The organism is Roseivivax sp., assembly GCF_054552075.1.
On sequence record NZ_JBTOLZ010000002.1, the window covers coordinates 55,777 to 273,451 of the forward strand.

Annotated in this window: 201 protein-coding genes and 2 tRNA genes (1 of these 203 cut by a window edge); 102 read left to right on the forward strand and 101 right to left on the reverse strand. The window is 69.1% G+C overall.

The features are described 5' to 3' along the window. Positions 1-344 carry the 3' end of an ABC transporter permease gene (locus tag ACX938_RS01800; RefSeq protein WP_459429744.1) on the forward strand. The gene continues 436 nt to the left of window position 1, outside the view, so 344 of the gene's 780 nt are visible here — the last part of the coding sequence; the start codon falls outside the window, past its left edge; the stop codon is at positions 342-344. Here ACX938_RS01800 and ACX938_RS01805 read toward each other — a convergent pair. After that, positions 341-1,807: an aldo/keto reductase gene (locus ACX938_RS01805; protein ID WP_459429745.1), complete on the reverse strand. Its 1,467-nt coding sequence runs from the start codon at positions 1,805-1,807 to the stop codon at positions 341-343. The two genes, ACX938_RS01800 and ACX938_RS01805, sit on opposite strands and share 4 nt — an antisense overlap. Before the next feature lie 317 nt (positions 1,808-2,124). Here ACX938_RS01805 and ACX938_RS01810 point away from each other — a divergent pair, with 317 nt between their 5' ends. The 6 genes from ACX938_RS01810 to ACX938_RS01835 are packed head-to-tail and all read left to right on the forward strand — an operon-like array spanning position 2,125 to position 6,451. Beyond that, on the forward strand, positions 2,125-2,931 hold the full coding sequence (locus ACX938_RS01810) for a transporter substrate-binding domain-containing protein (RefSeq protein WP_232752097.1): 807 nt from the start codon (positions 2,125-2,127) through the stop codon (positions 2,929-2,931). Between the two features lie 59 nt (positions 2,932-2,990). Continuing rightward, positions 2,991-3,668 carry an amino acid ABC transporter permease gene (locus ACX938_RS01815; RefSeq protein ID WP_459429746.1) on the forward strand — a complete coding sequence of 226 codons (678 nt, stop codon included), beginning with the start codon at positions 2,991-2,993 and terminating at the stop codon, positions 3,666-3,668. Between the two features lie 3 nt (positions 3,669-3,671). Further along, positions 3,672-4,385: an amino acid ABC transporter permease gene (locus ACX938_RS01820; protein ID WP_232752099.1), complete on the forward strand. Its 714-nt coding sequence runs from the start codon at positions 3,672-3,674 to the stop codon at positions 4,383-4,385. Then, on the forward strand, positions 4,336-5,073 hold the full coding sequence (locus ACX938_RS01825) for an amino acid ABC transporter ATP-binding protein (protein ID WP_232752100.1): 738 nt from the start codon (positions 4,336-4,338) through the stop codon (positions 5,071-5,073). Before ACX938_RS01820 ends, ACX938_RS01825 begins: the two co-directional genes overlap by 50 nt. Further along, positions 5,070-5,960 (forward strand): polysaccharide deacetylase family protein, encoded by an 891-nt coding sequence (locus ACX938_RS01830; RefSeq protein ID WP_459429747.1) that lies wholly within the window; start codon positions 5,070-5,072, stop codon positions 5,958-5,960. The genes ACX938_RS01825 and ACX938_RS01830 overlap by 4 nt, the downstream gene beginning before the upstream one ends. Beyond that, positions 5,957-6,451 carry a GAF domain-containing protein gene (locus tag ACX938_RS01835; protein WP_459429748.1) on the forward strand — a complete coding sequence of 165 codons (495 nt, stop codon included), beginning with the start codon at positions 5,957-5,959 and terminating at the stop codon, positions 6,449-6,451. Before ACX938_RS01830 ends, ACX938_RS01835 begins: the two co-directional genes overlap by 4 nt. A gap of 575 nt (positions 6,452-7,026) precedes the next feature. On the opposite strand, the gene ACX938_RS01840 is transcribed toward ACX938_RS01835, so the two are convergent. Genes ACX938_RS01840 through ACX938_RS01860 form a run of 5 tightly spaced genes read right to left on the reverse strand, consistent with a single transcriptional unit; the run spans position 7,027 to position 11,168 of the window. Beyond that, entirely contained in the window at positions 7,027-7,614 is a 588-nt protein-coding gene (locus ACX938_RS01840) for a helix-turn-helix domain-containing protein (RefSeq protein ID WP_459429749.1), read from the reverse strand. A gap of 50 nt (positions 7,615-7,664) precedes the next feature. Further along, positions 7,665-8,435: an ABC transporter ATP-binding protein gene (locus ACX938_RS01845; RefSeq protein WP_459429750.1), complete on the reverse strand. Its 771-nt coding sequence runs from the start codon at positions 8,433-8,435 to the stop codon at positions 7,665-7,667. Beyond that, the gene (locus tag ACX938_RS01850) at positions 8,432-9,277 is read right to left on the reverse strand and encodes an ABC transporter ATP-binding protein (protein ID WP_232752105.1); all 846 of its coding nucleotides are present in this window, start codon (positions 9,275-9,277) and stop codon (positions 8,432-8,434) included. The genes ACX938_RS01845 and ACX938_RS01850 overlap by 4 nt, the downstream gene beginning before the upstream one ends. Then, positions 9,274-10,179 carry an ABC transporter permease gene (locus tag ACX938_RS01855; RefSeq protein ID WP_459429751.1) on the reverse strand — a complete coding sequence of 302 codons (906 nt, stop codon included), beginning with the start codon at positions 10,177-10,179 and terminating at the stop codon, positions 9,274-9,276. Before ACX938_RS01855 ends, ACX938_RS01850 begins: the two co-directional genes overlap by 4 nt. Then, positions 10,179-11,168: an ABC transporter permease gene (locus ACX938_RS01860; protein WP_459429895.1), complete on the reverse strand. Its 990-nt coding sequence runs from the start codon at positions 11,166-11,168 to the stop codon at positions 10,179-10,181. Before ACX938_RS01860 ends, ACX938_RS01855 begins: the two co-directional genes overlap by 1 nt. 245 nt (positions 11,169-11,413) lie before the next feature. On the opposite strand from ACX938_RS01860, the gene ACX938_RS01865 reads away from it, so the two are divergent. Next, complete coding sequence (locus ACX938_RS01865) at positions 11,414-13,003, forward strand: ABC transporter substrate-binding protein (RefSeq protein ID WP_459429752.1); 1,590 nt, start codon at positions 11,414-11,416, stop codon at positions 13,001-13,003. A gap of 836 nt (positions 13,004-13,839) precedes the next feature. Here the strand turns inward: ACX938_RS01865 and ACX938_RS01870 are convergent. The 10 genes from ACX938_RS01870 to ACX938_RS01915 form a co-directional block, all read right to left on the reverse strand. After that, positions 13,840-14,511, reverse strand: coding sequence for a glutathione S-transferase family protein (locus tag ACX938_RS01870; protein ID WP_459429753.1), 672 nt, complete (start codon positions 14,509-14,511; stop codon positions 13,840-13,842). 50 nt (positions 14,512-14,561) lie between these two features. After that, a complete protein-coding gene (locus ACX938_RS01875) occupies positions 14,562-15,317 on the reverse strand; it encodes an SDR family NAD(P)-dependent oxidoreductase (RefSeq protein WP_459429754.1) in 756 nt (251 codons plus the stop codon). A gap of 68 nt (positions 15,318-15,385) precedes the next feature. Further along, positions 15,386-16,534 carry a M24 family metallopeptidase gene (locus ACX938_RS01880; RefSeq protein ID WP_459429755.1) on the reverse strand — a complete coding sequence of 383 codons (1,149 nt, stop codon included), beginning with the start codon at positions 16,532-16,534 and terminating at the stop codon, positions 15,386-15,388. Then, positions 16,510-17,688 (reverse strand): ABC transporter ATP-binding protein, encoded by a 1,179-nt coding sequence (locus ACX938_RS01885; RefSeq protein ID WP_459429756.1) that lies wholly within the window; start codon positions 17,686-17,688, stop codon positions 16,510-16,512. The genes ACX938_RS01880 and ACX938_RS01885 overlap by 25 nt, the downstream gene beginning before the upstream one ends. After that, the gene (locus ACX938_RS01890; RefSeq protein WP_459429757.1) at positions 17,685-18,659 is read right to left on the reverse strand and encodes an ABC transporter ATP-binding protein; all 975 of its coding nucleotides are present in this window, start codon (positions 18,657-18,659) and stop codon (positions 17,685-17,687) included. The genes ACX938_RS01885 and ACX938_RS01890 overlap by 4 nt, the downstream gene beginning before the upstream one ends. A gap of 7 nt (positions 18,660-18,666) precedes the next feature. Beyond that, the gene (locus ACX938_RS01895) at positions 18,667-19,557 is read right to left on the reverse strand and encodes an ABC transporter permease (protein WP_232752113.1); all 891 of its coding nucleotides are present in this window, start codon (positions 19,555-19,557) and stop codon (positions 18,667-18,669) included. Continuing rightward, the gene (locus ACX938_RS01900; RefSeq protein ID WP_459429758.1) at positions 19,554-20,531 is read right to left on the reverse strand and encodes an ABC transporter permease; all 978 of its coding nucleotides are present in this window, start codon (positions 20,529-20,531) and stop codon (positions 19,554-19,556) included. The genes ACX938_RS01895 and ACX938_RS01900 overlap by 4 nt, the downstream gene beginning before the upstream one ends. A 27-nt stretch (positions 20,532-20,558) precedes the next feature. Continuing rightward, the gene (locus tag ACX938_RS01905; protein WP_459429759.1) at positions 20,559-22,166 is read right to left on the reverse strand and encodes an ABC transporter substrate-binding protein; all 1,608 of its coding nucleotides are present in this window, start codon (positions 22,164-22,166) and stop codon (positions 20,559-20,561) included. A gap of 155 nt (positions 22,167-22,321) precedes the next feature. Beyond that, the gene (locus tag ACX938_RS01910) at positions 22,322-23,764 is read right to left on the reverse strand and encodes an NAD-dependent succinate-semialdehyde dehydrogenase (protein ID WP_459429896.1); all 1,443 of its coding nucleotides are present in this window, start codon (positions 23,762-23,764) and stop codon (positions 22,322-22,324) included. 101 nt (positions 23,765-23,865) lie between these two features. Beyond that, complete coding sequence (locus ACX938_RS01915; RefSeq protein WP_459429760.1) at positions 23,866-24,987, reverse strand: NAD(P)/FAD-dependent oxidoreductase; 1,122 nt, start codon at positions 24,985-24,987, stop codon at positions 23,866-23,868. 94 nt (positions 24,988-25,081) lie between these two features. On the opposite strand from ACX938_RS01915, the gene ACX938_RS01920 reads away from it, so the two are divergent. The 3 genes from ACX938_RS01920 to ACX938_RS01930 are packed head-to-tail and all read left to right on the forward strand — an operon-like array spanning position 25,082 to position 27,976. Next, complete coding sequence (locus ACX938_RS01920; RefSeq protein ID WP_459429761.1) at positions 25,082-25,915, forward strand: sugar phosphate isomerase/epimerase family protein; 834 nt, start codon at positions 25,082-25,084, stop codon at positions 25,913-25,915. Between the two features lie 22 nt (positions 25,916-25,937). Next, positions 25,938-26,876 carry a dihydrodipicolinate synthase family protein gene (locus ACX938_RS01925; protein WP_459429762.1) on the forward strand — a complete coding sequence of 313 codons (939 nt, stop codon included), beginning with the start codon at positions 25,938-25,940 and terminating at the stop codon, positions 26,874-26,876. Continuing rightward, positions 26,873-27,976 (forward strand): NADH:flavin oxidoreductase/NADH oxidase, encoded by a 1,104-nt coding sequence (locus ACX938_RS01930; protein WP_459429763.1) that lies wholly within the window; start codon positions 26,873-26,875, stop codon positions 27,974-27,976. Before ACX938_RS01925 ends, ACX938_RS01930 begins: the two co-directional genes overlap by 4 nt. Positions 27,977-28,155: 179 nt before the next feature. Here ACX938_RS01930 and ACX938_RS01935 read toward each other — a convergent pair whose 3' ends face one another. Beyond that, positions 28,156-28,917 carry an SDR family NAD(P)-dependent oxidoreductase gene (locus tag ACX938_RS01935; RefSeq protein WP_459429764.1) on the reverse strand — a complete coding sequence of 254 codons (762 nt, stop codon included), beginning with the start codon at positions 28,915-28,917 and terminating at the stop codon, positions 28,156-28,158. An 88-nt stretch (positions 28,918-29,005) separates the two neighbouring features. Here ACX938_RS01935 and ACX938_RS01940 point away from each other — a divergent pair, with 88 nt between their 5' ends. Genes ACX938_RS01940 through ACX938_RS01950 form a run of 3 tightly spaced genes read left to right on the forward strand, consistent with a single transcriptional unit; the run spans position 29,006 to position 32,717 of the window. Further along, positions 29,006-29,941 carry a 3-hydroxyacyl-CoA dehydrogenase NAD-binding domain-containing protein gene (locus ACX938_RS01940; protein WP_459429765.1) on the forward strand — a complete coding sequence of 312 codons (936 nt, stop codon included), beginning with the start codon at positions 29,006-29,008 and terminating at the stop codon, positions 29,939-29,941. Positions 29,942-29,944: 3 nt separating this feature from the next. Continuing rightward, positions 29,945-31,603 carry a 2Fe-2S iron-sulfur cluster-binding protein gene (locus ACX938_RS01945; protein ID WP_459429766.1) on the forward strand — a complete coding sequence of 553 codons (1,659 nt, stop codon included), beginning with the start codon at positions 29,945-29,947 and terminating at the stop codon, positions 31,601-31,603. Further along, complete coding sequence (locus tag ACX938_RS01950) at positions 31,596-32,717, forward strand: NAD(P)/FAD-dependent oxidoreductase (RefSeq protein WP_459429767.1); 1,122 nt, start codon at positions 31,596-31,598, stop codon at positions 32,715-32,717. Before ACX938_RS01945 ends, ACX938_RS01950 begins: the two co-directional genes overlap by 8 nt. Before the next feature lie 550 nt (positions 32,718-33,267). Here the strand turns inward: ACX938_RS01950 and ACX938_RS01955 are convergent. Next, entirely contained in the window at positions 33,268-34,119 is an 852-nt protein-coding gene (locus ACX938_RS01955) for an IclR family transcriptional regulator domain-containing protein (protein WP_232752124.1), read from the reverse strand. A 166-nt stretch (positions 34,120-34,285) separates the two neighbouring features. Here ACX938_RS01955 and ACX938_RS01960 point away from each other — a divergent pair, with 166 nt between their 5' ends. The 8 genes from ACX938_RS01960 to ACX938_RS01995 all read left to right on the forward strand — a co-directional run bounded on the left by ACX938_RS01960 (position 34,286) and on the right by ACX938_RS01995 (position 42,471). Further along, on the forward strand, positions 34,286-35,623 hold the full coding sequence (locus ACX938_RS01960; RefSeq protein ID WP_459429768.1) for an ABC transporter substrate-binding protein: 1,338 nt from the start codon (positions 34,286-34,288) through the stop codon (positions 35,621-35,623). Positions 35,624-35,698: 75 nt separating this feature from the next. Next, a complete protein-coding gene (locus ACX938_RS01965) occupies positions 35,699-36,598 on the forward strand; it encodes a carbohydrate ABC transporter permease (RefSeq protein WP_232752126.1) in 900 nt (299 codons plus the stop codon). A 1-nt stretch (position 36,599) separates the two neighbouring features. Continuing rightward, a complete protein-coding gene (locus ACX938_RS01970; protein ID WP_232752127.1) occupies positions 36,600-37,427 on the forward strand; it encodes a carbohydrate ABC transporter permease in 828 nt (275 codons plus the stop codon). A gap of 12 nt (positions 37,428-37,439) precedes the next feature. Continuing rightward, the gene (locus ACX938_RS01975; RefSeq protein ID WP_459429769.1) at positions 37,440-38,546 is read left to right on the forward strand and encodes an ABC transporter ATP-binding protein; all 1,107 of its coding nucleotides are present in this window, start codon (positions 37,440-37,442) and stop codon (positions 38,544-38,546) included. A 29-nt stretch (positions 38,547-38,575) separates the two neighbouring features. Continuing rightward, complete coding sequence (locus ACX938_RS01980; RefSeq protein WP_459429770.1) at positions 38,576-39,979, forward strand: aminotransferase; 1,404 nt, start codon at positions 38,576-38,578, stop codon at positions 39,977-39,979. A gap of 11 nt (positions 39,980-39,990) precedes the next feature. After that, entirely contained in the window at positions 39,991-40,908 is a 918-nt protein-coding gene (locus ACX938_RS01985; RefSeq protein ID WP_459429771.1) for a dihydrodipicolinate synthase family protein, read from the forward strand. 64 nt (positions 40,909-40,972) lie between these two features. Next, positions 40,973-41,755 (forward strand): SDR family oxidoreductase, encoded by a 783-nt coding sequence (locus tag ACX938_RS01990; RefSeq protein ID WP_232752130.1) that lies wholly within the window; start codon positions 40,973-40,975, stop codon positions 41,753-41,755. Beyond that, a complete protein-coding gene (locus tag ACX938_RS01995; RefSeq protein ID WP_459429772.1) occupies positions 41,755-42,471 on the forward strand; it encodes an SDR family oxidoreductase in 717 nt (238 codons plus the stop codon). The genes ACX938_RS01990 and ACX938_RS01995 overlap by 1 nt, the downstream gene beginning before the upstream one ends. A gap of 284 nt (positions 42,472-42,755) precedes the next feature. Here ACX938_RS01995 and gcvPB read toward each other — a convergent pair whose 3' ends face one another. From gcvPB to ACX938_RS02025, 6 genes are all read right to left on the reverse strand, one after another. Next, positions 42,756-44,303 (reverse strand): aminomethyl-transferring glycine dehydrogenase subunit GcvPB, encoded by a 1,548-nt coding sequence (gene gcvPB, locus ACX938_RS02000; protein WP_459429773.1) that lies wholly within the window; start codon positions 44,301-44,303, stop codon positions 42,756-42,758. Next, positions 44,300-45,688, reverse strand: coding sequence for an aminomethyl-transferring glycine dehydrogenase subunit GcvPA (gcvPA, locus tag ACX938_RS02005; protein WP_459429774.1), 1,389 nt, complete (start codon positions 45,686-45,688; stop codon positions 44,300-44,302). The genes gcvPB and gcvPA overlap by 4 nt, the downstream gene beginning before the upstream one ends. Before the next feature lie 29 nt (positions 45,689-45,717). Next, the gene (locus ACX938_RS02010; protein WP_459429775.1) at positions 45,718-46,839 is read right to left on the reverse strand and encodes an ATP-NAD kinase family protein; all 1,122 of its coding nucleotides are present in this window, start codon (positions 46,837-46,839) and stop codon (positions 45,718-45,720) included. Positions 46,840-47,644: 805 nt separating this feature from the next. After that, positions 47,645-49,210 (reverse strand): ABC transporter substrate-binding protein, encoded by a 1,566-nt coding sequence (locus ACX938_RS02015; protein ID WP_459429776.1) that lies wholly within the window; start codon positions 49,208-49,210, stop codon positions 47,645-47,647. Positions 49,211-49,359: 149 nt separating this feature from the next. Beyond that, positions 49,360-50,445, reverse strand: coding sequence for a M24 family metallopeptidase (locus ACX938_RS02020; RefSeq protein ID WP_459429777.1), 1,086 nt, complete (start codon positions 50,443-50,445; stop codon positions 49,360-49,362). Between the two features lie 135 nt (positions 50,446-50,580). Further along, on the reverse strand, positions 50,581-51,987 hold the full coding sequence (locus tag ACX938_RS02025; RefSeq protein WP_459429778.1) for an amidohydrolase: 1,407 nt from the start codon (positions 51,985-51,987) through the stop codon (positions 50,581-50,583). 801 nt (positions 51,988-52,788) lie between these two features. Here ACX938_RS02025 and ACX938_RS02030 point away from each other — a divergent pair. The 12 genes from ACX938_RS02030 to ACX938_RS02085 all read left to right on the forward strand — a co-directional run bounded on the left by ACX938_RS02030 (position 52,789) and on the right by ACX938_RS02085 (position 64,505). Then, the gene (locus ACX938_RS02030; RefSeq protein ID WP_459429779.1) at positions 52,789-53,487 is read left to right on the forward strand and encodes a MotA/TolQ/ExbB proton channel family protein; all 699 of its coding nucleotides are present in this window, start codon (positions 52,789-52,791) and stop codon (positions 53,485-53,487) included. Between the two features lie 6 nt (positions 53,488-53,493). After that, positions 53,494-53,883: an ExbD/TolR family protein gene (locus ACX938_RS02035; RefSeq protein ID WP_232752139.1), complete on the forward strand. Its 390-nt coding sequence runs from the start codon at positions 53,494-53,496 to the stop codon at positions 53,881-53,883. Further along, positions 53,880-54,290 carry an ExbD/TolR family protein gene (locus tag ACX938_RS02040; RefSeq protein ID WP_459429780.1) on the forward strand — a complete coding sequence of 137 codons (411 nt, stop codon included), beginning with the start codon at positions 53,880-53,882 and terminating at the stop codon, positions 54,288-54,290. The genes ACX938_RS02035 and ACX938_RS02040 overlap by 4 nt, the downstream gene beginning before the upstream one ends. Further along, positions 54,287-55,423, forward strand: coding sequence for an energy transducer TonB (locus tag ACX938_RS02045; RefSeq protein WP_459429781.1), 1,137 nt, complete (start codon positions 54,287-54,289; stop codon positions 55,421-55,423). The genes ACX938_RS02040 and ACX938_RS02045 overlap by 4 nt, the downstream gene beginning before the upstream one ends. Before the next feature lie 26 nt (positions 55,424-55,449). Continuing rightward, on the forward strand, positions 55,450-56,493 hold the full coding sequence (locus ACX938_RS02050; RefSeq protein WP_459429782.1) for a siderophore-interacting protein: 1,044 nt from the start codon (positions 55,450-55,452) through the stop codon (positions 56,491-56,493). Positions 56,494-56,576: 83 nt separating this feature from the next. Beyond that, positions 56,577-58,664, forward strand: a complete 2,088-nt coding sequence (locus ACX938_RS02055) for a TonB-dependent siderophore receptor (protein WP_459429783.1) — start codon at positions 56,577-56,579, stop codon at positions 58,662-58,664. Further along, entirely contained in the window at positions 58,664-59,425 is a 762-nt protein-coding gene (locus ACX938_RS02060) for an ABC transporter ATP-binding protein (RefSeq protein ID WP_459429784.1), read from the forward strand. The genes ACX938_RS02055 and ACX938_RS02060 overlap by 1 nt, the downstream gene beginning before the upstream one ends. Positions 59,426-59,493: 68 nt before the next feature. After that, positions 59,494-60,378 (forward strand): iron-siderophore ABC transporter substrate-binding protein, encoded by an 885-nt coding sequence (locus tag ACX938_RS02065; protein ID WP_459429785.1) that lies wholly within the window; start codon positions 59,494-59,496, stop codon positions 60,376-60,378. Continuing rightward, complete coding sequence (locus ACX938_RS02070) at positions 60,375-61,331, forward strand: iron-siderophore ABC transporter substrate-binding protein (RefSeq protein ID WP_459429786.1); 957 nt, start codon at positions 60,375-60,377, stop codon at positions 61,329-61,331. The genes ACX938_RS02065 and ACX938_RS02070 overlap by 4 nt, the downstream gene beginning before the upstream one ends. Further along, positions 61,328-63,310, forward strand: coding sequence for a Fe(3+)-hydroxamate ABC transporter permease FhuB (fhuB, locus tag ACX938_RS02075; RefSeq protein WP_459429787.1), 1,983 nt, complete (start codon positions 61,328-61,330; stop codon positions 63,308-63,310). Before ACX938_RS02070 ends, fhuB begins: the two co-directional genes overlap by 4 nt. 186 nt (positions 63,311-63,496) lie before the next feature. Beyond that, the gene (locus ACX938_RS02080; RefSeq protein ID WP_459429788.1) at positions 63,497-63,925 is read left to right on the forward strand and encodes a hypothetical protein; all 429 of its coding nucleotides are present in this window, start codon (positions 63,497-63,499) and stop codon (positions 63,923-63,925) included. Positions 63,926-64,034: 109 nt separating this feature from the next. Then, on the forward strand, positions 64,035-64,505 hold the full coding sequence (locus ACX938_RS02085) for a Dps family protein (protein WP_459429789.1): 471 nt from the start codon (positions 64,035-64,037) through the stop codon (positions 64,503-64,505). A gap of 205 nt (positions 64,506-64,710) precedes the next feature. On the opposite strand, the gene ACX938_RS02090 is transcribed toward ACX938_RS02085, so the two are convergent. The 11 genes from ACX938_RS02090 to ccoN form a co-directional block, all read right to left on the reverse strand. Next, a complete protein-coding gene (locus ACX938_RS02090; protein WP_232752151.1) occupies positions 64,711-64,962 on the reverse strand; it encodes a DUF1289 domain-containing protein in 252 nt (83 codons plus the stop codon). A 161-nt stretch (positions 64,963-65,123) separates the two neighbouring features. Further along, positions 65,124-65,273, reverse strand: a complete 150-nt coding sequence (gene hemP, locus ACX938_RS02095) for a hemin uptake protein HemP (RefSeq protein ID WP_232752620.1) — start codon at positions 65,271-65,273, stop codon at positions 65,124-65,126. 20 nt (positions 65,274-65,293) lie between these two features. Further along, on the reverse strand, positions 65,294-65,488 hold the full coding sequence (locus ACX938_RS02100) for a hypothetical protein (RefSeq protein WP_459429790.1): 195 nt from the start codon (positions 65,486-65,488) through the stop codon (positions 65,294-65,296). 324 nt (positions 65,489-65,812) lie between these two features. Beyond that, positions 65,813-65,971: a cbb3-type cytochrome oxidase assembly protein CcoS gene (ccoS, locus tag ACX938_RS02105; RefSeq protein WP_232752153.1), complete on the reverse strand. Its 159-nt coding sequence runs from the start codon at positions 65,969-65,971 to the stop codon at positions 65,813-65,815. Beyond that, positions 65,971-68,115, reverse strand: a complete 2,145-nt coding sequence (locus ACX938_RS02110) for a heavy metal translocating P-type ATPase (RefSeq protein WP_459429791.1) — start codon at positions 68,113-68,115, stop codon at positions 65,971-65,973. Before ACX938_RS02110 ends, ccoS begins: the two co-directional genes overlap by 1 nt. Next, on the reverse strand, positions 68,112-68,564 hold the full coding sequence (locus tag ACX938_RS02115) for a FixH family protein (RefSeq protein ID WP_459429792.1): 453 nt from the start codon (positions 68,562-68,564) through the stop codon (positions 68,112-68,114). The genes ACX938_RS02110 and ACX938_RS02115 overlap by 4 nt, the downstream gene beginning before the upstream one ends. Further along, positions 68,561-70,093, reverse strand: coding sequence for a 4Fe-4S dicluster domain-containing protein (locus ACX938_RS02120; protein WP_459429793.1), 1,533 nt, complete (start codon positions 70,091-70,093; stop codon positions 68,561-68,563). The genes ACX938_RS02115 and ACX938_RS02120 overlap by 4 nt, the downstream gene beginning before the upstream one ends. A gap of 790 nt (positions 70,094-70,883) precedes the next feature. Next, a complete protein-coding gene (gene ccoP / locus ACX938_RS02125; protein ID WP_459429794.1) occupies positions 70,884-71,813 on the reverse strand; it encodes a cytochrome-c oxidase, cbb3-type subunit III in 930 nt (309 codons plus the stop codon). Next, positions 71,810-72,049, reverse strand: coding sequence for a cbb3-type cytochrome c oxidase subunit 3 (locus tag ACX938_RS02130; protein ID WP_459429795.1), 240 nt, complete (start codon positions 72,047-72,049; stop codon positions 71,810-71,812). The genes ccoP and ACX938_RS02130 overlap by 4 nt, the downstream gene beginning before the upstream one ends. 11 nt (positions 72,050-72,060) lie before the next feature. After that, positions 72,061-72,870, reverse strand: a complete 810-nt coding sequence (gene ccoO, locus ACX938_RS02135; RefSeq protein WP_459429796.1) for a cytochrome-c oxidase, cbb3-type subunit II — start codon at positions 72,868-72,870, stop codon at positions 72,061-72,063. 6 nt (positions 72,871-72,876) lie between these two features. Beyond that, positions 72,877-74,469: a cytochrome-c oxidase, cbb3-type subunit I gene (gene ccoN / locus ACX938_RS02140; protein ID WP_232752161.1), complete on the reverse strand. Its 1,593-nt coding sequence runs from the start codon at positions 74,467-74,469 to the stop codon at positions 72,877-72,879. 188 nt (positions 74,470-74,657) lie between these two features. Between ccoN and ACX938_RS02145 the strand changes: the two genes are divergently transcribed. Further along, positions 74,658-75,455, forward strand: a complete 798-nt coding sequence (locus ACX938_RS02145; protein ID WP_459429797.1) for a universal stress protein — start codon at positions 74,658-74,660, stop codon at positions 75,453-75,455. A 193-nt stretch (positions 75,456-75,648) separates the two neighbouring features. Here the strand turns inward: ACX938_RS02145 and fnrL are convergent, their stop codons facing one another. Next, positions 75,649-76,386, reverse strand: coding sequence for a transcriptional regulator FnrL (fnrL, locus tag ACX938_RS02150; RefSeq protein ID WP_459429798.1), 738 nt, complete (start codon positions 76,384-76,386; stop codon positions 75,649-75,651). A gap of 69 nt (positions 76,387-76,455) precedes the next feature. On the opposite strand from fnrL, the gene hemN reads away from it, so the two are divergent. Continuing rightward, on the forward strand, positions 76,456-77,802 hold the full coding sequence (hemN, locus tag ACX938_RS02155; protein ID WP_459429799.1) for an oxygen-independent coproporphyrinogen III oxidase: 1,347 nt from the start codon (positions 76,456-76,458) through the stop codon (positions 77,800-77,802). Here hemN and ACX938_RS02160 read toward each other — a convergent pair. The 8 genes from ACX938_RS02160 to ACX938_RS02195 form a co-directional block, all read right to left on the reverse strand. Continuing rightward, a complete protein-coding gene (locus ACX938_RS02160; protein ID WP_459429800.1) occupies positions 77,799-78,572 on the reverse strand; it encodes a LamB/YcsF family protein in 774 nt (257 codons plus the stop codon). The genes hemN and ACX938_RS02160 overlap by 4 nt on opposite strands. Next, a complete protein-coding gene (locus tag ACX938_RS02165; RefSeq protein ID WP_459429801.1) occupies positions 78,563-79,597 on the reverse strand; it encodes a 5-oxoprolinase subunit C family protein in 1,035 nt (344 codons plus the stop codon). Before ACX938_RS02165 ends, ACX938_RS02160 begins: the two co-directional genes overlap by 10 nt. Continuing rightward, the gene (locus tag ACX938_RS02170; protein WP_459429802.1) at positions 79,594-80,349 is read right to left on the reverse strand and encodes a 5-oxoprolinase subunit B family protein; all 756 of its coding nucleotides are present in this window, start codon (positions 80,347-80,349) and stop codon (positions 79,594-79,596) included. Before ACX938_RS02170 ends, ACX938_RS02165 begins: the two co-directional genes overlap by 4 nt. Further along, a complete protein-coding gene (locus tag ACX938_RS02175) occupies positions 80,346-81,629 on the reverse strand; it encodes a TRAP transporter large permease (RefSeq protein WP_459429803.1) in 1,284 nt (427 codons plus the stop codon). Before ACX938_RS02175 ends, ACX938_RS02170 begins: the two co-directional genes overlap by 4 nt. Next, positions 81,626-82,174, reverse strand: coding sequence for a TRAP transporter small permease subunit (locus ACX938_RS02180; RefSeq protein WP_459429804.1), 549 nt, complete (start codon positions 82,172-82,174; stop codon positions 81,626-81,628). Before ACX938_RS02180 ends, ACX938_RS02175 begins: the two co-directional genes overlap by 4 nt. Positions 82,175-82,335: 161 nt before the next feature. Further along, positions 82,336-83,373 (reverse strand): TRAP transporter substrate-binding protein, encoded by a 1,038-nt coding sequence (locus ACX938_RS02185; protein WP_459429805.1) that lies wholly within the window; start codon positions 83,371-83,373, stop codon positions 82,336-82,338. Further along, positions 83,370-84,233, reverse strand: coding sequence for a putative hydro-lyase (locus ACX938_RS02190; RefSeq protein WP_232752171.1), 864 nt, complete (start codon positions 84,231-84,233; stop codon positions 83,370-83,372). Before ACX938_RS02190 ends, ACX938_RS02185 begins: the two co-directional genes overlap by 4 nt. A gap of 97 nt (positions 84,234-84,330) precedes the next feature. After that, positions 84,331-85,227: a LysR family transcriptional regulator gene (locus ACX938_RS02195; protein WP_459429806.1), complete on the reverse strand. Its 897-nt coding sequence runs from the start codon at positions 85,225-85,227 to the stop codon at positions 84,331-84,333. Between the two features lie 605 nt (positions 85,228-85,832). Between ACX938_RS02195 and ACX938_RS02200 the strand changes: the two genes are divergently transcribed. The 8 genes from ACX938_RS02200 (at position 85,833) to ACX938_RS02235 (ending at position 95,353) form a co-directional block, all read left to right on the forward strand. Continuing rightward, complete coding sequence (locus tag ACX938_RS02200) at positions 85,833-87,101, forward strand: ATP-binding cassette domain-containing protein (RefSeq protein WP_459429807.1); 1,269 nt, start codon at positions 85,833-85,835, stop codon at positions 87,099-87,101. Then, a complete protein-coding gene (locus tag ACX938_RS02205; RefSeq protein ID WP_459429808.1) occupies positions 87,098-87,901 on the forward strand; it encodes an ABC transporter permease in 804 nt (267 codons plus the stop codon). Before ACX938_RS02200 ends, ACX938_RS02205 begins: the two co-directional genes overlap by 4 nt. 188 nt (positions 87,902-88,089) lie before the next feature. Next, on the forward strand, positions 88,090-90,159 hold the full coding sequence (locus tag ACX938_RS02210; protein ID WP_459429809.1) for a hydantoinase/oxoprolinase family protein: 2,070 nt from the start codon (positions 88,090-88,092) through the stop codon (positions 90,157-90,159). Further along, on the forward strand, positions 90,156-91,811 hold the full coding sequence (locus ACX938_RS02215) for a hydantoinase B/oxoprolinase family protein (RefSeq protein WP_459429810.1): 1,656 nt from the start codon (positions 90,156-90,158) through the stop codon (positions 91,809-91,811). The genes ACX938_RS02210 and ACX938_RS02215 overlap by 4 nt, the downstream gene beginning before the upstream one ends. Further along, positions 91,808-92,794, forward strand: coding sequence for a TRAP transporter substrate-binding protein (locus ACX938_RS02220; RefSeq protein WP_459429811.1), 987 nt, complete (start codon positions 91,808-91,810; stop codon positions 92,792-92,794). The genes ACX938_RS02215 and ACX938_RS02220 overlap by 4 nt, the downstream gene beginning before the upstream one ends. 42 nt (positions 92,795-92,836) lie before the next feature. Further along, on the forward strand, positions 92,837-93,358 hold the full coding sequence (locus tag ACX938_RS02225) for a TRAP transporter small permease subunit (RefSeq protein ID WP_459429812.1): 522 nt from the start codon (positions 92,837-92,839) through the stop codon (positions 93,356-93,358). Beyond that, a complete protein-coding gene (locus ACX938_RS02230) occupies positions 93,351-94,640 on the forward strand; it encodes a TRAP transporter large permease (protein WP_459429813.1) in 1,290 nt (429 codons plus the stop codon). The genes ACX938_RS02225 and ACX938_RS02230 overlap by 8 nt, the downstream gene beginning before the upstream one ends. Further along, positions 94,637-95,353, forward strand: coding sequence for a GntR family transcriptional regulator (locus ACX938_RS02235; protein ID WP_459429814.1), 717 nt, complete (start codon positions 94,637-94,639; stop codon positions 95,351-95,353). The genes ACX938_RS02230 and ACX938_RS02235 overlap by 4 nt, the downstream gene beginning before the upstream one ends. Positions 95,354-95,367: 14 nt before the next feature. Here ACX938_RS02235 and ACX938_RS02240 read toward each other — a convergent pair whose 3' ends face one another. Next, a complete protein-coding gene (locus tag ACX938_RS02240) occupies positions 95,368-96,252 on the reverse strand; it encodes a helix-turn-helix domain-containing protein (RefSeq protein WP_459429815.1) in 885 nt (294 codons plus the stop codon). Positions 96,253-96,407: 155 nt separating this feature from the next. Here ACX938_RS02240 and ACX938_RS02245 point away from each other — a divergent pair, with 155 nt between their 5' ends. The 8 genes from ACX938_RS02245 (at position 96,408) to ACX938_RS02280 (ending at position 103,857) form a co-directional block, all read left to right on the forward strand. Beyond that, positions 96,408-97,442 carry a TRAP transporter substrate-binding protein gene (locus ACX938_RS02245; protein WP_459429816.1) on the forward strand — a complete coding sequence of 345 codons (1,035 nt, stop codon included), beginning with the start codon at positions 96,408-96,410 and terminating at the stop codon, positions 97,440-97,442. Positions 97,443-97,526: 84 nt separating this feature from the next. Further along, positions 97,527-98,045, forward strand: a complete 519-nt coding sequence (locus ACX938_RS02250) for a TRAP transporter small permease (RefSeq protein WP_459429817.1) — start codon at positions 97,527-97,529, stop codon at positions 98,043-98,045. Next, positions 98,045-99,325, forward strand: coding sequence for a TRAP transporter large permease (locus ACX938_RS02255; RefSeq protein ID WP_459429818.1), 1,281 nt, complete (start codon positions 98,045-98,047; stop codon positions 99,323-99,325). The genes ACX938_RS02250 and ACX938_RS02255 overlap by 1 nt, the downstream gene beginning before the upstream one ends. A 16-nt stretch (positions 99,326-99,341) precedes the next feature. Next, positions 99,342-100,181, forward strand: coding sequence for a dihydroorotate dehydrogenase electron transfer subunit (locus tag ACX938_RS02260; RefSeq protein ID WP_459429819.1), 840 nt, complete (start codon positions 99,342-99,344; stop codon positions 100,179-100,181). Next, positions 100,175-101,119: a dihydroorotate dehydrogenase gene (locus ACX938_RS02265; protein ID WP_459429820.1), complete on the forward strand. Its 945-nt coding sequence runs from the start codon at positions 100,175-100,177 to the stop codon at positions 101,117-101,119. Before ACX938_RS02260 ends, ACX938_RS02265 begins: the two co-directional genes overlap by 7 nt. Further along, on the forward strand, positions 101,116-102,417 hold the full coding sequence (locus ACX938_RS02270; RefSeq protein ID WP_459429821.1) for a hydantoinase/carbamoylase family amidase: 1,302 nt from the start codon (positions 101,116-101,118) through the stop codon (positions 102,415-102,417). The genes ACX938_RS02265 and ACX938_RS02270 overlap by 4 nt, the downstream gene beginning before the upstream one ends. Then, the gene (gene pyrC, locus ACX938_RS02275) at positions 102,414-103,463 is read left to right on the forward strand and encodes a dihydroorotase (RefSeq protein WP_459429822.1); all 1,050 of its coding nucleotides are present in this window, start codon (positions 102,414-102,416) and stop codon (positions 103,461-103,463) included. The genes ACX938_RS02270 and pyrC overlap by 4 nt, the downstream gene beginning before the upstream one ends. Before the next feature lie 79 nt (positions 103,464-103,542). Continuing rightward, a complete protein-coding gene (locus ACX938_RS02280; RefSeq protein WP_459429823.1) occupies positions 103,543-103,857 on the forward strand; it encodes a hypothetical protein in 315 nt (104 codons plus the stop codon). Between the two features lie 80 nt (positions 103,858-103,937). Here ACX938_RS02280 and fsa read toward each other — a convergent pair whose 3' ends face one another. The 5 genes from fsa to ACX938_RS02305 form a co-directional block, all read right to left on the reverse strand. Further along, entirely contained in the window at positions 103,938-104,594 is a 657-nt protein-coding gene (gene fsa / locus ACX938_RS02285; RefSeq protein WP_459429824.1) for a fructose-6-phosphate aldolase, read from the reverse strand. A 20-nt stretch (positions 104,595-104,614) separates the two neighbouring features. Further along, entirely contained in the window at positions 104,615-105,268 is a 654-nt protein-coding gene (locus tag ACX938_RS02290; protein ID WP_232752200.1) for an AAA family ATPase, read from the reverse strand. A 2-nt stretch (positions 105,269-105,270) separates the two neighbouring features. Continuing rightward, a complete protein-coding gene (locus ACX938_RS02295; RefSeq protein WP_232752202.1) occupies positions 105,271-106,053 on the reverse strand; it encodes an ATP-binding cassette domain-containing protein in 783 nt (260 codons plus the stop codon). After that, positions 106,050-107,102 (reverse strand): ABC transporter permease, encoded by a 1,053-nt coding sequence (locus tag ACX938_RS02300; protein ID WP_232752203.1) that lies wholly within the window; start codon positions 107,100-107,102, stop codon positions 106,050-106,052. Before ACX938_RS02300 ends, ACX938_RS02295 begins: the two co-directional genes overlap by 4 nt. Before the next feature lie 129 nt (positions 107,103-107,231). Further along, on the reverse strand, positions 107,232-108,245 hold the full coding sequence (locus ACX938_RS02305) for a substrate-binding domain-containing protein (RefSeq protein WP_232752205.1): 1,014 nt from the start codon (positions 108,243-108,245) through the stop codon (positions 107,232-107,234). A 324-nt stretch (positions 108,246-108,569) separates the two neighbouring features. Here ACX938_RS02305 and ACX938_RS02310 point away from each other — a divergent pair, with 324 nt between their 5' ends. The 4 genes from ACX938_RS02310 (at position 108,570) to ACX938_RS02325 (ending at position 115,325) form a co-directional block, all read left to right on the forward strand. Next, positions 108,570-109,787, forward strand: coding sequence for an ROK family transcriptional regulator (locus ACX938_RS02310; RefSeq protein ID WP_232752207.1), 1,218 nt, complete (start codon positions 108,570-108,572; stop codon positions 109,785-109,787). Positions 109,788-110,902: 1,115 nt separating this feature from the next. Next, positions 110,903-111,451, forward strand: coding sequence for a PAS domain-containing protein (locus ACX938_RS02315; protein WP_459429825.1), 549 nt, complete (start codon positions 110,903-110,905; stop codon positions 111,449-111,451). Between the two features lie 26 nt (positions 111,452-111,477). Continuing rightward, the gene (locus tag ACX938_RS02320; protein ID WP_459429826.1) at positions 111,478-114,957 is read left to right on the forward strand and encodes a chemotaxis protein CheB; all 3,480 of its coding nucleotides are present in this window, start codon (positions 111,478-111,480) and stop codon (positions 114,955-114,957) included. Beyond that, positions 114,954-115,325 (forward strand): response regulator, encoded by a 372-nt coding sequence (locus tag ACX938_RS02325; RefSeq protein WP_232752212.1) that lies wholly within the window; start codon positions 114,954-114,956, stop codon positions 115,323-115,325. Before ACX938_RS02320 ends, ACX938_RS02325 begins: the two co-directional genes overlap by 4 nt. A 177-nt stretch (positions 115,326-115,502) precedes the next feature. Here ACX938_RS02325 and ugpC read toward each other — a convergent pair whose 3' ends face one another. The 9 genes from ugpC to ACX938_RS02370 all read right to left on the reverse strand — a co-directional run bounded on the left by ugpC (position 115,503) and on the right by ACX938_RS02370 (position 125,307). Continuing rightward, the gene (gene ugpC, locus ACX938_RS02330) at positions 115,503-116,477 is read right to left on the reverse strand and encodes a sn-glycerol-3-phosphate ABC transporter ATP-binding protein UgpC (protein WP_232752213.1); all 975 of its coding nucleotides are present in this window, start codon (positions 116,475-116,477) and stop codon (positions 115,503-115,505) included. Further along, positions 116,477-117,313, reverse strand: a complete 837-nt coding sequence (ugpE, locus tag ACX938_RS02335) for a sn-glycerol-3-phosphate ABC transporter permease UgpE (protein WP_232752621.1) — start codon at positions 117,311-117,313, stop codon at positions 116,477-116,479. The genes ugpC and ugpE overlap by 1 nt, the downstream gene beginning before the upstream one ends. A 65-nt stretch (positions 117,314-117,378) precedes the next feature. Continuing rightward, positions 117,379-118,260: a sn-glycerol-3-phosphate ABC transporter permease UgpA gene (gene ugpA, locus ACX938_RS02340; RefSeq protein ID WP_459429897.1), complete on the reverse strand. Its 882-nt coding sequence runs from the start codon at positions 118,258-118,260 to the stop codon at positions 117,379-117,381. A 51-nt stretch (positions 118,261-118,311) separates the two neighbouring features. Beyond that, entirely contained in the window at positions 118,312-119,616 is a 1,305-nt protein-coding gene (gene ugpB / locus ACX938_RS02345) for a sn-glycerol-3-phosphate ABC transporter substrate-binding protein UgpB (RefSeq protein WP_459429827.1), read from the reverse strand. 239 nt (positions 119,617-119,855) lie between these two features. After that, positions 119,856-120,425 (reverse strand): nuclear transport factor 2 family protein, encoded by a 570-nt coding sequence (locus tag ACX938_RS02350; RefSeq protein WP_232752215.1) that lies wholly within the window; start codon positions 120,423-120,425, stop codon positions 119,856-119,858. 318 nt (positions 120,426-120,743) lie between these two features. Beyond that, positions 120,744-122,339 carry a gamma-glutamyltransferase family protein gene (locus ACX938_RS02355; RefSeq protein WP_459429828.1) on the reverse strand — a complete coding sequence of 532 codons (1,596 nt, stop codon included), beginning with the start codon at positions 122,337-122,339 and terminating at the stop codon, positions 120,744-120,746. Next, entirely contained in the window at positions 122,336-123,850 is a 1,515-nt protein-coding gene (locus ACX938_RS02360) for a tripartite tricarboxylate transporter permease (protein WP_232752217.1), read from the reverse strand. Before ACX938_RS02360 ends, ACX938_RS02355 begins: the two co-directional genes overlap by 4 nt. 3 nt (positions 123,851-123,853) lie before the next feature. Further along, positions 123,854-124,360, reverse strand: a complete 507-nt coding sequence (locus ACX938_RS02365; protein ID WP_232752218.1) for a tripartite tricarboxylate transporter TctB family protein — start codon at positions 124,358-124,360, stop codon at positions 123,854-123,856. Continuing rightward, on the reverse strand, positions 124,357-125,307 hold the full coding sequence (locus tag ACX938_RS02370; protein ID WP_232752219.1) for a Bug family tripartite tricarboxylate transporter substrate binding protein: 951 nt from the start codon (positions 125,305-125,307) through the stop codon (positions 124,357-124,359). The genes ACX938_RS02365 and ACX938_RS02370 overlap by 4 nt, the downstream gene beginning before the upstream one ends. 125 nt (positions 125,308-125,432) lie before the next feature. Here ACX938_RS02370 and ACX938_RS02375 point away from each other — a divergent pair, with 125 nt between their 5' ends. After that, complete coding sequence (locus ACX938_RS02375; protein WP_232752220.1) at positions 125,433-126,314, forward strand: LysR family transcriptional regulator; 882 nt, start codon at positions 125,433-125,435, stop codon at positions 126,312-126,314. 179 nt (positions 126,315-126,493) lie between these two features. On the opposite strand, the gene ACX938_RS02380 is transcribed toward ACX938_RS02375, so the two are convergent. The 7 genes from ACX938_RS02380 to ACX938_RS02410 all read right to left on the reverse strand — a co-directional run bounded on the left by ACX938_RS02380 (position 126,494) and on the right by ACX938_RS02410 (position 135,042). Further along, positions 126,494-128,482, reverse strand: coding sequence for a hypothetical protein (locus ACX938_RS02380; protein ID WP_459429829.1), 1,989 nt, complete (start codon positions 128,480-128,482; stop codon positions 126,494-126,496). Positions 128,483-128,505: 23 nt separating this feature from the next. After that, the gene (locus ACX938_RS02385) at positions 128,506-129,732 is read right to left on the reverse strand and encodes an ATP-grasp domain-containing protein (protein ID WP_459429830.1); all 1,227 of its coding nucleotides are present in this window, start codon (positions 129,730-129,732) and stop codon (positions 128,506-128,508) included. Positions 129,733-129,944: 212 nt separating this feature from the next. Then, positions 129,945-130,205: a hypothetical protein gene (locus ACX938_RS02390; protein WP_459429831.1), complete on the reverse strand. Its 261-nt coding sequence runs from the start codon at positions 130,203-130,205 to the stop codon at positions 129,945-129,947. A 292-nt stretch (positions 130,206-130,497) separates the two neighbouring features. After that, the gene (locus ACX938_RS02395) at positions 130,498-131,625 is read right to left on the reverse strand and encodes a Gfo/Idh/MocA family protein (protein WP_459429832.1); all 1,128 of its coding nucleotides are present in this window, start codon (positions 131,623-131,625) and stop codon (positions 130,498-130,500) included. A gap of 5 nt (positions 131,626-131,630) precedes the next feature. Further along, positions 131,631-133,139, reverse strand: a complete 1,509-nt coding sequence (locus ACX938_RS02400; protein WP_459429833.1) for a sugar ABC transporter ATP-binding protein — start codon at positions 133,137-133,139, stop codon at positions 131,631-131,633. Further along, positions 133,139-134,116, reverse strand: a complete 978-nt coding sequence (locus ACX938_RS02405) for an ABC transporter permease (RefSeq protein ID WP_459429834.1) — start codon at positions 134,114-134,116, stop codon at positions 133,139-133,141. Before ACX938_RS02405 ends, ACX938_RS02400 begins: the two co-directional genes overlap by 1 nt. Beyond that, positions 134,113-135,042 (reverse strand): ABC transporter permease, encoded by a 930-nt coding sequence (locus ACX938_RS02410; RefSeq protein WP_459429835.1) that lies wholly within the window; start codon positions 135,040-135,042, stop codon positions 134,113-134,115. The genes ACX938_RS02405 and ACX938_RS02410 overlap by 4 nt, the downstream gene beginning before the upstream one ends. Positions 135,043-135,333: 291 nt before the next feature. Between ACX938_RS02410 and ACX938_RS02415 the strand changes: the two genes are divergently transcribed. Next, positions 135,334-136,323, forward strand: coding sequence for a sugar ABC transporter substrate-binding protein (locus ACX938_RS02415; protein WP_459429836.1), 990 nt, complete (start codon positions 135,334-135,336; stop codon positions 136,321-136,323). A gap of 64 nt (positions 136,324-136,387) precedes the next feature. On the opposite strand, the gene ACX938_RS02420 is transcribed toward ACX938_RS02415, so the two are convergent. Then, the gene (locus ACX938_RS02420) at positions 136,388-138,091 is read right to left on the reverse strand and encodes an extracellular solute-binding protein (RefSeq protein WP_459429837.1); all 1,704 of its coding nucleotides are present in this window, start codon (positions 138,089-138,091) and stop codon (positions 136,388-136,390) included. A gap of 166 nt (positions 138,092-138,257) precedes the next feature. Between ACX938_RS02420 and ACX938_RS02425 the strand changes: the two genes are divergently transcribed. Next, positions 138,258-139,859: a GMC family oxidoreductase gene (locus ACX938_RS02425; protein ID WP_459429838.1), complete on the forward strand. Its 1,602-nt coding sequence runs from the start codon at positions 138,258-138,260 to the stop codon at positions 139,857-139,859. Further along, entirely contained in the window at positions 139,859-140,878 is a 1,020-nt protein-coding gene (gene iolG, locus ACX938_RS02430; RefSeq protein ID WP_459429839.1) for an inositol 2-dehydrogenase, read from the forward strand. Before ACX938_RS02425 ends, iolG begins: the two co-directional genes overlap by 1 nt. Before the next feature lie 173 nt (positions 140,879-141,051). Here the strand turns inward: iolG and ACX938_RS02435 are convergent, their stop codons facing one another. Both ACX938_RS02435 and ACX938_RS02440 read right to left on the reverse strand, forming a co-directional pair. Further along, a complete protein-coding gene (locus ACX938_RS02435) occupies positions 141,052-141,774 on the reverse strand; it encodes a ThuA domain-containing protein (protein ID WP_459429840.1) in 723 nt (240 codons plus the stop codon). Then, positions 141,771-142,643, reverse strand: a complete 873-nt coding sequence (locus tag ACX938_RS02440) for an NAD(P)-dependent oxidoreductase (RefSeq protein WP_459429841.1) — start codon at positions 142,641-142,643, stop codon at positions 141,771-141,773. Before ACX938_RS02440 ends, ACX938_RS02435 begins: the two co-directional genes overlap by 4 nt. Positions 142,644-143,175: 532 nt before the next feature. Between ACX938_RS02440 and ACX938_RS02445 the strand changes: the two genes are divergently transcribed. From ACX938_RS02445 to ACX938_RS02470, 6 genes are all read left to right on the forward strand, one after another. Then, positions 143,176-143,667: an OsmC-related (seleno)protein gene (locus ACX938_RS02445; RefSeq protein WP_459429842.1), complete on the forward strand. Its 492-nt coding sequence runs from the start codon at positions 143,176-143,178 to the stop codon at positions 143,665-143,667. Between the two features lie 53 nt (positions 143,668-143,720). Further along, complete coding sequence (locus tag ACX938_RS02450) at positions 143,721-144,791, forward strand: C4-dicarboxylate TRAP transporter substrate-binding protein (protein WP_232752235.1); 1,071 nt, start codon at positions 143,721-143,723, stop codon at positions 144,789-144,791. Positions 144,792-144,853: 62 nt separating this feature from the next. Further along, positions 144,854-145,360 carry a TRAP transporter small permease subunit gene (locus ACX938_RS02455; protein ID WP_459429843.1) on the forward strand — a complete coding sequence of 169 codons (507 nt, stop codon included), beginning with the start codon at positions 144,854-144,856 and terminating at the stop codon, positions 145,358-145,360. Positions 145,361-145,364: 4 nt separating this feature from the next. Further along, complete coding sequence (locus ACX938_RS02460; protein WP_459429844.1) at positions 145,365-146,732, forward strand: TRAP transporter large permease; 1,368 nt, start codon at positions 145,365-145,367, stop codon at positions 146,730-146,732. A gap of 108 nt (positions 146,733-146,840) precedes the next feature. Then, positions 146,841-147,854, forward strand: coding sequence for a LacI family DNA-binding transcriptional regulator (locus tag ACX938_RS02465; protein WP_459429845.1), 1,014 nt, complete (start codon positions 146,841-146,843; stop codon positions 147,852-147,854). A 228-nt stretch (positions 147,855-148,082) separates the two neighbouring features. Next, positions 148,083-149,174: a hypothetical protein gene (locus tag ACX938_RS02470; protein WP_459429846.1), complete on the forward strand. Its 1,092-nt coding sequence runs from the start codon at positions 148,083-148,085 to the stop codon at positions 149,172-149,174. 279 nt (positions 149,175-149,453) lie between these two features. On the opposite strand, the gene ACX938_RS02475 is transcribed toward ACX938_RS02470, so the two are convergent. Next, on the reverse strand, positions 149,454-150,428 hold the full coding sequence (locus ACX938_RS02475; protein WP_459429847.1) for a hypothetical protein: 975 nt from the start codon (positions 150,426-150,428) through the stop codon (positions 149,454-149,456). 427 nt (positions 150,429-150,855) lie between these two features. Between ACX938_RS02475 and ACX938_RS02480 the strand changes: the two genes are divergently transcribed. Further along, a complete protein-coding gene (locus ACX938_RS02480; RefSeq protein WP_459429848.1) occupies positions 150,856-151,794 on the forward strand; it encodes a calcium/sodium antiporter in 939 nt (312 codons plus the stop codon). 12 nt (positions 151,795-151,806) lie between these two features. Here ACX938_RS02480 and ACX938_RS02485 read toward each other — a convergent pair whose 3' ends face one another. From ACX938_RS02485 to ACX938_RS02520, 8 genes are all read right to left on the reverse strand, one after another. After that, complete coding sequence (locus tag ACX938_RS02485) at positions 151,807-152,484, reverse strand: GntR family transcriptional regulator (protein WP_232752242.1); 678 nt, start codon at positions 152,482-152,484, stop codon at positions 151,807-151,809. Between the two features lie 93 nt (positions 152,485-152,577). Next, positions 152,578-154,362 (reverse strand): ABC transporter ATP-binding protein, encoded by a 1,785-nt coding sequence (locus tag ACX938_RS02490; RefSeq protein WP_459429849.1) that lies wholly within the window; start codon positions 154,360-154,362, stop codon positions 152,578-152,580. 11 nt (positions 154,363-154,373) lie between these two features. Next, positions 154,374-155,543 (reverse strand): ABC transporter permease, encoded by a 1,170-nt coding sequence (locus tag ACX938_RS02495; RefSeq protein WP_459429850.1) that lies wholly within the window; start codon positions 155,541-155,543, stop codon positions 154,374-154,376. Between the two features lie 49 nt (positions 155,544-155,592). After that, the gene (locus tag ACX938_RS02500; RefSeq protein ID WP_459429851.1) at positions 155,593-156,576 is read right to left on the reverse strand and encodes an ABC transporter permease; all 984 of its coding nucleotides are present in this window, start codon (positions 156,574-156,576) and stop codon (positions 155,593-155,595) included. Positions 156,577-156,703: 127 nt separating this feature from the next. Further along, positions 156,704-158,209: a sulfatase-like hydrolase/transferase gene (locus tag ACX938_RS02505; protein WP_459429852.1), complete on the reverse strand. Its 1,506-nt coding sequence runs from the start codon at positions 158,207-158,209 to the stop codon at positions 156,704-156,706. Positions 158,210-158,346: 137 nt separating this feature from the next. Then, the gene (locus tag ACX938_RS02510) at positions 158,347-159,441 is read right to left on the reverse strand and encodes a Gfo/Idh/MocA family protein (RefSeq protein ID WP_459429853.1); all 1,095 of its coding nucleotides are present in this window, start codon (positions 159,439-159,441) and stop codon (positions 158,347-158,349) included. After that, a complete protein-coding gene (locus tag ACX938_RS02515; RefSeq protein WP_459429854.1) occupies positions 159,438-160,442 on the reverse strand; it encodes a Gfo/Idh/MocA family protein in 1,005 nt (334 codons plus the stop codon). The genes ACX938_RS02510 and ACX938_RS02515 overlap by 4 nt, the downstream gene beginning before the upstream one ends. Beyond that, positions 160,439-161,485, reverse strand: a complete 1,047-nt coding sequence (locus ACX938_RS02520; protein ID WP_459429855.1) for a Gfo/Idh/MocA family protein — start codon at positions 161,483-161,485, stop codon at positions 160,439-160,441. The genes ACX938_RS02515 and ACX938_RS02520 overlap by 4 nt, the downstream gene beginning before the upstream one ends. Before the next feature lie 80 nt (positions 161,486-161,565). Between ACX938_RS02520 and ACX938_RS02525 the strand changes: the two genes are divergently transcribed. After that, the gene (locus ACX938_RS02525) at positions 161,566-162,282 is read left to right on the forward strand and encodes a GntR family transcriptional regulator (protein WP_459429856.1); all 717 of its coding nucleotides are present in this window, start codon (positions 161,566-161,568) and stop codon (positions 162,280-162,282) included. An 11-nt stretch (positions 162,283-162,293) separates the two neighbouring features. Here the strand turns inward: ACX938_RS02525 and ACX938_RS02530 are convergent, their stop codons facing one another. Further along, positions 162,294-163,334: an L-idonate 5-dehydrogenase gene (locus tag ACX938_RS02530; RefSeq protein ID WP_459429857.1), complete on the reverse strand. Its 1,041-nt coding sequence runs from the start codon at positions 163,332-163,334 to the stop codon at positions 162,294-162,296. Between the two features lie 94 nt (positions 163,335-163,428). On the opposite strand from ACX938_RS02530, the gene uxuA reads away from it, so the two are divergent. The 4 genes from uxuA (at position 163,429) to ACX938_RS02550 (ending at position 168,678) form a co-directional block, all read left to right on the forward strand. After that, complete coding sequence (gene uxuA, locus ACX938_RS02535) at positions 163,429-164,625, forward strand: mannonate dehydratase (RefSeq protein WP_459429858.1); 1,197 nt, start codon at positions 163,429-163,431, stop codon at positions 164,623-164,625. A 181-nt stretch (positions 164,626-164,806) separates the two neighbouring features. Then, complete coding sequence (locus ACX938_RS02540; protein WP_459429859.1) at positions 164,807-165,904, forward strand: mandelate racemase/muconate lactonizing enzyme family protein; 1,098 nt, start codon at positions 164,807-164,809, stop codon at positions 165,902-165,904. After that, positions 165,901-166,932 carry an NAD(P)-dependent alcohol dehydrogenase gene (locus ACX938_RS02545; RefSeq protein WP_459429860.1) on the forward strand — a complete coding sequence of 344 codons (1,032 nt, stop codon included), beginning with the start codon at positions 165,901-165,903 and terminating at the stop codon, positions 166,930-166,932. Before ACX938_RS02540 ends, ACX938_RS02545 begins: the two co-directional genes overlap by 4 nt. Positions 166,933-167,055: 123 nt before the next feature. After that, entirely contained in the window at positions 167,056-168,678 is a 1,623-nt protein-coding gene (locus ACX938_RS02550; RefSeq protein WP_459429861.1) for a glycoside hydrolase family 43 protein, read from the forward strand. A 90-nt stretch (positions 168,679-168,768) separates the two neighbouring features. Here the strand turns inward: ACX938_RS02550 and ACX938_RS02555 are convergent, their stop codons facing one another. Together ACX938_RS02555 and ACX938_RS02560 are read right to left on the reverse strand one after the other, a co-directional pair. Then, on the reverse strand, positions 168,769-169,698 hold the full coding sequence (locus ACX938_RS02555) for a BRCT domain-containing protein (RefSeq protein ID WP_459429862.1): 930 nt from the start codon (positions 169,696-169,698) through the stop codon (positions 168,769-168,771). A 192-nt stretch (positions 169,699-169,890) separates the two neighbouring features. Further along, positions 169,891-171,789: an ABC transporter substrate-binding protein gene (locus tag ACX938_RS02560; protein WP_459429863.1), complete on the reverse strand. Its 1,899-nt coding sequence runs from the start codon at positions 171,787-171,789 to the stop codon at positions 169,891-169,893. A gap of 177 nt (positions 171,790-171,966) precedes the next feature. On the opposite strand from ACX938_RS02560, the gene ACX938_RS02565 reads away from it, so the two are divergent. Then, positions 171,967-172,908 (forward strand): LysR family transcriptional regulator, encoded by a 942-nt coding sequence (locus ACX938_RS02565; protein WP_459429864.1) that lies wholly within the window; start codon positions 171,967-171,969, stop codon positions 172,906-172,908. Between the two features lie 6 nt (positions 172,909-172,914). On the opposite strand, the gene ACX938_RS02570 is transcribed toward ACX938_RS02565, so the two are convergent. Together ACX938_RS02570 and ACX938_RS02575 are read right to left on the reverse strand one after the other, a co-directional pair. After that, a complete protein-coding gene (locus ACX938_RS02570; protein ID WP_459429865.1) occupies positions 172,915-173,871 on the reverse strand; it encodes a hypothetical protein in 957 nt (318 codons plus the stop codon). A 16-nt stretch (positions 173,872-173,887) separates the two neighbouring features. Continuing rightward, on the reverse strand, positions 173,888-175,009 hold the full coding sequence (locus ACX938_RS02575; RefSeq protein WP_459429866.1) for a CapA family protein: 1,122 nt from the start codon (positions 175,007-175,009) through the stop codon (positions 173,888-173,890). Positions 175,010-175,373: 364 nt separating this feature from the next. Here ACX938_RS02575 and nadA point away from each other — a divergent pair, with 364 nt between their 5' ends. Continuing rightward, positions 175,374-176,426 carry a quinolinate synthase NadA gene (nadA, locus tag ACX938_RS02580; RefSeq protein ID WP_459429867.1) on the forward strand — a complete coding sequence of 351 codons (1,053 nt, stop codon included), beginning with the start codon at positions 175,374-175,376 and terminating at the stop codon, positions 176,424-176,426. Positions 176,427-176,542: 116 nt separating this feature from the next. Further along, entirely contained in the window at positions 176,543-177,391 is an 849-nt protein-coding gene (gene nadC / locus ACX938_RS02585) for a carboxylating nicotinate-nucleotide diphosphorylase (RefSeq protein ID WP_459429868.1), read from the forward strand. 116 nt (positions 177,392-177,507) lie between these two features. Here the strand turns inward: nadC and ACX938_RS02590 are convergent. Continuing rightward, positions 177,508-177,597 (reverse strand) — tRNA-Ser (locus ACX938_RS02590). A gap of 203 nt (positions 177,598-177,800) precedes the next feature. On the opposite strand from ACX938_RS02590, the gene ACX938_RS02595 reads away from it, so the two are divergent. From ACX938_RS02595 to ACX938_RS02630, 8 genes are all read left to right on the forward strand, one after another. After that, complete coding sequence (locus tag ACX938_RS02595) at positions 177,801-178,700, forward strand: SPOR domain-containing protein (RefSeq protein WP_459429869.1); 900 nt, start codon at positions 177,801-177,803, stop codon at positions 178,698-178,700. A 67-nt stretch (positions 178,701-178,767) separates the two neighbouring features. Next, positions 178,768-179,934 carry a D-alanyl-D-alanine carboxypeptidase family protein gene (locus tag ACX938_RS02600; protein ID WP_232752275.1) on the forward strand — a complete coding sequence of 389 codons (1,167 nt, stop codon included), beginning with the start codon at positions 178,768-178,770 and terminating at the stop codon, positions 179,932-179,934. Further along, a complete protein-coding gene (gene tmk, locus ACX938_RS02605) occupies positions 179,934-180,575 on the forward strand; it encodes a dTMP kinase (protein WP_459429870.1) in 642 nt (213 codons plus the stop codon). Before ACX938_RS02600 ends, tmk begins: the two co-directional genes overlap by 1 nt. After that, positions 180,572-181,708 (forward strand): DNA polymerase III subunit delta', encoded by a 1,137-nt coding sequence (locus tag ACX938_RS02610; RefSeq protein ID WP_459429871.1) that lies wholly within the window; start codon positions 180,572-180,574, stop codon positions 181,706-181,708. The genes tmk and ACX938_RS02610 overlap by 4 nt, the downstream gene beginning before the upstream one ends. Before the next feature lie 72 nt (positions 181,709-181,780). Beyond that, positions 181,781-182,584 (forward strand): TatD family hydrolase, encoded by an 804-nt coding sequence (locus tag ACX938_RS02615; protein WP_459429872.1) that lies wholly within the window; start codon positions 181,781-181,783, stop codon positions 182,582-182,584. Then, positions 182,581-183,381 (forward strand): MBL fold metallo-hydrolase, encoded by an 801-nt coding sequence (locus tag ACX938_RS02620; protein WP_459429873.1) that lies wholly within the window; start codon positions 182,581-182,583, stop codon positions 183,379-183,381. The genes ACX938_RS02615 and ACX938_RS02620 overlap by 4 nt, the downstream gene beginning before the upstream one ends. 19 nt (positions 183,382-183,400) lie before the next feature. Continuing rightward, positions 183,401-184,336 (forward strand): AEC family transporter, encoded by a 936-nt coding sequence (locus ACX938_RS02625; protein ID WP_459429874.1) that lies wholly within the window; start codon positions 183,401-183,403, stop codon positions 184,334-184,336. Between the two features lie 1,016 nt (positions 184,337-185,352). Further along, positions 185,353-185,826 (forward strand): hemerythrin domain-containing protein, encoded by a 474-nt coding sequence (locus tag ACX938_RS02630; protein WP_232752281.1) that lies wholly within the window; start codon positions 185,353-185,355, stop codon positions 185,824-185,826. A 270-nt stretch (positions 185,827-186,096) separates the two neighbouring features. On the opposite strand, the gene ACX938_RS02635 is transcribed toward ACX938_RS02630, so the two are convergent. Beyond that, positions 186,097-186,984: a formate/nitrite transporter family protein gene (locus ACX938_RS02635; RefSeq protein ID WP_459429875.1), complete on the reverse strand. Its 888-nt coding sequence runs from the start codon at positions 186,982-186,984 to the stop codon at positions 186,097-186,099. A 126-nt stretch (positions 186,985-187,110) separates the two neighbouring features. Next, positions 187,111-187,185 (reverse strand) — tRNA-Thr (locus tag ACX938_RS02640). Positions 187,186-187,283: 98 nt separating this feature from the next. Here ACX938_RS02640 and ACX938_RS02645 point away from each other — a divergent pair. The 7 genes from ACX938_RS02645 to ACX938_RS02675 all read left to right on the forward strand — a co-directional run bounded on the left by ACX938_RS02645 (position 187,284) and on the right by ACX938_RS02675 (position 192,180). Further along, on the forward strand, positions 187,284-187,433 hold the full coding sequence (locus ACX938_RS02645; RefSeq protein WP_232752283.1) for a hypothetical protein: 150 nt from the start codon (positions 187,284-187,286) through the stop codon (positions 187,431-187,433). Positions 187,434-187,437: 4 nt separating this feature from the next. Further along, positions 187,438-188,706 (forward strand): UDP-N-acetylglucosamine 1-carboxyvinyltransferase, encoded by a 1,269-nt coding sequence (gene murA / locus ACX938_RS02650; RefSeq protein ID WP_232752284.1) that lies wholly within the window; start codon positions 187,438-187,440, stop codon positions 188,704-188,706. Then, positions 188,703-189,164: a DUF2948 family protein gene (locus ACX938_RS02655; RefSeq protein ID WP_232752285.1), complete on the forward strand. Its 462-nt coding sequence runs from the start codon at positions 188,703-188,705 to the stop codon at positions 189,162-189,164. The genes murA and ACX938_RS02655 overlap by 4 nt, the downstream gene beginning before the upstream one ends. Before the next feature lie 68 nt (positions 189,165-189,232). Further along, positions 189,233-190,531 (forward strand): histidinol dehydrogenase, encoded by a 1,299-nt coding sequence (gene hisD / locus ACX938_RS02660; protein ID WP_232752286.1) that lies wholly within the window; start codon positions 189,233-189,235, stop codon positions 190,529-190,531. 78 nt (positions 190,532-190,609) lie between these two features. Continuing rightward, a complete protein-coding gene (locus tag ACX938_RS02665) occupies positions 190,610-191,089 on the forward strand; it encodes a UPF0262 family protein (RefSeq protein ID WP_232752287.1) in 480 nt (159 codons plus the stop codon). Next, the gene (locus ACX938_RS02670) at positions 191,090-191,539 is read left to right on the forward strand and encodes an arsenate-mycothiol transferase ArsC (RefSeq protein WP_232752288.1); all 450 of its coding nucleotides are present in this window, start codon (positions 191,090-191,092) and stop codon (positions 191,537-191,539) included. Continuing rightward, positions 191,536-192,180 (forward strand): GNAT family N-acetyltransferase, encoded by a 645-nt coding sequence (locus ACX938_RS02675; protein WP_459429876.1) that lies wholly within the window; start codon positions 191,536-191,538, stop codon positions 192,178-192,180. The genes ACX938_RS02670 and ACX938_RS02675 overlap by 4 nt, the downstream gene beginning before the upstream one ends. A gap of 33 nt (positions 192,181-192,213) precedes the next feature. Here the strand turns inward: ACX938_RS02675 and ACX938_RS02680 are convergent, their stop codons facing one another. After that, complete coding sequence (locus tag ACX938_RS02680) at positions 192,214-192,369, reverse strand: DUF2256 domain-containing protein (RefSeq protein WP_232752290.1); 156 nt, start codon at positions 192,367-192,369, stop codon at positions 192,214-192,216. A gap of 9 nt (positions 192,370-192,378) precedes the next feature. Then, positions 192,379-192,663 carry a hypothetical protein gene (locus ACX938_RS02685; RefSeq protein ID WP_459429877.1) on the reverse strand — a complete coding sequence of 95 codons (285 nt, stop codon included), beginning with the start codon at positions 192,661-192,663 and terminating at the stop codon, positions 192,379-192,381. A gap of 155 nt (positions 192,664-192,818) precedes the next feature. On the opposite strand from ACX938_RS02685, the gene pepN reads away from it, so the two are divergent. Together pepN and ACX938_RS02695 are read left to right on the forward strand one after the other, a co-directional pair. Then, complete coding sequence (pepN, locus tag ACX938_RS02690) at positions 192,819-195,371, forward strand: aminopeptidase N (protein ID WP_459429878.1); 2,553 nt, start codon at positions 192,819-192,821, stop codon at positions 195,369-195,371. A 163-nt stretch (positions 195,372-195,534) separates the two neighbouring features. Continuing rightward, positions 195,535-196,422 carry a lysophospholipid acyltransferase family protein gene (locus ACX938_RS02695; RefSeq protein ID WP_459429879.1) on the forward strand — a complete coding sequence of 296 codons (888 nt, stop codon included), beginning with the start codon at positions 195,535-195,537 and terminating at the stop codon, positions 196,420-196,422. Positions 196,423-196,512: 90 nt separating this feature from the next. Here ACX938_RS02695 and ACX938_RS02700 read toward each other — a convergent pair whose 3' ends face one another. After that, entirely contained in the window at positions 196,513-197,436 is a 924-nt protein-coding gene (locus tag ACX938_RS02700) for a transglycosylase SLT domain-containing protein (protein WP_459429880.1), read from the reverse strand. Between the two features lie 144 nt (positions 197,437-197,580). Between ACX938_RS02700 and gatB the strand changes: the two genes are divergently transcribed. Further along, positions 197,581-199,095: an Asp-tRNA(Asn)/Glu-tRNA(Gln) amidotransferase subunit GatB gene (gene gatB / locus ACX938_RS02705; protein WP_232752294.1), complete on the forward strand. Its 1,515-nt coding sequence runs from the start codon at positions 197,581-197,583 to the stop codon at positions 199,093-199,095. A 106-nt stretch (positions 199,096-199,201) separates the two neighbouring features. After that, positions 199,202-199,849 carry a DUF4177 domain-containing protein gene (locus ACX938_RS02710; RefSeq protein WP_459429881.1) on the forward strand — a complete coding sequence of 216 codons (648 nt, stop codon included), beginning with the start codon at positions 199,202-199,204 and terminating at the stop codon, positions 199,847-199,849. A gap of 10 nt (positions 199,850-199,859) precedes the next feature. Here ACX938_RS02710 and ACX938_RS02715 read toward each other — a convergent pair whose 3' ends face one another. After that, complete coding sequence (locus tag ACX938_RS02715) at positions 199,860-200,117, reverse strand: BolA family protein (RefSeq protein ID WP_232752296.1); 258 nt, start codon at positions 200,115-200,117, stop codon at positions 199,860-199,862. Between the two features lie 77 nt (positions 200,118-200,194). Between ACX938_RS02715 and ACX938_RS02720 the strand changes: the two genes are divergently transcribed. Beyond that, positions 200,195-200,821: a J domain-containing protein gene (locus ACX938_RS02720; RefSeq protein WP_232752297.1), complete on the forward strand. Its 627-nt coding sequence runs from the start codon at positions 200,195-200,197 to the stop codon at positions 200,819-200,821. Between the two features lie 146 nt (positions 200,822-200,967). Here the strand turns inward: ACX938_RS02720 and msrB are convergent, their stop codons facing one another. The 4 genes from msrB to ACX938_RS02740 all read right to left on the reverse strand — a co-directional run bounded on the left by msrB (position 200,968) and on the right by ACX938_RS02740 (position 203,546). Next, complete coding sequence (gene msrB / locus ACX938_RS02725) at positions 200,968-201,438, reverse strand: peptide-methionine (R)-S-oxide reductase MsrB (protein WP_232752298.1); 471 nt, start codon at positions 201,436-201,438, stop codon at positions 200,968-200,970. A 132-nt stretch (positions 201,439-201,570) separates the two neighbouring features. Continuing rightward, complete coding sequence (locus ACX938_RS02730; RefSeq protein ID WP_459429882.1) at positions 201,571-202,134, reverse strand: fasciclin domain-containing protein; 564 nt, start codon at positions 202,132-202,134, stop codon at positions 201,571-201,573. 108 nt (positions 202,135-202,242) lie between these two features. Continuing rightward, a complete protein-coding gene (locus ACX938_RS02735; protein WP_459429883.1) occupies positions 202,243-202,968 on the reverse strand; it encodes an anti-sigma factor in 726 nt (241 codons plus the stop codon). Further along, the gene (locus tag ACX938_RS02740) at positions 202,965-203,546 is read right to left on the reverse strand and encodes a sigma-70 family RNA polymerase sigma factor (RefSeq protein ID WP_232752301.1); all 582 of its coding nucleotides are present in this window, start codon (positions 203,544-203,546) and stop codon (positions 202,965-202,967) included. Before ACX938_RS02740 ends, ACX938_RS02735 begins: the two co-directional genes overlap by 4 nt. A gap of 134 nt (positions 203,547-203,680) precedes the next feature. On the opposite strand from ACX938_RS02740, the gene cobS reads away from it, so the two are divergent. Then, positions 203,681-204,667 carry a cobaltochelatase subunit CobS gene (gene cobS, locus ACX938_RS02745; RefSeq protein ID WP_232752302.1) on the forward strand — a complete coding sequence of 329 codons (987 nt, stop codon included), beginning with the start codon at positions 203,681-203,683 and terminating at the stop codon, positions 204,665-204,667. A 544-nt stretch (positions 204,668-205,211) separates the two neighbouring features. Here the strand turns inward: cobS and ACX938_RS02750 are convergent. Together ACX938_RS02750 and mgtE are read right to left on the reverse strand one after the other, a co-directional pair. After that, a complete protein-coding gene (locus ACX938_RS02750) occupies positions 205,212-205,772 on the reverse strand; it encodes a 5-formyltetrahydrofolate cyclo-ligase (protein ID WP_459429884.1) in 561 nt (186 codons plus the stop codon). Further along, positions 205,769-207,166, reverse strand: a complete 1,398-nt coding sequence (mgtE, locus tag ACX938_RS02755) for a magnesium transporter (protein WP_459429885.1) — start codon at positions 207,164-207,166, stop codon at positions 205,769-205,771. The genes ACX938_RS02750 and mgtE overlap by 4 nt, the downstream gene beginning before the upstream one ends. A 134-nt stretch (positions 207,167-207,300) precedes the next feature. Between mgtE and guaD the strand changes: the two genes are divergently transcribed. Continuing rightward, on the forward strand, positions 207,301-208,590 hold the full coding sequence (gene guaD, locus ACX938_RS02760; protein ID WP_459429886.1) for a guanine deaminase: 1,290 nt from the start codon (positions 207,301-207,303) through the stop codon (positions 208,588-208,590). A 332-nt stretch (positions 208,591-208,922) separates the two neighbouring features. Here guaD and ACX938_RS02765 read toward each other — a convergent pair whose 3' ends face one another. The 4 genes from ACX938_RS02765 to ACX938_RS02780 form a co-directional block, all read right to left on the reverse strand. Further along, complete coding sequence (locus tag ACX938_RS02765) at positions 208,923-209,270, reverse strand: CAP domain-containing protein (RefSeq protein WP_459429898.1); 348 nt, start codon at positions 209,268-209,270, stop codon at positions 208,923-208,925. A 311-nt stretch (positions 209,271-209,581) separates the two neighbouring features. Beyond that, the gene (locus tag ACX938_RS02770; protein ID WP_459429887.1) at positions 209,582-210,922 is read right to left on the reverse strand and encodes an 8-oxoguanine deaminase; all 1,341 of its coding nucleotides are present in this window, start codon (positions 210,920-210,922) and stop codon (positions 209,582-209,584) included. After that, positions 210,919-211,716 (reverse strand): histidinol-phosphatase, encoded by a 798-nt coding sequence (hisN, locus tag ACX938_RS02775; RefSeq protein WP_459429888.1) that lies wholly within the window; start codon positions 211,714-211,716, stop codon positions 210,919-210,921. Before hisN ends, ACX938_RS02770 begins: the two co-directional genes overlap by 4 nt. A 151-nt stretch (positions 211,717-211,867) precedes the next feature. After that, the gene (locus tag ACX938_RS02780; protein ID WP_232752307.1) at positions 211,868-212,251 is read right to left on the reverse strand and encodes a helix-turn-helix domain-containing protein; all 384 of its coding nucleotides are present in this window, start codon (positions 212,249-212,251) and stop codon (positions 211,868-211,870) included. Between the two features lie 282 nt (positions 212,252-212,533). On the opposite strand from ACX938_RS02780, the gene ACX938_RS02785 reads away from it, so the two are divergent. From ACX938_RS02785 to ACX938_RS02795, 3 genes are read left to right on the forward strand one after another with little or no spacing between them, the layout of a single operon-like run. Then, a complete protein-coding gene (locus ACX938_RS02785; RefSeq protein WP_459429889.1) occupies positions 212,534-213,505 on the forward strand; it encodes an NADPH:quinone oxidoreductase family protein in 972 nt (323 codons plus the stop codon). 4 nt (positions 213,506-213,509) lie between these two features. Further along, positions 213,510-214,409, forward strand: a complete 900-nt coding sequence (locus tag ACX938_RS02790; RefSeq protein ID WP_459429890.1) for a D-amino acid aminotransferase — start codon at positions 213,510-213,512, stop codon at positions 214,407-214,409. Next, on the forward strand, positions 214,406-215,131 hold the full coding sequence (locus ACX938_RS02795; RefSeq protein ID WP_459429891.1) for a sulfotransferase-like domain-containing protein: 726 nt from the start codon (positions 214,406-214,408) through the stop codon (positions 215,129-215,131). Before ACX938_RS02790 ends, ACX938_RS02795 begins: the two co-directional genes overlap by 4 nt. 64 nt (positions 215,132-215,195) lie before the next feature. Here ACX938_RS02795 and ACX938_RS02800 read toward each other — a convergent pair whose 3' ends face one another. After that, positions 215,196-216,038: a LysR family transcriptional regulator gene (locus ACX938_RS02800; protein ID WP_232752311.1), complete on the reverse strand. Its 843-nt coding sequence runs from the start codon at positions 216,036-216,038 to the stop codon at positions 215,196-215,198. A gap of 125 nt (positions 216,039-216,163) precedes the next feature. Here ACX938_RS02800 and ACX938_RS02805 point away from each other — a divergent pair, with 125 nt between their 5' ends. Beyond that, positions 216,164-216,373 (forward strand): DUF1127 domain-containing protein, encoded by a 210-nt coding sequence (locus tag ACX938_RS02805; protein WP_459429892.1) that lies wholly within the window; start codon positions 216,164-216,166, stop codon positions 216,371-216,373. 157 nt (positions 216,374-216,530) lie between these two features. Beyond that, positions 216,531-217,274 (forward strand): Bax inhibitor-1/YccA family protein, encoded by a 744-nt coding sequence (locus ACX938_RS02810; protein WP_232752313.1) that lies wholly within the window; start codon positions 216,531-216,533, stop codon positions 217,272-217,274. The last annotated feature ends 401 nt before the right edge of the window (positions 217,275-217,675 follow it).

Below are 217,675 nucleotides of genomic sequence, written 5' to 3' on the forward strand. Positions count from 1 at the left end.
TGATCTCGATCCGGCTCTTCGGCTACGACCCCGCGCAGGAGGACGCCGCGCGCGACCTCGGCGCCTCGCGCTGGCAGGTCCTGCGCGAGGTCACCCTGCCCCACCTGGCGCCAGGGCTGATCTCGGGCGGGCTCTTCGCCTTCCTGCTGTCCTGGTCGAACCTGCCGCTGTCGATCTTCACCACCGGGGCGGACACGACGCTGCCGGAATGGCTTTTCAGCCGGGTCGCGACGAATTACGCGCCCGTGGTCTCGGCCATCGCGGTGATCGGCACCTTCGCCTCGGTGATCCTGGGCGTGCTGGTGCTGCTGGGGCTGCGGCTGAGCCGGGCCCGCGCGGGCTAGTCCAGCTCGGCCTCGGCCTCGATCTCGACCAGGTAGTCGCCGATCAGATCACCCGCGACGATCAGCGTGTTGGCCGGGCGCACCGCGCCGAAGGCCCGCGCATGGGCCGCCGAGACGCCCGGCCAGTCGGCCTCGCGGGTGAGATAGATCCGGGTCCGAAGCACGTCCTCGGGCGCGCCGCCAAGCGAGGTGATCGCCCCTGTGATCTTGTCGAGGATGTAGACCGCCTGCGCCTCGGCGTCGCCCGGGGCCACGGGCGCGCCCGCGGGATCGGTCGCGGTGGTGCCGCTGACCAGGATGCGCTTGCCCTTGCGGATGGCCCGGGCAAAGCCCGCCTTGGCCTCCCAGATCGAGCCGCTTTCGGCGATTGTGCGCGCGGGCCGCGCGGGCGACGGGCCGGTCGCCATGACCGGCGGCAGCGCCGCCATGTGGTGCGACAGATCCCCCGAGGCGGTCAGGAAGGGCGGCTTGCGGTATTCGTCGCCGCAGTCGCCCGGCACCGGGGTCAGCGCCTCGATGGCCCCGGCGATGGCGGCGCGGTCCTCGGTGTCGAGGCGCAGCCCCATGAGCCGGGCGTTGTCGGCGCGGTGGCTGTTCTCGCCCAGCCGCGCGCCGACGATCACGCCCGCCACGGAGGCGTGATCCAGCACCCAGCGGCTCGCCACGTTGGAGACCGAGACGCCGTGCTTGTCGGCCACGCCGCCCAGCACCCCCATCAGCGCCTGGAAGCGCGCCCAGCCGCCGGTGGTGTCGATGAAGCGCTTGTATTTCATCCGCGACCAATCGGGGATGTCCCGAGGCTCGGGCGCGTCGCGCCAGCGGTCCGAGAGGAAGCCGCCGCAGAGCGTGCCGAAGGCCAGAAGGCCCACGCCATGCTCCTCGGCGACCGCGCTCAGGTCGCCCGCCGCGCGACGGTCGAGCAGCGAGAAACAGACCTGGTTCGAGGTCACCTCGATCCCGTGCTTCAGGACCAGCCGCAGGTGCTGGGCGTCGAAATTCGTCAGGCCGATACGGCCGATCAGCCCTTCCTCGCGCAGCCGCATCAGCCCTTCCAGCGCATCGAGGTATTCCGGCGACTGGTATTGCCACCAGTGGAACTGCATGACGTCGATCCGGTCCATGTCGAGCCGCGCGAGCGCGCGCTCCACCCCGGCCCGCACGGTGCCGAGGTCCATCGGCCCCGGCTCGGGGCACCACTTGGTGAGGATCACCGGCGCGGCGCGGCCCTCGGCGGTGAGGATGCGCCGGGCGCGGCCCGCGACGATCTCGGCGCTGCCGTAATGGTCGGCCATGTCGAAGGTGTCGAAGCCCTCACGGGCGTAATCGGCCAGCGCCTCGGCGGCGGCGTCGAGGTCGTAGGATTTGCCGTCCCGCTCCTGGTCCGCCATCTGCCAGAGACCGGTGACGATGCGCGAGACGGACAGGCCCGAAGCGAGCGGTGTCCGGTCGAGAGAATGGGCCATGCGGGCCTCCATTTGCGAACTGATGTGCGGAAAGCGGTCGGTTGCGGGATGATTGTTCGTTTCTCGGGACACGTCAACCTCCCTGTCCGACTTGCAGGAGCGCCGGGAATAGCACCGGATTTTCAGCGCCTTAAGCGCCGACGCAGCCAGCCACCCAAGCCCAAGAACCGCCGCGCCACCCGGCACGCCCAAAAAATCAATTGACCGCTCGCCCCGCCTTCGCCAAGCTCATTAGCGGACAAAAGTCCGTATATCGCACATAAGAGGTCGGCCCGGGTCTGCGCCCGCAACGGCCGCATCCAACGGGAGACACCAAGATGAAGACCTGGTTCATGGCCGGCGTCACGGCGCTGGGACTGGCTGTCACGGGCGGCACCGCCGTCCAGGCGAAATCGCTCGAGGACATCCTGTCCGACGGCACCATCCGCATCGGCATCAACCCCAATTTCCCCAATATGAGCACCCGCAACGACAGCGGCGAATGGGAGGGTTTCGACATCGAGATCGGCACCCGCATCGCCGCGGCGCTTGGCGTCGAGGTCGAATGGGTGCCCACCGAGACCGCCCAGCGCGTGCCCTTCCTGGTCTCCGACCGGATCGACGTCTCCATGGGCGCGCTGACCCGCAACTCCGAACGCGCCAAGCTGATCGACTACACGGTGCCGCTGCACACCGAGGTGCTGGCCGTGCTCGCCACCGACAAGATCGAGGGCGACAGCTGGGAGGACTTCAACACCGAGGGCGTGACGCTCGCCAACATGCGCGGCAACTGGACCGTCGGCTGGATCGAGGAGAACATGCCCGAGGCCGAACTCGAGCTGGTGGACACGATCGCCGACACCGTGCGCCTCGTGGCCCAGGGCCGGGCCGATGCCATCGTCGAGAACATCGACTTCTTCATGGGCTTCACCGAGAACTTCGAGGACGTGAACTGGCGCGTCGTCGAAGAGCCGATCTTCGTGGCCTATTGCGCGCTTGGCGTGAGCCAGGGCAACGACAACCTCACCGAGGTGCTGAACATCATCCTCTACGACCTGCACTCCTCGGGCGCGGTCAATGCCGTCTGGGAAGAGAACTACGGCGCGCCGATGCTGCGCGAAGTGACGCCGGACCCCTGGTTCTGATCCGACACTAAGGGGCCTCGGCGCAAAAGCGCGCCGGGGCTCCGCCTCCGAGCAGTGGCATGAATTACACGTTTCAGTTCAACGTCGTCTGGCGCAATTTCGACGCCCTTCTCGAAGGGGCCTGGCTGACGCTCCAGCTGGGTGTCTTCGCCTTTACCATGGGCGCGCTGGTGGGCCTTTTGGGTGCGGCGATCAAGACCTACGGACCCTGGCCGCTGCGCTGGCTGGTCAATCTCTACGTGGTCTTCATCACCAACACCCCGGCCCTGATCCAGATCTATTTCCTTTATTTCGGGCTGCCCGAGTTCGGCATCCGCTGGTCGAACGAGGCCTGCGTGCTGATCGGGCTGACGCTGAACGCCGGGGCCTATCTGACGATGATCCTGCGCGCGGGCTTCCTGTCGGTGCGCCGCACCGAGATGGAAGCCGGCGAGACGCTGGGCATGAGCCTGGTGCAGAAGATCCGCTACATCGTGGTCCCGCATATCGCCAAGTCGATCTACCCGGCGCTCGCCAACTTCTTCATCGTGATCCTGGTCATGGGGACCTCGGTCGGCGCGGTGATCGGCGTCGACGAGCTGACCGGCCAGGCGATCAACCTCTCGACCGTCAATTATCGCTGGCTCGAATACTTCACCGTGATCGCGGTCATGTATGTCGTGCTGACCTTCATCGCGAGCCTCGGGCTCGCCCTGGTGGGCCGCTGGGCCTTCCGGGTCAAGGCGCGGATCTTCTGAGCCATGGAGCGTATCCTCTCGCAGATGCCCGAGTTCTTCACCTGGGCCAACCTCGCGCTTCTGGGCAATGCCGCGCTGATGACCCTGTCGATGACGCTTCTGGGCTGCCTCGTGGGCTTCGCCCTGGCGCTGGCGCTGGTCATGCTGCGCACCGCGCCGGGCCGCTGGGCGGTGCCGCTCCGGGTGCTCTGCATCCTCTACGTCGAGGTCTTCCGCCGCATCCCCTTCCTGGTGGTCATCTACCTGGTGCTCTTCTTCATCCAGACAGTCTCGAGCGACACCTCGCTCTTCACCATCGCGGTGATCTCGATCTGCATCTACGCCATCGCCTATACCGCCGACATCATCCGCGGCGGCATCGAGTCGGTGCCGCACACCCAGATCGAGGCCGCCCGCGCGATGAACATGAGCCACCTGCAGACCATGTGGCACACCATCCTGCCGCAGGCCTGGCCGGTGATCCTGCCGCCCGCCCTGGCCTTCTCGGTCTCCTTCATCAAGGACACCGCGCTGGTCAGCCAGATCGGCGTCTTCGAGCTGACCTTTCGCGGCAAGGAGCTGAACAACCAGGGTTATTCCGGCGTGCTGGTCTATGGGACCATCGCGCTGTGCTATTTCGCCATGTCATTCCCGCTCAGCCTGCTGGGCCAATATCTGGAGGGGCGCCTTGCCACACCTCGCAGTCAACGACGTCTACGCAAAATACGGCGCCCTTGAGGTCCTGCACGGGATCGCCTTCGAGGTCGACCGCGGCGAGGTCGTCTCGCTGGTGGGGCCCTCGGGCTCGGGCAAGTCCACCGTGCTGCGTACCCTGGTCGGGCTGACCCCGGTCAGCCGCGGCTCGGTCGAGGTCGACGGCACCTCGATCGACTACCGTTCCGGCCGGGCGCTGAAGGCCGCGCGCGACCGCATGGCCATCGTGTTCCAGCAGTACAACCTATTCCAGAACATGAACGTCTTGCGCAACGTGACCCTGGCGCCGACCAAGGTGAAGGGCCGCAACCGCCGCGAGGTCGAGGAGGAGGCCATGGAGCTTTTGGCGCTGGTCGGCATGTCCGACAAGGCGGGCGCCTATCCCGACGAGCTCTCGGGCGGCCAGCAGCAGCGCGTGGCCATCGCTCGGGCGCTGGCGCTGAAACCCGACATCCTGCTGCTCGACGAGGTGACATCGGCGCTCGATCCCGAGCTGGTCAACGAGGTGCTGGACGCGATCCGCCGCCTCGCCCGGGAGGGCATGACCATGCTGCTCGTGAGCCACGAGATGGCCTTCGTGCGCGAGGTCTCCTCCAAGGTGGTCTTCATGGACAAGGGCCGGGTGGTCGAGACCGGCGCGCCCGCGCGGATCTTCGATGCGCCCGAAAGCGACCGCGCGCGCGACTTCTTCGGCAAGGTGCTGCGCGGATGAGCGCGCCCGCCCCGCAGGACTGGCCCGAGGCCCGCTGGCGCGGCGCGGTGGACCTGGTGCGCGCGGGTCCCCGCCTCCTGCCCCGGGCCTGGCCGGGGGGCGCGCGAGCGGCACTGGCGCTTTCCTTCGACTGCGACCACGAGACCTTCGAGATGGGCGGTGGCGGCAGCGCGCCGGGGCGGCTCGGCTGGGGCGAATACGGCCGCCGGGCCGGCGTGCCGCGCATCCTCAAGGTGCTGGCCGCGCATGACGCCCGGGCGAGCTTCTTCATGCCCGCCGTCGCCGCCCTGATCGACCCCGAGGAGCCCCGCCGCATCGTCGCCGAGGGCCATGAGATCGGCGTGCACGGCTGGATCCACGAGAACACCTCGACGCTGACCGAGAGCGAAGAGCGCCGCCTTCTGACCCGCGCCCGCGACACGCTGACCGAGATCACCGGCCAGCGCCCCCTGGGCCACCGCGCCGCCCATTGGGACCTGAGCCCGGCGACCATCCGGCTCGTGGCCGAGGCGGGATTTGCTTATGACAGCTCGATGATGGCCGATGACACGCCTTACGAGCTTTTGACCGAGGGGCGGCGCAGCGGCCTCGTCGAGATCCCGGTCGACTGGGTGCGCGACGACGCGGTCTACCTGCTGTTCAACCGCCAGCCGCCGACCCGGCCGACGCTCTCGCCCGACGAGGTCTTCGAGGTCTTCCGCCGCGAGCTCGACGGTGCCGCCGAGGAAGGCGGGCTCTGCCAGCTGACCTTCCATCCCTTCGTGATCGGCTACCGCTCGCGCATCGGCATCCTCGACGCGCTTCTGCGCCACGCGCGGGCGCGGGGCGACATCCATATCGCCACCCACGCCGAGATCGCGGCGCTCTGCCGCAAGGAGATGCCATGACCCCGAGCGCGGCCCTTCTCGCCCGCTTCGACGCCGACCTGGCCGCCGCCGAGCGCCCCGAGGCCGCCTGGGCCGCGCTCGACGCCCTGGTGCGTGACAGCGTGGGGGCGAAGCTCTTCACCGTGATGACCGTGGACATGCAGGCCATGCTGGCGCGCCGGGCCTATAGTTCGGACCCGGAGAACTACCCGACCTCGGGCACCAAGCCCATCGAGATGAACGCCTGGTTCCGGCAGGTCCATGGCGAGGGCCGGAGCTTTGTCGCCAATACCCTCGAGGAGATCGCCGCGGTCTTCCCCGACGCCGAGCTGATCGGCCGCCTCGGCTGCGCCTCGGTGATCAACCTGCCGATCCGGCAGGATGGCGCGCTGGTCGCGACGATGAACATCCTGCACGAGGCGGGGTATTACACGCCCGAGCGGCTGGCGGTGACGGAGCAGGATCTGAGCGGGCCCGCGCATCGGGCGGCGACGCGGGCCGGGGTGGTGTGAGGTTTGGCTTGACGCCCTCCTCCCTCTCAACCCGCCCCACCAGAGGGCGCGCGCCGGACCGGGGGCCGGCGCTGCTGACCTGAGAGCAAGGCGCTTTATCCCAACAAGGTCAGGACTAGAGGCGATCTATGCGCTTCGCCCACAAGAGCGCCGGCCCATCGGGCCGGTCCGGCGCGCGCCCGGCACCTTCGGTGCTATTCGGGCGCAAGAGGCGCGAGATTTCGACGGACCGGCGGAAGGTGAGACGGGGTTTGGGAGTCAGCTCCGGAGACTGGTGCGCAGGTTGAGAGGGCAAGGTCCGGTTGCTTGGCGCTCCATCTCCGATCCACCGCCCTGCCCCCTCTCAACCCGCCCAACCAGAGGGCGCGCGCCGGACCGGGGGCCGGTCCGGCGCGCGCCCGGCATCTTCGATGCTATTCGGGCGCAAGAAGGGGGCGTTGGCGCCTTTTGTGCTGGTCAGGCGTCAGAAGAGGGCGTTGGTTGTCGGCGGCTTTTCTTGGGGATTCCGGGGCGACGGACCCGACTTCTTTGCTGCCCACAGAAGCCGCCCAGCCCACCAACAGCCACCAGCCCCCTCAAACAATCGTCCCCACCCGATCCCCGAACAAATCAATCGTCCCGGTCCAGAGCACCCGCACCGGCACCTCGAAGGGGTTCGCCCAGCCGTGCTTCCGCGTCGCGTCGTAATGCGCGCTGTCGCCCTCGTCGAGCGTCATGCATTCGCCCTCGAGCGTGAACTCCAGCCGCCCGGAGAGCACGTAGAAGGTCTCCTCGCCCGCGTGGGTGACCTCCTCGGAGCGGTAGCCGGGCTCGATGGTCACCACGAAACAGGACAGCTCGCTGCCCGGGAAGACCGCGCCGAGGCGCTCGTAGCGCACCGGCACCGCGCCGAACATGAACTGCACCCGCGAAGCGCCGCGGGTGATGCAGTCCACCGGCTGCGGGCGGGCGATGAAGAAGTCGATGCCGACCCCCAGCGCCCGCGCGATGCGCGCCAGCGTGGTCAGCGTCGGGGTGGCCTTGTCGCGTTCGATCAGGCTCAGGTAGCCGGTGGAGATCTCCGCCGCCTCCGAGACCGCCTGCAGCGTCAGGTCGAGCTTCTGCCGCCGGACGCGGATCGTCGTGCCGATCTGCGCCTCGAGATCCTCCAGGCTGATGCCCATCTCTCTGCCTCCCCCCCCTTGGCGCCCGCCGCGCCCGCCGTCCCGGACACTCAGCCGGCCTGTCCCTGCCGCTCCCCGGCGCCCAGGCTGAACCTGTATAACTCCTGCGCGTAGGGATCGGAAAACCGTCCCTCGCGCAACTGCCCCGCCTCGGCCTCTTCGACCATGCGGCCCTTGCGCAGCACCCCGAGCCGGTCGCACATGAAGCCCACCACCGGCAAGGCATGGGTCACGAGCACATAGGTCAGCCCGCGCTCCTCGCGGAGCCGCACCAGCAGGTTCAGGATCTCGGCCTGCACGCTGACGTCCAGCGCCGAGGTCGGCTCGTCCAGCAGCAGGAGCTTGGGGTCGAGCATCAGCGCCCGGGCGATGGCCACGCGCTGGCGCTGGCCGCCCGACATCTGGTTCGGAAAGCGGAAGCGGAAGCGCTCGTCGAGGCCCACCGCCCGCATCATCTCGATCACCCGGTCGGCGCGGTCGGCCCGCGTGCCGATGCCATGGATCACCAGGGGCTCGCTCAGCGCCGCGTCCACCGTCCGGCGGGGGTGCAATGAGGCATAGGGGTCCTGGAAGACCATCTGGCAGTGCCGTGCGAAGCCGCGCCCGCGCGGCCCCTCGAGCGACTCGCCCGAAAGCCGGATCGTGCCGCTGATGTCGCGCGCCATGCCGACCACGGCGCGCAGGATCGTCGACTTGCCCGAACCGCTTTCGCCGACCAGCGCGTAGCTCTCGCCCTGGGCCACCGAAAACGAGACCTCGCGCACCACGGTGCTGCGGCCGTAGCGGACGCTCAGACCTGAGATCTCCAGCGCGGCGCTCATGTGCCCCTCCCCTCGGTGTCCCAGGCCCGATCGAGCACCGGCAGAAGCCGCCGCGTCTCGTTCATCCGCGGCACCGACTCGAGCAGCCCGCGGGTATAGGGATGCGCCGCCGCGTCGAGCCGCCCGGCCTCCAAAGCCTCGACCACCTCGCCGCGATACATCACCAGCACCCGGTCGCAGTAACGCGCCACCAGCTTCAGGTCGTGGCTGATCAGGATCAGCCCCATGCCGTTGCGCGCGATCATCGTCTCGATCAGGTCGAGCACCTGCGCCTGCACGCTCACATCCAGCGCCGAGGTCGGCTCGTCGGCGATCAGGATGTCGGGCTCGGGGATCAGCATCATCGCGATCATCACCCGCTGGCCCATGCCGCCCGAGACCTCGTGGGGGTAGAGGCCCATGACGTGCTCGGGGTCGTGGATGCGCACCTGGGTCAGCATCTCGATGACCCGCGCCCGGATCTGCCCGCGCGGCAGGGTGCCATGCACGCGCAAAGCCTCGGCGATCTGGCTGCCGATGGTCATCACCGGGTTCAGCGAGAACTTCGGGTCCTGCATCACCATGGAGATCCGCGCCCCGCGCACCCGGCGCATCTGGCGCTCGGACATGGCGGCCAGGTCCATCCCGTCGAAGCGGAGCGCCTCCTGCCGGACCCGCGCGGGCGGCGGGATCAGCCGCAGAAGCGCCCGGGCGGTCAGCGACTTGCCCGAGCCGGATTCGCCCACGATGCCCAGCCGCTCGCGGCCGAGGTCGAAGGAGACCCCGCGCACCACCTCGACCGGGCCGCGCGGGCCGGGGAACTCCACCCGCAGGTTCTTCACGCTAAGCAGCGGTTCGGTCATCGGCCCTCTCTTTGGCGCGGATCGAGCACGTCGCGCAGCCCGTCGCCCAAAAAGCAGAAGCCCAGCGAGACCACGATGATCGCAAAGCCCGGCATGGTCGCCACCCACCATTGATCGAGGATGAAGCTGCGCCCGCGCGAGATCATCGCCCCCCATTCCGGCAGGGGCGGCTGCGCGCCGAGGCCGAGGAACCCCAGCCCCGCGGCGGTCAGGATGATGCCCGCCATGTCGAGCGTCACCCGGATGATCGTCGAGGACATGCAAAGCGGGATCACATGCAGGCTGATGACCCGCAGGCTCGAGGCCCCCTGCAGCGTCACCGCCGAGATGAACTCGGAGTTGCGGAAGGTCAGCGTCTCGGCCCGGGCGATGCGCGCATAGGCCGGCCAGGAGGTCACCGCGATGGCGATGATCGCGTTCTGCAGCCCCGCCCCCAGCGCGGCCACGAAGGCCAGCGCCATGATCAGCTTCGGCAGAGACAGGAAGACATCGGTGATCGCCATGAGCACCCGGTCGGTCCAGCCGCCGAAGTAGCCCGCGACCGCGCCGATCACCAGGCCGATGGGCGCCGAGATCAGCGCCACCATGACCACGATCAGAAGCGTGATCCGGGTGCCGTGGATCACCCGGCTCAGGATGTCGCGGCCAAGCTCGTCGGTGCCCATCCAATGCGCCCAGCTCGGCGGCAGGAGCCGCTCGCCCAGGTTCTGGCCCACCGGCGAGGAAGGCGCGAGCAAGGGTGCAAAAAGCGCGGTGACCACCAGGACCAGGATGATCAGCGCCCCGAGCATGGCGAGCGGCGAGCGCGCGAAGCTTCGCGCCACCCGGAAGGCCTGCCCCGCCTGGGCCTGCCAGCGCGAGGCCGGCGCATCGTCGGTCAGCCAGAGATGCAGGCGCGCCATCAGCGGCTCCTCGGGTCGAAGACGCGGTAGAGCACGTCGGAGAGGCGGTTGATCACGATGAAGACCGTGCCGATCAGGATGGTCGCGCCGAGGACCGCGTTCATGTCGGCGCGCAGAAGCGCGGTGGTCAGGTAGTTGCCGATGCCGGGCCAGGAGAAGACGATCTCGACCATGACCGAGCCTTCGAGCAGCACCGCGTAGGACAGGCCGATCACCGTTACCAGCTGCACCCGGATCGGGTAGAAGGCGTGTTTCCAGATCACCGCGCGCGGGCTCACGCCCTTGACCCGCGCGGTGGTGACGAACTCCTGGCCCAATTGGTCGAGCATGAAGCTGCGGGTCATCCGGGCGATATAGGCCAGGCTGAAGAAGCCCAGGATCGCCGAGGGCAGCACCAGGTGCGAGACCGCGTTGCGAAAGATCTGCCAGTCGCCGGCGATCAGCGCGTCGACGGTCAGAAGGCCGGTCACCGTGGGGACCACCCCGTCGTAGAAGATGTCGATGCGCCCGGGCCCGCCGACCCAGCCGAGGCCCGCGTAGAAGACCGCCAGCGCCACCAGCCCCATCCAGAAGGCCGGCACCGCGTAGCCCAGAAGGCCCAGGACCCGGATCACCTGGTCGATCCAGCTGCCCGCCCGGGCCGCGGCGGTGACGCCCATGGGCACGCCCAGGCTCACGCCGATCAGGATGCCCAGGGTCGCCATCTCGAAGGTTGCGGGGAAGAAGCGCTTGAGGTCCTCGACCACCGGCCGCCCGGTGGTGAGCGAGGCGCCGAGATCGCCCGTGACCACGTCGCGGACGTAGATCGCGAATTGCACCAGGAGCGGCCGGTCGAGGCCCAGGGCCTCGCGGGTGGCCAGGTAGACCTCCTGGCTGGCGCGGTCGCCGACCACGGCGACCACCGGGTCGATGGGCACGATTCGCCCGATGAAGAAGGTGATCGCGAGAAGCCCCAGGAAGGTCAGCGCGGTCACCGTGGCAAAGCGCAGGACGGCCGTGCCGCCGTCCCAGGCGCGGTGCCGCGCCCTGGGGCCTTCGGAGATCGGGGGTGTCGGTGCCGCCACGCGCAGAGCCTCGGGTTTTCGCGAAATTTGTCCGCATTACGAACAAAAGTTCTTTCAATGTAAAGGCCGCCGTGACTAGAGTAAAAATATTTTACCGACCGCGGCATCCGCCGCTTCCCGTGCCGCATTCCGGGCCCACCGGGCGGCCAGCCGACAGAGGAGGCTACTTGATGAACGTGCTGATCCGAAACCTGACCGCCGCGCTGACCGCGCTGGCGCTCGCCGGGGGGCCGGCCTGGGCCAAGACCCCCGACGACGTGCTGGTGGTGGCGCAGAACATCGACGACATCGTCGCGCTCGATCCCGCCCAGGCCTATGAGTTCACCTCGAGCGAGATTGCCACCAATGTCTACGACCGGCTGGTGCAATACGACGCCGAGGACACCACCAAGCTCGTCGGCGGCCTGGCCGAGAGCTGGGAGATGGACGAAGAGGCGCGCAGCATCTCCTTCACCCTGCGCGAGGGCGTGACCTTCCATTCCGGCAACCTCGTCAGCGCCGAGGACGTGAAGTTCTCCTTCGAGCGGGTCGTGACCCTGAACAAGAACCCGGCCTTCATCCTGACCCAGTTGGGCTGGACCCCCGAGAACATCTCGGAGATGGTCACCGGCGAGGGCCGCGAGGTCACGCTGCGCTACGACGGCGACTTCTCCCCGGCCTTCGTGATGAACGTGCTGGCCGCCCGGCCGGCCTCGATCGTGGACAGCGCGCTGGTGCGCGAACACGCGGTCGACGGCGACATGGGCAACGCCTGGCTGAACCAGAACTCCGCCGGCTCCGGGCCCTTCAAGCTCGAGACCTACCGTCCCTCGGAACTGGTGCGCCTGACGGCCAATCCCGATTACTACAAGGAAGGCCCCAAGATCGGCTCGGTGATCATCCGCCATGTCGCCGAGGCCGCGACGCAGCAGCTGCTCCTGGAGAACGGCGATGTGGACATCGCCCGGAACATGACCCCCGAACAGGTCGCCGCCCTGCCCGAGGAGGGCTTCGAGGTCGGGGAATACCCCCAGGCCGTGGTGCATTTCATCGCCTACAATCAGAAGACCGAGAGCCTGACCCACGAGGCGCTCTGGGAGGCTTCGCGCTACCTGATCGACTACGAGGGTCTGACCAGCACGCTGCTCGACGGGCAGATGGAGGTCCACCAGGCCTTCTGGCCCAAGGGCTTCCCCGGCGCGCTCGAGGAGACGCCCTTCAGCTACGACCCCGAGAAGGCCAAGTCGATCCTCCAGGAGGCCGGCGTCGAGCTGCCGATCACCGTGGAGCTCGACGTCTTCAACTTCGCGCCTTTCACCGACATGGCGCAGTCGATCCAGGCGAGCTTTGCCGAGGCGGGGATCAACTTCGAGATCGTGCCCGGCACCACCGCGGCGATCATCACCAAGTATCGCGCGCGCGAGCACGAGGCGGTGATGCTCTACTGGGGGCCGGACTTCAACGATCCGCATTCCAACGCCAAGGCCTTTGCCTATAACGCCGACAATTCGGACGACGGCTATGCCTCCACCACCACCTGGCGCAACGCCTGGGCGGTGCCCGAGGAGATGAACAAGAAGACCATCGCGGCGCTGAACGAAAGCGACCCCGAGGCGCGCGAACAGATGTATGTCGAGCTGCAGCGCGAGGTGCAGCAGACCGCGCCCTTCATGATCATGTTCCAGGCGACCCTGCAGGTCGGCATGGCCGAGAAGGTCCAGGGCTACGTGCATGGCGCCAGCGCCGACCTGGTCTTCTACCGCCTGGTCGAGAAGGACTGAGCTCTCCCCCGCCGGGCGGCCCTCCACGCCGCCCCGGGCCTCCGCCCCGGCGCCTCAAGCGAGAGGCCCGGGGCTTTTTTGTGGGAAGCTAGGATGGGGCGCGAGACCGCGACGGCTGCGCGGGCAAGACCTTCCCGCCGGCGCAACCGCCCATCCAAACGCCCCCCGCAGAAGCCATCCCCACCACCCTCACAACAAGCCCCACCAGAGGGCGCGCGCCGGACCGGGGGCCGGCGCTGCTGACGGGAGAGATGCGCGCTTTATCCACGCAAGGTCAGGACGAAGGGTGAGCTGAGCGCGCCATACCAAAGAGCGCCGGCCCAAGGGGCCGGTCCGGCGCGCGCCCGGCATCTTCGGTGCTGTTCGGGCGCAAGAGGTGGCACGGTCGGCGAGAATGGGCGGAAGCTGACAGGGCGTTTGCCCCCTGAGATCGGAAATTCCGCTGGGAAAGCGCAACGCTCGAGCTTTCGCCACACCTCTCAAGCAGACCTCTGCCCGGTCGAAACCCGTCACACCCGAGGGCGCGCGCCGGACCGGGGGCCGGCGCTGCTGACAGGAGAGCGATGCGCTTTATCCACGCAAGGTCAGGGCCAAGGGTGAGCTAAGCGCGCCATTCGCAGGAGCGCCGGCCCAAGGGGCCGGTCCGGCGCGCGCCCGGCATCTTCGATGCTGTTCGGGCGCAAGAGGCGCGGGCGGGCTATGGACCGCGCGCTGTCCAGACGGCCGCTGCGTGACCCAGTGTCGGGCCCTCGCCGCCGCCTCCAGTGTCAGACTCCGTCGTCCCCTCCAGTGTCAGGCCCCCGCCGCCCGCTCCAATTCCAGGCTCTCCCCCCCCTTCACGCAAAAATCTGCGGATACATGTGCCGCACCGCCTCGTCGTCCATCTCGGTGCGGAAGGGGAACTTCCCCGGCAGCGCCAGCGCCCGCTGGGCCGCCTCGCGGGCGTTCAGACGCTCCATCAGGCGGGCGATGTTGGGGAACTCGGCCACAGCCTCCTCGCCCAGCATGAAGGGGATGCGCGGGGCCCAGCCCCAGACCGCCATGTCGAGGATCGTGTAATCCTCGCCCATCATGAAGGCCTGGCCCTCGAGCCGGGCGTCGATAATGCCCCAGTGCCGCCGCGCCTCGTAGCTGTAGCGCTTCTCGGCATAGGCGCTTTTCTCGGCGGCGAAATGGCGGAAATGCACGCATTGACCCGAGTAGGGGCCGACGCCGCTGGCGATGAAGAACAGCCAGGAGAGCATCTCCCCGCGCCGGGCGGGATCGCCGAGGAACCGCCCGGTCTTCTCGGCCAGGTGCAAGAGGATTGCGTTGCTGTCGAAGACCGGCTGCCCTTCGTCGAGGATCGCCGGCACCTTGGCGTTGGGATTGATCGCGCGGAAGGTCGCGCTGTGCTGCTCGCCGCGCTTGGTCTCGACCGGCACGGGGCGGTAGTCGAGCCCGCTTTCCTCGAGGAAAAGCGCCACCTTCATGGGGTTCGGCGCGGCGTTGAAGAAGAATTCGATCATCGGGGAAATCCTTGCGGTCTTGAGGGGGAATGGAGGGCAGCTCTGCGGTCTCAGGCCAGCCCGGCCTCGACGGGCAGGCAGATGCCGGTGATGCCCGCGGCGAGCGGGCTCGAGAGGAAGGCCGCCGCATGGGCGACATCGGCCTCGGTGGCGAGGCGTCCCAGCGCGGTCTCGCCCGAAAGCGCGGAGAGCGCGCTCTCGAGGCTCGGGCCCCCGGCGGCGGCGCGGGCGGCGATCCGGCCCTCGAGCGCCTCGGTCAGGATCGGGCCCGGCGCCAGCGCGTTGACCCGGACGCCCTCTCGCCCGAGATCGAGCGCGGCGGCCCGCGCCAGCCCCAGGACCGCGTATTTCGTCGCGGTGTAGAGCGCCTGGTCGGGATGCGCCCGGTAGCCGTTGATCGAGGCCATGAGCAGGGCCGAGCCCTGCCCCGCCCGCGCCAGATGCGGGGCGGCGCATTTCAGGCAAAGCGCCACGCCGCGGACGTTCAGCCCGAAGACCGCGTCCCATTCCGCGAGGTCCAGCGCCGCGATGCGCCGCCAGGGCGGCACACGCCCGGCATTGGCGACCAGGATATCGAGCCCGCCAAGTCCGTCGAGAATGCGTGTCAGCGCCGCCTCGGCGCCGGGGTCGGTCAGGTCGAGCGCATGGGCACCCCAATCCTCGGGCAGCGCGGCGGCGGCCAGCGTGTCGGGCAGGTCCAGGACCTCGATCCGGGCGCCGGCCCGGGCCAGTGCCACGCCGATCGCCCGGCCGAGCCCGCGCCCGCCGCCGGTGATCAGCGCCCGTTTCCCGCCGAGATCGATCATTGGCCCCGCTCCCCTTGTCCTTGCCCCGGAGGCCAGGCCGCGGCCCGCCCCCCGGGGGATGTTTAGCGTCACTCGATGACGATCAGCTCCTGGAAACCCGTGGTCAGCGCCTCGCCGCCGCCGGGGCGGGCGACCACGCAGTCCTCGACCCGGGCCGAGACGCCGACCTCCTGGAAGATCGAGGGCTCGATGGTGAAGATCATGCCCTCTTCCACCGGGGTGGTGTCGCCATGGGTGAGGAAAGGCGGCTCGTGCACGTCCCAGCCGATGCCATGGCCCAGCCGGTGGCGGAACTTGTCGCCGTAGCCCGCATCGACCAGCACGTCGCGCGCGGCCTTGTCGACCGCCTCGCAGGTGGTCGCCCCGGCCTTCAGCGCCGCGATGCCGGCGCGCTGGCTCTCCATGATCAGCCGGTGCACCAGGACCTGCTCCTCGCTCGGCGCGCCGATCGAGACGGTGCGCCCGAAATCGTAGCACATCCCGTCGAGCACCGCGCCGAAGTCAAACAGCACCGAGACCGGCGGCGTCAGCTTGCGCGGCCATGTGGCGAGCTTGTCGCCGAAGTTCAGCGGGTGGTTCGGCCCGGAGTTGTAGAGCCCGGTGGTGAAGGAGGGCCCGAGCGAGCCGTGCTTTTTCATCTGGTAGTCGATCTCGGCGGCGACCTCGAGCTCGGTCATGCCGATCTTCATCTGCTTGACCGTCGCGTCAAAGGCCGCCTCGGTGATCCGCCCCGCCTCGCGCAGCTTCTCGATCTCGTCGGCGTCCTTGATCACCCGCATCGGGCGCAGCAGCGCGGTGCCCGAGGCGAAGCGCACGCCCGGCACCAGCTTCTGCAGCTCGATCAGGCTTTCGGCCTCGGCGTCGTCGCTGACCGCGATCACCGCGCCCTCGCCGATGCCCAGGTCCTTGAGGATGCCCGAGACCATCTTCACCGGGTCGTCCCAGTCGCCCAGCACCCGGACGTCCATGCCCTCGGTGCCGCCGGCGGCGCCGAACTCGGCGGTCATGCGCGGCAGGGTCAGGATCGGCTCGCGGCCCGGCGCCAGCCAGCAGCCCTCGAGCCACATGCCGGGGTGCAGGTTACGCCCGTAGTTGGGGATGTCGCGGTGGATGCCGGTCAGGTAGTCCAGGTCGGTCCCCATGGGGAAAAAGACCAGATCGGCCTTGCCGTCGATCGAGTTGCGGAAACGGCTCATCCGGTCGGTGTAGCTGGCCACGCTGTCTCTCCTTCTGTGTCTGTCGCGTCGGTTTGGGATGGGGCGCCCGCGAGATGGCAGGCGGCCAAGCGGCCCTGCCCCATGTCGCGCAGCGCCGGCGGTTCGCTCACGCAGCGCGCCACGGCAAGCGGGCAGCGGGGATGGAAGGCGCAGCCCGAGGGCGGATCGAGCGGCGAGGGAATGTCGCCCTCGATCGGGGCGAAGACCTTGCGGCGGCGGTCGAGCCGCGGCACGCCCTCGATCAGCGAACGGGTGTAGGGATGGGCGGGGTCGGAAAACAGCGCCTCGGTCGGCCCGCTTTCGACGACCCGCCCGAGATACATCACCAGCACCCGGTCAGCGATATGCTCGATCACCGCGAGGTCATGCGAGATGAACAGATAGGTCAGACCAAATTCGTCGCGCAGGTCCATGAACAGATTGAGGATCTGCGCCTGGATCGAGACGTCGAGCGCCGAGACGGCCTCGTCGCAGACTAGGATCTCGGGGGTGACGGCCAGCGCCCGGGCGATGCCGATGCGCTGGCGCTGGCCGCCCGAGAACTCATGGGCGAAGCGGTCGCGGTAGCCCGGGTCGATGCCGCAGCGCTCCATCATGTCCTGGACATAGGCGCCGATCTCGCCGGGCTTGGCGATGCGGTGGACGCGGGGGGCCTCGCCGATCAGGTCGCGCACGCGCTTGCGCGGGTTGAGCGAGGCATAGGGGTCCTGGAAGATCATCTGCATCGGCAGGGCGGCGCCGCGGTCTTGGGTCTCGGCGCCGGTCGGCCCGGTGCCGCGGTCCTGGGTCTGGGCGCTGGTCGCCCCGGTGCCGTTTGCTGTCCCGCCGCCCACCGGCGAAGCGGCCACACCGCCCTGCCCCGCAGCCCCTGCGCCGCGCCCCGGCGCGGCCGCGCGCGGCAGATCGAGCCGCCCGGCGCTTGGCGGCAGAAGCCCGGCGACCATGCGGCCGAGCGTGCTTTTCCCGCAGCCAGATTCCCCCACGACGCCCAGCACCTCGCCGCGGTGCAGATCGAAGCTCACCTCCTCGACCGCGCGCACCACCGGGCGGGGCTTGGCCAGCCCCAGCCGCATCAGCCCGCGCGCCACCAGGTCGCCCCCTCCGCCGAAATGCCGGGTCAGCCCTTGGGCTCTCAGGATCACCTCGCCGGTCATGCCGCACCTCCCGTCAGCGGGTAGAGGCAGCGGGCCATGCGGCCTTCCCCGGCGGGGGTCATGGCGGGCATGGCCTCGCAGGCGGCCTGCGCGCGCGGGCAGCGCGGGGCGAAGGCGCAGCCGGGCGGCAGATCGGTCAGCGCCGGCATCCGCCCGGGGATCTGCGCCAGCCGCGCCTGCCGCCGCCCCGGCGTCGGCACCGAGGCGATCAGCCCCTGGGTATAGGGATGGGCGGGATCATCGAGCAGGTCGTCCATCGCGCCGATCTCGACGATGCGGCCGGCGTACATGACCGCGATCCGGTCGGCGAGCCCGGCCACCACCGACAGATCGTGGCTGATCCAGATCAGCGCCGTCCCGCGCTCGCGGCAGAGCCGCTGCACAAGCGCCAGGATCTGCCCCTGGATCGTCACGTCGAGCGCCGTCGTCGGCTCGTCGGCGATCACCAGGTCGGGCGCGTGCAGGAGCGCGATGGCAATCGCCACCCGCTGCCGCATCCCGCCCGAGAGCTGGTGCGGATAGGCCTTGAGCCGCGCCTCGGGCGAGGGGATGCCCACCTGGTCGAGCGCCGCGATGGCCCGGGCGCGGACCTCGGCCCGGCCAAGCCGCTCATGCGCCAGAAGCGCGTCGCGGATCTGGGTGCCGATGCGCAGCACCGGGTTCAGCGTCATCATCGGGTCCTGGAAGATCATCGCCACCTTGGCGCCGCGCACCCGCCGCATCGCCTCGGGGCCGAGGCGCAGCAGGTCCTGCCCGTGCAGCAGCACTTCGCCGCCGGTGACCCGCCCCGGTGCGGCGATCAGCCGGGTGATCGAGAAGCCGGTCAGCGACTTGCCGGAACCGCTTTCGCCCACGAGCCCCAGGATCTCGCCCCGGCCGAGCGAGAAGGAGACGTCGCGCAGGGCCGGGATCTCTCCGGCGGCGGTGAAGAAGCCGGTGTTCAGCGCTTTCAGGTCCAGAACCGGTGCCATGGCCCCCTCAGAGTTTCGGATTGAGCACATCGCGCAGCCGGTCGCCCAGGACGTTGGCGCTGATGATGATGGCCAGAAGCACCAGCCCCGGCAGGACCGAGATCCAGTAGCGGCCGGATTGCAGGTAGTCGAAGCCGTTGGCGATCAGGAGGCCCAGCGAGGGCCGCGTCGGCGGCAGCCCGAGCCCCAGGAAGGACAGCGTCGCCTCGAGCGAGATCGCCATGGCCATCTGCATGGTGCCCACGACCAGCATGGTCGGCAGGCAGTTGGGCAGGATGTGCCCGAAGAGGATGCGCAGGCCCCCGAGCCGGAGCCCCCGCGCCGCGTCGACATATTCCCGCGCGCTTTCCACGAGCGCCACGCCGCGCACCGTCCGGGCGAAATAGGCCCATTGCACGACCACCAGCGCGAAGATGATCTTGTCCACCCCGCGCCCCAGGATCACCAAGAGGATCAGCGCCACGAGGATGGTCGGAAAGCTGAGCTGCAGATCGACGATGCGCATCAGGAGCGTGTCGACCCAGCCTCTCCGGTAGGCGGCGGTGAGCCCGACGAGCGTGCCGAAGGCCAGCGCCAGCAGCCCCGACAAGAGCCCCACGATCAGCGAGATGCGGATGCCGTAGAGCATCGCCGAAAGCATGTCGCGCCCCTGCCCGTCGGTGCCGAGCCAATAGGTCATGCCGGTGAAGCTTTCGGAGCCGGGCGGCATCAGGCTGTCGAGGATGTCGACCTGGGTCAGGTCATAGGGGTTCTGCGGCGCGAAGAGCGGCGCCCCAAACCCCAGGAGGCAGAAGCCCAGGAAGACCGCCAGCGCGAGGGCCGCGCCGGGATCGGCGAGGAAGCGCGCCGCGAGGTCGCGGGCCGAGCCCGCGGGCGCCATGGGACGGGCGCCGCTCATCGCTCCTGCCCTCCGAAGCGGATGCGCGGATCAAGCACCGAGTAGAGGATGTCGACCAAGAGGTTCAGAATCACGAACATGAAGACGACGAAGATCAAGTAAGCGACGATCAGCGGCCGGTCGAGCACCGCGATGGCGTCGATCAGCATCTTGCCGACACCGGGCCAGCTGAAGATCGACTCGACCACCACCGCGAAGGCGATGACGCCGCCGAACTCCATGCCCAGCACGGTGACGATGGGAATGAGGATGTTCTTCAGCACATGCACCCCGAGGATGCGGCTTTCGCGGATGCCGCTGGCGCGGGCGAACTTGATGTAATCCGAGAACAGCACCTCGCGCATGCCCGCCCGGGCCAGCCGGATCACCATGGCCATCATGATCAGCGACAGCGTCAGCGCCGGCATGACCAGGTGGTGCAGCCCGTCGAGCGTCAGGAAGCTCAGCTCCAGCCCGCCGAGGTCCACCGTCTCGCCGCGCCCGACCGAGGGCATCCAGCCCAGCTGCACCGAGAAGACCAGGATCATGATCAGCCCGATCCAGAAGACCGGCAGCGAGAAGGCCACCATGGAGAAGGCCATGATGAGTTTTGCGCCCCAGCCCTCGGGGCGGAGCCCCGCGTAGATGCCCAAGGGCAGCCCCGCGCCGAGCGCCAGCACCAGCGCCGCGAAGGCCAGCTCCAGCGTCGCCGGCAGCCGCTCGAAGATCAGCGCCAGCGCCGGGATGCCATGGGTGAAGCTTTTCCCGAGGTCGCCCTGCAGGAGGTTGCCGAGGAAGGTCAGATATTGCTGCCAGATCGGCCGGTCGAGGCCCAGGTCCTCGATGATCGCCGTCAGGCAGGCCTGGTCGCATTCGGACGAGGCGAAGATATAGACCGGGTTGCCGATCACGTTCACGCCGAAGAACACCAGAAGGGTCATCACGAGCAGGACCAGAAGGGCCTGCAACGCGCGCCTGATGATGAACTCCGCCATGCTCTTCGCCTCGTCCTTCGGTTTCGATCAGTCGACGCGGCTGATCTCGGTGGCCAGCGTGCGCTCGTTGGTGCGCGGCTGGTGCTCGAGGCCCGCGCGCATCGCCCAGTTGTTCACCTGGAAGTGCAGCGGGATGTAGGCGTAGTCGGCCATGCCGATGCGGATCGCCTCCTGCAGGATGCCGCGCCGGGTGTCGGGGTCGATGGTGCGCTTGGCCAGGACCGAGCGGGCGTCGATCTCGGGGTTGGAATAGCGCCCGAAGTTGCCGTTCCCGCCGCCGGTCGCGGCGTTGTAGGTCTCGAGCGTGCCGGAGACCGTATAGGTCGCCTCGCCCGCCACGGTGCCCCAGCCGGTCATCGACATGGAGAACTCGGGCACGTCAAAGCCCGGCATCGACAGCTCGTCGCCGCGGATCAGCCGCGAGAAAAAGATGTTGCGCGGCATGGCGTCGACCTCGGTGGTGATGCCCACGCGGCTCCACATCTGGGCGACCGCCTCGAGGATGCGGGCGTCGTTGATGTAGCGGTCGTTCGGACCGTGCAGCGTGATGCGGAAGCCCTCGCCGTAGCCGGCCTCTTCCAGCAGCGCCTGCGCCGCCTCGGGGTCATAGGGATCGGCCTCGAGCTCCTCGACGTAGCCGAAGAAGCCCGGCGGCACGATGTTCTTGGCCGGCAAGGAGGCGCCGCCCATGATCCGGTCGCGGATGGCCTCGCGGTTGACCGCCAGGCTCAGCGCCTTGCGCACGCGCCAGTCGCGCAGCGGGTTCGGCACCATGACCTCGCCGTCATTGTCGGTGATGAAGGGCTCGACGTGCTTGTAGCCCGGCATCAGGTAGATCAGCCGGTCCGAGGGGATCGTCGAGACGGTGAAATCGGGATCCTCGCGGAGCTGCGGCAGGTCCACGGTGGGCGGGTAGTCGATGATGTCGACGTCGCCGTTCAGGAGCGCCGCGAGCCGCGAGGCGTCCTGGGTCACCGGGCGGAAGACGACCTGGTCCCAGGCGACCTCACCGCCCCACCAGTCGGGGTTCTTCGTCACCGTGACGCGGCTGCCGGGGCTGTATTCCTCGAAGAGGAAGGGCCCGGTGCCGATCGCCGCCTGGCCGGAGTTGAAATCCACCGATTCCGTGACGCCGCGGGCCGCGTGCTCGGCCACGATGGGCAGCATCGCGAGGTCCTCGGCGACGGTCGGATAAGGCCCGTCGGTGGTGATATGGATGGTGTAATCGTCGATCTTCTCCCAGGACTTCGAGCCCTTGTCGAGCTGGAAGGCCGGCGAGGCGGGCGCGCCGGAAATGCCGCCCTTCAGCCGGTCGAAGGTGAAGATCACGTCGTCGGCGGTGAAGCTTTCGCCGTCGTGCCAGCGCACGCCCTCGCGCAGCTTGAACTCCCAGGTGGTCTCGTCGAGCGGCTCCCAGGAGACCGCGAGCCCGGGCACCGGCTGCGAGGCGCTGTCGAGCGCCACGAGCTTCTCGAAGATATGCTCCTGCACCTGCAGGTCGGCGGACAGCTGGGTCCAATGCGGATCGAGGGAACTGGCCTCGGACCGCACCCCGATGGTCAGAACGTCTTGCGCTGACAGCGGCGCAGCCGCCAGCAGCGCGGCGCACAGCGCGCCGGGCATCCATGGACGCATGGAAGGTCTCCTTGTTGGACAATGGCGGCGCACGGAGGGTGCGGCGCGTCTGATTTCGCGGGGCGGTTCAGTCCGCCCTCTCTCAGTAAAACTTTTTTAATGGACCTCTCAGATTCGGTCCAGAGATTTTTACTATACGAACTTATGTGCGAAAATTACGCGAGACCGCCGATGCAGGTGTATTTCGTCTCGAGGTAGTCATCGAGGCCCTGCCAGCCGCCTTCCTTGCCCAGCCCGGACTGTTTCAGCCCGCCGAAAGGCACCTCGGGCGAGACGATCAGCACCTCGTTGATGCCGATCAGCCCGTATTCCAGACCGTCCTGCAGCCGGAAGGTCCGGGCGAGGTCGCGGGTATAGGCATAGGCCGCCAGCCCGTATTCGGTGTCATTGGCCAGGCGCAGCGCCTCCTCCTCGGTCTCGAAGCGGTAGACCGGGGCGACGGGACCGAAGATCTCCTCGCGGGTGACGCGCATCTCGGGCGTCGCATCGGCGATCACCGTGGGGGCGTAGAAGAGCCCGCCGCGGGCGTGGCGCGCGCCGCCGGTCAGCACCCGGCCGCCCGCCGAGACCGCGTCGGCGACCAGCTCCTCGATCTTGGCCAGCGCCTGGGCGTCGACCATGGGGCCCTGCTCGGCGCCCGGCTCCTGGCCCGGGGCGACCTTCATGGAGGCCGCGCGTTCGGCCAGCCGCGCGACGAAGGCGTCATAGATGCCCGCCTGCACGTAGACCCGGTTCGAACAGATGCAGGTCTGCCCGGCGTTGCGGAACTTGGCGATCATCGCGCCCTCGACCGCCGCATCGAGGTCGGCGTCGTCGAAGACGATGAAAGGCGCGTTGCCGCCCAACTCCATGGAGACCGTCTTGACCGTGTCGGCGGCGCCGCGGATCAGCTCCTTGCCGATCTCAGTGGAGCCGGTGAAGGTCAGCTTGCGCACCTCGGGGCTGTCCATGATCGCCTGGGCGATCTTCCGGGCCGAGCCGGTCACGATGTTAACCACGCCCGGCGGAAAGCCCGCGCGTTCGGCCAGAAGCCCCCAGACAAGCCCGCTGTAGGGCGTGGCCGAGGCCGGCTTCACCACCACGGTGCAGCCCGCCGCCAGCGCCGGGCCGAGCTTGCGGGCCAGCATCGAGGAGGGGAAATTCCAGGGCGTGATCGCCGCCACCACGCCGACCGGATGGCGCGTGGTCAGAAGCTTGCGGCCCGGCACTGCCGCGGGGATCACCTCGCCCCGGGCGCGGCGGACCTCCTCGGCGAACCAGAGGACGTAGGCCGCCGAGGACAGCACCTCGGCCTTGGCCTCGGCCAGGGGCTTGCCCTGTTCGGCGGTCAGAAGCGCGGCAAGCGCGTCGGCATGGGCGACGATCTCGCGGTGCAGCGCGCGCATCAGCTCGGCCCGTTCGGCGACGCTTTTCGCGGCATAGGCGGGGAAGGCGCGATGGGCGGCGGCGATGGCGCGGCGGGTCTCCTCGGTGCCGCTGTTGGGCACGGTGCCGATCACCGCGCCGCTGGCGGGATCGGTGACCTCGAGGGTGCCGCCATCCTCGGCGCCGCACCAGCGCCCGTCGATCAGATTGGCCTCGACGCGCAGTTCCGACATCTCCATCACGCACCTCATTTTGCGAAGCAATGCTATTATGTGAACTTATGTTCGCATAGCGCACTTACCGCGTGCAGGCAACGACCTTCTGTCACGCCCGCTCACAGCGCGAAGGGCGTCAGGTCCACCTTGGGCTCTTCGCCCAGCGCCAGGGCCGCGATCGCCTCGGAGACCGCGGGCCCGGCAGTGAAGCCCATCCAGGGAAAGAGGTTCAGGAAAAAGCCCGGCACCTGCGGCACCTCGCCCAGGATCGGGCGCCAGTCGCGGGTGCCGTTCACCATGGCGGCCCAGCTGCGCAGGATCTCCACGCCGGCCACCGCGGGCACCAGCTTCGCCGCCAGCGCGAGGTTGCGGATCATCGAGCGGTGATCGACCACCGGGCTGCCGCGCAGCCGCGCGGGCCAGCCGCCGCCGATCAGGAAGCCGCCCTCCCTGGCCTGTTTCAGCGTCAGCTTCTCGTCGGTGAAATAGAGAAGCCAGGGCAGGATCGGCGGGCGCCGCTCGGTCACCGCGACCTGGATGGCATGGGCCTCGATCGGCACTTCGACCCCCACCAGCCGCGCCACGTCGGCGGCATGGGCCCCGGCGGCGTTCACCACCTTCTCGGCGCGGATCTCGCCCGCGGTCGTGGTCAGCGTGAAGCCGCCCTGCCCTGGCGAAATCGCGCTGACATGGGCGTCGCGGATGAGCCGGGCGCCCGCCTCCACCGCGCGCTTGGCGAAGAGCGGCGCGACCTTGAAGGGATCGGCCTTGCCCTCGATCGGGCAGAAGGCGCCGCCGACCATGCCGGGGGCCAGGAAGGGCGCGCGCTCGGCCAGCTCCGTGGCCGACCAGAGGTCGACCTCGAGCCCCGCCGCCCGCTCGATCCCGGCCTTCACCTCGAGCGCCCGCAGGTCCGCCTCGGAGCCCGCCACCATGAGCCCGCCCCTGCGCACCAGCCCCAGGTCGCCGCCCAGCTCCTGCTCGAGCTCGGCCCAGCGGGCGATCGAGGCGCGGAACAGCGGCAGCGTCGCCGAGAAGCGCCGCGCCCAGTCGGCGCCGAGGCTGCGGAAGGGATCAAAGGGGATCTGCGCGTGGATCGAGCCCGCGTTCGACCCCGAAGCCCCGAGGTTCACGTCGCGCCGCTCGATCAGCGCCACGCGCGCGCCCGCGCGGGCGGCAAAATAGGCCGTGGCGCTGCCTGCTAGCCCGCCGCCGATGACGGCCAGGTCGAATCTCGGCATGGATCAGAATCCCGTTGAATCCGAACTTTTGTCCGATATACTAACTTTTGTCCGCATAATGAACAGTTCAATTTGTCCGACAGGAGATCCCCAAATGGCCGAACTGCAGGTCGCCGCGAGCACCTTTCCCTTCCTCTATTCCATGTCCGGGCTCGACGCGCTGAAGCATCTGCACGAGCTCGGCTACCGCAAGTTCGAACAGATGATCTTCCCGCCGCACACCTGGCCTGCTGATATGAGCGGCGATGACCGGCGCGCCTACAAGTCCTGGCTCGACGGCGAGGGCTGCGAGATCACCAGCTTCTGCTACCCGCTGATCGACAACAACCCCAACGCCCCGGACCGGCTGATGCGGCAATACACGCTCGACCGCTACTTCGAGGCGGTGGACCTCTCGGCCGAGCTGAACTGTCCCTATGTGGTGATGATCCCCGGCGTCTACGGCGGGCTGATCGACCCGCCGAAGGCCTGGCTCGACGAATGGTTCGTGGAAAGCGCCCAGGCGGTGGTGGCCCATGCCAAGGACACCGGCGTGCGCATCCTTCTCGAGAACGTGCCCTTCACCCACCGCCCCTCGGCCGAGGACATGAAGGAGCTTTGCGGCATGATCGGCGACATCGGGGTGAACTTCGACGTCTGCAACTCGGTCTACATCCAGGAGGACGCCGCCGCCGCGATCCGCATGCTGGGCGACCTGGTCGAGAACGTGCACCTTTCGGACACGCCGGCGGATGTCTTCAAGCACGACAAGCTCGGCACCGGCATCGTCGACGTGAAGCCCTCCTTCGAGGCGCTGCAGGACATCGGCTACGACAAGATGACCGTGCTCGAGATCATCACCGACGCCAACCTGCCCGGCGTCGACCCCGACGGCGACATCATCGCCAGCCACGCCATCCTGGCCGAGGCCGGCTGGGCCGCCCTCTGACCCCCCCGCGCCGGAGAGAGACATGAAAGAGTTCCGCGGAAGCTATTCCGTCAACGTCACCCCCTTCACCGCCGATGGCAGCGCCGTCGACCTCGAGGCGAACCGCCGCTTCCTCGACTGGCAGATCGCCCAGGGCGTGCCGGGGGTGATCCTGCTGGGCACCACGGGCGAGTTCCTGACCCTGACCGACGCCGAGCGCGCGGCCTATGTCGAGGACAGCGTGGCCCATGTGGCGGGCCGGATCGACGTGCTGGTGGGTGCCTCCAACGCCCATACGCCGACCGCCGCGCGCTACGCCCGCGAGGCCGAGGCCGCCGGGGCCGACGGGCTGATGATCATCCCGCCTTATTACTACACCCCCACCGAGGACGAGATCCTGGGCTACTATGATGGCATCACCGCCACCTGCGGGCTGCCGATCATGCTTTACAACAACCCCTTCACCTCCAATGTCGACATGTCGGCCAAGCTGGTCGGGCGCCTGACCCGGACCTTCGACACGGTGCGTTACATCAAGGAAGCCTCGATGGATGTCGCCCGAGTCTACGACATCGTCGAGGAGACCGACGGGGTGATGAACGTCTTCGCCGGCGAGCGCATCGTCGAGAGCTTCCTCCTGGGTGCCAAGGGCTACGTGAACCCCTTCGGCAACTACATCCCGCGCGCCTCCACCCGGATCTGGGAGATGCTCGAGGCCGGCCGGATCGAGGACGCCAAGCGCATCCAGCGCCATATCACCGTGATCGAACACACCATCGCCGAGGGCCATCCGACCTATGGGCACCAGTGCTACTCCAAGGCGCTGGCGGCGGCGGCGGGCTACCCGGTGGGCGACGTGCGCCCGCCGCTCACGCAGTTCGCCGCGCTCGGCGCCGAGGGCGAGGCCCGCGCGGCCAAGCTCAAGGGCATCATGGACGAGATGGACCGCCTGATGGACGAACTGGAAAGCAAGGCCGCATGAGCGAACTGCCTCTCTTCACCCCCTTCTCGCTGCGCGGCGTCACCTTCCGCAACCGCGTGGTCATGGCGCCGATGTGCCAGTACCAGGCCATCGACGGGCTGCCCAACGATTGGCACCGCGCCCATCACGGGCGCTATGCCACCGCCGGGCTGGGGGGCGCGATCGTGGAATCGACCGGCATCAGCCCCGAGGGCCGCATCAGCCCCGGCTGCACCGGGCTTTACAACGACGCCCAGGTCGCGGCCTGGAAGCCGATCACCGCGCTCTACCGGCGCGAGGGCATCCCTGTCTTCGCCCAGATCAACCACGCGGGCGGCAAGTCCTCGACCATGCGGCCCTGGGACGGCGGCGGCCCGCTCGATCCCGCAAGCAGCGAGCCGCCCTGGCAGACCTACGCCCCCTCGGCGGTGCCCGCGCGCGAGGGCTGGCATGTCCCGAAGGCGCTGGAGCTGCCCGAGATCGAGGCGATCGTCGCGGATTTCGCGGCGACCGCGCGGCGGGCGCTGGCGGCGGGCTTCGACGGCGTGGAGATCCACGGCGCCCATGGCTACCTGCTGCACAGCTTCATGTCGCCCTATTCCAACCGCCGCAGCGACGCCTATGGCGGCACGCTCGAAGGCCGGATGCGCCTGCCCATCGAGGTCGCCCGCGCGATCCGCGACGCGGTGCCGGCCGAGACCCCGGTCCTTTACCGCGCCTCCTGCGTCGACGGCGAGGGCGGCGGGCTGACGCTCGATGACAGCGTGGCGCTCTCGGCGGCGCTGAAGGAGGTCGGCGTCGACCTGCTCGACGCCTCGGGCGGTGGCATCCCGGCGGGCATGCGGCTTGCCGAACAGAAGCCGGTGCCCGGCTTCCAGGTGCCCTTCGCCGAGCGCATCCGCGCCGAGACCGGGCTGCCGACCATGGCGGTGGGCATGATCACCGATCCGGTCATGGCCAATGCGATCGTCGCCGAGGGCAAGGCGGACCTGGTGTCGCTGGCGCGCGGGCTGTTGCGCGATCCCGCCTGGCCTTATCACGCCGCCGAGGCGCTGGGGCATCCCGAGCCCGCCTCGATCCTGCCGAAGCTCTATGCCTTCTACCTGAAGCTGGCCTCCTGAGCCCCTCGGGCAGCGCCGGGCCGCGCGGGAGCACCCGCCCGCGTGGCCCGGTGTGTGAAGGTGCGGCTTCTGCGCGGGGCGCGTTCTGTGCGCCCGCGGAAAAGACAGCGCCGGCCCGATGCCCCGGGCCGGCGCTTTGTCATTGGGCCTTTCGGGGGCGCCCTGCCCCCGCGCCCGCCTCAGCGGATGTAGCTCGCCCCGTTCACGTCCAGCGTCGCCCCCGAGAGATGCCGGCACCGCCCCGAGAGGCAGAAGGCCGCCAGCGTCGCGATGTCCGAGGGCGGCACGAATTCCCCCATGACCAGCCGGTCCTCGACCACCGCGCGGCCGCCCTGGCTTTCGGCGAAATCGCGCGACATCTGCGTGTCGACCACGCCCGGCGCGATGATATAGGTGCCGATCCGGTCGCGTGCATGGCCCGTCGCCACGGTCTGCAGCGCCGCCTTGAAGGCCGCCTTGGAGGCCGCATAGGCGATGGTGCGCGGGTTGGTGACGCCCTTCTGCGCGGCCCAGCTCGAGATGCCGACGATCTCGCCGCCGCCGGTGTCGCGGAAGTGGCGCACCGCCAGCCGCAGGAGCCGCGCGGCGGCGAAGACATTGACCTGGAAGGTCTCGGCCCAGATCCGCTCCCAGGCGTCGTCGCCGTCGTCGATGCCGCCGTCGAAACGCATCACCGCGGCGTTGTTCACGAAGCCGTCGAGCCGCCCCACCGCCGCCAGCGTGTCGGCGAAGAGCCGGTCGGCCCCGCCCTCCGCCGCTAGGTCGGCGGAAAGCGCGATCCCCTGCCCCTCGGGCAGCCCCGCGATGGCCGCCTCGGCCCCGGCGCGGTCGCCGCCGTAATGCGCCACCACCCGCGCGCCCTGGGCGCCCAGCTCGCGCGCGATGGCCTGGCCGATGCCCTTCGAGGCCCCGGTCACAAGTATTGTCTTTCCTGCCAGCATGACTCACCCTTTTCCCCTGCGCCTCGGTTGACGGCGACGCATATTTCGCACAAATGTTCACATAACGAACACCCGAAGGCCAGACAAAATGCCAGACGCTCCCTCCGTCCTGATCCTCGGCGCAGGCCCCATCGGGCTCGGCTTCGCGGCGGCCTGTGCCGCGGCGGGCTGGGCGGTCACGATCTGCGATCCCGACGCCCGCGCCCGCGAGGCCGCACCCGCGGGGCTGGCCCGCCAGGCCGAGGCCATGGCCCGCGCCGAGCTGCCCGTCGGCGGGCTCGAGGGCGTGCAGATCATCGCCGACCTGCCTCCGCGCATCGAGGCCGCGCTGGTCCTCGAGGCCGGGCCCGAGAAGACCGAGGTCAAATCCGCGATCTTCGCCGACCTCCTGTCGCGCAGCGGCGCCGACACGCTTCTGGCCACGACCTCCTCGGCGATCCCGATCTCGGCGATCCTGCCCGCGCCCGAGGCGCAGCGCCGCGCGCTTGTCGCCCATCCCGCCAACCCGCCGAGCCTGATCCGCGTCCTCGAACTGGTCCCCGCCCCCGGCACCGCGGCCGAGAGCCTGTCCCGCGCGGCGGAGCTTTTCACCGAGGCCGGCTTCGACCCGGTGGTGCTGGGCCAGGAGCTGCCCGCCTTTGTCTTCAACCGCCTGCAGTCCGCGCTCCTGCGCGAGGCCTACCGGCTGGTCGAGGAAGGCGTGGTGGATGTCGCCGGGCTCGACCGGCTGGTGCGCGACGGGCTCGGCCCCCGCTGGGCGCTCTCGGGGCCCTTCGAGACGGCGGATCTGAACACGAAAGGCGGCGTGCGCGGCCATGCCGAGCGGCTGGGCCCGGCCTATGCCGCCATCGGACGGGCGCGCGGCGAGACCCATCCCGACTGGCCCCCGGCGCTGGTTGACCGGGTCGAGGCGGCGCGCAGGGCGCTCCTGCCCGAGGACCAGCTGCCCGCCCGCCGGGCCTGGCGCGAGCGCGCGCTGGCGGATCTTTTGCGCGCCCGCCGCGCCATCCTGAAGGAGGCCTGAGCCTTGGACCGCATCAGCTTCACCTTCGACGGGCAGGAGGTCTCCTGTGCGCCCGGCAGCTCGCTTGCCGCGGCGCTGACCGAGGCCGGCGTCCGGGGCTTCCGCGAGACCGAAAAAGGCAAGCCTCGCGGCATCTTCTGTGGCATGGGCGTCTGCCAGGACTGCCTGGTCAGCGTCGACGGACGCCCGAACCAGCGCGCCTGCATGACCGCCGCGGCGCCCGGCATGGCAGTTACCCCGCAGCCTGCGCGCCCTGCCCTGACCGCCCCGCCCGCGGTCAGCCGCAGCGCGCATCGGCTCACCCCGCGCGTCCTCGTGGTGGGCGGCGGCGCGGGCGGGCTTTTCGCCGCCATCGCCGCCCGCGAGACCGGCGCCGAGGTGGTCCTGCTGGACGAGCGCAAGGTGCCCGGGGGTCAGTATTTCAAGCAATCCGCCCGGCCCGAGGCCGCGCCGCTCGACGCCCAGCAGGCCGAAGGCCAGGCGCTGGTCGCCCGCGCCCGCGACGCCGGGGTCACCATCCTGCCCGAGGTCACCGTCTGGGGCGCCTTCGACGGGCCCGAGATCCTCGCCGCCGACCCCTCGTCGGTCTATGCCATCCGCCCCGGCGCGCTGATCGTGGCGACCGGGGCCTACGAGCGCCCGGCGATGATCCCCGGCTGGACCCTGCCCGGCGTGATGACCGTGGGCGCGGCGCAGACGCTCTGGCGCAGCTACGGCGCGCTGCCGGGCGCGCGGGTGGCGCTCTTCGGCAATGGCCCCCTGGTGGCCCAGGTGGCGCTGGAGCTGGCCGAGGGCGGGGCCGAGATCCCGCTACTGGGCGAAAGCGCCCCGGCGCCCTGGCGGCGGCCCCTGGCGAGCCTTGCCATGATGCGCCGCGACCCGGGGCTGGCGCGCAAGGGCCTCTCGATGCTGGCCGGGCTGAAACGGCAGGGCATCGCGCCCCGCCACGACCTGCGCCCGACCCGGATCGAGGCCGCGCCCGCGGGCGGGCTTCTCGTGCATTACGAACAGGGCCGGCACAGCGGCCGGATCACCGCCGACGCGGTCTGCCTGAACTACGGCTTCCAGCCCCAGAACGAGATCCTGCGCCTGCTCGACTGCGCGATGACCTATGACGCGCGTTTCGACCAGCTCCGCCCCGAGCGCGCACCGGACTGCCGGACCTCGATCGCCGGGGTCTACGCGGTGGGCGACTGCTGCGGGCTGGGCGGCGCGCCGGCGGCCGCGCTCGAAGGCCGGATCGCGGGCCGCGCGGCGGCGGGCGGCCCGGGCCCCAGCGCCGGAGAGGCCGCGACGCTGGCCCGGCACCGCGCCTTCCAGGACGCGCTCTGGCGGGTCTACGACAGCCCCGCCCCGCCGCTCGAGGAGGCCGCGCCCGAGACCCTGGTCTGCCGCTGCGAGGAGGTGGAGAAAGCCGCACTCGACGCCGCGCTCTCCGACGACCCGCATGACATCGGCGCCTTGAAACGCGCCACCCGCATCGGCATGGGCCGCTGCCAGGGCCGCTATTGCGCGCCCGCCTTGGCCGGGCTCATGGCGCGGCGGCGCGGCACGCCCATGGGCGATCTGTCCTACTTTGCCCCGCGCGTGCCGATCAAACCCGTCGACATCGCCACGATCACCGCCGCCGAGGCCCTGCTTGCGGAGGAGACCGATGGCTAGGCCCGACCTCCTGGTCGTCGGCGGCGGCATCACCGGGCAATGCGCCGCCCTTTCCGCCGCGCGCGCGGGCGCCCGGGTGGCGCTGGTCGACCTGGGCCTGAACGCGGGCTCCACCGCCAATGCCGGCAGCCTGCACGTGCAGATGCAGAGCCGCTTCCTGCGGCTGAACCCGCATCTGGCGGAGAACCTGGAAAGCTCGCTGCCGCTGTATCTGTCGGCGGTGAAGGCCTGGGAGGCGCTCGACGCCGAGCTGGGCGGGGTGGAGCTGACCCGCGAGGGCGGGCTGATGCTGGCCGAAAGCGAGGCGCAGCTCGCCTTTCTCGAGGAGAAGGCCGAGCGCGAGCGCGCCAAGGGTCTCGACGTGGAGATCCTGGGCCACAACGCGCTGCACCGCATGGCGCCCTGGCTCTCGGAGGAGGTCATCGGCGCCGAGCTTTGCCGCGACGAGGGCAAGCTCAACCCGCTGGTGGCCAACCGCAAGATGCGCGCCGCGCTGGAGCGCGCGGGCGTGGAGATCCGCCGCGACCGGATCACCGCGCTGGAGGACGGCGCCGCGCCGGCGGCGCTTGGCACCCGGCGGCACGCGGCGGGGCAGATCCTCCTGGCCACCGCCTGGGGCACCTCGGCGCTCTTGGCGAGCACGGCTGTTCGTATCCCGACCCCGCCCGAGCCGCTGCACATGAACATCACCGAGGCCGGCGCCTATGAGATCCACCACCTCGTGCAGCACGCCGAGCGGCCGATCACGCTCAAGCAGTTCCGCTCGGGCCAGGTGGTGATCGGCGGCGGCTGGGAGGCCCGGCTGGCCGAGGGCGCGGGCGCGCCCGGCATCCGCAAGGAGAGCCTTCTGGGCAATGTGGCGCTCGCCGCCCGGATCGCGCCGGGGATCGGCGGGCTGAGAGTGCTGCGGACCTGGGCGGGCTACAACACGCCGGTGGACGGCAAGGCGACGATCGGGCCGCTCGAGGCGGGAAGCCGCATCCACCTCGCCCTGCCCGGCGACGCGGGCTATACGCTGGGGCCGGTGGTCGGCCAGAGCGCCGCGGCCCTGGCGCTTGGGGGCGAGGTGCCGATCGACGCGGCGCCCTACAGCCCGGCGCGCTGGCGGGGGTGAGGGGTGCCGAGCGCCGACTGGGGGCCCTTGGGGCGTGAGGGTTGGCTTGGGCGGTGGGATTGAGGGCGCGGGGGATCCCGGTGCGTGGTGAGGTTTCCCGGCATTGAGGTCGTGGGCCGAATAGCTCCGGAAACCTAGAGGCCCCTGAAGCCCGGAGCCTCAGCCATCCGGCACCCTAGCGGCCTAGAAACTAAGAAACCCATAGGGCCCCAAGACCCAACCACCCCACAAGCCCCCCTCGCAACCCGCCTCAACAGAGGGCGCGCGCCGGACCGGGGGCCGGCGCTGCTGACCTCTGAGCGAGGCGCTTTATGGCAGCAAGGTCAGGACGAGCTGGGAACTAGGCACGCCACCCCAAGGAGCGCCGGCCCATCGGGCCGGTCCGGCGCGCGCCCGGCACCTTCGGTGCTATTCGGGCGCAAGGGGGCGCGGGGTTAGGTGGTGCCGCGTCGAGGGAACGTCGGGGGCGTGCCGGGAGCGATGAGGCTTGAGGTCAGGTTCGCGCCCGACCCGCCTTCACTTCACAGCTCACCAGAGCCAAGCCCCCGCCTCAATGCGCCAGCGACTCCTGGATCTGCTCCGCGGTCTCGCGCAGCTTCGGCAGGTAGGTCTCCAGCATCGTCTCCCGCGTCGCGCGGATCGAGGGGACCGCGATGTTGATCGACCCCGCCAGCACGCCCGAGCGATACTTCAACGGGATCGCGATCGACAGAAGCCCGTCCTCGAGCTCCTGGTCGACCAGCGAAAAGCCCTTCTCGCGGACCTCGGCGAGGATGTCGCGGAACTCGGCCTTGTTGGTCACGCTCTGCGCGGTCAGCGGCACGAAGCGGGCATTGGCGATGATGCCGTCCCAGTTCTCCTCGGGCTGGGCGGCCAGCAACACCCGGCCGTTGGCCGTATAGAAGGCCGGCTGGCGGCTGCCGATGGTGATGCCCACCGAGATGATGTTATGCGCCTGCACCCCGGCCACATAGACCACGTCGAGCCCGTCGAGGATCGCCGCCGTGCAGCTTTCGCCGGTCTGGTCCGAGAGCCGCTCCATGAAGGGGCGCGCGCGGTCCCAGATGCCGATCTTGGAGAGCACTGAGAAGCCCAGGTCCAGGACCTTGGGCGTCAGGTCGAAGAGCTTGCCGTCGGTGACGACATAGCCTTCCTTCACCAGCGTCAGCAGGAAGCGGCGCGCGGTGGCGCGGCTCATCTCGGTCTCGGCGGCGACCTCGCTCAGGGTCATCTTGCGCGAGGTGCGGCTGAAGGAGGACAGGATCGACAGCCCCCGCGAGAGCGAACTGACGAAATCCCGGCTCGAGAGCTTGTCCTGGTCGTCGGAGGCTTCGGGATCGACGGTGCCGAGGCGCTTTTCGCTGTCGACGATGACGGAGCTCTTGCTGCCGGTTTTACCCATACTCTCGCTTCCTGATTGTTGCACTGCGAACTAGCAGCTTCAAAACTTGAACGGAAGATACCGTCATATTGTCAAAAGAACAAAAAAAGCTTGCGGACTCGCGTTCGGGTGATCCATATTTCGAACATATGTTCGATATACGAACATTGCCAACGGGAGAATCTCAATGACCCTTACCAAGAAGATGCAGACGGGCCTGCCGCGCCGGACGGTGCTGGCCGGCATGGCCGCGGCCGGCGCGACGGCGATGATGCCGCAGCGCATCCGCGCCCAGGAACAGGTGACGATCCGCTGGTGGTCGCCGCAGTCCTCGCCGGAACAGCTGGCGGCCTATGAAACCCAGATCCGGAACTTCGAGGCGCTGCACGAGAACGTCAAAGTCGTGTTCGAGAAGACCTCGGACGAGGGCTACGCCCCGCAGCTCGCCGCGGCCTTCGCCTCGGGCGACGTGCCCAACGTGGTCACCCACCTGCCGAGCTTCGCCGTCTCCAACTACTGGCGCAACGGCCTCCTGGAGCCCTTCAACGACGTGATCGATATGATCGGGCCGGACAAGTTCTACGACGGCGTGAACCGCATCTACGAGATCGACGAGGGTCAATACGCCGGCACCTCGATCGGCAACTCGGCGGCCAATGTCATCTGGCTGCGCAAGGACCTGATGGAACAGGCCGGGATCGACAAGAACCCGCGCACCTGGGACGAGCTTCTCTCGGCGGTGGGCAAGATGCAGGGCAACGGCATCTACGGCGCGCCCCTGCCCTACGGCCGCAACTCGATGACCTCGCTGATCTTCATCGGCGTCATCCACCAGGCCGGCGGCCAGGTCTTCACCCCCGACCTGCAGGTCGCCATCGACAGCCAGGAGACCCGCGACGCGCTCGAGTTCTACCGCGCCATGCGCGAGTTCTGCCCGCCGGGCGCCACCAACTACTCCTGGGGCGACAGCCTGACGGCCTTCGTCTCGGGCGCCTGCGCCACCGGGATCTACACCGGCCGGGTCTTGATCAACGTCAACAACCAGAACCCCGGCATCGCCGACAGCGTCACCTGCGACCTCTACCCGACGAAATCGGCCGATATCGAACCCTGGACCTTCAACGACTTCCCCTCGGTCTTCATCCCGAAGGCCGCGCCGAACATGGATGTCACCAAGCAGTTCGCGGCCTTCCTCTTCGACCCCGAGGGCTACATCCAGCAGCTGCACGCGGCCCCGGGCCATGTCCTGCCGGTCCTGCGCACGATCGGCAGCGATCCCGCCTATCAGGACAACGAGATCATCCAGAAGTACTCGGACGAGGTCGAGAAGATGTCGAGCGCCGCGGCGAACGGCTTCAACCTGGGCTGGGAAAGCACCGCGCACCAACCGAACACCCGCGCCGGCGAGGTGGTCAACTCCGGCGTCATCGCCGAGCTGGTGCAGCGCGTGGTCCTGAACGACGAGAACGTCGATCAGGTCCTGGGCGAGACCACCGCCCGCATCGAAGAGATCATGGCCGGGTAACCCCTCCCCTGATCGGCGGGCGGTGCCGTCTTCTCCCCGGCACCGCCCGTTCTGCCCTTTTCCTCAAGGACTGCCATGACCGCCATCGCCACTGATCCGCCGATGCTCGAGAGGCGCTACGCCCGGCTGGGCGTCGTGCTCATCGCGCCGACGATCCTCGTCTTCTCGCTGGTGATCGTCTATCCGCTTCTCGCGGCGATCTATCTGAGCCTCTTCTCGATCTACACCCCGACGCTCCAGGGCGAGTTCGTGGGTCTGGACAATTACGCCAAGCTCCTGACGCAGAAGGCCTTCTGGTCCTCGCTCGGGACCACGCTGATCTGGACGGTGGGCACGCTGAGCCTGCAGATCCTGGCCGGCGTCGGGCTGGCGCTGCTTCTGCACCAGAACATCTGGTTCCGCAGCCTGGCGCGGTCGCTGGTGCTGTTTCCCTATTTCCTGTCGACGGTGGTCGCGGTGCTGGTCTGGCGCTGGCTCTTCAACGACCTCTACGGCGCGCTGAACCACGGGCTGATGCAGCTCGGGGTGATCGACATGCCGCTTGATTGGCTGGGCTCGATGCCCAACGCGATGATCGGGGTGATCCTGGTCGGCGCCTGGAAATACTTCCCCTTCGTGGTGATCGCCGTCCTGGCGCGGCTGCAGACCATCCCCGAACACCTCTACGAGGCCGCCCGCATCGACGGCGCGGGCCCGGTGTCGCGCTTCTTCGACGTGACCCTGCCGCAGCTCCGCTCGGTCCTGACGGTGATCATCCTTCTGCGCGCGATCTGGGACTTCAAGGAGTTCGACCTGCTGTACCTGCTGACCGGCGGCGGTCCCGTCACCTCGACGCAGACGCTGTCGCTCCTGGTCTACCAGGAGGCCTTCGGGCTCAACCGCATGGGCCAGGCGGCGGCCTATTCGGTCGGCATGATGCTGGTGATGCTGGTCTTCATGATCCTCTACATCCGCCGCACCGGACGGGAGAGCTGACATGCCCCGCGCAAGACATCTGATCCTGAACCTGGTCACCTGGTCGCTGGTGCTGCTGATCGCCTTCCCGCTGTTCTGGATGATCATCACCTCGGTGAAACCGCAGTCCGAGCTGTTCCGCATCCCGCCGACCTGGCTGCCCGAGACCGTCACCTTCGAGCACTACTGGCGCCTTTTGAGCGAGACGCCCTTCCTGCGCTACTTCCGCAACTCGGTGGTGCTGGCGACCACGACGACGCTCTTCGTGGTCTCGCTGGGCACGCTCGGGGCCTATTCGCTGGTGCGCTTCAACTACCGCGGGCGCGAGACGCTGGCGATGCTGGTGCTCTTCACCTACCTCCTGCCCTCGGTGGTGCTGATCATCCCGCTCTACATGATGATGGTCGCCATCGGCCTGTCGAACACGCTGATGAGCCTGATCCTGGCGCATACCACCTTCGCGCTGCCCTATGCGCTCTGGCTGCTGCGCTCCTTCATGGAGGGCGTGCCGAAGGACCTCGAGTCCGCCGCGCTCGTCGACGGCGCGACCCGCATGGGCGCCTTTCGCGACGTGATCCTGCCGCAGCTTTTGCCCGGCATCATCTCGACCGCGCTCTTCACCTTCATCCTGTCGTGGAACGAATACCTCTACGCGCTGGTGCTGGTGAACTCCGACGCGGTCGCGCCGCTGACCACCGGCGTCATGTCGATGCTGATCTCCGCCTTCAACATCGAATGGTCCCTACTCATGGCGGCGTCGGTGATGATGAGCCTGCCGCTCATCGTCGTCTTCGCCTTCCTGCAAAGCTATCTGACCTCCGGCTTCGGTGCCGGCGGGGTCAAAGGATAAAGGACGGAAACCTTGGCCAACGTCACCCTTAGCAAAGTTCGCAAGAGCTTCGGCGCCTTCACCGCGCTGGAGGAGCTGAACATGGAGATCGCCGCGGGCGAGTTCATCGCCCTCCTGGGCCCCTCGGGCTGCGGCAAGTCGACGACGCTGCGCATCCTCGCCGGGCTGGAGTTCCCGACCTCGGGCGAGATCTCGATCGACGACCGCCGCGTGAACGACCTGCCCCCCGGCAAGCGCGACATCGCCATGGTGTTCCAGAGCTACGCGCTCTACCCGCATATGACCGTCGCGGAGAACATCGCCTATCCCCTGAAGAAACACGGGGTGAAGCGTCCCGAGCGCGAGGCGGCGGTGCGCCAGGCGGCCGAGCTACTGCAGCTCGAGCCGCTGCTCGACCGCAAGCCCAAGCAGCTCTCGGGCGGCCAGCAGCAGCGCGTGGCCCTGGGCCGGGCGCTGGTCCGCGACCCCAAGGTCTTCCTGCTCGACGAGCCCCTGTCGAACCTCGATGCCAAGCTGCGCAGCTACATGCGCGCCGAGCTGATCGAGCTGCACCACCGGCTCGGCAAGACCATGGTCTATGTCACCCACGACCAGCTCGAGGCGATGACCATGGCGACCCGCATCGCGGTCATGCACGGCGGCCGGCTGCAGCAGTTCGACACCCCCGAGATGGTCTACAACTGCCCCGCCAACCGCTTCGTGGCGAGCTTCATCGGCACCCCTTCGATGAACCAGCTCGAAGGCCGGGTCGAGGGCGGCGCGTTCATCCTCGGCCCCGACCGGATCGCCATCGACCGCGCGATGTTCCGCGACGACCTGGCCGACGGGCCGGCGGTGCTGGGCATCCGCCCGGAATACATCCAGATCGGCCGCGGGCCGCTCCAGGCCACGGTGCGCCTGGCCGAGAACACCGGCCACGAGACCATCCTGACGCTGGAGCTCTCCGAAGGGAGCCGGATCACCGCCCGGGTCGAGGCCGGCAGCCGCCACAAGGTCGGCCAGGTCCTGAGCCTCGGGCTGCAGAACGACGCGGTGCATCTGTTCGAGCCCGGCGAGAACGGCGCGCGGCTCAACAAGGAACAGACCGGCGCCGCCGTCATCCCGATGCGCGCGCAATGACTGGCCGAGACCTGCGAGGAGAGAGGCAGATGAGCGACACCCGCGACCTTGACCGGTCCTATGTCTTCCACCCCTTCACCGCCGCCAATGCCCACGAGCAGAGCGGCAGCGTGATGATGGCCCGCGCCGCCGAGGGCTGCTGGATCACCGACGACACCGGCAAGCGCTACCTCGACGCGCTGGCCGGGCTCTGGTGCGTGAACGCGGGCTACGGCCGGGCGCGGATCGCCGATGCGCTGGCCGACCAGGCGCGCGGGCTGAGCTACTTCCACGGCTTCAGCTCCATGGCGACCGAACCCGCGGCGCAGCTCGCCGAACGGGTCATGGCCAAGGCGCCCCCGGGCTTTTCGAAGATCTTCTTCGGCAGCTCGGGCTCGGACGCCAATGACACCCAGGCCAAGCTGGTCTGGTATTACAACAACGCCCGCGACCTGCCCGAGAAGAAGAAGATCATCTCGCGCGACCGGGGCTATCACGGCGTGACGGTGATGACCGGCGGGCTGACCGGCCTGCCCGGGCTGCACGCGGGCTTCGATCTGCCGCTGCCGATGATCCGCCACGTCTCGGCGCCGCACAACCTCTGGACCCGCCTGCCCGAGGAGGACGACGCCGCCTTCACCGCGCGGCTCGCGCAGGAGCTCGAGGACCTGATCCTGGCCGAGGGCCCCGAGACCGTCGGCGCCTTCATCGCCGAGCCGGTCATGGGCGCGGGCGGCGTCATCGTCCCGCCCGAGGGCTATTTCCCCGCCATCCGCGAGGTGCTCGACCGCCACGACGTGCTGCTGATCGCCGACGAGGTGATCACCGGCTTCGGGCGGCTCGGCACCTGGTTCGGCTCCGAGGCCATGGAAGTGCAGCCCGACCTCATGTCGGTCGCCAAGGGCATCACCTCGGGCTACGCGCCGCTGTCGGGCGTGCTTGTCGGCGAAAAGGTCTGGCGGGTGATCTCCGGGGCGGCCGCGTCGAAATACGGCGTCTTCGGGCATGGCTACACCTATACCGCCCACCCGGTCATGGCCGCCGCGGCGCTCGCCAACCTCGACATCATCGAGGAAGAAGGGCTGGTGGCCCGCGCCGGCGAGATGGGCGCCTATCTCAACGCCACGCTGAAGACCGCCTTCGCCGATCTGCCGATCGCCGCCGAGGTGCGCGGCAAGGGTCTGATGGCGGCGGTGGAGTTCGCCCGCCCGACCCGCGAGGGCTGGCGCCGCTTCGACCCCGCGCTGGGGGTCGCCCAGCGCATCACCCGCCGGGCGCTCGAGGACGGGGTGATCTCGCGGGCGCTGCCCAATGGCGACGCGGTCTCCTTCTCGCCGCCCTTCGTCATCACCCACGAGGAGATCGACCTGGTCGTCTCGACCCTGCGCAAGGCCGCCGAGGCCGTCCATGCAAGCCTGCGCGCCGAAGACGCGCTCGACACAACGTCAGATTGAGGATGAGCCCCTTGGACAGACACAGCATCGACTGGACGGGCGCCATGCCCGCCATCACCACGCCCTTCACCGCCGAAGGCGCCGTGGATCACGAGGCGCTCGCAGCCAACATCCGCCGCCAGATGAAGGCCGGGGCGACCGGCGTTGTCGCCGCCGGCTGCACCGGCGAGTTCTGGAGCCTCACCCACGAGGAACGCGCCGCCATCGGCGCCACCGCCCGCAAGGCGGTGGGCGACAAGGGCACCGTGATCCTCGGCGCCGCGGCGATCACGCCCGGCGACGTGCTCTCGGGTCTGGAGCTTGCGCATCAGGCCGGCTGCGACGGCGCGCTGGTCATGCCGCCCTTCTTCGCGCATCTCTCGCGCGCCGAGGTGCTTGCGCATTACCGCAGCGTGGCCGAGGCGACGCCGCTGCCGATCATGCTCTACAACATCCCCGGCAACGCCGGGAACGCGCTGACGCCGGATCTCGTCGACGAGCTGGCCGACCTCGAGCCGGTGGTGGCGATCAAGGAAAGCTCGGGCGACTGGCTGAACTTCCACCGCACCCTCAGCGTCGCGGGCGACCGGCTGCGGGTCTTCTGCGGCCCCTCCTCGACCATCGGCGTGCCCGCGATCGAGGCCGGCTGCGACGGGCTGATCGACTGTTTCCCCAACGTCTGGCACCGGCTTCTCGACCTCTGGAGCCTGGTCAAGCGCGGCGAGAACCGCACCGCCTGGGAGATCCAGGCCAGCGCCCAGGAGATGACCACCCTCTTCACCACCGGCGGGCGGATGCTCTATCCTGCCACCAAGGCCGCGATGGACTACCTGGGGCTGCCCGGCGGCGGCGCGCCGCGGCCACCGCTGCAACCCCTGACCGGCGCGCCCCTGAAGGAGCTCGAGCGCGAGCTGGACCGTATCCTCGAGCGGAAGGACACCGCGGCCTGAGCGCCCGGCCCCGCCGCACCGACCCACCAAGAGACCGACAGAAAGACAGAAAGGGAGCTCCGGAATGGATCTGGGCTTGAAAGGCCGCACCGCCATCGTGAGCGCGGCAAGCAAGGGGCTGGGCCGCGCCTGCGCCATGTCGCTGGCGCATGAGGGCGTGAACCTGGTGCTGAACGCGCGTTCGGCCGACGCGCTCGAGGCCACCGCCGAGGAGATCCGCGCCGCCACCGGCGTCGAGGTCACCGCCGTGCCCGCCGATTTCAACACCGACGAGGGCCGCGCCGAGATCCTCGCCAAGGCCGGGGAGCCGGACATCCTGGTCTGCAATCCCGGTGTGCGGCAGATCCCCGGCGAGTTCGAGGACTGGACCCGCGCCGACTGGGACGAATGGTTCGAGGTGCATTTCTTCTCCTCGCTGCAGATGATGACCTCGGTGCTGCCGGGGATGCGGGCGCGCAAGTTCGGCCGGGTGGTCAACATCTCGGTGAGCTTCATCAAGTTCCCGCAGCCGCATTTCGCCCACAGCCATTCGGCGCGGCTGGCGCTTTCGGGGGCCATCGCCTCGATGGTCAAGGAGACCGTGCGCGACAACGTGACGATGAACACCGTCTGCCCGGGCTTCTTCGACACCGACGCGCTGCACACCAACCTGCACAACCACGCAAGGCGCGGCGACACCACCTACGAGGCCATCGTCGAGAACCGCCTGCAAAGCGTGCCCGCGGGCCGCTTCGCCGATCCCAAGGAATGCGGCGACCTGGTGGCCTTCCTCTGTTCGGACCAGGCGGGCTTCATCGTCGGGCAGAACATCATCAACGACGGCGGCGTCTACCAGGGGCTGTTCTGATGGAGGCGGACCGGCTTGTCCTGGTCTCGGGCGGCGCCCGGGGCCTGGGGGCGGCGCTGGTCCGGCGCTGCCTCGAGGACGGCCACCGCGTCTCGGTCGGCGCGCGCCGGCCCGAGGCGGTCGCGGAGGCTTTCGCCGACGTCCCGCCCGAGCGGCTCCGGGCCTTCCGCTTCGACGCCGAGGCGCCCGACACCGCCGAGGCCTGGGTCGCCGAGACCGCGCGCACCATGGGCCCGCCCGACGCGCTGATCAACAACGCCGGCATCCTGCGCATGGTGGATTTCGAGCGCGGCTCCGAAGATGACCTCGACGCGCTCTGGCGGGTCAACGTGAAGGGCCCCTTCCGGCTGATCCGCGCGGCGCTGCCGCATCTGCGCGCCTCGGGGCGCGGGCGGGTGGTGAACATCGCCTCGACCGATGCCAAGCGCTACCGCGACGCCTCGGTGTCGCTGGGCTACGTGATGACCAAGCAGGCGCTCCTGGCGATGACCCACGCGGTGCGCTTCGCCGGCTGGGACGAGGGGCTGCGCGGCACCGCGATCTGCCCCGGCGCCATCGACACCGAGATGATCGACGGCATCCCCGGGGTGACGCCCAAGGCCCAGCGGCTGCGCCCCGAGGACGTGGCCGAGATCGCCGCGCTGGTGCTGCGCCTGCCGAACCAGGCGAGCCTGCCCGAGATCGTCGCCAACACGCGGCTGGAAAGCACGATCTGAGGGGATGTGCAGGGGCGGAAGGCCCGCGTCGTCTTGGCCAGCGGCGCGCCTGAACAGGGCGCCGCTGGCTTTCTCTGCGAGTGGCCTTTTCCTGAGAAAGCCGGCTTGGGCGCACCCGACGCCACCACTCTCCGACATGCGGCACTCCGCGCGGCGAGCCACCTAGGCGCTCAACGCCCCCTTCCCGCTTCAGCCGAAACAGCGCCTCACCACCCCCAAAAAACAAAACGCCCGGGCAGGTCTCCCCTGCCCGGGCGTCGCGCTGTCGCGATAACCGGACCGCCCTATTCCGCCGCCATCCGCTGGCCGTGCTTGCGCTCGTAGGCGCGCCAGGTCGTGGCCCATTGGTCGGGCTCGTCGAGCGCCGTGGTAAGCTGCCGGATCGGCGCGTTGTGCGGAGCGCCCTTGACCACCTCGGGGGTGGCATAGGCCTCCTCGATCACATGCTCGAGCACATCGATCCAGTAGTCGATGTCCTCCTTCGACCAGAGCTCCCCGGCCTCGGGGGTGAAGGGCTCCGGCACCAGGAGCGGCTCGTGGCTGAGCCAGAGCGCGTCGATGCCGAAATCGGTCATCCGCATGGAGATCTCGAAGATCGAACAGCCGGTCTCGGCGGCGACCTGTTCCACCGAATGCCGCGTCATCTCCATGCGCGGAGCATCGATGCCGGGGTTCGAGCGCGAGACCCCGCGCACCTGCGCCAGCCGGTGGTCCATGTAGTTGTTGGCCAGGACCGAGAGGTCCGCCGCCTCGCGCAGCCCCTCGGCGCCCATGGCGCGCGCCCAGGCATAGGCCTTGAGCACCTGGGGCGCGTTGCCCCAGAACTCGCGCACCCGCCCGATGCTCTCGGGCCGGTCGTCGTCGAGCCGGTAGCGCGCGCCCTCCTTGACGACCAGCGGCCCGGGCAGGAAGGGCACCAGGTGCTCGGCGCAGCCATAGGCGCCGACCGCGGGCCCGCCGCCGCCCTTGGGCGCGCCGAAGGTCTTGTGCAGCATGTACATGCAGGCGTCGAAGCCCAGCTCGCGGGCGCGCAGCCGGGTCATCACCCCGTTGAAATTGGCATGGTCGTAGAAGCACAGGCCCCCGGCCGCATGCACGATGTCCACCCATTCCTTAATGTCGGGGTTGTAGATGCCCATGTCGTCGGGGTTGTTCACCATGAGCGCCGCTGTGCGCGGGCCAACCACGGATTTCAGCTGCTCGACGGAGGGGTAGCCGTTCTCCTCGAGGCTGAGGGTGATCACCTCGAAGCCCGCGGTATTGGCGGTTGCCGGCGAACAGGGATGGGTCTGGATCGTGGTGATGATCTGGTCGCGCTGCTCCAGCTCGCCGCGGCTGGCGTGATAGGCGCGGGTGACGCAGGCATGGGTATAGGCGGCATCCGCCCCGCCGCCCGCCTGGAAGACGAACTGGTCCATGCCCGAGACCTCGCAGAGGAAGTCGCTGAAGTTGTCGTAAAGCTCCAGCACCCCCTGGAGCGTGTCGGGATGCTGCAGCGGATGCAGGTCCGCCAGGTGCTTCAGCGCCGCGCGCTCGCCGATCCTGGGATTGTATTTCATCGTGCAGGTCCCGAAGAGCGACACGCCCATCATGCCCAGCGTCATCTGCGACAGGTGCAGGTAATGGCGCAGCGCGTCGTGTTCGGTGATCTCGGGCAGCGCCGGCGCGGTCTTGCGCGCGGCGCCCTTGGGCAGCTCGGGCGCAGGCGCCTCCTCGAAGACGATGCCGCGGCGGCCGGGGCAACCCATCTGGGTGACCACCGGCTCGGGCCAGCGGGCGGCGCGATAGCCTTCGAACTGCGCCTTGCTGCGCTTCGCGATCGGTGCGGTCATGCCGTGATCTCCTTCAGTGCTGCGACCAGACGGTCAATGTCGTCCTCGCTGTGGGTTTCGGTGACGCAGAGCAGCATCGCCTCGCCGGGGACGCCGGGCTCTCCGGTGATGTCCTTGCCGCCGAAGATGCCGCGCGCGCGCAGCGCGGTGTTGACCGCCGAGACCTGGGCGCTGTCGAAAGTGACGACGAATTCCTTGAAACAGGGCCGCGAGAGGTCGACCGAGAGCCCCGGCAGGGCGTCGATCTTGCGGGCGGCCGCCTGCGCGCGGGCCATGATCAGCCGGCCGATCTCGGCAAAGCCCTCGGGGCCCATGGCGGCCATGTAGGTGGCATTGGCCAGCGCCCAGAGGTAGACCGAGTTGCCGGTCCAGTCCTTGCCCTCGTCGCGCATGCCGTAGCTGCTCTGGTGGAAGAGCGTCAGGCCGAAGCCGAACTCATCCTCCCCGGAGGTCTCGGAGATCGAGACGTTCAGCGTGTTGTATTCCCGCGCGTAGCGCTCCTCGTCGGGGCTGGCGATGAAGCCGCCGACGCCGCCACCGGCGTACATATGCACGCCCAAAGGCTGGGTCGGGCCGACGGCAATGGTCGCGCCATAGGCGCCCGGGGCCTCGAGGAGGCCGAGCGACAGGGGATCGACGCCGACGATGGCCTCGGCGCCCGCCGCCCGCGCCAGGGCGCAGAGCCCGCCCGGGTCGGCCTCGATCACGCCGTGGTAGCTGGGCGTCTCGACATAAAGCGCGGCCACGCTGTCATCGAGCTTGGTCTTCAGGTCGGCCCTATCGAGGCAGCCGTCGGCGCCGGTGCGCACCGTCACGATCTCGATGTGGCGCGCCATCTCGCGGGGGGCGCAGTAGTTCCGCAGGACCGAGAGCCGCTCGGGGTCCATGACATCGGCGACCAGCACCCGGCGGCGGCCGGTCATCCGCGACGCCATGCGCACCGCGTGGCCGATCGCGCAGCCCCAGGAGTAGACCGGCAGGCCCACGAAATCCAATTCCACCAGCGCGCCGATCTGGCTGGTGAACTCGAACCAGGCCTGGTTGCGCCCGTGGTCCGAGGTCGGCGAGCCGAAGACCGAGGTCTGCCACTCGTAGCGCCCGACCACCTCGTCGCAGATCGCCGGCACGTAATGCGGCCAGGCGCCCGCGCCGAGGAACGACAGGTTCTCCGCGGTGCCGCTGTTCTTGGCCATCATGTCGTCGAGATGCCGCGCCAGCGCCACCTCGGAGGCGAGCTGCTTCGGCAGGGTCATCTCGCCCTTGTAGAGGTGATCCTCGGGGATCTGCGCGAAGAGCGCGTCGATGGAGTTCACTCCGAGCGCGGACAGCATCTGCTGCTTCACCTCGGGGACGGAATTCGCCATCCAGGGATGGGCTTTCGTCATGTCGGTCTCCTCACTTGCACGGGGATGGCTCAGGCGACGACCCGGACGACCTGCTTGCGTCCGGGTCCGGTGGTGATCGGCCAGTAGCCGGACAGCTGGGCGTCGAGCGCCGGGTCGCCGGTGTCGATGGTCAGTTCGGGCGGGGTCAGCCCGGCGAGTTTCTCGGCGGAGCAGACCACGTCGATGGGCGGGCGGCCGGCGCGTTCCAGCACCCGGGCCGAGATCTGCTGGTTGCCGCGCCCGAGGACAAAGCCCTGCCCGCCGACCACGGTCAGCACCACGCGCACCGGGCGGCCCGGGGGGATGCGCTCCAGGAGGTCGTCCTCCGAGAGGTCGCGGGCGGTGATGCGCGGGCCTTCCGCCAGGTCCACGCCGAGAAGCGTGCCGCCGCCGATGCGCGCCTTCAGCGCCGCCATGGTGGTGCCGGGGCCGAGGATATAGAGCGTCTCCTCGCCCATCCCCGCCACGTAGCCCGCCAGCGCCGCGTCGAGATCGGCCAGCATGTCGCCGCCGCCGGCCTTGGGGTTCTGCCGCTCGCCGCGGGTCGCGGGCGTGCGGGCGACGCTGTAGATCCTGGCCGAGAGCTGGCCCGCGCGGCGGGCCTCCTCGTCGATGTCGAGGATCTCCACGAGGTCGGTGCGCGGGGTCCGCGCGGCGAGGAACTCCGCCGCGATCCGGCCCGCGCGTTCGGGGCTGCGGGCGAAGACGCCGGAGTGCATCTTCACGCCCGCTGGAATGCCGATGACCGGCAGACCCGCGCGGTTGGCCTCGGCCACGTCGCGCGCGGTGCCGTCGCCGCCGGCAAAGAGGATCAGGTCGACGCGCTCCGCCATGGCCGCGACCGCGGCGAGGGTCTCGTCGCGGCCTTTTGGGGTGGGGCCGAGGTCGAGGACCTCAATGTCCCCGTCCAGCGCCGCGCGGGTCTCGGGCGGCAGCGGCCCGGCAAGGATCGGCGCCTCCGAGGCGCGCCGGAAGGCCGCCAGCGCCCGGGCCGCGCGCGCACCGGCCTGGCCCGCGCGCCCCGCCGCCTCGGCGCGCGCGGCGATGTCCGGGGCATCGCTGCCCTTCTCGCCCATCGGCCCGCCGAGCCCTGCCACCGGGTTCACCAGCAGCCCGAGGCGTCGGGGCCTTTTCAGATCGTCTTCCGGCATTTTCGCACATTTGTTCGCATGTCGGAACGATGCACCTTTGGCGTGGCTCTGGCAAGCCGAAGTTGTGCGGGGAGCGGTGGAAAGCTTTGGGGGTTTGGGAGGTGGGTGGATGGGTTGGGCGGTGCGGGTGTCTGGGAGGAGCGGAGCGATTGGCCGGCGCGGCGGAGATCGGGGCCGCACCGGGCGTGCATTTGCCCATTGGCTCTACGGGGAGCAGCGGGCCTGCATCCTCTTCACCTGCCACCGCGCCCTGCCCGACTTGACCACACCGACATCGCGGAAACGCTGGGTCAAAGCGACCTTTCCGAAGCCTGCGCAACCTGCGCCCGAATAGCACCGAAGGTGCCGGGCGCGCGCCGGACCGGCCCCTTGGGCCGGCGCTCCTTGGGATGGCGTGCTTAGCTTGGAGTTCGTCCTGACCTTGTTACCATTAAGCGCATAGCTCGGAGGTCGGCAGCGCCGGCCCCCGGTCCGGTGCGCGCCCTCTGTCGGGAGGGGTGAGAGGGAGGAGGAGCCAGGCGGGAGCTGTGAGGCACGAGATTCCAAGTGGAAGGTGCGTGGCAAAGGGCGCCAGGTGTCAGGTGCAGCCGTGGAGCATCATGACCGAGTGGGCCCTGTTGCGCGCCGTCCGTTGAGCTTCCAGCGTGTGGCTTGGTCGTGGGAAGGCAGGCCCAGGAGCGACGAAAGGCCTTGGTGCCCCCTCCTTCCGACCTCCCCTGGACCAACCGCCAGCGTCCACGCCCCCCCCCCCCAACGCAAAACGGGGCGCCGAAGCGCCCCGCCCTGCTGCTCGAATGCCTGCGTCTTACTCGGCGGTGAAATACTTGAACTTCACCTGGTCGTCCGGGTCGACCGCGGCGCCGACGGAGTTGGTCATCGCCCAGTTCAGCACCTGGTGGTGGATCGGCAGGTAGGCCACGTCGGCCTTGGCCATCTCCCACATCGCGGCGATCATCTCGTCGCGCTTGCCGAGGTCGACCTCGGAGGCGATCGCCTTGGTCATCTCGTCAAGCTTGGGGTTGGAGTAGCGGGTGCCGTTCCAGGTCCCGTAGAGCTCTTCCTTGGTGTGGTAGAGGAAGTTGAAGATATACTCGGAATCGTAGCTCGGCACGCCCCAGCCCAGCATGTAGAAATCCGACTCCAGCCCGTTGACCAGCGGGAAGTGCTGCGCCTTGGGCTTGGCGTCGAGGTTCACCGTCACGCCGACCCGCGCCAGCATGCCGACGGCGGCCTGGCAGATGCCCTCGTCGTTGATGTAGCGGTCGTTCGGACAGTCGAGCTGCACGGTGAAGCCCTCGCCCCAGCCGGCCTCTTCCATCAGCGCCTGGGCCGCCTCGACATCGGTCGAGACCTCGTTCAGCGCCTCGTTCCAGCCGTTCACGAAGGGCGGCATGATGACCCCCGCGGGGATCGACTGGCCGCGCATCACCACCTGTTTGATCGCGTCGCGATCCAGCGCCATGTTCATCGCCTGGCGCACCCGGAGGTCGGCCAGCGGGTTCTCGCCCTCGCCATGCACCAGGGTGTCGCCGGTGTTCAGACCGAAGAAGATCACCCGGTTCTGCGGCGAGCTGACGATCTTGAGGTTCTCGGCATCGGTGATCCGCTGGAGATCCTGCACCGGGACGTCCTGGATGAAGTCCACATCCCCCGACAGAAGCGCCGCGACGCGGGTCGACTGGTTCTGGATCGGGGTGAAATCCACGCGGTCGTAGGGCAGCGGGAACTCCTCGGCACCCCAGTAGCCGTCGAACTTCTCCATCACCGTGCGGGCGTCGCCCTCGCGGCTGACCAGGCGGTAGGGGCCGGTGCCGTTCACGTTGACCGAGGCGAAGGTGGTCTCGCCGCCCTCGACGTCCTGGACCTCGACCGAGCCGTTGGCCTCGGACCATTCCTTGTCCATCACCAGGATGTTCACGATGGCCGCGGGCAGAAGCGGGTTCGGGCCCTTGGTCTTGATCGCCACCTCGTGCTCGCCCAGCGCCTCGACGCTCTCGACCGAGGAGATGATGCCCTTCATGTCGCTGTTCTCGGAGAGCGCGCGGTTGAAGGAGAAGACCACGTCCTCGGCGGTGAAGGCGGCGCCGTCGTGGAAGCTCACGCCCTCGCGCAGCTTGAAGATCCAGGTCTCGGGCGAGTCGGGGCTGACGGCCCATTCGGTGGCCAGCGCCGGGACGATCTCGCCGTCGGGATGGCGCAGGATCAGGGGTTCCATCATCTGGTGTTGCACCGCGATGGTCACGCCTTCGTTCTGGGCATGCGGATCAAGCGTCAGCGCGTCACCGGCGCGCGCCCAGCGGATGGTTTCGGCCGAGGCGGCCCCGGCAATCGCCAGCGTCAGCGCGCTGGCCGTGAGAAAGGCATGTTTCAAATTTCCGGATCTCCCTGTTGCGTTCGGTCAGCCGGAAAAGTCACTGAGCGAACTTTTGTCCGAATGAATAAACGCAACAAAGATGTGCTTGGCAAGATGCTTTTTGCCGGCCCGTCTGGCCGCCCTGTTTGGCCCGCCCTGCCCGGGGCTCAGACCACCGCCAACGTGCGCGGCAGCTCCGACAGGATCTCGGGCCCCTCGGCGCGCAGGATCACGATCTCCTCGAGCCGGATGCCGAAGCGGCCGGGAATATAAATGCCCGGTTCGATCGAGAAGACCATGCCTTCCTTCAGCACCTCCTCTGAGGCCGAGGTCAGATAGGGCGGCTCATGCACCTCGAGCCCCAGCCCGTGGCCGGTGCGATGCACGAAGTACTCCCCGTAGCCCGCCGCCTCGATGACGCCCCGGGCGGCGTCGTCGACCTCGTGGGCGCGCGCGCCGGGGCGGGCCGCCCGCATTCCTGCCTCGAGCGCCGCCTCGACCACCGCATGCACCTCGTCGTAGCCCTCGGGGGCCGCGCCCACCGCGCCCATGCGGGTCATGTCGCTGGGCCAGCCGGCCAGTTTCGCGCCGATGTCCAGCACCACGCTGTCGCCGGCTTCCAGCTTGCGCGTGCCCGTGCTGTGGTGCGGGTAAGCCCCGTTCGGCCCCGAGGCGCAGAGCGCGAAGGCCACCTGCGCGCCCTGGGCGGCGAAGGCATCCTGGATCGCCTGGGCGACCTCCTTCTCGGTGACGCCAGGGCGCAGCGCGGCGATCCCCGCTTGCATCGCTTGGTCGTTGGCCCGGGCCGAGGCCTTGAGCGCGGCGTATTCCTCGGCGTCCTTGACCATGCGCAGCTTGCCGACCAGCGCGCCCGCGTAGACATGCCGCGCGCCCGGCAGCGCCGCCAGCACCGGCAGGGAGAAATCGGTGCGCATGGTCTCGTCCAGCGCCACGACCTCGGGCGCGCCCAGCCTGTCGAGCGCCCGGGCCAGCGCCGCCTCGGGCCCCTCCTCGTCGCGCCAGGTCTCGAGCGGCACTGAGGTGGCCGCGCCGAACTGTTCGGCATTGACCGAGGGCACCAGCGCCAGGGCCTCCTCGGCGCCGATCAGAAGCAGTGTCGGGCGTTCGTCGGGATGCGGGTGCCAGTCGAGCACCCAATGCATGTGCGCGCCGGGCCCCAGGGCCACGAGCCCCACGCCCTGGGCCTTCATCTCGGCGCGGATGCGCGCCAGCTTCTCGGTCTCGCGGCTCATGTGATCGGCTCTCCTTGTCTCTGCCCTCCCGGGCGGGCGAATCCTGGCGCCGCGCGGTGGGGGCTGTCGTTCTCTCAGGGACCGCGCGGGCCCCGTCTTGTCCTCAAACGCGCGCCGGGGCGCTGCGGCTGTGTCTCAGGGCACCCGCGGTTCGGCCTCGGGCGTCAGCGGGCTCTCGTAGGGTTCCCGCGCCAGCCGGGCGTCGAAATCCGCCCGCGCCTCGGCAAGGTGGCGCGGTTCGCGCAGAAGGTCGAGCGCCGCGCCCGCCAGCGCCTTGGAGACCTGCACCATCTGCTTGTGCGCCGCCGGCGTCTTGCCCTGGGCGGTGATCTGCCAGGTGTGCCCGGGCGTGCCGATCGCATAGGTCGCGCCCCCGAGCTGCGCGAAGGGCACCTTCCAGCTCACGTCGCCGAGGTCGGTCGAGCCCAGCATCGGCACGCCGCGGGTCTCGTAGGGCACCACGAAGTCGCACATGCTCTTGTCGCTCGGGGTGACGCCGAAGGCCAGGTAGGCCGCCTCGATGTCCTCTTCGGTCAGGGTCGCCTGGATGCGCTTGCCGTAGGCGTGATCCTCTTCCGTCAGCTCTGCCGGGCCCGCCGCCTCGAAGTGGCGCTGCAGGAGCTTGTAGAGCGGCGGGTTGTCCATGAGGTCCGACATGGCCGAGATGAAATGCATCTCGACCTTGGTTTCGGTCATCATCGCCGCGCCCTCGGCGACGCGGCGGACGCGTTCGAGCACCTTCTGCATGTCGCGCCGCTTCAGCGCCCGGACCGAGTAGCGCACCACCGCCTGGCTCTGCACCACGTTGGGCGCGATGCCGCCGGCGTCGAGCAGCGCGTAATGGATGCGGGCGTCCTGCGGGACGTGTTCGCGCAGGTAGTTCACGCCGACGTTCATCAGCTCCACCGCGTCGAGCGCGCTGCGCCCGAGGTGCGGAGCGACGGCGGCATGGGCGGTGCGCCCGGTGAAACGGAAGTCGACCATGGCGACCGCCAGCGAGAGCGGCGGGATGATCCCATTGAAGGGCATCGGGTGCCAGGAGAGCGCCGCGTCGACATCGTCGAAGACGCCCTCGCGCACCATGAAGGTCTTGGCCGCGCCGCCCTCTTCGGCAGGGCAGCCGTAGTAGCGCACCCGGCCGGGCAGGTCATGTGCCTCGAGGAAGTCCTTGACCGCGGTGGCCGCCAGGAGCGCGCCCGCGCCGAGGAGGTTGTGCCCGCAGCCGTGGCCAGGCCCGCCCGCCTCCTCGGGTTCGGGGTGGTCGAGCCCGGCCTTCTGGCTGAGCCCCGGCAGGGCGTCGTATTCGCCGAGGATGGCGATCACCGGACCCTCGCGGCCGGCCTCGCCCATGACCGCGGTGTCGATCCCGGCGAGGCCGGTGGTGACCTTGAAGCCCTCGGCCTCGAGCGCCGCGCGATGAGCCGCGGCCGAGCGGTGCTCCTGGTAGAGCGTCTCCGGCGTGGCCCAGACCGCATCGCTGAGCTCGGTGAACCGGGCCTTCTTGGCCTCCACATGATCCCAGATCGGCGCGTGGTTCTGCATGTCGGCCTGCCTTTTGGTTTTGTCTGCGTGATATTGGTGCGGGTGGGGCGGCCCATAGGTCGGGGCGCGAGGGGTGTTCGGCGCCACTATCGCCGGGCACGAACGGATGTTCAATATACGAACAGACGGGGTCGCGTGGGGGAAGGTGGTCGGGGTGTCGCGGCTTTGCCCGAGGTGCGCCCCGCCCTCTTTTGCGCCCGAACAGCGCCGATGGTGCCGGGCGCTTGTGGGGAGGGCATAAGGCGCGGCGTCACCACGTCACGAGCACTCCTGACGGTGGCTCAACCGCCTCCCGATGCATTCCCCTTCTTGCGCCCGAATAGCACCGAAGGTGCCGGGCGCGCGCCGGACCGGCCCCTTGGGCCGGCGCTCCTTGGGGTGGCGTGCTCAGTTCGTCTCTAGCCATGACCTTGTTGGGATAAAGCGCGTAGCTCTGAAGTCAGCAGCGCCAGCCCCCGGCCCGGTGCGCGCCCGCTGTTGCGCTTGTGGCAAGGGCAGGAGGTGTGGCTTCGGCGTGGTGGAGGCAGACCAGAGGGTGGCTCCCGCGCGACCCGTTGCATCCGTCCCCGTTTGCGCACGATCAGCACCAAAGCCGCCAATCCGCGCCCCACCCAACCAACCGCACTCCCCCTCTCCCCCGCCCGCTTGACATAACTGACAAAAACAGTCAGTCACCGCCTCACCCAGCCAACCCTCCCGGTCGCCAGGTCCTCCCCCTCCCCGTCCCGCCACGCGCGCCCTGCCTCAAAAAGCCGAGGCCAAGCGCGCCCTTTCGGCGGGCCCACAGAAGGACCCGCGCCCGTGCCCGATCTTTCCGCGCTTGCGACCAGCCTCTCCGCCCAGGGCGCCCTCGCCTCCGAGTTCCTGCGCCAGGGCGGGCCGGTGATCTGGCTGATCGCCGCGCTTTCGGTCCTGACGCTGGCGCTGATCCTCTGGAAGGCCTGGCGGCTGGCGCTGCTCGGCGCCTGGTCGGGCGGGCGGCGGGCGGCCCGGGCGGTGACCCTCTGGAGCGCGGGCCAGCGCGCGGAGGCCGACCTCCTGCTCGAGGGCCGCAAGAGCTGCCGCGCCGTCCTCGTCCGCGCCGCCATGCAGGCGCTCGCCGATCCCGCGCTGCCGCCCGAGGCCGCCGAGGCCGAGACGACCCGCGTCGCCAAGGCGCTCCTGACCCGCGCCCGCGCCGGGCTCAGGCCGCTCGAGCTGATCGCCACCATCGCGCCGCTCCTGGGGCTGCTCGGCACGGTGCTCGGCATGATCGCCGCCTTCCAGGCCCTGCAGGAGGCCGGCAGCCGCGCCGATCCCGCCACCCTCGCCGGCGGCATCTGGGAGGCGCTCCTGACCACCGCCGCCGGCATGGCGGTGGCGATCCCGGCCTCGGCGGCGCTGACCTGGTTCGAGGCGGTGGCCGACCGGCTGCGCCACGAGATGGAGGACCTCGCCACGCGCTTGCGCACGCAAGGACCCGACCGCACCGCCGCCCCGGTGCGCCACGCCGCGGAGTGAGGTGCCATGACCTTCGGTGATCCGCCGCCGCGCCGCCGCCCCTCGCTCACGCCGATGATCGACGTGGTCTTCCTGCTCCTGGTGTTCTTCATGCTCGCCTCGCGCTTCGGCACCGAGCTGCAGCTGCCGCTCGCCACCGCTGGGGGCGGGCCCGAGGCGCGCTGGTCTGGTCCGCCCCGGCTGGTCGAGGTCGCGCCCGAAGCGCTGCGGCTGAACGGCACGGCGCTGGCTCTGGACGCCCTGCCCGGCGCGCTCGAACCGCTGGTCGAGAGCCCTGCCGACACGGTGATCCTGCGCCCCGCCGCGGGCGCCGAGCTGCAGCGGCTGGTCGCGGTGATGGAGCACCTGGGCGCCGCGGGCTTCGGCAACCTCGTGCTGGTCGGAGAGGCGCCATGAGGTTGGAGCCGCCCCCGCGCCGCCGCGCCTCGGAGAACCTCGTGCCGATGATCAACGTGGTCTTCCTGCTGCTGATCTTCTTCCTGATGACCGCGCGGATCGCCCCGCCGGAGCCCTTCGAGGTCACCCCGCCCGAGGTCGCCGAGGGCGCCGAGGCCCAAGGCGTGCTGACGCTCTACCTCTCGGCCGAGGGCGAGCTGGCCTTCCGCGAGCTGCGCGGCGCGGCGGCGCTCACCGCGCTCGAAGAGGCCCGCGCCGAAGACTGCCCCGCGCCTTGTGCCGAAGGCGGCCCCGAGGTGCTCCTGCGCGCCGACCGAAGCCTGCCCGCCACCCGGCTGGCCGAGGTCATGGGGGATCTCGGCGCGATCGGGCTCGCCCGCGTCGAACTGGTGACGGCGCGGCGATGAGGCGGCTTTTGGAAACCACGGCCTTCCTGGCCCTCGCCCTCGGGCTGCACGCGGGCCTTTTCGCGCTGACCCGGGACCGCAGCGCGGGCATCGAGGCGGCGGGAGACGGCGGCGAAAGCCAGCTCTCGCTCGCCGCCGCCGAAGCGCGGCTGGCGGAGCTTGTCGCGGAATGGGACCGCCCGCCCGAGGTCACCGAGGCGCCCGCCCCGCGCCCCGCGCCGTCCCCCGAGCCACCCGCACCGACCCGCGCGCCAGCCCTCGCGGCCCCCGAGGGGCCGAGCGCCCCGGCGCGCCCCGAGGCGACGGCGGGCCTCGCCCTGCCCGACCTGCCCCGGCCCGACGCTTTGCCCGCGCGCGACACACGCCCGCCGCCGCCCGAGCCGGAGGCGGAGCCTGAGCCGGAGGAGGTCACCCCGGAGCCCGCTCCCCAGGCCGCGCCGGTGCCGGAAGAAGAGCCGACGCAGGTGCTCGAAACGGAGCCGCAACCGGAGAAGGAGCCGGAAGAAGAACCGGAGCGGGAAGAAGAGCCCGAGCCGACCCCGGCGCCTCAACCCGAACCGGAGCCTCAGCCCGAACCGGAGCCCCAACCCGAACCGCAACCCGCCCCCGACAGCGCCGCGCCGACCACCGTCGGCCAGCGGCCCGCGCTGCGGCCCGAACGCCCCGCACCGGAGCCCGAGCCGGAGCCCGCACCCGAGCCCGCCCAGCGCCAGGCGACCCGCGCGCAGGCGCCGGACCCCGGGCAATCCGCCCGGGACAGCGCCGCGCAACGGGCCGCCGGCAGCGGCGGCGGCACCCGCGCCGGGGCGGCAACCACCCGCGAAGAGGCCACCCTCAGCGCCGGGGCGCGCCAGAGCCTCACCGCCCGCTGGGGCGGCCAGGTGCGCGCCAGCGTCGAGCGGCGCAAGCGCTACCCGGGCGGCGCCCGGGGCGTCACCGGCACCGCCACCGTGCGGCTCACCGTGACCCGCGCGGGGCGGCTGCAGGCGGTGGGGCTCGCGGGCTCCTCGGGCGATGCGGCGCTCGACCGGGCCGCGCTCGAGGCCGTGCGCCGCGCCAGCTTCCCCGCCGCGCCCGAGGGCCTGACCCAGGCGAGCTACACCTTCACCCTGCCGATCCGCTTCAACGGCTGATCGCCCTGCCCCGACCGGAGAGCGCCATGCCCCTCGACACCCTCGTGACCACCTGGGCCCAGCCCGACCCCGCCGCGCTGATCGACCGGGTGCACCGGGAGATGGCGGCGCAGGAGCTGGCCGTCGCCGCCCGCCCCGGCCCCGCGCTCGACTGCGACACCGGCATCGGGATGCTGCGCTTCCGCTGCGCGCCCGAGGGGCTGCGGATCGAGATCGAGGCCGAGGACGCGGGCAACCTGCACATGCTGCGCGAAAGCCTCTGCGCCCGGCTCGACGCGCTGGCGGGCCAGCCGGTGGCGCTGCAATGGGAAGGCGCCGCGACGCCACAGAAGGGCCTGCCGCCGAACGTGCGGATCGCCCGGGTGCTGGCGCGGCGGCGCGTCACCCCGCGCTTCCTGCGGCTGCGGCTCGGGGCCGAGGGGCTGGCGCCCTTCGCGCGCTCGGGGCTGCACCTGCGGCTGATGATCCCGCCCGAGGGCCGCGCGCCGGTCTGGCCCCGGCTCGGCGAGAACGGCCGCACGATCTGGCCCGAGGGCGCCGATGCGCTGCACCTGCCCGCCTATACGATCCGGGCGATCGACGCGGAGGCCGGCTGGCTCGACGTCGACATCTTCCAGCACGGGCGCGGGCGCACCTGCCGCTGGGCCGAGGAGGTGCCGCTCGGCGCACCCGTGGGTCTGAGCGGGCCCGGCGGCGGCTGGCTGCCGGGCGGCTCGGACTGGCTTCTGGCGGGAGACGAGACCGCCCTGCCGGCGCTGGCCCGGATCCTCGAGACCGCGCCTGAAGAAGCGCGCGGCACCTGCCTGATCGAGGTGCAAAGCCCCGAGGAAATCCAGCCCCTGAGCCCGCCCTCGGGCCTCACCCTGCGCTGGCTCTGCCGCGACCAGGGCGACCCGGACCTGCTGGCGGCGCTGGCCGAGGCGCCCCTGCCCTCGGGCCCCGAGGCTTTCCTCTGGTTTGCCGCCGAGAAGACCCGCACGGCCGAGGCCCGCCAGCTCCTGCGCGCCGCGCCGGGGGTCGAGAAACGCCAACGCTACATCGGTGCCTATTGGATCGAGACACATTCTTGACAACTTTACTCAACAACTCTAGGCAAGCCTCGCCAAGCGACCCGCCAGGCACAATCAGAACATAGCTGCTTAAGGAGAGGGACATGCACCGCATGTACTCGAGCCTGTCGGTCTGCGCGCTTGTCGCGGCGGGTCCGGCTTTGGCTCAGGATATCGCGCTCGAGGCAATCACCGTCGAGGACGACAGCGGCGCCCGGGTCTATGGCGACCCCGTGGCGCTGGACACCCGCGGGGTCACCCGCTTCGACCGGCCCATCGCCGAGACCCCGCGCTCGGTCAATGTGGTCACCGCCCAGGAGATGTTGGACCGGGGTGCCACCGACGTCGAAGAGGCGCTGAGCTACGCCACCGGCGTCAACGCTGGGCAATGGGGCAACGACGCCCGTTCGGACTGGTACAACATCCGCGGCTTCGACCCGACGACCTTTCACGACGGGCTGATCTCGCGGCAGGGATTCTACAACGACGTGAAGCCCGAGCCCTTCCTGCTCGAAAGCGTCGAGGTGCTGCGCGGACCGGCCTCGGGGCTCTACGGCAACGGCGAGGTCGGCGGCGTGGTCAACACCACATCGAAGACCGCCGCGCAGGACAGCCCGGGCATCGCGCAGCTCTCCTTCGGCAACCACGCGCGCAAGCAGATCGGCCTCGATGTCGGCGGCGACCTGACCGAGGACGGGCGGCTCGCCTATCGCTTCGTCGGGCTCTACCGCGACGCCGAGACCCATGTGCAGCACTCGCAAGACGACGCGCTGGCGCTCATGCCTTCGCTGACCTGGCGGCCGAGCACCGACACCGAGGTGACGCTGCTCGCGCGGTATCAGAAGAACGAGGCGACCCCGGACATCCAGTTCGGCTCGATCTACGGCACGCTTTACGACGCGCCCAACGGCAAGAAGCTCGAAAGCGGCTATTTCGTCGGCGAGCCGGGCTTCGACCGCTTCGACGCCGAACACGCCAGCGTCACCGGGCTGGTTTCGCACCGCTTCAGCGACGTCTGGTCGCTCGACGCCCGCGCCCGCTACACCTGGGCCGAGGCCGACTACCGCCACGCCTGGTGGGCCTTCGACGACTACCCCACCCGCTACAACGCCGACGGCACCATCGACCGCACGGTCTACAAGGCCGAGAACACGCTGGAGTCCTTCAACATCGATGTGACCGGCCGGGCCGACTACCGGCTCTTCGGCTGGGAGATGGAGACCCTGATCGGCGCCGCCTATACCCGCGCCACCTACGACAGCGACACCGCCTACGGGATGCAGAACGGGCCGATCGATCCCTTCGATCCCGATTACACCGGCGTCACCATCGGCGATGTGACCGACAGCCCGGCCAACACGGTCGAGGAGACCGGCGTCTACCTGCAGACCAACGCGCGCTGGAACGACCGGCTGCATCTCGATGCGGGCCTGCGCTACGGCATGATCGAGACCGGCGAGACCACCGGCACCTTCAACGACGGCGCGGTGGCGGCCAGCGATGACGCGGTGACCGGCAACCTCGCCCTGCTCTACCGCTTCGACAACGGGCTTGCGCCCTATGTCAGCTACGCCGAGAGCTTCCGCCAGGAGGTCGTCGGCGAGGACGCCCAGGGCAATGCCTTCGAGCCGACGCGCGGGCGGCAATACGAGATCGGTCTGAAATACCAGCCCGCGGGCAGCGACACGCTGCTGACGCTCGCGGCCTTCGACATCGAGAAGTCGAACCTCGCGGTGACCGATCCCGACAACCCCGCCTTCCAGGTGCAGACCGGCGAGGCGACCTCGCGCGGGATCGAGATCGGGGCCAAGCATCACTTCGGCGATGTCTTCGTCGATGCGGGCTACACCTGGCTCGAGACCGAGAACGCCTCGGGCGACCGGATCTCGCAGGTGCCCTCGGAGTTCGGCTCGCTCTGGGTCGACTGGCGTCCGCAGGGCGGCGCGCTCGACGGCTGGAGCCTCGGCGCCGGGGTCCGCCACACCGGCGAGAAATGGGATGGCACCGACAGCCAGCGCACCCCGCCCTCGACGGTCTATGACGCGGCGCTCGGCTGGTCGCAGGGCGACTTCGACCTGCGGCTGAACGTGCGCAACCTGACCGACGAGCGGGTCGTCTCCTTCTGCGGGACCGGCGCCTGCTACATGGGCCAGGGCCGCAGCGTGACCCTGACCGGGACGATGACCTTCTGATGTTCGAGCTGCGCGACATCTCGCGGCGCCACGACGGGCGGGAGGTGCTGGGCATCGACCGCCTGTCGCTCGGCGGCGCGGGGCTGACGGCGATCCTGGGCCAGAACGGCTCGGGCAAGACCACGCTCCTGTCGCTCCTGGCGCGGCAGGCGCGGCCCGACACCGGGTCCATCACGCTGGAGGGGGCGCCCATCGCGGCGCCCTCGCAGCGGGCCTTCGCGCGCCAGGTCGCCTATCTGCCGCAGGTGCTGCCGCAGGTGCCCGGGCTGACCGCCCGCGAGTTGGCGGGGCTTGGCCGTTTCGCCTGGCGCGGCGCCTTCGGACGCTGGGGCCCCGCCGACCGTCAGGCGGTCGAGACCGGCCTCGCGGAGACCGGCGTCACCCACTTGGCCGAGACGCTGGCCGACGATCTGTCCGGCGGCGAGCGGCAGCGCGCCTGGATCGCCATGCTGCTCGCGCAGGAGGCGCCGATCCTGCTGCTCGACGAGCCGACGGCGGCGCTGGACCTCGCCCATGCGCACGAGGTCATGGGCCTTCTGCGCGCCATCGCCACCCGCGGCGGCTGCCGGGTCATCGTGGTCCTGCACGACGTGAACCTCGCCGCGCGTTTCGCCGACCGCGTCCTGGCGCTGCGCGGCGGGCGGCTGGCCTTCGACGGGCCGCCCCGCGACTTCCTCGAGCCCGGCACGCTCCGGGCGCTTTTCGACATCGACATGGCGCTGCTCGACGGGCCTTCGGGCCCGGTCGCGGTGGTGGCCTGATCCTCTTCGCCCCTGATCCCCTCCGCCCCGACCCTGACCGCCACGCCCCATCCGCAAGGAGACCTGACATGTTCCGCCTCGCCGCCTGCCTCCTGCTCTGCCTCACCGCGCTGGCGCGGCCCGCGCTGGCCCAGGACAGCCCGCCCGAGCGCATCGTCGCGCTGAGCTGGGCCCAGGCCGAGACGCTGGTGGCCCTGGGCGTCACGCCGGTCGGCGTCGCCGATGTGGCGCGCTACGCGCGCTGGGTCGGCACCCCGGCCCTGCCCGAGGGCGTGGCCGACATGGGCCTGCGCCCCGAGCCCAACCTCGAGGCCATCGCCGCCGCCGCGCCCGACCTGATCCTCGCTTCGGACCAGCAGGAGGACCTCCTGCCCGCGCTGCGCGAGATCGCCGAGGTCGCCTTTGTCGAGGGTTTCGACGCCGGCCAGGACAACGCCGCGGTGGCCCGCGCGGCGCTGCGCGACCTCGGGCAGCGGCTCGGACGCGAGGCCGAGGCCGAGGCGCTTCTGAGCGAGGTCGCGTCCCGCGCCCGCGCCGCCGGCGACCGGGTGCGCGCGCATTTCGACGGCGCCCCGCCGGCGGTCCTGCCGATCCGGCTGCTGACCGCGACCACCGTGCGGGTGCACGGCGAGAACGGCATGGCGCTGGCGGCGCTCCGGGCCATGGGGCTCGAGCATCCGGCGCCGGGGGAGCCCACCGAATGGGGGTTCACCCAGCGCCCGGTCGAGGATCTGGCAGGCTTCGAACGCGCCGCCGTGGTGAACTTCGTGCCCTTCCCCGAGCGCGCGGCGCTTTACGGCAGCGAGCTCTGGGGCTTCATGCCCTTCGTGCGCGCGGGCCGCTTCGCCGAGGCCGGGCCGGTCTGGACCTTCGGCGGCCCCTATTCCATCGCCGAGCTGGCCGAGGCCATGGCCGGGGCGCTGGTGACGCTCGACCCCGAGGCGGCGGAATGATCCGCGCGCGCACACCGCATCGCAGCGCAGGCGCGCTCCTCCGCGCCTTGCTCCTGGCGCTCAGCACGGCGCTCTCCGCCGCAGCGCTTCCCGCCTTCGCCGATGGCCCGGTCAGTGTGACCGACCGGCGCGGCCCGCAGAGCTTCGAGGCGCCGCCCACGCGGATCGTGGTGCTCGACTGGGCGCTGGCCGAGGCGCTGCTCGACCTCGGGATCGCGCCCCTCGGCGCGCCGGAGCTGACGCTCTACCGCGACTGGGTGGGCACGCCCGCCATGCCCGAGGGCGTCACCGACATCGGGCTGCGCAGCGCGCCCAACCTCGAGACCATCGCCTCCCTCGAACCCCAGGCGATCGTGGCCGCCGATCTCTCCGCCCAGGAGGTCGCGCGGCTGGAGGCCATCGCGCCGGTCCTGGTCTTCGACGCCTGGTCGGCCGATCACGACAACCTCGCCGCGCAGCGCGAGATCTTCCTCGAGCTGGCGCTCCTGACCGGGCGCACCGCCCGCGCCGAGCGGCTGCTCTCCGAGATGGAAACCGAGATCACCCGGCGCGCCGAGGCGCTGGCCCGGGCCTATGCCGGCACCCCGCCCGACACCGCGGTGATCCGGCTCAACGATGCCGCGACGCTTTGGGTCTACGGCGAGAACGCCGTGCCCACGGCCGCGCTCGAGGCGCTCGGCGTCGCCAATGCCCTGCCGCAGCCGCCCTCGCGCTGGGGCGTGGCGCAGAAAAACCTCGACGCCCTCGCCGAGGTCGAGCAAGGCGCGATCATCGCCATCCGCCCCCACATGGCCGGGGCGCAGGTCTTCGAAAGCCCGCTCTGGCAAAATCTGCCCGCCGTCGCCGCGGGGCGCTACGCCGAGGCCGGCCCGGTCTGGAGCTACGGCGGCTACCTCTCGCTCCTGCGCCACGCGCGGGCGCTGTCGGACGCGCTTCTGGCGCTGGCGGAATGATCGCCCGGCCCGCCCGCCTGCCCTTGCCGGGGCTTCTTGCGCTGACCCTCGCGCTGGTCGCGGGGCACCTCCTCCTGCGGATCGAGATCGCGCCGGCGCGCTTCCTGGCGCTTCTGACCGGCACCGAGGCCCAGAGCTTCGCCGAGATCCGCGTCACCCACGCGGTCCTGCCGCGCATCGCCATGGGGCTTGCGGTGGGCGCGGCGCTGGGGCTCGCGGGCAGTCTTTTCCAGCAGATCACCGGCAACCGGCTGGCCTCGCCCCTGACGCTCGGGGCGGCCTCGGGGGCCTGGCTCGCGGTGGTGGTCGCCACGCTCGCCGCCCCGGCGCTGGTCGCGGGCGCGCGGGAGTGGGTGAGCCTCGCCGGGGCCTGCCTGGCCTTCGCGCTGGTCGTGGGTATCGCGGGGCTGCGCGGGCTTCTGGGCCTGCGCGCGGTGCTGGCGGGCATGGCGGTGAACCTACTCTTCGGGGCGCTCGCGGGCGCGCTGGTGCTCCTTGAGAGTCCCTATTTCAGCCATCTCTTCGTCTGGGGCGCGGGCGACCTGGGCCAAAGCGGCTGGGCGAGCCTGACCTGGGTCCTGCCGCGCCTCGGGCTCGCCGCGCTCGGCGCGCTGGCGGGGCTCCGGGTGCTGGGGCTCCTGCGGGCGGGCGCGGGCGGCGCCGAGGCGCGCGGGCTGTCGCTGGCACCCTGGCTCGGAGGGCTGGCGCTGATCGCGCTGTTCCTGACCGCGGTCAGCGTGGCGGCGGTCGGCATGATCGGCTTCATCGGCCTTCTGGCCCCGAACCTCGCGCGGGCCTGCGGCGCGCGCCGTCCCGCGCAGGAGATCCTCGCCAGCGCGCTGATCGGCGCGGCGCTCCTGACCGGGGCGGACCTCGCGGCGGTCCTGATGAGCGGCGCCCTGCCCGACATGGTGCCGACCGGCGCGCTGACCGCGCTCGGCGGCGCGCCCGCGCTGGTCCTGCTGCTGCGCCGGAGGCTCGGGGCCGCCGATCACGCCGCGCTGGAGATGCCGCAGGGCCCCGCCCGGCTGCGCCCCGCCGCCCTGGCCGCGCTGGCGCTTTGCGCGGGATGCGCGCTGGTCCTCGCGCTGGCGCTGGCGCAGGGGCCCGGCGGCTGGCGGCTCACCTGGCCCGAGCCGATGACGCTGTCGTTCCGCTGGCCGCGCATCCTCGGTGCCGCCGGGGCGGGCGCGGCCATGGCGCTCTCGGGGGTGATCCTCCAACGGGTGATCCGCAACCCGCTGGCCAGCCCCGAGGTCCTGGGCATGTCCTCGGGGGCGAGCTTCGCGCTGGTGCTCGTGACGCTGCTGACCGGGGTCTCGATCCACAGCGTCGGCGCGGGCGTGGCGCTGGCGGGCAGCCTCGGGGTCATGGTGCTTCTCCTGGCGCTGGTGCGGCGGCACGGCAATGCGCCCATGGTGGTGGCGCTGGTCGGGATCTCGCTCGGCGCGGTGCTGGACGCGCTGGTGAAGATCGCTCTGGCAGCGGGCACGGCGGACAGTTTCGCGATCCTCGGCTGGCTCGGCGGTTCGACCTACCGGGTCTCGCCCGGAGGCGCGCTGAGCCTTGCGGGCGTGAGCCTCGCGGGCGTCGCCGCCGCCTGGGCCGGGCGGCGCTGGCTGACGCTGATCGCGGCGGGCGACGCGGTGGCCGAGGCGCGCGGGCTGGCCATCGCCAAGGCGCGGGCCGGCTGCCTGGCCGCTGCCGCCGCGCTGGCGGCGCTGGTCACGGCGGTCATGGGACCGGTGAGCTTCGTCGGCCTTCTCGCGCCGCATCTCGCGACGCTGATCGGCGCGCGCCGGGCCGGGCCGCAGGTGCTGGCCGCCCCGGTGATCGGCGCGGTGCTCATGGTGGTGTCGGACTGGCTGGGGCGGGTGCTGCTCTACCCGATGCAGCTGCCCGCGGGCACCATCGCGGCGCTGCTCGGGGGCGGGTTCTTCCTGGTGACGCTCCTGCGGCTGCGCGGCGGGCGGGGGTGACGGAGGGAGCGGGGCGGCACGTGGCAACCGACCGTCCGACCTTGTCCCGGGCCAAGCACCACCTCCGAGCCCCCCGCGGCATCTCGGCGCGCGCCCTGCCCTTGCAGCCGCCATACCCTACAATTATTGTCAGCCATAGCGGCGCCCCACCTGCCGCCTGCCCCACAGCCTTCGAGGACCCCACCCATGGTGCCGCTCAAGCTCGAGCATCTGCCCTTCGACCCGGCCCCGCGCCCCGCCCCGATCGCCGAGCCGATGCGGCCGCTTCTGAACCACCTGCGGGTCACCGCGCTGAGCTGCCGGACGGCGGCGCGCAGCGACCTCTTCCAGGCCTGCGCGGTGCTCTCCACCGACCGCACGGTGGCCCGCAGCGCTTTTGCCGAGACGCTGGTGCGCGGGCTCGCCCAGGCCTTGGGCCAGCGGCCCGTCCTCTATCGTCCCGGCGCGCGGGAGGTCTCGTTCGACGAGGCCTGGCTGGCGCGGCTCGCCCATTCGGCGCAATCGGGCGACGAGGACAGCTTCCAGTTCCTGATCCGCGCCCGGGTGCCCCATGCGGCGCGGCGCAACCTGGCCTTCCTGGTGCGCGCGGTGGCGGCGGAATTCCAGCCCGTTTAGAATTATTCTAATCTCTCCATTGTTCTTCCCGGCCAATGCCCCAAATAATGCCGGGCGAGCCAGCGGACCTGCCAGCCAGCCCCGAGCCAGGACAGATCAAGGAGATGTCATGACCCAGACCGCACATTCCCTGACCCCCGACGCGCAAAGCGCCATCGGAGCGGCGCTGCAGCAATCGGTCGCCGAGACCACGGTGACCACCATGCTGGCGCAGAACTTCCACTGGAACGTCACCGGCATGGCCTTCGCGCCGCTGCACGAGCTGTTCCAGATGATCTACGAGGATCACTTCGAGGCCCAGGACGACCTGGCCGAGCGGATGCGCGCGCTCGACGTGCATGTCGAGGCGACGCTGGCCGGCATGGTCGAGGCCTCCAAGGTGGCCGAACATTCCGGCACCGCCAGCGACAAGCAGATGATCGAGGCCATGCTGGTCGCCCAGGAGACGCTGGCCGCGACGCTCGCGGGCTGCGGCGAGCTGGCCGCCGAGCATGGCGACACGCTGACCGAGGATCTCTGCATCGCGCGCGGCCAGACGCACGAGAAATTCGCCTGGTTCCTGCGGGCGCATCTGCGCTGAGAGCCGCGCGGCGACCCCGGCCTGACTGGTCGGGGGGCGCCCCGGCGGCGCGCTCGCACACGGGTACGACCTAGGCCGGGGAGCTCTACCTTCGGATCTCGGGCAGCGCCCCGGCGGCGCGCTTGCGCAGGGCCACGACCTAAGCCAGTGGCTCTACCTTCGGATTTCGGGCGGCGCCCCGACCGGGCGCCCTGCCCGCACCCCCTCAGGCGCTCAGCGCCAGCTTCGGGCGCGCGCCCTTCTTGGCGCAGCGCTTCTCATAAGCCGGGGCCCAGGCGCGGTATTTGCCCATGTTCTCCTGCTGGGCCACGAGCATCGTGAGGAAAGCCTCGCGGTGCTTGTTGCTTTTCAGGGACTTGAAGAGCTTCTTCTGACCCTTGGTCATGGAACAGCCGATGCAGTGGCCCTCGCGGCGGAACTTGCAGACGTCGATGCAGGGGCTGGGGATCTTGCTCATGGGAAACCTCGCTGGGGGCGCGGGCCGGGCCGGTCCCCGGGGGCGCCGCGCGGGGCGAGGGAACCCTGCGGGGCGCCTCCGGTCCGCCACCCGACCTCGGGGCGCGCCGATGGCTGGGAAGATGCGGGGCCGGGCGCGGGAGGCGCGGCCCTTCGGGGGGGTCATTTCGTCAGGATCAGCTTCTCCGCACGGGTGATGCGCAGGGTGTAGACCTGCCCGTCGAGGACGAGCCGCGCGCAGGCATCGCTGCCGACGAGGCGGCGGGCGTCGTAAACCGGCGTCGGCGCCGGATCGGTGTCGCTGGGGCACATGGGATCGCTGTCTTCCTTGGTCATGGCCGCGTTCCGAGCCGGTCGGCAAGCGCCTCGACCGGGGTGTCCGAGGGCCCGCCCGCCTCGAGCGCCGAGGTCAGCACCTCGCACCAGCAGGTCTCGGGCCGCTCCGGGCAGGCGTGACGCTCGGCCCGCGCGCGATTGCGGGGCGCGGAGGATGGCGCGGCGCAAGGAGTGGCAAGCGGTCTGGTCATGGATCTGTCCCCGGTTCGAACCGCCGGCGCGGCGCCCGGCGGTGCGGGGATAGTCGACTGTTTTAGTCGGATCGTCAATCCCGACAAAAAGAATAAGTTAAGGCGCGGCGGGCTGGGTGGCCGCGCGTCATGTCAGGGGGCTGGGCGGTGAAAACCCTGCGGCGAGGGGCCTGCCCCGCCCGATGGGGTCCGAAGCGATCTGAGCGACTGCATTCAGGAGCCCGGCCATGCGCAAGCTGTCCGCCGCCCGCCCTGCCCGGTGCGGTCAAAGAAGACTGAAGCGCCCACTTTCGCGGTCAATAACCGTGGCGACGCAGCCCCGGCTCACCCCTTCGGCGCCTCGTCCCAGCGCGGGTCGAGGATCCGGTGCCGGTCCCCCTCCGCGTCCTCGTATTGCGCCGCCCGGAGCGTCCAGAGAAACCCTCCGAGCCCCAGAAGCCCCAGGCCCACCGAGACCGGGATCAGCACCACCAGCACGTTCATCACATCCTCCGAAGCGCGTTGAGCGAGACGCTGACCGAGGAGACCGACATGGCCAGCGCCGCGAGAAAGGGCGTGGCGAGCCCGGCCAGCGCCACCGGCACCGCCACGATGTTGTAGGCCGCCGAGAGCCAGACGTTCTGCCGCATCCGCCCGAGCCCCGCCCGGCTGATCGCCAGGAGCTCGGGGATCAGGTCGAGCCGCCCCGACAGAAGCACCACGTCGGCGGCGTTGCGCGCCGCGTCGAGCCCCGAGCCCGGCGCCACCGAGGCATGGGCCCGCGTCAGCGCGCCGGTGTCGTTGAGCCCGTCGCCGACCATCAGCACGCGGCGGCCCTCTGCGCCGCGCGCGGCGATCCAGTCGGCCTTGCCCTCGGGTGTCATGCCGCTTTCGGCGCGGATGATGCCCAGGGCCTCGGCGAGGCGGCGGCAAGGCCCCTCGGTGTCGCCCGAAAGAAGCGCCACCTCGAAGCCCCGCGCCTGCAGGGCGCGCACCGTGGCGCCTGCCTCGGGGCGGGGGTCCTCCTCGAAGGTGAAAAGCAGCGGCGCGCCCTCTCCGGGATCGAGCGCCACGCCCTCGCCCTCGGCGCCGATCCAGGCGGGGCGGCCAAGCCGCACGCGCTGGCCGTCGTGTTGGGCCTCGATGCCGCGCCCGGGGATCTCGCGGGCCTCGGTGACGGGTCGCGGCATCACCCCGCGCGCCTCGGCCGCGGCGACCAGCGCGCGGGAATAGGGATGGCTGCTTGTCGCGGCGAGCCCCGCCGCCAGCGCAAGCGAGGCATCGGAGGGGTTGCCGCGCAGCCGCGCCGCCCCGGTCGTCAGCGTGCCGGTCTTGTCGAAGACCACCATATCCACGCCCGCCAGCCGCTCGAGCGCGGTCGCCGATTTCACCAGAAGGCCCTTTCGGAAGAGCCGCCCCGTCGCCACCACCGAGACCGCCGGCACCGCGAGCCCCAGGGCGCAGGGACAGGTGATGACCAGGACCGCGATGGCCACGTCGACTGCCCGCCAGCCGTCGCCGGTCAGGGCCCACCAGGCGAGGAAGGCCGCGAGGCTCAGAAGATGCACCAGCGGCGCATAGGCGCGCGCGGCGCGATCGGCGATCCCGGCGAAACGGGTGCGCTGGCTCTCGGCGGTGGCGACCAGCTCGGCCAGACGCGCCAGCGCGGCGTCGCGCCCGGCGCGCACCACCCTGAGGGTCAGCGCGCCCGAAAGCGCCACCTCGCCTGCCGAGACGGCGGCGCCGGGGCCCACGGCAAAAGGCGCGCTCTCGCCGGTCAGGGCCGAGCGGTCGAGGTCGCTCTGCCCCTCGGTCACGATGCCGTCGGCGGGCAGCCGGTCGCCGGGGCGCAGGGCGATAATGTCGCCGGGGCAGAGGTCCTCGGCGCGGACGACCTCGGGCCCGGTGTCCGTCAGACGCACCGCCTGCGGCACGCTCAGCGCGGCGAGCTCCGCCGCCGCTGAGCGCGCCGCCGCCCGCCCGGCGTGATCCAGCGTGCGCCCGATCAGCAAAAAGAAGGTCAGCGCCAGCGCCGCGTCGAACCAGCTGTGCCGGTCCGCGCCCTGCAGCGCGCCGATCAGCGAGACCAGCGCGGCCAGCAGGATCGCCAGCGATATCGGCACGTCCATGCCCAGCCGCCCACCCCGCAGCGCGCTCAGCGCGGCGGCGAAGAAGGGCCGCCCGGCGAAGGCCACCGCCGGCAGGGCGATGGCGGCGGAGACCAGGTGGAAGAGCTGCGCGGTGACCTCTGCCGCGCCGGACCAGACCGCCACCGACAGGAGCATGACGTTCATCATGGCAAAACCCGCGACGCCGGTGCGCATGATCAGGTCGCGCATCACCGGGTCCTGGCCCGCGAGCCGCGCGGGGTCGAGTTGCTGCGCCCGGTGCCCCGCCGCCGCCAGCGCCGCGATCAAGGGCTCGGGCGCGAGATCCGCGCCTTCGATCGCCACCTGCCGGCGCGAGAGGTTCACCCGCGCGCCTGTGACGCCGGGCCATGCGCCCAGCGCCGCCTCGACCGAGGCGATGCAGGCGGCGCAATGGATGTCGGGCAGATGCAGGGTCAGCGCCTCGGGCGCGGCCCCGCGCGCCGCGCTGTCGCGGGCAATCTCGGCGGCGCCGACGCAGGCGGGACAGGCCGCGGTCACGGCGCAACCCGGAGCGAGAGGCTTTGCACGAAGGGCGCTTCGGTGCTGCCGCCCGCGAGATCGAGCCGCCAGAGGCCGGGCTCCAGCGTCACCCGCGCCCGGCCCGCGGCGTCGAAGGCCAGCTGCCGGTCGGCGCCGCCATGGGTCGGCCGGCCGATCCGGGCGGTAAAGCCCTCGGGGGGAACGGGCTGGCCCTCGGGGGTGGTCACGCGCAGGGTCAGCGCGCCCTCGGCGTAGGTCGCGCGGGCCTCCCAGCCGAGCGCCTCCTGGGCGCTGCGGCGGGCCTCGAAGCTCTGGCTCGCGACGTAGGAGTTGGCGACCTCGAGGCCCGGGAAGGTGCCGACGGCCTGGACCGCCAAGGTCACGTTCACCGCGATGATCAGGCCGAAGCCGCAGAGGAACATCATCAGCACGTGGCGGCCGGTGAGCGGGCGGGTTGCGGGTGTCATGGGGTGTCTCCGTTGAAGGTGGTGGCGACCCGCGCGGTGGCGCCGGTCTCGACGTCGCGGGCCTCGATGCTGAGCGCGCTGCGGTCGGCGCTTGCGGCGGGCGCCCCGGGGGGCGCGGTGACATAGACCCGGATCAGCCGCTGGCTGTCGGCGCGGATCGCCACGGCGCCGGGTTCGGCGCCCTCGACCTCGAGCGACAGCGCGCCGGGATCGCTCAGCGACAGGGCGATGGCGCTCGGCACGCCCTCGCGGTTGCGCAGGCGCAGGTCGTAGGCGTTGCGGATGCTGCCGTCGGACAGGGTGATGAAGCTTGGGTTGCGCACCGGCGCCACGGTCAGCTCCAGCGTCGGGCGCAGCATCAGCGCCGCGATCAGCGCCAGCCCGCAGGCCAGCCAGAGCGCGAAATAGACCAGGTTCCGCGCCCTCAGCACATGCTGCCAGGCCGGGCGCGGCGCGCCGCCCGCGGCCTCGCGCGGGGCGTCCTCGAGGGCGAGGTAGTCGATCAGCCCGCGCGGCCGGTCGATCCGGGCCATGACCTCGTCGCAGGCGTCGATGCAGAGCGCGCAGGTGATGCAGGCCATCTGCTGGCCGTCGCGGATGTCGATGCCCATGGGGCAGACGTTCACGCAGGCGTTGCAGTCGATGCAGTCGCCGGCGGGGGCCTCGGGCGGGGTGTCGCGGGCGGTTGTGGCGCGGGCGGCGCCGTCGCGATTGGGCATCGGCAGGAGCGGTGAGCGCCCGCCGATCCGCGGCCCCGCGGCGCGGGTGGCGGGGGCGGCCTGGCGCTTCAGCCCGCGCCCGCGCGGCTCGCCTCGCCAATCGCGGTAGGCCACCGTCAGCGTGCCGTCGTCCATCATCGCGCCCTGGATGCGCGGCCAGGGGCACATGTAGATGCAGACCTGTTCGCGCATGAAGCCGCCGAAGGTGAAGGTGGTGAAGGTCAGGACCCCGATCGAGGCCCAGGCGACTGGCGGCGCCTCCAGCGTGAGGAGGTCCCGCGCGAGGCCCGGCGCATCGGCGAAATAGAAGACCCAGGCCCCGCCGGTCGCCAGCGCGATGGCGAGCCAGAGCGCCCATTTGGTCAGCCGCAGCCGCCATTTGCGCGCGCTCCAGGGCGCGCGGTGCAGGCGCAGGCGGGCGTTGCGGTCGCCCTCGACCCAGCGTTCGACCAGCAGGAAAAGATCGGTCCAGACGGTCTGCGGGCAGGCATAGCCGCACCAGACCCGCCCGAGTGCCGCGGTGAAGAGGAAGAGCCCCACCCCGGCCATGATCAGGAGGCCCGCGACGAAGTAGAACTCGTGCGGCCAGATCTCGATCCAGAAGAAGTAGAAGCGCCGATGCGCGAGATCGACCAGCACCGCCTGGTCGGGCAGCGCGGGCCCCCGGTCCCAGCGCAGCCAGGGGGTGACGTAGTAGATCGCCAGCGTCACCGCCATGATCTGCCATTTCAGCCGGCGGAAGGCGCCGGAGACCCTTCGCGGGAAGATCGGCTCGCGCGCGGCGTAGAGGGAGGTGTCTTCAGTGCTCATGGTCTCACGTCCTGTTCGCCGGGCCGTTATGGCGGGACCGCGGGTGGCGCGCGTTGACCTGGATCAAGGGGGCGGGGGAATTGGGGGGTGTGGTTGGGTGTGGGTGTGGGCGCAGGAGCGATCTGTTCAGAGGCCGATCCGGTCCGAGGTCCAGGCGGTCAGGTTTCCAATCCCGCGCCCCCCACGCCCCCACACCAAACGTCCCCGCCCGCCCAAATGACGCGCAGACCGTCCCACCAATTGCGCCCGAACAGCATCGAAGATGCCGGGCGCGCGCCGGACCGGCCCCTTGGGCCGGCGCTCCTTCGGATGGCGCGCATAGATCACCCCTAGCCCTGACCTTGCTGCCATTAAGCGCGCCGCTCGACAGTCAGCAGCGCCGGCCCCCGGTCCGGCGCGCGCCCTCTGGTGCGAGGGGTGATGGCGGGTTGGTCTGGTCGGGCCGGTTGGGCCAAGGGCCATAGGGCGAGAGACTTGGCAGGTGTGGAATGACACCCGGGGAAGGGGCGCGCTGAGAGCGGCAAGGCGCCCGCAGCTGGCATCTCTGCCTTAAAACGTCAGCGCTCTGTTGAAGTGACGGTGCTAGGCACTGTGAGAGACCGGAGAGCACTAAGCCCAGCAGCGCGGCTCACCTGTGCCGGGCCGCCCTCCCCGCGCCGGACGCCTCAGCCACTCCAAGCGCATATGCCTCCCTCCCCGCCCCCCTCAAACACGAACGGCGGCCCGAAGACCGCCGCCCGCCACCGCCGCGCCACGCGGCACGCGCGAACAGGACCGCGAGGCGGGGGTGTCAGCCGCCGTTCCCGTCCTCGGGAGCCGGGGCCTCGGAGCCGACCGCACCCGCCGGTCCGATCTCCTGCGCGGCCTCCTCGCCGCCGCCGAGCTGGTGCACATAGGCCGCGAGCGCGCGCACCCCGTCCTCGCCCAGCCGCGCCCCCCAGGGCGGCATCACGCCGTAGGGCCCTTCGCGGATCAGCCGGGTCAGCGCCGCGTCGTCGGAGCCGTAAAGCCAGATCGCATCCGAGAGGTTCGGCGCGCCCATCTCGCGGTTGCCCTCGGCGGCCATGCCGTGGCAGGCCGCGCAGTTCTCCGCGTAGAGGGCCCCGCCCGGCCCGGCCAGGGGATCCGCCCCGCCGGGCAGCGCCTGGACGTGATCGACCAGCAGCGCGATCTCGGAGGTCTCCAGGATCCCGCCGAAGCCCGGCATCTGGCTGAAGCGGCTTTGCGGGTCCTCCTCGCTGCGGATGCCGTGGCGGATCGAATAGGCAATCTCTTCGCGGCTGCCGCCCCAGAGCCAGTCGTCGTCGAGAAGGTTCGGGTAGCCCTCGGCCCCCGCCGCCCCGGCGCCATGGCACTGCGAGCAGTTGTTGCGGAAGAGCGCCCCGCCCGCCTGCACCGCGAACCGGTGCAGCGCGGGGTCCTCGGGCAGCGCCGCAAGCTCGGTCTCGACCAGCGCCTGGCGCAGGTCCGCCTGGCTGTCGGCCACCGCGGCGATCTCGGCGGCGACCTCGGCGCGCTGGGACCAGCCCAGGAGCCCCGCGGTCGCCCGTTCGGCCAGGGGCCAGGCGGGGAAGAGGATCGTGTAGATCACCCCCCAGAGGATGGTGGCGTAGAAGGTCCAGAGCCACCAGCGCGGCAGCGGGTTGTTCAGCTCCTCGATGCCGTCCCAGCTGTGGCCGGTGGTCTCGACCGGGCGGGTCTTTGGTGTCTCTTTGGTCATTGGCGGCTCTCCTCGGGGGCGCAGGTGCAGCCGGCGCAGGCCCGCTCGCAGCCCGCGCGGGGCGTCTCGGGCGCAAGCGGCGGGGCGTCGCGGAAGATCGAACGGGCGGCGTCGTCGTGCAGCGCCCGGCTGCCCGGGCGCCAGACCCAGAGGAAGGCGCCCAGGAAGAACAGGAAGAGCGCCAGAAGGGCCCAGCTGTCGGCGAAGGCGCGCAGGAGGGAATAGGTGTCTTGCATGGCCGGGCTCCTCAGCGGCTGGCCTCGGCCACGAAGGTCGAGAAATCGACCGTCGTGCCGAGCATCTGCAGGTAGGCGATCAGCGCGTCCATCTCGGTCAGCGCCGGCTGGCCGTCGAAGTTGCGCACCTGGGCGCCGGGGTAGCGCTCCACGAGCCCGTCCCAGTCGCCGTAGGGATCGACCTGCACCCGGAAGTCGGCGGGCGCGGCCTGGATCATCTCCTCGGTGTAGGGCACGCCGACGAGCGCATGGGTCCGCAGAAGCTCGCGGATGTGCTCGGGGCCGATCTCGGCGCGGGCGAGGTAGTCGTATTTCGGCATGACGCTTTCGGGCACCACCGACTGGGGATCCTCGAAGTGGTCGACGTGCCATTCGTCGGAATAGCGCCCGCCGACCCGCGCGAGGTCCGGCCCGGTGCGCTTCGAGCCCCATTGGAACGGGTGGTCATACATGGATTCCGCCGCCAGGCTGTAATGGCCGTAACGCTCCACCTCGTCGCGCATCGGGCGGATCATCTGGCTGTGGCAGGTGTAGCAGCCCTCGCGCAGGTAGATGTCGCGGCCCGCCAGTTCGAGCGGCGAATAGGGGCGCACGCCCTCGACCTCCTCGATGGTGTTCTCGAGCCAGAAGAGCGGCGCGATCTCGACGATGCCGCCGACGGTCACCACCAGGAAGGAGAAGACCAGGAGCAGCGTGGCGTTCTTCTCGAGGATGGCGTGCCGGTCGATCAGCCGGCGCTTGCGGGCAGGGGCTTCAGTGGCCTCACTATCGCTACCGGGCGCGGCCTCAGCCGCCTGCGGGGTGTGGGTGTCTTGTGTCATGGCAGGTTACTCCGCGGGAACGGGGGCGTTGACGGGACGGGCCTCGGGCGCGCGGATGGTCATCCACATGTTCCAGACCATGATCAGGGCGCCTGCGAGGTAGAGAACACCGCCCGTCGCGCGCACCACATACATCGGGAACTTGGCGGCCACGGTGTCGGCGAAGGAGTTCACCAGGAAGCCCTGGTCGTCGACCTCGCGCCACATGAGCCCCTCCATGATCCCGGTGACCCACATCGAGGCGGCGTAGAGGACGATCCCCAGCGTCGCGAGCCAGAAGTGCCAGTTGATCGCGGCCATGGAATACATCCGCGCCCGGCCCCAGAGCTTGGGCGTCAGGAAATACAGGCAGGCAAAGGTGATCAGCCCGTTCCAGCCCAGCGCGCCCGAATGCACGTGACCGATGGTCCAGTCGGTGTAATGCGACAGCGAGTTGACCGCCCGGATCGACATCATCGGGCCTTCGAAGGTCGACATGCCGTAGAAGGCGAGGCTGGCCACGAACATGCGGATGATCGGGTCGGTGCGGATCTTGTCCCAGGCGCCCTCGAGGGTCATCAGCCCGTTGATCATGCCGCCCCAGGAGGGCATCCAGAGGATCACCGAGAAGACCATGCCCAGCGTCGAGGCCCAGTCGGGCAGCGCGGTGTAATGCAGGTGGTGCGGACCCGCCCAGATATAAAGAAAGATCAGCGCCCAGAAGTGGATGATCGACAGCTTGTAGCTGTAGATCGGCCGCCCGGCCTGCTTCGGGACGAAGTAATACATCATCCCCAGGAAGCCCGCGGTCAGGAAGAAGCCCACCGCGTTATGGCCGTACCACCACTGGGTCATGGCGTCCTGCACCCCGGCGAAGACCTGCACCGACTTGGAGCCGAAAAGCGAGACCGGCACCGAGAGGTTGTTGACCACGTGCAGCATGGCCACGGTCACGATGAAGGACAGGAAGAACCAGTTGGCGACATAGATATGCGGCTCGCGGCGCTTGATCAGCGTGCCGAGAAAGACCGCGAGGTAAGCCAGCCAGACCAGCGTCAGCCAGATGTCCACGTACCATTCGGGCTCGGCGTATTCCTTCGACTGGGTCGCGCCCAAGAGGTAGCCGGTCGCCGCCATGACGATGAAGAGCTGGTAGCCCCAGAAGACGAACCACGCGAGGTTCCCGCCCCAGAGCCGCGCCGCCGAGGTGCGCTGCACCACGTAAAAGGAGGTGGCGATCAGCGCGTTGCCCCCGAAGGCGAAGATCACCGCCGAGGTGTGCAGCGGGCGCAGGCGGCCGAAGTTGGCATAACCCTCGGACCAGTCGAAATTGAGCCCGGGGAAGGCCAGCTGGAAGGCGATGAAGGTGCCCACGAGAAATCCCGCGATGCCCCAGAAAGCGGTGGCGATCACGCCCGCGCGCACCACCCCGTCGAGGTAGCCCTGCGGTTCCGGCGCGCGGGGCTCGCCCAGGCGGCCGATCTCCCAGAGGCAGAGCCCGGCGGCGATCAGCATCACCAGGGCGGCGTGAAAGGTATAGGCGAGGTCGCGCCCGTAATCCGCCGCGATGGCGGCCAGGAGCGCGACGACGCCGAGGCAGAGTATTCTGATGATGGCCATGCAGCCCCCGTTCGTCCGGCGCGCGCCGGCCCCATGCCGGCACGCTTCGCGGTCGAGCTATGGCGGCTCGCGCCCCGAGGCGCCTTGACCTGGATCAAGGGAAATTCCCGCGACGGGTTTGATCCAGGTCATGGCGGGCCCGGGGGGCGGCGGGCTCAGATGAGGTCAGAGCTTACAGGAGAACAGCCATGTCCCAGGGCACCCTCGTCACCCTCATCCCCGATCCCGAAAGCCTCGCGGTGCTGGAGCCCGCGATCGAGACCGCGCGGCGGCTCTCGCTGCATCTCGAGGTGATCTGCCTCGCCCCGGCGATCTTTCACCTCGCGCCGACCACCATGGCCGACGCCTTCATCCCACCCGCGATCAACGAGACCTGCCGCGAGGATCTCGCCCAGCAGATCCGCGCCGCCGAGGCCCGCCTCGCGCGCGAGGAGCTGGAGTGGTCGGTCTCGGGCATCCTCAGCGGCTACGACGCGCTGGCCTACCAGTTGGTGCGGCGGCTGCGGTTCGCGGACCTCGCGCTCCTGCCGCGCAGCGGGCCCGCGCCGGGCGACCTCGCGCGGCTCTTCGAGGCGGTGCTCTACAATTCGCGGGTGCCGATCCTGCTGACCGACAGCGGGCTTGGCGCGCTCGACCGGGTTCTGGTGGCCTGGGACGACAGCGACGTGGCGCTGGCGGCGGTGCGGGCGGCGGCGCCGCTCCTGGCGCTGGCCGGAGAGGTCGAGGTGGTCACCGTCGATCTGCCCGAGGCCGGGCAGGACCTCGCGCGGATGCTCTCGCGGCAGGGGCTGCGCCCGGTTCTGACGCCGCTGCCCAAGGGCGAGCACGGCATCGCCCGGACGCTTCTCGACCACGCCCGCGAGACCGGCGCCGAGGTGATCGTCGCGGGCGCCTACGGCCACGCGCGGCTGCGCGAGATGCTTCTGGGCGGGGTGACGCGCGACCTGATGAAGGGCGCCGATCGGCCGCTGCTTCTGGCGCGCTAGCGCCGGGTGGGCGGGCCGGTGCTCGGCCTCGCGGGCGAGGCACCGCTTCGGCGGGGCGGACAGCTCGGATGGTTGAAAAGTGGGGTCCAAGGCCCCCCGGCCTGCCCCTCCAGTTCCTCTCAGAAGAGGGCGCGCTCGGCTCGGTCACCCACCGGGCGCGCGGCACCAAGGCCCCCTGCCCGGCCCCGCGAAGTCAGGCGATCGGACCGCCGTCGTCGTCCAGCACCTCAAGCGTCAGCTGCGCCACGTCGGGCACCACCACCTGCCGGGCCGAGGGCGTCTCGATCAGCCCCTCGCGGCGCAGCGCCGAGAACTGCCGGCTGGTGGTCTCGATGGTCAGGCCGAGATAGTCGGCGATGGCCTCGCGCGAAAGCGGCAGATGCAGGACCACCGGGCCCTCGGTGATCTCCTGGCCCTCGGCGCTGGCCTCGCGGCGCACCAGGCTCAGCAGGAACTTCGCCACCCGCTCGCGCGCGGTCATCCGGCCCAAGAGCACCGACCAGTCCCGCGCGATCTCCAGCTCGTCGAGCGTCATGGTCAAAAGCCGCTGCGCCACGTTGGGCGAGGACCGCACGATCTTCTCGAAGGCGGGCCGCTCGAAGCGGCAGAGCGTCACGTCGCTGACCGCCTCGATGTCGAAGGAGGACCGCGCCCGCCCGGGCCGCCCGATGAAATCCGAGGGCAGCAGAAGCCCCACCATCTGCCGCCGTCCGTCCTCGAGCGTGCGGGACATGGTCGCGCAGCCCGCCACCACCGAGGAGACGTGATCGAAGGCATCGCCCGCGGCCACGATGCTGCCGCCCTTGGGCACGCTGACGTAGCTCTTGATGCTTTCCAGCACCGCGAGATCATCGGCATCGGCCTCGGCGCAGACCGCCCGGTGTCGGATCGGGCAATCGGCGCAGGCCACCTTGGCGAGACGCATGTTCATGGCCCTCCCTTACGACCAGCCTTGACCTGCATCAAGGACGGAGCCGACGCCCCGGGGCAGGGTCGCGACATGACACAGGATCCGCTTTCCGCCGCCCTGCTCGACGCGCGCGTGCCGCGCTACACGAGCTATCCGCCCGCCGACCGTTTCACCACGGCAGTCGGCGCCCCAGAGATGGCCCGCTGGATCGGCGCGATCCCGCCCGGCGCGCCGCTCTCGCTGTATCTGCATGTGCCGTTCTGCCGCAGGCTCTGCTGGTTCTGCGCCTGCCGCACCCAGGGCAGCCGCAGCGACGCGCCGCTCGACCGGTTCCTCGCCCATCTGCGCGAGGAGATCGCGCTGGTGAGCTGGGCCCTGCCCGAGGGCGTCGCGGTGCGGCGGCTGCACCTGGGCGGCGGCACGCCCAGCATCCTGTCGCCCGGGCGCATCGACCGGCTGGCGGGCTGGCTGCGCGCCGCCTTCCTCTTCGAGACCGAGGCCGAGGTCTCGGTCGAGATCGACCCCTGCGACTGCGACGCGGCGCGGCTCGACGCGCTGATGCGGCTGGGGATGCGGCGGGCCTCGATCGGGGTACAGGATTTCGACGCGCAGGTGCAGGCCACCATCGGGCGGCACCAGAGCGTGGCCGCGACCGCGGGGCTGGTCGCGGGGCTGCGCGCGCGCGGCATCGCCAGCGTGAACTTCGACCTGGTCTACGGGCTGCCGCATCAGACCCGCGCGAGCCTCGAGGCGACGCTCGACCGGGTGCTCGAGCTCGCGCCGGACCGGCTGGCGCTTTACGGCTACGCCCATGTGCCCTGGATGGCCAAGCGCCAGCGGGTGATCCCCGAGGCGGCGCTGCCCGGCCCCGCCGACCGGCTGGCGCTGGCCGGCGCGGCGCGGGCGCGGCTCGAGGCGGCGGGCTATGTCGCCGTGGGCATCGACCATTTCGCCCTGCCCGCCGACAGCATGGCCCGCGCCGCGCGGGCCGGCACGCTCAGGCGCAATTTCCAGGGCTATACCACCGACGACGCCGACACGCTGATCGGGCTCGGGCCCTCGGCGATCTCCTCCTTCGCCGAAGGCATCGCCCAGAACGCCCCGGCCACCGGGGACTGGCAGGCCGAGGTCGCGGCGGGCCGCTTCGCCACCCGGCGCGGCCATGCGCTGAGCGCCGAGGACCGGCTGACCGCGGCGGTCATCGCCGCGCTGATGTGCCAGGGGGAAGCCGATCTGGAAGGGCTCGCGGCGCGCCACGGTGAACCCGCCGCGCCGCTTCTGGGGCGGGCCGGGGCGGCGCTGACGGCGCTGCCGGGCATCGGGTCGCTCGAGGAGGGGCGGCTCACCCCGCGCGACGCCTCCATGGTGCGGCTTCTCGCGGCGCGGCTCGATCCGGGCTTCCAGCCCCGGGGCGCGGCCTACAGCCAGGCAAGCTAGAGCGGCCGGCCCTCGAGCCGGGCGATGGTCACCCCCTCGCCTTCCAGGAGCCCGCGCAGGTGGCGCGCCAGCGCCACGGCCTCGGGGCTGTCGCCGTGCAGGCAGACGGTGTCGATCCGGCAGGGCAGATGGCTGCCCTCGGCGGTGATGATGGCGCCGGCCTTGAGCATCTCGAGGACCCGCCGGGCGGCGGTCTCGGGGTCGTGGATCACCGCGCCGGGCAGGCTGCGGTCGACCAGGGTGGCATCCTCGTTGTAGGCGCGGTCGGCGAAGATCTCGCAGGCCGCGCGGCAGCCGAGCGCCCGGGCCGCCGCCTCCTGGGCGGTGCCCGCCAGCACCATGATCGTGATCTCGGGGGCGACGGAGAGCGCCGCCTCGTAGCAGGCCCGCGCCATCTCGGCATCCTCGGAGGCCATGTTGGCCAGCGCCCCGTGCAGCTTCAGATGCGCGACCTCGGCGCCCGCGGCCCGCGCCATGGCCTGGGCCGCGCCGAGCTGGTAGCGCACCAGGTTCGCCAGGCTCGCCTGCGGCAGATGCATCCGCCGCCGCCCGAAGCCCTGCAGGTCGGGAAAGCCCGGATGGGCGCCGATGCCGACGCCCCGGCGCGCCGCCGCCGCCATGGCCCCGGCCATGGTGTCCCAGTCGCCCGCATGCATCCCGCAGGCGATATTGGCCGAGCTCACCACCTCCAGGAGGCCCGCGTCATCGGTCATCCGCCAGGGGCCGAAGCCCTCGCCCATATCGGCGTTCAGATCCACGCTCAGGCCCATTCGGCACTCCGTTCCAGGTCGTCTCCGGCGGTCACCCCGCCGACGAGGTTGTAGGCCAGAAGATCGCGGATGTCTTCGGGCCGGCGGATGAGGCGCGAAATCCGCGCGCCCAGCCGCTTGCGCTCGGCCCGGGCGCGGGTCTCGGCGGCGAGCCCCTCTTCGAGCGTCAGGAAGCGGAAGCGCAGCTGTCCGTTCGGCGCGCATTGCGCGACCTTCGGCAGATCGGCGGGCAGGACCGCGCCGATCCGCGGGTAGCCGCCGGTGGTCTGGCATTCGCACATCAGCACGAAGGGCGTGCCGTCGCCGGTGATCTGGATGTCGCCCGGCACGATCACCTCGGAGAGGACCGAGAGCCCGGCGCTGCTGGCAAAGCCCGGCCCCTCGGGCAGAAAGCGCACGCCCATGCGGTTGCCGCGGGCGTCGCGGGTGAAGGTGCTGTCCTCGAAGCGGGCGCGTTCTTCGGGGGCGAAGAACGCGGTCTGGAGGCTCGGCACGACGCGCACCTCGCCGCCCTCGAAGCGCGGCTCGGCGGCGATCTTGAAGCCGGTGGCGCCGGGGCGCGGGTCGGGGTTCAGCGCGAGCCTCTGGCCCGGCTCGATCCGCGCGCCGATCCCGGCGGAAAGATGCGCCGAGCCCGCGCCGAGCCGCGGCGCGGCGGTCACGCCGCCGCCCAGGTGCAGGTAGCCGTAAGCCCCGGCCTCCATCGCGCCCAGGACCAGCCGCGCCCCGGCGGGCAGCAGGTGGCTGGCGTGCCAGGCGACCCGCGCGCCGTCGATGCTGGCGCGCATCGGCGCGCCGGTCAGGGCGATGCGCAGATCCTCGGTGGCCTCGAACTCGCCGCCCATGCCGGCCATCTCGAGCGCCAGCGTGCCCGCCCCCTGCCCCAGGAGCGCCCGGCCCTCGTAGAGCGCCAGGCTGTCGGCCGCGCCCCCGCGCGACAGCCCCTGCCGCAGGTAGCCAGGCCGCCCCTCGTCCTGGAGCGTCAGCCCGGGGCCCGCGCGATGCACGATCAGCGCGGCGCTCATGCCAATACCTCGGACCGTGCGCCGCCCATCGGCGCCTCTTCCAGCGCGGCGAGCTTCTCGGGCGTGACCGCCTCGAAAGACAGCTCGTCGCCGGGGCGCAGGACAAAGGGCGTCTCGGCCTCGGGGCGGAAGAGCGGGAAACCCGTCTGGCCGACGTGGCGCCAGCCGGTGGGCGTCGGCACCGAGAACAGCACCATCTGCCGGATCGCGAGGCCCAGCGCCCCGGCGGGCACCTTCTCGGTGAGCTGGGTCTGGCGCGGGATGTCCCAGTCGGCGGGCAGCTCGCCCAGGTAGGGCTGGCCCGGGGCGAAGCCGATGGTCTGCACCCGCACGCGGGCGGTGGTCAGGCTTTCCAGCGCGGCCTCGGGCGAAAGCCCCGCCGCGGCGGCGGCCTCGTCGAACTGCGGCGCAAGATCGGTGCCGAAGACCGTCGGCACGTGCCAGAGCCGCCGCCCGCCCGGCAGGGGCGCGGCATACCAGTCGCGGCTTTCCAGCAGCGCCGCGAGCGCGGCGCGCACCGCGTCATGGGCCACCGCCGTGGGATCGAAGCGCAGGTAAGTCGAGACAAGCGAGGTCGAGGTCTCCTCGGTGCCCTCGGGCGCTTCGCGCTCCAGGGCGTCGAGAAAGGCCAGCGCGGCGCGGTTGGCGGGCTCGCTCAGGCTCTCGGCGAAGCTCACAAGGAAGCCGTCGACGCCCACGGTGCGGATGCGCGGCCAGCCGGCCGCGCCCCTGTCGCCAGTCCCCCAGGTCATTGCAGGGCGTCCGGCAGCCAGAGCGCGATCTGCGGGAAGGCGATCAGCGCCGCCGCCATGGCCAGCATCGCGAGGATATAGGGAATCGTGCCCAGCATCACCTCGGTCATGCTGCCCGATTTCCGCGCCCCCTGCACCACGTAGAGATTGAGCCCCACCGGCGGGGTGATCAGCGCCATCTCGATGAGCACGATCATCAGGATGCCGAACCAGATCGGGTCGAAGCCCATCTCGACCACCAAGGGCACGATGATCGGGATCGTCACCACCATGAGCGAGAGCGTCTCGATGAAGAAGCCCAGCACGACGTAGATGCCGACGATCACGAAGATCGTGGCGAGCGGCGAGAGACCCAGCCCCTCGAGGAAGGCCTGCAGCTCGCGCCCGATGCCCGCCGAGGCCAGGGTGAAGTTCAGGAAGGAGGCGCCGATCACCACCAGCATGATCATCGAGGTGATCTTGACGGTGCCGAGCACGCTTTCGCGGAACATCCCCAGCGAGACCCGCCCGAAGAAAAGCGCGATCACGATGGCGCCCGCGACGCCCACGGCGGCGGCCTCGGTGGGCGTGGCCCAGCCCTTGTAGATCGAGCCGATGATCACCAGGAACAGCAGGAAGATCGGCACCAGCTCGCCCAGCGCGCGCAGCATCTGCGCCAGCGGGAAGACCCGGCGCTCACCGCCGAGAGACGGGCGGATCACGCAGAGGATCATGGTGATCACCACGAAGGCCAGGGCCAGCGCGATGCCCGGCACGAGCCCGGCGAGGAACAGCCTCGGGATCGAGGTCTGGGTCAGGAAGCCGTAGACGATCAGGTTGATCGAGGGCGGGATCATGATGCCCAGCGTGCCGCCCGCCGCGATGGCGCCGGAGAAGAGCTTGGGGTCATAGCCCAGCTTCTCGGCCTGGGGCATGGCGACCGTGGCCACCGTCGCCGCGGTGGCGACCGAAGAGCCCGAGGTGGCCGAGAACATCGTCGCGGTCGCGACATTGGCATGGACCAGCCCGCCCGGCAGCCAGCTCACCCAGCGGTCGAGCGCGGCATAGGTCCGGGTCGCGATGCCCGAGCGCACCAGGATCTCGCCCAGGAGCACGAAGAAGGGAATGGCGATCAGCGTGGCGTTGTTCGAGGTCGACCAGACCAGGTTGCCGAGCCCGCGAATGAGCGGGAACGGGCTGAAGAAGGCGTCGACGCCGAAGCCCAGCATGAAGAGCACGATGCCGACCGGGATGGAGAGGCACAAGAGGCCGAGGAGGCCCACGGAGATGTAACCGATCATCGCGCCTGCTCCGCTTCGCCGAAGGTGCCGATGGCGGCGTCCGAGCCCGCGAAATCGCCGCGCATGACCAGCGCGCCTGCGGCCAGGAGCGTCGCCCAGGCCGAGACTGCGAACCAGATCCAGCCCGCGAACCAGGGCAGCTGCACCAGCGCCAGCGGGGTTTCGAGCGGGGTATTGGCGCGCGAGCCGTTGACCAGCGAGCGTTCGAGCACCGGCCAGCATTTCACCGCGATCAGGGTGACGGTGCTGGCCAGGATCGCCAGCGAGACAAGGTCGAAACCCGCCCGTCCCCGGGCGCCCGCGCGGCTCCGCAGAAGGTCGATGCGCACATGGCCCATCTCGCTCAGCGTGTAGGCCATGCCCCAGGAGGTGGCGACGGCCATGACGTAGCCGCTGATCTCGTCGGTGCCGCCCAGCGAGGCGCCGACCTGGCGCAAGAGGACGTCGGCGAGGACGAAGGCCACGCAGGCCAGGAGGACGACGCCGATCAGGATGGCGATCACGCCGTTGGCCTGTCTGAGGGTCGCCAGGATCTTGTCGGGCATCTGCGCCTCCGGGGCGGGGCCGCCCGGGATCGGGCGGCGGGTTTCGATCGGGCCCGCGCGGCGGTGGACCGGCGCGCGGGGGGCCAGGGCACCGCCCCGATGCGGGGCGGTGCGGGATCAGTATGGCACGGCGCGCGCGGGATGCGCGCGCGGCGCGGGGATCAGTTGACCGGCACGCTCACGCCGACCGCCGCGCCGACCGAGGCGTTCCAGCGCTCGGCCCAGTCGGCCCCGGCGCGCTCGGCCCATTCGGGCAGCACCTGGCTGACCAGCACCTCGCGGGCACGGTCAAAGTCGGCCTCGGAGGCCTCGACCAGGGTCATGTCGCGCGCCTCGCCCGCCGGGCATTCGCCGTTGCCGGTCAGGCAGGCGATGTCGTTGACCAGCGCGTCCTGGGCGCTGGCCCAGGCCGGGGCCTCGAACTCGGCGGCGATCTGCTCTTCGATCAGGCCCTGGGTCTCGGCGTCCAGGCTGTTCCACTTGTCGAGGTTCACCGCGGTCACCACGCTGTCCCAGCCGCCCAGCGGGATCGGCATGAGATGGGTGGAGACCTCCCACCAGCCGGCGCTGTAGCCCGAGCCCGCGCCGGTCACGGCGCAGTCGACCACGCCTTTCTGCAGCGCGCCCGGCACCTCGGAGAAGCTGACGTTGATGCCCTCGGCGCCCAGCGCCTCGAGGAACTTCGCGGTCATCCGGCCCGAGGCGCGGACCTTCTTGCCCTCGAGGTCGGCGAGCCCGCCGATCTCGGCGTTGCAGAAGACGACCTGCGGCGGATAGGGCGCGATGGCCAGCACGTGGCTGTTGAAGCGGTCGTTGTAGATGTCCTCGACCATGGGCCGTGCCGCATCGACCATGGTGCGGGCCTCCGCGGCGGTCAGCGCCAGCAGCGGCACGTCCAGGCCCTCGAGTTCGGGCGCATCGGCCACGGCGTAATCGGCCACGGTCATGCCGACGTCGTAGACGCCGTCGCCGAGCAGCCGGTAGACGTCGCCGACGCCGAGGTTCATCTGGTCATGGGTGGTCAGCGCGACGCTGATCCCGCCGTCCGAGGCCGCGGGCAGCGTCTCGGTCCAGAAGGGCGCCTCGTATTGCTGGTGCAAGGGCAGGCTCGACCAGCTGCCGACGACCGACAGTTCCTGGGCGGCCAGCGGGCCGGCCAGCGCGGTGCTGGCGGCGAGAAGAGTGAAGATGCGTGTCATGTGTAGCTCCCTGTTGTGGTTTGGGTCTCTTGTGTCCCCGGGGGTCCGCTCGGGTTGCGCACCGGCACCTCGGCGTCCTCGGCGATATCGGTGAGCAGCATGTGCCCGGGTTTGTGGGTGATGCAGAGCGGCACCCCGGCGCGTTCGATCGCCACCTGGGGGGTGACGCCGCAGGCCCAGAAGACCGGCACCTGCCCGGGCGCCAGCGGCGCCGGATCGCCCCAGTCGGGGCGGGTGATGTCGGGGATGCCGATGGCCCCGGGATCGCCCCAGTGCACCGGCGCGCCATGGGCCTGCGGGTAGCGGCGGCAGATCGCGGCCACTTCTTCCAGGCGGCTTTCCGCGATGCCGCGCATGCTGACCACCATCCGGCCCGAGAAGGGCCCGGCGGGCACCGTCTCGATGCCCGAGCGGAACATCGGCACGGTGGTGTCGTTCTCGATGTGCCAGAGCGGCAGCCCGGCGTCCTGCAGCGCCTGTTCGAAGGTGAAGGAACAGCCGAGCGCGAAGGCCACGAGGTCCGGCCGCCAGAGCGCCGTGATATCCGTCGTGGCCCCCGCCAGCCGCCCCTCGCGGTAGATGTTGTAGGCCGGCACGTCGCTGCGGATGTCGATGTCGCGGCCCAGCGTGAACATCATCGGATCGCCGGTGTCGCTGACGCCCACCAACGGGCAGGGCTTGGGGTTGCGCTGGCAGAAGCGCATGAAGTCGAGCGCGTGGCTCTCGGGCAGGATCGCGAGATTGGTCTGCAGGTAGCCCGGCCCGAGCCCCGCGGTATGCGAGGCATAGCGCCCGGCCCGGATCTCGGCCCGGACCGTGGCCAGGTCGCTCTTGCGCAATGTGGAATAGCTGGGCGTCACGCCGGTCCTCCCTTTCGGCGTTCAGGGTGACCAAGCCTGCATATAAGCGCAAATCGTATATTTTTGTCGAAAGCGATCAGTTTTCTTGATCAACGCTTCAGGTTGTGCCGGCGTGGTAGTCCTCGGCCACCTCGCGGGCGAGCTCAGCGGCGGTCTCGATCACATGGCTCGTGGGCGCGCCCCGGTAGGAGGCCGAGAACTGCAGCGGATGCGGCAGCCAGCCCGGATCGAAGCTGCGGATCGTGCCGCGCTCGACGAAGCGCCGCCCCAGCGCGCGCGGCAGCGCCGCCACCCCGAGCCCCGCCTCGACCAGCCGGAAACAGGCCGAGAGCGAGGAGGAGGGAAAGATCTGCACGTTCGGCCCGACGCGCTCGAAGAGCAGGTCCTTGATCTCGCGGTAGGGCCGGGTGTTGCGCGCATAGGTCAGGACCGGGCGCTGCAGGTGATCCGCGGGGTCCGCGGGCTCGGGCGCATCGGCGGCGACATACCAGCTCAGCGCGAAGCCCGGCAGGGCGACGTTGTCGATGCTGTATTCCGAGATCGGCCCGAGCAGGATCGCCAGGTCCAGCTCGTGGCCCAGGAGCGCGGCGCGCAGGTTGGTGGAGATGTCTACGTCGAACTCGATGTCGAGATTGGGGTAGCGTTCGTGGCAGCGCGCGATCAGCTCGGGCAGCCAGCACTGGGCGATGGTCTCGGAGACCCCGAGCCTGAGCCGCCCTTCGACCCCCTCGGGCTGGATCACGTCGCGGGCGACCAGCTCGGAGAGATGTTCGAACTTCTCCGCATAGGACAGCAGCAGCTCGCCGCGCTTGGTGAGCTTCATGCCGCCGGCGGAGCGGTCGAAAAGCTCGGCCACCAGCGTCTCCTCCAAGGCCTTGATCCGCGCGGTGACCGCCGGCTGGGTGAGGTTGAGCCCCGCCGCCGCCCGCCGCACCCCGCCGAAGCGGACGACGGCGAGGAAGGTGCGGAGCTGTTCGAGGTTGAGCCGGGTCATGGAGAGGTGAGTACACGGTTTCGGCGCGGCGGGCACGGGGGTTTGGGGGGGGGGGCGTGATCGGTTAGGGCGGAGGGCGCGTCCTTTACCCTCGCAACACGCCCGGCTGTTCGGGCGCATCGGGGGGCTTGGTTGGCCCGGAACACGCTCGCGCGAGCGGTTGGCCAGAAGACCACGCGCAAAAGCAAGCCCTCCACCCTCGCAACAAGCCCCACCCAAGGGCGCGCGCCGGACCGGGGGCCGGCGCTGCTGGACTCTGAGCAAGGCGCTTTATCCCCGCAAGGTCAGGGCAAACTCTGATCTTAGCACGCCATCCCAAGGAGCGCCGGCCCAAGGGGCCGGTCCGGCGCGCGCCCGGCATCTTCGATGCTATTCGGGCGCAAGAAGGTCTTGTCTGGACCGGGGCACACTGGTGCGGAGGGTTGGATGAAAGACGAGAGCAGGGCGTCGCATCCGCCTCTCGCTCCCGTGGCGGCCGCCCTGCCCCGAAGCGCCCGGCACCTGCGGTGCTATTCGGGCGCAAAGCCACCCCTCCCAGAATGACTCGCGTTTCCGCGCCGCCGTGGTATCCCTCGCGCCACGCCCCCTTGCGCCCCGGAGGACCCATGCGCGACGCCAGCCCCGAGACACCGCAAGCCACCGCCTCCCCCGCCATCAAGGCGCACGGGCTGGTCAAGCGCTACGGCGCGCTCGAGGCCGTGGCGGGCATCGACCTCGAGGTGCCGCGCGGGATGATCTACGCCATCCTCGGGCCGAACGGCGCGGGCAAGACCACGCTGATGCGGCTCCTCGCGACCCTCGCCCGGCCCGACGAAGGCACAGCCCAGGTCATGGGCCATGACCTCGCCACCGACCCCGACGGGGTGCGCGGCTCGATCGCCATGACCGGGCAGTTCGCCTCGCTCGACGAGGATCTGACCGGGCGCGAGAACCTGATCTTCCTGGCCCGGCTCTGGGGCTTCGGGCGGCAGGCGGCGCGGCAGCGGGCCGACGAGCTCTTCGCCGCCTTCGAGCTGACCGAGGCGCGCAACCGGCAGGTCAAGGACTACTCGGGCGGGATGCGGCGGCGGCTCGACATCGCCGCCTCGCTGATCGTGACGCCGGGGGTGCTGTTCCTCGACGAGCCCACGACGGGGCTCGATCCGACGGCGCGGCTCAGGGTCTGGAAGATGATCCGCCAGCTCGCGCAGTCCGGGGTGACGGTGCTCCTGACGACGCAATACCTCGAAGAGGCCGACCAGCTGGCCGAACGCATCGCGGTGATCGACCGGGGCGCCAAGATCGCCGAGGGCACCAGCCGCGAGCTGAAGGCCGCGACCGGCTCGGGCTTTCTGCATGTGACGCTGGGCGATCCGAAGCGCATCGACGCGGCGGCGGAGCTCTTGGAGGCGCGGCTCAACAGCCCGGTGCAGCGCGCCCCGGAAGGCGCGCGGCTCTCGGTCATGGCCAAGACGCCCGAGGCCGCCAATGCCGCCATCGCGGCGCTGGTCGCCGAGGGCCTCGCGCTCGAGGATTTCGCCATGGGCTCGCCGAGCCTCGAGGAGGTCTTCTTCGCGCTGACCGGCGGCGCGCCCTCGGCGGAGCCGGAGGAGGCAGAGAGCGACGCGGCGGCACACACTGGCACGGACGGCGGTGCAGGTTCAGCGGGAGACGCGCGCTCCGACGCGGACAGCGGTGCCCGCGGGGTTATCGGCTCTAACGCTGGCGCTGGCTCTGGCCCCAGTTCTAACTCTGGCTCTGGCTCTGGCTCTGGCTCTGGCTCTGGCTCTGGCTCTGGCTCTGGCTCTGGCTCTGGCTCTGGCTCTGACGCCAACCACCGCCCCGAACGCAACACCACCCCCTCCCCCGACAGCCCGCAAAAGGCCCGGACATGACCGAGATCACCCCCGCCACGCTGCGCAACACCCCGCGCCCGCCCCGGCCCTCGGCGCTCTCGAACGCGCTGACCTTCGGCTGGCGCGCGGTGCTGAAGTTCCGCCACGTGCCCGAGCAGCTCTTCGACCTGATCATGACCCCGCTCATGTTCACCCTGCTCTTCACCTTCGTCTTTGGCGGGGCGCTGGCGGGCTCGACCGGCGACTACCTGCAGTTCTTCCTGCCCGGCATCCTCGTGCAGACCGTGGCCTTCAACGCGGTCTATTCGGGCATGGGGCTCTCGACCGACCTCGGCAAGGGGCTCTTCGACCGCTTCCGCAGCCTGCCGATCTGGCCGCTCTCGCCTTTTGCCGGGCTGATCGTGGGCGACATGCTGCGCCACCTGATCGCGGGCGCGATCATCCTCGGGATCGGGCTGATCCTGGGCTATCGCCCCGAGGCGGGGCTGCCGGGGGTGCTCGGGGCGTTCCTCCTGCTTCTCGCGGTGGGCTTCGGGATCGGCTGGGTTTTCATCGTGTTGGGGCTGGTGATCCGCACCCCGACGACGGTGATGACCCTGGGCTTCACGGTGCTTTTCCCGGTGGTCTTCGCCTCCAACATCATGGTCGAGCCCGAGACCATGCCGGACTGGCTGCGCGCCTTCGTCGACGTGAACCCGATCTCGCTGATGACGACGGCCATGCGCGGGCTGATGGCGGGCACGGCAAGCCTCGCCGAGATCGCCCTGGCGCTGCTCGCACCCGCGGTGCTGACCGCCGCGCTGGCGCCGCTGACGCTCTGGCTCTACCGCCGGAAGTGACACCCGAGGGGGCGGCCCGATGCGGCCGCCCGCCCTGCCCCGGGCACGCCCCTCGCGCGCAAGAATTCATTGCGCCAGGCACGCCATAGCGCCCAAGATTCCCCCGAACCTCAGAGGCTTCGCTCCGGCCCGCGCGCCGGAGCACGATCTGTCGTTGACAGCCCATAATTAGTCCGTACTTTAAAATTATGGTTCGCATCTCAATAGATATCGGCGGCACCTTTACCGACGTCGTCGCCGAAACCGCCGAGCGGATGGCCTCGGCCAAGGTGCTGACCAGTTCGGAGGCCCCGGAGGTCGCCGCGCTCGAGGGCATGGCGCGGCTGCTCGAAGAGCTGTCGCTGACGCCTGCCGATGTCACCGGCATCGTGCATGGCACGACGCTCGCGACCAATGCACTGATCGAGCGGCGCGGCGCGCGCACCGCGCTGGTGACCACAAAAGGCTTCCGCGACGTGCTGGAGATGCGCCACGAGAAGCGCTTCGACCAATACGCCCTCGACATCCGCATGCCCGAGCCGCTGGTGCCGCGGCCGCTGCGCTTCGGCGTGACCGAGCGCGTCACCGCCGAGGGCGCGGTCCTGGCCGCCCCGGACCCCGCCGAGCTCGACGTGCTTTGCGACCGGCTTCAGGCCGAGGGCGTCGAGGCCGTCGCCATCGGCTTCCTGCATGCCTACAAGCGCCCCGACCACGAACGGCAGGTGGCCGAGCACCTGCGCGCCCGGCTCGGCCCCGAGGTCACGCTTTGCCTCAGCGCCGAGGTCGCCGGCGAGATCCGCGAATACGAACGCTTCTCCACCGTCTGCGCCAATGCCTACGTGCGCCCGCTCATGGCGCGTTACCTCGGCCGGATGCTCGACGCGCTTTCGGTGCAGGGGTTCAACGGCTCCTTCCTGATGATGCTCTCCGACGGCTCGCTGACCTCGGTCGACCAGGCCATGCGCTTCCCGATCCGGCTGGTCGAGGGCGGCCCCGCGGGCGGCGTGGCCCTGGCCGCCCATGTCGCCCGGCAGATCGGATCACAGAAGACGCTGTCGCTCGACATCGGCGGGACCACCGCGAAGATCTGCTTCATCGAGGGTGGCACCCCCAAGACCAGCCGCCGCTTCGAGATCGCCCGCGCCTGGCGCGACACCAAGGGCAGCGGCCTGCCGGTGCGGGTACCGACGGTGGAACTGGTCGAGATCGGCGCGGGCGGCGGCTCGATCGCCCGGATCGACACGCTGGGCCGGCTGAAGGCGGGCCCGCAAAGCGCGGGCTCCACCCCCGGCCCCGCCGCCTACGACCGGGGCGGCGATGAGGCGACGATCACCGATGCGCATATCGTCACCGGCAACATCGACCCCGAGGGGTTTGCCGGCGGGGTCATCACGCTTCGGCCCGAGCGCGCCAAGGCGGCGCTTGCCCGCGACATCCAGGCGCCGCTGGAGCTGCCCGCGCCGGAACCCGCCGCGGCGGGGGTCATCGAGCTGGCCGACGAGACCATGGCCAATGCTGCCCGCGTGCACGGGGTCGAGCTGGGGCTCGACGTGGCGAGCTTCGATCTTCTGGTCTCGGGCGGCGGCGGCGGGCTGCACGGGGCGCGCATCGCCGACAAGCTGGGCATCCGCCGGATCATCGTGCCGCAGGACGCGGGCGTCGGCTCGGCGGTGGGCTTCCTGCGCTCGCCCGTGGCCTTCGAGCGCGCGCTGTCGGTGGTGACACTTCTGGAGGACGCCGACCTCGCGGCGCTGGCGGACCGCGTCACCGAGATCCTGACCGAGGTGCGCGGCATCGTCGGCGAGGTCGCGGGCCCCGAGGGGCTCGAGGCGCGGGTCACGGCGGAGCTGCGCTACCAAGGCCAGGGGCTGGAGGTGGCGCTCGACCTGCCGCTCGACGGCGCCGGACGCCCGGATTTCGACGGGCTCGAGGCGCGCTTTCTCGACCGCTACGCCGAGGTCGCGGGCTTCACCCTGCGCGAGATCCCGGTCGAACTGGTCTCGATCAGCGTCGCCGTGCGCGAGCCCGACCGCGCGGCCCCCGCCCCGGTGGGACGGCCCGAGACCAAGCCCCGCCGCAACGCCCCGCGCGAGGTCTTCGACCTCGCCGCCAAGGGGCCGATTTCCTACGACGTCGTGGCGCGGCCCGCGCTCAACGGCTGCACGCTGAAGGGCCCGGTGGTCGTGGTCGAGCCGCAGACCACCACGCTGGTCCGCCCCGGCTGGACGGTGCGCCGCGCCGAGCTGGGCCACCTCGTCATGGAACGGGGGGCGCCATGACCGACGCTTTCGATATCGTGGCGCAGAACGTGCTCTGGAACCGGCTGGTGTCGGTCTGCGAGGAACAGGCCAACGCGCTGATGCGCGCGGCCTTCGGCGCCATCGTGCGCGAGGCGGGCGACCTTTCCGCCGGGGTCTTCAATGCCGAGGGGCAGATGCTGGCCCAGGCGGTGACCGGCACGCCGGGCCATGTGAACACCATGGCCGCCTCGGTCCGCGCCATGCTCGACCGGGTGCCGCCCGAGGGGCTGAAGCCCGGCGACGCGCTGGTCACCAACGACCCCTGGCTGGGTGCGGGACATGTCTTCGACTTCGTGGTGGTCACGCCGGCCTGGCGCGACGGGCGGATCGTCGGCTACCTCGCCTCCACCAGCCATATCGTCGACGTCGGAGGGCGCGGCTGGTCGGCCGAGGCGGGCTCGGTCTTCGAGGAAGGCGTGACCTTCCCGCCGATGCACCTGCGCCGGGGACGCGCGGTGAACGAGGAGTTCCTGTCGATCGTCACCGCCAACTCGCGGGTGCCGCACGAGGCCCGGGGCGACATCCTCTCGCTTCTGAGCTGCAACGACACCGGCGTGCGGCGGCTCCTGGCGCTGATGGAGGAATATGCGCTCTCCGACCTCGCCTCGGTCTCGGACTTCATCTTCGAGCGCTCCGCCGAGGGCACGCGGCAGGCGCTGCTCCGCGCGCCGGAAGGCATCTACGAGAACACCATCGAACTGGACGGCTACGACGCGCCGATCCGGCTCAAGGCGCGGATGACCGTGGCCGAGGGGCGGATCGAGGTGGACCTCGCCGGCTCCTCGCCCGCCGTCGGGCGCGGCATCAACTGCCCGCTGACCTATAGCGCGGCCTATGCCGCCTTCGGCATCCGCGCGCTCCTGACGCCGGAGATCCCCAACAACGCCGCCTCGCTCGCCGCGATCCGGGTCAGCGCGCCGCCGGGACTGGTGGTCAGCGCCGAACGGCCAAGCCCGGTCACCGCGCGCCATGTCATCGGCCAGGCGCTGCCGGACTTGATGCTCGGCTGCCTCGAACAGGCGCTGCCGTGCGAGGTGCTGGCGGAAAGCTCGGGCGCGCTTTGGACCATGTCGCTCTCGGGCGCCGGCGAGACCGAGTTCACCTCGCTCAATGTCGCGCTGGGCGGCATGGGCGCGCGGCCAGGCACCGACGGGCTGTCGACCACGGCCTTCCCCTCGGGCGTCGGCGCCGTGCCGGTCGAGGCCGCCGAAGTGGCCGCGCCGCTTCTCTACCACTCCAAGGAGTTCGCCCCCGACACCGGCGGGGCGGGCCAATACCGCGGCGGGCTGGGCCAGGAAATCGTCATCGGCTCGCGCATCGACGAGCCACTCTCGCTCTCGGCGGCCGCCTTCGAGCGGCTCTCCTCGGGGCCCGCGGGCCGCGCCGGCGGGGCGCCCGGCGCGCCGGGCGCGGCGCGGATCACCGATGGCACGACGATCACCGACAAGGGCATCTACCGCATCCCCGCAGGCGCGCGGCTGGTCCTGAGGACGCCCGGCGGCGGCGGCTTCGGCGATCCCGCCAAACGCGAGAAATCCGCCGTGGCCCGCGACCTGGCGCATGGGCTGATCTCGGAGGAGACGGCCGAGACCATCTACCAGGGCACCGACAAAGGGAGACAGAGACCATGACCTTCACCAGAACGGCCCTCTGGGCCGGGGCGGCGCTTGTTGCCGGCGCCCCGGGCGCCTGGGCCCAGACGCAATGGGACCTCAGCACCGCCTGGGGCGCCAACAACTTCCACGTCGAAAGCGCGATGGACTTCGCCGACGCGGTGCGCGAGGCGACCGAGGGGTCGGTCGACATCACCGTGCATCCCTCGGGCGAACTGGGCATCGGGGCGACGGAGAAGCTGTCTTCCGTGGAGACCGGCATCGTGCAGATGGCCGACATGCTGCTCTTCCTGCAGGCGGGCGAGGCGCCTTTCCTCGGCGTCGACACCCTGCCCTACCTGATCCAGGGCCAGGTGGAGATGGCGACCTGGCTCGAGGTGGCGGGCCCGACCTACGACGAGATCTTCGCGGCGCATAACCAGAAGGTGCTCTATTACGTGCCCTGGCCCTCGCCCGGGATCTACACCAAGGAGGCGGTGGTCTCGGCCGAGGACATCGCGGGCCAGCGGATCCGCGCCTTCAACGCCACCTCCTTCGAGTTCCTCGAACGCCTGGGCGCGGCCCCGGTCGAGCTGCCCTTCGGCGAGCTCTCGGCGGCGGTGGCCGCGGGCACGGTGGACGGGGCGGCGACCTCGACCTCTACCGGGGCAAATTCAAAGCTTTACCAATTCACCAGCCATTTCAATCCGTTGAACTGGTCCATGTCGCCCGACGCGGTGACGGTGAACCTCGATGCCTGGAACGCGCTGACCGACGCGGAGCGCACCGCCATCGAGACGCTGGCCGAGGAGATGGAGGCCGGCTTCTGGGAACGCTCGGCCGCCGAGGACGCGGCCAAGACAGAGGTGCTGGTCGAGAACGGCATGACCGTCTCGGCAGCCGATGACAGCCTCACCGCCAAGATGGCCGAGGCTGGCAAGGAGATGTGGACCGACTTCTTCAGTTCGGTTCCTCAGGCGAAGCCTGTCGTCGAGGCCTATGCGGCCGAAGTCGGCAAGTGAGCGGATGGGCCGCCGGACGCACCCACCGGCGGCCCTTTCCCCATGCAGCGCCTGCTCTCCCTCATAGACCGCCTGTCGCGACTGGCCGAGACCGCCGCCGTGGCGCTGGTCTTCGGCTATTGCGCGCTGATGCTGATCGAGGTCCTGGCCCGCGCCCGGGCCCAGAGCCTGTCCTACACCTGGGAATTCAGCCAATACGCCATGGCGGCGATCTTCGCGCTGGCCGCGGGCCCCGCGCTGCGCCACGCGGTGCACGTGCGGATCACGCTGGTCGGCGACCGCCTGCCCGCCCCCGCGCGGCGCTGGCTGGACCTCGCCGCCAATGCCGCCGGGCTGGCCATCGTGGCGCTGATGGCGGTGGCGCTCTGGACCAAGACCACAACCTCTTTTTCGCGTGACATCCTCGCCACCACGGTAACGCAGACGCCGCTCTGGATCCCGCAGGCGGTGGTGCTTTGGGGGATGACGCAGCTTTGGCTCGACCTCTTCGCGCGGCTCGTGCGTCGGGCGCAGGGGCTGCCGCACGAATGGCGCGACGCCGACGCGGAGCCCGGACATGACTGAAATCGCCCTTGTCGCCAGCCTTCTTTTCGTGGCGCTCCTAGCCGGATCGGTCTGGATCGGGCTGTCGCTTTTCGCCACGGGCTACCTGCTCCTGGCGATCTTCAAACCCAATATCCCCATGGACATCTATGCGAGCGGGGTGATCTGGGGCGCGATGATCCCCTCGCCGCTCCTGTCGCTGCCGCTTTTCATCCTGATGAGCGAGGTGCTGGTGGCTGCGGGCCTCGGGCGGTCGCTCTTCTCGGGCCTCGCTCCTTGGGTCGGCCGGCTGCCCGGCGGGCTCTTGCACGTGAACGTCGTGGGCTCGACGCTTTTCGCCGCGGTCTCGGGCTCCTCGGCGGCGACCACGGCGATTGTCGGCAAGGTCAGCCTGCCGGAGCTGGCCGCCCGCGGCTACGACCGGCGGCTCGCCATGGGCTCGCTCGCCGGGGCGGGCACGCTGGGCTTCCTGATCCCGCCCTCGATCATCATGATCATCTACGGGGTGATCGCCGAGCAGTCGATCCTCGAGCTTTTCATCGCGGGCATCCTGCCGGGGCTGGCGCTGGCGGGGCTCTACATGGCCTATATCGCCGCCCACCAGGTGGTGACGCGCTCGCAGCCGAAGCCCGCGCCGCCCAGCTGGGCCGAGCGCCTGCAGGGCCTGCGCGACATCGGGCCGGTCGCGGCTCTGATCATCGGCATCATGGGCGCGCTTTACACCGGCATCGCCAGCGTGACCGAACTGGCCGCCGTGGGCGTCCTCGGCGCGGTGCTGATCTCGGTGGTCATGGGCCGCTTCTCGCTGGGCGCCATGGTCCGCGCCGGGCGGCGGGCGGTGCGCACCTCGGCGATGATCGGGCTGATCATCGTGGGCGCGGCGCTTCTCAACGCGGCTTTCGGTTTTCTCGGCATCCCCAAGGCGGTGGCCGGACAGATCGCCGCGCTGGGGCTTTCGCCCTTTGCGCTGATCATGGTGCTCCTGGCCTTCTACGCGCTCCTGGGCATGTTCCTCGACGGCACCTCGATCATCGTGATGACCCTGCCGATCACCCTGCCGCTGGTGACGGCGGCGGGCTACGATCCGCTCTGGTTCGGCATCTTCGTGGTGGTCGCGGTGGAGATCAGCCAGATCACCCCGCCGATTGGCTTCAACCTCTTCGTGATCCAGTCTCAGACCGGAGAGAGCATCGGCACCATCGCCCGCGCGGCGCTGCCCTTCTTCGGGCTGCTGCTGCTGTTCGCGGTGATCCTGGCGCTGGTGCCCGACCTTGCCCTCTGGCTGCCGGGAGCGCTGCGATGAAGAACCTCTACAGCCAGGTCTGCGAGGACATCCTCGGCCAGATCCGCGCCGGAGAGCTGCGGGTCGGCGAACGGCTGCCGCCCGAGGCGGAATATGCCGCGACGCTGGGGATCAGCCGCTCGACCCTGCGCATGGCCTTTGCCGAGCTCGAGGAGGCGGGCGTCTTGAAGCGCCGCAAGCGGGCGGGAACCGAGATCATCTCGGACCGGCCGCAGCGCCGCTTCAGCATGGCGACCAGCGGGGTGGCGGAACTTCTGAGCCTCGGGCGCGACACCGAGTTCAGCATCACCAGCACCCGCCAGGTGCCCACCGAAGAGATCCCCCAGCTCGCCGGGCTCAGCAGCGAGACGGGCCATTGGCTCGAGGTCTCGGGCAGCCGGCGGATGCAGGGCGAGAGCCGCGCCTTCAGCGTGAACCGGGTCTATGTGCCCGCGCGCTTCGCCGCCATCGAGCCGGTCCTGCACGAGGGGCGCCGCTCGGTCTTCCAGACCATAGAGGAGACCTTCGACGTGCGGATCGGCCGGGTCGCGCAATCGGTGCGCGCGGTCGCTTGCCCCGACGAGGACGCCAAGGTGATCGGCCTCGAACCCGGCGCGCCCGCGCTGCGGATCGAGGCGCAGCTCTATCTCAGCGACGAGCGGCTCATGGAGGTCTCGGTGGCGACCTTCCACCCCGAGCGCTTCCAGGTGCACAACGACGTCAAGATCAAGTGACCCGGGTCCGGGCCTCAGAGCATCTTCTCGAGCCAGGCGGCGGCGTCCCGGCCCTTGAGGCTGCGCCGCCAGAGCTGTTCGGTGATCGCCTCGTGCTGGGCCACCGCCTCGGGCGCCGAGGTGATCGTCGCCACCCCGAGCCGCACGTTGGCCAGGGCGCCCAGCCGGAAGGGGCTCATCGCCAGCTCCGGGCGCGCCGCGCCGCGGAAGATCTGGAAGCTCGCGCCGGGCATCGAATCGACCAGCACGCCGATCTGCACGCCGATCGGTTCGCTGTTCAGCATCTCGATGATGTTCTCGACCTCGGCACGGGCGGCGGCGCGGCGGTCGGCGCGGCCCGCGAGCGCCTGGGTGCCGACGAAACCGCTGTCGCAGAAGGCCTCGATCTCGACCGCCGAGACCAGGCTGACCACATGCGGCGGGCGCGCCCGGTAGGCCGCCTTGCGCCGCTTCAGCACCTCGAGCACCTGGTCGATCTGGGCCAGCGCCTCGGCGCGGTCGGGCACGTCCTCGGGCACGCTTTCGCGCAGCACCTCGGGCAGAAGCGCGTCGTAACGGTCGGTGGTCAGCAGGTAGGAGACCGGCCCAAACATGACGCTGATGCGCTCGGCCTTCTCCTCGATCTGGCGCATCCGCTCGAAGAAGGCGAGCGCGCTGGAGACATATTCCACCGCCACGCCGAGCAGCGTCGCGATCGAGACGCCGAGGTGATCGGCGATCCGCCCCAGGGTGTCGACGCGGACCGGGTGGCCCGCCTCGTAGCGGTAGATGGCCGCACGCGAGACCCCGGTCAGATCGGCGAGCTGATCCGGCGTCAGCCCCGCGCCCATGCGCGCCGCGCGCAGGCGTTCTCCGAGTGCGTCGATTGCGTCGCTTTGAGTCACCGCCCGCTGATTCACGCGCCTGCTCCCTCGTTTTCTGCCCGCTCACTATGCAAACCACGTCTCAAAATAGCAATGATTGCGTCACTTGTCGCAAATTTGAGAAAATTCTTGACTTTGAACACGCCGCGCAGAAGCATCGCAGGAAACACGCCAACCTGGAGGTATCTGCAATGACGCAACATCCGCTTTCGCTCGCCGGCCGGCTGGGCTTGGGCGCCGCGGTCCTGACCGCGGGCCTGGCCTCGGCGGTCTCCGCGCAGGACTACACCGCCCGCATCGGTCACCTGGAATCGCCGCAGCAGTCGCGGCACGTGCACCTGGAAAAGGTCGCCGAGATGGTCTCGGAGCGCACCGACGGCGCGGTCGAGTTCCAGATCTTCCCCTCGGGCCAGCTTGGCTCGCAGCGCGAGATGACCGAGGGCGTGCAGCTCGGCACGCTCGAGGCCACGGTTTCCCCGGCGGCCTTCCTGGGCGGCTTCAACGCCGCGATCTCGATCCTCGACATCCCGTTCCTCTTGCCCGCCGACGAGACCGAGGCGCAGGCCCTGCGCGGCGGCGCCTTCGGGGACGCGCTGCTCGAGAGCTTCTCGGACCGCGGCGTCGTGGGCGTCGAGCTCTGGCCCAACGGCCGCAAGAGCCTGACCTCGAACAAGCCGCTCGAGGATCTGACGGCCCTGTCGGAGCACAAGTTCCGCACCATGGACAGCCGCATCCTGATCGAGCAGTTCGAGGCGCTCGGCGCCTCCGCCGTCGCCCTGCCCTTCGGCGAGCTTTACACCTCGCTGCAGACCGGCGTGGTCGACGGCCAGGAGAACCCGCTCGATACCATCCAGCGCATGAAGTTCTACGAGGTGCAGGACTACCTCGTGCTGACCGAGCATGGCGCCATGGAGGACGTGGTGCTGTTCAACCCGATGTGGTGGAACGCCCTGCCCGAGGAATACCGCACGGTGATCTCGGAGAGCTTCGAGGAGGTCATCCCCGAGCTGCGCGCCCACAAGGAAGAGGCCGTCGCCGCCGCCCTCGAGGTGATCGACAGCGAAAGCGAGATCGAGATCCGCGAGGCCTCCGCCGAGGAGCGCGACGCGATGCGCGACGCGACCTATGACGCCGCCGTGGCCGCCTACAAGGAGCGCGCCGGCGACGAGGGCGCCACGCTGATCGAGCTTTACGAAAGCGAGTATTCGGAGATCACCTCCGAGTAATCTCGGCCACCTTGGCCAGAGGTCCGGCCCCCATGCGCGGGGCCGGACCCATCGTCACTTCCACCGCAAACCGCGAGGCACAGCATGGGGCCCCTGGGACTTCTCAGACGCGCCGAACGTTTTTTCGTCGTCACCGTCTTCCTGAGCATGGTCGCGCTATTCGCGCTCAACGTCCTTGGCCGCGAGATCGGCGGCGAGGTCGCCAGCCGGCTGACCTGGATCGAGGAAGCGGTGCGGCTGCTCAACATCTTCCTGGTCTTCGGCGCGCTGGGGCTGGCGCTGGAGCGCGGCCGCCACGTCGGCATCGACACGCTGCGCCGCCGCCTGCCGCCCCGCGCCCAGCGCCTGGCCGAGAAGATCATCGACGCCCTGGGCTGCGTGACCACGCTCTACCTCGCCTGGCTGGCGCTGGGGCTGACCCGCTTCGTGCTGCAGACCGGCCAGCGCAGCCCGACCCTCGATGTGCCGATGGGCTGGATCTACGCCGCGCCGGTGGCGGGCTTCTGCCTGCTGTCACTGCGCTACGCGCTGAGCTTCTTCTCGGTGATCGACCGTTTCTCGCAGGCGCCCGGCGCCTCTGATGCCGAAAAAGGGGCCTCCTGATGATCTGGCTCATCGTGATCTTCGCCCTCGTGCTGCTGCTCGGCGGCTTCGAGATGTTCCTGGTGCTGGCGCTGCCCGCGCTCGGCGTGAAAGAAGCCTTCTACCCCAATCTGCCCGATGCCGCGCTGGTCCAGAAGGTGATCGGCGGGATCAACCACAGCACGCTCCTGGCGATCCCCTTCTTCATCCTGGCGGCGCATCTGATGGGCGCGGGGCGCATCGCAACCCAGCTCACCGACCTGATGCGGGTCTTCCTGGGCCACACCCGGGGCGGCATGGGCCAGACCACCATCGGCGCCTCCATGGCCTTCGGATCGGTCTCGGGCTCGGCGCCCGCCACGGTCGCGGCCATGGGCCGGATCGTCTATCCGCAGATGCGCGAGACCGGCTTTTCCGAACGTTTCGGGCTGGGCCTGCTGGTCGCCAGCGCCGAAACCGCGCTGCTGATCCCGCCCTCGATCACGCTGATCATCTACGGCTGGATCACCGGCACCTCGATCGCCCAGCTTTTCGCCGGCGGCCTGGCCGTGGGCCTGGTCCTCGGGCTCGCCTTCTCGCTCATGGTCACCATCGAGGCGCGCCGGCGCGGGCTCGAGGGCGGCCCCCGCACCGCCTGGAGCGACCGGCTGCGCGCCCTCTGGGACGCGAAATGGGCGCTCGGTATGCCGGTGATCATCCTCGGCGGCATCTACAGCGGGCTCTTCACCCCGACCGAGGCCGCCGCGGTCAGCGTGGTCTACGCGATCTTCGTGGAGATGGTGATCTTCCGCGACCTCAACGTCGCCAAGCTCGTGGAGGTGACCGAGGACAGCGCCGTCGCGACCGCGGTGATCTTCGTGCTCCTGGCCGTGGGCGGGCTTCTGTCCTTCTTCGTGACGCTCGCGCAGGTGCCCCAGGCGATCACCGCCTTCCTCGAGACCGCAAACGCCGGGCCGATCACCTTCCTTCTGGTGGTCAACCTCTGCTTCCTGATCGCGGGCATGTTCATCGACCCCAATTCGGCGCTCCTGATCCTGGTGCCGCCGCTTTTCCCGGTGGCCCAGGCCTTCGGCGTCGACCCGGTGCACTTCGGCATGATCGTCACGCTGAACATCTGCATCGGGATGATCACCCCGCCCTTCGGGCTCGACATCTTCGTGGCCTCCTCGACCCTCGACAGGCCGGTCCTGTCGATCATCGCCGGGGTCTGGCCCTTCGTCGCCCTGAACATCCTGGTCCTGCTGATCGTCACCTACGTGCCGGAGATCTCGCTCTTCGTGCCGGACCTGTTCTTCCGCTAACCCAAGGAAATCCGCTGTGGCCCTGTTGTCCCCCGCGCGGCTCGATCCCGCGCCGACCCGCCCCATCAAGGAGATCCTCGCGACGGTCCTCACCCATGAGACCGTGGCCGAGGACTACCGCCTGCTCGAGCTCTCCGCGCCCGCCGAGGCGCTGGACTGCGCGCCGGGCCAGTTCTTCCACATCCTCTGCCCCGTCGACGGCGAGAGCCAGCCCTTCCTGCGCCGGCCCATGTCGATCTACGGCTACGACAAGGCGCGGGGACGGTTGAGCTTTCTCTACAAGGTCACCGGCGAAGGCACCCGCGCGCTGGCGCGGCTGGCGCCCGGGGCACGCCTGAACGTCACCGGCCCGCTCGGCCGGGGCTTCACCATCCCCGAGGAGGCCCACGGCCTTTTGGCGGTGGCGCGCGGCGTCGGCCTCGCGACGCTGGCCCCGCTCGCGCAGGAGGCCCGGCGCCTCGGCCGCGTGCTGACGGCGATCTGCTCGGCCCGGAGCCCCGAACACCTCATGTCGATCGAGCATTTCGAGGCGCTCGGCGCCCGGGTGATCCAGGTCACCGACAGCGCTGGCACCTCGGCGCCCGAGCACCTGCGCGGGCTGATCGAGGCCGAGATCGCCGAGGGCCGGGTCGACATGCTTTATACCTGCGGCTCCAACCGGCTCCTGAAGCTTTGCCAAGAGATCGGCGCCAAGGCCGGCATCCCCGGCGAGATCGCGCTCGAGCAGCAAATGGCCTGCGGCATCGGCATGTGCCAGTGCTGCGTGCGCCCCTTCCGCAAACCGGGCGGCGTCGAACAGCTGCGCGTCTGCCGCGAAGGCCCGGTCTTCGACATCCAGGAGGCTCTCGAATGGTAGACCTGACCGCCCGGGTCGGCGCGCTGACCCTGAAGAACCCGATCATGCCCGCCTCCGGCACCTTCTCGCGCGAGATGGCCGAGGTCTTCGACCTCGACGTGCTGGGGGCGCTGGTCACCAAGACCATCACCGCCGAGATCCGCGGCGGCAATCCCACCCCGCGCGTCTGCGAGGTCGAGGGCGGCATGCTGAACTCCATCGGCATCCCCTCGAAGGGGCTGGGCGCCTTCCTGGCCTCCGAACTGCCCGCCTATGCCGGCCACCGCGCGCCCCTGGTGGTCAGCATCTCGGCGCCCTCGGTCGAGGGGTTCGCCGCGCTCTGCGAGAAGGTGAGCCAGCCCGGCGTCGCCGCGATCGAGGCCAATATCTCCTGTCCCAACATCGAAGAGGACGGCAAGGCTTTCGCCATGCGCCCCGAGACCACGCGCCGCGTGCTCGAGGCGCTGCGCGGCGCCACCGACCTGCCGCTCTGGGCCAAGCTCACGCCCAACACCGGCGAGACCGTCGAGGTCGCCCAGGCCGCCGAGGCGGCGGGCGCCGACGGGCTGGTCGTGGCCAACACCATGCTGTCGATGTCCATCGACCCGCGCAGCCGCAAGCCCAAGCTCGGCAACCTGATGGGCGGGCTCTCGGGGCCGTCCTTCAAGCCGATCGCGCTGCGGATGACCTATCAATGCGCGCGTTCGGTCGAGATCCCGGTGATCGGCTGCGGCGGCATCTCCACCGCCGAGGACGTGGTCGAATACCTGATCGCCGGCGCCTCGGCGGTGCAGGTCGGCACCGCGAGCTTCATCAACCCCACCGCCATGCCCCGGCTTCTCGACGACCTCGCCGCCTTCATGCGGACCGAGGGGATCGCCAGCGTCGCCGAGCTGGTGGGCTCGATCCGCGACGACGCCACCGCCGAGGCGGTGCGATTCATGGAGACCGCGCCATGAGAGACGTGACCCATCCCGCCGCCACAACCCGCGCGCCCGCACTCGGGCCCGAGGACGCGGCCCTCGCCGAGGAGCTCTTCGCCGAGATCGCGACGCGGAGCCCCGACACCCGGGGCGTCAGCCGCCCGGCCTGGTCGGCCAAGGAGACCGAGATCCTCGACTACCTGACCGCCCGCGCCGAGGCCGAGGGCCTGGTGGTCACCGCCGATGCGCTCGACAACCGGGTCTTCTGCCTACCCGAGGACGCAGGGCGCACCCCCTACCGGCTGATCGGCAGCCATGTCGACAGCGTGCCCGTGGGCGGCAATTACGACGGGCTCGCGGGCGTGATCGCCGGGCTTGTCTGCCTGATCCACCAGAGGCGCGCGGGCCGGGGCTTTGCCCGTCCGCTGCGCGTCATCGCCATGCGCGGCGAGGAAAGCGCCTGGTTCGGGCCCTGCTACATGGCCTCCAAGGCGCTGACCGGCACGCTGACGCCCGAGGAGCTGGAGGCCCCGCACAAGGGTGACGGGAAGCCACTCTCGGCGCATATGGCGGCGCTTGGCGTCGACGTGACGCCGATCGCCGAGGGGCGCGGGCTGCTGCCGCTCGACGAGATCGCGGAATACCTCGAGCTGCACATCGAACAGGGCCCGCTTCTGGTCGGCGAGGACCGGCCCGCCGCCGTGGTCACCGGCATTCGCGGCAACCTGCGCCTGAAGGAGGTCCGCGCCCTGGGCGAGCCGGGCCATTCCGGCGCGGTGCCGCGCAGCTACCGCCGCGACCCGGTCATGGCGACGGCGAAGCTTCTGGCGCGGCTCGACGACCTCTGGGCGCGCGAGGTCGCCGAAGGCGGCGACCTGGTGATGACCAGCGGCATGATGAGCACCGATCCGCAGCATCACGCCATGGCGCGGATCCCCGACAGCCTGACCTTCAGCTTCGAGATCCGCAGCCAGCACCCCGAGACGCTGGCCCGCGTCGAGGCCGCGCTGCACGACGAGATCGCCCGGCTCACCGAAGAGACCGGCGTCACCTTCGAACTGCCGCGCCCGATCCGCAACGCCCCGGCCGAGGTCGACGCGGCGCTGCACGAGGCGCTGCTGGCGGCCATGGAGCGCGCCGGGCAGGCGCCTTACGCCATGGCCTCGGGCGGCGGGCATGACGCGGCGATCTTCGCCAATGCGGGCGTGCCCACGGGCATGGTCTTCGTGCGCAGCCGGGGCGGCTCGCACAATCCCGACGAAAGCATGGAGGTCGCCGACCTCCTGGCCGGGGCCGAGATCCTGCTGGCGCATGTCGCCACGGAGGGCGCATGACCGTCGAGCTGGAGATCCTGCGCCCCGACGACTGGCACCTGCACCTGCGCGACGGCGCGATACTGGCGGCGGTGGCGCCGCACAGCACCTGGGCGCGGCGCGCGATCATCATGCCTAACCTCGACCCGCCGGTGACCACCTCGGCCGAGGCGGCGGCCTATCAGCACCGCATCCGCCGCGCCCTGCCGCGCGGCAGCGACTTCACGCCGCTGATGACGCTGTATCTCACCGAGCGGACCGATCCTGCCGATCTCGCCGCCGGGGTCGAGACCGGGATCGTCACCGCCGCGAAGCTCTATCCCGCGGGCGCCACGACCAATTCCGCGCGCGGCGTGCGCGACCTCGACGCGATCATGCCGGTCCTCGAACGCATGGCCGAGCTGGGCGTGCCGCTCTGCACCCACGGCGAGGTCACCGCGCCCGAGGTCGACATCTTCGACCGCGAGGCGGTCTTCATCGAGCGGGTGCTGGCGCCGCTGCGCCAGCGGCTGCCCGAGCTGAAAGTGGTGATGGAGCATGTCACCACCGCCGAGGGCGTCGACTACGTGCGCGAAAGCGCCCCCGGCATCGGCGCGACGATCACCGTTCAGCACCTCATGCTGAACCGCAACGCGCTGTTCGCGGGCGGCATCCGGCCGCATTACTACTGCCTGCCGGTCCTGAAGCGGGAACGCCACCGCCAGGCGCTGCGGCGTGCGGCGACCTCGGGGCACGCGCGGTTCTTCCTCGGGACCGATTCCGCGCCGCATCTCAAGGGCGCGAAAGAGGCGCCCTGCGGCTGCGCGGGCTGTTTCACCGCGCCCGTCGCCCTGCCCTGCCTCGCGCATGTCTTCGAGGAGGAAGGCGCGCTCGACAGGCTCGAGGCCTTCGCCTCGCGGAACGGGCCGGCCTTCTACGGGCTGGCGCCCAACCGCGACCGGCTGCGGCTGCAGAAGACCCGCAGCCCGATGCGCCCGCCGTCCAGCATTCAGACGCCCGAGGGGCCGGTCGAGGTCTTCGACCCCGGCGTGGCGCTTTACTGGCAGATGGAGCCGGCATACGCCTGAGCCAAGGGCCTTCACCCCCGGCGCGGCGCGACCCACCGCCCGGGGCCACACCACGTTTTGCGCGACATGGGAGACCAAAATGGCATTTCGCGACATCGCAGAGATCATCAAGAACAACGGCGGCGGCAGCCACGCCTTCGAGAAGGCCGCGCAGGCCGCCAATGCCGCGGCAGCGGCGGAGCCGCAGAAGGCCGCGGGCTATTTCCTCCTGGGCTGGGAGGCCATGGAATTCGTCAATGTCTTCGAGCGGATGCCGGTCTCGCAGGACGCCGCCCGGGCGGCGCAGGAGCGGCTGGCGGACCATGCCGCGGCGCTCGATGCGGCGGGCGACGCCCCCGAGGCGGTGCTCGCGGCGCTGAACGCCATGGTCGCGACCTACCTCGCGCCGCGCTGAGCGTTCGACCTTCCGAACAAGGAACCGGCGCGCGCCAGGACGGCACGCGCCGGTTTTGGTTCAGCGTCCGGGCGCGGGGCTCAGAGGATGCTCTGCCCCGTCGCCTTCCAGTCGGCGACGAAGGCCGCAAGGCCCTTGTCGGTCAGTGCGTGGTTCGCCAGCCGCTCGATCACATCCGGCGGGATGGTCGCCGCATCGGCCCCGGCCAGCGCCGCCGCCGAGACGTGGTTGGCGCTCCGCAGCGAGGCCGCGAGGATCTGCGTCTGAAGCGCCGGATAGGCGTCATAGACCTGGCGGATGTCGTGCAGGAGCTGCTCGCCCTCGAGGTTGAGGTCATCGAGCCGGCCCACGAAGGGCGAGACATAGGTCGCGCCCGCCTTGGCCGCGAGCAGCGCCTGGGTGACCGAGAAACAGAGCGTCACATTGGTCTCGCGGCCCTCGGCGCGGATGCTGGCGCAGGCGCGCAGCCCGTCCATGGTCAGCGGCAGCTTGATGCAGACGTTCTCTGCGATCTTGGCCAGCACCGCGGCCTCGCGCATCATGGTGTCGTAATCGGTGGCCGCGACCTCGGCCGAGACCGGGCCCTCGACCATGGCGGCGAGCTCGCGGATGGTCGGCAGGAACTCCGCGCCGCTTTTCGCGATCAGGCTGGGGTTGGTGGTCACGCCGTCGATCAGCCCGGCCTCGGAGAGGCGGCGGATTTTGGCGACATCGGCGGAATCGACGAAGATCTTCATTCTGTCAGGGTCCTTGAGGGTTAGGGAGCGAGCTTGGCGTCCTGGCCAAGCCTGAGATCGGCGGGGCGCGAACGCTCCACCACGAGGCGGGCGTTGGGCAGGTCGTTGCCGCGGGCGCGGGCCTCGGCGGCCTCGCGCGGCAGCCCGTGGTCGAGCCAGCGCCGGATCAGCCGGTCCTCGAGCACCTCGATCGGCGGGGCGATCATCACGCTGGCGTCGAACTCCGCGGCAAGCTTGCCCCAGGCGCCCTCGCCCAGGAGCAGGTAGTTGCCCTCGACCACCACCAGCGGCACCTCGGCGCGCAGGAAGCCCGCGTCGGGCAGCGTGCAGTCGCGGGCCCGGTCGAAGAGCGGATAGGCGATGTCGCGCCCGCCGGCGCGGATCTCGCGGATCAGCGCCAGGAAGCTCTCGGCGTCGAAGGTCTCGGGCGCGCCCTTCTGAGCCAGGAGCCCGCGCGCCACCAGCTCGGGGTTCTCGAGGTGGAAGCCGTCCATCGGCAGCAGCGCCGCGCGGCCCGGGGTCTCCTGGTTCAGCCGGTCGACCACCTCGGCGGCCAGGGTCGACTTGCCCGAGCCCGGCGGCCCCGCGATGGCGATGATCGAGCGCGCGCCCGCGCGGGCGCGGCCCCCGATCAGTTCGAGAACCGCGCGGGTGTCCTGGTCCAGCGCCGCCATGGTCAGGCCGCCGGGGTGAGGCTGTCGGGGGTCTTGGCCCCGGTCATCAGCGCCACCGCGTCGGACATGGTGACCTCGCCGGGGCGCAGCACGCAGAGCCGCCGGCCCAGCCGGTGCACGTGGATGCGGTCGGCCACCTCGAAGACATGCGGCATGTTGTGGCTGATCAGGATGATCGGCACGCCGCGGTCGCGCACCCGGCCGATCAGCTCCAGCACCTTGCGGCTTTCCTTGACCCCCAGCGCCGCCGTGGGCTCGTCGAGGATCACCACCTTGGAGCCGAAGGCCGCCGCCCGGGCCACCGCCACGCCCTGGCGCTGGCCGCCCGAGAGCGTCTCGACCGTCTGGTCGATGTTCTGGATCGTCATCAGCCCCAGCTCGGAGAGCTTCTCGCGGGCGATGCGGCGCATCTCGGCCTTGTCGAGCTGGCGCAGCCAGCGGCCCATGGGCCCGGATTTGCGGATCTCGCGGCCCATGAACATGTTGTCCGCGATCGACAGCGCCGGCGACATGGCCAGGGTCTGGTAGACGGTCTCGATGCCGGTCTCCCGGGCCTCGATCGGCGAGCCGAAGGTGACCGGCTGGCCGTCGAGGCGGATCTCGCCCTCGTCGGGCTGGATCGCGCCCGAGAGCGCCTTGATCATGGTCGACTTGCCGGCGCCGTTGTCGCCGATCACGGCCTGGATCTCGCCCGGGTAGAGGTCGAAGTCGCAGTTGTCGAGCGCGGTCACCCGGCCGTAGCGCTTGGTCAGCCCGCGGGCGGAAAGGATCGGTTGCGTGCTCACAGGCTGGCCCTCCGGATACGCTGGTCCACGGTGACGGCGGCGATGATCAGGACGCCGATCAGGAGATAGGTCCACTGCACATCCGCCCCGAGAAGGCGCAGGCCCAGCGTGAAGACCCCGACGATCAGCGCCCCGAAGAGCGTGCCCGCCACCGATCCGCGGCCGCCGAAGAGCGAGATGCCCCCGATCACCACCGCGGTGATGCTTTCGATATTGGCCAATTGTCCCGCCTGTGGCGAGACCGAGCCGATGCGCCCGATCAGGGCCCAGCCGGCGAAGGCGCAGATCAGCCCCGCCAGCGCATAGACCGAGATCAGCGTGCCGCGCACGTTGACGCCGGAGAGCTCCGCCGCCCCCGGGTCGTCGCCCACGGCATAGACGTGGCGGCCCCAGGCGGTCTGGCTGAGGACGTAGGTCAGCACCGCCACCAGCACCAGAAGCAGGATCACCCCGTAGGTGAAGACCGCGCCGCCGACCTCGATGGTGCGGCCGAAGAACTGCAGGAGCGGCGCCTGTTCGGCGATGTCCTGGCTGCGGATCACCTCGGAGCCGGAATAGAGGAAGTTCGCCGCCAGCACGATCTGCCACATGCCCAGCGTCACGATGAAGGGCGGCAGCTTCCAGTAGGCCACGAGGTAGCCGCTGATCGAGCCGCAGATCAGTCCGCAGAGAAGCCCGCAGAGGACCCCCAGCGCGGGCGGCAGCCCGAGGTCGAAGGTGAACTTGCCCATGATCACCGAGGACAGGATCATGATCGCCCCGACCGAGAGGTCGATGCCCGCGGTCAGGATCACCAGCGATTGCGCCGAGGCGACGATGCCGATGATCGCCACCTGTTGCAGGATCAGCGTCAGCGCGAAGGGCGTGAAGAAGCGGTCGCCGAGCAGGAGACCGAAGATCGCCACGGCGACGATCAGCACGATCAGCGGCACGATGGCGGGCGAGGCATAGAGGATGCCGGCGAGCTTCGCGCGCAGGCCCTGGGGCCCGGCGAAGGCGGCAACGGTCTCCGAGCCGGAGCCGTCGCTGTCAGGGGTTGCGTCCTGCATGGCGGGGCCTTCCTGGAATGGCGCTTGGGCCAAGAAAAAACTGTGTGGGGTGGCGGGCCCCGGGGGGGCGGTGCGGCGGCCTCGCGGCCGCGCGCGCCCTGTCCTCCGGGGCCCTTGGTCAGGCCGGGATCAGCCCCAGCAGAGGTTCATGCCCTCTTCGACGGAGAGCTGGTCGAGCCCGTCGACGGGGTTGGCGGTCACGAGGCCCACGCCGGTGTCGAAGAAGGCCTTGCCTTCGGTCGCCGAGGGCTTCTCGCCGGTTTCGGCGAATTGCACCACGGCCTCGACGCCCTTGGCGGCCATCTCCAGCGGATACTGCTGGGCGGTGGCGCCGATCACGCCGGCCTGGACGTCCTCGACGCCCGGGCAGCCGCCGTCGACCGAGACGATGATCACGTCGTCCTGCTTGCCGAAGGAGCGCAGCGCCTCGTAGGCGCCGGCGGCGGCGGGCTCGTTGATCGTGTAGACCACGTTGATGTCGGGCTCGATCGCCAGTAGGTTCTCCATGCCCTCGCGGCCGCCCTCGGCGTTGCCGCTCGACAGCTCGTGCCCGGCGATGCGCGGGTCTTCCTCGTCGCCCCATTTGCTCTCGTCGCCGATCTCGACGCCGAAGCCGGTCAGGAAGCCCTGGTTGCGCAGGACGCCGACGGTGGGCTGGCTGACGTTGATGTTGAGAAGGCCGATCTTGGCCTCCGAGGTGTCGCCCATGGTCTTGGCGGCCCATTCGCCGATCAGCCGGCCGGCCTCGAAGTTGTCGGTGGCGAAGGTCATGTCGGCGGCGTCGATCGGGTCGAGCGGCGTGTCGAGCGCGATGACCAGCATGCCGGCGTCGCGCGCCTGCTGGACCGCGCCGGTGATCGCCTTGGTGTCCGAGGCGACCAGCAGGATGCCGTCGGCCTCCGCGGCCATACAGGTCTCGATCGCGTCGACCTGGGTCTCGTGGTCGCCGTCGAACTTGCCCGCGAAGGAGCGCAGCTCGGTGCCGAGCTCGGCGGCCTTGGCAAAGGCGCCCTCGGCCATCTTCACGAAGAAGGGGTTGGTGGCGTCCTTGGTGATCAGGCAGACGCCGCCTTCGGCGGCGGCGCTGCCGGCCATGGCGGTCGAGGCGAGCGCCCCGAGGATACCGGCTTTGACGAGTTTCATGGTCTCTCTCCCTTGTTCGATGGCGCGCCTTAATACCTCATTAGGAAGTATTTATCCGGGGCCACCCTCAATGCTGCGCCCCAGGTCAGGGCTGTGATCTCACGCGCCGCGCCTCTCCTTTGCACAGCATCGCGTAATCCAACGAGTAGGGCGACGTTACGGCAGCTGTCAATAAAAACTTCCGAATGAAGTATTAATATGTTCGGAGCCTCACCGCGCTTGTCTGGCGGCCCCCGCCTGCCTAGAGTGCAGGCCAAGGCCCGCCCGGCGCCCGGCCCGCAAGAGGCCCGCGCCCACCGGCCAAGACATTGAACCGGCTCGATCATGGCACCTCGCGACAAGGAAGACATGCTGCGCGCGACGCCCTTCCGGGGGTCGAACCAGACCACCGTGCGCGGCGCCAACGAGCGGCTGGTCCTGCATCTCGTGCGCCAGTGCGGGGCGCTGACCAAGGCCGAGGCGACCCGCGCGACCGGGCTCTCGCCCAATGCCGTCTCGGTGATCTTCAAGGCGCTCGAGGCCGATGGCTACCTGCTGCGGGGCGACCCGATTCGCGGCCGCGTGGGCCAGCCCTCGGTGCCGATGCGGCTCAACCCCGCCGTGCGCCATTACCTCGGGCTGAAGATCGGCCGGCACAGCTATGACCTGGTGGCCGCGGACTTCCTGGGCCAGGTCGTGGCCCGGCGCACCGCGCGGCATGCCTATCCCACGCCGACCTCGGCGGCGGCGTTCCTGCGCGGCGCCCTGCGCCCGCTTCTGCGCTCGGCCCGGCTGAAGCCCGAGGACCTGTCGGGCTCGAGCGTCGCCATGCCCTCGGAGCTCTGGCACTGGACCGAGGATTTCGGCGCCCCCTCCGAGGAGATGGCCGCCTGGCGCGACTTCGACGCGGCGCGCGATCTCGGACCGCTCCTGCCCGGCCCGATCAGCACCGAGAACGACGGCACCGCCGCCTGCCGGGCCGAGCTGGTCTTCGGCCCGCGCCGCAGCCACAGCGATTTCGTCTATTTCTTCGTCGGCGCCTTCATCGGCGGCGGGCTGGTGCTGAACGGCAGCGTCTTCGCCGGGGCGCGCGGCAATTCCGGCGGCTTCGGCCCGATGCGGGTGCCCGACGAGCCCGGCGGCCAGCGGCTGGTCGACCATGCCTCGCTGGTGGTGCTGGAGCGGCTCCTGGCCGAGGCCGGAGAGGACCCCGCCGCGCTTTACCGCGACCCCGAGGCCTGGGAGGCCTTCGAGCCCGTGGTCGGCCCCTGGATCCTGCGCGCCGCCCGCAGCCTCGCCCATGCCATCGTCTCGACCCTGGCGGTGATCGACGTCGAGGCGGTGGTGATCGACGGTGCCATGCCGCCGGGGATGCGCGCGCGGCTGGTGCGCGAGGTCGGGCGGCAGCTCGACCTCCTGGACCTGCAGGGGGTGATCCGCCCCGAGGTCGAGGCGGGCCACTTCGGCTCCGTCGCCCGCGCGCTCGGCGCGGCGGCCTACCGGATCTCGGCGGATCACATGGTGGACGGGAGCAGGCTTCTGACGCCCGCCGCGGCGGGGTGAGAGGGTGTGGGGTGAGGGATTGGTCGCCGGTCTAGCAGCGGGCCGCCTGCCCCCGCCGACGTCGAGGCTCCGCCTCCGATCACCGCGCCGCCCCCTAGTCGCCCCGCGCGCCCGGACCTCCTGCCCACTTACCCACCCTGCCCTCTGAAACCCCACCCGCTCGGACCTCGCACCACGGCCAGAAGGTGACGGGCGCGCGCCGGACCGGGGGTCGGCGCTTCTGGCCTCCGAGCAAGGCGCTTTATCCCCGCAAGGTCAGGACAAACTACGAGTTAGGCGGGCCATCCCAGGAAGCGCCGGCCCATAGGGCCGGTCCGGCGCGCGCCCGGCACCTGCGGTGCTGTTCGGGCGCAAGTGGGCTGAGGAATGATGCTGCTGGGCGGTGGGGGCCTTGGCGCTGGCTTTGGAGCCATCCGCTTGGCCCCGGCTGTCCCCGGCAACGCCCGAGGCTCCGCCCCTCACCTACCCTGCCCTCCGAAACCCCACCCGCTCGGACCTCGCACCCCCGCCAGGAGGTGACGGGCGCGCGGCGGACCGGGGGTCGGCGCTTCTGGCCTCCGAGCAGAGCGCTTTATCCCCGCAAGGTCAGGACAAACTACGAGTTAGGCGCGCCATCCCAGGAAGCGCCGGCCCATAGGGCCGGTCCGGCGCGCGCCCGGCACCTTCGGTGCTGTTCGGGCGCAAGGGGGCGCGGTTGGGGAAGGCAGTCCTTTGGAGTGGAGGGCGGTTCGGCCCGGGCATGTGGCGACGCTGGATCCGTTCGGGTTGACCGGGCAGGTCCCGCCCGGCCTCACCAGCCAGCGCGGCCGTGCCAAGTGGACGGCACCGCAGATCACCGCCCGCCCGCATCAGCCAGCCGGAGCCTCAGCACCGCAAATCACCAGCACCGCTCTCCTCTCAGCGCCACCGGCACCCCCGTCAAACCCCACCCTCACCGCACCACACCACCGCCAAACCCCACCCCTTGACGCAAGGTCATCCGCCACCGCGCCCTCCAACCCCGCCTCACCCCCATACATCCCGATGCAGGAATGCATCATTCTCCCTGTGGTTGCTTGCCAAGACGTGTCTTGAATGCATGTTCTGGAGGTGACGCATAACCAGCGAGGAGCTCGATGAGCGCCCAGACGGAGTTGCCCGCATCCCTGCGAGCGTATCTCGAGAATTCCAACGTGGCCCTCGCGGTGTCCGAAACGGACGGCGACATGCCGTTGACCATGGTCAACGCGGCCTTCTGCGAGCTGACCGGATACGACCCCGAGGACGTCGTCGGGCGCAACTGCCGGCTCCTGCAGGGGCCCGAGACCTCGGACGACAGCCGCCGCGCGCTGCATGATTTCGTGCATGACCCCGCCCAGGACGCCGGGCGCTTCCCGGTCCTGAACTACCGCAAGGACGGGTCGAGCTTTCACAACTACGTCTTCATGACCCGGCTGCGCGACAGCCGCGGCGCGGCGCATTTCATCCTCGCCTCGCAGTTCGACATGACCACCGCGCTCCAGCGCTCGCAGATCCGCGTCAACGACGCCGAGCTGCACCACGCGCTGAGCGACGTCGAACAGATCGGGCGGGAGTTCGGTCTCGCCATGGTAGGCTCGGCGCAGATCATCTCGGACTCGGTGGCCACGCTGGCCAGGCTGACACTAGACGAGGACCGGCGCTGACAGACCGGGACGGTGAGACAACAGTGATGAGAGACGACAACCAGGGCTCCCCCCGAGCCACGGAGGAGGAGAGCGAAGCCGAGGCGCAGGAACGCCTCTGCATCGTCGGCATCGGCGCCTCGGCCGGCGGGCTCGAGGCGATCCGCGAGATGCTCACCCAGGCCAGCGCCGAGAGCAACCTGGCCTATGTCGTCGTCCAACACCTCGACCCCAACCACGAGAGCCTCCTGGCCGAGCTTCTGGGCCGGCACACCGAGCTCGAGGTCACCCAGGTCTCGGGCGGCGAGACCATCGAGGCGGGCCATGTCTACATCATCCCGCCCGCGCATGGGCTCTCGGTCAAGAACGGCGTGCTGCATCTGACCGAGTTCTCCCAGCCGCGCGGGCTGCGCCGGCCGATCGACGACTTCTTCGAGAGCCTGGCGCTCGACCAGGGGCGCTTTGCGGCCTGCGTGATCCTCTCGGGCACCGGGGCGGACGGCAGCGCGGGGCTGCGCGCGATCAAGGAACACGGCGGGCTCTGCATCGTGCAAAGCCCCGACACCGCGAAATACGACGGCATGCCGACCTCGGCCCAGGCCACCGGGCTCGTGGACTTCGTGCGTGCGCCCGACCAGATCATCGAGGCGGTGCTGCAGTTCTACGCCCATTCGCTGGTCGACAAGATCGACGAGCGGCTGGCGCGCACGGTGGAACAATCGATCAGCGACATCTGCGCGGTGGTGCGCAGCTACGTCGGGCACGACTTCTCGGGCTACAAGCAGTCGACGCTGGTGCGCCGGGTGCAGCGGCGGATCCAGGTGCTCGACCTCGGCGATGCCAGCGAATACCTCGAACATATCCGCGCCGAGCCCGAGGAATGCGAGATCCTCTTTCGCGAGCTGCTGATCAACGTCACCCGCTTTTTCCGCGACCCCGAGCATTTCGAGGTGCTGCGCAAGCGCTCGGTGCATCCCCTGGTGCGCGACGCCCGCGACGACGACGAGATCCGCATCTGGGTGCCCGGCTGTTCGAGCGGCGAAGAGGCCTATTCCATCGCCATGATGTTCGCCCACGAGGTGCGGCTGCAGCGGCGCTCGGTGAACATCCAGATCTTCGCCACCGACATCGACGAACAGATGCTGCGGCTGGCCCGCGACGCGGTCTACCCGCAGGCCGCGCTCGGCGACATCCCCGAGGAGATGCGCGACCTCTACACCGTGGCCCGGGACGGCAAGTTCCAGGTCGCCGGCAAGATCCGCGACATGATCCGCTTCTCGGTGCACAGCATCGTGCGCGACCCGCCCTTCTCGGCGATCGACCTTCTGTCCTGCCGCAACCTGCTGATCTATTTCGGCGACCAGCTGCAGACCGCGGTCCTGCCGATCTTCCACTACTCGCTGAAGCCCGGGGCGAAGCTCTTCCTCGGGCCCTCGGAAAGCATCGGGCGCTACGATCACATGTTCCAGCCCGTCGACCAGAGCGCGCGGGTCTTCCAGCGCCTCGAGGGCAGCCCGAAATACCCGCTGCAACTGCGCGGCCAGACCCGGAGCGAGGGCAGCCAGACCCGCCGCCCGGCGCGCGACCGCGAGGCCTCGACCCGGCTCGAATGGAACGACAGCGGCGCGGTCGACCGCATCCTGGGCCAGTTCGCCCCGGCGACCCTGCAGGTCTCGCAGAAGGGCGAGATCCTGAAATCGACCGGCCGTCTGGGCAAATACCTCGATTTCACGCCGGGGCGCGACGACAGCCAGTTCGCCGCCAATGTCGCCCGCCCGGGCATCCGCGACGCGCTTTCGGCGCTGATCCGGCAGGTCGCGCAGAACAACAAGCGCACGCTGTCGCGCGACCTGACCGCGCAGTCCGAGTTCGGGCGCCAGGCGCTCGACCTGATCGCCGATCCGCTGAACGACGGCACCATCCTGGTGATCTTCCGCGACCGCGACCGCTTCGAGCCGCTGAGCGACGACGACGAGGTCGACGACCTCGATCCCTCGGACAGCCACGTCCAGAGCCTCGAGGACGAGCTGCGCAGCACCCGCCACCGGCTGCACACCACCGTCGAGGAGCTGGAGACGGCGAACGAGGAGCTGAAAAGCTCCAACGAAGAAATGATGTCGATGAACGAGGAGCTGCAGTCGACCAACGAGGAGCTCTCGACCGTCAACGACGAGCTGAAGACCAAGGTCGACGAGCTGTCCATCGCCAATGCCGATCTGTCGAACTTCTTCGCCTCGACCGCCCTGCCCCTGGTGGTGGTGGATGCGGATCTCAACATCCGCAACTTCACCGATGCGATCCAGTCGATCTATCCCTTCCGCGGCACCGACCGCGGCCGCCCGCTGACCGAGGTGACCAGCACGCTGCGCCGCAACGACGAGGTGCTCTCGGCGATCCGCGCGGTCATGCAGACCGGCGAGGTCTCGCATATGCGGGTCAGCGACCGCGCCCAGGACCGCACCTGGTCGCTGGTCATCACCCCCTACCGCACGCCGGACGGCGACCTGGACGGGGCGACGCTGGTCTTCACCGAGCTGACCGAGGCGATCCTGCTCGAGGAGGCGCTGAAACACGAGGGCGAGCGCCTGCGCCTGGCGCTCGACGTGGCGCAGCTGGGCGTCTGGGAGTGCAACCCCGAGGGCGGTGTGCTGAAGTTCGACGATACCGGCAGCAGCATCCTGGCCGCCGATTTCAACGAGCTGACCCACGAGGACCTTCTGGCCCGCGTCGCCTCCGAGGACCGCGAGCGCGTGCGCGAGGCGATGAAGACCGACCTGCACGGCGCGGGCGGCGTGGATGTCACCTTCCAGATCGCCGGCGACCTGACCGAGAACCGCTCGCTGCAGCTCGTTGGCCGGCGGGTCGACGGGCACCGCACCTCGCGGGTCCTGGGGGTGATCTTCGACGTCACCGAGGAACAGCAGGCCAAGCGCGTGCGCGAGCTGATGCTGCGCGAGATGAACCACCGCGTGAAGAACATGTTCTCGATCATCTCGGGCATGGTGCGGATCGCCGGGCGGACCACGGAGTCGGTGCCGGACCTGGTGGCCAGCATCGAGGATCGGGTCTCCGCGCTGGCCCGCTCGCACGACCTGACGCAAAGCTCGCCCGGCGCCGAACAGCTGACCATCGAGGACGCGGTGCGCGCCTCGCTCGATCCCTATACCGACGGCACCAACATCGAGGTCACCGGCCCGCGCATCACGGTGAACAGCCAGGAGCTGACGGCGCTGTCGCTCCTGATGCACGAATGGGCGACCAATGCGGCCAAATACGGGGTGCTCGGCCCGGTCGCGGGCAGCCTGCAGGTGGGCTGGGAGCAGGCCGCCGACGGCGAGGTGACGCTGACGTGGAACGAATCCTACGCCGAGGCGCTTTCTTCCCAGGAAGGCCCCGCCGGCTTCGGCTCGACGCTCGTGAAGCTCTCCGCGTCGCAACTCGGGGGCTCGGTGGCGGTGGATGCCACCGCCGAGAACCGCACCACGCGGTTGAAATACATCCCTGGCCCCTCGGGAGTGACCGAATGACCGCGACCGTCCTGATCTGCGAAGACGAGCCCATCGTGGCGCTCGATCTCGAGATGCTGGTCGAGGGCTTCGGCTTCCAGGTCATGGGCCCCTATGCCTCGCTGCGGGCCGCCGAGGCGGCGCTGGCCGAGCGCACCCCCGACGCCGCGATCCTCGACGTGCGGCTGACCGACGGCGAGGTCTTTCCCTTGGCCGACAAGCTGCAGGCGCAGAAGGTCGGGCTGGTCTTCCACTCGGGCCATGCCTACGAGGCGGAGGTGAGCAAGAGCTACCCCGGCTGCCGCTCCTGCCAGAAGCCCGTGGCCACCGACCGGCTGAAACAGGCGCTTCTGAGCGTGACCCGCGACGCGGTGAGCGACCCCTGCTGAGGTGAGGCGGGGCGGGCGCGCCCCGTGTCTCTTGGAGGTGCGCGGGCGGGGCGGTATGGCAACGACGCCCGCCTGCAACTAGCGATAAGCGCGGTCTATGCTGAACGCGGCAATGCCCTGTCCAGCTCGGACTTACACGGCCCGCAACGCCGCCGGCACGCGCCCCCTGCCCAACCGTCAGCCGAAGCGCATCTCGTGCCGACCGTCCCAGGCCAGACCGATGCCGGTCCCCTCGGCGGGGATCGGGGCCGCGCCGTCCTGGCGCACCGTCAGAAGGCTCCCGTTCTCAAGCCGCACATGCACCAGCGTCTCCGCGCCCAGCGGCTCGGCATTGGCGACCGTGGCACCCAGCTGCCCGGCCCCGGCGCCCTCGACGATGCTCAGATGCTCGGGCCGCACGCCGATGCGCCCGCGCCCGCCTGCCTCGAAGAAATTCGTCGGCGGCGAGCCGATGAAGCCCGCCACGAACTCGGTCGCGGGGTTGGAATAGACCTCGAGCGGCGCGCCGATCTGGTCGGCATGGCCCGCGTTCATCACGATCATCCGGTCGGCCATGGTCATCGCCTCGACCTGGTCGTGGGTGACATAAAGCGAGGTCACGCCCAGCTCGCGCTGAAGCTGCCGGATCTCCAGCCGCATCTGCACCCGCAGCTTGGCGTCGAGGTTCGAGAGCGGCTCGTCGAAAAGGAAGACCGCCGGTTTGCGCACGATGGCCCGGCCCATGGCCACCCGCTGGCGCTGCCCGCCCGATAGCTCGCGCGGCTTGCGCGCCAGGAAGTCGCGGATCTGCAGAAGGTCCGCCGCCTGCTCCACCCGCTCGGCGATCTCGCCCTTCGGCGTGCCCGCGATCTTCAGCCCGTAGGCCATGTTGTCGAAGACCGACATATGCGGATAAAGCGCGTAGTTCTGGAAGACCATGGCGATGTCGCGGTCCATGGGCTCCTTCTCGTTGACCCGCGCCCCGTCGATGGCGATCTCGCCCGAGGTCACGGTCTCGAGGCCCGCCACCATGCGCAGAAGCGTGGACTTGCCGCAGCCCGAGGGGCCGACGATCACGATGAACTCGCCCTCCTCGATGTCGATGTTCACCCCATGGATGACCTCGGTCTTGCCGAAGCGCTTCTTCACGTCGCGTAGAGAGAGGGTCGCCATTACTTCTCGCTTTCCACTAGGCCGCGGATGAACAGCCGCTGCATGCCGACCACGACGATCACCGGCGGGATCATCGCGAGGATCGAGGTCGCCATGATCACCGGCCAGTCGGCGATGTCGTCGCCCGAGGGGAACATCTGCTTGATGCCCATGACGATGGTGTTCATCGAGGGGTCGGTGGTGATGAGGAGCGGCCAGAGATACTGGTTCCAGCCGTAGATGAACAGGATCACGAAGAGCGCGGCGATGTTGGTGCGGCTCATCGGCAGGAGGATGTCGAAGAAGAACCGCATCGGCCGCGCCCCGTCGACGCGGGCAGCCTCGGCCAGCTCGTCCGGCACGGTCATGAAGAACTGCCGGAAGAGGAAGGTCGCCGTGGCCGAGGCGATCAGCGGGAAGATCAGCCCCGAGTAGCTGTTCAGCATCCCGAAGCCCGCGACCACCTCGTAGGTCGGCACGATGCGCACCTCGACGGGCAGCATCAGCGTCAGGAAGATCAGCCAGAAGAAGAGCTGCCGCCCGGGGAAGCGGAAGTAGACGATGGCGAAGGCCGACAGGAGCGAGATCGCGATCTTGCCGAAGGCGATGCCCAGCGCCATGACCAGCGAATTGCCCAGCATCAGCGCCACCGGCGCGTTGATGCCCGAGGTCAGCGCGCGGGTGTAGTTCTCGATGAACTGGTCGCCGGGCAGAAGCGGCATCGGCGGCCGGGCGATCTCGGGCTGCGAGATGGTCGAGGCGACGAAGGCCAGCCAGATCGGGAAGAAGATGAACAACAGCCCGACGATCAGCCCGAGGTGGGTGAGCCAGAGGCCGGCGCCACGGCGCTCGACCATGCCGTCGTGGTCGGCGCCGGGCGCCTTGACCGGCGGGGTCTCTGCGGCAAGGGCGTCACGCGTGGTCAATAGTGCACCCTCCGTTCGACAAAGCGGAACTGGATGATGGTCAGCACCGAGACGATGGCCAGCAGGATCACCGACTGCGCCGCCGAGGAGCCCAGGTCCTGCCCGACGAAGCCGTCGGCATAGACCTTGTAGACGAGGATCGTCGTGGCCTGCTGCGGCCCGCCCGAGGTGATCGTATGGATCACGCCGAAGGTCTCGAAGAAGGCGTAGACCACGTTCACCACCAGCAGGAAGAAGGTGGTCGGAGAGAGGAGCGGGAAGACGATGGTGCGGAAGCGGGTCCAGAACCGCGCGCCGTCGATTGCCGCCGCCTCGATCACCGAGCGCGGGATCGACTGCAGCCCGGCCAGGAAAAACAGGAAGTTGTAGGAGATCCGCCCCCAGGCCGAGGCGATCACCACGAGGCCCATGGCCTCGTTGTCATTCAGCACGTGGTTCCAGTCGTAGCCCAGCACGCCGAGATACCAGGTCACCACGCCGACGCGGGTGTTGAACATGAAAAGCCAGAGCACGCCTGCCACCGCCGGCGCGACGGCATAAGGCCAGATCAGAAGCGTGCGATAGGTGCCCGAGCCCTTGATCAGCCGGTCCGCCAGCACCGCGAGCCAGAGCGCCACGCCCATCGAGACCACGGTGACCAGCACAGAGAAAATCGCCGTCGTCAGGAAGGAGGCCCGGTAATAGGGGTCGCCCAGCAGATACTCGAAATTGCCCAGGCCCACGAATTTCATCGACAGGCCGAAGGGATCGGGGATGTAGAGCGACTGCCAGATCGCCTGCCCGGCCGGATAGAAGAAGAAGACCGCGGTGATCACGATCTGCGGCAGGACCAGGAGGAGAGGCAGCCAGAGCCCCTTGAAGGTGACGCGCTTGTCCATGGCGGCCGGCGTCCCGGTCACCCGGGACGCCGCTCCTATGTTGCTCTCAGATCAGCGGGTGGACTGCTCGAAGCGGCGCAGCAGCTGGTCGCCGCGTTCCTTGGCGCTGTCGAGGGCGGCCTGGGCCTCCTTGTCGCCGGCCCAGACGGCCTCGAGCTCTTCGTCGATCACCGTGCGGATCTGGTCGAAGTAGCCCAGCCGGATGCCCTTGGAGTTCGCCGTGGGCTCGTTCGCCGTCATCTGCGCGACCGCCACGTCGGTGCCGGGGTTCTCCTCGTAGAAGCCCTGCTCGCGGGTCAGATCGGCGGCCGCCGAGGTGATCGGCAGGTAGCCGGTGTCCTGGTGCCACTTGGCCTGGATCTCGGGGCTCGACAGGAAGTTCAGGAAGGCGGCGACGCCGTCGTAATCCGCCTCTTCGTGGCCTTCCATGACCCAGAGCGAGGCGCCGCCGATGATGGTGTTCTGCGGCGCGTCACCGGCCCCTTCCCAATAGGGCAGCGGACGGACGTCGAAGGCGAAGTCGGCCTCGGCCTTGATGCCCGCGTAGCCCGCCGAGCTTTCAGTGAAGAGCGCGCATTCGCCGCCGCGGAAGTTCGCCCCGCCCTCGTTGCGGCGGCCGGTGTAGATGAACTTGCCGTCCTGCGCCCATTCGCCCAGCGTCGAGATGTGCTTGACCTGGGCCGGGCCGTTCAGCTCGAGCGTGGCATCGGCGCCGGCAAAGCCGTTCTCCTGGCTGGCGAAAGGCACGTTGTGATAGGCCGAGAGGTTCTCAAGGTGGATCCAGCTTTGCCAGGCGGTGGTCATCGGGCAGTCGACGCCCGCGTCCTTGAGCTGCGTCAGCACCTCGCCGACCTGGTCCCAGGTGGTCATCTCGGTGTCGGGGTCGATGCCCGCGCCCTCGAGCTTGTCGCGGTTCACCCAGAGGACCGGGGTCGAGGAGTTGAAGGGCATCGAGAGCATCTCGCCCTCGGTGGTGGTGTAATAGCCCTTGACCGCGCCGATGAAGGCCTCGGGGTCGAACTCGCCGCCCGCCATGACCTCGTGCACCGGGCGCACCGCGCCCTCGGCGGCCATCATGGTGGCGGTGCCCACCTCGAAGACCATCAGGACATGCGGCTGCTCGCCCGCGCGGAAGGCGGCGATGCCGGCGTTCAACGTCTCGGAATAGTTGCCCTTGTGCGTGGCGGTGACGGTATAGGCGTCCTGGCTGTCGTTGAAGCTGGCGACCTGTTCGTCCACCAGCTCTCCGAGCCGGCCGGTGAAGGCGTGCCAGAATTGCACCTCGGTCTCGGCGAAGCTTGGCGTCGCCGTGCCCGCGACGGCCGTCAGGACCGCCGCCGAAATGATCTTGGTCATAGTCTTTTCCTCCCTATGCCGGATGCTTCCGAGCTTTTGACCGCCCGATCAAAAACACCCGCCCCGAAGCAGTAGCGGAGAACGGGAGCGTCGCGCAAGAGAGGCGGGTTTTGGTTGCAAGGATTTGGCGCCGGGGAGGATGGCGCGGCGCGGGTGGCTCGGCGGCCAAGGTGCTGGCACCACGACATAAATCGCGCGGACCCGGAGGCCGGGCCCGCGCGGATCGCGTGAGGCGGAGATCAGTTCAGGTTGCCGGCGTAATCGTCGATCGCGATGGTCAGCTTGGAGAAGGTCCAGACCCCCTGCCCGTTCTTCTCCAACTCGCCGTCATAGAGCACCGAGGAGCCGACGCTGAGCCCGTCGGCGGCCACCAGGACGATTCCGTAAGCCAGCGCATGGGCGCTGTCCTCGGAGGCTTCCTCGACGATGAAGTTGGTGATCGAATGGCGCCGCTGGTCGCCCTGCTGGCCGAGCGTCGCATCGACGTATTCGGCAATGGCCTCGGGGCCGGTGAAGCTGGCGATCGGCTCGGCGCTGCCGAGCGTCGCGACCAGGGAGCCCTCTTCGGCAAAGAGCGAGGACAGGAGGTCGCTGCGGCCCTCGTCGTAATAGAGCCCCCAGCGGATGAAGGCCTCCTCGATCTGCCGCAGGTCGCCGGCCTCCAGGGCGGAGAGATCGGCCGCGCCATGCGGTTCGAGCGACACCAGCCCGCCGGCGCTGGCCCAATGCTGGGGTGGGAAGGTCTCCGCCAGGGCCGGCGCCGAAGTCAGGCTCGCGGCCAGCACGGAGAGAAGAATTCGGGAGTTCATCAAGGCACCTCTAAAATATTTGAACGAGTCTTTTGTATATTTTTGATATGCTTTGAGTCCACGAAATCTTTGGGAAGATACGCAGGAGACGTGCCTGCGGGTCGCGCAAGACCGCCGCACCGCGGGGCGCGCCGTCTGCCATGACGGCACAAGCCGGACCGCACCGGAAGCGGTCATCAGTCTGTTTTTAGGAGAAGAAACAGCGCCGATGCCGTGCCGATCAGTCCCGGAGGACCGCGGAACTTTCCACCGCAGCGAAAGCTGCGCGACGTGGCGAGGGCGAGGGACATCGCCCCTCGCCCTCACCAAGCGCCCTGTTCAGAAGCCCGCCGCGAGGCCGTCCTTGCGCGGGTCGGAGCCCGCCGCGTAGCCGCCGCCGGGCAGGCGGCGGATCAGCTGGGCGCCGCCGAAGCCGAAAGCGCTGTCGGGGGCCTCGACCTTGATCGCATGGCCCATCTCGGCGAGCCGCGCGCGGGTGGTCTCGGGCATGGCGTCCTCGACCGCCACCTCGGCGCCCGCGACGAAGCGCCAGCGCGGGGCGTCGATGGCGCTCTGCACGTCCTGGCCCCAGAGCCCGCAGCGCAGCATCATCTGCACGTGGCCCTGCGCCTGCATCGGACCGCCCATGACGCCGAAGCTCATTTCGGGCGCGCCGTTGCGGGTCACGAAACCGGGGATGATGGTGTGGAAGGGCCGCTTGCCGGGGGCGACCTGGTTCGGATGCCCGGCCTCCAGCGTGAAGCCCGCGCCGCGGTTCTGCAGGCTGATTCCGGTCTCCGGCACCACCACGCCTGAGCCGAAGCCCGAGTAGTTCGACTGGATGAAGGAAACCATCATGCCGCTGGCATCCGCGGTGGTCAGATAGACCGTGCCGCCGTGCTTCGGCGCGCCGGGCCCGTGGTCCTGGGTGCGCGCGGGGTCGATATGGGCGGCGCGCGCCTTGAGGTAGACCGGGTCGATCAGTGCCTCGACCGTGGGGTCGGTCATATGCGCCTGGTCGGCGACATAGGCGTGCAGATCCGCGAAGGCGAGCTTGGTCGCCTCGATCTGAAGGTGCAGGGCCTGCGGGTCGTCGGCCTCGAGCTCGCGGATGCCGGTGTGCTCCAGCATCCCCAGCGCCATGAGCGCGGCGATGCCCTGCCCGTTCGGCGGGATCTCGTGCAGGCGCTCCTCGCCGAAGCCGGTCTCGATGGTGCCGCACCACTCGGGGCGATGGGCGGCCAGGTCCTCGGCGCTGAGCGCGGCGCCGTGTTCGGCCGCGAAGGCGGCGATCTTCTCGGCCAGCTCGCCCTCGTAGAAGGCGCGGCCCCGGGTCTCGGCGATGAGCCGCAGGCTGCGGGCCTGGGCGGGGTTGGCGAAACGCTCGCCCGCCCGGGGCGCGCGGCCGCCGGGCATGAAGGCCTGGGCGAAGCCGGGCTGCTCGGAAAGCATCTCGGCCCCGCGCTGCCAGAGCGCGCCGATCACCGGGGAGACGTTGAAGCCCCCCTCGGCATAGCCGATGGCCGGGGCCATGACGGTCTCGAGGTCGAGCGCCCCGAAGCGGTCGATCAGCGCCACCCAGGAGGCGACGGCCCCTGGCACGGTCACGCTCTCCCAGCCGCGGAAGGGGATCTCGGAGCGGCCGGCGAAGCGCTCGGGCGTCCAGCCCGCGGGCGCGGCGCCCGAGGAGTTCAACCCGTGCAGCTCCTGCCCGTCCCAGAGGATGGCGAAGCCGTCCGAGCCGAGCCCGCAGCCGGTGGGTTCGACCACCGTCAGCACCGCCGCGGCGGCGATTGCCGCATCGACCGCGTTGCCGCCCTTGGCGAGCATGGCGACCCCGGCCTGCGCCGCCAGCGGATGCGAGGTGGCGACGACATTCTCGGCCAGGACCGGAGAGCGGCGCGAGGGATAGAGGGCATCGTGGCGGAAATTCATGGCGCAGTCCTTTCTGCGGTCTTTTTGGCTTTTGCGGATTTCAGATGCGCGCGCACCGCCCAGGCGACCGAGGCCACGGCCGCGATCAGGAAGATCAGGCTCACCGGCCGGGTCAGGAAGAGCGTCCAGTCGTCGTTGGTCATCAGCGCCCGGCGCAGGTTGGTCTCGGCGATCGGGCCGAGGATCACCCCCAGGACCAGCGGCGCCAGCGGGTAGTCGAGCGCGCGCAGCGCGTAGCCGAAGAGCCCGATGAAGCCGAGAAGGTAGAGGTCCGTCACCCGGTTGTTGAGCGCGAAGGAGCCCACCACGCAGCAGACCAGCACCACCGGCACGACGACCCATTTCGGCACTTCCGCGACGCGCAGGAAGGCGCGCATCGACAGCACGCAGACCACGAGCATCATGAAGCTCGCGACCACCATGGCGATGAACATCCCGTAGACCAGGTCGGCATTGTCCATGATCAGCCGCGGGCCGACCGAGATGCCGTGCACCATGAGCGAGGCCATGAGGATGGCGTCCACCGCCGAGCCGGGGATGCCCAGCGCGATCAGCGGGATCAGCCCGCCGCCGGCGGTCGCCGAATTGCCCGCCTCGGAGGCGACCACCCCGTCGGTGGTGCCGGTGCCGAACTTCTCGGGCGTCTTGGAGGCGCGCTTGGCCTGGTCGTAGGCCACGAGGTTGGCGATCGAGCCGCCCGCGCCCGGCAGCGCCCCGATCAGCACGCCCACGATGGAGGAGCGGATCAGGTTCACCGGCCGCATGAGGACCTCTTTCATCACCGAGAGCGTCTTGAAGTCGATCTCGCCGGTGACGAGCTTCTGGCCCGAGCGGATCTTGCCCGCGTCCTCGACCTCGGAGGCGAGCTGCGAGATCGCGAAGATGCCGATCAGCACCACCAGAAAGGGCAGACCCGCGGCCAGCATGGTGACGTCGAAGTCAAAGCGCGGCCGCCCGAGGATCGGGTCGGTGCCCACGGTCGAGATCGCCAGCCCGATGAGCGCGGCGATGAGGCCCCGTTGCAGCGAATGGCCGACGAGGCTCGCCACGATGGTCAGCGCGAAGACGATGAGCGAGAAATATTCCCAGGGCCCCAGCTTGACCGCGAAGATCGCCAAGGGCGGCGCCGCGACGATCAGCACCGCGGTCGAGATCACCGTGCCGAAGAACGAGGCCCAGACCCCGATCGAGAGCGCGCGCCCGGGCTCGCCGTTGCGCGACATCGGGAAGGCGTCGAAGGTGGTGGCCACCGCCGAGGGCGTCCCGGGAATGCCCAGGAGCGCAGCCGAGATCAGCCCGCCGGTATAGCCGCCCACATAGACCGACAGCATGACCGCGATGCCCTGAAGGGGCTCCATCGCGAAGGTCAGGGGAAGCGTCAGCACGATCGCCATGGTCACGGTGAAGCCCGGGATCGCGGCGGCGATGATCCCCGCGATGGAGCCCAGGAGCATGAAGATCAGCGTCTCGGCCGTCAGGATCTGGCCGGCGCCGAGGAGAAAGGCGTCCATGATTTACCCTCTGGGCAGGAAGACGTTGAAGACCTCGGCGAACAGCCAGTTCAAGCCGAAGGAAAACAGGAGCGACAGGACGATCAGCACCGCCATGGCGGATTTGGTCTTGGGGGCCAGCGCGAATTGCAGCACCGCCAGGAAGACCAGCGTCGCGATCGGGTAGCCGATCACCGGCATCGCGGCGAGATAGGCGCCGAGGCAGAGAAAGACCACGAAGACCAGCCGGCGCTCGCGCACCCAGGTGCCGAAGGCCGCGCCGAAGGCGGCATAGGCGCCCGCGGGCAGCCGCCGCAGGGTCTGCGCGATGGTGACCAGCAAGAGCAGGATCAGGCAGCCGTGCACGATCATCGGGAAGGCCCCGGCGCCCAGGGTCTCGAAACGCGAGCTCGGGATCCGCGTCGCCTCCCAGAAGAGGCCGGCAGAGGCCGCGAGCAGCGCGATGTAGGAAAGAAGCCGGGCGACCTCGCCCGGCTCCTTCCCCGTCAGTTGCGGCGTCTCCTCGCTCACGGAGCAAGCACCTCTGCGAGACGGTTCACGGTCTCGTCGAGGCGGGTGAGGTAGTCCGCATAGGCCTCCTGGCCGCGGAACTGCACCTCGGCGCCGGCATTGTTGACCTGCTCGACGAAGGTCTCGTCCTCGGCCAGTTCCGCCAGCGCGGCCTCGAGACCGTCGCGGGCCTCGGCCGGGGCGCCCTTGGGCATGACGATGCCGCGGGTCACGGCCAGCTCCATGTCGGCGCCGAGCTCCTGGAAGGTCGGCACGTCGGGGGCCTGGGCCATGCGCTCGGGCGCGCCGGTGGCCAGGAAGACCAGGTCGCCGTTCTCGACGAACTGGCCGGCCGAGGAGATATCGCCGATGGCCACGTCGAGGTTGCCGCCGACCAGCGCGCGGATGCGCTCACCGGTGCCTTCGTAGCCGACGTAGTTGAACTCGAGGTCGAAGGCCTCTTCGATCATCGCCGCGTGCAGATGCGGCACGCCGCCGAGGGTCACGCCGATCGAGACCTCGCCGGGGTTCTCCTGCGCGTAGCTCACGAACTCCTCGAAGGTTGCATAGGGCTGGTCGGCATTGGCGACCAGGAACTGCGGCGAGGCGGTCATCAGCGCGATCGGCTCGAAATCGGACCAGGCCAGGTCGGTGATGCCGGTCACGGTGGCGGTCAGCAGGCCTTCGTGCACCTGCGAGATGGTGTAGCCGTCGGCCTCGCGCTTGGAGGCTTCGGTCAGGCCGACCGTGCCGCCGACGCCGGGCATGTTGATGACCGGCATCTCGGCGCCGAGGTAGGGCGAGACGTTGTTGGCCACGATCCGCATCAGCGTGTCGCTGCCGCCGCCGGGCGACCAGGGCACGATGAACTCGACGGGGCGCTCGGGGTAGGATTGCGCCTGGGCGCTGCCGGCCAGCGCGGCGACGGCAATCGCGGCGCTCGCGGCGATGCGGGGCAGGTGGATCATGTCGGGTCTCTCCATGTTGCGACTGTCAGTGCTTCTTGGGTGTGAGGCCTCCCATAAAAGACAAGGGCGGCTTTCTCTAACGAAAATAATTTGCTCTTTTATGAAGCGCTGCTTAACTTGCCGCGATGGACATCCGCCAGCTCGAAACCCTCGTCGCCGTCGCGGAGACCGGCAGCTTCGCCGGGGCGGCGCGGATCGTGAACCTCACCGCATCGGCGGTCTCCCAGCAAATTCAGGCGCTTGAGGGGGAGTTGGGGGTGCCGCTCTTCGACCGGCGCACCCGCCCGCCGCAGCTCACCGCCCGGGGCGAGGAGATGCTGCGCGGGGCCCGCAACATCGTGCAGATCATGACCGAGACCCGGCGCACGATCACCGGGGGCCGGACCTCGGGTGTGCTTAAATTGGGGGCAATCCGCACGGTGTCGCTGTGGCTGGCGCCGCGCGCCTTCCGGGCGATGCGGGAGCAGTTCCCGAAGCTTTCGCTCGATCTCAGGGTCGGGGTCTCCGAGGCGCTGATGGCCGATGTCTCGGCCGGGCGGCTCGACGCGGCGCTGGTGGCCGAACACGTCGGCGTGCCGCCGGACCTGATCTGGACGCCGGTCCTGACCGAGCCGCTGATGCTGATCGCCCCGCCCGATGCCGAGGGCGCCGACGAACGCGCGCTGATCGGCGCCTATCCCTTCATCCATTACGCCACTGACGTGCCGCTGGCCCGCCAGATCGACACCGAGCTGTCGCGGCTCGGCGTCCGCCGCGAGCCGGTGGCGGTGATCAACACCATGCCGACCATCGTGAGCTTCGTGCAGGTGGGGCTCGGTATCGCCGTGGTGCCGAAGCTCGCGATCCTGAACGTGCCCGAGGAGAGCCTGCAGATCCGCCCCTTCGGACAGGGCGCGATCACCCGGCGGATCGGGCTGGTGCGCCGCGAGGTCTCGGCCCGGTCGGTGGTCCTGGGGGCGATGCAGGACACGCTGGTCGCGACGGCAGAGGCGCATGGGTTGAGTTGAGGGGTGTTGGGGGGCTGGCGCCGTGGCGGAGCTCCGCGCGCCGTCGCGCCGCCCCTCTTAAAAATTAGCGGCGCAGGCCCCCTGCCCCACGGTTGCCTCAGCCTTCGGTCTGCCCCGCGCGCGCCCTAGCCATCGGCCTGCCCCGCGCCTGCCTCAGCCCGCGCCCTGCCGCGCTCCGCTCAGCCCGCGCCCTGCCGGTCCGCCGCCCAGCTCGCGATGGCCTGCTCCCGCACCGTCGCGATCAGCTCGGGCGCGATCTCACGCCCTTCCTCGCGCCGCAGGGGCTCGTCGTGGAACAAGTAGACCCGCGACAGGAAGGCCTCGAACTCGAGCGAGCCCTCGCCGTAGCGTTCTCCGTGGCCCGAGGTCGAGACCACGACCCCGTTGCCCCAGTCCTGCCCGCTGTCGTTGTTGGGGTTGTAGAAATAGACGCGCATCCGCCCGGCCTGGTCCTCGGCGACCCGAAGGATCGCGATGGCATGCCAGCCGACGAAGCGCTGCTGCGCATCGGTGACCGCGATGCCGGCGGGCTGGGGATGGCCCAGCGGACGCCCGCCGTTGAAGGCCGGGTGATAGGCCGCGAAGAAGCGCCGCAGGAAGTCGTCGTAGCCCGCGAGCTGGCCCGTCGCCACGTCCACCGCGACCGCGCAGTCGCGCGACACCCACCAGCCGTGGAACTGCGGGTTGATCCACTTGTGCGGATCGCCGGGCCGTCCCGCGCAGAGCCGCCCCATCTCGGCGTAGATCCGGTCGAGATGCGCCACCAGCAGCACCGACACCGGGTCCGCGTCGATCGGGCCCGCCCCGGCAAGACCCGCGGGCAGATCGCCGGAATTGATCACCGTGCCCTCGAACTGCATCTGCAGCATGTCGAAGTCGGCCACCTGGGTGACCAGGAACAGCAGATAATCGGGATCGATCAGCGCCCACATGGCGATGGCCCTGGCCGACTGGCAGGTCGGATTGGCGCCCTGCCCCACCCCGAGCGGCTGGCCCAGAACCTGCAGCACGCCGGCCAGAAGCGCGGTCTCGGGCGCGTCGCCCGCCGCGAAGCCCAGCGCGATGCGCTCGCGCGCGGCGCCGCGCAGTTGCAGCGAGAGCTGCCGCTCCAGCGCCGGTACCATGGGGGCGTGATGCAGGATGCCCCGGTCCAGAAGCAGCGCCAGCCCGTAGGCCGCCTGCGGCGTCTGCAGCGAGACGGCGGAACGCACCAGCTTCTCGATCAGCCCGCGGTAATGCTGCCAGCAATCAAGCCCGGTGGTCCCGAGACCCAGCGCCTCGGGGATCAGCGGGCGGTTCTCGTAATCGAGCGCCCAGGTCAGGAAGGCGGCGTGGTAATCCGAGACCAGCCCGGTGTCATGCATCGCCCGGGCAAAGCCCATGGCCTCGCGCGAGAGGCCGCTTTCATCGGCGACCGAGATCCGCTCGAGGTAGACCGCCAGCCCCGGGTCGTCGCGCGAGGCGGTGGTCGGCCCGAAAAGCGCGCTGACCAGCCGCTCGGCGCCAAGCCGCGTGCTGCCGGGCTCGGTGCCCTTCTCGGACAGCGCGATGGCGATCTGGGCGATCATGTCCTTGACCACGCCCACCTGGATCGAGCGCTGCTCCAGCAGGCGCCAGATCTCCGAGACCAGGACGCTGAGAACGTCGTTCAAACCGATGTGGTCGGCGATATGGCTCAGCACCCGGCGCTTGAGGTCGTGCCGGGCGCCCAGCGCGCGGGCGGCCTCATCCGGCGCGCCGAACAGGTCCTTGAGGTTCAGCGCCAGCACCTGGGTCAGGAAATGCCGCGCGCCCTCCTGGTGCAGGTTGGCATGCCGGGCCTCGCCCTCGGCCACCGCGAGGAACCGCGCGAGGCTCGCCGCCTCGAGCGCCCGCAGCGAGGGGTCGTCGGAGACCAGCGTGCCCGCCACGAGCTGCGGCAGCAGCACCTCGGGCTGGTCCCAGTCCGAGCCCGAGAAGAGCCCCGCCGCATCCATGCGCGCGGCGCGCTGGCGGATCATCCCCAGCCCGCCGGGCAGCGCGATGACACGCCCCAGCACGTCCAGCACCGGGCGCTGGTGGCGCGCCTTGGCGAAGGGCCGGGCCTCGTCCAGCCGGTCGATGGCCCGGTCGAGCGTTTCGGACAGCCGCGTCAGCGCGGCCTGATCATCCGTGGTCTGTCCATCCACGGCGAAAGCGTTCCTCGGACTCATCAGACATAATAATCCAGCTCTTCCTGTCGCTTGAGAAGGTCCCGCAAGTCGTGGGCGTTGTCACCGAAGAAATAGGCCAGGCCCCAATGCGTGCCGAATGCTGACCGTTTGGCCACCTTCTGCTCGCGCGGGTCGGAGAGCTCATGGAACTCGAAATAGGGGTGGTTCGCGGTCTCCTCGGGGACCTCGAGGCGGCTGACCACGCGGCGGCGCGGGTAGACGCCGAAGCAGCCCGCATGGCCCTTGGCATCGACGACCTCGGTCGGGAAGAAGGCGTCGAGCTCTTCCTGGGTGGTCTTCGGATCGAAGGCCAGCACAAGGCCTTGGTAGCCGTTGAAGCCATAGGCGCGCTCGATCAGCTCCAGCGCGTTGAAGCCCGGCGGACGGTAGGCGACCTCGCCGAAGTAGAGCTTGTTGTCGCTGGTCAGGAAGTATTCCGGGTGGATGAAGCCGAAGTCGATGTCGAAGACCTCGATCAGCTTCTCGATCTCTTCGGTGATCCGCGCGCGGTGCTCCTCGAGCTCGGGCGTCGCCGGCACGAAGACCGAATAGCCCAGCGTCACGTATTCCGAGATGTTCAGGAACTGGATCTTGCCGTCCTTGATCCAGGCCTCGACCGCGAACTCCCAGCCGTCGAGATGCGATTCCAGAAGTGCCGGGAACTCCTCGTCGGGGATGTTGTCGACATCCTCAGGCGTGCGGATCACCCGGTGCCCGGCGGTGCCCGATTTGTCGAAGGCCTTGAAGTGGATCGGGTCGTTCGGGTCGCCGTCGAGCTTCAGCAGCGTCTGGTTCACCCGCTTGAGAAAGCGGATCACGTCGCCGCGGTCATGCGCCTCTTCGAAGACGCCGACGCGGATGCCGCCGAGCTGCGCGCGGCGCTTCATCAGCGACTTGTCGCGGAAGAGCATGGACTGCCCGAGAAGCCGGGGGTTCTTCATCAGGACGGCGTTGACCGCGCCGGCCCATTCCACGGTTTCCTCGAAGATCGGGATCGCCACGTCGACGCCCATGTCGTCGAGCCGATGCGCCAGCTCGTGGGAGCGTTCGTTCAGCCGGTCGAAGTCCCAGGCGACATAGGGGATGTCGTTCTGATTGCAGTAGTCCTCGGCCCAGGGCGGCGCGACCACCACGTAGCGGCGGTCGAAACGGTCGACCGCGTCGATGGCGTTCAGGCTCCAGCCCAGGAGTGCGATATACCCTTTGTCCGGGTTCTTGTCGGTCATTGCATGTCCTTTTGTCAGGCAGACCCACAAGAACGCGCGCGCCCTGTTCGAGCTCGCGGATCATGGAAAATCCTGTCACGGGAAAAGCGACCCCGGCGAGCTGGATCTGCGTCGGTTTCACTAGGAGAGGCTAAGCCCTGAGGGCGTCTTTTCAACCCTGGCTGGTGCCGGACCCCGGGTCAGCGGGCGCTTTGAGAGCGCGCAAACCCCTGTCACAGAAGCAGTTTCACCGGCCCATCGGCGCTGATGGTCTTGGCGCCTTCCTCGTCCTCGCAGAGGTCGAGCCAGAGCCGGTCGCCCTTGTCCTCGACGAAGAACCGCCATTCGTCCTGCTCGATCAGGGTGACCGCCTCCTCGACCGAAAGCCGCCACTCCGCCTTGCCGAAAAGCGATTTCCGCACGCCGCCGATCGCCACGATCTCCGCGCCGGTCTTGTCGGTTTTCGCCCAGGTCACTTGCGCCGGTGCTGCCACGGGGAATGCCTCCTCGGGAGAGGAAGATAAGGCAGGCGAGGGAGATGTGAACGCAGGCGGGCGTTAAAGGTTGATTTTACGTGCAAGTTTTTGGGTGGGGCCTACTTGGGAGATGAGCGGAAACGCATGAAGTCTTCGAAATCCACGTAGGCGCAGAAGGCGTGTATCTTGAGGCAGGGAGTGCAGGTCTCTGAACTCGCGGCGACAGCGCAGGTCGGACTGGGCTCAAACGATCATGCTCGGTTCGACATCGCGCCAGTTCAGGCAGGCCAAGCATACCCCCCACCCGCGCCTAGAGCCCAACCCAGCCGCGGGCTTTCGAGGACGCCTGCATCGCCTCCACGGTCTCCTGCACCGCAAGGGCCTCCCGAAAATCGGGATTGCACCGCGCGTTCGAGGCATGGGCCTCGATCAACTCGGCCACCTCGATCACCTTCAGGTCGTTGAACCCAAGATGATGTCCCGGTGCCGGGCAGAACCGGTCGTAGGGCGGATGGGAGGGGCCCGCCTCGATACGCCGGTAGCCTGCCGCGGCACCGGAACCGGAGTAGACCAAAAGGTCGTTCATGTGTTCCTGCGAGAACGCGATGGCCCCCTTGGAGCCTGTGATCTCGAAGGACAGGTCCATCGTGCGCCCGGTGGCGGCCCAGTTCGCCTCGAGACTGCCGGAGACACCGCTTTCGAAGCGCAGGAGCGCGTGGGTCATGTCGTCAACATCGACGGGCCGTCGCTCCGACGCCCCCGCGGCCACCGGCCGGTCGGGATAGATCGTCCGACAGTCGGCGCTGACCTCGGCGATCGGCCCGAGGAGGTGGCGCGCGAGCGAGATGATGTGGCTGCCGATATCCGCCAGCGCCCCGCCGCCCTGCGGATCGGTGCGGAAGGAATGCGGCGCGTCGGGGCTCGACATGTAATTCTCCGCGTGGCGTCCCCGGAAGCCGGTCACCTCGCCAATCTCGCCCGAGGTGATGAGATCCCGCGCCAGCCGGATCATCGGATTGCGCAGAAAGTTGAAGCCGACCGAGGTGACGATCCCCGCCGCTTCGGCGGCGTCGGTCATGCGCCGCGCCGAAGCGGCGGTCGTCGAGAGCGGCTTTTCGCAATAGACCGTCTTGCCGGCTGCGATTGCCGCCATCGCGATTGGTTCGTGCAACACGTTGGGCGCGGTGATGGCGACGATGTCGACCGCTTCGTCGGCGATCAGCGACCGCCAGTCGGAAGTGGCACGTGCGAAGCCGAGGGCCTTTGCGCCGGCCGCAGCGTTGTCCTCTGTCGCATCGGCCAGCACCGCCTTGACCGGGCGCGCGGGCAGCTCGAACAAGCCGGGCGCGGCGGCGAAGGCATTGGCATGGCAGCGGCCCATGAAACCCGATCCGACGAGGCCGATCCCGAGCTCTCTGTCCTGCGTCTGAGTGGACATTGCGCTCACTCCGCCGCGACCGGCGGGCGGGCATGCGACACCGCGTCGATGAGATGTTCTTCGGTCATCGCGTCGCCCTGAAACTCGGCCACGATCGCGCCCTCCGACATGGCCAGCACCCGGTGGCTGACCCCCAGGACCTCGGGCATTTCCGAGGAGATCACGATCACCGCAAGGCCCTGTTCGGCGAGCTCGGCAATCAGCTCGTGGATCGCCGATTTGGAGCCCACGTCGATCCCGCGCGTCGGCTCGTCGAGGATGATCAGCTTGGGATCGGCGCAGAGCCACTTCGCGAGCACGAATTTCTGCTGGTTGCCGCCCGAGAGCTGCGACATCGCCTGGTCCGGGCCGGTCGTCTTGATCGACAGAGCCGAGCGATACTTCTCGAACACGGCCATTTCCTTGGTCCGGTTCATCACCGAGACCTCCGAGAACAGACGCAGATGCGGCAGCGAGGTGTTCTCCCGTCCGCCCATCATCAGGACGAGGCCCTGTTCCTTGCGGCTCTCGGGAACCAGCGCCATGCCCATGTCGATGGATTGCCGTGGCCTGGGCAGAGCGACCTCTCCCTCTTTCCAATACAGCTTGCCTGCATCGGCCTTGCGGACACCGAAGATCGTCTCGACCAATTCGGACCGGCCCGCGCCGACCAGACCATAGAGCCCGAGAACCTCCCCCTCGCGCACCGAGAAGGAGATATCGCGGAACAGGCCACGCTTGCTCAGCCCTTCGACACGCAGCACCTCCGCGCCGAACTCCGGCTTCGCCTTGACGAAATAGGCATCCAGCGTGCGGCCGATCATCATGCGCGTGATCTGATTGAGATCGGTGGCGGCGGTCTCGACCGTTCCCTGCACCTGGCCGTCGCGCAACACGGTGATCCGGTCGGTGATGTCGAAGATCTCGTCCATCTTGTGCGAGATGTAGACGATGCCCACGCCGCGCGCCTTGAGACCGCGGATCGTGTGGAAGAGCTGATCTTTCTCGCCGTCGGTCAGCGACGCCGTCGGTTCGTCGAAGATCACGACATTGGCCCTGAAAGCCTCGGCCCGGGCGATTTCGACCATCTGCTGCATGGCGACCGAAAGCGTGCCCAGGCGGACGTCCGGGCCGAAGAGGCAGCCGAGCGCCTCGAGCGCGGCCTTGGCATTCCTGCGCAGTTCGCGCTTTTTCAGCATGCCGAAGCGATTGGTCGGCCAGGCCCCCAGATAGATGTTCTCGGCGACCGACAGCTCCGGCGACAGCGACAACTCCTGGTGGATCAGCAGGATGCCCTTGCGGCGCGCGTCGAGCGGGCCGGACAGACGCAGCGCCTCGCCCTGGTAGAAGATCTCGCCTCCATCGGGTTTGTGCAGGCCCGCCAACGTCTTCATCAGGGTGGACTTGCCGGCGCCGTTTTCGCCGACGAGGGCGTGAACTTCCCCAGGGCGGATGTCGAAGCTCACGCTGTCGAGCGCCGTCACGCCGGGGAAGGTCTTGGTGATGTCCCGGACCTCCAGAATGGCATCGTCCATCACGACTCTCCCCTGCGGTTCAGGATCTTGTCGAGCACGAGGGCCAGCACGAGCACCGCGCCCATCACCATCAGCTCGACATAGTTTGGGGTGTTCAGGAGCCTGAGCCCGTTGCGCAGCACGGCCAATGTGAGCACGCCGCCAATGGTCATCCACATGCTGCCGAAGCCGCCCTGCAAACGCGTGCCGCCCAGCACCACGGCGATGATGGTCCAAAGCTCCCAGATCTTGCCGGCATTGGGCTCCGCGGTGCCGAGCCGCATCGACAACAGGATGCCGCAGACAGCCGCCAGCGTGCCGCAGAGGGTGAAGTTGATGATCTTGTGGCGCTTCACATCGATTCCGGCGTCATGCGCGGCCTCGATGTTGTCGCCCACGGCGTAGGTCTCGCGTCCGTGGCGGGTGCTCGACAGCACCCACTGGAACAGCAAGGCCAGCCCGAGAAAGATCATCGCGGTCAGCGATACCGGCCCAAGATACACCTCGGGGATCTCGGTATAGGCGAAGTCCGGCACCATAAGGGCGTTCTCGCCTGTATAGACGAAGACAAGGCCGCGGATGCCGATCAACGCGCCGAGCGTGACGATGAAGGAATGCATGCCGGACAGGGCCACAAGCGTGCCGTTGAAAAAGCCCAGCGCGGCCCCCGAGAGCAGGCCCAGCGAGATGGCGGGCCAGGTGCCCATATGCTCCTGCAGACCGATCGCCAACGCCGACGCCAGGGCCAGGATGGCCCCGACCGAGAGGTCGATCTCGCCGTCGATCATCACCATGGTCATGCCGATGGCGAGGATGCCGATGAATGCCCCCTGGGTCAGGATGTTGCCAAGGTTGTTCACGGTCAGGAAATACGGGCTCGCGATCGAGAAGACCGCGACCGTCAGGGCCAGGAAGACCCAGATGTGATTGCGCAGAAGCCAGGACAGCACGGCGTGCAGCGGCGACTTGTCCCGAGGGGCGAGGGAAACGTGGCTCATGCGAAGATTCTCCCGCGCTTGGCACCCAGATCGATCCAGACGGCGACGATTATGACGGCCCAGGTGACGAGCCACTGGACGTAGTAGGCAAAGCCGAGCAGCAGCAATCCGTTCTGGATGAAACCCAGCATCGAGATGCCGATCACCGTCCGCCAGATGCTTCCCGAGCCGCCCATGAGCGAGGTGCCACCGAGGATGACCCCGGCAAGCACGGTCAGCTCGTAGCCCTGGCCGATGGTGTTCTGCGCGCCCATCACGCGGCTGCCCATGATCACCGCGGCCATGCCGGTGGTGAAACCCGAGATCGCGTAGGCCCAGAACACCGTCCAGCGCGCGTCGATCCCGGAGAAGATGCTGGCGGTCTCGTTGCCGCCGACCCCGTAGACGCGCCGCCCGAAGGTGGTGAATTGCAGCGCCAGCCCGGCGATCACCGCACCCGTCAGGATCAGGATGACCGGCACCGGCAGACCGAGAAATTCACCGCGCCCGAAGATGGCGAACCAGGTTTCCTGCGGGTTCTCCACGTTGACGTTCGATCCGCCCGAGTAGAACAGCACGAGCCCCTGCAGAAAGGACAGCATCGCCAAGGTCACGATCAGCGCGTTGAGGCCGACGAAGCCGACCAAAAGCCCGTTGACGGCACCGATGCAGAGCCCCACGAGGAGCGTCATCACGATCGCCGGGAACGGGCCCGCGACATTGTGCTGGTCGACCACGATCACGGTCAGCAGCGTCAGGAGCGAGCCCACGGAAAGGTCGAGCCGGCCGGTCAGCACCACGAAGGTGACGCCGAGCGCCATCATGCCCGTGATCGACACCTGGCGCAGCACGTCCAGAATGTTGCCCGGCGTCAGGAACGCCTCCGCGTTGACCGCGACACCTGCGAGAAACACCAGGAACGCGACGACCAGGCCGTGCCTGCGCATCAGGCTTCTTATCCGCGAGTCCATCTCTGCACCTCCTCCGATGCCCAAGGTTAGACAGAGCGAGATGCGCGATGAACGCTCGAAAAATCCAAAATGAATCAACCGGGTCGTGACGGGGCCCGACGGACCGCGCAACGCCGCCAAGACCGCAGGAAAAGTCGAAAATCAGATTTGGATATCTCGGCGATTGTTTGGGCTTGGCGTCTACCGAAACATTGAGTGCGAGCACCCCGCAACGCTGCCAACGGGGATTGCAATCAGGAGGAAGTGCAGCGTCTGGAGGAGGAAACGATGATAAACGCACACAAGGCACTGGCGGTCACGCTGTCTCTCGCGCTCTCGGCCACCGCGGCAAGCGCGCAGGAGGCGCCGGACTGGCTCGGCGGCGAACTCAAGAAGCCGCTGTCTGAAACCAGAATTGGCATCACGGTGCTCTATCCGGGCTCGAATGCCTACCAGGCCAAATACGCCGAGACCGCCGAGGCTTACAGCCAGGAACTCGGCATTCAGGCCACGGTGATGGACCCGCAGGGCGACCCGGCCGTCCAGTTCGATCAGATCCAGGACATGGCCTCGCAGAACCCCGATGCGCTCGTGGTCTGGCCGACCTCGCAGAACGCACTCATCCCGGCGATCCGGAACGCCTCACGCTCCGGCATCCCGGTCGTCACCTCGAACTCGCCCATCGGCGAGGCCGGCCGGCGCTACATCGTCGGACATACGGGGCCCGACGATTGTGCCCAGGCGGAACAGGCCGCCGAGATGCTGGGTGACGCGCTCGGAGGGGCCGGCAACATCGTGGTGGTCGAGGGGACCCCGGGTTACTCGGTCTCGATCCTGCGCAAGAACTGCTTCCTCGACCAGCTCGCGGACAAATATCCCGACGTGAACATCCTTGCGAGCCAGACCGCGGAATGGAACCGCGAGAAGGCACAGACGGTGATGGAGACCTACCTCACGCAATTCGGCGACGAGATCGACGGGGTCTACGCCTTTGACGACGGCATGGGGCTCGGCGTGATCAGCGCGCTGCAGGGCGCCGGCAAGGCGCCCGGCGAGGTCAAGGTCGTCACCTGCAACCAGTTCGGCGAAGGCTGGGACGCGATGAAGGCGGGCTGGCACTCCGGCTCGAACAAGCAATCCCCTGTCGATGACGCGATCCTCGCCATCCAGACCGCGGTCAAGGTGGCCAACGGCATCGAGGTGCCCGCGTTGCAGGGCATCGAGACCCCGAAGGTGCTGCCCGAGAACGTCGACGACTTCGAGCGTCCGACCTGGTAAGCCGGGCCGCCGGAAGAACAGAAGGGCCGCGTTGCAGGACGCGGCCCTTTCTCGTGCCCCGGGCTCAGTAGTGGCCGCGTTCGCGCATGATCGCGTCGATCCGGTTCTGGGACTTGCGCAAGGCCTCCTCGACGCCCTGGCTGCGCTGAAGCATCAGGTGGATCTCGTCGCCGAGAACGCCCAACACGTCACTGAACTCCGGGATCGGCGGGCGCGGCCATGTCTTCAGCTCGCCACGCCGCTCCATCCCGTCGACCTGCGCGATGATCTTGCTGCTGGCCTGGACCTCGGGGTCCGCGCTGGTGGAGAAGCGCGGACTCGTGAGGTTGCCGTTCAGCACGTACCATTTGAGCATCTCGGGGCGGGTGAGGTATTCCATGACCTTCCACGAAGTCTTCTTGCGCTGCGGCTCCAGCGCCGCCGGGATCGCGATCGAAAAGCCCCCGATCGGAGAAACGGTGCGCGCGCCCGGGGCATGCGGGTGCGGGACAAAATCGACCTTGCCATGTGCAGGCGAGTCCTGGTTCAGCTCGAAAGCCGCGGCACGGATGCTCCAGCCATAGGTCATCGCCGCCTCACCTCTCGAGAAAATGCCGATGCGGCGGTCCCAGTTACAGACCATGCTCTCGTTGTGGCAGAACTCGGCGAGCTCGAGCAGAAACTCCGCCGTCTCGCGTGCCGCGTCGCTCAGCAATTGCGGGCGATAGTTTTCCCCCTGGATCACCGCGACGTCGAACTCGTCGCCGAGGGGTGTGAGATTGATGATCGGCTGGCCGAAATCCGCGAGCGTCTGAACGAAGGTATGCGCGACCGGCGTTCCGCGGCCGTAATTCATCACGATGCCCGACAGGTTGAACCCCGCCCGGTGCAGCACCCGCGCCGCGAGGAGCACGTCGTCGGTGGTCTGCGGGATCGACAGCCCAGCCTCGGCGAACAGATCGCTCCGGCAGAACAACAGCTCCGCGGTCGGCTGGATCGGCAGGCCGTATTGGTGTTCGTTCCAGCGCGAGCCGCGATAGGCGGCGTTGTGAAAATCGGACGGATTGAAGCGCGCCTCCTGCAACAGGTCGTCGAGCGGCTCGATAACCTCCTCGGTGGCGAGCTGCCCGATCCACGGCAGGTCGACCGCGATGAGGTCGTATTTCGAATGATTGCGCCGGGCGTTCTCCATGATCTCGCCGTGCAACTGATCGAGCGGCAGAGTGACGACCTCGACGTTGGTGCCGCACAGTTCGTCCAGATTGGATGAGTATTGCTCGAGCGTCTTGAAGGTCGGGTCGATGGGCCCGAGGATCCGCACGGTCCGGTCGATCCCGACGCCGGTCTGCATCGCGTTGGGATAGGGCAGGATGCGGGAGGCCATGTAATAGCCCCCGAAATAGAAATCGCTGATCTCCCCGTCCCCGGTGGTGAAGCCGAAGGTGTTTCCCACCATCATCTTCAGCTGCATCGCGAAGCTCTCGAATTCCCGGATGAGCTTGCGCGTGGGATGCAGCGAGAAGGACTTTCCCGATTTCGATTTCGGACGCTTCAGCAGGAGCCCCTCGTCGATCAACTCCGTGATCCGGCGCATCGCGGTGCCATAAGGCACATCCGCCGCCATCGCCGCCGAAGTGACCGTCAGCAGCCTGCCCTCGAGATGACGCCGCATGGCGTAGGAAATGATATTCCAGCGCGGATCGACCGTGGCCAGCGGCGTGCGCTTTTCCGAGATTTCGCGGTTGGAATCCACGAATGTCAGGATCCGAAGAAGTTCCTCGCGTGTCACCTCACCGCTCCAACCGCCACGTCCACAGGTCCGCTTGTAACAGGGAAACCGCTCTGCCGGGCCATCGCCAGCCGCGTTTGGTCCAAATCTGATATTTGCCGTGTTCTCCCGATCCGCCGCCCTATGCGAGCGTTCCCGAGGATCAGTTTTCGGAGGCGCGAGGGATATGTCCGGTAGGGACTACGACTATACCGTGATTGGCGCCGGCTCAGCAGGTTGCGCCGTGGCGGGCCGGCTCGGCGAAGCGGGACACTCGGTCCTGCTGCTCGAGGCTGGCGGGCCCGACCGCAACCCGTTCATCCACATCCCGCTCGGCTATTCGATGCTCTACGCCAACCCCAGGGTGAACTGGTGCTACGAAAGCGCGCCCGAGCCGCATCTGAACGGCCGCCGCCTGTTCCAGCCCCGCGGCAAGGTGCTGGGCGGAACCGGCGCGATCAACGGCATGATCTACATGCGCGGCCAGCCCGAGGATTTCGACGGCTGGGCGGCGGCGGGCTGTACCGGCTGGAGCTGGGACGACGTGCTACCGCACTTCAAGGCCTGCGAGGACCAGGAGCGCGGCGCCGACGCCTATCACGGCACGGGCGGGCCGGTGGCGGTCTCGGACATCCGCACCGAGCACGCCCTGGGCGAGGCGTTCCACGCCGCTTCAGAGGCGCTCGGCGTGCCGCGCAACGACGATTTCAACGGGCCACGCCAGGAAGGCACGGGTTACGTCCAGACGACGACACGAAAGGGGATGCGCTGGAGCACGGCGGCCGGCTATCTGCGGGGGCCGGCCAAGCGGAATATCGACCTGCGGCTCAACGCGATGGTCGATCGGATCGTGTTGGAGAGCCGCCGTGCCACGGCAGTGCGCTGGACCGACAGGCGCGGGACGCACCAGGCGCGGGCGCGGCGGGAGATCATCCTCAGCGGCGGCACCTTCAACTCGCCGCAATTGTTGCAGGTCTCGGGCATCGGGCCCGGCGCTCTCCTGCGCGCGCAGGGGATCGAGGTGGTCCATGAGCTGAAGGGCGTCGGCGAGAACCTTCAGGACCATTTCGGCATCGGCGCGGAGTATCGCTCCAAGGTCCATTCCACCGTCAACGATCTTTACAACAACAAGATCAAGGGCGGTCTGCAGCTCCTGCGGCACCTCGTTTTCCGCACCGGGCCCTTCGCCGACAACGGCAATTATTCCAATACCTTCATTCGCTCCGGCCCCGAGATCGACCGGCCGGACATGATGGTCACCTTCATGGCCTGGTGCACCGACGAGCAGCTCAAGCCGCATCCCTTCTCGGGCTTCACCATTCTCGCCGAACACATGCGGCCCAATTCCCGCGGCCACGTGCGGATCACCAGCCCGGATCCGAAGGTGCAGCCGGAGATCCAGTTCAATTTCTTCGCCGATGCGGCGGACCAGCGCGCGGCGATCGCGGGGCTCAAGTTCGGACGCAGGATAGCCGCCACGGCACCGATGACGGAGTGCGTCGAATACGAGCTCTCACCGGGCAAGGAGGTTCAGAGCGACGCTGACATTCTTGCCTATTGCCGGGCGAACGGATTGTCGCTGCTGCATCCGGTCGGCACCTGCAAGATGGGCGTCGAGGGTGACGCGGTCGTCGACCCGCGCCTCCGCGTGCACGGGATCGACGGGCTGCGGGTCGCGGATGCCTCGATCATGCCGCGCATCGTCACCGGCAATACCAATGCCGCCGCGATCATGATCGGCGAGAAGGCCGCCTCGATGATCCTCGAGGACGCGAAGGAGTACGCGTGATGCAGACGCTCGGGATCGCCCTGATGGGCACAGGCCGGATGGCCCATGTCTACGGCCCCAAGATCAACGCCCATCCGGGGCTCAGGCTCGAGGTGATCTACAATCCGCGCCGCGCCTCGGCGGAGGCGGCCGCCGCGCAATATGGCGGCCGGGCGATGGACGACCTCGGCGCGGTGCTGGCCGATCCGGGCGTCGACGCGGTGGTGATCGCCACGCCGACCGACACGCATGTGGACTACATCGAAGCCGCCGCGCGGGCCGGCAAGCCGATCTATTGCGAGAAGCCACTGGACCAGAGCCTCGAACGGGTGGACCGGGCCCTGGCCGCGCTCGAGCGTCATCCGGTGCCCTTCATGCTCGGCTTCAACCGCCGCTTCGATCCGGACAACGCGGCGCTTCGCGCGGCGGTGCAGGCCGGCGAGATCGGCCGTCTCAACATGCTGATGAGCTGGTCGCGCGAGCCCGCACCGCCGCCGATCGACTACGTTCGCGCCTCGGGCGGCTATTTCGTCGACGCCACGATCCACGACATCGACCTGCTGTGCTGGATCGCCGGAGAGCGTCCCGTCGAGGTGCAGGCGACCGGCTCCTGCATGTTCGATCCTCAGATCGGTGCCGAAGGCGATTTCGACATGACCATGACGACGCTGAAGATGACGTCGGGCGCATTGGTGCACGTGAACAATTCCCGGGCCTGCGCCTACGGTTTCGACCAGAGGCTCGAGGCCTTCGGCGATGCAGGCATGGTGCAGACGGTCAACCACCGCGACGACAACCTTGTGCGGTGGGACAGCAGCCGCACGGCGGCGCGCGAGCCGCTCAAGCATTTCTTCCTCGAGCGCTACGACCGCTCGTTCTACAACGCGCTGGACGAGTTCCACGCCGCGGTGACCGAGGGGCGGGCGCCCTCGGCCACCGCCGCGGACGGGCGCGCCGCGCTCGCCATTGCTCTGGCCTGCAATCAATCTGCGAAATCGGGAACGACAGTTGCGCCTGACTACGGTGGATCGCGCCAATGATGGTTGCCCATCCATCAGGACAGCTGCGCGCGTGATCGCCAAAGCCTTTTGACCTGCCCCTCTACTAGTGGCCGGGAGGGTTTCAGGCGCGAGGCGAAGAATGCAGCATCCCGCACCGTCTCACCCCGAAGTCCCCTCCCCCGCGCAGCCTGCTCCCCATCTGCAACGCGGTCTCAAGGAGCCTTTGCGGCCGATTTGCCCTCAGCCGCCCAAATGGCGCCGCGGCGGATCATTTCGGTGACCTGCGGAACTTTCAGATCGTCGAGTTCGTGCCCCAAGGAGCAGTAGAACACGCGCCCCTTGTCCCACCGCCGTGTCCAGGTGACCGGGATGACCGTGCCCTCGATCCACCAAAGGTGATCGCCCGAAAAAGTCGTCGTGGCCAGCACCTCGTTCGAGGGATCGACCAGCATGTAGTATTGTTCCGACCGCATCCGAAAGCTCTTGATCCCCTGCACGAGCGGGTGGTCTGGCTTGCAGATCGTCACATCGTAATCGATGTAGTCTTCCTGCGGCTGCAGGTTGTCCGGCCAACCCGGCGGATGGGCCACGAACTGCCCGCCGATCAGGAAATGATAGGTCGGGCGATCCCGAAAGGCGTCGCCCATATGCCCGTGCCAGCCCGCCAGGCCGCAGCCATTGCCGATCAGCTGCAAAAGCCCATCCTCCTGCGGCTTGGTCATATTGCCGAACTCTTCCTGGTGGCCGGACCGGGCTGAGGACCAGATCGGTGTGATCAGGTCCAGATCCGACAGCTCATCCGGACGTTCCAGCGGCTCCAGCGTGTCGTAGACATCGACCTTGAAGCCGTTCTCGCGCAGCAGCGCCTCGTACCAGTCCGCAAAATGGGTCGGTGTGTGGCCTTCCCAGCCACCAACAAACAAGGCTGTCTTCATTTTTTCGTCTCTCGCATGAAATTGAGCATCGCTGCCATATCCCGGTCGCCGAAGCCGGATGCGCGTGCTTCCGACAACCTCTCGTGCGTCACCCGCGCTTGAGGCATGGCGACGCCAAGCCGCTCGGCCAGCGCCGCGGTCACCGCCATATCCTTCTCGGCCAGAGCCACGGTGAAGGTGACGTCATGCGCGGCCTCATTGAGGTAAAGCGGCCGGCGGTATTTGAGCATCGGCGCGCAGGCGGCAGAGGCTTCGATCACGTCGAAGGCGTCTTCCGACGCGATCCCCGAGGCCTCTGCCAGCGTCATCGCCTCGGCGAGTGTCTGGTTGATCCCGTGGATGAGGGAATTGACGGCAAGCTTCATCACGGAGCCCGCCCCCTGCCGGCCAAGGCAGATGGTCTGCGCTCCCATCGCGTCAAAGAGCGGCGCCAGCGGCTGCGCGTCCGCCTCGGTGCAGCCCGCCATGATCATCAATGTCCCATCCGCCGCGGCCTGCGTCGCACCAGAGACGGGCGCATCGATGATCTTCACGCCCTCCGGGGCTTGGGCAGTGAGCGCGGCAATGTGGTCGGGGCTCATCGTGCCCATCTCGACGAAGACCCGCGCGCCGTTCTGCGCGGAAAACAATCCGTCTTCTCCGAAATGCACGGCCTCGGAGGAAGGATCGTCAGCCAACATGGTCACAACCACATCGACCGAGGCGGCCAATTCGGCCGGCGTCTCTGCGACCTCGCAGCCGAGCTCCGCGGCGAGAGCCCTGGCTTTGTCGATCGTTCGGTTCCAGAGGGTCACGTCGTGCCCGACCGCGGCAATGTTCCGCGCCATGCACACGCCCATACGCCCGAGACCGGTGAAGCCAACGCGCATCACGAAACGCGCCTAGGAGAGGCATTCGAATTCGATCGACGCATGTTTTTCATCTTCACCCCAAGAAGCCTCCCGCTTGGCTCTCCTTATTTTACCAAAACAGCGCGTGGGTGGAGTGCTGCGGCCTCTCCAATTTGAGGATCGACACATCCGTTTTGGACAGGCTCACCACTATGCGGCATCACCGATCTGTGTCAGCCTGCCCGCCTGCGGCGCCACCCGATCCATTCCGGGGGCAACCCAGATCATAAGCAGGCCGCGGCGCTTCAGCGCTTGGCTGCAGGCCGGCTGGTTCTCGGTCTTGTAGGTCAGCGGGGTCGGGCCGCTCAAGCGGACCAGCTTCCACACCGGTTCCGCGAGATGAATCCCCTCTCAGCCTCGCGCAACCAATCCTGTCGCGCTCTACCCGCGCCCAGCGAGGCCCTGTCCATTTTGGACTTCTTTGCGTTTGACCGATGCGCTTCACTTTCCATCATGAGCAAACGTTTGCGCAACTGATTGCGCCCGGTTTGCATAAGGAAGGAAAGCCCGCATGGCCGCCGAGAAGGTATTCGACGTCATCTTCGACTCCGAGGGCGTCTGCGTGGGGAAGCTGCGCAACGAAGTCACGAACACCGCGCACAAACCCTTTCAGGTCAGCCGCATGCTGGCCACGGACGAAGGCACCTTTCAGGGGGGCGAAGACACCGCGCCGACCCCGCTCGAGTTCTTCCTGACCGGCCTCGTGGGCTGCCTGATGACGCAGATCCGCGTCTTCGCCAAAAAGAAGAAAATCCCGATCGAGGATCTGACCGTGTCCTGCCGCGCCCATTGGGAAGCGGTGGCTGATCCCGACATGCCTTATGCCGCGCGGCCGGCAGGCTTCGTGATCGACATCTCGCTCGACAGCGACGCGCCCGAAGAGGCGGTCCGCGCGCTCCTGGATGGAGCGAAACGGGCCTGCTTCGTCGAGGCCACGCTCGCCCAGAAGAACGACATTCAGCACAACCTGCGGCTCAACAGCGCGGAGCCGGTCGCAGTCTGAGCAGGCTTTTCGCCGCGCCCCTGCCAGGGCGCATATCAAAAGGGAGGAATACCATGACCAAGAGATCAACCATCCGGGCGGGCCTGCTGGCCTCTTCCGCCATCGCCGTGGCGGCTCCGGCTTTCGCCACCGAAGAGATCGACGTGACCATCGTCTCGGGCTTCTCGCCCTCGGTCGCGGTCGTGAAATTGCTGCAGGAGAGCTTCATGCCGGGTGTCGACGCGCGCCTTGCGGAGACCGGCAATTACAGCATCGACTGGCAGGAGGCCTTCTCCGGTACGCTGGCCAAGCCTTCGGGCGAGCTTGAGGCGATCCAGACCGGCCTGGCCGACATGGGCGTCATCCCCACGGCCTTCCACGCCGACAAGCTGCCGGTCTACCAGATCGGCTATGTCACCCCTTTCACGACGACGGACCTCGTCCTGATCCACGAGGTCGTGGACGGTCTGGTCGAGAAATATCCCGCCTTTAACGAGACCTGGGAGAGCCTCGACCAGGTGTCCCTGTCCGTCAGCGGCATTCCCGACAATTACGTGCTGTGCTCGTCGAAGCCGATCCAGTCGGTGTCGGACATCGACGGGCTCAAGGTCGCGGGTGCGGGCCCGAACCTGCGCTGGATCGAGCCTGCGGGCGCCACGGGCGTCACCGGCACGCTGGGCAATTTCTACCAGCTCGTGGAAACCGGCGTCGCGGATGCCATGCTGGTTTGGGGCGAAGCGGTCGTCTCGCTCAAGTTCTACGAGGTCTGCGACAATTACTTCAACGCGAACCTGGGCGGCGTGAATTCCTATGTCATCAACGTCAATGAACGCGCCTGGGACGGCTATCCCGACGAGGTTCAGGAGGCGATGATCGCGGCAGCGCAGGACTTCGGCGTCGATCTGGGCGAATTTGCAGCCGAGCTCGGTGCGCAGGCGCGCGACCGGTTCGTCGAAGCCGGAGGCACCGTCGTCGAAATCGACCCCGAAGAGCGCACCGAATGGGCCATGACCCTGCCGAACCTCGCGCAGGAATGGGCCGACAGTCTCGAGGCGCGCGGCGTGCCCGCGGGCGACATCCTGACCGACTACATGCAGGCGATGCGTGAGGCCGACCAGCCCATCGCGCGTCAGTGGGACCAGTGAGCCCGCGCAATGCCAAAAGCGGGGGCAGCAGCCCCCGCACCCTCGGCCCCGGCGCCTCTCCGGTGCCCGAGCCCACGCCCGTCCTAACGCCGATCACCACGGCGATGAACACCCTGGGCGCACTCATCGTCCTGGGCATGGTGGTGATCGTGAACATCGACGTCTTCGGACGCTGGCTGGCCAATGCGCCGCTCGCCGGAACGCTCGAGATGACGGAGATGGGCGTGGTCGCCGTGGTCTATCTGACCATCGCGCATGCCGTCGGGGGCAAGCGGCTGACCCGGTCCGACGCGCTGCTGGGCGTATTGGCCAATCGCGGCAAGGCCCGCCTCGTCAATGCAATGCGGTTTTTCTTCAATTGCGCAGGTGTCGTCGTCTTCGCGCTGATTGCCTGGGGGCAGATCCCCCGCGTGATCGACGCCTGGGAACGCGGCTACTTCAAGGGCAACGTCGGCATCTTCACGGCGCCGACCTGGCCTCTCGAAGCCATCATGCTGCTGGGCGCCGTCGCGGCCGGCCTGCAGTTTCTCATTCTGGCCTGGCGCCGTCTGAGCGACCTGAAGGGATGATCCGATGACGGGACTGGAACTCGGCCTGATCTCGGTCGGCGTGATCGTGGCGCTGATCTATACGGGCATGCACGTGGCGGTGGCGCTGAGCCTTGTCTCATTCGCCTCGGTCTGGATCCAGAACGGCGATCCGGTGCTTGCGGCAAAGCTTCTGACGCTGGCCGCGGCCGATGGCATCGCCGACCAGACCTTCGCGGTGATCCCGCTTTTCGTGATGATGGGCCTCATCATGAGCGCATCCGACGTGGGGCGCGACGCCTATGACGTGGGCGACTACTTCCTGCGCCGCATCCGCGGCGGCTTGGGCCTCGCGACGGTCGGCTCCAACGCGGTCTTCGCGGCTGTGACCGGCGTCTCGATCGCTTCCGCCGCCGTCTTTACCCGCGTCGCCGTGCCGGAGATGCTCCGGCTCGGGTATTCGCCGCGTTTCGCGGTGGGCACGGTGGCCGGGTCGTCGGTCCTGGGCATGCTGATCCCGCCGTCGATCCTCTTGATCATCTTTGCCATTCTGACCGAGCAATCCATCGGCCTCATGTTCTTTGCCGGGATCGGCCCGGGCATCATTCTCTCGGTCGTCTATTGCCTCGGCATCGTTGCGATGGCCTATCTGACTCCGAGTTTCGTCTTCGACCAGGCCGGACGCTTCGCGACACCGGATGGCACCACGGTGGGTGCGGGACCGATGCCCCAGGACATGACACCGCCGGACCGCACACCGGGAGAGATCGCGTCGAAATCCCTGCCGCTGATTGGCTTGATCACCATCGTGCTTGGCGGGATCTACGGCGGCGTCTTCACTCCGACGGAGGCAGGTGCCATCGGCACGCTCGCCGCACTCATCCTCGCGGTTGCGCGGCGCAAGCTGTCCCTGGCGGAATTCTGGGGCGTGCTGAAGGAAACCGGCCATCTGACCGCGGCGGTGTGCTTCCTGGTCATCGCGGCGACGATGTATACCCGCTCGCTGGGTCTGGCCGGGGTGCCCGTGGAGATCGGCGGCCTTGTGCAGACGGCAACCGACGACTTCCTCATGGTGATCCTGATCTACATTCTGGTGATTCTGTTCCTCGGAACGATCATCGACAGCGTGTCCATCATCCTGATCATGGTGCCGCTCTTTCTGCCGGTGATGAACAGTTTCGGAGCCGATCCGATCTGGTTCGGCATCATCACCGTCATCGCGGTCGAGGTTGGCCTTTTGACCCCTCCCCTCGGAATGGCGTGTTTCGTGATCAAAGGATGCCTCGAGGACGACCGGATTACGCTCGGGGATGTCTTCCTGGGGGCAGCGCCCTTTGCACTGATGATGGTTTTTGTGCTGGCATTGCTGACAGCCTGGCCAGACCTTGTGTATATCGATCGCTGGTTCGGCTGACATCTTCGCTGTCCGAACCCCGTCGAAGAACCGGAGCCGCAGGACGTGACGCAATCGGACGGGACCACTGACAGCCGGCCGCCCGCCGCAAGGCGCAAGGCCCGGCGTGTGAAGATCGCCGACATTGCGTCAGCGACCGGGGTGCACCCGTCGACCGTGTCCCGGGTTTTGCGCGCGGACCCACGCGGTCGCATCTCCGACAGCGTGGCCGAACGGGTGCGCGAGGTGGCGAAGACGATGGGCTACCGCCGCGACGTGGCGGCCGCGAGCCTGCGCACCGGCTCGACCCAGTCCATCGGCGTCATCGTCCATGACATCGAGGATCCGGTCTATCCGCCCATTCTGCGCGGGATCGAAAAGCGCCTGCTCGAACGGGGCTTCATGACGGTGGTCGGCAATACCGGATACGACATCCAGGCGGAGGCCGAGATGTTCGAGCAGATGGCGACCCGCATGGTCGACGGCGTGATTCTCGGCACGACGCGCCTGCGAGACCGGGTGGTCGAGCTCGCACTCGAGCTTGGCGTGCCGCTGGTTTCGGTCCTGCGCAATACCGAACGCCTCGAATGCAGCGCCGTGGTGAACGATTGCGCCGCGGGGATGCGCGAACTCGTGGATGTGGTGGTCGCACATGGCCACCGAGACATCGCGGTGATTGCGGCACCGCAGGACCTGTCGACCGCGCGCGACCGCCTCCGCGGTCTGCAGGAAGGTCTTGCCGCGCATGGGCTGGACTTGCCGCCCGATCGCCTGGTCGTGGTCGACCGCATGGATCTGGCGTCGGGTCGCGCGGCGGCCTCCGCGCTTTTCGACCGCCGACGCCGACCGCCACAGGTCATCATGGCGGTCAACGATCTGGTCGCAATCGGCGCCATCCAGGCCTGCCGCGCGCGCGGGCTGAGCGTCCCGGGCGACATCTCGATTACCGGCTACAACGATATCCCGCTGGTCGACATGATCGATCCGCCGCTGACGACCATGGCGATGAACCTGTCGGAAATCGGGCGGCGGAGCGCGGACCGGTTGCTTGAACAATTGTCGTTCCCCGAGGCCAAGCCTCACCTCACGCGCGTGATGCCCAAATTGCAGCTGCGAGCGTCGCTTGCGAAGGTCGGAGGTTGATGGCCGGCGCGCGCGAAATGCTGCGAGGGTGACGTCGCCAGCCCGTCACCGGGAGACAGCCGGGGAACACCGGATTCCTGTGATCCAAGACGAGGAAGCCGTGCAGAACTGAGCGGCCGCCGCTTTGGACGCGAAAACACCTTGTTCGCAGTCCCGAAAGCACGACCATTTGCTTACGCCAAAAATTACATTATATACAAAGTAACTGATGCGAACCCGGAGACCCCGATGCACAGACATGCCATAGATCCCGCCACCGGCACGCTGTCGCCCGGGGAAGAAATCCTCGAGGCCGCCGGCGTGCAGGCGCTGACCTGGTTCGCACGGGGCGTTGCCGACAAGCCTCTGATCCTCTTCGTTCCGGGCGTGCGGCACCTGGCGCGGATCTCCTACGGCGCCCATGAGGGCGCGGAGCCGCGGCATTTCCTCGCCCATCACCTGAATGATCTGGGGTATTCCTTCGCCGGGGTTAGCTATCCCACCGACCCCGAGGACGGCGGGATCCCGGACAGCTTTCCCGGCTTCACCGTGCGGGATTGGGGCCGGATGGTGGCGGATGTGGCAGGCCAGCTTGTCGAGCGGCACGGCCTCGGACGCGAGGTCTGGGTCATGTGTTGGTCGATGTCGGGCAAGATCGCGCAATCCGTCCACGTGGCGATGCGCGAGGCCGGGCTGCGGATGCCGGGCATCATCGCCTATACCTCGACTGGCCCCCTGCCCGGGCTGCAGGGGGTGGGCCGGGATTTCGGGATGGCGTCGAACGGATACGCCGTGAGCCCCGGCGATCGAGCCTCCGGCTTCGCCAAGGTCGCGCTGTCGAACGCGCTGGAGGGCCAGGACGTGATCCCCGAGGAAGCCTACCGCAGACGCTATGTCGGCAATACGCCCGCAGCTCTCCAGGGCGGTGGGATGATCTACCGCGACGGCGCCTTCGTGTCGGATCAGCAGGCGGTGATCGAGGATCGGGGCGGCATGGCCTTCAACGACATGCCACTGACCGGCGCCATCTGGATGAGCCAGGACAACCGCCACAGCCTGACTGATCGGGCGGTCTGGAACGTCTACAACACCTTCACGGTCTGGCACCGCTATCTCGCCGCGCATGGCCTGAACATGATGGACATGGAGCAACCCGCGCGGGACAGGCTGAACGCGCTGATCGGAGAGCTTCAGAACCGCCTCTCCCGAGGCGTGGAGGGCCATCACTACAGCCTGGTCGGCCAAACCGGCGCCAGTGCCATCGCCGCCGCGGCCGATGAGCTGATCGCGGAGGTCACAGCGGTCGACCGCGACTTGCGCGAGATCTTGGGACTGGGCTGAGGCGATTTGGGCTTGGTGCGCCGCTGGCGCGCCGGCGCGTCTCACAGAGAGGTCATGATCCTGCGCTCGGGTCGGCGGATCCCCGGGATCAGTCCGCACGATCAACATGCACCCCGGATCGGATGTGCAGCTACTCGCGCATCCCGACCGACAGGCGCAGACCCAACCTTCGACAGGCTGCCCCTTTGCCCGGGAGGCATACGAAAAACGGCCGTGGCCACCCAACCTGGGTGACCACGGCCTTGCCTCGCGTCGGTTACGGCCCCGCTTACGCCCGCCTCACGCCGACTTCTTCTTCTGCTCCAGCATCTCACGATACCATCCCGGCTGATAGGCCAGCGGCGCGACAAGCTGGTCGGCCCGCCCCTGCCAGTAATCTGTTCCGTTCAGGAGGTACCGCAGGCTCAGCTCGAGCCCCTGGCCGTACATCGACTGATTGGTGTCCTCGGCGCTGGCCGCCTCGATCGCGCCCTGGGACACGCTCTTGCCCGCGTGGATGGCGCGCACGACCTCGATGATCGGATCGTCGTCGAGATAGAACTTCGTCTCGATGGCGTATTTCTCCATCAAGGCCGGGTCCGGGTCGTTGAAGGCCTTCACCCAATGCGCGCTGTCGAGGTAATTCGGCTGGATGTAGTCCATCATGTTGTTGAACCAGACCATGAAGGACGCATCGTCATGCGGCTGGGGCGGCTTGAAGGTATGGGCGGTCAAGAGCGCGCGCTGGAACATCGTGTTGATGAAGGCCTCGAAGACCGCGCCGGTATCGCCGTGATCCTGGAGAAAGAGCGAGGTGAAGGGCGCTTCCTCGCCCGACAGATAGACCTTTCGGAAGACATGCACGTCGCAATAGGCCGAGCAGGTCTGCATGGCGACCGGGTCGACCTCTGCCTCGCGCCCGCGGGCGTTGGGTCGGCCGATCAACACGCCGTGGGTCAAACTCCATTCCGACCCGGCATGCACCGAGAGATAGGGTTTGGCGACCGTATCGCAGGCCTGGTGGGTGATGCCGCCCACCGCCCAGGCCAGTTTCTTGTCCACCTCGGGATGCGCGTCGGGGTCATCCCAGCGCTGTTTCGCCTCAGCCATCAAGGGATGCATCCATTGGCCGCCGCCCCGGGTGCAGGCGCCGAGGCGGACGACCTGGGTCTGCCGGTCGCAGGCCTGGGTGAAGGCCGGCTCGACGCGGGCGTCGGCGGACATCAGGCGGAGACTGTCGTCGCAGATCGCCCAATGGGTCAGCATGTCAGACATAGGTCGTTCCTTTCGGTCAAGTGCGGCTCTGCACCGGCCGAGCGGAAGCAGAAAATACGCGGTGGTATTGTGGATTATGTATAATCCATTCTGCGGGATTGTGCAAGCTGCTTGAAGGACCCAGCCCGTTACGGGGGTGGTTTTTCTGATGGCTTTGCCCCCGCCTCACGACCGGGCTTCTACAGCACGTGCGCGGTCATTGCGCATCTTCGTGCGTGGCGCCGAGGCGGAATCTCGGTTGAGGCCCCGAGGCCGTGGTACGCAGCAGACCTTGGAGAGGACGGGGCCGGCACACCCCTACTGGCCGCACATCCTTGAGATCGACCGGAACGGGCGGAAGGCCACCCGCGGCCTTCTTTTCAGGGGCGGGGTTGTAGGCCTGACTCCAGGTTATATATAATGTATAATGTGAAATCAGGAGCCCGCCATGGTTAGTCTTCTATTGCTGGGAATACTGGCCGCGGGGCTGGCGGTGCTGATCATCGGGGCCGACGTCTTCGTCGGACAGGCAGGAAAGCTGGCGCTGACCTTTCGCATCCCGCCGCTGGTCGTCGGCCTGACGCTTGTCGCCTTCGGCACATCGCTGCCCGAGCTCGCCGTGTCCCTCAACGCCGCTCTCGAAGGCAACCCGGGCCTCGCCGTCGGCAATGTGATCGGGTCGAACCTGGCCAACACGCTGTTGATCCTGGGGCTGGCCGCCAGCCTGACCGCCCTGCCCGTCAGCCGGGACTGCGTGCTGCGCGACGGCGCCTGGTGGATCATCGCCACCCTGGGCTTCGTTCTGGCCGCGCAATCGGGCGGGATCGGGCGGCTGGAAGGCGCCTGCCTCCTGGCCGGCCTCGCGCTTTACCTCTTCACCGCGCTGCGCGGCGGCGTCGATTTCGCCGAGGAGGTCGACCAGGAAAACGCTCCCCGGCACGGCGCGCGGAATTGGCTGATCATCGCGGGATCCCTGGGCGCGATCTGGGCCGGGTCCGAACTGGCGGTCCATGGCGCGGTGGGGCTCGCAGGCAGGCTGGGTGTGTCAGACACGGTGGTCGGCCTGACCGTCGTGGCGCTGGGAACCTCCCTGCCCGAGCTGGCCACGACGCTCGCCTGCCTGCGCAAGCGCGGAACCGACATGCTGATCGGGGGGATCGTCGGGTCGAACATCTTCAACATCTTCGCGATCATTGGGATCACCGGCACCGTCGCCACCTTGCCGGTGGCGCACTCGCTGGTGACCTTCGACCTGCCGCTTCTGATGATCATCAGCGTCGGCGCCCTGGTCATGCTGCGCACCGGCTGGGTGGTCAGCCGCCGCGAGGGGATCGTGCTCCTGGGCGGATACGCCGCCTACCTGGGAACCACGGCCTATGCGATCTAGCGGATCTGACGCCTATACGGTTTCGCCGAAGCGGGCCAACTTGCGCTGCGCCGAGGACCGGGCATGGGCGCGGGCTGCGGCTTCGGCGGCATCCTCATCGCGGGCGGCGATGGCGTCGAGGATCGCGCTGTGCTCCTCCTCGAGGTCACCGTCGCTTTCGCTTTCCTGGCCCTTCGGCGCGGGGATGGAGCGGATCAGGGCGAAGAGATTGGCCGTGGCGCGGCGCATCTTCACCGCCTCGTCGTTGCCCGCGATCTCGCCGATGCGTTCGTGAAAATAGGTCGCCATGCGGCCCAGCCGCTTCGGCGAGCCGCTGGCGCGGGCCTTGCGGAGCTGGTCCTCGAGATCGCGCAGCGAGCTGATGTCCTCGTCCGTGGCGACGCGCGCGGCGCGGCGGGCGATGATGCCGTCCAGCGCCTCGCGCACCTCGAAGAGGCTTTCGGCTTGGTGCCGGTCGATGACGCGGACGCGGGCCCCCTTGTTCGGGATCATTTCGATCAACCCCTCGGCCTGCAGCTGCTGCAGCGCCTCGCGGATCGGATTGGTGCTCACGCCGTAGCGCTCGGCGAGCCCCTGCACCTTCATGCGCTCGCCCTGCTTCAATTCGCCCGCCAGGATCGCGTCGCGAATGGCGTTGTGGATCAGAGCGTAGTTGGTGCCGCCGATGGCGGGTGCAGGAGAGCGGCTCATTGACGTTGCCCGGTCGCGTTCATGTCTGCCCGGCCTCCCTTGCTGTCGTGCTGTTCCGTGGATATCGGACAGCTTGCCGATGTGCCAGCCGGATCACTCCGTGCTGTCGTCATATCTTGCACGCAGGTGCATGCTGCGCTGGGTCGGATCCGGCGTCGGAACCGCCGACAAAAGCGCCTTGGTATAGGGATGCGTGGGCGCGTCGCAGACCTTGCTGGCCGGCCCGAGCTCGACGATCTCGCCTTTGCGCATCACCGCGATCCGATCGCAGAAATAGCGCACCACGCCGATGTCATGGGCGATGAACACGAAGCTGAGGTCCAGCCGCTCCTGCAGTTCGATCAGGAGATCGAGCACCTGGCTGCGGATCGACACGTCCAGCGCCGAGGTCGCCTCGTCACAGATGACCACCTGCGGATCGAGCGCGATGGCCCGGGCGATGCCGATGCGCTGCCTTTGCCCACCCGAGAAGGCATGCGGGTAGCGCTCCATGACCGCGGGCGGCAGGCCTACCTGCTCCAGAAGGTCGGCCACCCGCTCCTGCAGGGCCTTGCCGGTCGCCACCTTGTTCATCTTGAGCGGCTCGGCGACGATCTGGCCCACGGTCATGCGCGGGTTGAGGCTGCCGTAGGGGTCCTGGAAAATCATCCGCACCTGGCGGCGGTAGTTGGCCAGCGCGGGGCCGGTCAGCCCGGAAAGATCCACCGGCGCGCCGGCGCCGCTGTAGACAATCGAGCCGGCGGTCGGTGGCCGCACCGAGGCAATGGCGCGCCCGAGGGTCGTCTTGCCCGAGCCGGATTCACCCACGATCCCGAGACTTTCGCCCTTCTTCAGGTCGAAAGAGACATTCGAGACCGCGCGGACGCCGGCGAACTGCTTGCCCATGAAGCCGGTCTTGCCGGGGAAGTGTATCCCGACATCCCTGACAGAGAGGATCGTGGGGGCCTGCGCCTCGACGATCTCGGCCTCGGGCGGCTTCAGCTCCGAGCGGCTTTCCAGCTTGATGACGGAGTCGAGCAACCTGCGCGTATAGGGGTGCTTGGGGTTGGCGAAGATCTCGCGCACCTCGCCGCGTTCGACAACCTTGCCACGGAACATCACCACGACGTCGTCGGCGATCTCGGCCACCACGCCCATGTCGTGGGTGATGAACATCATCGCCATGCCGTAGCTCGACTGCAGCTCGCGCATCAGATCGAGGATCTCGGCCTGCGTCGTGACGTCGAGCGCGGTCGTCGGCTCGTCGGCGATCAGAACCTGCGGATTGCAGGACAGCGCCATCGCGATCATCGCCCTCTGGCGCATGCCGCCCGAGAACTCGAAGGTATAGCTGTCGATGGCCGCCTCGGGGTCGCGGATCTCGCAGCGGCGCAGAAGCTCGATGGCCCGCAGCCTGGCTTCGGCCTTGCTGACGTCCTCGTGCAGCCTGATCGTCTCGATGATCTGCGCGCCGATGGTATGCACCGGCGAGAGCGACGACATCGGCTCCTGGAAGATCATCGAGATGTCGCGGCCGCGGATTTCGCGGATGGCCCGGGAGCGCGGGTGCAGATCGGTGAGCGTGACAACCTCGGCCTCGCGCCCGTCGCGGGGGGCGGTGCGCAGGCGGACGCTTCCGCCCTCGATCCGGCCCGGCGCGTCCACGACCTGCAGGATCGAGCGGGCGGTGATCGACTTGCCCGACCCGGATTCACCCACCACGCAGGTGGTGCGCCCGCGGCGGAGCTGCAAGGAGACGTCGTCCACCGCCTTGACCACGTGGGTGCGGGTCGGGAAGTAGGTGCGCAGATTGCGCACGTCGACGATGACGTCATCGGCCATCTCGGGCGCGGTCGCGCCTGCATCGGGGCGGTCGGCCAGTTGAGCTTCGGTCTGCATGGCTGCCTCCATCATTTGGCGTAGGGATCGGCGGCGTCACGCAGACCGTCGCCAAGGAAGTTGAGCGCCAGAACCGCGACCACGACGGCCACGCCCGGCAGGAGAAGCCAGGGAGCGGTGGCGACCGTATTCACGTTCTGCGCCTCCTGCAGGAGCACCCCCCAGCTCACCACCGGCGCCTGAAGACCGATGCCCAGGAAAGACAGGGCGGTCTCGGCCAGGATCATCTGCGGGATGGCCAGGGTGGTCACCGCGATCGTGTGGCTCATGAAGGCCGGCAGAAGGTGCCGCGTGATGATGCGGAACTCGCTGACGCCGTCGAGGCGCGCGGCAATCACGAAGTCCTCGTTCTTCAGCGACATCACCTTGCCGCGCGTCTCGCGCCCGAGCGAGGTCCAGCCGATCAGCGACAGCAGGATGGTGATCATGAAATAGACGCCGAGCGGCGGCCAGGTCAGCGGGATCGCCGCGGCAAGCCCCATCCAGAGCGGGATGGTCGGCATCGAGCGCAGGAATTCGATCACCCGCTGGATGATGTTGTCGACCCGCCCGCCGTAGTAGCCCGACACGCCGCCCAGGACGAGGCCGATCGCCAGGCTGAGCGCCACGCCGACCAGCCCGATCGAGAGCGACACCCGGGTGCCGTAGATGATGCGGCTGAAGTTGTCGCGGCCCAGTCGGTCGGCGCCGAGCAGGAAGAAGTTCGCCTCCGGGTCGACCGTTCCGAAAAGATGGCGGTCCCATTCGAAGAGGCCCCACATCCTGTAGCTGTCGCCTTTGACGAAGGGACGGATCGGAATGATGACCTCGGGATCGACGGCGTATTCCAGCCGGAACGTCAGTCGGTCCCGCTCCGAGGTCAGCCCCTTCACATGCGGATTGAAGGTGCCGTCCTCTTCGAAGAGATGAATGCCCATGGGCGGGGCATAGGCGAAGCTGCCGTTGGTCTCGTTCGGGTCCTGAGGGGCGAGGATCTCGCAGAACAGCCCGATGGCGTAGATGCCGATCACGAACCACAGCGCGACGACGGCGGCCTTGTGGCGCATGAACTTCCAGCGCATCAGCTGCCACTGGCTCGCCACGTCGACAGAGGGGTTGCCCTGCGCGGGCATGTCCTCGAAGGCATCGGCGCCCGGCGCCCCGGCCTCGCCGAAGGCGGTCCGCTCGCTGTCGTCGCTCACGGCGTTGTCCGGCGCGGATTTTCCAAGTCCAGTTGAGCTCGCCATGTCCTTACTCCAGCTTGATGCGCGGGTCGAGCAGCGCCAGGAGGATGTCGGAGACGATCGTGCCCACCAGCGTCAGAACCGACAGCAGAAGGATGAATGCCCCCGCCAGATACATGTCCTGGCTTTGCAGTGAATTGAGTAGCAGCGGCCCGACCGTCGGCAGGTTCAGCACGACCGAGACGATGACCGCTCCCGACACCAGGTTCGGCAGCACCCAGCCGACCGTGGAGACGAAGGGATTGAGCGCGATGCGGATCGGGTATTTGAAGATCAGCCGGATCTCGGACATGCCCTTGGCGCGCGCCGTGGTCACATAGGGCTTGTTCAGCTCGTCCAGGAGATTGGCCCGCATGATGCGGATCAGCTCGGCGGTCTGCGCCGTGCCGATGACGATGATCGGCACCCAGAGATGCTTGAACAGGTCCCAGAGCTTGCCCAGCGAAAAGGGCGCATCGCGGTATTCCGGCGAGAACAGCCCGCCCACCGACTGCCCGAAATACTTGAAGCCGATATACATCAGCACCAGCGCCAGCAGAAAGTTCGGGATGGCCAGGCCGATGAAGCCGATGAAGCTGACGATGTAGTCGCCGATGGAATACTGCTTCACTGCGGAATAGACGCCGATCGGGAAGGACACCGCCCAGGCAAAGAGCAGCGTGGCCACCGACAAGAGGAGCGTGAAGCCGAGCTGCCCCCAGATCAGATCGGAGACCGGCTTGTCCCAGTTGAAGGAATAGCCGAAGTCGCCGTTGAAGATGATGCCGCTGATCCAGCGCCAGTATTGCACGTAGAAGGGCTGATCCAGGCCGTACTTCTGCTTGAGGAACTCGATCTGCTGGATGCTGACACTGCTGCCCTGCTCCTGGCTGGCCACATAGGTGGTCAGGAAGTCACCCGGCGGAAGCTGGATGATGACGAAGGACGCGATGGAGATCAGGAACATCATGATCACCATCGCCACCAATCTACGTGCGATATACGCCAGCATGACACGCCCTCCTCGCGGTGCTGCAATTTGGCCGTCCGCCTCCCCGGAGACCTTTCGAAGACCCTATCACCGGGCCTGACTCCGGGTCAATAAATAATACATTATGTGCGAAAATGACAGGCGCGGATCAGCTCTCGCCGGGCTCGTCGGGCGTCAGGGATTGCGCCAACCGGCCCAGATTGCTCAACGGGGGCATGGGGTTGTGCAGGCCGCGCTGTCCGTAGAGCTCCCGGCGCAGCTTGCGCTGAGCGGGACCGGGCGCGAAGCCCATCAGGCTTCCGTCGGCATCCAGCCAGGACGAATCGACACCATGGCACTCGGCGGCCAGGCGCCCGGACAGTTCCCGCAGGAGCGCGGCGTGATCCGACCGTCCGGCAAGGTCGCGGACCTCGCGCGGGTCGGCCTGCAGATCGAAGAGCTGAAGGCGGTTGCCCGCGGGATACCAGATCAGCTTGTGCCGCCCCTTGCGGATCATCCGCGTGGCCCGGTTGTCCTCGCCGCATTCGCCGTAGAGGGGCCGGTCCGCCCCGGACATCGCCAGCGACCGCCCCTTGGCTCCGGCGGGGACCGGAATGCCCGCCAGATCGCAGAGCGTCGGCATCACGTCCGCCAGGCCGACCGGGTCGTCGCGCAGGGCGCCCTCGAGCTCCGGTCGCCGCCCGGCGGGCGGCACCAGGATCATCGGCACCCGGGCGGACATGTCATACATCACCCGTTTGGCCAGCAATCCGTGATCGCCCAGCATGTCGCCATGATCCGAGGTGAAGAGGATCGCGGTGTTGTTCAGCAGCCCCTCTTCGCGCAGCGTGCCCAGGACCACGCGCAGCTGGTGGTCGATATGGGTGCACAGCGCATAGAAGGCGCGGCGGATCCAGGGCAGCTCGCTGTCTTTCGGGCGCGCCCAGTCGCGGGTGGTTTCGGCCAGGGCCGGGATCTCTCCGATCCCTGCAGCCCAGTCGCCCGCGACCGGCGCGTCGATCGCATCGGGCCGATAGCGTTCGAGGTAGGTGCGCAGCGGCACCAAGGGCGGGTGCGGATGCGCGAAGGAGAGATACCAGAAGGCCGGCCGCGTGGGATCGCGCCGGCGGATGGTGCGGGCCATCTGCTCGGCCGCCCAGTTGGTGGCGTGCAGATGTTCGGGCATGTGCCAGTCCCGCCAGGCATACTCGTTGTTCGACATGCCGTGCAGGTAGCTTCGGCCCGGGTATCCCTGGTCGGCGCAGTAGATCTCGTAATCGTCCACCGCGCCGGAGCCCGGGCGCCCCTCTTCCGACAGAAGGACATCGTCGAAGCCGATCCGCGCCCGCTGCGGGAACACATGCAGCTTGCCCACCGCATAACTCTGGTAGCCCGCGCCGGCGAAAACATCGGCCAGGGTGGGCACGCCCTCGGGCATGAAGGTCCCGCCGTCGAAGACCCGGTCGCCATGCGCGCGCGGAGACAACCCAGTCATCAGCGTCCTGCGCGCCGGGACGCAGACCGGACATTCGGAATAGGCCGCGGAGAACCGGGTCCCATCCGCGGCCAGCGCGTCGAGCGTCGGGGTTTCGATCACCGGGTGGCCCTCGGCCCCGAGAAGAGGCCCGGGCCATTGGTCGACCGTGACGAGAAGAACATTTGGCCTTGCGGTCATGGGAGCGCCTCCTGCGCCTGCGTTGAAATGGACACTGCATGGGCCGGACAGGGCCGCCATGCCGGAGCTGCCGGGAACGCCCTGCCCTCGCCTGAAGCCCGCCGCTGCGCTTGGCCGAGACCGCTCCTGCCGAGCGTCTAAGACTTGACCGCCGCCTGACGCTGCGCGTCCGGCAGCCAGCCCTCGTAGAACGCATGGTCTGGCGAGAGCGGCAGCGCGACCGGCGCCCCGCCCGCGCGGTCCGAGGCGTAGATCGCCGTGACAAGCTCGATCGATGCCTGGCCCTGAGCCAGCGTCACCTCGGCGCCGCCCTGCCCGTCCATCGCGTCCCCCATGGCCTCGAAGAGGCCGGGAAAGCCTGCGTGCACCGCGCCGAGCCCCTCGGTGATCGCGTCGACCTCGGCCTGCCGCGCCGGATCCCGGGCAATGAAGGACCAGCCGGCCTCGGCGGGCGCATAGGGCGCATCGCCGCTTTCCACGGTCAGATGTTCGAAGACGAAGCGCAGCCGCGAGGTGTTCCGCGCCGCGCCAAGCGTCACCGAGGAGGTCGCCAGCGCGCCGCTTTCCAGCTCGAAGCTCACCGCGGCGCAATCCTCGGTTTCGATCGCATTGACCCGTGTCGCCAGGCGCGCCGAGACCGACCGGACGGGCCCCATGACAGCGACCAGCAGGTCGTGGTTGTGGATGGCATGGCCCAAGACGCAGCCGCCCCTCTCCGCCGCCCAGGTCCCGCGCCAGTCCACGGCATAATAGGCCGCGCCGCGGTCCCAATGGGTTTCCAGCGCGGCAGCATAAGGCGTGCCGGTCAGCCCTGCCGCCACCAGCGCCCGGAGTTTCGCCATTTCCCGCCCGTAGCGGTACTGGAAGACCGGCGTGACGCAGAGACCCGTCCGCGCTGCCGCGGCGACAAGCGCGTCGGCCTCGGCGACAGAAGCCACCAGGGGTTTCTCGCAGACCACGTGCTTGCCGCCCTCGAGCGCGCGCAGGGCCACCGAGGCGTGCAGATGCGGCGGCAAGCAGATGTCGATGATATCGATATCCGCGCGTCCGAGGAGCGCTTCGAGGTCATCCGTCACCTCCGCCGTGGCCCCGGCCTCGGTGAGCACTTCTTTCGCCCGCCCGGTGTCAAGATCGCAGAGCGCCGCGACCTTGAAACGGTCGGGCAAGGCAAGATAGCCCTTGAGGTGCATGGCGCCGATCCCGGCACCCAGGATCGCGACGCGGCGGATCATGCCTCGGCCTCCGCCATGGCCTGGGCCTGAAGCGCAAGCTCCATCACCGTGAAGGCATGGGCCTGCGGCATGGCGGTTTCACCCCGCGCCCGGATGTCGTCGATCAACCGGGGAAAATAGGGCAGGCCCGCGTCCCGCGCGTCGATATGTTCGCAGCGGCTGCCGTTGACCAGGAACAGGTGATCGGTCGCGTCGCTCCGCGCCACGTCGACGTATTTCCGCAGCTCGATGTAGCCCTCGGTCCCGAGGATCGTCAGCCGCCCGTCGCCCCAGGTCGGCAGCGCATCGGGCGTGAACCAGTCGACCCGGACATAGCCATGCGCGGCCTCGGATCGAAGCAGGATTTCCCCGAAGTCCTGCAGGCCCGGGCTCTCGGGGTTGGCATGGTTCGCCACATGGGCCGCCACCACGCGGGGCTGCTGTGCCCCGGTGAAGAACAGGAACTGGTCGATCTGATGGCTCGCGATATCCGCGAGGATCCCGCCGTATTGCGCCCGGTCGAAGAACCAGTCCGGCCGGAGTTGCCGGTTCAGCCGGTGCGGCCCCTGCCCCAGCGTCTGGACGACGCGGCCGATCGCCCCCTCCGCCACCAGCTCGGCGGCGCGGGTGACGGCGGGCACCTCGAAACGCTCCGAGAAGTCGATGGACCAGATCCGCCCGGTTTCCTGCTGCACCCGCCGCAGGTCCGCCAGTTCGGCGAGCGTCACGCAGCCCGGCTTGTCGACCATGACGTCCTTGCCCGCGCGCATGGCCTCGATGGCCAGCGCGGCGCGTTCGGCGGGAATGGCCGAGATCAGGATCAGCTCGATGCTCGGATCGGCCAGGATCTCGGCCTTGTCCCGCTTCGGGACATCCGGGAAGCGCTTGACGAAGCCCGTCTCCACGTTGGTCGGCCGCGCCGTCCACCAGGCGGCGAACTCGGCCCCCGCAGCGATCATGTTGCCGGCCTGGCCGAAGATATGGCGGTGATCGATGCCCAGCGCTGCCATGCGAAGCGTCATGTATTGGTCTCCTGAACCTCTGTGGCCTGTCCTTGGTCGCGGCCCGACCGCTCGATGGCCTCGATCAGCGCCTGGACCCGCAGCGCCGCGCGTCCGGGGATCAGCGGCGGGCGTCCGTCGCGCAGGGCGGCGCAGAAATCGGTGAGGATGTCGCGATGCCAGGCGTGGGAGAACGCCATGGGATCGGCGCCGCCGCCCGAGGCCGCGGTCTCGCCCAGGACCTCGGTCCGGCCATCCTGCCACCGGATGTCCAGGCGCCCGGCATCGAGGGTCACGCTGGCCCGGTCGTAATGCAGGGTGAGGGTCTCGGCGCCGCCGGGATAAGCGGCGGTGGTCGCCATGACCGAGCCCACCGCGCCGCCAGCGAAGCGCAGGCCGACCACGGCGAAATCCTCGGCCTCCATTCGGTGAAACCCGGTGGTCGCGACCAGGGCCTGCACCTCCGACACCGGCCCGCCCAGGGCCAGCACCAGGTCGAGCGTGTGGATCGCCTGGGTCAAAAGAACGCCGCCGCCGTCGCGGGCATAGGTGCCGCGGCCCGGTGCGTCGTAGTAGGACTGATCGCGCCACCAGGGCACGCGGATATCGGCCATGCGCAGCGGGCCGAAATCGGCCTGCATCGCCTGCAATCGCCGCACCGGGTCGCGCATGCGGTGCTGGAGCACGACCCCCATGGGCACCGCCGCACGCTCGCAGGTCTCGACCAAGCCCGAGGCACGGCGCAGGTCCCGCTCCAGCGGTTTTTCGACCAGAAGCCCCTTGCCCGCCGAGGCCAGGGCCTCGACCAGCGGAGCCCGCTCCGACGGCGGCGTGGTGATGACGGCGAAATCGAGGCTGTCGTCGGCACAGACCTCCTCCAGCGTCAGTGCGGCGGGCCGGTCCGGCAGGGCGCCGCATTCGGCCTCGATGAAGGCGCTTGCCCGGTCGCGGCTGCGCCCGACGATCCCGGAAAGCGTGACCTCCTCCTGGTCGGCGAAGGCCTGCACATGGGTGCGGGCCACCATGCCGGTACCGATCATCACCGCCTTCATTTTTGCCGTCATGCTGCCTCCTTGCTATCGCCGGGGATTTCCGAAATCTTGGCCGCGCATCTTTCGACCCCCCTCAGGATCAGACCACGCCCGTGCCGCGCATCGCCATCAGACCGGACCTCTCGCCGCATTTCAGACCGGTGGACCGCGGAGAGCCGGCGGCGCCGCAGATCGCGGCCGCCCTGCGCGAGGCCATCCTCACCATGGATGTCGCCCCGGGGCAGCCGCTGACCGAAAGCCACCTGGGCGAGGTCTTCGGCGCCAGCCGCACGCCGGTCCGCGACGCCCTGTCGGAATTGCAGGCCGAACGGCTGATCGTCCGCCTGCCGAACCGCGGCACGCTGGTCGCCCCACTGAGCCGCAGCGACATCCTGGACGCGCAGTTCATCCGCGAGGCGCTGGAGCTGGCCAATATCCGCAGCCTGATCGACGGCGGGCTGCCGGAGGCCAGCCGCGCACGGCTGGAAGAGATCCTCGAAGCCCAAGGCGCGGCGGTCGACGCGGTCGACTGGCAGCGCTTCTCGCGGCTCGACAACGCCTTCCATCTCGAACTGGCGCAGACGACCGGACGGGAGCGGGCGGCAGAACTGCTCCAAGGCGAGCGCGCGCGGCTCGACCGGCTGCGCTATGGGCGGCAGCGGCTGCGCCACGAGCTCGAGCCCCTGTTCGCCGATCACCGCGCGGTCATCGATGCCATCGTCGCGCGGGACAGTGCGACGGCCGAGGAGCGCATGCGCCAGCATCTGCGTGTCGTGCTTGGCACGCTCGACGAGATGGCCGCAGAGAACGCGGAGCTCTTCGCCGACTGAGGCCGCGCCGCTCATTCCGACATCTCCAGCTGCACCTTCGCCGCGCGGCTCCGGTCGAGCGCCAGCTCGAGCGCGCGCCTGGCCTCGCACCCGGGCAGCACATGGCTGATGATCGGCCTGGGGTCGATGCGGCCACTGTCGATGGCCTGCGCCGCCTCGGCGAACTCCGGGCCGAAGCGATGGGTGCCGACAAGGTGCAGCTCCTTGGCGACGATGCGATTGAGCGGCATCGCGGTCATCGGGCCGACCCCGACCAGCACCATGGTGCCGCGCGGCCGCAGGGCCTCGACGCCCGCCGCGATGGCGGGGGCGGCGGCGGAACAGTCGAAGGCCAGATCGCAGCGCAGCTCCGCAAGCGCCTTGCGGCCGGCCTCGGTCGAGACATCCAGCCCGTCGTCGGCCCCCATCTCCTCTGCCCGGTCGAGCGCGGCGCGAGACAGGTCGGTCACGGTAATGCGCCCCGCGCCCGCGGCACGGGCGGCGGCCACGGTCAGGGCCCCGATCGGCCCTGCCCCCGTCACCAGGACGTCTCGCCCCTCCGTCTCGCCCGCCTGGCGGAGCGCATGCAGGCACACCGCGAGAGGTTCGGTCACGGCCGCCGCCGAGGCGGTCGTCCCGCTCGAGAACCGGTGACAGCGCCGCGCGTCGACCACCAGGCCCGAGCGGAAGAACCCGTCGATATGCGGCACCCGCAGAATGGAGCCGGAGAACCGCATCTCCGGGCAGTGCTGGCTTTGCCCCGCGCGGCACGAAGGACAGTCTCCGCAGGTCACCGCCGGGTTGATCGCGACCAGATCGCCGGGTGACAGCCCCGTCACCCCCGGCCCGAGGGCGCGGATCCGGCCCGCGGCCTCGTGGCCCAGGACGATGGGCGCGCGCATGGGCAGACCGCCGATGCCGCCCTCCTCGAAGTAATGCAGATCGCTGCCGCAGATCCCGCCGACCACATGGTCGAGCGCGACTTCGCCCGGCCCGGGCTGACCGACGCGGCCTTCCTCGACCCGCACATCCCGCGCTCCGAACAGCCTTACCACGCGCACCGCTTCGGTCATTGCATCGACTCTGACTTGATTTCCGCTTCTATTCTTGTATACCGGCATGCAATATAGATTCAAGACGTGATCTTGCGGCTGAGCGGAGGTTGGAATGAAACATTGCTGGCGCTGGTTCGGACCGGAGGACCCGGTTTCCCTTGCGGATATCGCGCAGGCGGGGGCGACCGGGGTGGTGACCGCCCTGCACGATCTGCCTCCCGGCGCGGTCTGGACACCCGAGGCCATCGAGGCCCGGCTGGCCGAGATTGCCCAGGCGCCACTGCCCCTGTCCTGGGACGTCGTGGAAAGCCTGCCGGTGTCCGAGGACATCAAGCGCCGCAGCGGTCCCTATCGCAGCCACATCGCCAATTGGATCGAGAGCCTGTCCAACCTGGCGGCGGCCGGGGTCCGGGTGGTCTGCTACAACTTCATGCCCGTCCTCGACTGGACGCGCACCGATGTGGCCCATCGCCTGCCCCATGGCGGCACGGCGATGCGCTTCGACCTGGTGGATTTCGCCGCCTTCGACCTGTTTGTCCTCGAACGCGCCGGGGCCGCCAGGGACTACCCGGCCGACCTGCGCGAGGCCGCCCGGCTGCGCGCCGAGGCCTTGGACGACGACCAGCGCATGGCGCTAGCGCGGACCGCCGCGGCGGGGCTGCCGGGCGCGGCGGCCACCATGAGCCTTGCGGATATCCGCGGGTATCTCGATGCCTATCGCGGGGTCACGCCCGAGGCCCTGCGCGACAACCTCGCGGCCTTCATCGCCGAAGTGGCCCCGGCCGCCGAGGCGCTGGGCCTGCGGATCTGCGCCCACCCCGACGATCCGCCCTGGCCGCTTCTGGGGTTGCCGCGGATCCTGTCGACCGCCGAGGACTACGCGGCCCTCCTCGGGATGGCGGAGACCACGGCCAACGGGATCACGCTCTGCTCGGGCTCGCTGGGCGCGCGCGGCGACAATGACCTGGCCGCCATGATGCACCGCTTCGGGCCGAGGGTGCATTTCCTGCATCTCCGCAACGTCCGGCGGGAGGGCACGGGCGTGCCCTGCAGCTTTCACGAGGCGGCGCATCTGGACGGGTCGACCGACATGGTGGCGCTGGCCGCCGCCGTGCTCGAGGAGGAAAAGCGCCGCGCGGCCGAGGGTCGGGAGGATGCCCAGATCCCCATGAGGCCGGATCACGGACAGGCGCTGATGACCGATCTCCACCGGCCCATGCGTCCAGGTTACCCGGCGGTCGGGCGCCTGCGCGGCCTGGCCGAGTTGCGCGGGGTCGAGGCGACGCTGGGCTGGCGAGGCGTGGCATGACCGGAGAGCGGCCGGCACGCCCCTCCCGACCAGCACCCCTCTGTGAGCCGGCGGCGCAGCGCCACGGCATGGCCCCTGCAAACACGCCCGCGGTGCCGCCGCCCGGCGCAGGGAACGAGGCACTGCGCACCGGCGCCCTAACGAGGACCGACGCCTCTGCCCTTCAGACAAGGATCGCCACATGACCTCGGACCTGACCATCACCGCGGTGGAGACCCGCGAATATCAATGGGAGCGGGAAACCCCGATCCAGAACGGGCTGCACACCTACACCCATCACGAGATCAGCTTCGTGGAGGTGCAGACCTCCGCCGGGATCACCGGCTACGGCATCGGCCGGCCGCGCCCAGGCGAACGCGGGTTCCGCAATTCCTTCGCCAAGAAGCTGATCGGCCGCGACCCGCTGATGACCGAGGCGATCTGGGCGGACCTCTGGTCGCCCAAGCTCTATGGCCGCCGCGGCCAGGAGACGCGGGCGCTCTCGTCCATCGACATGGCGCTCTGGGACATCCGCGGGAAGCTCGCCGGGCTGCCGCTCTATCGGCTGGTCGGCGGGTACCGCAAGGATATCCCCTTCTACACCGCAGGCGGATACTACGCGCCTGGCAAGGGTCTGACGGAGCTTGCACAGGAAATGGCCGGCTACGTCGAAAAAGGCGCCCGCGCGGTGAAGATGAAGGTCGGCGCCGTCGAGATCCCGGAGGATGTGGCCCGGGTGCGCGCCGTCCGTCAGGCCATCGAGCCGGACATCAAGCTGATGATCGATGCCAATTGCGCCTACCGCGCCTATGACGCGATCAGCCTGGCCCGCCGCGTCGAGGATCAGGACATCTTCTGGTTCGAGGAACCGGTCCAGCCCGACGACTACGCGGGCTTTCGCCGGATCTTCGAGGCCACGGGAATGACGCTGGCCACCGGCGAGAACGAATACACCAAGCACGGCTTCCGCGACCTCATCGCCACGGGCGCGATCTCGATCCTGCAGCCGGATGCGCGCTACACCGGGGGCGTCACCGAGTTCCTCAAGATCGCGGCCCTGGCACAGGCGCATGGGCTCGACATCTGCCCGCACGGCGACCAGCTGGCGCATCTGTCGCTGCTCGCGGCCATCCCCAACGCGCGGATGCTGGAATACTACCCCAAGGCGCCGGGCATGGCGGATGCCTTCCTGCACACCCGGCCGGTCAATGCCGACGGCACGATCACCGTGCCCGAGGTGCCCGGCATGGGGCTGGATCCGAACCCCGAGTTCCTGCGGCACGCCAAGAGGCTCGCATGACGGCGCTGGTGCTTGAAGAGAAGGGCAAGCTGTCGCTGCGGGACATCGCCCTGCCCGCGGCACTCGGGCCTCGGGACGTGCGCATCGCCGTGCACACGGTCGGGATCTGCGGCTCGGACGTGCACTACTATACCGAGGGCAAGATCGGCCCCTTCGTGGTCGAGGCGCCCCTTGTGCTGGGCCACGAGGCCGCGGGAACCGTGACCGAGGTCGGCGCCGAGGTCACCGCGCTGGAGCCCGGGGACCGGATCTGCATGGAGCCCGGCCTCCCCGACACGTCCTCGCGGGCCGCGCTGATGGGCATGTACAACGTCGATCCGGCCGTGACCTTCTGGGCCACGCCTCCGATCCACGGCTGCCTCACACCCAGCGTCGTTCACCCCGCGGCCTTCACCTTCAAGCTGCCCGAGAGCGTGAGCATGGCCGAGGGCGCGATGGTCGAACCCTTCGCCATCGGCATGCAGGCCGCCACCCGCGCGGGGATCAAGCCCGGAGACACCGCGGTGGTGATCGGCGCGGGCCCCATCGGCATGATGGTGGCCCTGGCGGCCCTGGCAGGTGGCTGCGCCCGGGTGATCGTCGCCGACCTGAGCCAGGCGAAGCTCGACATCATCGGCGCCTATCCCGGGATCATCGCGGTGCCCGCGCAGGCGCTTGCCGAGACGGTGGAGCGGCTGACCTCGGGCTGGGGCGCCGATTGCCTTTTCGAGGCCAGCGGCGCCGCACCGGTGTTCCCGCGCCTGACGGAGCCCCTGCGCCCAGGCGGGACCTTGGTCCTTGTCGGCATGCCGGTGGACCCGGTACCGGTCGATATCGTGTCCTGGCAGGCCAAGGAGATCCGGGTGGAGACCGTCTTCCGCTACGCCAACATGTACCCCCGCGCGATCGAGCTGATCGCCTCGGGCAGGGTCGACCTGACGCCGTTAATCACCGACACGTTGCCGTTCTCGGAGGCCATCGCAGCCTTCGACCGCGCCGCCGAAGCCAGGCCCGGGGATGTGAAGCTGCAGATCCGCATGCCGGAATGACCCGGGGACAGGTGCGGCTGCTGGTGCCGGCGCGCCGCGAGATGCCGCGCCCAGGGGCAGACCGCTGACCGCGGCAGCACCGCCGTGCGGCGCGCGCGGCCTCGCAAACAAAGGAGCACGCCCATGCTGCGCAATCCGGTCTTGCCGGGCTTCAACCCGGATCCCTCATTCTGCCGCAAAGGCGAGGACTACTACCTCGCGACCTCGACCTTCGAATGGTATCCCGGCGTCCAGATCTTCCATTCCCGCGACCTGGCGAACTGGACCCTGGTCGCGCGACCGCTCAACCGGGCGGCCCTTCTGGACATGCGCGGCAACCCGGACAGCTGCGGGATCTGGGCCCCCTGCCTCAGCTATGCCGACGGGCGCTTCTGGCTCGTTTACACCGACGTCAAACGCTACGACGGCAACTTCAAGGACGCCCACAACTACATCACCACCTGCGACACCGTGGAGGGCGCATGGTCGGACCCGTGGTACGTGAATTCCTCGGGCTTCGACCCGTCGCTCTTCCACGACGACGACGGGCGGAAATGGTTCGTGAACATGCGCTGGAACCATCGCAGTCCCGGCACCGGCGGCAATCCCGCGCATGACAGTTTCGACGGAATCCTCTTGCAGGAATGGTCGCCCGAAAAGGGGCTGACCGGCCCGGTCACGAATATCTACGCCGGCACGAAGCTGGGCCTGACCGAGGCGCCGCATCTCTTCAAGCGCAACGGCTGGTATTACCTCACCACCGCCGAGGGCGGGACCGGCTTTGACCACGCGGTGACCTACGCCCGGTCGCGCGAGCTTCACGGCCCCTTCGAGACCCACCCGCAGAGCTACCTGATGACCGCGAAGGATGATCCCGAGGCGCCCATACAGCGCACCGGGCACGGGCAATACCTCGAGACCCACTGGGGCGCGCAGTACCACAGCTTCCTGATGGGCCGCCCGATCCCAGGCCCCGACGGCAAGGGCCGGTTCTGCCCGCTCGGGCGTGAGACCGGTCTGGAGCGGATCGTCTGGCGCGACGACTGGCCCTGGCTCGAAGAGGGCGGGCTACGGGTCCGCAGCGAGGTGCCCGCCCCCGGCGCGGTGCGGCCCGCACCCTTGCGCGAGGTGACCTATGATTTCGCCGGACCGGACCTGCCCCTGGACTTCCAATGGCTGCGCACCCCCTATCCCAAGCGGATCTTTCGCGTCTCGAAAGGGCTCACCCTGACCGGCCGGGAAAGCATCGGCAGCTGGTTCGAACAGTCGCTGGTCGCGCGCCGGCAGGAAGACTTCACCTATGAAGCCGAGGCGCGGCTCGATCGTTTCGACCCCGTCAGCTACCAGCAGAACGCGGGCCTGACGACCTATTACAACCGCTTCAAGCACCACGCACTGATGGTCAGCCACGAGCCCGGGATCGGGCGGGCACTGGTCCTGATGTCCTGCGCCGGGGATTTCCCCGACGCTCGCGTGTCCTTCCCCCTGCCCGAGCCGGTGCCGATCGCGCCGGGCCCGGTCGAGCTGCGCGTGCGCGTCGATCACGCAGAGCAACGCTTCTCTTGGCGTCAGGACGGGCCGTGGCAGCCGATCGGCCCGGTGCTCGACGCCTCGGTGATCTCCGACGAGGGCGGGCGCGGAGCGCATGGCTCCTTCACCGGGGCTTTCGTGGGCATGGCGGCCTTCGACACCTCCGGCGCGGCGGCGGAAGCGCACTTCGGCCGGTTCACCTATCGCCCGCTTGCGGCGGAACGCCGGGAAAGGTGATCGCAGCGCCGGTCACGCGGCGGGGCCCGGACAGGGTATTTGCTCACCCCTACCTGTAACCTCCGTGGTCAATACTCTTCGAGCGGAAAGCTACTCCACGCCCAGGCTCGCCGCAGAACCCGCAGCCTCGATGGCCTTCTGCAAGGCGACTTCGGAGACGAAACGCAGCTTCTCCCCCTTCTCGATCAACTCGAAGGCGCGTTCGATCTTCGTCCCGAAATGCGTTGTCCGCCAGTGTCGGGATGCGGTAGAGGAAATCACCACATAGTCGGTCCTCGTCGTCGTCCGGGGCGCGCAGATTCCGCCGACCTTCTCGATTTCGGAGATGATGTAAGACCGCGGCCCCATGCGCATTGGACCTGTCAGCACAAACACCGAACCGGACAGGGCGATGTCATCGGGATCGGTTATTGGTTCGTCGAGTTTGGCCACGGTCCCGATGTGAGGGATGCCGGTATCGATGAAACCATCCCCGACCAGCAAAGCGATCCATTCGCGGATCTCTTCGCTCTCCTCCTCGGAAAGGATGTCATCCTCCAGCGCGGCTTCGACCGCGGCCTTGAGGCTCGCGAAGGGCGCGGCATGCATCAGGATGTCGGAAGACTTGAAGCGCCAGCGAATGGCGCGCACCTCGGTCTCCAGCACCCGGCCATCACAGACGATCCCTGCGCAGAAGCCCAGGAACTCGTTCAACACATCGGTCTCAGCCGAGGTGCGCCCTGCGCCCAGGGTCGCCCGCTTGTCCTCGATGACTTGCTTCAATTGGGCCATCAGGTCGTCTTCCGAAGAAAAGCACCGGGCACGAATGTCCTCGGCCAAATCCGAGGCATCGGGATCATTGAAGAATTCCGCGAACTTGCCGGCTTCGGCCAGAAGGGCGTCTTCCTCACCGTCTTCGATCCCGCGCGACGACAGGGCCCCATCGAGAAAGCCGATCCAATAGACCACCCGCTTGCGGTCGTTCGCCGATTTGTTGAAGGCGCTGTAGCGCTCCTCGAGCTCGCGTTCGCGAATACCCATCAATGCACGTTTTGAAAGAGTCATAATCTCACCATAGTCTCAATACGGGAAATCATGCCGCGCGCCCGGACGTCAGGCAAATTTAATTTCGAACGCCGCGGGCAATTATTCTGGTCGGAACCGCGGCCCGGCCCAAAGACAAAGGGTGCGCCCGGAGGCGCACCCAGCTGCTTCGCTCGAAGGTAAGGGAGGTTACTCTTCGAGGATCGCGAACTGCTCGGGGGCCGCGGGTCCCGGGAAGCCCAGGTTGACCGTGCCGCCGTGCAGCACATCGGGCACATTCCGCAGCCGCTTGGTGTGGAAGCCGATGTTGTTGGCCGGCAGGCAGATGCCGGGAACGTTGAACTGCTCTTTGTGGATCGCCAGGATGTCGCGGTAGAGCTGGTTCTGCCGGTCGAGGTCCGGCTCCTTCTGCATCGCCTGGTGCAGGGAGATGACCTCTTTCATCCACGCGGGCGGCTCCTGCGGATCGCTGCCCACGCCGGTCGCCCAATGCACCCAGCCGGTCATCCAGGCGCTGTCGGGGTGCAGCGGCACATAGGCCCGGGGGAAGATGTAGGCCCCCATGGACGCGCCATCGCCGTCATCGATCAGGATGTGATGCTGGTTGGAGTCCCGGAAGGCGTTCTTGGCCGATTTCTCCACCGAGCGCCATTCGACGTTGAGACCGATCTCCTGCCAGGCTTCGGTCAGGAAGGGCATCATGTCGACATAGGGCTGGCGGTCCGCCCGCACCGTGGCGATCATCGCGATCGGCTCGCCGTCGGGCGTCATGCGCCACCCCTTGGAGTCGCGCTGGTCATAGCCCGCCTCGTCCAGAAGCTGGTTGGCCCGCGCCACGTCGTGTTCGGTGAACTGGGTGCCCATCTCCTCGTCGTAGAAGGCCGCCTCCTCGGGACGCGGAGAGGTCTGATGCGCCGGGCTGCACTGCCCCGCGTAGATCAGCTGGCTGATCTCCTCGCGGTCGATGGCGTGGCTCATGGCGATCCGCACGTCGCGGTCGTTCAGCACCTTGCGGACGATCGGGTCCTGCGCGGTCCGGTTCATGTGGATCTGGATCGGCGAGGACCGGGCGACCACGATCTCGAAGTAGTCGAGGTCGGCGCGCTCGATGTTCTCGAAGAAGACCGGCCGGTTCTCGGCGGTATTGATGTAGCGGGCGATCCAGTCGACCTCGCCGTTGACCGCTTTGAGAAGCATGACCTCGCGGTTCTCGACGATCTCCATCACGGCGCCGTCGATATAGGGCAGCTGGTTCCCCTCGTCGTCGACCTTCCAGTAGTAGGGATTGCGCGCATATTCGACCTGCGTGGGGTCGGATTCAGGGCGCGTCAGGACCCAGGCGTTGATCGTCGGCTTGTCGATGTTCTGGAAGGGATCGAGCTTGTCCTGGAACATCTCGTACCAGCTTTGGTAGCCTTCCTCCGCAGCCAGGGCCCCGGCGTCGTCGTTGAACCCGCCGTGGAACTGCTCGAGGTAATGCGGCGGATAGTTCGCCAGCCAATTGGCATGGGGCTGCGCCAGCAGGATCGGGAACATCGCGTTGGACTGACCCAGCGTGATTTCCAGGGTGTAATCGTCGATCGCGCGCGCCGAGACCTCCTGATTGACCAGGAACTGCAGGCGGTTGGTCGGGTCGATGTTCTCGTCCGGCTGGACGTGATCGAAGAACCAGACGATGTCATGGGCGGTGAAGGGATGGCCGTCGGACCACCGCATGCCTTCGCGCAGGTCGAAGGTGAAGACGGATGCATCCTCGTTCGCCTCGTAGCTTTCGGCGATGTTCGGCACGACGCCGTCGGCGTCCTGGTTCCAGCGCAGAAGCGGCTCGTAGCCGTAGAACAGCCACAGCACGGCTTCGTCGCCCCCGCCCGAGTACAGCTGGCGGAGAGTACCGCCGTAGCTGCGGACCCCTTCGACCGGGGAATGCACGAAAGGCTCCGAGCCGACCCGCTCGGCCACCGGCGGCAGGTCGCCGCTTTCCACCAAGGCGTCGAGCATGGGCGCCTGCCCCGTCGCGGATTGCGCAAGCGCCGTGGTGCCGGTGCTGGCAAGCAGGGCCGCGAGCGTGACGCCCAAGCCTGTCCTCATGAGAGTCTGAGTGTCGCGTGCCATTCTGTCCTCCTCCATTGGCCACGGTGTGCCCGCTCCTCCGGGGCCGGTTTCGGACCCACCTGAAACGCGCTAACAATCATACATTATCCACTATCTGTCGATTCGACTAATACTCGCACTTGGTTCACCGATAACCGGATGTTATGAGTAGACATGAGCGGCCCGGCCAAACGTATCAATCTGCGCCAAATGGAGATGCTGTGGGCGATCCTGCGCCACGGCACTATGGGCAAGGCGGCACAGGCGCTCAATATTTCGCAGCCGGCGATCAGCCGCATGGTGCGCTACGCGGAGGACCGGACGGGCCTGCAGCTCTTCGAGCGGCGCGGCTCGCGGCTTGTCCCGACACCCGAGCTGCTTCTGCTGGCGGAAGAATTCGACCGTGTCTTCACCAATGTCGACAGCGTCCAGCGGCTGACCTCGGCCCTCGCGGCGGGCTGGGGCCGCCCGATCCGCATCGCCTCGATGTCGATGATCGCCGACAGCTTCCTCGTCGAGAGCATGGCCGCGATGCGCCGCGACCACCCCAAGGTGCCGCTGGTCGTGATGATGAACAACCGCGCGGGCGTCGAGGCCTCGGTCCTGAATGAAAACGCCGACATCGGCCTGGTGCACGGACTCGTCGACGTCGAGGATCTGACCTCGGTGCCGATCGCGCTCGGCGGCGTTGTCTGCCTCATGCTCGAGGACCACCCGCTGGCCGATCTCGACGAGGTCACGCCCGACGCTCTGTCGGAGGTCGACCTGATCACGATGGGGCGCCGCTCACCGCTCAGCCGGTCCCTCGACGCGGTTTTCGAGGAGCACGGGATCGACCGGCGCATCGCGGTCCAGATCGCGGACTCGCGCCTGGCGGCGGAATTCGTCCACGCGGGCATGGGCGTGGCGCTGGTCGACCCTTATTTCGTCGGCTCCATCCCCTTGGACGGCATGGCGATCCGCCCCTTCCGTCCCGCGGTGGAGACCTCCTGCTTCGTGATCCATGGACGCAATCGCATCCTGTCGAAGCATACCGAGCGGCTGATCTTTCACCTGCGCTCGGTCGGAGAGCGGTGGATGAGCGAACATGCCGCCCATATCCCCGCTCCCCGTTAGACGCGCCTAGCCGGTGGCCTTGGCCGCCGACACATCCTGCTTTCGGACCTGGCCTTTTGCCGCCTGCTCCGCCCAGAACGGGGCGGTATCGTAGTTCGGCGTGTCCAGTTCCTCGGTCTCGCCGCGCCAGAGCTTCGCCCCTTCGCGCATGTAGCGGATAGCGATGGCCAGGGCCTGGCCGTAGACGCTTTGATTGGCCTCGGCGCCTGCCGCCACCTCGTCGATGCGGCCCTGCTCTACCGGCGCACCGGACCGGACGGCTTCGGCCAGTTGAATGGCCGGGTCGTCCTCGCGGTAGAATTCCTCTTCGATCCGGAAGCGCTGCATCTTGTCGGGGTCCGGATCGACATAACCCTCGACGAGCCGCGCGATATCGATCGTCACCGGCTGGATGAAATCGACGCTCCGATCGAGCCAGCCGTCCATGTCCTCGATATTGGGCGACAGCGTGTGTAACCCCTGAAGGCCGCGCAGCACCATGGTGCGGGCGTAGTCCTCGATGGCCTGCCCGGTCGAGGTCGGGTTCGCCGCCAGCAGAAACTTGTTGAAGAAGGCACCGTCCTCGCCGCCGCCGAAGACCTTCTTCAGCACGAAAGCGTCATGGTAGGCGTAGAGCCAGCGGTTGGCGGCCTCCAGCGGCCTGTCATGCGCCTCGTCGCGGCGCACGACCATGTTGCGATAGGGCTTGATGACATTGTCGATCGCCTGGTGCGGCAGGCCGCCCAGCGCATAGGCCAGCTTGCGGTCCTGGGCGGGATGGGCCTCGGCCTCACCCCAGGCGGCGCGGGCCCTCTTGATGATCGGGCCCATCCACTGGTTCCCCCCGCGCGAGACGGTGCCGAGGCGGGCGTACTCCAGGTAGGTTTCGATCACGCGGCTCAGTTCGGGATCGAACTTGTCGTCCTGCGCGGCAATGTTGCGGGCGTCCTCGAAGATCGCCCAGTGAGACAGCATATCGGACATGTCGCGGTCCTTTCGGTCAGAGGGTTTCCAGTGCGAGGTCCGGTTTCGGCCGCGCGGCGTCGGCGGGATCCGACAGGGTCAGGTCCAGCGCGTTTTCGGTGAGGGTGATGGCATCGCCCGACAGTTCCTTGAGGCGGGCGACGATCCTCGCGCCATCGGCGCTCGACAAGCTCAGCGGCGTCACCTGGTTGTCGGCGTCGCGCATCACCGGAACCAGCCGGATCCGGCGCCGCTCCGATCCGTCGAAGTCGAAGCGCAACATCAGACCGTCCTTGTGGCGGTCGTGCATCTTGGGCCAATCGAAGGCGAAATTGCCGAGGCTGTAGAAGATCGGCTTGCCGTTGTGGAATTCGATCGGCTGGATCACATGCGGGTGGTGGCCCACGACGATGTCGATGCCCGCGTGGATGGCCAGCCGCGCCAGCTGGCGCTGGTAGTCGGTCGGCTCAGGCGAGCTCGATACCCCCCAATGACAGGACAGGATGGCGATGTCGGTCTCTTGCTTGAGAGCGCGGATCTCGGCCTGCAGCTCCTCGGCGTCGGCGGGCTCGACCCAGGTGACGACCTCGGGCGGGGCGCCCGGCATCTCCAGGGCCCGGCGGCCGGGACGATAGGCCGTGCCCGCACGGATCACCGCCGTGCCGGGCGTATCGCGGTCGGCGGCATGGCGGGACGGCCAGAAGACGGTGGTGAAGCTCAGAACGCCGATGCGCAGATCGCCGTGCCGGAAGATGGCCGGCCGCCTAGCCGCGGCGCGGGTCTCACCGACGCCGGCAAAGGCCACGCCGGCCTGGCGCAGGACCTGCGCGCTGCGCAACGCGGCGGTTTGCGGATAGCTGACATTGCTTGCGCAGCTGACCGCATCGATGCCCGCGTCGGTCAGCGCCCGCACCATGTCGGGATGCGAATGCCGCCAGCGCTCCTTGTGCGGGATGTCCGGGTCGGCGGGATCCTCGGAGGGTTCGCAAAGAGGCCCTTCAAGATGCAGGAACCGCAGATCCGCGGCCTCGAGCACAGGCAGCACGCCCGCCAGCGCCGAGACCGGGTTCTCGCGGTTCTGGATATTGGTTTCGCCCGCGATGACCAGCCCGGTCAGGGCTTGGTCGAAGGGGGCCAGGGGAAGCTCGGATGTCGCCATCGGGTCAGGTCTCCGTCACATTACCTGACATAGATCGCCCCTGCCCTTGATAACCTCAAATCAAACTATGTCTCCAAGCCATAACCGATTGTTAAGTCGCACGGCTTGCCGCGGGTCTCCATTGCGCCGCGCAGGCCAAAGCGGGGCTGCCTGAACCGCCCCCTCAGCGCCGCCGCGCTGATACGGACCGCGGTTGCGCCGTCGCAGTCCATAAACCGGAGGCAGCCGCGACACGCGGGCGGGCCCGCCCAGAAAACCACAACTTGCCCCTACGTCAACTTGCGTCTAATCAAGGCACGCCCGCCTGAGCCCCGCCGTTCAGGCTCAGCCGTTTGACGAATTTTCCGGGAAGGTCTCCTCCGACATGCTGGATCACGCCGCTATCGCCGAGACGCTCGGCGACCACTACGACCTTGCGCCTTCGCCAGAGACCGCGGACCGGCTGGGCCCCATCTACGCGCGCATGCGCCGGGTGGTTCCGCCGGCTGACTGGGCCCTGCATGCCCCCTATGTCGCGGCGATCAACCGCCTCAAGACCGAGCGCAACGCCGTCATCCTCGCGCATAACTACATGACGCCGCAGATCTACCACGGCATCGCCGATGTGGTCGGTGACAGCCTGCAGCTTGCGATCGCCGCCGCCGAGATCGAGGCCGATGTGATCGTGCAATGCGGCGTGCATTTCATGGCCGAGACCTCGAAGCTCCTGAACCCGGGCAAGACCGTGCTGATCCCGGACATGGACGCCGGCTGCTCGCTGGCCGAGAGCATCACGCCCGCAGACATCGCGGAGCTGCGCCGCCGCTATCCCGGCGCGCCGGTGGTGACCTATGTGAACACCTCGGCCGAGGTGAAGGCCGCCTCCGACATCTGCTGCACCTCGTCCAACGCCGCGCAGATCGTCGCCGCGCTCGACGCCGAGACGGTGATCATGGCGCCCGACAAGTACCTGGCCCAGAACGTCTCCCGGCAGGTACCGCAGAAGACCGTGGTCTGGCACGACGGGTCCTGCATCGTGCACGAGCGGTTCACCGCGCGCGAGTTGCAGGAGTTTCGGGAGTGGCAGCCCGACACCCGCATCATCGCGCACCCCGAGTGCCCGCCGGACGTGATCGCCGAGGCCGATTTCTCCGGCTCGACGCATGGCATCATCGACTACGTCAGCCGCGAGCAGCCGGGCAAGGCGCTGCTGGTGACCGAATGCTCGATGGCCTCGAACATCTCCGACGCGCATCCGGCGGTGGAGTTCGTGGGCCCCTGCAACATGTGCCCGCACATGAAGAAGATCACCCTCGAAAAGGTGCTCTGGTCGCTGCACAGCATGCAGGGCGCCGTTGAGGTCGATGCGAGCCTTGCAGAGCCCGCCCGACGCGCCGTGGAGCGGATGATCGACCTGTCCCGGCAGGCGCAGGCCTGAGGACATGCCGGACCGCAGGACGTTCAGGCAACTTCCGTTCGGGCAGGGTTCCCCACCCTGCCCTTCCCGTCGAAAAGCCGCGCCCGGTCCGACCGCAGATCGAAGGAACACTCCCGATGCCCGTCCCGCCCCTTCCCGACCTGATCCTTGACCCGCTGGTCCGCGCCGCCTTGCTCGAGGATCTCGGGACCTCGGGCGACCTGACCACCCGGACGGTCATCCCGCCCGGCACCATGGCCCGGGCGCGTCTTACGAGCAGAGAGGCGGGCGTGGTCTCGGGCATGCAGATCGCCCTGATGGCCTTCCAGCTTGTCGACCCGGCGCTCTCCGTGGTCACGCACTGCCTGGACGGGGCCCGCGTCCGCCCGGGCGAGGTGCTGATGGAGATCGAGGGAGAGGCCGCCGCCCTCCTCGCCGCCGAACGCGTGGCGCTGAATTTCGCCGGCCGGCTCTCCGGGATCGCCACCACCACTGCCGCTTATGTCGCCGAGACCCAGGGCACCGCCGCCCGGATCACCTGCACCCGCAAGACGACCCCCGGCCTGCGCCTCGTCGAGAAACAGGCGGTTCTGCACGGGGGTGGCTTCAATCACCGGTTTTCGCTCTCGGACGCGATCCTTGTGAAGGACAACCACATCGCCGCGGCGGGCGGCATTGCCCCGCTTCTGCGCGCGATCAGAGCGCAGGCCTCGCACATGGTGCGCGTCGAGATCGAGGTCGACAGCCTCGACCAGCTTGGCGAAGTGCTGGAGGACGGCGGCGCCGATGCGGTCCTGCTCGACAACATGTCGACCGAGACCCTGCGCGCCGCGGTCGCAATGACCCACGGCCGCCTGCGGCTCGAGGCCTCTGGCTCCATGCGGCTCGACCGCATTGCGGAGGTCGCGGCCACGGGCGTCGACTATATCTCCGTCGGCGCGCTGACCCACAGCGCGCCAACGCTCGATCTCGGCCTCGACATCTGAGGGTCAGGGCGGTTGGAAGGCAGAAATCCTTCGGGAGGGAGGGCGTCGTCAGGCCACCGAAAACAAAGGGTTCCGGCGACAGCCGCACACCCAGAATCAATCCAAAATCGCAGCGCTGGCGGAGGAGGTGGGATTCGAACCCACGGTACGCTTTCACGCACGCCGGTTTTCAAGACCGGTGCATTCGACCGCTCTGCCACTCCTCCGGCCGCCTTCGCTTAGCCCTGCCCGCGCGATTCTGAAAGCGGCCGTGGCGGGGAAAATCGCCGATGGGGCGGCGCGCTCTTTTCTTGGCGGGCGGGCGCGGCTATGCTCGCGGCGCATTTGCGGCACAAGATGTGCCGTGCACGCGGCCGCGATCCGGGCAGGCAAGACCCGAGGCGCGGCACAGGCAAGGCGGAGCGGGGACATGGCGGAAATTCTCTCGCGGATCGGCGGCGCGGCGGCGCTGGGCCTGGGGCTTCTGGCGCTCGCGGGCTGCGACAGCGCGGCGATGCCGGGCTTCCTGAAACCGGGCACCGAGACCGCCGAGGCCGGCGGCGACGAGGTCAGCCGCGCGGCGACCGGCGCGCGCGACGTCGAGGCGCCCGAGGTCTTCGAGGTCCGCGAGGCGGGCCTCTGGGACGGGCGGCCCTCGCTCGGCGGCGTCTGGGTGGCGCATCCCGACGTGACCGAGCCCGAGCGCGTGATCATCCGCAACGAGAAGAACGGCCAATATGTGATCGGCGCGCTCTTCAAGCGCGAGCGCGAGACGCCGGGGCCGCGGATCCAGGTCTCCTCGGACGCGGCGGCGGCCTTGAACATGCTCGCCGGCGCGCCGGTGACCCTGCATGTGGTGGCGCTGCGCCGGGTCGAGGGGCCCGAGACGCCCGCGCCCGCCGATGAGGCGACCCCGACCGGCGGCGAGGCCCTGAGTGCGGCGGGCGAGATCGAGGCCGAGACGCTCGACCCGGTGGCCGCCAATGCCGCAGCCGCGCTCGACACGCCCGCCCCCACGGCGGAGACCGAGACACAGACGGCAGCCGCGACGCCCGCGCCCGAGGCCCCTGCCCCGGCGCGCGCCCAGGCCTCGGCGCTCTCCAAGCCGTATGTGCAGATCGGCATCTTCTCGATCGAGCAGAACGCCCGCAACACCGCCACCGCCATGCGGCAAGAGGGCATGGTGCCCACCGTCAAGAAGCAGGAATCCTCGGGCAAGACCTTCTGGCGCGTCGTCGTCGGCCCGGCCCAGACCCGCGACGAGATCGACGCCCTGCTTGCAAAGATCAAGGCATCGGGTTTCACCGACGCCTATGCGGTGTCAAACTGACCGCCAGGTCCGGCGCGCGCCGGGCCGCCGCATCGTTCCGATCCACTCCAGCCTGCGGAGCTGCCCCATGACCGCGATCGCCAAGATCCTCCTTGCTGCCGCCACGGCGCTTGTCCTCTCCGTGCAGGGGGCGCTGGCCTTCGACACCTCGGCGCGCGCCGCCTTCGTGCTCGACCAGAAGACCGGCACGGTGCTGCTGGCCAAGAACCCCGACGAGGCGCTGCCGCCGGCCTCCATGTCGAAGCTGATGACGCTTTACATGGCCTTCGAGGCGATCCGCGACGGGCGGCTCAGCCTCGATGAACGGCTGCCGGTGTCGGAACACGCGATGTCCTACGGCGGCTCGACGATGTTCCTCGACACCACCGACCGGGTGCGGGTCGACGACCTTCTTCGCGGGATCATCGTGCTGTCGGGCAACGACGCCTGCGCGGTCATCGCCGAGGCGCTCTCGCCCAACGGCACCGAGCGCGGCTTCGCCGAGCTGATGACCCGCCGCGCCCAGCAGATCGGCATGACCAATTCCACCTTCCGCAACTCGAACGGCTGGCCCGCCGAGGGCCACCGCATGTCGATGCGCGACCTGGTGCTGCTGTCGAACCGGATCATCGAGGATTACCCCGAGTTCTACGAGATGTTCGAGGAGCAGCGCTTCGAGTTCGACGGCCGCGCGCCGCAGAACGTCTCGAACCGCAACCCGCTTCTGGGGCTCGGGATCGGCGCGGACGGGCTCAAGACCGGCCACACGCAGGAAGCAGGCTACGGGCTCGTGGGCTCGGCCAAGCAGGGCGACCGCCGGGTGATCTTCGCGATCTCGGGCCTCGAGAGCCAGCGCGCCCGGGCCGAGGAAAGCGAGGCCATCGTCAACTGGGCCTTCCGCCAGTTCGCCGAGAAGACCATCGTCGAGGAAGGCCGCTCGGTCGCCGATGCCGAGGTCTGGATGGGCGCCAGCGAAAGCGTCGGGCTGGTCACCGAAAGCGATGTAACGCTTCTCCTGCCGACCCTGACCGGCGGCCCGCTCGAGGCCGAGGTGGTCTACACCGGCCCGCTGCAGGCGCCGATCACCGAAGGCCAGCAGCTCGCCGAGCTGATCGTGCGCCCCGAGGGCCTGCCCGAGCATCGGGTGCCGCTTTTCGCCGAGGCCGCGGTGCCCGGCGCGGGCTTCGTCACCCGGGTGATGACCGTCGCGGGCGTCCTTCTGAAGCGCATCGGGCAGCCGCAGGACGTCATGTGATGGTGCCAACCGGCCCGCGCGGCGCCTTTCTGACCTTCGAGGGCATCGACGGCAGCGGCAAGTCCACCCAGGCCCGCCGCCTGGCCGAGGAGCTGCGTGCCGCGGGCCGCGACGTGGTGCTGACCCGCGAGCCCGGCGGCAGCCCCGGCGCCGAGGAGATCCGCAATCTCCTGCTCAACGGCGACCCGGACCGCTGGTCGGCCGAGACCGAGCTTCTGATGTTCACCGCCGCCCGGCGCGACCACGTGGAGCGCACCATCCAGCCCGCGCTCGAGGCCGGAAAGGTGGTGATCTGCGACCGCTTCGTCGATTCCACCCGGGTCTACCAGGGCATCACCCGCGGCGCGCTGCGCGGCACGGTGGATGCGCTGCACGCCATGATGATCGGCATCGAGGCGGATCTGACCTTCCTGATCGACATGGACCCCGAGGCGGCGCTGGCGCGGGCCACCACCCGGCCCGACGCCGAGGAACGCTTCGAGAGCTTCGGGCTCGAACTGCAGGCCACCCTGCGCGAGGGCTTCCTGGATCTCGCCCGTCGCGCCAGGCGCTTCCGGGTGATCGACGGCGCCCGCCCGCCCGAGGAGATCGGCGCGGATGTGACGCGCATCGCGCAAAGCTTCCTCGAGACCCCGGCATGAGCGATCCCCAGCTGCCCGATCCGACCGCCGTCGAGGGCGCCCCGCATCCCGCCGAGACGCCCCGGCTGATCGGCCAGGAGGCGGCGGAACAGGCCTTCCTAGACGCCTTCACCACCGGGCGGCTGCATCACGCCTGGATGCTCATGGGCCCGCGCGGGGTCGGCAAGGCGACGCTCGCCTGGCGCATCGCGCGCTTCCTGCTGGCCACCCCCGACCCGGGCGAGGACGACGGCCTTTTCGGCGCCCCGCCCCGCCCGGAAAGCCTGGAGCTGCCCGCAGATCACCCGGTCATGCGCCGCAGCCTCGCGGGCGCGGAGCCCGGGCTCTTCGTCCTGAAGCGCGGCACCAACGACAAGGGCGACCGGCTCGCCGCCGAGATCCGCGTCGACCAGGTGCGCAAGCTGAAGTCCTTTTTCTCGCTCTCGGCGGCCGATGGCGGGCGGCGGGTGGTCATCGTCGATGCCGCCGACGAGATGAACGTGAACGCCGCCAACGCGCTTCTGAAGCTCCTGGAGGAGCCCCCGGCGCGCACCACCATGCTGCTGGTCTGCCACCAGCCCTCGCGGCTTCTGCCGACGATCCGCTCGCGCTGCCGCGAGCTGCGCCTCAGCCCGCTTGGCCCCGAGGAGATGCGCGCGGCGCTCGACCTCGCGGGCGCCGAGCTGGCCCCGACCGAGGCCGAGGCGCTCTCGGCGCTCTCGGGCGGTTCGGTGGGCGCGGCCATGCGGCTTGTCGGGCTCGAGGGGCTGGCGCTCTACCAGCGGCTCCTGGAGGTCCTGGGCAGCCTGCCCGACCTCGACCGCCCCAAGGCGCTCGCCCTGGCCGAGGCGCTGGCCCAGCGCGGGCGCGAGGAGCGGCTCGACCTCTTCTTCTCGCTGACCGACACGGTGCTTCTGCGGCTCGCGCGGACCGGCGTGACCGGCCATCCGCCCGGCGATCCCGCCGCGCCCGGCGAGGCCGAGGTCTTCCAGCGGCTCGCCCCCTCGCCCGCCGCGGGCCGCGCCTGGGCCGAGGTGGCCCAGGTCGCCGGCGACCGGGCCCGGCACGGGCGCGCGGTCAATGTCGATCCCGCCTCGCTGGTCTTCGACACGGTGATGAAGCTGCGCGAGACCGCCGCCCGCATCCGCGCCTGACCCCGCCTTGACCCGCCCTGCCCCATCCTAGATATGCGGGGGCAGAGCCGCAGGCAGCCCAAAGGACGGACCATGAGCGTGCCGAGGATCACCGACAGCCATTGTCACCTCGACTTTCCCGATTTCGACGAAACGCGCGACGCGGTCATCGCCCGCGCCCATGAGGCCGGCGTGCACCGCATGGTGACGATCTGCACCCGGCTGCGCCAGGAGCCGCAGGTGCGGGCCATCGCCGAGGCGAACCCGTCGGTCTTCTACGCCGCCGGCACTCATCCGATGAGCGCCGCCGAAGAGCCCCTGACCTCGGTCGAGGAGCTGGTGGCGCTGTCGCGGCATCCGAAGTTCGTGGGCCTCGGCGAAAGCGGGCTCGACTACCATTACACCGCCGAGAGCGCCGAGGTGCAGCGCCGCTCGCTGCGCATCCACATCGAGGCGGCGCAGGAGACCGGCCTGCCGCTGATCATCCACGCCCGCGACGCCGACGAGGACATGGGCGACATCCTCGAGGAGGGCTTCGCGAAAAAGCCCTACCCTTGCGTGATGCATTGCTTTTCCTCCGGCGCGCGGCTGGCGGAACGGGCGCTGGAGATGGATTTCTACCTGTCGATGTCCGGCATCGCGGCCTTCAAGAAGAGCACCGAGCTGCGCGAGATCTTCGCCAAGGCCCCCGCCGAGCGCATCCTGGTCGAGACCGACAGCCCCTATCTCGCGCCGCCGCCCTATCGCGGCAAGCGCAACGAGCCGGGCTATACCGTGCATACCGCCAAGGTCGGCGCCGAGGTCTTCGGCCTCTCCTACGCCGAGTTCGCCGCGCAGACCGAGGCGAATTTCGAGCGGCTGTTCTGGAAGGCCGCGGCCTGGGCGGAGGCGGCATGACGGGCGAGCTGCGTTTCACCATCCTCGGCTGCGGCTCCTCGGGCGGGGTGCCGCGGCTGGGCGGGCTCTGGGGCGATTGCGACCCGGAAAACCCTCGCAACGCGCGGCGCCGCTGCTCGATGCTGATCGAGCGCGAAACCGAGGTCGGCACCACGCGGGTGCTGATCGACACCTCGCCGGACCTGCGCGCGCAGCTCCTCGACGCGGGCGTCGGCGCGCTCGATGCGGTGGTCTACACCCATTCCCACGCCGACCACGTGCATGGCATCGACGATCTGCGGATGATCGTCTTCAACATGCGCGCCCGGCTGCCGGTCTGGGCCGATGGCGGCACCCAGGACAGTCTTTATTCCCGCTTCGGCTATGCCTTCGTGCAGCCCGAGGACAGCCCCTATCCGCCGATCCTCGACATGCACACGATCAAGGGCCCGATCGCCATCGAGGGCGCCGGCGGCAGGATCGAGCTGACGCCCTTCGAGGTCACCCATGGCTCGATCGACGCCCTGGGCTTCCGCGTCGGTGACCTCGCTTATCTGCCGGATGTCTCCGAGATCCCCTCCGAGGCCTGGACCGCGCTGCAGGGGCTCGATTGCTGGGTGCTCGATGCGCTCCGCCGCAAGCCGCATCCGACCCATGCCCATCTGGCGCAGTCGCTCGACTGGATCGCCCAGTCCGGCACGCGGCGGGCGGTGCTGACCAATATGCATGTGGATCTCGACTACGAGACGGTGGCGGGCGAGACCCCCGAGAACGTCACCCCGGCCTATGACGGCATGGTGATCCGCTATGCGCTCTAGCCGAGGCCCGCGGGGCTGAATGCAGGCGCTGCTCGACGTCATCCTGCCGGTCTTCATCCTGATCGGCGCGGGCTATGTCGCGGCCTGGCGGAAGGTCTTTCCCGAGCAGGCCGTCGACGGGCTGATGTATTTCACCCAGACCTTCGCGGTGCCCTGCCTGTTGTTCCGCGCGATCTGGACGCTGGACCTCGAGGGGTCGTTCAACGCGGGCCTGTTGATCAGTTTCTACACCGGCTCGATCACCGGTTTCACGCTGGGGCTTCTCGCCGGGCGCTACCTCTTCAAGCGCGACTGGGAGGATTCGGTCGCCATCGGCTTCTGCTGCCTCTTCGCCAATTCGCTGCTGCTGGGGCTGGCGATCACCGAGCGGGCCTTTGGCGCCGATGCGCTCGAGGCGAACTACGCCATCATCGCGGTGCATTCGCCGATATGCTACGGCATCGGCATCACCGCCATGGAGATCGCCCGCGCCCATGCCCATGGCGCCTCGGCCGCCGCCCTGCCCGGCAAGGTGCTGCGCGCCATGCTGCACAACGCGCTGGTGATCGGCATCCTCCTGGGCGCGGTCTTCAACATCTTCTCGATCGGCCTGCCGGGCCCGGTGGAGAACGCGCTCGACATGATGGTGCGCACCGCCCTGCCGGCGGCGATCTTCGGCATGGGCGGGGTGCTGATGCGCTACAAGCCCGAGGGCGATCTGCGGATCATCGCCTTCGTCTGCGCGGTGACGCTGGTGCTGCATCCGACGATCACCTGGACGCTCGGGACGAGCTTCGGGTTGAGCGTGGACGAGTTCCGCTCGGCGGTGATCACCGCGGCCATGGCGCCGGGGGTGAACGCCTATGTCTTCGCCAACATGTACGGGCGGGCGAAACGCGTGGCCGCCTCCTCGGTGCTGATCGCGACCGCGCTGTCGGTGCTGACGACTTGGCTGTGGCTGGCGCTGCTGCCGTGAGGGGGGGCTAGGGGGAGCGGCGCGGAAGGGGTGCAACGCTGTCCAAGGTCAGGGAAAAGCCGCGCCGAGATTGTAGTTCGCTCGGAGGTTAGGAGCGATCGCCAAGAACCAAGCGGACGCGGAGGGTAAGCCCCGGCCTCTCAACCCGCCCTTCCCCGCTTTCACCCCTCGCACCAGAGGGCGCGCGCCGGACCGGGGGCCGGCGCTGCCGATCTCTGAGCTGTGCGCTTTATCCCAGCGAGGTCAGGGCAAGCGATCAGCTATGCACGCCACTCCAAGGAGCGCCGGCCCATCGGGCCGGTCCGGCGCGCGCCCGGCACCTTCGGTGCTATTCGGGCGCAAGGGGGCGCAGGGCGTTCCAAGGTCGGGGGAGAATGACGGTGGGGATGCGGATTGCTCGGAAGATCGGTGTATCCGCTTAGGACCAGGCCGAAGCCGAGAGCAATCTCCCAACCTCTGCACCCGCCCTTTCCCGTTCTCCACCCTTCCCCACAGAGGGCGCGCGCCGGACCGGGGGCCGGCGCTGCCGCCCCCCTGAGCTGTGCGCTTTATCCCAGCAAGGTCAGGGCTAGCGTTCAGCTGTGCACGTCATCCCCAGGAGCGCCGGCCCAAGGGGCCGGTCCGGCGCGCGCCCGGCACCTTCGGTGCTATTCGGGCGCAAGGGGGTGCGCTGTGTGTGAATGGGGTGCGTCGTGTGTGACGGTGGGGTGGCGACTGTGAGGGGGAACTCACGGGCCGTGTGGCGCGCGCGTGAAGTCCTGAGGGACTCCTCGGCGTGTGCGCCCCCTAGTCCGCTCCAACCCCCCTCCTCGACCACGCCAACCACCCCCTCACCCGCACGCCTCCAACACCCCTTCCCCCACTCAGCAAAATTTTGCCGGGAACCTGCGGGCGAGTCTCACGTTTCTCACCCGGTGCCGATGCGCGCCCGACCCGACGGGTTTCTTAACCTCGGCCCGGAGGGCCGCGCGCCTCGGCACCGATTCATCCCGCCAGCCAGCAAGGACGCAGCCACCATGTCTATCTACGACGCCATCAAGGCCGACCACGCGCATCACCGCGAGCTCCTCGCCCGGATCGCCGACACCAGTGGCGACAGCGCGGAGCGGCAATCGGCCTGGCAGGAGTTCTTCTACGACGTGAAGAGCCATGCGGCGGCGGAAGAAGAGACCTTCTACTCCAAGCTGATGTCCAAGACCTGGGGCCAGGATTCGGCGCGCCATTCGGTCGAGGAACACGCCGAGATGGACGACCTCATGGAAGAGCTGAACGGCATGGACATGTCGAGCCCGGGCTGGCTCAACAAGTTCAACACGCTGAAGCACGACTACGAGCACCACATGGACGAGGAGGAAGACGAGGTCTTCGGCCGCGCCCGCGAGGTGATCCCGGAGGACGAGATCGAGGGCTACGGCCAGCGCTTCAAGGCGCGCAAGGCCAAGGAGCTGGGCCTCGTGGACGAGAAACGCGCGGATTCGCTCGAGGACTGAGACGCGGGGCGCGCGCGCCCTCGCCCGCCGAGACAACAAAGCCCCGGCCGCTCAGACAGGAGCGCCGGGGCTTTTTGTATGTGCCGCAAGAAAGCGCGCAGGATTTTCATAGAAATGGTGCTGAGTGGCGGGTGCAGCTCGAAGCCTCACCCGTTGGATTTCATGCGCGCTCCAGAAGCGGCGAGAGGCTCACCCCACGCAGCCCCGACAGACGCAAACCACCCGAGACCGAAGCACCGAAGCACCAGCGCTCCGCCCCCGCGGCCCCGCCTATTTCTTCTTCCGCCGCCGCGGATTGGCGAGCTCGGGGTCGATCTCATGCGCCACCTGCCCGTAGGCCAGGAGCGCAAAGAGCCCCGTCCCACCCAGCACGTTGCCCGCGAAGCTCGGCAGGATCAGCCCGAAGATCGCCTTCCCGGCGCTGATCTCGCCCGCCAGCATCAACAGGAAGGCCTCGGCGGAGCCCGCGATCACATGCGTGAACTCGCCCATGGCGATGAGATAGGTGAAGAGGAAGATCACGAAGATCTCGAACCCTTCCGAGGAAGGCAGCATCCAGACCAGCGCGGCGATGAAGAAGCCCGCCGGCACCCCGTATTTGAAGGCCTCGAAGGCGCTGTATTCGGCAAAATGCTCGGAGATCTTCATCATCCCGTCGACGTATTCGGGCACCACGGTGCCGCCATGCACGCTCAGGAAGGCGACCACGAAGGTGCCCACCAGATTCGCCGCGAAGACCACCGCCCAAAGCCGCATGGTGCAGGAAAACACCCTGGGCGAACGGTCCTTCAGCACCGGCAGGACCACGGTGATGGTGTTCTCGGTGAAGAGCTGCAACCGCGAGAGGATCACCAGGATGAAACCTACGGTGTAGCCCATGTTCTCGATCGGGCCCTGGAAGGCGTAACCCTCGAAGACCTTGTGCAGGATGCCCTCGGCCAGCACCGAGGAGGAAATCCCGATGCCGGCGGCGATGCCGGACCACCAGAGCGACCAGAGCGGGCGCTTCAGCTCCTCGCGGCCCTCCAGCGCCACGACCTCGTAGACCGCGCGGGGCGCCAGCGCCCGGTGCCGGGCGATCTGGACCGATTCCTCGTGCGAATAGCGCGGCGGATTGCCGTAGCCCTGCTTCAGCTCTTCCTCGGTCCTGTCGGTCATCACCTGTCCTCGTCAAAAAACCCGGTCCCGCAGCGCGGATACCGGGGTCATTCAGGACAGAACCCGGAAAACAGGCGGGAGGTTCCCGGCGACGCGGCGTCGCCTGCACCGATGTAAGGAGAAGAATGGTGCTGCTGGACAGGATTGAACTGTCGACCTCTCCCTTACCAAGGGAGTGCTCTACCACTGAGCTACAGCAGCCCGCCGCCGTTGCGGTGTGGGCGGGTCTCTAATGGCAAACCAAACGGGGTGCAAGCACGAATCTGGACCCTTTTTTGCGGCTCCTATAAAGACCCCCCATGGAGCAGAAACCCCCGCAGAAGCGCCCCGCCGAAAGTGGCCGCGATGACCGGCTGAAAGCCGCGCTCAAGGCCAACCTGGCACGGCGCAAGGCACAGGCCCGCGCCCGCACCGCGCGCGAGACGCAGGACGACAAGGACAAGGATTGAGGCCATGGATTCGATCGTCGTGACCGGCAACGGCCCGCTTTCGGGCGAGATTCCCATCGCGGGCGCGAAGAACGCCTGCCTGACGCTGATGCCGGCGACGCTGCTCAGCGAGGAACCGCTGACGCTGATGAACGCGCCGCGGCTCTCCGACATCCGCACCATGACGACGCTTCTGCAGTCGCTGGGCGCCGAGGTCACCGCGCTGCAGGACGGCCATGTGCTGGCGCTGTCGAGCCATGCGCTCGACAACCACAAGGCCGAATACGACATCGTGCGGAAGATGCGCGCCTCGATCCTGGTGCTGGGCCCGATGCTGGCGCGCGACGGCCACGCGGTGGTCTCGCTGCCCGGCGGCTGCGCCATCGGCGCGCGGCCCGTCGACCTGCACCTGCGCGCGCTCGAGGCGCTCGGGGCCGAGCTGGACCTGCGCGACGGCTATGTGCACGCCAAGGCGCCGGGCGGGCTCAAGGGCGGGGTCGTCGACTTCCCGCTGGTCTCGGTGGGCGCCACCGAAAACGCGCTCATGGCGGCGACGCTGGCCAAGGGCACCACGGTCATCAAGAACGCCGCCCGCGAGCCCGAGATCGTCGACCTGGCGCGCTGCCTGCGCGCCATGGGCGCCCGGATCGAGGGCGACGGCACCCATGAGATCACCATCGAGGGCGTCGACCGCCTCGGCGGCGCCACCCATCGCGTGGTCTCGGACCGGATCGAGCTGGGCACCTATATGCTCGCCCCCGCCATCGCCGGCGGCGAGGTCACCTGCCTCGGCGGCGAGATGCGCCTGGTCGAAGCCTTCGCCGCCAAGCTCGACGAGGCCGGCATCGAGGTCACCGAGACCGACCGAGGCCTGAAGGTCGCCCGCAAGAACGGCCGGGTGCAGGCGGTGGATGTGACCACCGAGCCCTTCCCCGGCTTCCCCACCGACCTGCAGGCGCAGATGATGGCGCTTTTGTGCACCGCCGAGGGCACCTCGGTGCTTGAAGAGAAGATCTTCGAGAACAGGTTCATGCACGCGCCCGAGCTGAGCCGCATGGGCGCGCATATCGACGTCCAGGGCGGCATCGCGAAGGTCACCGGGGTCGAGCGGCTGAAGGGCGCGCCGGTCATGGCGACCGATCTGCGCGCCAGCGTGTCGCTGATCCTCGCCGGGCTCGCGGCCGAGGGCGACACGGTGGTGAACCGCGTCTACCACCTGGACCGCGGCTATGAACATGTCGTCGCCAAGCTCTCGGGCGTCGGCGCCAAGATCGAAAGGGTCAAAGGCGAATGAGCGAAGACGCACGCTTCGAGGACGCCTCGGCGAAACCCTTGAACCTCGGGGCGATGGACCCCGACGACCTGGCGGTGCTGGCCGCGCTGGTGCAGGACGCGGTCCTGCCGGTGACCGAGATCACCTGGCGGCGGGGCCCGCGCCAGCTCGCGCTCCTGGTGAACCGGCTCCGCCGCGAGGAAAGCGCCGCGGGCGTCGAGCGGGTGCAGTCGCTCCTGGTGATCGAGAACGTGACCCGGGTGGCGAGCCAGGGCATCGACCGTTCGGACCGCGACACGGTGCTGCAGATCCTGACCGTGGAGTTCCACCCCGGCGAGGATGCCGCCGGCGCGGTCGAGATCACGCTGGCGGGCGACGGGGCGCTGCGCGCCGAGGTCGAGGCGCTGGAGCTGCGCCTCAAGGACGTCACCCGCCCCTATCACGCCCCCTCGGGCAAGCTGCCGCGCCACCCCGAGTAACCGAACAGACCGATCCGCGCCGCCCCGCCTTCGCCGCATGGGCGGGGCGATGCCACAGAGGATTTGCCATGCCCGTCTTCATCGACAGCCGCGACGCGGATTTCGAGGCACGTTTCCGGGAGCTGCTGACCGCCAAACGCGAGGACAGCCCCGATGTCGACGACACCGTCGCCGGGATCATCGCCGATGTGCGCGCCCGGGGCGATGCCGCGCTGCTGGACTACACCGCGCGCTTCGACCGGCTCGAGCTTGCGCCCGACGGCCTGGCGCTCAGCCGCGCCGAGGTCGACGCCGAGATCGCCAAGGTGCCCGACAGCGACCGCGCCGCACTGGAACAGGCCGCCGAGCGCATCCGCGCCTATCACGCCCGCCAGATGCCCGAGGACGCCATGTGGCAGGACGAGCACGGCGCGCGGCTGGGCTGGCGCTGGACGCCGGTAGCCGCCGCGGGGCTTTACGTGCCCGGGGGGCTGGCCTCCTACCCCTCTTCGCTTCTGATGAACGCCATTCCCGCCAAGGTCGCGGGCGTGGAGCGGCTGGCGATCACCGTGCCGACGCCCGACGGGGTCATCAACCCGCTGGTCATGCTGGCCGCCCGGCTCTCGGGCGTGGACGAGATCTACCGCATCGGCGGCGCCCAGGCGATTGCCGCGCTCGCCTATGGCACCGAGACCATCGCCCCGGTCGACAAGATCACCGGGCCGGGCAATGCCTTCGTCGCCGCCGCCAAGCGCCGGGTCTTCGGCCGCGTCGGCATCGACATGATCGCGGGCCCCTCGGAGATCCTGGTCATCGCCGAGGGCGAGGTCGATCCCGACTGGATCGCGCTTGACCTGATGAGCCAGGCCGAACACGACGAGAGCGCCCAGTCGATCCTGGTCACCCCCGACGCCGCGCTTGCCAAGGCGGTGGGCGAAGCGGTCGACCGCCGTCTCGAGACGCTGGAGCGTCGCGCCATCGCCGGCGCCTCCTGGCGCGACTTCGGCGCCATCGTGGTGACCCGCGACCTCGACGAGGCGGCGGCGCTGTCGAACCGGGTGGCGCCCGAGCACCTGGAAATCTGCACCACCGACCCCGAGGCGGTGGCGGGCAAGATCACCCATGCCGGGGCGATCTTCCTCGGGCCCTGGACGCCCGAGGCCATCGGCGATTACGTCGGCGGGCCGAACCACGTGCTGCCCACCGCCCGTTCGGCGCGCTTCTCCTCGGGGCTCTCGGTCCTGGATTTCGTCAAGCGGACGACCATTGCCCAGATGACCCCGGACGCGCTGCGCGCCATCGGCCCCGCCGCCGAGACGCTGGCCCGTGCCGAACGGCTCGAGGCGCATGGTCTCTCGGTCACCGCGCGGCTCCAGAAACTGAACTGAGGTCTTCTCCGCAACGCCGCATTGCCGCCGCCGGGCTTTGCCGCTAGGCAGGGCCACACGCCTGCGAGCGAGCCTGCCATGAGCCATATCGTTCACATCGACCTCGACGACGCCAACCTGCCTCCGCCGACCCCGGAGATCGAGCAGGAGCGCCGCGTGGCGATGTTCGACCTGATGGAGAGCAACAGCTTCGCCCTGCCCGCGCGGGGCGATGCGCCCGCGCCGGAAGGCCCCTTCCGGCTGGCGCTGTCGATCCGCGAGAAGCGGCTGGTCTTCGACGTCGCCGGAGAGACCGGTGGGCAGCTCGCGGAGTTCCACCTCTCGCTCTCCCCCTTCCGGCAGGTGGTGAAGGATTACTTCCAGATCTGCAAAAGCTACTTCGACGCGGTGAAGACCCAGCCGCCGAGCCAGATCGAAACGATCGACATGGCCCGGCGCGGCATCCACAATGAAGGGGCGCGCATTCTGCAGGACCGGCTGGAGGGCAAGGTGGAGATCGACGACGACACGGCCCGCCGCCTCTTCACGCTGGTCTGCGTGTTGCACTACGGGGGCTGAATGGCCGCCCCGCTGCCGCAATCGGTGCTGTTCTGCTGCGACCACAACGCGGTGCGCTCGCCCATGGCCGAGGGCATGATGAAGAAGCTCTACGGCACCGAGGCCTACGTGCAGTCGGCGGGGCTGATCCACGACCTCGACATCGACGGCTTCGCCATCGCCGTCTGCGCCGAGATCGGCGTGGAGCTGGGCCGCCACCGGGTTCGCGACCTGCACGAGATGGAGGAGATGGGCGAGGCGCTCTCCGGCTTCGACCTGGTCGTCGCGCTGTCCGAAGGCGCGCGCGACATCGCCGCCGAGATGACCGCGCGCCACGCCATCGCCATGGAATACTGGCCGATCCTCGATCCCACCGGCACATCCGGGCCGCGCGCCGAGAAGCTCGCCGCCTACCGCGCCGCGCGCGACCAGATCCACCGGGCGCTGACCGACAAATGGGGCACGCCATGAGCCGCGAGCGCCGCGAGACCGGGCCGCTGCCCCTGCTCAGCACCACCGCCGCGGCGGGGCTCAGGGTCGAGGTGCTGACCGGCGAGGCGCTGGATGCGGCGCTCGACGACGTGGCGCGGCTCAGGATCTCCGTCTTCCGCGACTGGCCCTACCTCTACGACGGCAGCGCGGGCTACGAGCGCGCCTATCTCGAGACCTACCGCCAGAGCCGCGACGCGGTACTGATCGGCGCCTTCGACGGCGCGCGGCTTGTCGGCGCGGCCACCGGCACGCCGATGGAGGACCACGCCGAGGATTTCGCCGCCCCCTTCGCCCGGACCGGGCTGCCGCTGACGGACATCTTCTACTGCGCGGAATCGGTCTTGCTGCCCGAGTATCGCGGGCTGCGCATCGGCCATCTGTTCTTCGACATGCGCGAGGATCACGCCCGGAGCCTCGGGCGCAGCTACGCCTGCTTCTGCGCGGTGCGGCGGCCCGACGACCACCCCTTGCGGCCCGCGGATCATCGCCCGCTCGGCCCGTTCTGGAAGAAGCGCGGCTATGCGCCCCTGCCCGGGGTCGAGGCCAGTTTTCGCTGGAAGGACGTGGACATGCCCGAGGAGACCGCGCATGTCCTGCAGTTCTGGATCCGCGAGCTGTAGCGGGTCAGCCCCGGGCCGGGCCGCGCGCGCGGATCAGCCCGCCTCGCGCCGCCGCGAACGGCGGCAGCGCTCCGAGCAATAGCGCACCTCGTCCCAGACCGAGGCCCACTTCTTGCGCCAGCGGAAGGGCCGCCCGCAGGTCGGGCAGGTCTTCTCCGGCAGCTCCGAGGTCTTGCGCATCTTGCCCATGGCGCGGGATCACTGGTCCTGGATCTGCACCGAGCCGGTGGAATTGCCGCCGGGCTCGTAGCCCTCTTCCTTGTAGTTCTCGAGCGCCGTGGCCTCGGTCTCGCCCTCGACCATCGAGGAGCCGGCGGTGTCGTCCCCGGCCAGCCCCGCCTCCTCGTCGCCCGCGGCGAGCGTCACGTAGATCACGAAGATCGTCAGCAGCACCACGCCGTAGATCAGCGCGGCCTTGATCCCCAAGAGCGAGGGACGGTGGTTCTGCTCTTGCTTCTCGACATTGGTATCGGGTGCGGACATCGACGGGGTCCCCTCTGGTCATCGGCAATCTGCCGCCGCGGTTTGGTTGCCGCGGGGCCGTTGCGGCAGTAACACTTCGCCGGATTTCCCGGTTCCGCGACGCCGGGGGTGCGGATTGACGCACCCGAGACCCGCCAACCACGAGGAGAGCTGCCGTGAAGGACGCCGCGCCCACCACGATTTACCTCAAGGATTACAAGCCCTTCGGCTATGTGGTCGAAGACGTTCACCTGACCTTCCGGCTCTCTCCCGGCGCCACCCGCGTGCTGAGCCGCATCCGCTTTGCCCCGAACCCCGAGGCCAGCGACCGCGACTTCTTCCTCAACGGCGAGGATCTGACCCTGATCGAGGCGAAGATCGACGGCGCGGTGGTAGCGCCCGCGATCAGCGCCGAGGGGCTGCGGCTCGAGGCGCCCGACCGGCCTTTCACCTTCGAGGCCGAGGTCGAGATCGCGCCCGACCGCAACACCGCCCTTGAAGGGCTCTACATGTCGAACGGCATGTATTGCACCCAGTGCGAGGCCGAGGGCTTCCGCAAGATCACCTATTACCCCGACCGCCCGGACGTCATGGCGACCTTCACCGTGCGGATCGAGGGCGATCTGCCGGTCTTGCTCTCGAACGGCAACCCGGGCGAAAGCGGCGCGGGCTTCGCGGAATGGCACGACCCCTGGCCGAAGCCGGCCTATCTCTTCGCGCTGGTGGCGGGCGACCTGCGCGCCCATCCCGGGCGTTTCACCACCCGTTCGGGCCGCGACGTGGAGCTGAACCTCTGGGTGCGCCCCGGCGACGAGGGCAAATGCGCCTTCGGCATGGAGGCCCTGAAGAAGTCGATGCGCTGGGACGAAGAGGTCTACGGCCGCGAATACGACCTGGATGTCTTCAACATCGTCGCCGTGGACGACTTCAACATGGGCGCCATGGAGAACAAGGGCTTGAACATCTTCAACTCCGCGGCGGTCCTGGCAAGCCCCGAGACCTCCACGGATGCGAATTTCGAACGTATCGAGGCGATCATCGCCCATGAATACTTCCACAATTGGACCGGCAACCGGATCACCTGCCGCGACTGGTTCCAGCTCTGCCTGAAAGAGGGTCTGACGGTCTTCCGCGACAGCCAGTTCACCGCCGACATGCGCTCGGCCCCGGTGAAGCGCATCGGCGATGTGATCGACCTGCGCGCGCGCCAGTTCCCCGAGGACCAGGGCCCGCTGGCCCACCCGGTGCGGCCCGAAAGCTTCCAGGAGATCAACAACTTCTACACCGCGACCGTCTACGAGAAGGGCGCCGAGGTGATCGCCATGCTCAAGCGGCTGGTGGGTGACGACGCCTATTCCAAGGCGCTCAACCTCTATTTCGATCGCCACGACGGGCAAGCCTGCACCATCGAGGACTGGCTGAAGGTCTTCGAGGATGCGACCGGCCGCGACCTGACGCAGTTCAAGCGCTGGTACGCGCAGGCGGGCACCCCGCGCCTGTCGGTGGAAGAGGCCTTCGAGGCAGGCACTTACACGCTGACCTTCACCCAGCGCACGCCGCCCACCCCGGGCCAGCCGGACAAGGCGCCGCAGGTGCTGCCGATCGCCGTGGGGCTCTTGAACCCCAATGGCGACGAGGTGGTGCCGACGACGCTTCTGGAGATGACCGAGGAGACGCAGAGCTTCACCTTCGAGGGGCTGTCGGAGAAGCCCGTGCCCTCGATCCTGCGCGGCTTCTCGGCGCCGGTGGTGCTGGAGCGCGCCTCCACCCCCGCCGAACGCGCCTTCCTGCTGGCCCATGACACCGATCCCTTCAACCGCTGGGACGCCGGGCGGCAGCTCGCCCGCGAGAGCCTGATCGCCCAGGTGACCGAGGGCGCGGCGCCCGATGCCGCCTATATCGAGGGCCTCGCCGCGATCGTCTCCGAAGAGGCGCTCGACCCCGCCTTCCGCGCGCTGATGCTCTCGGGCCCGACCGAGGCCGAGATCGCCCAGGTGCTGCACGAACGCGGCGTGACCCCGGACCCCGACGCGATCCATGCCGCGGTGGAGGCCCTGGGCCAGGCCAAGGCCAAGCGCCTCGCGCCGCTCCTGGCCGACCTCAAGGCCGCGACCACGGTAGACGCGCCCTATGCGCCCGACGCCGAGCAATCGGGCAAGCGCGCGCTCTGGAGCGCGGCGCTGGCGCTCGAGACCCGGCTCGACGGCGGCACGGCGGCCCGCGCGGCCTTTGCCGAGGCCGACAACATGACCATCGAGCTTTCCGCCCTGACCGCCCTGGTGCGCGCCGGCGACGACGCCGACGCGCTCGCCCGCTTCGCCGAGACCTGGGCGCAGGACCGGCTGGTCATGGACAAGTGGTTCGCCATGCAGATCGCCGCGACCGCGCCGGAAAACGCCCTGCCCCGCGCCAAGGCGCTGACCGAACGCGCGGATTTCGACCTGACCAACCCCAACCGCTTCCGGGCGGTGATCGGTGCCTTCGCGATGAACCACGCGGGCTTCCACCGCGCCGACGGGGCGGGCTATGCCTTCCTCGCCGACTGGCTGATCGCGCTCGACGCCAAGAACCCGCAGACCACCGCGCGGATTTGCGCGCCCTTCCAGAGCTGGCCGCGCTACGATGCCGACCGGCAGGCCAAGATGAAGGCCCAGCTGCAGCGCATCGCCGATACGCCGGGCCTCAGCCGCGACACCACCGAGATGGTCAGCCGGCTTCTCGCGGGATGAGCGGGGATTTTTTCCAGGGCAGCGCGGGAACCCCGACGCGGGGTTCCGCGTTGATCGCCGCAGGCTTCTATCGGTGGCATCTTGCCGCCGAGCTTGCGGCGGTTTTGTCGCTTCCCTTCCCCGAAGCGTCATGTCATGGAACAGTAACGCCACGGAACGACAAATGCCGAGCGACATGAAGGACCGCATCGATCCCCTCATCGAAGAGCGCGCGCCGTGGCTCTTCAGCGACCGGCTTGGCACCCGCCATGCGCGGCGGATCCTGAATCTGCTGCTCGGCTACCGGCGCACGATCGAGCTCGGCAACAGCTTCATCGACAGCCCCACCCCCGAGATCATGGGCACCATGGGCAAGATGCTGGCCCGCGACGTTGAGGTCACCGGCCTCGAGAACGTGCCGCGCAACGGCCCGGCGCTGATCGTGGCGAACCATCCCACCGGCATCGCCGACGGCATCATGCTCTACCACGTCCTGAGCGAGATCCGGCCCGACCTCTATTTCTTCGCCAACCACGACATCCTGCGCGTGCTGCCGCAGATGGAGGACATGATCGCCCCGGTGGAATGGCGCAAGGAAAAGCGCAGCCACGGCAAGACCCGCGAGACCATGGCCTATACCCGGGCCGCGGTGGACGAAGGACGCCTGGGGGTGATCTTCCCGGCGGGCCGCCTGGCCAAGCGCCGCGGCCTTTGCCTGCACGAGCGCGAATGGATGGGCTCGGCGGCGATGATCGCGCGGAAGTTCGAACTGCCGGTGATCCCGCTCAACATCCGGGCGCGGAACTCGGTGCTCTTCTACCTCTTCGACGTGATCCACCCGACGCTGCGCGACATCACGCTATTCCACGAGACGCTGAACAAGGGCCGCCAGCCTTACCGGATCACCGTGGGCGAGCCGATCTCGGCCGCGGCGCTCCCCGCGAAATCCGAGGACGGCATCGAGATGCTGCGCCGCGCGACGCTGGCGCTGGGGGGCCACCGGGCCCCGGCGGTGTCGCTTCTGGACAATTCCGCGCGGCCCTCCTGGCTGAAGGCGCTGACCGCGACCTGAGGCGGGGCGCCTGCTGGCCCCGCGCGATTTTCCCAGGATTTTCCGAAGGCTTGCGGGCGTGCGTTCATGCGCGCCGCGCGGCGTGCCCGCTCAGAGCCCCTCGCTCGGGCGCGCCGTCGGGCGGGTGGCGTGGATTGGCTGGCAATAGGTCTGCTTGCGCGTCCAGGCCATCATGTCGCCGCGCTTGGCCGAGGAATGGAAGGGTCCCCAATCGGCGGCCACCCCGCGCATCCCGTCGCTGACCACGCCGTCGCGCGCCACGGTGCGCGCCATGATCCTCAGCCCGCAGGAGAGGTTCGCCGAGCCGTCGAGCAGCGCCGCCCCGGTGTCGGCGCGGCAGCCATAGAGCCGCGCGGTCGAAGGCAGGATCTGCAAGAGCCCGTGCCAGCGCCCGCCGCCGCCGATCACCCGCGGGCGATAGGTGCTTTCGTGCCGCGCCAGCGTGGAGACGAGGCCCACCCAGAAGGCCTCGCGCTGGCGCCGGTCGGCATCGGGATAGGCCGGGCACCAGGCCGCGATGTCGGCGGGCACCACCTCGGGCAGCCGGCTGGCATGGCCGTTGAGCGAGGAGAGCACCGCCCGGGTCCAGACCGCGCGCTCGCCGGTCTTGCCCCAGCGCGCGTTGGGCAGCTTGTCGCGCCGCGCCTTGGGCCGGGAGGAGGCAGAGACCGCCTCGGGGCTCGGGTCCGGGCGCAGCGCCAGGGGCAGCGCCCCTGCCTGGGCAAGAAGCAGCGGCGCGGCGGGGGATGTGTCTTCGGTGAACGCGGACGTGGCGAAGCTGAGACCCGGCGTGGCCCGCGCAAGCGCGCGGCCTGTGTCTGTGGGTTCATCCGTCAGCGCGTCTCCCGCCGACGCCGCCGCGCGCCCGGCCGACACCTCCGTCCCGGAAACCGCGCCGCCCGCCGACACCTCGGCCCCGCCGACGCCGCCGCCAACCGTCGGCACATCCGCACCAGCCGCCATGCCCGCCGTCGCGCAGACGGCGGCGGCTCCTATCAGCGCCCTCAGATCCATGGCGCACAACATGCCGACAAAGCCCACCCCTCGGCAAGTCCCGGCCTCCGCGGGATCAGCGGCGAACCGCCGCCTCTTGCCCCTCGCCCCGCGCTATCTTACACGCGAGGCTTGACTGACAAGGCCGCCAGAGGACGCAATCTCATGCTGGATTTGAGCTTCGAGGCTCCGAAACCCAAGGTCATCGCCGGGGCCAAGCACGACTGGGAACTGGTCATCGGCATGGAGGTCCATGCGCAGGTGGCCTCCAAGGCCAAGCTCTTCTCGGGCGCTTCGACCGAGTTCGGGGCCGAGCCCAACTCCAACGTCTCATTCGTGGACGCGGCGATGCCCGGCATGCTGCCGGTGATCAACGAGTTCTGCATCGAGCAGGCGGTGCGCACCGGGCTGGGCCTCAAGGCAGAAATCAACCTGCGCTCGGCCTTCGACCGGAAGAACTACTTCTACCCTGACCTGCCGCAGGGCTACCAGATTTCCCAGCTTTATCATCCGCTTGTCGGCGAGGGTGAGGTCATCGTCGACCTCGAGCCCGGCATCGCCCGGCGGGTGCGGATCGAACGCATCCACGTCGAGCAGGACGCCGGCAAGTCGATCCACGACATGGACCCGGCGATGTCCTTCGTGGACCTCAACCGCACCGGCGTCGCGCTGATGGAGATCGTCTCGCGCCCCGACATCCGCGGACCCGAGGAAGCGGCGGCCTATATCGCCAAGCTGCGCCAGATCATGCGCTACCTCGGCACCTGCAACGGCGACATGCAGAACGGCAACCTGCGCGCCGACGTGAACGTCTCGGTCTGCCGTCCCGGCGCCTACGAGAAATACCAGGAGACGCAGGACTTCGCGCATCTCGGCACCCGCTGCGAGATCAAGAACATGAACTCCATGCGCTTCATCCAGGCGGCGATCGACCACGAGGCGCGGCGGCAGATCCAGATCCTCGAAGGCGGTGGCGAGGTGGTGCAGGAAACCCGTCTCTACGATCCCGACAAGGGCGAGACGCGCTCGATGCGGTCCAAGGAAGAGGCGCATGACTACCGCTACTTCCCCGACCCCGACCTGCTGCCGCTCGAGATCGAACAGGCCTGGGTCGACGATATCGCGGCCAGCCTGCCCGAACTGCCCGACGCCAAGAAGGCGCGCTTCGTCAAGGACTTCGGCCTGTCGGAATATGACGCCGGCGTGCTGACCGCCGAGGTGCGCAACGCCGCCTACTTCGAAGAGGTCGCGGGCGCCTCGGGCGACGGCAAGCTCGCCGCCAACTGGGTCATCAACGAGCTCTTCGGCCGTCTCAAGAAGGACGACCGCGGCATCGCCGACAGCCCCGTGAGCCCCGAGCAGCTGGCCGGGATCGTGAAGCTGATCAAGTCGGGCGACATCTCGGGCAAGATCGCCAAGGAGGTCTTCGAGATCGTCTACACCGAGGGCGGCGACCCGGCGCAGATCGTCGAGGACAAGGGCCTGAAGCAGGTCACCGACACCGGCGCCATCGAGGCCGCGGTCGACGAGGTGATCGCCGCCAACCCCGCCCAGGTCGAGAAGGCCCAGGCCAACCCCAAGCTCGCGGGCTGGTTCGTCGGCCAGGTGATGAAGGCCACCGGCGGCAAGGCCAACCCCAAGGCGGTGAACGAGATCGTCACCGCGAAGCTCGGCCTCTAGGCGGGCTTCCGCGGGGGTGCCCCCGCGCCGACTGGCCAAGCGGGGCGGGCAGGACTATCTTGCCCGCCTGACCCGCCCTTCCCGTTTCCCCCGGACCGCGAGCGCCATGACCCGATACGAATACCGCGTCCTTCCCGCCCCCGAAAAAGGCAAGCGGGTCAAGGGAGTGAAAGGCGCCAAGGCGCGTTTCGCCCATTCCATCGAGACCCTGATGAACGACATGGGCGCCGAGGGCTGGGAGTATGTCCGGGCCGATACGCTGCCCTCCGAGGAACGCGCGGGCCTGGGCTCCACGGTGACCGAATGGCGCACGCTCCTGGTCTTCCGCCGCCCGCGGCTCGACACCGCCGAGGACTTCGCCGTCAAGCGGCTGACCGCCGGCGATGCCGAGGCCGAGACCCGCGCCGAGGAGCCGCCGCTCTTTCCCGCCGCCCCCGCCGCGCTGCGGCCCGCCGCCGCGGAGCCCGATGCAGGCGCGGAGGGCGAGAGCCCGGCGCGCGGGCTCGGGGCGCTTCTGAAGGAACGCGCGGCGCAGCTCGTGCCGGGCAATCCCGACCGCCCCGAGGAAGCGCCGCGCGACGGCGTGACGGAGGCGTCGGATGAGACGGCGGAGGGCGATCAGCCCGAGGGCGCGCAAGAGGCGGGCGACGCCGAGGGCTCCGAGGCCCCGCGGGACGAGGCCGAAACCCAGGCGGCGGACGCCGAGGCCGAGGAAAACAACGCCTCCCCGCGCCCCGAAGGCGCCCGCGGCTAGCCCCGCGCGCTCATTCCCCGAGGTCGAGCGACAGCGCGTGGATCGCGCCCACCAGCTCGGCCCCAAGCGCCTGATGCACCGCCCGGTGCCGCGCGATGCGCGAGAGGCCCTGGAAGGCCTCGGAGCGGATCACGACGTGGAAGTGGCTCTCGCCCCCTTCCTGGAACCCGGCATGGCCGCGGTGACGCTCGCTGTCGTCGCGGACGGTCAGTTCCCTGGGCGCGAAAGCCTCGCGCAGGCGCGTTTCGATCATGGCGGTCCGGGACATTTTTTCTTGGGCCTCCCCCTGCAATCCGGTCGCGGTTTGTCTAAACTCCAGCGTCCGAGTCGAAAAGGTGTCCGAATATGACCAAACCAGATCCCTTCGGTTTCGACATGTCCGTGAAATCGGCCAAGAAGAAGGCGCCGCGCGGACGGCGTGGCATGTCGGGCGAATCCGAGACCTCCACGCGTGTCTGCGACCACGAGGGCTGCAACCAGCCGGGCAAGTTCCGCGCGCCGAAGGCGCCGGATGTGCTCGATGACTTCTACTGGTTCTGCAAGGATCACGTGCGCGAATACAATTCGCAGTGGAGCTTCTTCGACGGCAAGACCGAGGCCGAGATGAACGCCCAGTCGACCGCCGACAAGGTCTGGGAACGGCGCACCAAGGACTGGCGCGACCCCGAGGCCCGGGCCTGGGCGCGGCTCGGCATCGAGGACCCCCACCAGGTGCTGGGCGACAATGCGACGCGCAACCCGGGCAAATCCTCGGGTGGCTCGGGCCGGCGCCTGCCGCCCACCGAGAAGCGCGCCGCCGACATCCTCGAGATCAGCGAGAACGCCTCCAAGGCGGATGTGCGCAAGGCCTACAAGTCGCTGATCAAGGTGCTGCACCCCGACATGAACGGCGGCGACCGCAGCCAGGAGGAGCAGCTGCAACTGGTGGTCTGGGCCTGGGATCAGCTCAAAGACAGCCGGTTCTTCAAGTAAGCGCCCCGCGCGGGCGGCGGCGGCGTCGGACACGCCAAGGCCGCCGCTCAGGGGCCGCACCTTCCCGCCCAAAAGAAAAGCGCCGGACCCGCAGGGGGATCCGGCGCTTTTTCTTGTGCGATGGCGGGCGCGCCCCGCCCCGGGGATCAGGCCTCCACGAAGGTCAGGCTCACCCCGTTGATGCAGTGGCGCTTGCCGGTCGGCGGCGGGCCGTCATCGAAGACATGGCCCAGGTGCGAGCCGCAGCGCGAGCAATGCACCTCGGTGCGGGTGATGAAGAGCGACCGGTCGGGCTTGGTGCCCACGGCGCTCTCGGCCAGCGGCTGGTAGAAACTCGGCCAGCCGGTGCCGCTGTCGAACTTGTGCTCCGAGGAGTAGAGCCGCTGCTCGCAGCCGCGGCACTGGTAGATGCCCGGCGTCTTCAGGTCGTGCAGCGGCGAGGTGAAGGCCCGCTCGGTGCCCTCTTCGCGCATCACGCGGAACTCGGCCTCGCTCAGCATGTCGCGCCATTGCGCCTCGCTGCGGGTGACCTCGAAGTCGCCCTTGGCGGCGCGGGCGGCGCTTCCGCCCAGCCCGAGGGCGGCGGCGGTGGTGCCCAGGAAAGTGCGTCGGCTCATCATTTCTGGCCTCCTCTCGTCGATCCGATGGGATCTCATGCAGGGGGCCCGGCCCGTCGCCGGACCGGGCCCCCGCCGCGTCTCGCGGCTCTGCCCGTCAATGTAGGTGCCGCGGGCAGGCCTGTCAGCGTCTCAGCCCGCCTGGCCGGCCGGCAGCAGCACACGGTCGATCACATGGATGACACCGTTGGACTGGTCGACATCGGCGATGGTCACGGTCGCGGTGCGGCCGTTCTCGTCGGTCAGGGTGATCTCGCTGCCGTTCATCTGGGCCTGCAGGGTGCAGCCGCCGACGGTCGGCACCGGGTGCATGCCGCCGTCATCGGCGATCATGCCGGCGATGGCGCCGGACATGGCCTCGGTCGCGACCACGTGGCAGGTCAGGATCTGGGCCAGCTGCTCCTTGTTCTCGTCCATCAGGAGCGCGTTCAGGCTGTCTTCCGAGATCCGGCCGAAGGCGCTGTCGGTCGGCGCGAAGACCGTGAAGGGCCCGGCCGAGTTCAGCGTGTCCACGAGGCCCGCCTGCTGTACCGCGGCCACCAGCGTGGTGTGGATCGGCGAGTTCACCGCGTTCTCCACGATGGTGCGGTCGGCGAACATGTCGGCGCCGCCGACCTGCGGGTTGTCCTGGGCCGCCAGCGGGCTGGCGAGAAGGGCGAGGGCCGCACCGGCGGCGAAGGTCTTGCGAAGGGTCATCTTCATATCTCCCGTTTGCTGTTCTGATGAACCCGTCTCTTTCGACGGGATCACCTCAGCTACGGAGGCGAGACGACGATGGTTTCGCTTGGCGGGAAAAAATCTGCCTCACGTCTCCGTGTAGGGACGGATCGGCCCCACGGCGCGGACCTCGGTCGGGGTGCCGTCGGGCGAGCCGCCCGCCGGTTCGAGCGAGACCGCCAGCGTGCCGCCTTCCAGAAGCGGGCGCAGTTCCTCGGGCAGCACCTGCCGGGCGATCACGCCCGGCTCGCGCGGCACCAGGCCCAGCGAGATCGGCGTGCCGTCGCCGCCGATGATCCACATCTCGTGATCGGCGCCCTCGGGCACCGCGCCGCCGTCGCGGCGGATCAGGAACTCGTTGCTCTCGGCCAGGTAGCCCGCGTGCACCAGCAGCTCCGGCCCCGCCTCGGCGGCGAGATCGGCCACATAGGTGGGCTCGGGCGCCTCGGGCGTCAGCATGCCGGTGGTCAGCACCGCCCAGCCGAAGACCGCCGCGGCCACCGCCCCCAGCGCGTAAGGCAGGAGACTGCGCCACCAGGGCCGCGCGGCGGGCGTGCCGAAGGCCAAGGCCTCGATCCGGCGCTTGAGCTGCGGTGCGGGGGCGACCGGCGGCAGGGCCTCGGCCATGGCGGCGAAATGCTCGGTCCAGCTGACCACCACCTCGACCAGCTCGGGCTCGCGCGCGAGCCGGGCCTCGAAGCCGGGCAGCTCGTCCTCGGGCAGGAGCCCGAGCACGTATTCCGCCGCGCGGGCGGCGTCCTCCTCGGGGTCCGGGCCGGTCGGGCCGTCTGTGGTGTCGCCTTGGTCGCTCATCGCGAGAGGCAGTCCTTCAGCTGGATCAGCGACCGGCGCAGCCAGGTCCTGACGGTGTTCAGTTTCACGCCCGTGGCCGCCGAAAGTTCGGCGTAGCTCCAGCCTTGCAGATAGGCCTTCTCGACCATCTCCGCGCGGTCGGGCGCCAGTTCGCCCAGGCAGCCGTAAAGCGCCCGTGCCTCGGAATTCATCGCCGCCTGCGCCTCGGGGCCGGGCCCGAGATCCGGCGTCGTCTCGGCCGCGTCCAGCCCTTCGGCCGGCATCGGCTTCTTCTTGCGCCGCCGATCGATGGCGACGTTGCGCGTCAGCGTGATCAGCCAGGTCATCGGCGAATAGCCGTTGGCCCGGTAGAGCTCGGCCCGGTGCCAGATCCGCAGATAGGCTTCCTGCAGGGCCTCCTCGGCCTCGGCGCGGTCGTTCAAGACACGCAGGGATATGGCGTAGAGTTTCGCGCTGGTGCGGTCGTAAAGCGCGGAAAAGGCCGCCCGGTCCTTCAGGCAGATCCGCGCGAGATAGGCTTCCAGCTCTTCCTGGGGCGTCGTCGCGGCGCTGTCGCCGGCCCCGGTCCTGTCCTGCATGTGCGGCCCTGTCTGCCCTGCCCCGGGAGCCGCGGCGGCGCCCGTGCCGCGCTCCGCGCTTTCCCTTGCTCCTCCCCGCAATATGTTGCACGACGGGCCGGACGAAGGCTGCCGACCAGGAGGACGCGGAAAGAATGGCGGACGGATCGATGGATATCAATGCCAAACCGACGGTCGAAATCTCGGTGCGCGAGACCTTCGGCATCGACAGCGACATGGTGGTGCACGGCTTCGCCGAAGCCAGCGACCGGGTGCCCGACGTCGATTCCACCTATCGCTTCGACCCCGACACCACGCTCGCCATCCTGGCGGGCTTCGAGCACAACCGCCGGACGATGATCCAGGGCTACCACGGCACCGGCAAGTCGACCCATATCGAACAGGTCGCGGCGCGGCTGAACTGGCCCGCCGTGCGGGTGAACCTCGACAGCCACATCAGCCGCATCGACCTGATCGGCAAGGACGCGATCCGGCTCGTCGACGGCAAGCAGACCACCCAGTTCCAGGAGGGCATCCTGCCCTGGGCGCTGCGCAACCCCACGGCGATCGTCTTCGACGAATACGACGCCGGCCGGGCGGATGTGATGTTCGTGATCCAGCGCGTGCTCGAGGTCGACGGCAAGCTGACGCTGCTCGACCAGAACGAGGTGCTGCACCCGCATCCCTTCTTCCGGATCTTCGCCACGGCGAACACCGTGGGCCTGGGCGACACCACCGGGCTCTACCACGGCACCCAGCAGATCAACCAGGGCCAGATGGACCGCTGGAACCTGGTGGCGACGCTGAACTACCTGCCGATGGACGCCGAGGTCGAGATCGTCCTGTCGAAGAACCCCGGCTACGACAGCGACAAGGGCCGCCGCCAGGTGCGGCAGATGGTCACCGTCGCCGAGCTGACGCGGACCGCCTTCATGAACGGCGACCTCTCCACGGTGATGAGCCCGCGGACGGTGATCGCCTGGGCGCAGAACGCCGAGATCTTCCGCGACGTGGGCTATGCCTTCCGGGTCTCCTTCCTGAACAAATGCGACGAGCTCGAGCGCCAGACCGTGGCCGAGTTCTACCAGCGCTGCTTCGACCAGGAACTGCCCGAAAGCGCCGCCAGCGTCAGCATGGGCTGAGCCCCTTCCCTCGCGCGCCCGGCCTGGCCCGGGGCGCGCGAGGGGGCCACTTCCGGCGCGGCCCCCTCACAGGCCGGCCCCGCCACATCCGGCACCGCGCACACCGCGCAGCCGCCCTCCCCCTCCCAGCTCAAGACGTCACCTGCCTGCCCTGCAGACCTGCCCTGCAGAGCTCTAGGTGGCTCTGCGCTCCAGGCTTTAGGCGCTAGGCGCTAGGCGCTAGGCGCAGCTTCGGCCAAACCACGCGCAAAACAAGCGCCAAGGCCGCCCCAGCGCGCCCCCACACCCACTCGCCCGCACAAACCGCCCCGCCAGCGCCCCCGCGCGCACAACCGCGCCACACTCCCAACAAAACCGCCTGCCCCCGCACGCAACGCCCCAGCCCCAGCGCAACACCCCTTTGCGCATGACCGGGCTGAAAATACCTCCGGGAGCGCGAGGGCAGCGCCCTCGCCCGCCCGATGATCGGCACGATCAGCGGGCCAGAGATGACGCCCGCCGCCAGGCGGGCGCCCAACAAAACCAAAAACCCCCAGGGACCCCCTCAGCGCGCCACCTCGATCACCTCGCGCTCGGTGACCACCATGTCGAGGGGCTGGTCGGTTGGCGAGAGCGGCACATCACCGTCCTCCTGGGCGGCGAAGGCGAAGCCGATGGCGAGCGTTGCGCGGGTGGCGCGCAGGGCCTCGAGCGTGCGGTCGTAGAAGCCGCCGCCGTAGCCCAGCCGCCCGCCGGCGCGGGAGAAGGCCAGGAGCGGCACGATCAGGATCTCGGGCACCATGGGCTCGAGGCGCTCGGGCACACGGGCGCCGAAGGGGCCCTCGGTCAGCGCCATCCCGGGCTCCCAGCGGGCGAAGCTGAGCGGGCGGCCCTTGGCCTCGATCACCGGCAGGCCGACGGGGCCATGGGCGGCGGCCTCTTCCATGGCGGGCAGCGGGTCGATCTCGCTCCGGATCGGCATGTAGCCCGAGAGCGGCACGCCGCGGTAGCCCGCCAGCACCTCGGAGAGATGCCCCGCATCGGCCGCGCCGCGGGCGGCGAAGGCCTCGGCGCGGCGCGCCATGGCGGCCTTGCGGGCCGCGGCCTTGATCTCACCCCCGCTCACAGGAGCACCATGCTCGCGAGCCCCAGGAAGGCGAAGAAGCCCACCACGTCGGTCACCGTGGTCACGAAGGTGCCCGAGGCGAGCGCCGGGTCGACCTTGGCCTTCTCGAGCAGGATCGGGATGCCGATGCCGGCGAGCGCCGCGGCGACCATGTTGATGATCATCGCCGCGAAGATCACCCAGCCGAGCGCCGTCGAGCCGAACCAGAGGACCCCCACGACCCCCATGACCACCGCGAAGGCCAACCCGTTGATGAAGCCCACCGTGGCCTCGCGGCGGATCACCCGGAAGGCGTTGGAGCCGGTCAGGTCGCGGGTCGCCAGCGCCCGGACCGCCACGGTCAGCGACTGGGTGCCGGCGTTGCCGCCCATGGAGGCCACGATCGGCATCAGCACCGCCAGCGCGGTGACCTGGGCGATGGCGCCTTCGAACTGGGCGATGACCAGCGAGGCGAGGATCGCCGTGGCCAGGTTCACCGCCAGCCAGGGAAAGCGCTGCCGCGTGGTCTGCAGGGCGCTGTCCGAGAGCGAGCTTTCCTCGCCCACGCCGGCGAGGCGCAGGATGTCCTCCTCGTTCTCCTCCTCGAGGACCAGCATGGCGTCGTCGATGGTGATCACGCCCACCAGCCGCTCGCTCTCGTCGACCACCGGGGCCGAGATCAGGTGATACTGGTTGAAGGCATAGGCCACGTCGGCCTCGTCGCGGGTCGCGGGGATGACGTGGAAGCTGTCGTCGGTGATCTCGGCCAGTTTCATCTCGCGGCGCGAGGACATCAGCTTGCCCAGCGCCACCTTGCCGACCGGCCGCATCCGCGGGTCGACCAGGATGATGTGGTAGAACTGGTCCGGCAGGTCCTCGGTGGCGCGCATGTGGTCGATCGCCTCGCCCACCGTCCAGTGCTCGGGGGCCATGACCACCTCGCGCTGCATCAGGCGGCCGGCGGAATAGTCGGGATAGGTCAGCGACTGCTGCACCGCCACCCGGTCGCTGTCCTCGAGCGCGTCAAGGATCGAGTCGCGCTGCGCGTCCTCGAGATCCTCGAGCAGGTCGACCACGTCGTCCGAATCGAGGTCGCGCACCGCGTCGGCCAGGACCTCGGGCTCGAGGATGCGGATCACCTCCTCGCGCAGGCCCTCGTCGAGCTCGGTCAGGATGTCGCCGTCGAACTCCTGCCCGTAGAGCCGGATCAGCCGCATCCGGTCGAAGGCGTTCATCTGCTCGAGCATGTCGGCGATGTCGGCGGCATGCAGCGGCTCGAGCAGCTCTACCAGCCGCGCGCGGTCCTGCACCTCGACGCTGTAGAGGATCGCCGTGATGGTCTTGGGATCGAGCGCATAGGCGTCGCTCTCCTGATCCTCCGGCTCGGGGGCCACGTCGAGCTGATCTTCCGCCATCGCGCACTCCTCGGGGACTGGGGTCAGCCGGAGAGTAGGGCAGCGCGGGGGGAAGAAACAGGGCCGCCGCCAGATTTACCTCGCCTGCCGCCCGGCCTAGTGTCGCGCCGGCGGAAGAAGCCGGGAGACAAGGCATGAGCGCGGATCACTTGCTGACGGGCCGGGTCCTGATCTGGGACGGCAACCCCCTCATCGAGGGCCCCGAGGCGGCCCGGATCGAAGAGGGTTGGGGCGTCCTGATCGCCGAGGGCACGGTGGCCGCCATCGGCCCCGCGGCGGCCCTGCGCGAGGCCGCCCCCGAGGTGCCCGAGACGACCTATGGCCGCGACCTGATCGCCCCGGGCTTCGTCGATGCCCATGTGCATTACCCCCAGACCCGGATCATCGCCTCCTGGGGCAAGCGGCTGATCGACTGGCTGAACAGCTACACCTTCCCCGAGGAGATGCGCTTCGGCGATCCCGCCTATGCCCGGGAAGTGGCAGGCGAGTACCTCGACCTCGTGACCGCCCATGGCACCACCACGGTGGCGAGCTACTGCACCTCGCATCCCGAAAGCGCCGAGGCCTTCTTCGAGGCCGCCGCCGCGCGCAACATGCGGGTCTTCGCCGGCAAGACCTGCATGGACCGCAACGCCCCCGAGGAGCTCTGCGACGACGCGGTCAGCGCCTATGACGACAGCGCCGCGCTGATCGCGCGCTGGCACGGGACCGGGCGGGCGGGCTATGTCATCACCCCGCGCTTCTCGCCGACCTCGAGCCCCGAGCAGCTCGAGGCCCTGGGCGCGCTCTGGGCCGAGCATCCCGACTGCCTGATGCAGACGCATCTGTCGGAGCAGACCGACGAGATCGACTGGGTGAAGGGCCTCTACCCCGAGGCCCGCGACTACCTCGACACCTACGAGCGCTACGGGCTCCTGGGCGAGCGCGGGCTTTACGGCCATGCGATCCACCTCGAGGAGCGCGAGATCGACCGCCTGGCCGAGAGCGGGGCGTCCCTGGTGCATTGCCCGACCTCCAACACCTTCATCGGCTCGGGGCTTTTCGACATGGGCGGGCTCAGCGCCCGCGGCATCCCGGTGGGGCTGGCGACCGACACCGGCGGCGGCTCCTCCTTCTCGATGCTGCGCACCATGGCGGCGGCCTATGAGATCGGCCAGCTGCGCGGGCGGCCCCTGCATGCCGCCGAGCTGCTCTGGCTCGCCACCGAGGGCTCCGCCCGGGCGCTGCACGCCGAAGGGCTGATCGGCCGCCTCGCCCCCGGCGCAGAGGCCGACATCGCGGTCCTCGACCTCGCCTCGACCGCGGCCATCGCCCAGCGCGCGGCCCAGGCGGAGGATGCCTGGGAAGAGGTCTTCGCCACCATCATGATGGGCGACGATCGCGCCCTGCGCGCGGTCTGGGTCGGGGGCGAGCAGCGGGTCTGAGCGTGTTTGGGCTTGCTTGGGTGCCTCTGTCCGTCCGGCCGGGCCATTGAGGCCCGCCCGGCCGGAGCGAGGGCTCTGCCCTCGCGCTCCCGGAGTATTTTGGGCCCGGTCAGGCCTGGGTGGGTTGGATCGGGGCGCTTTTGGTTCCTGGGTTCGGGCTGGCCATCCGTCCGGCCGGGCCATTGAGGCCCGCCCGGCCGGAGCGAGAGCTCTGCCCTCGCGCTCCCGGAGTATTTGCGGCCCGGTCAGGCCTGTAGAGGGGGCTTCTTGGCGGGCGGGGCGCTTCTGTGGGGACGGTTGGGCTGTTTTGAGAGGGTGGTTTTGGGGCTCTGTCAGCAGCCGGGGCGGGCGAGGACCAGGACCCAGAGGTTGCCGGGGGCGCGGGCGAGGCCGGCTTCGGTGACATCCCTGAGAAGCAGGTTTTGCAGGTGCGCGGGTGAGGTCGTCCAGCCGCGCAGCGCGGCCTCGATACTGCCCTGGCCGCGGGCGAGGTTCTCGGCGAGGCGGCAGAAGCGGTAGCCGGCGCGGCGGGCGCGTTCCGCTATATCAGAGCCGTCGGAGCCGATATGCGAGAAGCGGGCATTGCGGGTGAGGTCGCGCGCGTGGGCCTCGGCCATGGCCTGAAGCCTGGGGTTGGGCGCGAGCGGGCCGAGGCCGGCGCGGGCGCGGAATGCGGTGATGGCGGCGAGGTTGGAGGTAGGGTCGGCGGTGGCCGCGACGGGTGCTCGGGCGTTTGAGGTCGTGGCGGCTGTGTTTGGAATCACGGCGGCGCCCGAGGCGGCGGTGATATTGGTGGGAAGCGCGGTAGCTTCTGCGCCAGTCATAGGTGCCGCGGAGGCCGCTCTGGGATCGGCGGTGATTTCCGGCGCGGCAGCAGTCGTCGGAAGCGCAGCGGCGCTCGCGCCAGGACCTGCGGCTTCGTCCCGCACCGCCGACCCGCAGCCCGCCACAACGAGGCACGCCAGCACCACCCCCACCGCTCCCGCGCGCATCAGACCGCCTCGGCCAGGCGCCGCGCGAGGTGGCGCTGGCGCTCCAGCACGGCGGGCAGGTCGAGCGTCGCGATCTGGCCGTCGCGCACCACCTGGCGGCCCTCGACGAAGAGGTCGCGCACCCGCGTCGGCCCGGCGAGGAGCAGCGCGGCGGGATCCCAGCTGCCGGCGCTTTCGACGCCGCGCAGGTTCCAGAGCGCCAGGTCGGCCCGGGCGCCCGGCGCGATGCGCCCGCAGTCTTCGCGGCCCAGCACCTCGGCGCCGCCGCGGGTGGCGATCCAGAGCGCCTCGCGCGCGCTCATGGCATCCGCACCCCTGGCCACGCGCTGCAGAAGCAGCGCCTGCCGCGCCTCGGCCACCAGGTTGCCCGCGTCGTTCGAGGCGGAGCCGTCGACGCCGAGGCCCACCGGCACGCCCGCGTCGCGCATCGCCCGGACCGGCGCGATGCCCGAACCCAGCCGGCAGTTCGAACAGGGGCAATGGGCGACGCCGGTGCGGCTCCGGGCAAAGAGGTCGATCTCATCGCCGTCGAGCTTCACGCAATGGGCGTGCCAGACGTCGGGACCGGTCCAGCCCAGGTCCTCGGCGTATTGGCCGGGGCGGCAGCCGAACTGCGCTTGGCTGTAGGCCACGTCCTCGTCGTTCTCGGCCAAGTGGGTGTGCAGCATCACCCCCTTGTCGCGGGCCAGAAGCGCCGCGTCGCGCATCAGCTCGCGGCTGACCGAGAAGGGCGAACAGGGCGCGATGCCGACGCGCAGCATGGCGCCCGGGGCGGGGTCGTGGAAGGCGTCGACCACCCGGATGCAATCCTCGAGGATCGCGGCCTCCGCTTCGACCAGCGCATCCGGCGGCAGGCCGCCCGCGCTTTCGCCGATCGACATGGCCCCGCGGGTGGGATGGAAGCGCATCCCGATCTCGCCCGCCGCGGCGATCGTGTCGTCGAGCCGCGCGCCGCCGGGATAGAGATAGAGGTGATCCGAGGTCAGCGTGCAGCCCGAAAGCGCCAGCTCCGCCAGGCCGGTGAGCGCCGAGACATAGACCTCCTCGGGGCCGAAGCGCGCCCAAATCGGGTAGAGCGTCTTCAGCCAGCCGAAGAGCAGCGCGTCCTGCCCGCCGGGCACCGCGCGGGTCAGGCTCTGGTAGAGGTGGTGATGGGTGTTCACGAGGCCAGGCGTGACCAGGCAGCCCTCGGCCTGGATGACCTCGCCCCGAGGCTCCAGACCCTGGCCGATCTCGGTGATGACACCATCCGCGAAGCGGATGTCGGCGCCCGAAAGCTCGCGCCCGGCGTCGTCCATGGTCAGCACATGGGTCGCGCCGCGGATCAGGACCTCGCTCACGCGACATCCTCCAGCAGGGCCAGCGCCGCGGCGTGCAGCTCGGGCGTGGCGGCGGCGAGGGCGCGGCCGCCCGCAAGCGCCGGGCGGCCCTGCCAGTCGGTGACAACCCCGCCCGCGGCCTCGATCACCCCGATCGGGGCCTGGATGTCATAGGCGTTGAGCCCCGCCTCGATCACCAGGTCGATCTGCCCGGCGGCGAGCAGCGCATAGGCGTAACAGTCCATCCCGTAGCGGGTCAGCCGGGCCTCGCCCGCGACGCGGCGGAAGGCGGCGCCCTCGGCCTCGGTGCCGACCTCGGGGAAGGTGGTCATCAGCCGCGCCTCGGAGAGCCGGGTCACCCCGCTCACGCCCAGGGGCCGGGTGCCGAAGGGGCCGCGCCATTCGGCGAGCTCCGCCCCCCCGGTGAACCGCTCGCCGGTATAAGGCTGGTCGATCACCGCGTGATGCACCCGCGCGCCGTCGGAAAGCGCGATCAGCACCCCCCAGGTCGGCGCGCCGCAGATGAAGGCGCGGGTGCCGTCGATCGGGTCGAGCACCCAGGTCAGCCCCGAGCGGCCCGGCACCGCGCCGTATTCCTCGCCCAGGATGCCATCCTCGGGCCGCCGCTCCTGCAGGACCGCGCGCATGGCGCGTTCGGCGGCGCGGTCGGCCTCGGTCACCGGGTCGAAGCCGGCGTCGAGCTTGTTCTCGGCGGCCAGGTCGGCGGCGCGGAAATAGGGCAGGATCGCCCGGCCCGCCGCATCGGCCATGGCATCGGCCACCTGCCGGATCTCCTCGGCGTCGTCTCTGCGCATGCGCGGCCTCCCTGCCCCCGTGGCACGGGCCCGGACCCCGGGCCGATCAAGGCCGGGATGACCCGTTTCGCGCGCACGATCAAGTCCGGAGGCGCTGGCGCGCCCCGGGGGTCGGGCAGCCGTCGTCAAGCGGAGAGGCAGGGCGGCGCGGTCAGGCCACGTCGGAGAGCACGCGGGCCAGCTCGAAGAGGCGCCGCCGCTGGTTTTCAGGGATCGCGTAGTAAGAGCGCACGAGATCGAGCGCCTCCTTGTCGCCAAGGATGTCCTTCGGCACCGACTGGCCGATGTCCTCGGCGGCCGGGGCCTCACCCTCGGGCTCGTCGATGCCCTCGAAGAAGAAGCTGACCTGGATGGACAGCGCTTCGGCGATATCCCAGAGGCGCGAGGCGGAGACGCGGTTCGCGCCGGTCTCGTACTTCTGGATTTGCTGGAACTTGATGCCGACCTTCTCGGCCAGCTGCTGTTGGGTCATCCCCACCAACCAACGTCTATGGCGAATACGTTTGCCAACATGGACGTCCACAGGATGCGTCATACACGAGCCCTCTGCTTCTAAAAGCGACTGGCGCAAAGGGGCACCAGACGGAGCTCCGAAGCACCAAAGTTTTCAAGCTGAGCACCCAATCAGCAAGGCTCATGATATATCCAAGACCCCTGCCGAGACAACCCGCAAGAGTTGAAAAAATATGACCCCCTGATGTGTCATGAGTTGTATGCCAGTCTGGAACCGCAGGGCGAAACCGATTTCCACGGCTTGACCCGCTGCCCGCCGCGCCGCATCACCGGAGGCGAGGAATTCGCCAATAAGGAGTGCGGGATGAAGGCTTTGGTCGTCGAGGCGCATGGCGCGCCGCCGGTTCTGAAGGACATGCCCACCCCCCGGCCAGGCCCCGGCGAGATCGCCGTCAGGATCGAGACCTGCGGGCTGAATTTCGCCGATCTCCTGATGGTCCAGGGCAGCTACCAGGACACGCCCGAGCTGCCCTTCGCGCTTGGCATGGAGGTCGCGGGCCGCGTGGCGGAGCTGGGCGAGGGTGTCACCGGGCTGGCCCAGGGCGACCGCGTGGCGGTCTTCGGCGGTTCGGGCGGGCTGGCCGAGGTCGGCTGTTTCGACGCCCGCCGCGCGGTGCCGATCCCCGAGGCCATGACCTCGGTCGAGGCGGCGGCCTTCATGGTCGCCTACGGCACGAGCCACCTCGCGCTCGACCACCGCGCGCGCCTGCAGAAGGGCGAGACGCTCCTGGTCCTGGGCGCGGCCGGCGGCGTCGGCCTGACCGCGGTGGAGATCGGCAAGCTCATGGGCGCGAAGGTCATCGCCTATGCCCGCGGGGCCGAGAAGCTCGAGGTCGCGCGCCGCGCCGGGGCCGACATCCTGATCGACGCCGAAACCGCGGACCTGCGCGCCGAGGTGAAGGCCGCGGGCGGCGCGGATGTGGTCTACGACCCGGTCGGCGGCGAGGCCTTCGAGGCCGCCTTCCGCGCCTGCAACCCCGAGGCCCGGCTTCTGCCGATCGGCTTCGCCTCGGGCGAGGTGCCGCGCATCAAGGCCAATCACCTGCTGGTCAAGAACCTCTCGGTCATGGGCATCTACTGGGGCGGCTACATGGGCTTCCGCCCCGAGGCGGTCACCACCAGCCTCTCGACGCTTTTCGCCTGGCACGCCGAGGGCCGGCTCTCCCCGCATGTCAGCGAGGTGCTGCCGCTCGAGCGCGCCACCGAGGGGCTGGAGCTTCTGCGCAGCCGCAAGTCCACCGGCAAGGTGGTGATCGAGATCCAGCCGGCGGAGTGAGCCCATGCCCGAGGAGACCTTCACCCACCAGGCCGAGGAGGACGCCCGCAACGCCGAGGTCCTGATCTGGGTCGACGAGGGGCTGAAGCCCCGCTCCGAGGCCATGGTCTCGGTCTTCGATTCGGGCTTCATGCTGGGCGACGGCGTCTGGGAGGGGCTGCGGCTCTACAACGGCGCCTGGGCCTTTCTCGACCAGCACATGGACCGGCTCTTCGAGGCCGCCAAGGCCATCGACCTCGACATCGGGCTCACCCGCGCCGAGGTCATCGACCGGCTGGAACAGACCCGCGCGGCCAACGGCATGCAGACCGACGCCCATGCCCGGCTGATGGTGACGCGCGGGGTCAAGGCGCGGCCCTTCCAGCATCCGGCGCTGTCGACGCGCGGGCCGACCTTCGTGATCGTGATGGAGCATTCGCGCCCCGCGATCCCGCGCCCGATCCGGCTGGCCACCGTCGCGCATCAGCGCGGCCTGCCGATGACCCAGGACCCCAAGCTCAACAGCCATTCCAAGCTGAACTGCATCCTCGCCTGCATCGCCGCCGAAAAGGCCGGCGCCGACGAGGCGCTGATGCTCGACGTGCATGGCTTCGTGAACACCACCAATGCCTGCAACTTCTTCATCGTGCGCCAGGGCGAGGTTTGGACCTCGACCGGGGACTACTGCATGAACGGCATCACCCGCCGCGCGGTGATCGAGATCTGCCGCCGCGAGGGCATCCCGGTCTTCGAGAAAAACTTCTCGTTGGTCGAGACCTATTCCGCCGAGGAAGCCTTCCTCACCGGCTCCTTCGGGGCCCAGACCCCGGTGGGCGAGATCGACGGGCGCATGATCGGCGCGGGCGAGATGGGCCCGGTGACCCGCCGCATCCGCGCCGCCTACAAGGAGCTCGTGGGCGCATGAGGATCGCCATGTGGTCCGGCCCGCGCAACCTCTCGACGGCGCTGATGTATGCCTTCGCCGCGCGGGGCGATTGCGCGGCCTGGGACGAGCCCTTCTATGCCGCCTATCTGGCCCGGACCGGGCTCGCGCATCCCATGGCCGAGGAGATCCGCGCCGCGGGCCTCTCCGATCCCGCCGAGGTCGCCGCCGCGCTCCGGGCCGATCCGCCCGAGGGGAAGGCACATGCCTACCAGAAGCACATGTGCCAGCACATGATCGCGGGCATGCCGCGCGACTGGATGGCGGATGTGACCAATGTCTTCCTGATCCGCCACCCCGCCCGGGTGCTGGCGAGCTTTGCCTCGAAATACGAGGCCGCGGAGCTCGAGGACATCGGTTTTCTGCAACAGGCCGAGCTCTTCGACGAGGTGTCCGAGCGCGAGGGCGAAGCGCCGATCGTGATCGATTCCAACGACATACGCGACGCGCCCGAGGCGATGCTGCGGGCGCTCTGCACGGCGCTGAAGATCGAGTTTCATCAAGAGATGCTGCACTGGCCCGCCGGGCCGAAACCCTATGACGGGGTCTGGGCGCCGGTCTGGTACAAGGCGGTGCATGGCTCGACGGGCTTCGCCGGGCGCGAGGGGCCGCTGCCCGAGCTCTCGGGCGCCTATGCCGCCACCGCCGAGGCCGCCCTGCCCGCCTACGAGAAGCTGAAGGCGCATCGGCTGCGGGCGGGCTGAGGGCGGGGCGCCTTCGGACCGAGCGACAAGCCTTTGATTCCGGTTCGCTTTCTCACGACCGGCGCTAGAGCGCCGCGAAGCCCTTGCGCAGGAGCTCGGCCAGCGCCGCCGGCGGGCCCTGCTCGGCGCGTTCGGCGTAGAGGTTGATCTTCATCGTCCCGAGGTCCGGCAGCGCGCCCCCGGTCTCGATCCGCTCGAGCTGCGGCGGGGCGTGTCCCTCGATCAGCGCCACGACGCCCAGGTCGGCGCTGACCGTGGCCTCGATCGAGCGGTCGCTGTCGCTGTCGATCACCTGGAACCAGGGAATGCCCGAGGCCTCCAGCGCGCGCACCACCGCCGGGCGGAAGGCGCAGATCCGCGCCTGGGCGTAAGGCAAGGGCCGCTGCCGCCAGGCGCAACCGCCCGGCGCGCCGTGCCAGGCCAGGGGCGCCACATGCAGCGTCTCGCCGCCGCGATGCGCCTCGGTCGTCAGGATCAGGTCGACCTCGTGCAGGGCGAATTTCTCCAAAAGAACCGCGGTATTGGCGGTCTCGAGCCGGACCTTCATGCGGGGGAAGGCGGCGGCGAAGCTCTGCAGCGCCCGCGGCACCACCGGGTAAAGGATGTCCTCGGGCACGCCGAGCCGGATCTCACCCTCCAGCGTGTCGTCGGTCAGAAGCGCGTAGATTTCGTCGTTCAGCGACACCATGCGCCGCGCATAGCCCAGGAGCTGCTCGCCCGAGGGCGTCAGCGCCACGCCGCGCCCCGAGCGTTCGAGCAGCGCCAGGCCCAGCATCTCCTCGAGCCGCTTGAGCTGCATGGAGACCGCCGATTGCGTCAGGTTGAGGATCTTCGCCGCGCGGGTCACACCGCCGGTTTCGGCCACCGCGGCGAAGGAGCGCAGGGTGGTGACATCGAGATTGCGCATTCATCACGCTCCGTGATGGTGGGTGTCATAAACATTCGTTTCCATAATAGCGCCGCGACCCGATATTCATCAACAAGAAAGATGCTTCACCCCGAAGGCATCACGCTTGATGAAGGATGAGGAAGATGGCCCATATCGACCGCCTGAGCCTGCCCGCCCTGCCCCGCCCGGGGCTGCGGCGCCGCGTCACCTCCATGTTCGCGCTCGCCCGTCAGCGCCGCCAGCTCGCCCGGCTCGACGACGCCCGGCTGGCCGACCTTGGCCTCAGCCGTGCCGAGGCCGAGGCCGAGGCCGCCCGCGCCCCCTGGGACGCGCCCGATCACTGGCACGGCTGAGCGCCACGGGTGAGCGCCTGTGCAGCCGCGCAAGATCCGTTCATTGTTTCCCTGTATGGCGCCCGGAAATTCTTGAAACCCGGGCGCCGAGTGCCGATATTTGGCAGGACTTCCGGTGGAGCGATCTGCCGGGCTCATGTTCAATTCGGAGGAATGAATGGCTGAATACAGAACCGTTCGGACCGGCGCGGCCGCCGGTGCGCGTTCGGCTGAGATCGACGAGGGCCTGCGCGCTCACATGAACAAGGTCTACGGCACCATGTCCGTGGGCATGTTCCTGACCTTCCTGGTGGCCTGGGCCGTGGGCTCCAGCCCCGAGCTCCTGGGCATCTTCCGCGATCCTCAGACCCTTCAGCCGAACATCCTCGGCTGGATCGTGATGTTCGCGCCCCTGCTGATGGTCTTCGGCTTCGGCGCGGCGATCAACCGGCTGTCGGCCGCCGGCGCGCAGACGTTCTTCTACGTCTTCGCCGCGGTCATGGGCCTGTCGCTGTCCTGGATCTTCGTCGCCTTCACCGGCATCTCGATCGCCCAGGTCTTCCTGGTGACCTCGATCTCCTTCGCGGGCCTGTCGCTCTTCGGCTACACCACGAAGAAGGACCTGTCGGGCTGGGGCACCTTCCTGATGATGGGCGTGATCGGCCTCGTGGTGGCTTCGATCGTGAACATCTTCCTGCAGAGCCCGGCGATCTTCTTCGCCGTCTCGATCCTCGGCGTGCTGATCTTCGCGGGTCTGACCGCCTATGACACGCAGTCGATCAAGAACGAATACATCGAACATGCCCGCCACGGCGACCAGGAGTGGCTCGGCAAGTCGGCGATCATGGGCGCGCTGCGTCTCTATCTCGACTTCATCAACATGTTCATGTTCCTGCTGCAGCTCTTCGGCAATCGCGAGTAATCGCGGGTTGCTCTTGGACTGATGGGAAGGCCGCCCTTCGGGGCGGCCTTTTTCGTTGGGAGGGGCGTGTTCGGTGGGGTGGCCGAGGCGGAGGCCTGTTGCGGTGACCAGGGTGCAGCCCTTTGCAACGCCCAACACACGCCGCCCTGCCGCCCGACGCGCAACCGCTCAACACCGCCCCCTCCCACCCCGCACACCAGAGGGCGCGCGCCGGAACGGGGGCCGGCGCAGCTGCCCTCTGAGCGGGTCGCTTTATCCCAACAAGGTCAGGGCGGGGGGATAGCTATGCGCACCTCCCCAGGGAGCTCCGTCCCAGGGGGCTTTTCTGGCGCGCGCCCGGCACCTTCGGTGCTATTCGGGCGCAAGGGGGCGCGGGGTGCGGTGTCGCGTTTCGAACCAAA

What these genes read in the sequence shown, in the direction of transcription:
- ACX938_RS02215 (WP_459429810.1), top strand. Translation starts at nt 90,156, where the DNA reads ATGACCGACGCTTTCGATATCGTGGCGCAGAACGTGCTCTGGAACCGG.
- ACX938_RS01990 (WP_232752130.1), top strand. Translation starts at nt 40,973, where the DNA reads ATGGATCTGGGCTTGAAAGGCCGCACCGCCATCGTGAGCGCGGCAAGC.
- ACX938_RS01830 (WP_459429747.1), top strand. Translation starts at nt 5,070, where the DNA reads ATGAGCGCGCCCGCCCCGCAGGACTGGCCCGAGGCCCGCTGGCGCGGC.
- ACX938_RS02720 (WP_232752297.1), top strand. Translation starts at nt 200,195, where the DNA reads ATGACCAAACCAGATCCCTTCGGTTTCGACATGTCCGTGAAATCGGCC.
- ACX938_RS02230 (WP_459429813.1), top strand. Translation starts at nt 93,351, where the DNA reads ATGACTGAAATCGCCCTTGTCGCCAGCCTTCTTTTCGTGGCGCTCCTA.
- mgtE (WP_459429885.1), bottom strand. Translation starts at nt 207,166, where the DNA reads ATGGCGGAAGATCAGCTCGACGTGGCCCCCGAGCCGGAGGATCAGGAG.
- ACX938_RS02570 (WP_459429865.1), bottom strand. Translation starts at nt 173,871, where the DNA reads ATGTCCGATATGCTGTCTCACTGGGCGATCTTCGAGGACGCCCGCAAC.
- ACX938_RS02350 (WP_232752215.1), bottom strand. Translation starts at nt 120,425, where the DNA reads ATGAACTCCCGAATTCTTCTCTCCGTGCTGGCCGCGAGCCTGACTTCG.
- ccoP (WP_459429794.1), bottom strand. Translation starts at nt 71,813, where the DNA reads ATGACCAAAGAGACACCAAAGACCCGCCCGGTCGAGACCACCGGCCAC.
- ACX938_RS02305 (WP_232752205.1), bottom strand. Translation starts at nt 108,245, where the DNA reads ATGAAACTCGTCAAAGCCGGTATCCTCGGGGCGCTCGCCTCGACCGCC.
- ACX938_RS02270 (WP_459429821.1), top strand. Translation starts at nt 101,116, where the DNA reads ATGAGAGACGTGACCCATCCCGCCGCCACAACCCGCGCGCCCGCACTC.
- hisN (WP_459429888.1), bottom strand. Translation starts at nt 211,716, where the DNA reads ATGCGCAGAGACGACGCCGAGGAGATCCGGCAGGTGGCCGATGCCATG.
- ACX938_RS02120 (WP_459429793.1), bottom strand. Translation starts at nt 70,093, where the DNA reads ATGAGCACTGAAGACACCTCCCTCTACGCCGCGCGCGAGCCGATCTTC.
- ACX938_RS02145 (WP_459429797.1), top strand. Translation starts at nt 74,658, where the DNA reads ATGTCCCAGGGCACCCTCGTCACCCTCATCCCCGATCCCGAAAGCCTC.
- uxuA (WP_459429858.1), top strand. Translation starts at nt 163,429, where the DNA reads ATGAAACATTGCTGGCGCTGGTTCGGACCGGAGGACCCGGTTTCCCTT.
- ACX938_RS01940 (WP_459429765.1), top strand. Translation starts at nt 29,006, where the DNA reads ATGCCAGACGCTCCCTCCGTCCTGATCCTCGGCGCAGGCCCCATCGGG.
- tmk (WP_459429870.1), top strand. Translation starts at nt 179,934, where the DNA reads ATGGTGCCAACCGGCCCGCGCGGCGCCTTTCTGACCTTCGAGGGCATC.
- ACX938_RS02565 (WP_459429864.1), top strand. Translation starts at nt 171,967, where the DNA reads ATGAGCGGCCCGGCCAAACGTATCAATCTGCGCCAAATGGAGATGCTG.
- ACX938_RS01855 (WP_459429751.1), bottom strand. Translation starts at nt 10,179, where the DNA reads ATGGCGCGCCTGCATCTCTGGCTGACCGACGATGCGCCGGCCTCGCGC.
- ACX938_RS02500 (WP_459429851.1), bottom strand. Translation starts at nt 156,576, where the DNA reads ATGCTGGCGTATATCGCACGTAGATTGGTGGCGATGGTGATCATGATG.
- ACX938_RS02205 (WP_459429808.1), top strand. Translation starts at nt 87,098, where the DNA reads ATGACCGAGATCACCCCCGCCACGCTGCGCAACACCCCGCGCCCGCCC.
- ACX938_RS02375 (WP_232752220.1), top strand. Translation starts at nt 125,433, where the DNA reads ATGGACATCCGCCAGCTCGAAACCCTCGTCGCCGTCGCGGAGACCGGC.
- pyrC (WP_459429822.1), top strand. Translation starts at nt 102,414, where the DNA reads ATGACCGTCGAGCTGGAGATCCTGCGCCCCGACGACTGGCACCTGCAC.
- ACX938_RS02115 (WP_459429792.1), bottom strand. Translation starts at nt 68,564, where the DNA reads ATGACACCCGCAACCCGCCCGCTCACCGGCCGCCACGTGCTGATGATG.
- ACX938_RS02680 (WP_232752290.1), bottom strand. Translation starts at nt 192,369, where the DNA reads ATGGGCAAGATGCGCAAGACCTCGGAGCTGCCGGAGAAGACCTGCCCG.
- ACX938_RS02810 (WP_232752313.1), top strand. Translation starts at nt 216,531, where the DNA reads ATGGCTGAATACAGAACCGTTCGGACCGGCGCGGCCGCCGGTGCGCGT.
- ACX938_RS01845 (WP_459429750.1), bottom strand. Translation starts at nt 8,435, where the DNA reads ATGAGCGCCGCGCTGGAGATCTCAGGTCTGAGCGTCCGCTACGGCCGC.
- ACX938_RS02425 (WP_459429838.1), top strand. Translation starts at nt 138,258, where the DNA reads ATGTCCGGTAGGGACTACGACTATACCGTGATTGGCGCCGGCTCAGCA.
- ACX938_RS02355 (WP_459429828.1), bottom strand. Translation starts at nt 122,339, where the DNA reads ATGAATTTCCGCCACGATGCCCTCTATCCCTCGCGCCGCTCTCCGGTC.
- ACX938_RS01850 (WP_232752105.1), bottom strand. Translation starts at nt 9,277, where the DNA reads ATGACCGAACCGCTGCTTAGCGTGAAGAACCTGCGGGTGGAGTTCCCC.
- ACX938_RS02035 (WP_232752139.1), top strand. Translation starts at nt 53,494, where the DNA reads ATGACCTTCGGTGATCCGCCGCCGCGCCGCCGCCCCTCGCTCACGCCG.
- ACX938_RS02800 (WP_232752311.1), bottom strand. Translation starts at nt 216,038, where the DNA reads ATGCGCAATCTCGATGTCACCACCCTGCGCTCCTTCGCCGCGGTGGCC.
- ACX938_RS02670 (WP_232752288.1), top strand. Translation starts at nt 191,090, where the DNA reads ATGGCCGCCCCGCTGCCGCAATCGGTGCTGTTCTGCTGCGACCACAAC.
- ACX938_RS02575 (WP_459429866.1), bottom strand. Translation starts at nt 175,009, where the DNA reads ATGGCGACATCCGAGCTTCCCCTGGCCCCCTTCGACCAAGCCCTGACC.
- ugpA (WP_459429897.1), bottom strand. Translation starts at nt 118,260, where the DNA reads ATGGACAAGCGCGTCACCTTCAAGGGGCTCTGGCTGCCTCTCCTCCTG.
- gatB (WP_232752294.1), top strand. Translation starts at nt 197,581, where the DNA reads ATGCTGGATTTGAGCTTCGAGGCTCCGAAACCCAAGGTCATCGCCGGG.
- guaD (WP_459429886.1), top strand. Translation starts at nt 207,301, where the DNA reads ATGAGCGCGGATCACTTGCTGACGGGCCGGGTCCTGATCTGGGACGGC.
- ACX938_RS01995 (WP_459429772.1), top strand. Translation starts at nt 41,755, where the DNA reads ATGGAGGCGGACCGGCTTGTCCTGGTCTCGGGCGGCGCCCGGGGCCTG.
- ACX938_RS02615 (WP_459429872.1), top strand. Translation starts at nt 181,781, where the DNA reads ATGAGCGTGCCGAGGATCACCGACAGCCATTGTCACCTCGACTTTCCC.
- ACX938_RS01815 (WP_459429746.1), top strand. Translation starts at nt 2,991, where the DNA reads ATGAATTACACGTTTCAGTTCAACGTCGTCTGGCGCAATTTCGACGCC.
- ACX938_RS01870 (WP_459429753.1), bottom strand. Translation starts at nt 14,511, where the DNA reads ATGATCGAATTCTTCTTCAACGCCGCGCCGAACCCCATGAAGGTGGCG.
- ACX938_RS02060 (WP_459429784.1), top strand. Translation starts at nt 58,664, where the DNA reads ATGTTCGAGCTGCGCGACATCTCGCGGCGCCACGACGGGCGGGAGGTG.
- gcvPB (WP_459429773.1), bottom strand. Translation starts at nt 44,303, where the DNA reads ATGACCGCACCGATCGCGAAGCGCAGCAAGGCGCAGTTCGAAGGCTAT.
- ACX938_RS01910 (WP_459429896.1), bottom strand. Translation starts at nt 23,764, where the DNA reads ATGTCGGAACTGCGCGTCGAGGCCAATCTGATCGACGGGCGCTGGTGC.
- ACX938_RS02325 (WP_232752212.1), top strand. Translation starts at nt 114,954, where the DNA reads ATGACCGCGACCGTCCTGATCTGCGAAGACGAGCCCATCGTGGCGCTC.
- ACX938_RS02515 (WP_459429854.1), bottom strand. Translation starts at nt 160,442, where the DNA reads ATGACGCTTCGCATGGCAGCGCTGGGCATCGATCACCGCCATATCTTC.
- ACX938_RS02595 (WP_459429869.1), top strand. Translation starts at nt 177,801, where the DNA reads ATGGCGGAAATTCTCTCGCGGATCGGCGGCGCGGCGGCGCTGGGCCTG.
- ACX938_RS02510 (WP_459429853.1), bottom strand. Translation starts at nt 159,441, where the DNA reads ATGATCCGCCGCGTCGCGATCCTGGGTGCCGGGATCGGCGCCATGCAC.
- ACX938_RS02300 (WP_232752203.1), bottom strand. Translation starts at nt 107,102, where the DNA reads ATGCAGGACGCAACCCCTGACAGCGACGGCTCCGGCTCGGAGACCGTT.
- ACX938_RS02200 (WP_459429807.1), top strand. Translation starts at nt 85,833, where the DNA reads ATGCGCGACGCCAGCCCCGAGACACCGCAAGCCACCGCCTCCCCCGCC.
- ACX938_RS02780 (WP_232752307.1), bottom strand. Translation starts at nt 212,251, where the DNA reads ATGACGCATCCTGTGGACGTCCATGTTGGCAAACGTATTCGCCATAGA.
- ACX938_RS02715 (WP_232752296.1), bottom strand. Translation starts at nt 200,117, where the DNA reads ATGTCCCGGACCGCCATGATCGAAACGCGCCTGCGCGAGGCTTTCGCG.
- fsa (WP_459429824.1), bottom strand. Translation starts at nt 104,594, where the DNA reads ATGAAGATCTTCGTCGATTCCGCCGATGTCGCCAAAATCCGCCGCCTC.
- ACX938_RS02545 (WP_459429860.1), top strand. Translation starts at nt 165,901, where the DNA reads ATGACGGCGCTGGTGCTTGAAGAGAAGGGCAAGCTGTCGCTGCGGGAC.
- ACX938_RS01915 (WP_459429760.1), bottom strand. Translation starts at nt 24,987, where the DNA reads ATGCCGAGATTCGACCTGGCCGTCATCGGCGGCGGGCTAGCAGGCAGC.
- ACX938_RS02655 (WP_232752285.1), top strand. Translation starts at nt 188,703, where the DNA reads ATGAGCGAAGACGCACGCTTCGAGGACGCCTCGGCGAAACCCTTGAAC.
- ACX938_RS01865 (WP_459429752.1), top strand. Translation starts at nt 11,414, where the DNA reads ATGAACGTGCTGATCCGAAACCTGACCGCCGCGCTGACCGCGCTGGCG.
- ACX938_RS02645 (WP_232752283.1), top strand. Translation starts at nt 187,284, where the DNA reads ATGGAGCAGAAACCCCCGCAGAAGCGCCCCGCCGAAAGTGGCCGCGAT.
- ACX938_RS02245 (WP_459429816.1), top strand. Translation starts at nt 96,408, where the DNA reads ATGACGCAACATCCGCTTTCGCTCGCCGGCCGGCTGGGCTTGGGCGCC.
- ACX938_RS02450 (WP_232752235.1), top strand. Translation starts at nt 143,721, where the DNA reads ATGACCAAGAGATCAACCATCCGGGCGGGCCTGCTGGCCTCTTCCGCC.
- ACX938_RS02620 (WP_459429873.1), top strand. Translation starts at nt 182,581, where the DNA reads ATGACGGGCGAGCTGCGTTTCACCATCCTCGGCTGCGGCTCCTCGGGC.
- ACX938_RS02185 (WP_459429805.1), bottom strand. Translation starts at nt 83,373, where the DNA reads ATGACACGCATCTTCACTCTTCTCGCCGCCAGCACCGCGCTGGCCGGC.
- ACX938_RS02180 (WP_459429804.1), bottom strand. Translation starts at nt 82,174, where the DNA reads ATGCCCGACAAGATCCTGGCGACCCTCAGACAGGCCAACGGCGTGATC.
- ACX938_RS01950 (WP_459429767.1), top strand. Translation starts at nt 31,596, where the DNA reads ATGGCTAGGCCCGACCTCCTGGTCGTCGGCGGCGGCATCACCGGGCAA.
- ccoO (WP_459429796.1), bottom strand. Translation starts at nt 72,870, where the DNA reads ATGACACAAGACACCCACACCCCGCAGGCGGCTGAGGCCGCGCCCGGT.
- nadA (WP_459429867.1), top strand. Translation starts at nt 175,374, where the DNA reads ATGCTGGATCACGCCGCTATCGCCGAGACGCTCGGCGACCACTACGAC.
- hemP (WP_232752620.1), bottom strand. Translation starts at nt 65,273, where the DNA reads ATGTGCCCCAGCGACACCGATCCGGCGCCGACGCCGGTTTACGACGCC.
- murA (WP_232752284.1), top strand. Translation starts at nt 187,438, where the DNA reads ATGGATTCGATCGTCGTGACCGGCAACGGCCCGCTTTCGGGCGAGATT.
- ACX938_RS02010 (WP_459429775.1), bottom strand. Translation starts at nt 46,839, where the DNA reads ATGCCGGAAGACGATCTGAAAAGGCCCCGACGCCTCGGGCTGCTGGTG.
- ACX938_RS02195 (WP_459429806.1), bottom strand. Translation starts at nt 85,227, where the DNA reads ATGACCCGGCTCAACCTCGAACAGCTCCGCACCTTCCTCGCCGTCGTC.
- ACX938_RS01890 (WP_459429757.1), bottom strand. Translation starts at nt 18,659, where the DNA reads ATGGCACCGGTTCTGGACCTGAAAGCGCTGAACACCGGCTTCTTCACC.
- ACX938_RS01920 (WP_459429761.1), top strand. Translation starts at nt 25,082, where the DNA reads ATGGCCGAACTGCAGGTCGCCGCGAGCACCTTTCCCTTCCTCTATTCC.
- ACX938_RS02160 (WP_459429800.1), bottom strand. Translation starts at nt 78,572, where the DNA reads ATGGGCCTGAGCGTGGATCTGAACGCCGATATGGGCGAGGGCTTCGGC.
- ACX938_RS02435 (WP_459429840.1), bottom strand. Translation starts at nt 141,774, where the DNA reads ATGAAGACAGCCTTGTTTGTTGGTGGCTGGGAAGGCCACACACCGACC.
- ACX938_RS02490 (WP_459429849.1), bottom strand. Translation starts at nt 154,362, where the DNA reads ATGCAGACCGAAGCTCAACTGGCCGACCGCCCCGATGCAGGCGCGACC.
- gcvPA (WP_459429774.1), bottom strand. Translation starts at nt 45,688, where the DNA reads ATGACGAAAGCCCATCCCTGGATGGCGAATTCCGTCCCCGAGGTGAAG.
- ACX938_RS01960 (WP_459429768.1), top strand. Translation starts at nt 34,286, where the DNA reads ATGACCCTTACCAAGAAGATGCAGACGGGCCTGCCGCGCCGGACGGTG.
- ACX938_RS02415 (WP_459429836.1), top strand. Translation starts at nt 135,334, where the DNA reads ATGATAAACGCACACAAGGCACTGGCGGTCACGCTGTCTCTCGCGCTC.
- ACX938_RS02055 (WP_459429783.1), top strand. Translation starts at nt 56,577, where the DNA reads ATGCACCGCATGTACTCGAGCCTGTCGGTCTGCGCGCTTGTCGCGGCG.
- ACX938_RS02385 (WP_459429830.1), bottom strand. Translation starts at nt 129,732, where the DNA reads ATGACCGACAAGAACCCGGACAAAGGGTATATCGCACTCCTGGGCTGG.
- ACX938_RS02395 (WP_459429832.1), bottom strand. Translation starts at nt 131,625, where the DNA reads ATGTCCACTCAGACGCAGGACAGAGAGCTCGGGATCGGCCTCGTCGGA.
- ACX938_RS02695 (WP_459429879.1), top strand. Translation starts at nt 195,535, where the DNA reads ATGCCGAGCGACATGAAGGACCGCATCGATCCCCTCATCGAAGAGCGC.
- ACX938_RS01820 (WP_232752099.1), top strand. Translation starts at nt 3,672, where the DNA reads ATGGAGCGTATCCTCTCGCAGATGCCCGAGTTCTTCACCTGGGCCAAC.
- ACX938_RS02635 (WP_459429875.1), bottom strand. Translation starts at nt 186,984, where the DNA reads ATGACCGACAGGACCGAGGAAGAGCTGAAGCAGGGCTACGGCAATCCG.
- ACX938_RS02700 (WP_459429880.1), bottom strand. Translation starts at nt 197,436, where the DNA reads ATGGATCTGAGGGCGCTGATAGGAGCCGCCGCCGTCTGCGCGACGGCG.
- ACX938_RS01965 (WP_232752126.1), top strand. Translation starts at nt 35,699, where the DNA reads ATGACCGCCATCGCCACTGATCCGCCGATGCTCGAGAGGCGCTACGCC.
- ACX938_RS02225 (WP_459429812.1), top strand. Translation starts at nt 92,837, where the DNA reads ATGCAGCGCCTGCTCTCCCTCATAGACCGCCTGTCGCGACTGGCCGAG.
- ACX938_RS02735 (WP_459429883.1), bottom strand. Translation starts at nt 202,968, where the DNA reads ATGAGCGACCAAGGCGACACCACAGACGGCCCGACCGGCCCGGACCCC.
- ACX938_RS02475 (WP_459429847.1), bottom strand. Translation starts at nt 150,428, where the DNA reads ATGTCTGACATGCTGACCCATTGGGCGATCTGCGACGACAGTCTCCGC.
- msrB (WP_232752298.1), bottom strand. Translation starts at nt 201,438, where the DNA reads ATGAGCCGACGCACTTTCCTGGGCACCACCGCCGCCGCCCTCGGGCTG.
- ACX938_RS02220 (WP_459429811.1), top strand. Translation starts at nt 91,808, where the DNA reads ATGACCTTCACCAGAACGGCCCTCTGGGCCGGGGCGGCGCTTGTTGCC.
- ACX938_RS02440 (WP_459429841.1), bottom strand. Translation starts at nt 142,643, where the DNA reads ATGCGCGTTGGCTTCACCGGTCTCGGGCGTATGGGCGTGTGCATGGCG.
- ACX938_RS02290 (WP_232752200.1), bottom strand. Translation starts at nt 105,268, where the DNA reads ATGGCGGCGCTGGACCAGGACACCCGCGCGGTTCTCGAACTGATCGGG.
- ACX938_RS02740 (WP_232752301.1), bottom strand. Translation starts at nt 203,546, where the DNA reads ATGCAGGACAGGACCGGGGCCGGCGACAGCGCCGCGACGACGCCCCAG.
- ACX938_RS02520 (WP_459429855.1), bottom strand. Translation starts at nt 161,485, where the DNA reads ATGACGGCAAAAATGAAGGCGGTGATGATCGGTACCGGCATGGTGGCC.
- ACX938_RS02045 (WP_459429781.1), top strand. Translation starts at nt 54,287, where the DNA reads ATGAGGCGGCTTTTGGAAACCACGGCCTTCCTGGCCCTCGCCCTCGGG.
- ACX938_RS02100 (WP_459429790.1), bottom strand. Translation starts at nt 65,488, where the DNA reads ATGACCAGACCGCTTGCCACTCCTTGCGCCGCGCCATCCTCCGCGCCC.
- ACX938_RS01955 (WP_232752124.1), bottom strand. Translation starts at nt 34,119, where the DNA reads ATGGGTAAAACCGGCAGCAAGAGCTCCGTCATCGTCGACAGCGAAAAG.
- ACX938_RS02065 (WP_459429785.1), top strand. Translation starts at nt 59,494, where the DNA reads ATGTTCCGCCTCGCCGCCTGCCTCCTGCTCTGCCTCACCGCGCTGGCG.
- ACX938_RS01935 (WP_459429764.1), bottom strand. Translation starts at nt 28,917, where the DNA reads ATGCTGGCAGGAAAGACAATACTTGTGACCGGGGCCTCGAAGGGCATC.
- ACX938_RS01930 (WP_459429763.1), top strand. Translation starts at nt 26,873, where the DNA reads ATGAGCGAACTGCCTCTCTTCACCCCCTTCTCGCTGCGCGGCGTCACC.
- cobS (WP_232752302.1), top strand. Translation starts at nt 203,681, where the DNA reads ATGGCGGACGGATCGATGGATATCAATGCCAAACCGACGGTCGAAATC.
- ACX938_RS02480 (WP_459429848.1), top strand. Translation starts at nt 150,856, where the DNA reads ATGGTTAGTCTTCTATTGCTGGGAATACTGGCCGCGGGGCTGGCGGTG.
- ACX938_RS02315 (WP_459429825.1), top strand. Translation starts at nt 110,903, where the DNA reads ATGAGCGCCCAGACGGAGTTGCCCGCATCCCTGCGAGCGTATCTCGAG.
- ACX938_RS02235 (WP_459429814.1), top strand. Translation starts at nt 94,637, where the DNA reads ATGAAGAACCTCTACAGCCAGGTCTGCGAGGACATCCTCGGCCAGATC.
- ACX938_RS02175 (WP_459429803.1), bottom strand. Translation starts at nt 81,629, where the DNA reads ATGATCGGTTACATCTCCGTGGGCCTCCTCGGCCTCTTGTGCCTCTCC.
- ACX938_RS01905 (WP_459429759.1), bottom strand. Translation starts at nt 22,166, where the DNA reads ATGCGTCCATGGATGCCCGGCGCGCTGTGCGCCGCGCTGCTGGCGGCT.
- ACX938_RS02555 (WP_459429862.1), bottom strand. Translation starts at nt 169,698, where the DNA reads ATGGGTATTCGCGAACGCGAGCTCGAGGAGCGCTACAGCGCCTTCAAC.
- ACX938_RS02210 (WP_459429809.1), top strand. Translation starts at nt 88,090, where the DNA reads ATGGTTCGCATCTCAATAGATATCGGCGGCACCTTTACCGACGTCGTC.
- ACX938_RS02710 (WP_459429881.1), top strand. Translation starts at nt 199,202, where the DNA reads ATGACCCGATACGAATACCGCGTCCTTCCCGCCCCCGAAAAAGGCAAG.
- ACX938_RS02405 (WP_459429834.1), bottom strand. Translation starts at nt 134,116, where the DNA reads ATGAGCCACGTTTCCCTCGCCCCTCGGGACAAGTCGCCGCTGCACGCC.
- ACX938_RS02370 (WP_232752219.1), bottom strand. Translation starts at nt 125,307, where the DNA reads ATGATCCACCTGCCCCGCATCGCCGCGAGCGCCGCGATTGCCGTCGCC.
- ACX938_RS02785 (WP_459429889.1), top strand. Translation starts at nt 212,534, where the DNA reads ATGAAGGCTTTGGTCGTCGAGGCGCATGGCGCGCCGCCGGTTCTGAAG.
- ACX938_RS01980 (WP_459429770.1), top strand. Translation starts at nt 38,576, where the DNA reads ATGAGCGACACCCGCGACCTTGACCGGTCCTATGTCTTCCACCCCTTC.
- ACX938_RS01900 (WP_459429758.1), bottom strand. Translation starts at nt 20,531, where the DNA reads ATGGCGGAGTTCATCATCAGGCGCGCGTTGCAGGCCCTTCTGGTCCTG.
- ACX938_RS02165 (WP_459429801.1), bottom strand. Translation starts at nt 79,597, where the DNA reads ATGAGCGCCGCGCTGATCGTGCATCGCGCGGGCCCCGGGCTGACGCTC.
- ACX938_RS02460 (WP_459429844.1), top strand. Translation starts at nt 145,365, where the DNA reads ATGACGGGACTGGAACTCGGCCTGATCTCGGTCGGCGTGATCGTGGCG.
- ugpC (WP_232752213.1), bottom strand. Translation starts at nt 116,477, where the DNA reads ATGGCGACCCTCTCTCTACGCGACGTGAAGAAGCGCTTCGGCAAGACC.
- ACX938_RS02540 (WP_459429859.1), top strand. Translation starts at nt 164,807, where the DNA reads ATGACCTCGGACCTGACCATCACCGCGGTGGAGACCCGCGAATATCAA.
- ACX938_RS02050 (WP_459429782.1), top strand. Translation starts at nt 55,450, where the DNA reads ATGCCCCTCGACACCCTCGTGACCACCTGGGCCCAGCCCGACCCCGCC.
- ccoS (WP_232752153.1), bottom strand. Translation starts at nt 65,971, where the DNA reads ATGAACGTGCTGGTGGTGCTGATCCCGGTCTCGGTGGGCCTGGGGCTT.
- ACX938_RS02665 (WP_232752287.1), top strand. Translation starts at nt 190,610, where the DNA reads ATGAGCCATATCGTTCACATCGACCTCGACGACGCCAACCTGCCTCCG.
- ACX938_RS01895 (WP_232752113.1), bottom strand. Translation starts at nt 19,557, where the DNA reads ATGAGCGGCGCCCGTCCCATGGCGCCCGCGGGCTCGGCCCGCGACCTC.
- iolG (WP_459429839.1), top strand. Translation starts at nt 139,859, where the DNA reads ATGCAGACGCTCGGGATCGCCCTGATGGGCACAGGCCGGATGGCCCAT.
- ACX938_RS02085 (WP_459429789.1), top strand. Translation starts at nt 64,035, where the DNA reads ATGACCCAGACCGCACATTCCCTGACCCCCGACGCGCAAAGCGCCATC.
- ACX938_RS01805 (WP_459429745.1), bottom strand. Translation starts at nt 1,807, where the DNA reads ATGGCCCATTCTCTCGACCGGACACCGCTCGCTTCGGGCCTGTCCGTC.
- ACX938_RS02675 (WP_459429876.1), top strand. Translation starts at nt 191,536, where the DNA reads ATGAGCCGCGAGCGCCGCGAGACCGGGCCGCTGCCCCTGCTCAGCACC.
- ACX938_RS01840 (WP_459429749.1), bottom strand. Translation starts at nt 7,614, where the DNA reads ATGGGCATCAGCCTGGAGGATCTCGAGGCGCAGATCGGCACGACGATC.
- ACX938_RS02730 (WP_459429882.1), bottom strand. Translation starts at nt 202,134, where the DNA reads ATGACCCTTCGCAAGACCTTCGCCGCCGGTGCGGCCCTCGCCCTTCTC.
- ACX938_RS02400 (WP_459429833.1), bottom strand. Translation starts at nt 133,139, where the DNA reads ATGGACGATGCCATTCTGGAGGTCCGGGACATCACCAAGACCTTCCCC.
- ACX938_RS02485 (WP_232752242.1), bottom strand. Translation starts at nt 152,484, where the DNA reads ATGAGCCGCTCTCCTGCACCCGCCATCGGCGGCACCAACTACGCTCTG.
- ACX938_RS02805 (WP_459429892.1), top strand. Translation starts at nt 216,164, where the DNA reads ATGGCCCATATCGACCGCCTGAGCCTGCCCGCCCTGCCCCGCCCGGGG.
- ACX938_RS02255 (WP_459429818.1), top strand. Translation starts at nt 98,045, where the DNA reads ATGATCTGGCTCATCGTGATCTTCGCCCTCGTGCTGCTGCTCGGCGGC.
- ACX938_RS01835 (WP_459429748.1), top strand. Translation starts at nt 5,957, where the DNA reads ATGACCCCGAGCGCGGCCCTTCTCGCCCGCTTCGACGCCGACCTGGCC.
- ACX938_RS02530 (WP_459429857.1), bottom strand. Translation starts at nt 163,334, where the DNA reads ATGACCGAAGCGGTGCGCGTGGTAAGGCTGTTCGGAGCGCGGGATGTG.
- ACX938_RS02310 (WP_232752207.1), top strand. Translation starts at nt 108,570, where the DNA reads ATGGCACCTCGCGACAAGGAAGACATGCTGCGCGCGACGCCCTTCCGG.
- ACX938_RS02320 (WP_459429826.1), top strand. Translation starts at nt 111,478, where the DNA reads ATGAGAGACGACAACCAGGGCTCCCCCCGAGCCACGGAGGAGGAGAGC.
- ACX938_RS02795 (WP_459429891.1), top strand. Translation starts at nt 214,406, where the DNA reads ATGAGGATCGCCATGTGGTCCGGCCCGCGCAACCTCTCGACGGCGCTG.
- ACX938_RS02625 (WP_459429874.1), top strand. Translation starts at nt 183,401, where the DNA reads ATGCAGGCGCTGCTCGACGTCATCCTGCCGGTCTTCATCCTGATCGGC.
- ACX938_RS02685 (WP_459429877.1), bottom strand. Translation starts at nt 192,663, where the DNA reads ATGTCCGCACCCGATACCAATGTCGAGAAGCAAGAGCAGAACCACCGT.
- ACX938_RS02550 (WP_459429861.1), top strand. Translation starts at nt 167,056, where the DNA reads ATGCTGCGCAATCCGGTCTTGCCGGGCTTCAACCCGGATCCCTCATTC.
- ACX938_RS02410 (WP_459429835.1), bottom strand. Translation starts at nt 135,042, where the DNA reads ATGCGCAGGCACGGCCTGGTCGTCGCGTTCCTGGTGTTTCTCGCAGGT.
- ACX938_RS02130 (WP_459429795.1), bottom strand. Translation starts at nt 72,049, where the DNA reads ATGCAAGACACCTATTCCCTCCTGCGCGCCTTCGCCGACAGCTGGGCC.
- ccoN (WP_232752161.1), bottom strand. Translation starts at nt 74,469, where the DNA reads ATGGCCATCATCAGAATACTCTGCCTCGGCGTCGTCGCGCTCCTGGCC.
- ACX938_RS02630 (WP_232752281.1), top strand. Translation starts at nt 185,353, where the DNA reads ATGTCTATCTACGACGCCATCAAGGCCGACCACGCGCATCACCGCGAG.
- ugpE (WP_232752621.1), bottom strand. Translation starts at nt 117,313, where the DNA reads ATGGTCGAGCGCCGTGGCGCCGGCCTCTGGCTCACCCACCTCGGGCTG.
- ACX938_RS02090 (WP_232752151.1), bottom strand. Translation starts at nt 64,962, where the DNA reads ATGAGCAAGATCCCCAGCCCCTGCATCGACGTCTGCAAGTTCCGCCGC.
- ACX938_RS02790 (WP_459429890.1), top strand. Translation starts at nt 213,510, where the DNA reads ATGCCCGAGGAGACCTTCACCCACCAGGCCGAGGAGGACGCCCGCAAC.
- ACX938_RS02040 (WP_459429780.1), top strand. Translation starts at nt 53,880, where the DNA reads ATGAGGTTGGAGCCGCCCCCGCGCCGCCGCGCCTCGGAGAACCTCGTG.
- ACX938_RS02070 (WP_459429786.1), top strand. Translation starts at nt 60,375, where the DNA reads ATGATCCGCGCGCGCACACCGCATCGCAGCGCAGGCGCGCTCCTCCGC.
- fnrL (WP_459429798.1), bottom strand. Translation starts at nt 76,386, where the DNA reads ATGAACATGCGTCTCGCCAAGGTGGCCTGCGCCGATTGCCCGATCCGA.
- ACX938_RS02020 (WP_459429777.1), bottom strand. Translation starts at nt 50,445, where the DNA reads ATGAGCCGCGAGACCGAGAAGCTGGCGCGCATCCGCGCCGAGATGAAG.
- ACX938_RS02560 (WP_459429863.1), bottom strand. Translation starts at nt 171,789, where the DNA reads ATGAGGACAGGCTTGGGCGTCACGCTCGCGGCCCTGCTTGCCAGCACC.
- hemN (WP_459429799.1), top strand. Translation starts at nt 76,456, where the DNA reads ATGACACAGGATCCGCTTTCCGCCGCCCTGCTCGACGCGCGCGTGCCG.
- ACX938_RS02505 (WP_459429852.1), bottom strand. Translation starts at nt 158,209, where the DNA reads ATGACCGCAAGGCCAAATGTTCTTCTCGTCACGGTCGACCAATGGCCC.
- ugpB (WP_459429827.1), bottom strand. Translation starts at nt 119,616, where the DNA reads ATGACCAAGATCATTTCGGCGGCGGTCCTGACGGCCGTCGCGGGCACG.
- ACX938_RS01875 (WP_459429754.1), bottom strand. Translation starts at nt 15,317, where the DNA reads ATGATCGATCTCGGCGGGAAACGGGCGCTGATCACCGGCGGCGGGCGC.
- ACX938_RS02445 (WP_459429842.1), top strand. Translation starts at nt 143,176, where the DNA reads ATGGCCGCCGAGAAGGTATTCGACGTCATCTTCGACTCCGAGGGCGTC.
- ACX938_RS02250 (WP_459429817.1), top strand. Translation starts at nt 97,527, where the DNA reads ATGGGGCCCCTGGGACTTCTCAGACGCGCCGAACGTTTTTTCGTCGTC.
- ACX938_RS02265 (WP_459429820.1), top strand. Translation starts at nt 100,175, where the DNA reads ATGGTAGACCTGACCGCCCGGGTCGGCGCGCTGACCCTGAAGAACCCG.
- ACX938_RS01925 (WP_459429762.1), top strand. Translation starts at nt 25,938, where the DNA reads ATGAAAGAGTTCCGCGGAAGCTATTCCGTCAACGTCACCCCCTTCACC.
- ACX938_RS01885 (WP_459429756.1), bottom strand. Translation starts at nt 17,688, where the DNA reads ATGACCGGCGAGGTGATCCTGAGAGCCCAAGGGCTGACCCGGCATTTC.
- ACX938_RS02600 (WP_232752275.1), top strand. Translation starts at nt 178,768, where the DNA reads ATGACCGCGATCGCCAAGATCCTCCTTGCTGCCGCCACGGCGCTTGTC.
- ACX938_RS02080 (WP_459429788.1), top strand. Translation starts at nt 63,497, where the DNA reads ATGGTGCCGCTCAAGCTCGAGCATCTGCCCTTCGACCCGGCCCCGCGC.
- nadC (WP_459429868.1), top strand. Translation starts at nt 176,543, where the DNA reads ATGCCCGTCCCGCCCCTTCCCGACCTGATCCTTGACCCGCTGGTCCGC.
- ACX938_RS02470 (WP_459429846.1), top strand. Translation starts at nt 148,083, where the DNA reads ATGCACAGACATGCCATAGATCCCGCCACCGGCACGCTGTCGCCCGGG.
- hisD (WP_232752286.1), top strand. Translation starts at nt 189,233, where the DNA reads ATGCCCGTCTTCATCGACAGCCGCGACGCGGATTTCGAGGCACGTTTC.
- ACX938_RS02610 (WP_459429871.1), top strand. Translation starts at nt 180,572, where the DNA reads ATGAGCGATCCCCAGCTGCCCGATCCGACCGCCGTCGAGGGCGCCCCG.
- ACX938_RS02360 (WP_232752217.1), bottom strand. Translation starts at nt 123,850, where the DNA reads ATGGACGCCTTTCTCCTCGGCGCCGGCCAGATCCTGACGGCCGAGACG.
- ACX938_RS01810 (WP_232752097.1), top strand. Translation starts at nt 2,125, where the DNA reads ATGAAGACCTGGTTCATGGCCGGCGTCACGGCGCTGGGACTGGCTGTC.
- ACX938_RS01970 (WP_232752127.1), top strand. Translation starts at nt 36,600, where the DNA reads ATGCCCCGCGCAAGACATCTGATCCTGAACCTGGTCACCTGGTCGCTG.
- ACX938_RS02280 (WP_459429823.1), top strand. Translation starts at nt 103,543, where the DNA reads ATGGCATTTCGCGACATCGCAGAGATCATCAAGAACAACGGCGGCGGC.
- ACX938_RS02025 (WP_459429778.1), bottom strand. Translation starts at nt 51,987, where the DNA reads ATGCAGAACCACGCGCCGATCTGGGATCATGTGGAGGCCAAGAAGGCC.
- ACX938_RS02170 (WP_459429802.1), bottom strand. Translation starts at nt 80,349, where the DNA reads ATGACCTGGGGGACTGGCGACAGGGGCGCGGCCGGCTGGCCGCGCATC.
- fhuB (WP_459429787.1), top strand. Translation starts at nt 61,328, where the DNA reads ATGATCGCCCGGCCCGCCCGCCTGCCCTTGCCGGGGCTTCTTGCGCTG.